Here is a 230,686-nt window from a genome sequence, read left to right as displayed (position 1 = left end):
TGTTTGTATCAATACGCACAGATCCAACCAGTTAGTCTTTGAAGCCTTGCAAAATAAACAAATCAAAGAACTCGCTATGTATGATGAAATTTATCCTGAAGTGAAATATGGTGAAGAAAATAGCCGTATCGACTTCTTACTTAAAGGTGAGGGCTTGCCAGATTGTTATGTTGAAGTGAAATCCATCACCTTCGTAAAAGGTACATTAGGAATGTTTCCCGATGCGGTGACTACTCGTGGACAAAAACATGTTCGTGAGCTTTTAGCCATGAAAAAACAAGGACATCGAGCGGTTGTCCTCTTTGCTGGATTACATGATGGTTTCGATCGTTTTAAAATCGCTGAGTTTGTAGATCCTGAATATGATCGACTTTTAAAAGACGCAAAATCTCAGGGCGTTGAAGCTTATGCTTATGCGGGAAAATTTGACATTTCAGATGGAATTCCGACCGCACTTTCTCTCACTAAAAGTGTACCTTACATCGATTAAAAAAATAATTGAGAATTATTTGCATTTTGTTGTTGACAAGGTATTTGATAATAGTTATCATCTAGCCATTCCAAAAACAAACAGATAATCACTCCAACTTCACGCCTATTTCCCCACAAATAGGCGTTTTTTTTCATCTCAATCTTTTCATTTCAGCCATATTCTCTATAATGTAGCCTTTAATATTAAAATAACATTAGGAAATAGAATGACTGATATTAATACCGTTCTCGCAGAACTAAAACGCGGTACTGATGAGATTCTTTCTGAAGCGGATTTAATCGAAAAACTAAAAGAAAATCGCCCACTTAAAATTAAACTTGGTGCAGACCCTACTGCTCCAGATATTCACTTAGGGCATACCGTGGTATTAAACAAACTTCGTCAATTCCAACAATTAGGCCACGAAGTCTATTTCTTAATCGGTGATTTCACTGGCATGGTCGGCGACCCATCGGGCAAAAATACCACTCGCCCACCGCTTAGCCGTGAAGACGTGCTTCGCAATGCGGAAACCTATAAAGAACAGATTTACAAAATTCTAGACCCACAAAAAACGAAAATCGTATTCAACTCTGAATGGTTGGGTAAATTGGGTACTGAAGGAATGATCCGTTTAGCAAGCAACTACACTGTAGCGCGTATGCTAGAACGTGATGATTTCAAAAAACGTTTTGGTAACAATCAACCTATCGCAATTCACGAATTTATTTATCCTTTATTACAGGGTCATGACTCTGTTGCTTTAGAAGCAGACGTGGAACTTGGTGGTACAGACCAAAAATTCAACTTACTTGTTGGTCGTGAATTACAAAAATCATCCGGTCAGAAACCACAAGTAGCGATTACGCTTCCATTACTTGTTGGTTTAGACGGTGAGAAGAAAATGTCTAAATCATTAGGCAACTACATCGGCGTGACAGATGCACCAAGCGATATGTTCGGTAAAATCATGTCGATCTCGGATGACTTAATGTGGGATTGGTACAACTTACTTTCTTTCCGTCCACTCACTGAGATTGCTGAATTAAAAGCAGAAGTAGCAAATGGTAAAAACCCACGTGATGTGAAGATTTTACTAGCCAAAGAAATCATTGCACGTTTCCATGATGAAGCAGCGGCAGAGGCGGCTGAACAAGAATTTATTAACCGTTTCCAAAAAGGTGCGATGCCGGATGAAATGCCTGAATTCACCTTTGAAGGCGAAATTGGTTTAGCCACCTTATTAAAAGAAGCAGGACTGGTTCCTTCTACTTCTGAAGCGATTCGCTCAGCGAAGCAAGGTGGTGTTAAAATCAATGGAGAAAAAGTCGAAGACATGAAAGCCAATGCACCAAAAGGCACGAATGTTTACCAAGTCGGTAAACGTAAATTCGCACGCGTAACCATCGCATAAAACACCTATGAAAATGACCGCTCTTTTTAAGTGCGGTTATTTTTTAACTGATATCCACAATAGAAGGAAAATATATGAGCCCAAAAATCTGGGTAACCGGTGATGCGGTTGTCGATCTTATTCCTGACGGTGAAAATCATTATTTACGCTGTGCCGGTGGTGCGCCTGCAAATGTGGCAGTTGGTGTCGCGCGTTTAGGCAGCCCGAGTGCTTTTATTGGTCGTGTAGGTAATGATCCGCTTGGCCAATTTATGCAAGATACCTTAAATGCGGAAAATGTGAATACACAACATATGATTTTAGATCCGCAACATCGCACCTCTACAGTTATCGTCGGCTTAGATAATGGCGAACGTAGCTTTACCTTTATGGTAAACCCAAGTGCGGATCAGTTTTTACAAGCTAGTGATTTACCCCCATTCCAACAAGGTGAATGGCTGCATTGCTGCTCTATTGCGCTGATTAATAATCCATCACGCGAAGCAACTTTCGAAGCCATTCGTCGTATTAAAGCCGCTGGCGGTTTCTTCTCTTTTGATCCAAATCTACGTGAATCGCTTTGGTCAAGCTTAGAAGAAATGAAAACCGTGGTAATGGAAGCGGTTGCATTAGCTGACGTATTGAAATTCTCTGAAGAAGAATTAACGCTTTTGACTAATACTGACAGCCTTGAAAAAGCCTTTGAAAAAGTGACCGCACTTTATCCTGAAAAATTGATTATCGTGACTTTAGGTAAAGATGGTGCACTCTATCACTTAGAAGGTAAAAAAGATGTAATTGCTGGAAAAACCTTACAACCGGTTGATACAACAGGCGCAGGTGATGCCTTCGTTGGTGGTCTGCTTGCAGGTCTTTCACAGCATCCAAACTGGAAGGAAAATGATGTGCTTGTGCAAATTATCCGTCAAGCCAATGCATGTGGAGCCCTTGCAACAACAGCAAAAGGGGCGATGTCTGCGCTACCCAATAAAGCACAATTAGCAGCCTTCCTAGCCAACTAAGGAGCAAAGGTGCAAATTATTGCACCTTTTATTTATGAAGATAATTTAGGAGATATTTATGAAACTTTGGTATTCCAACTCTAGCCCTTATGCAAGAAAAGCCCGTGCCGTAGTACAATATCATCAATTACAAGATCGTGTTGAATTACTTCTCACAACAAGTGGTTTAGATAAGAATTCACCACATAATTTAGACAATCCTCTTGGTCGTTTACCTGCATTACAACGAGAAAATGGTGAGTGGCTTTATAATAGTTCTCTGATTGCAGAATATCTTGATAACATCGGTACGCAATCTTCACTTTATGGGAACAAAGAGACACGTTGGGAAATTCTCCGTTTACATTATTTAGCAGATGGTATTTTAGAGAATGAAATATCCGTAGCACCTGAAAAATGCCTTCGTCCACAAGAGCAATGGTGGCTTGAACGTCATCAGCAAATTTTTGACCGCACTGAGCGAAGCTTAATTGAACTAAAAAAAGCCATTGATAGTTTTGGTAAAGAATTAAATATCGGCACATTGAATGCCGTATGTGCAATTGATTTTCTATTATTTCGCGATGCTTGGACTCATGCGTCACAACATGAAACCATCAAATCATTAAAAACATGGGCTGAAGCAATGAATCAACGCTATGATTGCTTAAAAAATACCTTACCAAAATAAGATTGAATTATGATTATTTTCAATAATGGCAAATACAAAAGTATTCTAGCTGCAGAAAAAGGCGAACTTGCGGAAATTGCTCAAACTGTGCAAAAAGACAAGGATTTCCGACCGCACTTTCATATTACCCCACCAACTGGCTTGATGAATGATCCAAATGGTTTGATCTTTGATGGTGAAAAGTATCATCTGTTCTACCAATGGTTTCCATTCGATGCAATTCACGGGATGAAACATTGGAAGCATTTAATCACGAAAGATTTCCAACATTATCAATCAGCAGATGATCTGATTCCTTGTGAGCTTTTTGAGTCTCACGGCTGTTATTCGGGTGGTGCTTTAAAAGTCGGTGATAAATTAGCCATGTTCTACACCGGCAATACTCGTCGTCCAAGTGATAATCAACGCGTGCCTTATCAAAATTTAGCGATTTTTGATCTTAATGGGAAGTTGCTTAGCAAACGTCCGTTAATTGAAAATGCGCCAGAAGGTTATACCGAGCATGTTCGCGATCCTAAACCGTATTTAACTAAAGACGGCAAAATCCGTTTTATCTGCGGCGCACAGCGAGAAAACCTCACGGGAACAGCCATTATTTTTGAAATGGATAATCTTGAAGGTACGCCTCGCTTATTAGGTGAGCTTTCCTTACCTGCTTTTGACAATACAAACGTGTTTATGTGGGAATGCCCTGACCTATTGAAGCTCGGTGATAAAGATGTCTTTATTTGGTCGCCACAAGGTAAAGATCGGGAAGCACATCAATTCCAAAATAATTATCATGCGACTTATGCTGTGGGGAAATTAACGGATTTAACCTTTGAAGCAGAATATATCGGCGAATTAGATCAGGGTTTTGATTTCTATGCACCACAAACATTTGCTGGCTTAGATAATCAAGCTTATGCTGTTCTTTTTGGTTGGATTGGTTTGCCAGATTTAACTTACCCAACAGATAAATTTAAATGGCATTCAGCTTTAACTTTACCAAGAGAATTGCGTTTAGAAGGGACGAAAATTTATCAACGTCCGATTGCTAAAATAGACGAAAATCTAACCGCACTTTCAGCGCTTCATCTTGATGAAAAAGCGGATATTGCTAATTTAGATCGTGCTTATGTAAAATTTGAGATAAATAACCAAGCCTTTGACTTAACCTTCTTCCAAAATGAAAAAGGACAATCACTGCGCCTATCTTATGAAAATGGCTTGATCTGCTTAGATCGCAGTCAAAGCGAACAAACGGAATTAATGGAAAAATTCGATACAAAACGTTTCTGCGAAATTGAAAATCTGCAGACTGTTGAAATTTTCTTTGATCGCTCAATTATTGAAATTTTCTTGAATCACGGTGAAAAAGTCATGACATCAAGATTTTTCATTGAGAACAGAGAGAATACAATAACCAGTAATCGCCCGTTAGATTTAATGATCAGTTATTTACCGGCTATTCAATATGACAAATAATCAACTCAAGTGCGGTTAAAATTAACCGCACTTTTATTTCCAACTATGTTCTTTTATTAAAATTAATGACTATGTTTGCTCAACAACAAAATGCAACACCATCTAATCTTGTAGCCTTCAATTTTCTATTGATCGCCTTTTTAACGGGGATTGCATCTGCGTTTCAAACGCCGACCTTGAGTTTATATCTCTCTCAAGAGATTCAAGTTTCACCTTTTTTTGTGGGCTTATTCTATTCAGTCAATGCCATTATTGGCATTATCTTGAGCCAAATTCTCGCGAAATATTCTGATAAGCAAGATGACCGTCGCAAAGTGATGATTGTTTGCTGTTTGATTGCTGTGCTTGGCTGTCTGATTTTTGCTTATAGCCGAAATTATTATGTGTTGATTATTATCGGCACAACGCTATTAGGACTAGGTTCATCTGCCAATCCGCAATCTTTTGCTTTAGCGCGAGAATATGCTGAAAGTAGTCATCGTGAAGCGGTGATGTTCACCACAATTATGCGAACTCAAATCTCATTGGCTTGGATTGTTGGGCCACCGCTTTCTTTTTTCATTGCGTTAAACTGGGGCTTTGATTACATGTATTTGGTGGCAGGTTCTGCCTTTTTACTATGTGCAGGCATCAGCAAATTATTGCCAAAAATTCCTCGTCAAAGTGCGGTTAAAAATCAAGAGGTTTTAGACAATACGCCACCAAGAAAAAGTGTGATTTACTTGTTCATCGCTAACCTATTACTTTGGACCTGTAACAGCATGTATCTCATTAATATGCCATTATTTGTGATAAATGAATTACATTTAAACAAAGAACTGGCGGGAACATTAATGGGGACGGCTGCGGGATTGGAAATTCCTGTGATGATATTTGCGGGCTATCTCACCAAATATTTCAGTAAAAAGCGCTTGATGATGATTGCTTTAGTTTCAGGTTTAGCTTTCTACTCAAGCTTATTATTTGCAGATCAAACTTGGCAGCTTATCGGGTTACAAATGCTTAATGCGATTTTTATTGGTATTACTGCTACCATTGGCATGGTGTATTTCCAAGATTTAATGCCGACTAAAATGGGCACGGCTACAACTCTATTCAGTAATGCAGCAAAAAGTAGTTGGATTATTGGTGGACCGATTGCGGGTATTATTGCGGAAATTTGGCACTACAACTCTGTTTTTTATGTCGCTGTGGCACTAATTTTTATCAGCGTAGGCTGTATGTGGAAAGTCAAATCAGTTTAATGAAAATAAAAAAGTGCGGTCAATTTTGACCGCACTTTTACTTTACATTATCTTAGCGCCATGCTTTGAATTGGTTAATCAATCCATTGGTTGAGCTATCATGGCTTGAGACTTTCTCTTTATCTGCCAATTCAGGAAGAATTCGATTCGCTAATTGTTTACCTAATTCCACGCCCCATTGGTCGAAACTGAAGATATTAAAAATCACACCTTGTGTAAAAATTTTGTGTTCATACATGGCAATTAATGCACCAAGAACAAATGGTGTCATTTTTTGCACTAAAATAGAGTTGGTCGGTTTGTTACCGGTAAAGACTTTAAATGGCACAATGTCTTTTACCTCATCTAAAGATTTACCCGCTTTCACAAATTCTGCTTCGACTTCTTCTTTGGTTTTACCAAATGCAAGCGCTTCAGTTTGTGCAAAGAAGTTTGATAACAATTTGCTGTGATGATCACCTAATGGATTATGGCTTTGTGCTGGTGCGATAAAGTCACAAGGGATTAACATCGTACCTTGGTGAATCAATTGATAGAATGCATGCTGGCCGTTTGTACCCGGTTCACCCCAAATAATTGGGCCAGTTTGATAATCACGGATAACATTGCCATTACGATCAACATATTTACCGTTTGATTCCATATTACCTTGTTGGAAATAAGCAGCAAAACGGTGTAAATATTGGTCATAAGGTAAAATTGCTTCAGTTTGTGCACCAAGGAAGTTGGTATTCCATAAGCCTACTAACGCTAATGTCGCTGGGATATTTTTTTCTAATGGTGCAGTACGGAAATGTTTATCCATTTCATGCGCACCTCTTAATAGTGCTTCAAAATTATCAAAGCCGATTGAAAGTGCGATAGAAAGACCGATTGCAGACCATAAAGAATAACGGCCACCAACCCAATCCCAGAACTCAAACATATTATTGGTATCAATACCGAATTCTGCTACCGCTTTACCATTGGTAGAAAGTGCTGCGAAGTGTTTTGCCACCGCGCTGCTATCTTTCGCTGCCGCCAATAACCAATCACGCGCAGAATTCGCATTGGTCATGGTTTCTTGTGTGGTAAAGGTTTTAGATGCGACTAAGAAAAGTGTGGTTTCAGGATTTACCTTTTTCAACGTTTCAGCGATATGTGTACCATCTACGTTTGAAACGAAGTGCATATTCAAGTGATTTTTATAAGGACGAAGCGCTTCAGTCACCATATAAGGCCCCAAGTCTGAACCACCGATACCGATATTCACCACATCAGTAATTGCTTTCCCAGTATAACCTTTCCACTCACCTGAAATCACACGATCACAGAAAGCGCTCATTTTCGCTAACACAGCATTCACTTCCGGCATCACATCCTTGCCATCTACATAGACAGGTGTATTTGAACGGTTACGAAGTGCGGTGTGTAATACGGCTCGATTTTCTGTACGATTAATTTTCTCACCTGTAAACATAGCATTAATTGCTTCATCTAATGCAGATTCTTTGGCTAATTGACGAAGCAATTTGAGGGTTTCTTGGTTAATTTTATTTTTTGAAAAATCCACTAAGATTTGATTTTCAAAACCTAAAGAATAATCGTTAAAACGATTTTGTTCTTGTTTGAACAAATCAGCAATCGTGGTATTAGCCAGCTGAGATTGATGAGCTTCAAGTGCTTTCCAAGCTTGTGTATTGGTTGGGTTGATGTTTTTCATGAATATTTCCTTTAAAAAATTAAATTCTTTACATTTTTGCTTTCTTGCAAAAACAATTAATCGACATATTCTGTTATAACACGAGGGGTCAATTTTGTAATCAATTCATAGCTTAAAATACCACTGTATTTAGCTACCGTTTCAATTGGTAATTCCTTACCCCATAAGATCACTTCATCACCGACTTTATCTTGGCTATCTGGACCTAAATCCACCGTCAGCATATCCATTGAAACGCGACCAACAATAGGAACAATTCGACCGTTTAGATAAACTGGCGTACCTTCTGGCACATCACGCGGATATCCATCACCATAACCAATGGCAACCACGCCAATTTTAGTATCTTTCGGACTGGTCCAAATACCGCCATAGCCAACAGGCTCCCCTTTTTTATGCTCACGTACAGAAAGCAAAGATGACGTTAAATTCATCACGGGAGTTAAACCAAATTCAGCACCTACAGTATCTGTTGGTGAAATGCCGTACATAATAATCCCTGGGCGAATACAATCTAAATGGGCTTCTGGCCAGAATAGAATCCCACCTGATGCGGCAATGGTTCGCTCTCCCTCTTTATTTTTTGTGGCTTGAAGAAAACGATCTAACTGAACTTGAGTGTAATCTGAATCTAACTCATCAGCACGGCTAAAATGACTCACAAAACCTAAGTGCGGTTGAATTTGAGGAAGTTTTTTCAGCTCTTGATAAAAACAATCCACTTCATCAAGCGACACACCTAAACGGTGCATACCGGTATCAATTTTTAACCAGACTTTAATTGGACTTGGTACTACAGCTCGTTTTAATGCTTCAAGCTGTTCACGGTTATGAACCACCGTCTCAATATTATTTACTGCAATAATAGGCAGATCTTTTTCATCAAAAAAGCCTTCTAGCAATAAGATCGGTTTAATAATACCGTTAGAGCGTAACGATAACGCCTCTTCTAAACGAGCCACAGCAAAGCAGTCCACCATGCTTTCTAAAGCGGATGAGACAAATACCACGCCGTGACCATATGCGTTTGCTTTTACCACGGCAATAATTTTGCTGTGTGGTGCTTTTTCTTTAATAACTTGTAAATTATGTTTTAAGGCAAGCGAACTGATTTTCGCTGTTGCCGGTTTTACGTTCATTTTTCTAATCCGTTATCTCTTGCCTAATAATCATCTCTGTATTCACGCTGTTCGGCAAGGTTATCAAAGCGTGAGAATTGACCGTTAAATGCTAAACGTACACGTCCAATCGGACCGTTACGTTGTTTACCAATAATGATTTCAGCAACACCTTTATCTTCAGAATTATCGTTATACACTTCGTCACGATAGATGAACATAATCAAGTCAGCATCCTGTTCAATAGAGCCTGATTCACGCAAGTCCGAGTTTACTGGGCGTTTATCTGCACGTTGTTCCAACGTACGGTTAAGCTGGGAAAGAGCTACAACGGGGACTTCTAATTCTTTCGCTAAGGCTTTTAAAGAACGTGAAATTTCAGCAATCTCTAAGGTTCGGTTATCTGAGAATGCCGGTGCACGCATTAATTGAAGGTAATCCACCATAATCATGCTCAAACCATTGTTTTCGCGGTATACACGACGTGCTCGAGAGCGCAATTCTGTTGGGGTTAAGCCAGATGAATCATCAATATAAAGATTGTTTTTTTGCTTAAACATCCCAAACACGCTGGCAATTTTGCTCCATTCCGTTTCATCCAAGTTTTGGCCTGTACGAATTTTGGTTTGATCCACGCGAGCAAGAGAGGCAATCATACGCATCATGATTTGTTCAGCCGGCATCTCTAAACTGAATACCAACACAGGCTTATCACTTGCCATAGCAGCATTTTCACAAAGGTTCATTGCAAACGTGGTTTTACCCATAGAAGGACGTGCAGCGACAATGATGAGGTCTGAAGGTTGTAGCCCTGCTGTTTTCTTATCTAAGTCAACAAAGCCCGTTGTGACCCCTGTCACACCACTATGATTTTCAAGCTTACTTAAGGTATCAATTCGAGCAATAGTACTTTCCAACACGCTGATCACATTTTGTGGCCCTTCAGTTGAAGAACTGCGTTTTTCAGCAATAGCAAACACTTCTCTCTCGGCTTCATCTAACACCATTTTGATGTCTTTGCCTTTCGGAGAATAGCTGTTTTCTGCAATACGATTTCCCACTGCAATAAGCTCACGCAAAATCGCTTTTTCACGTACGATTTCAGCATAAGCCAAAATATTAATGGCATTTGGGGTGTTATTAGAAAGATCAGCTAGATAAGCAAAACCGCCTACGGAATCGCTAATACCTTTTGCTTTAATGGCTTGATCAAGGGTGATTAAATCAATCGGTGTTTGATTACGCATTAATTCTTCCATGGTTTGGAAGATTGCTTTATGCGCAAAAGTATAAAAATCCTCAGCGATCACTCTTTCTGCAATACCATCCCAATGTTGATTACTCAACATGATGCCACCAAGTACGGCTTGTTCAGCTTCAGTGGAATGAGGCGGGATGCTAACTTGTTCAGTTTTCTGATCAGGTGATTGGATTTGTCTTTGTGATGCCATAAGGATTTCAATTTAAACTAAAAAACTGTGCTTATGATACCGCAAATACGAGGTGGTTTTAAGAAAAAAGTGCGGTCAATATTTTCAATATTTTAGATATAAAAAAACGGTGGAAAAATCCACCGCTCTTTTTTATTCATGAATGTTGATTATTCAACTGTTAAAGTACGACAAACGTTAGTTGTACCTTCTGATTCATCACCTTGTGTTAATAAAACAAGATCACCTGAAACTAAATAACCTTTTTCTTTTAATAGGTTAATCGCTGCTTTTGCACCTGCAGAGCTACGAGATTCACCATCAAAATGAACTGGAGTGACACCGCGGTATAATGCGCAACGGTTTAATGTTTCTTGAACACGAGAAAGTGCAAAGATTGGTAAACCAGAGCTGATGCGTGACATTAATAATGGTGTACGACCAGAGTGGCTTAATGTAATGATTGCTGCAATACCGCTTAAGTGGTTTGCTGCATACATTGCAGACATTGCTACTGATTCTTCAATATCTCTGAACTCACGATCTAAACGGTGATGAGAAATATTGATGCTAGGCATTTTTTCTGCACCTAAACATACGCGTGCCATTGTCGCTACAGTTTCAGCTGGATATTGACCTGCTGCAGTTTCCGCTGAAAGCATTACCGCATCGGTACCATCTAATACCGCATTTGCCACGTCCATTACTTCTGCACGAGTTGGCATTGGGTTGCTGATCATTGACTCCATCATTTGAGTTGCTGTAATAACTGCACGGTTTAATTGACGTGAACGACGAATTAATTTTTTCTGTACGCCAACTAATTCAGGGTCACCGATTTCAACACCTAAGTCACCACGTGCAACCATGATCACATCAGAAGCAAGGATAATATCATCCATTGATGCCTCATCAACTACGGTTTCAGCACGTTCAACTTTAGCAACGATTTTCGCTTCTAAACCCGCTTGTTTTGCTAACTCACGTGCATAGTTTAAGTCTGCACTTGAACGTGGGAAAGATACCGCTAAGTAATCTACACCGATACGAGCTGCAGTGATGATATCTGCTTTATCTTTTTCAGTTAATGCATCTGCAGATAAGCCACCACCTAATTTGTTGATCCCTTTATTGTTTGATAATGGACCACCAACAGTCACTTCAGTAAATACTTTTGCACCTTCTGTAGAAAGTACTTTTAATTGAACACGGCCGTCATCCAATAAAAGAATATCGCCAGGAACAACATCTTGTGGAAGAGTTTTATAGTCTAAACCAACAGCTTCTTGATTACCCTCACCTTTTGGTAATTCCGCATCAAGAATAAATTTATCGCCAACATTTAAGAAAATTTTGCCGTCTTTAAAAGTAGAAACACGAATTTTAGGACCTTGTAAGTCACCTAAAATTGCCACGGTTTTACCTAATTTTTTCGCGATCGAACGAACACGCTCAGCACGCTCAATATGATCATCTGGTGTACCGTGAGAAAAGTTCATACGTACAACATTAGCGCCTGCTGCGATAATTTTTTCAAGATTGTTATCGCGGTCTGTAGCTGGACCCATTGTACATACAATCTTCGTTCTTCTTAATTTTCTAGACATTATCTAAACTCCACAAATAGTTACAATTTAAAAAAGCTTTTTTAATTTCGGCTCATCCGAGATAAAAACTATCGCGCATTATACGCTTAAACCACTGCAAAATCAAAACAAGCACTGAGAGTTTTTGCAACAAATTTTGGTTATTTTTTTAGCAGCTAAATTTAACTTAAAACAAATCCCCTTGTTTTCATCATTAAAACTGTTTATCATCTGCCACATCCTTTACGCGACTATAGCTCAGTTGGTTAGAGCACCACCTTGACATGGTGGGGGTCACTGGTTCGAGTCCAGCTAGTCGCACCATATTACAATCCCAAGCCTTTTAGCTTGGGATTTTTTCTTTTTATCCCCTGTTTAATTTGAATAAATTTTTTCTGAATAAATCACACCTATAAATGAAAATAATTTGCATTGATCGACGAAAACGTTTTCGCTATACTTGCAACTCTTTTATTATCTATCGGGTTATATATCGGAAAACAATTATGAAATTTAAATTAAGCCTTATTTCAACCGCACTTTTAGCGAGTTTCTCCGCTTCTACTTTTGCAGAAACTGAACAAGCCGCAAATACAAACACCGAAGTGCTTGAGCAAATCAATGTTCAAGATACGGGGATTAAACAAAATGGTTATCAAACAACCGGGACATCCGTTGTATCGAAAGCTGAAGTGCCTGTATTCGACACGCCAAACACAGTAAATATTCTTTCGACCAAGCTACTAGAAGATCGCAAACCTGAATCACTCATTGATGCACTTTATAATGTCAGTGGTGTTAGTCAAGCAAATACTTTAGGTGGTATGTTTGACTCTATTCAAAAACGTGGTTTTGGTGGAAACCGTGACAACTCAATTATGCGTAACGGTTTACAAGCTGGCCCAGCTAAAAACTTTAGCGCGACAACTGAAACCGTTGAAGTTTTAAAAGGACCTGCATCTGTATTATGGTATTCAAGATCCAGGTGGTGTAGTTAATATCATTACTAAAAAACCACAACAAACGCCACGTTATGTCGTTGGTGGAACCTTAGGTAATCATAGCCTGTGGGGAACGCAATTAGATTTTACTGGTGGGTTAGGAAATGGTTTTGCTTACCGCTTTATTTATGACAAACAAGAAAAAGACTACTGGCGTAATTTTGGCAAAGTGAAAAATACCACTTACGCACCATCACTTTCTTGGGAAAATGATAAAACTAAAGTACTTCTTTCTTATGAGCACAAAGATATTCTTGAGCCATTTGATCGTGGTACAAATCTTTTAACGGCAACTAATGCATTACCCGATATTCCTGTATCGCGTCGTTTAGATGAACCAAATAATGAAACTACAGCAAAAACCGATAACATTGATTTCAAAATCGAACACAAATTGAGTGACGGTTGGAAATTAAATGCGGGTTATAGCTATGCTCGTTACAAATATTTCTACGATCAAGCTCGTATTACAAATATTAACGTTAAGACACGTACAGCCAGCCGTGCGATTGAACAGCAACAAGGCGATCAACGCGTTCATAGCGGTACATTAAATATCGTTGGTGAATTTGGTATTGGTGATATCGCTAACCGCTTTGTAGCAGGTATTGATGCAATGCGTAATATTCGTGATCTTGGTCCTATTTATAACCAAGGCATCATGAATTCTGATATCAATATTGATAATCCAAACTATACCAGCCCTGTTGCAGCACATAAAAATGGTAACGGCAACGCCTATCAATATAACTATCTCAAAACTGTTGGTATTTATATTCAAGATACCGCCTACTTTACAGATAACTTTATCATGACGGGTGGCTTACGTTATGAGTATTTTGATCAATTTGCAGGACGTCACTGCTTAAATGCAGCAAACTGTAAAAAAGGTCAAAATCTAACCAAAACCGGAAATACCGATCAGCACGATGGTAAATTATTGTATCAATTAGGTGCCGTATATAAATTTACGCCACATATTGCAACATTTGCGAACTACTCCGAATCTTTCCGTCCACAAATGAGTGTGGCAACACCTGTTAGCGGCGATTTAAAACCAGAACAAGGTAAATCTTTTGAAATTGGTGCAAAATACGAAAACTCAGGCTTTAATGCAACACTTGCATTATTCAATATCAGCAAACGCAATGTGGCTGAATCCGTTGGTTCTGGTTCAAATGCGCAATTGAATATCGTCGGCAAACAACGTTCTCGTGGGGTGGAATTTGATCTTAATGGTCAAATTACGGATAGTCTAAGCGTAGCGGCTAACTATACATACACCAAAGTAAAATCACTTGAAAATGAACTTTATCCTGATGCGGTAAATCAACAACTTTCAGGTGTACCAAAACATCAAGCTTCTCTATTCTTAGCTTACAACGTAGGTGAATTTGATTTTGGTAACATCCGTGTTGGTGGTGGTGCTCGTTATTTAGGTTCTTGGCATGCTTATAACAGTGATTACACAAAAGCATACAAATTACCTCATGCCGTGGTATATGATGCCTTTATTGCTTACGATACAAAAATCTCTGGCAAGAAAGTATCCTTCCAACTTAACGGTAAAAACTTAACAGATAAAACTTACTATCCATCTACCTCTGGTAACGCAACAAACACGTTAATCCCTGTTGCATTAGGTTATGGACGTGAATTTATCTTCAACACGAAAGTTGAGTTTTAATTGAGCGCACAATACGAGGGCGAATCATTTCGCCCTTTTTTCGTTTTTTACTTTATGGATAATCAATGAATTGGCAAACTGAACTTAACTCAAGTTTAAGCTGGATTTTGACCGCACTTTTCTGGGTAGTTTTATGCTTTAGCATGGTGATGATAGCATTAAAACAAACCTCATTTGGTCAAAAGTTTTGGCATATTGCATCTCCTTCGATTAATCGCCGTAACAGCATCAAAATCATCATTATGCTACTGGTGTTGTTTACCATGATTTTGTTAGAAGTGCGCTTTAGCGTACTCAACTCTTTTTTCTATAACGGGCTTTATAGCTCAATGCAGGAATTAGATGCGGACAAGTTTTGGTTCTTTGCAAAACTGAACGCACTCTTAGTATTAGTACAAGTTATCCACTCCATTGCCAATTATTTCTTACAGCAAGTATTTGAAATCCGTTGGTTGGAAAGCTTGAATAAAGTCCTTGTTAAACGATGGTTAGAAAATAAAAAATACTATCGCCTCAAATACGAAAAAGATCTGCCCGATAATATTGATCAACGTATTGAACAAGATGCACGTGAATTTATTAGTAGCACTGTCACTATTGTACGTGGCATGATTAATTCTGTTCTGACTACCATTGAATTTACCATCATCCTTTGGTCTCTCTGGCGTGTTAAGTCTTTTCGGATTAAATATCGAAAAAGGCGTCGTTTTCTTTATTTATGCTTTTATTATCCTTGCAACATTAATGTCCGTTTGGATTGGACATCCCTTAATTAAGCTGAACTTTAATAAAGAAAAACTCAATGGTGACTACCGTTATTCTTTAATTCGAGTGCGAGATAATGCAGAAAGTATCGCGTTCTATCAAGGTGAACAACAAGAACAGCATTTACTGAAAAACAAATTTGCTCAAATCATTCATAACCGTTGGGCAATTGTATTGAGAATGTTGGGATTAGACGGCTTTAATGGAAGTGTCACACGTGTTGCAAAACTCTTACCGCTAATGCTGCAAGCGCCTCGTTTTTTCACTGGACAAATCAAACTGGGCGATATGCACCAAACTGTGCAAGCATTTAACCGATTAATGACCGCACTTTCCTTCTTCCGTTTGTTCTATGAAGAATTTACGCTCTACCAAGCGCGTTTAAATCGTCTTTATGGTTTTATGACGAAATTGGATGAATTAGATCATTTAGAGGTTCATCAACCAATGAAATGTTCTAACCGTGTTGCGTTATCAAATTTTGGTATTAAAGATGACCAAGGCAGATTGTTGCTTAATAACTTAAATATTGAATTAAGAAATGGTGATGCTTTATTAATTCAAGGTCCATCTGGCACAGGGAAAACATCGCTATTAAAAGCGATGGCGGGGATTTATCCTTTTGAGACAGTGGGTCTGGTGGAACATCCTTGTGTGACCAGTTTATTCTTACCACAGCGTCCTTATATGCCACAAGGTACGCTACGTGAAGCGATTTGCTATCCGGATATCGATCCTTATCATCCTGAATTGGAAAAAACACTGGCTGATTGCTGTTTAGATAAATATCTTCATAGCCTTGATGTAGAGAACGATTGGCAAGCAATTTTGTCACCGGGTGAATTACAGCGTGTGGCATTTATTCGGATTTTACTGACGAAGCCTGAAGTGGTCTTTTTAGATGAAACCACATCAGCACTTGATGAGCCAACCGAGTACCTTCTTTATAAAACAATTAAAGAGCGCTTACCGAATATGATCATTCTAAGTGTCGGCCATCGTGGTACATTACATCAATTCCATAACAAGCAATTAGATCTAGCTGTCTGCATCGTCTAAATAACAAAAGGCTAAATTATATTTAGCCTTTTCTTTTTACTACGCCCGTACAATTGCTTAGAACTTGCACAATGCTTGCTACACACCCCAATCCCCCCTATAATTCCTCCAATTTTTCTAATTTCATTCTCACAATGTCAAATAAAACCATTGCCAAAAATACGCTATTTCTTTACATCCGAATGCTCTTCAATATGGGGGCGATGCTGTATATCTCTCGTGTGGTATTGCAGGTATTGGGTGTGGAAGATTTTGGTATCTACAACATTGTGATGGGTGTCGTGGTCTTATTTTCCTTTTTTAATGGCACAATGACCGCCACTACTCAGCGTTTTATTAACGTAGAAAAAGCCTCGAATGACATTCCACGTGTCAATAAAGTCTTTAATATTAGTATCTTAAATCACCTACTCATTATTTTTATCGTATTCGTGTTAGCCGAAACCGTCGGTTTATGGTTTTTAAATCACAAATTGGTGATCCCCGCTGAACGCTTGCAAGCCGCAAATATCGTTTACCAATTAGCATTAATTATTGCCCTTGTTGAAATCATCAAGGTGCCATTTAATGCCATGATTGTTGCACACGAGAAAATGGGATTCTATGCTTGGTTGGGATTAGGGGAAACCATTTTAAAACTGACCTCTGTCTTTATCTTAAGCCATATCACACATTACGATAAGTTGATTACTTATGGTTGCTTATTGCTTTCAGTCAGCTTAATTGTGCTCTCCCTTTATGTGTTATTCACTAAATATTATTTCAAAGAGGCCGCACGTTTCCACTTATATAAAGATTTAAGCAAAACTAAAGAAATGGTGAGTTTTTCCGGTTGGATGCTTATGGGGCAAGTCGCTTATGTGGGTTCAACACAAGGCTTGAATATGGTATCTAACCTATTCTTTGGCGTAGCAGTCAATGCAGCTGTCGCTATTGCGACTCAGGTAGAAGGTGCTGTTTATAGCTTTGTGAATAATTTCCAAATGGCGGCTAATCCGCAGTTAGTCCAGTCTTATGCAGCAAAAGATTATGATCGCAATCGCCAATTAATTCTTGGTATTTCAAAATATTCACTTTATTTAATGGCGATTCTCTCTGCGCCTGTATTGTATTTCACCCATACCTTACTGACATTTTGGTTAGGCGATCATCTTCCGCAATATACTGAACAACTTGTACAAGCTATTATTGCTTGCTTATTAATCAGCGCAATGGCTGGCGCATTTTGGATGAGTGCATTAGCCATTGGCACATCTACCGTAAAACAATACAATATCATCGTTGCGTTAATTGATCTTTGTACGGTGCCATTGGCTTATTATTTGTTCACACTAGGTTATAATCCAGTATTTGCCTTTGTGGGTAAATTTAGTACGATGGTCATCTCACAAATCTATCGATTATATTTTATTAATAAAAAAATTAAATTTAACCAAAAAGAATTTGTCTCATATTTAGTGAATGTCGGCGTGGTGTTTGGTCTGCTATTAGGTATCATCTATATATCAGATACTACCCGTAGCTATTCTTTATTGGAATTTATTGGACAATCCATCATCTTAGAAATGGTATTAATCTGTGTCATTTTAATCTTCGGATTAAACACAGCAGAAAAAAATTTCTTGTTTAGCTATTTAAAGAAAAGAGTAAAAAATGAATCAACTCCTTATTGATTTAAAAAATAAACTGAATCCTATTGTTGAACTGATCAAAGATAAAAACGACGTATTTTATTTTGACTACCCGCTTCATTTGAACGTGGGCGATTTATTGATTTATCACGGCACAGAACAATTTTTCAAAGATCTCCACATTAACGTGACCTTAAAACGCTGTGAATATGATTTAGATCTTAAAGAAGTCAAAGCAAAAATTACACCGAACACTACCATTCTTTTACATGGTGGTGGCAACTTTGGTGATCTTTATCCGCAGCATCAAAAGATCCGTGAAGAAATGGTGACCCATTTTCCGAATAATCGCATTATTGTGTTACCACAAACCGCTTATTTTAAGCACGAAGAAAATCTGCAAAAATCAGCCGCACTTTTCCGTAGCCACAGTGATTGCCATCTACTAGCTCGCGATGAAAGAACGGAGAACTTATTTGCACAATTTTCTGATCATGTTTATTTATCACCGGATATGGCACATCAGCTTTATGGCACGATGGAAACCAAGCAAGGCACAACGGGTGAACAACTTTATTTCTTGCGTAAAGACATTGAAGCAAGTGATGTAGAGAAAAATATCCTCGCGCAACTGCCCGCCAACAGCAATGTAAAAGACTGGGAAGACATTCTTTCAACCGAAGATGATGTGGTTTTAGCATTAAGTTGGCGAATGAGTAAAATGGCCAATAAATTTGGTTTAAGTTGGCTAAAAGATCTCTGCCATCAATTCTGGTATGCCTATACTCAGCACATTGTAAAACGTGTTGCGCAAGTATTCTTAGCGAACGACAAAGTGACCACAACTCGCTTACATGGTCATATTTTCTCTTGCTTGTTAGAAATTCCAAATCGTGTTTGCGATAACTCTTATGGTAAAAATAGCAGCTATGCGAAATTGTGGACTAAAGAGTTGGATTTTGTTGAATTGGATAAATAATGTTTGAATTGAAAAAACTCATTACCGCCATGATTCTTCCCCCATTTAATATTTTAATTTTGTGGGGGCTATCTCTTATTCTAGCTAAATTCAATTTTAAAAAATTAAGCCGAATTTCGACCGCACTTGGTTTCTCACTACTCTATCTTTTAAGTATTCCTTACACTGCACAAGTACTTAAAGACAGTCTCATTACTGAAGATCATTTAACACTGCAAGATTATCAACAAGCTCAAGCGATCGTTTTACTGGGTGGTGGTTTACGTGATAGCAAAGAGCTTTATGCGCCATTAGCTTCAACGGGTATTCAACTTGAACGCTTACGTTATGCCGCTTTCTTACAAAAAGAAACGCACTTGCCACTATTGATTACAGGGGCGAGTCCAACTGGTGCCATTGAGGCCAAAATCGCCGCAGAAGAGCTCCAAAACTTCTTTAATGTGCCAACTAAATGGATTGAACCTAAAGCACTTACCACCAAAGAAAATGCCCTTTTCACCAAACAAATATTGGAAAAAGAAGGTATTCATAAAATTATTTTAGTTACCAATGAATGGCATATGCAACGTGCAAAATTATTATTCCAACAACAAGGCTTTGATGTGTTACCTGCAAGTGTAGGTGAAGGCATTACGCCTGACAGTTATGGACTTAATATGATGCATTTTATTCCGCAAGGTGGCGCAATTACGAAAAATATGCAATTACTCAAAGAGTGGATTGGATATTGGAAAGAGCGCTAAAGTGCGGTCAAAAGATCACAAATTAGATAATGTTAAGAGGAAGAAAACATGAGTCAAATTACACGCGAACAGATGCTTCAGGTATTCGAAAATCGCTGTTCCACACGTTATTACGATCCGAATAAAAAAATTAGCCAAGAAGATTTCGCGGCAATTTTAGAATTTGCTCGTTTATCACCAAGTTCAGTCGGTTCTGAGCCATGGAAGTTCTTAGTTATTCAAAATAAAGCATTGCGCGATAAGCTCAAACCTTTTAGCTGGGGTATGCAATATCAATTAGATGATTGTAGTCATTTAGTGATCATTCTTGCGAAGAAAAATGCTCGATATGACACGCCTTTCTTCCGTGATGTGGCGGTGCGTAGAGGTTTACAAGGAGAGCAATTAGAAAAAGCCTTGGAAAAATATAAAGGCTTACAAGAAGTTGAAATGAAAACCGCAGAAAGCGAACGAGCATTATTTGACTGGACAAGCAAACAAACCTACATTGCATTAGCGAATATGCTAACTGGTGCTGCCGCTATCGGTGTAGATTCTTGCCCTATTGAAGGCTTTAACTACGATAAAATGAATGAAGTTTTAGCCGCTGAAGGCCTCTTTGATCCAAATGAATGGGGCGTATCCGTGGCAGCAACATTTGGTTATCGAACGAGAGACATTACCAAAAAATCTCGTAGACCAATTGAAGAAATCGTTACTTGGGTTGAATAATCTATTTTCAAATAAATGGGCAGCAAACGCTGCCCTTTTCTTTACCCACCAAACAAGGCTGCGCCACCTGTTACAGCCCCCATCGAGCCATATAACAAGCTTAGTGCAAAAAAGATCATAATTGCGCCCGCAATGCATTTAATCATGGCCTCACCTTTTTGATTAGAACCAGTTAAACCGTACCAATGGCCTAATCGCGTTGCGACATTTCTCGCATAGCGCACTAACGCAGCAAAAAGTGAAAGCATTAATCCTGTGCCCAGAGACATGGCAAACGTAGCTACAATTCCCCACCAATAAAGATCCAGCATATAAGCGAGAAAGAGCACAAAAATAGCGCCACTACACGGTCGCATACCAATAGTCAAAATCACTAAGAGCTGAGATTTTAAATCACCTGATTGCTTAAGCTGTTGATTATTCGGTAGATGTTGATGCCCACAGCTACACTGTGTTTGGCTTACTTTTCCTTGCCCATATCGAAAAGGCGAAGCTGTTCCAATCTGTTTTGGTAATGATTGAATCGATGTGATACGAAAAGATTGCTTTTTCTTTAAGCCTTTCAGACCTTGAGCGATCCAATAAAGCCCTAACAGCACTAATAAAATTAAAGCACTACGTTCCAGCCATAACTGACTAAGTTTAAAATATTTTGAGGAAAGATTAAGTATCACCACCACAATGGAGGTTGCAGCAACTGCGACAAAACCTTGCATGAGAGAGGAAAGCAAGCTTAAGCGTACGCTGGTCTTAAGTTGGCTTTCGTGCGTAGAAAGATAACTAGCGATAATAAATTTGCCATGCCCAGGCCCTAATGCATGTAATACACCATAAGAAAAGGCGGCAAAAATCAACCACAATCCTGCCGTTGATGAATGTGCTTGAATCTGGTGTAGATTTTCAGAGATCAACTGATTAAAGGCTTTTTGCCAATCAGCAACTTGCACAAACAGCCAAGGTAATAATGCGAAGATAATCGTTAATAAACCAATAAAAAGTGCGGTTAGTTTTAACTTCATTTTTATTCACACTTAATTTTTACTTTCTGCGCAAACAATACACCAAGAGAATCATCTTCATTTTTTTGCGATTTATCCAATGATGATGCGTAAGATTGAATTTTTTCATCGACATTAGGTTCCAGCACCTCGCCTTTGCAATTTGCAGGAAGTGATGAAAAATCAACCGCTCTTTTGCCTGGTTCTGCATACCGCATAGCCACATAATAAGTGCGATCATAAGTCATCAGCGTAAATTCATTATTTTGTAAGGCCTGTGGCTGTACCAAAAGAAAATCAAAATAATATTCCACCTCGTTCCCTTTCACACGCATACCGTAATTTTCAGGGTGTTTTGTGTATTTAATCTTATGATTTTCTTTGTCAAAGACATAACTAAAGTAATGTTCATTCACAACGTTCGCCATGACTTCATCAATTAACTTCTGTTGGGCGGCCTTATCCCCTTTCGCCTGTTTCACATCATACAGGACGGCTGAAGAACTGGCCTCATCAAGTAACCACTGCGTCGAGAAACCAATTAATTGATTATCTTTCACTAAGGGTTTCGTTTGCATATCGATGAATGCGTGGGGATGCGCTAGCGCTGAAAAAGGTGAAATCAGCAATAATCCAAGAAGTAATTTTTTAAACATAAATAAGAAAAAAGAGTGGCTAAATGATTGAATAGACAGATTTTATCACAAGCAGTTCCCAATCAAAATCGAATAAAAATCAGTCTAAAAGTAAAAAATCCTATGATTTTATTGATTTTTATCAAAAAATGATTCATTCGCATTTCCCTTATAACTGAAATTTATGTACTATTTGTTTCGTCAAGTGATTGCTTGATATTCATAAAGTTCCTAAATAAAATAATCATAAATATAGCTAAACTACTTTCCTACCACCCTGTATGGGTGGTTTTTTTTGCCTTTCAAATAGCTTATTCCATAAACATCAAGTAAAATAACCGCACTTTTATTCATAACATCGAGAGAATTATGTCAACGCAATTTGTATATACGATGCACCGTGTCGGCAAAGTGGTGCCACCGAAGCGCCATATTTTGAAAGATATTTCTTTAAGCTTCTTCCCTGGTGCCAAAATCGGGGTGCTCGGCTTAAATGGTGCGGGTAAATCAACCCTTTTACGCATTATGGCGGGTGTGGATAAAGAGTTCGAAGGTGAAGCTCGTCCACAACCAGGTATTAAGATCGGTTATCTCCCACAGGAACCAAAACTTGATCCGCAACAAACTGTGCGTGAAGCGGTAGAAGAAGCGGTTTCTGAAGTAAAAACGGCGCTTACCCGTTTAGATGAAGTCTATGCGCTTTATGCTGATCCTGATGCGGATTTCGATAAACTCGCGGCTGAACAAGCTAACCTTGAAGCCATTATTCAAGCACACGATGGTCACAATTTAGATAACCAATTAGAACGTGCAGCTGATGCTTTACGTTTACCGGATTGGGATGCAAAAATTGAGCATTTATCAGGGGGCGAACGTCGTCGTGTCGCACTTTGTCGTTTATTACTCGAAAAACCAGACATGCTCTTATTAGACGAGCCAACCAACCACTTAGATGCGGAATCTGTAGCATGGTTAGAACGCTTCTTACATGACTACGAAGGTACTGTTGTGGCGATTACCCACGACCGTTACTTCTTAGATAACGTAGCAGGTTGGATCTTAGAACTTGACCGTGGTGAAGGTATTCCTTGGGAAGGTAACTACTCTTCTTGGTTAGAGCAAAAAGAGAAACGTTTAGAACAAGAACAAGCAACTGAAAATGCGCGTCAAAAATCAATTGCGAAAGAGTTAGAATGGGTTCGTCAAAATCCGAAAGGCCGTCAAGCGAAAAGCAAAGCGCGTATGGCACGCTTTGATGAATTGAACTCAGGCGAATATCAAAAACGTAACGAAACAAACGAACTCTTTATTCCACCTGGTCCACGTTTAGGTGATAAAGTGATCGAAGTGCAAAACCTCACCAAATCCTACGGTGATCGCACTTTAATTGATGATTTATCATTCAGCATTCCAAAAGGTGCTATCGTAGGTATTATCGGAGCGAATGGTGCAGGTAAATCTACCCTATTCCGTATGCTTTCAGGTCAAGAACAACCAGATAGCGGCTCAATTACAATGGGTGAAACTGTGGTACTTGCCTCTGTCGATCAGTTCCGTGACTCAATGGATGATAAGAAAACCGTATGGGAAGAAGTGTCTAATGGACAAGATATTCTCACTATTGGTAACTTTGAAATTCCAAGCCGTGCGTATGTTGGACGCTTCAACTTCAAAGGCGTAGATCAACAAAAACGTGTGGGCGAATTATCGGGTGGTGAGCGTGGTCGTTTGCATTTAGCTAAACTTCTACAACGTGGTGGTAACGTACTGTTATTGGACGAACCGACCAATGACTTAGACGTTGAAACTTTACGTGCGTTAGAAAATGCGATCTTAGAATTCCCTGGTTGTGCAATGGTGATTTCCCATGACCGTTGGTTCTTAGACCGTATTGCGACTCATATTTTAGATTACGGTGATGAAGGTAAAGTGACGTTCTACGAAGGTAACTTCTCTGACTACGAAGAATGGAAAAAGAAAACCTTAGGTGAAGCTGCAACACAACCACACCGTATTAAATATAAACGTATTGCAAAATAAGAAATTAAAGTGCGGTTATTTTTGACCGCACTTTCCTTTTACATCTGGAGTGACTATGTTAGTTTATTTGCACATTGTTTGTGCATTTTTAAGTTTAGGATTATTAATTATCCGTGGGGGAATGCAATTAAGTGGGAAAAATTGGCGCGCGATTAAACTGCTAAAAATTTTACCACACTTAGTTGATACACTTTTAATTGCAAGCGGCTTAACGATTTTCTTCTTGGTCGGTTATCAGCTACAAAGCTGGTTGGTCATGAAAATCATCATGCTTGTGCTTTATATCTTCTTCTCGGCTAAATATTTTAGTCGTAAAGCGGTCAACCCAAACAGTGCATTTCTGGCATTTGCCTTGTTAAGTTTCTTAGGTGCAATGTTCTTTGCCTACCAACCAAACTTTATGGAAGGCTAATTATGAAAAAATCCATCTTCAATTGAAGATGGATTTTTGTCTTATCTTAACCACCGGCTAATTTTACTTTAAACCCTTTTTGTTCTAAAAGTTGTTTTAGTAAATCACGTTTTTCGCCTTGAATCTCAATATTGCCGTCCTTAACTGAACCACCACAACCACACCGCTTTTTAAGTTCAGCCGCTAACTTTTTCAATTCATCATCTGATAAATCTAGCCCTGTAATCACTGAAACGCCTGCGCCTTTTCGACCACTGGTTTGTTTTTGTATGCGAACCACACCATCACCTTTAGGGCGTTGTACTGGTTGATTTTGCTCTTTAATTCTACCTACTTCGGTAGAATAAACTAAAGTACTCTCTGTCATATTACAAAAGTGATGAATTAATTGAACGAAGCACTTCTGCTGGATTTTCAGCTTGAGTAATTGGGCGACCAATCACCAAATAATCAGAACCAGAACGGATAGCCGCAGCAGGAGTCATAACGCGACGTTGATCGCCAAAATCACTTCCAATTGGACGAATCCCCGGTGTGACTAATTTAAAATCAGGGCCACAAGCATTACGTAAAATCTCCACTTCCTGTGGTGAACAAACGACGCCATCTAATCCCGCACGCTGTGTTAAATGTGCAAGACGTAAAACATGTTCAAGTGGTGAAGAGTTAATACCGATTTGTAATAAATCCAAATCCTCCATACTGGTCAATACGGTTACTGCAATTAATAACGGTGCATCTTTTCCATAAGGCTCGAGAATTTTCTTCGCCTCTTCCATCATTTTCAGACCACCGCTAGCATGGACATCAACCATCCATACCCCTAAATCAGCCGCAGAACGCACTGCTCTTGCCACAGTATTAGGAATATCATGAAATTTAAGATCGAGGAAAATATCAAATTGACGCTCGTGCAATTGCTTAACGAAATTTGTTCCCAGTGTGGTAAACATTTCTTTACCCACTTTTAAGCGGCATAAGCTTGGATCAATTTGATCCACGAGGGATAGCGCTTGCGCTTCCGTTTCGTAATCTAATGCAACGATTACTTTGCTATTCATAATTTTACCTCACTGTGTCAATTAATTATGTTCTGGTTTGATGGATTCCCACCGTTTGCAAGAAGGGCAATTCCACATTAATTTATGGGTCTGATAACCGCAATTTGAGCAACGGTAACCAAAGCCTTGCTTAATTCTCTCACCGACCATTTTATGTAGCAAAATTAAGCTTTCTTTACCTCGCCCTTCCTCTGCATCATCAATTTGGAATTGAATAAAACGGTGGAAAATAGATGTACTCGGATGTTTTGTTAACTGCTGATAAAGTTTTGATTGTGCGGCACTCTTACCATATTTCTCTTCAATCACGCTTGCTAACATTAAATCGACTTTAGTATTGTTAACCTGCTGGCTAGCTCGAATCAAGAATAACTCAAAGTTATCTCTCTCTCCTAATTCATCATAACAATATTTGAGCGTTTTCAGCACTTCACCAATATAAATTGGGTTTTGATCAAGAATATTCTCTAAAAAGTGAATGGCTTGACGATAGTTTTTATTAGCCATTTCTAAATCAGCAAGCAGCATTGATGCTCTCACACTGGTTGGAGATACATTCAGCGCTTTTTGTAAAATACTGCGTTTTTCGACCGCACTTTCAAGTTCACCGCTTAAGGCATATTCACAATAACATTGTGCTAATTCCACATTATTTTCTTTGGGTGAGATCTTGGCAAGCTTCTCTGCGATATTAACGGCTTTTTTCCATTCTTTTGTTTTTTGGTAAATCACCAAAAGCTGCTGAAGTGCATTTTCAGCAAACTCTGGTTCATCCACCATAATAATATAAAGCGCTTCAGCGCGGTCATAAAAACCGACTGTCATGAAATCTTTGGCAAGTTGCTGTTTAGCTAATAATTTTTGTTCGAAAGAATAATTGGGACTACGATCGAGTGCTTGATGGATCCGCAAAGCACGATCCACTTCGCCTCGAGAACGGAAAAGATTACCGAGCGTTAGCTCAGCTTCAAATTGTGAGTTGCTTTCAATTTCATTTTCTGTTTCTTGTTTTTGCAACATATCAAGAAACAAATCAACGGCTTTATCCGTTTGATTGGAAAGCAAAAAATTGACCCCCGTGACATAATCACGGGAGAGTTTATTACTAATATCTTCCTGATCTTTCTTGGCACTCCGATGTCCCATATACCAACCGTAAGCGGCGGCTATTGGCAGAAGCAGAAAGAGTAATTCAAGCATTATACTGCCTTATCGCGAGTAGTCGTTAATTCGTTAATTTGTAATGTTTGACGTTTAACTTGACGCGCTAACGACATATTTTTGAATTTTAATTTTAAGTAGAAGAATCCGGTAATCAACCAACCTAAAATTAATCCAAAACCAAATAAAATCGCGACTAGCGTTGAAAGTTGGAATTGGCTTTCAGCAACAATGTAGTTAAAGGTGATTACTTGATCATTATTCGCCCCTATAGTTACCGCAACGATTACGATAGCTAGCACAATAATGAGTCCGAGAATATATTTAATCATCACAATCTCCTTGTTAAGAATAGTTTCATTATGCCAAAATTTGTAATAAAAAACGACACCTAAGTGTCGTTTTATTGATATCGATTGGTATGTTTAAGCAAAAACATTTACGCGATCTTTTAATTCTTTACCTGCTTTAAAGTGCGGTACCGATTTAGCATCTAATTTTACAGAATCACCGGTTTTAGGATTACGGCCCACTCGCGGTTGACGATGGTGTAAAGAGAAGCTACCAAAACCACGCACTTCAATACGATTACCTTCTTCTAAAGATTGTGCAATGAGTTCAAGAATATCCTTTACAATACCTTCTACTTCTTTTGCGGATAAAGTTGGGTGCTTTGTTGATAGATTTTCAATTAGTTCAGATTTAGTCATCGTCAACTCTCCTTTAAATTTGTACTTAAACTTGTTATTAAGACTTACAGGTAATGCATTAGTTCATAATAAATTACCGCTAAATCCTTGTTAATTATAGCTGGTAGTAATAAGGCTGAGTCAATGACCCAGCCTTATTCATGTGAATTAATTATTCACCTTTAGCTGCTTTGAAAGCTTCAGCCATTGCGTTTGGAATAGCAACATCTTCTTGTTTGGTATTCACGTTTGCAACTGCAGCTGCTTCTTCAGCTTGATCTTTCGCTTTTACAGATAAGTGAACGATACGTGCTTTACGATCTACACCAGTGTATTTCGCTTCAACTACATCGCCTGCTGCAACTTCGTTTGTTAAGTCTGCTGCACGGATATAACCTTCAACGCCACCTGCTAATTCAACTTTAGCACCTTTAGCGTCAGCTTCAACAACAGTTGCAGAAATTACTGCGCCTTTTTTGTTGATCGCTACGAAGTTGTTGAATGGATCGTCTTCAAGTTGTTTGATACCTAAAGAAATACGTTCTTTCACTGCATCTACTGCTAATACTACTGCAGAAACTTCATCACCTTTTTTGTAGTTACGAACTGCTTCTTCACCTGCAACATTCCAAGAAATGTCAGATAAGTGAACTAAACCGTCGATACCACCTTCAAGACCAATGAAGATACCGAAATCAGTGATTGATTTGATTTTACCAGTAACTTTGTCGCCTTTGTTGTGAGTTTCAGCGAATTGAGTCCATGGGTTAGGTTTGCATTGTTTTAAACCTAAAGAAATACGACGACGTTCTTCATCAACTTCTAACACCATTACTTCAACTGTATCGCCTAAGCTTACAACTTTAGATGGGTGGATGTTTTTGTTAGTCCAATCCATTTCAGAAACGTGAACTAAACCTTCAACGCCATCTAAGATTTCAACAAAACAACCATAGTCAGTTAAGTTAGTTACTTTACCAGTTAATTTGCTGTTTACTGGGTGGTTTTCAGCGATAGCAACCCAAGGATCTTGACCTAATTGTTTTAAGCCTAAAGATACGCGAGTACGATCTTTGTCAAATTTTAATACTTTAACAGTTACTTCGTCGCCTACATTCACGATTTCGCTTGGGTGTTTAACACGTTTCCAAGCCATATCAGTGATGTGTAATAAACCATCAACGCCACCTAAATCTACGAATGCACCGTAGTCAGTTAAGTTTTTAACGATACCTTTAACTTCTGAACCTTCTGCTAGGTTCTCAAGGATTTGTTCACGTTCTTGGCTGTTTTCAGATTCGATCACTGCACGACGAGAAACAACAACGTTGTTACGTTTTTGATCTAATTTGATTACTTTGAATTCTAATTCTTTACCAAGTAGGTGATCAGCTTCACGCGCAGGACGTGTATCAACTAATGAACCTGGTAAGAATGCACGAACACCGTTTAACTCAACTGTGAAACCGCCTTTCACTTTGCCGTTGATTAAACCGATAACGGTCGCTTTTTCTTCGTAAGCTTTTTCTAATTCAATCCAAGATTCGTGACGAACTGCTTTCTCACGAGAAAGTTTAGTTTCGCCGTAACCATCTTCAACTGCATCTAAAGCTACGTTTACTGTGTCGCCAACTTTAACTTCAAGTTCACCTTGAGCGTTTTGGAATTCAGCAACAGGAATTGCAGATTCAGATTTTAAGCCTGCATCAACAAGTACAAAGCCTTTTTGAATAGCAACAACAGTACCGCTAACGATTGAACCTTGACGGGTTTCAAGGCCTTTTAATGATTCTTCAAAGAGTTGAGCAAAAGATTCTGACATATAAATAATCTTCTTAATTTAAGTTAATAACATCCACATTAAGATCCATAAAATGCGGGGTTGAGGATAAATGTCTATTCTTCCTTGAATAAACAGTTAAATCGAAATTGACGCTTTTTCTTGAATATAAGCTAGCGCTTGAGCAATGACTTCATCAATACTCAATGTTGTACTATCTAACAATAAAGCATCATCAGCCGGTTTCAATGGCGCAACCTCACGATTTCTATCGCGAAAATCGCGTTCTTGTATCTCGGCTAAAATCTGTGCAAAGTTACCATTAATTCCCTTATTTTGCAACTGTTTATAGCGTCTTTTTGCACGTTCTTCTGCACTTGCATCCAAAAACAGTTTCACTTGCGCATTTGGGAAAACCACGGTTCCCATATCTCGCCCATCCGCAATCAAGCCATCATTTTTACCAAAATCCTGTTGAAGTTGCAGTAAAGCTGACCGCACTTTTGGGAAAACCGCCACTTTTGATGCAGCTTCAGCCACTTCTTGCGTACGGATTAAATGGCTTACATCCATCCCACCAAGAAGCACATTGACTTCTCCATTCTTCGGAATGAACTGAATATCTAAATGACGGGCTAACTCCGCTAATCCTTCTTCATCGGTTAAGTCTGCATGACGTTTCAGCGCAGCCAATGCCGTCACGCGATAAATGGCGCCACTATCTAATAAGGTAAAACCTAACTTCTCTGCCAATGCATAGCAAAGCGTTCCTTTTCCAGCCCCACTTGGGCCATCAACGGTGATAATTATCCCCATAATCTTCATCCTTTTACTTTCAAAACCAATACATTATAGACATAAATACCTTATTTCTCTAAAGATTCTTTTGCTAAATGCTAAAAAATAATTGGCTATTATAATTCTAAATTAATATTAATAATTCATACAAAATTTAAAGAAAACATACAACATCAGATCTTAGCCCCTCCTTATAAGGTAAAAACAAACTCTACCAATAAAAGACAAGCATCAATAATCGTTGCAATACTTTCCAGCCAATGAATAAAAGAAATTGAGAATTTCACAATATATAACATGAAAATGATTCTTTAGATATTATATTAATTTCATGATCTCATCCCTTGAATTTCACTCCTTAGAAGAAGATAATACGAATCTTTCTCATAAAGACAGGAGGTAATTAATGAAAAAACAAATGAGATCAAACTTAGTTACATTTTGCATAATAAATGCAATAAACATTAATATTGCTGAAGCTCAAACAGAAGAAATACTCGATCAAATAAATGTGGTCGAAAAAAACGTAACTAATGATAAGAAACCATTTACAGAAGCAAAAGCTAAAAGCACAAGAGAACATATATTTAAAGATACACAAACTATAGATCAAGTGATTCGTAGCATTCCGGGAGCCTTTACTCAACAAGATAAAGGGGCTGGCGTAGTTTCTGTGAATATTCGTGGCGAAAATGGATTAGGTCGTGTCAATACAATGGTTGATGGAGTTACACAAACCTTTTATTCCACCTCAATGGATTCGGGACAATCTGGTGGTAGCTCTCAATTTGGTGCAGCGATAGATCCCAATTTTATTGCAGGTGTAGATGTCAATAAAAGTAATTTTTCTGGTTCCAATGGTATAAATACCTTGTCTGGGAGTGCTAATTTTAGAACATTAGGCGTTAATGATGTTATTACTGATGACAAACCTTTTGGGCTCATCGTAAAAGGAATGACGGGGAGCAATGCAACTAAATCAAATTTTATGACAATGGCTGCAGGTAGAAAATGGCTTGATAATGGTGGTTATGTTGGTGTGGTATATGGTTACAGTCAACGTGAGGTTTCACAAGATTATCGTATTGGTGGAGGAGAACGATTGTCTTCTCTAGGACAAGATATTCTTGCTAAAGAGAAAGAAGCCTATTTCCACAATGCAGGTTATGTTTTAAATTCAGCTGGACAGTGGACACCTGATTTAAGTAAAAACCATTGGTCTTGTAATGCCCCCAATCCAACATTTCATGGAAGTACAGAAAAAACGACAAGCTCTAATGATTTAACAGGAGAAACAGAAACAATATGGACCGATTCAAATTGTATTACTCATATTGAAAAATCCAATATATACGATCCTGAAGAAACAGAGACCAGTGTAAAAAATATTTATAAAAATCAGGCTAGAGCAAACATTCTACAACAATTAGGAGCAGGAAAAAAACCTGAGGATATTGAAGAGCTCCAAAAAGGTGATGATGGAATTGAAAAAACTGACAAATCATTTGAACGTAATAAAGATCAATATAGCGTCGCACCTATTGAACCTGGCAGTTTGCAATCTCGTTCTCGTAGCCATTTATTAAAATTTGAGTATGGTGATGATCGCCATACCTTAGGTGCACAAATTCGCACTCTCGATAATAAAATTGGTTCTCGAAAAATTGAAAATCGTAATTATCAATTAAATTATAACTTTAATAATAATCGCTATCTTGATCTAAATCTAATGGTAGCACATAACTTAGGTAAAACCATTTATCCTAAAGGTGCATTCTTTTCTGGTTGGCAAGTAGAAGATAAATTAATTACAAAGAATGTGGCAAATATTATTGATATTAACAATAGCTATACTTTTTTATTGCCAAAAGAAATCGATTTAAAAACCACATTGGGCTTTAACTACTTTATTAATGAGTATAGTAAAAACCGTTTTCCAGAAGAATTAAGTTTGTTTTATAACAATGAATCACACTCTCAAGGAAACTATAGTTATTTAGGCCGCTTTCAAGGGAGCAAAAGCGGATTACCACAACGTTCAGTGATCTTACAACCTTCTGGTAAACAAAAATTTAAAACTGTTTATTTTGATACCGCACTTTCTAAAGGAATTTACCATTTAGATTATAGTGTCAATTTTACGCATTATGCATTTAACGGTGAGTATGTAGGTTACGAAAATACACCGACACAAATTAATGAACCGATTTTGCATAAATCAGGACATAAAACAGCGATAAATCACTCAGCAACACTTAGTGCAGATATCAATGATTATTTTATGCCGTTTTTCACCTATTCGCGCACACATAGAATGCCAAATATTCAAGAAATGTTCTTCTCTCAAGTCTCTGATGTCGGCGTAAATACGGCATTGAAACCTGAGCGAGCTGAAACTTATCAACTTGGGTTTAATACCTATAAAAAAGCTGTTTTTACAGAAGAAGATGTTCTAGGTTTAAAACTAGTGGGATACCGTAGTTTCATCAAAAATTATATTCATAATGTATATGGTGTATGGTGGAGAGATGGCGTTGTTCCTGACTGGGCATCTAATAATGGATTTAGATTTACTATTGCTCATCAAAATTATAATCCTATTGTGAAAAAAAGCGGTGTTGAGATAGAAATTAACTATGACATGGGACATTTCTTTGCAAATCTGTCTTATGCATACCAACGAACAAATCAACCAACCAATTATGCAGATGCAAGTCCACGTCCTAACAACGCATCAAAAGATGACATTCTAAAACAAGGTTATGGTCTATCTCGTATCTCAATGTTACCTAAAGATTATGGAAGATTAGAACTTGGCTCTCGCTGGTTTGATCAAAAATTAACTGTTGGTATCGCAGTTCGTTACTATGGGAAAAGCAAACGAGCAACCATTCAGGAAGAATATATTAACGGCTCTGAATTTGAATTAAATACTAGTCATGAAAGAACTTATTATGCAATTAAGAAAACAGAAGAAATTAATAAACAACCAATTATTTTAGATTTGCATATAAGTTACGAACCTATCAAAGATTTGATTATCAAAGCTGAAGTACAAAACCTACTAGATAAACGTTATGTTGATCCTTTAGATTCTGGCAACGATGCGGCATCTCAACGCTATTATTCAAGCTTAAATGATTCCATTTGTAGCAAAAATGATACTTGCGATAACGGAATAAAAGACAAATCTGTGCTTTATAACTTTGCGCGAGGAAGAACTTACATTCTCAGTTTAAACTATAAATTCTAATGGGTTTATATAAAAAGGCATAGTTAATTAACTATGCCTTTTTAAATAATATTTGTCGTTTTATTCAAAAATTAATCATCTTATTTAAAGATTATAAAGCACTATTATAGCCTATCTACCATTGCCAACACCAATGCCGAGGATTGTTTTGCTGCAAGTGGAAGGAATTCCTCAAATGACATACTTGCTTCGCCATCGCCTGCATCAGAAATAGCTCGAACGACCACAAAAGGTACGTTAAAGGCATGACAAACTTGTGCAATTGCTGTGGCTTCCATTTCTACGGCTGTCACATTGGGAAAATCCGCTTTAATTTGAGCAATTTTTTCTTCGTTATTAATAAAACTATCACCCGAACAAATTAAACCACGTTTCACATTTTGCCCTTGTGATTGGCCTATTTCGTCTGCTAAATCCGCTAATTTTTTATCTGAAAGAAAAGCCGCAGGATTCGCAGGTAATTGACCTTTTTCATAGCCAAATGCTGTCACATCGGCATCGTGATAGCGGGTTTCATCTGAAATAACGATATCCCCCACTTTTAAACCTTTTGCGACACCGCCTGCTGAGCCTGTATTTAAGACCACATCCGGTTTAGCCAATTGCAATAAAGCGGTAGTACCAATAGCCGCAGCGACCTTACCTATCCCTGATTGCAATAGTGCGACTTCTTTACCGTTAATTTTGCCTTCAAAAATGACCGCACTTGCCACTTTTGTTTCTTTTTTATCTGTCATTAATTGGGATAAAATTTCCACTTCTTGTGCCATTGCACCAACAATCCCGATTTTCATTATTTTTTCCTTTCTTGTTCGAGTTTATTCACTAAAAAATCTAATACCGCAACGCCATAATCATCGTTATACAATGTACTCGCGGTGAGCACATATTTTCCGCCCACAACCACATAAGGGAACGTAAATACGCCATATTCTTCTGTTAAATTAATGGCATTATTCACATCTTCTTTTACTTCAGCAGAATGCACGATTTTATTAAATTCAGCTTTACTGATCCCTTGCGAGACTATCCATTCACGCATCTTATCTAATGACGATAATTCGGTATAACGTGCCTTTTCAGAGGTTTCAAATAACAGCGTATCTGACAACTCACCTACTTTTAAACGTTGTAAGGTATAAAATATTGTCGCTGAAAATTTTGCTTCATTCGTAGCAACCGGGTATTCATCTAATGCCACTTTATTTGGGCGAATTTGGCTATAAAGCTGCAAAATGTCTTGGGCTGAAGAACAAACTCGACAATCATAATCAAAGAAAAACTGGATCGGAATTTTACGATCGCTTCTTTTGGCTTGTTCAATCGGTTCTTGATATGAAAAATAATCTCGACCATCTTCAAACTGAGCCACATTCGCTGGTGGTAAGTGCGGTGGATTTTTGGCAGAAAAATCCTTTGCACTGACTTCACCAAATGCGACATTCGTCACACTCAGCAATATCATTGCAAAGGATCCTTTTAATAATTTATTCTGCCAAACTTTTTTCATAAATTAACCAATTGGTTCAATATAATCGACTAATAATTGGAGGTTTCGATTTCCTCGAAACTCATTAATTTCTAACTTATAAGCAAATTTTGCCTGCTTAATCGACAAATCGGGATAATACCGAGTATCGATATTAAACGCAATGGCATCTAATAATGGACCACCATTTTTAGGCTCAACGAGCATTTTTAAATGATTTTGATTTTGCCCGATCGCGCGTTGCTCAAAAATTTTAAATTCACCATCAAAAACAGGCTCAGGAAAAGCTTGTCCCCAAGGTCCGCCAGATTTTATCACTTCTGCTGTTTCAATACTAAATTCATTTGCTTGAAGTTCGCCATCCGTCCAAATTACACCTTGTAATTGATCTTCATTTAACCAATCTTGCACCGTTTGATTAAAAATCTTTTGAAAATCAGGGAAAAAGCTTTCTTTAATGCTTAATCCTGCTGCCATGGCATGACCGCCAAATTTTAAAATCATATCAGGATGTTGGGAATGAATACGCTCTAATACATCGCGCATATGCAAGCCTTCAATTGAACGTGCAGAACCTTTTAAAATGCCTTCTTGATCTTGCGCAAACGCAATGACTGGTCGATGGTATTGATCTTTTACACGAGAAGCCACAATGCCTAATACGCCTTGATGCCAATCTGGCTGGAATAAGGCTATCCCCATCGGTAATTCATCAGAAAGCGCGGTGAGATTTCGGCAAATTTCTAAGGCTTCTAACTTCATGCCTTGCTCAATTTCTTTTCTAGCTTGATTTAAACTATCCAAATCTAAGGCTTGCGCTCTTGCCTCTTGCATACTTTCTGCAAGTAATAACTCCACACCAACAGACATATTGTCTAATCGGCCCGCAGCATTTAAACGCGGTGCAATCGCAAAGCCCAAATCAGCTGAGCAAAGTTTTTCAACTTCTCGATTAGCCACTTCAGCGAGAGCAATAATTCCTGGTCGACAACGCTTCGCACGAATTCGCATCAACCCTTGATAAGCTAAAATACGGTTATTTTGATCAAGAGGAACAACATCCGCAATCGTGCCGAGCGCGACTAAATCCAGTAATTCAGTAAAATTAGGCTGTGTTTCAGCCGTAAAAATACCTAACTCGCGAAATTTGGCTCGTAAAGCGAGCATTAAATAAAACGCCACGCCTACACCGGCTAAACATTTTGAAGGAAAATCACATTGTTGCAAATTTGGATTAACAATGGCATCAGCATTCGGCAGGATTTCTGGTGGCAAGTGGTGATCGGTAATCAACACCTTTACACTTTGCTCTTTTAAATACGCCACGCCCTCAAAAGACGATACTCCGTTATCTACCGTCATTAATAACTGCACGCCTTTTTCCATTGCCATTTCAGCAACTGGCACACTCAAACCATAGCCTTGCTCAAAACGATTTGGCACCAGATATTCCACATCAGTAAAGCCAAGCATACGTAAAGCTAACACTGAAAGCGCCGTACTCGTAGCCCCGTCTGCATCAAAATCGCCGACGATAACAATCTTTTGTTGCTGTTGATAAGCATCAACCAATAAGCTCACAGCGTGTTGAATACCGTGTAATTGATTGGGATTCAGCATTGATTGCAAAGTGCGGTCTAATTCTTGGCTGTTTTTAATATGGCGAGAACGATAGAGACGATCGAGTAATGCATTATCTGAAACAGAATTTCCGGCAGGAATTTCACGACGTTTGATGAGTTTTTTCACGGTATTTTGTTATTTAAAATTATCATCCAAAGAAATTACAATATGCACTTTGATGATATAAATATTTAAAGGGCGTATACAATACGCCCTCACTACTAAAAATTATTGTGCTGATTCCTTCAAAGCAGCTAATAAATCTTTGGGTTTTAAATATCCCCCAATCAATTCACCTGTTGAAGTCACAATACTTGGTGTACCTTGCACACCGAGTTGTACACCTAAATCATAGTGTCTTTTCACAATGTTAGGTGTTTTTAATTCTTTCGGTAAGTTACCTTTTTCTGCTTCGTTCAATGCAAATACAGGATCTTTCGATGTCCAAATTGCTTCCATTTGGCGAGCTGTTTCATTCATTCCAGCACGCGGGAATGCAAGATAACGAACGGTAATACCTAAATCATTATATTCTTTCACTTGTTGATGAAGGATATGGCAATAATGACAAGTAATATCCATGAATACAGTCACAACATATTTTTCATTTTTTGCAGGATAAACGATCATTTCGCTTTTTAATGCATTCACTTTATCCGCTAAAAACTTACCCGCTACATCAACCGGGCCTTTATTTGTTAATTCATACATTTTGCCTTGCAAAACATATTGACCATTTTCGCTCACATATAAAATACCTTGATCAGTCACAGCTGTTTTAAGGCCTTTTACCGGTGAATCTTTCACCTCAATATTTTTCGCACCTAATGCCTGTAACTTCGATTTAATCTCAGCATCACTCGCCATTGCAGTGGCAGAAGCAGTGATTAAAAGTGCGGTGAGTAATTTCTTCATATTTCTTTGTTCCTAAATTTATGAAAATAAGCGCAAATTATAAAGTAATTGAGAATTTATGCAAAATTGTTATTCCTAAAAAAATAACCAACTAAAAAACTCAATTAAATAGTTGACGAAATCACTACATTTTTTTACAATGCGCAACGTACTCATGTAGGGGTACAAATTTTATTTTATTCAAAAGAGGTTATCTCAATGAAAAATTTATTAAAAATGACAGCTATCGCAGCATTAACTTTCACTTCTATCAGTGCATTTGCTGCATCTCAACAAGCTGAAGAAGTGAAAAAGTTTCAAGCGTGGGAAGAAACAGCAAGCAAAAAACTTGAAGCAAGTTTTGATGCAGTAGGTGCGGCTTCAGCAACTAGCAATGCAACTGAAACTGAAGCGGCTGTTGCAGCATTTGATAAACAAGCAGCAGAAAATGTAGCAGAATTAGAAGCTTTGGGCATTAAAAGTGAAGAAGTTTCACCACTTGTTTCTATGTATAAAGAATACGTAGATGCTGAAAAAGAAGTGGTTCAACTAATTTTATCTCAAGTCAAATCACCATCTCTTGACAATGCTGGTAAAGTTCCTGAAGCTGTCGCAAAAGCAAACGCAAAAGACGATGCTATTGACAAATTAGCAGATCAATTAGAAGAAAAATTCCCTGCTGAAGAATAATTTTATTCTTTTTAATCATACTTAAACCTTATTTATTTCTGAAATAAATAAGGTTTTTTGTTTCTCTATAATCTACCCAACCCTAAGCATATCCTTTATAATTTATCCCCAATTTAGCTTAAAAACTTAATCATTATGTTTGAAATTAATCCAATCAAAAACAAAATCGCTGATCTTTCCGAGCGCACTTCTGTGCTTCGGGGGTATCTTTGACTTCGACGCAAAAGTTGAGCGTTTAGAAGAAGTTAATGCCGAATTAGAACAACCCGATGTGTGGAACGAACCTGAAAAAGCCCAAGCGCTTGGGAAAGAACGCGTTTCACTTGAACAAGTGGTTGATACCATCAAGAATTTAGAACAAGGTTTAGAAGATGTTGAAGGACTGCTTGAGTTAGCTATTGAAGCTGAAGATGAAGAGACCTTCAATGAGGCCGTTGCTGAATTAGATGAGCTTGAACAACAACTTGCAAAACTCGAATTCCGACGTATGTTTAGCGGTGAACATGATGCATGCGATTGTTATGTCGATTTACAAGCAGGTTCTGGTGGAACAGAAGCGCAAGACTGGACGGAAATGTTACTTCGCATGTACCTTCGTTGGGCTGAAAGCAAAGGCTTTAAAACAGAATTAATGGAAGTCTCTGATGGTGATGTCGCAGGTTTAAAATCAGCGACGATTCGTGTCAGTGGCGAATATGCTTTCGGTTGGTTACGCACAGAAACTGGTATTCATCGTTTAGTGCGCAAAAGCCCATTCGACTCTAATAATCGACGTCATACATCGTTTGCAGCGGCTTTCGTTTATCCTGAAATTGATGACGATATTGATATTGAAATTAATCCGGCTGATTTACGTATTGATGTTTATCGTGCATCTGGTGCGGGTGGTCAGCACGTCAATAAAACTGAAAGTGCGGTGCGTATTACTCACATGCCAAGTGGAATTGTCGTGCAATGTCAAAACGATCGTTCTCAACACAAAAATAAAGATCAAGCCATGAAGCAGTTAAAAGCGAAATTGTATGAGCTTGAGTTACAAAAGAAAAATGCGGATAAACAAGCGATGGAAGATAATAAATCTGATATTGGTTGGGGCAGCCAAATTCGTTCTTATGTGTTAGATGATGCACGTATTAAGGATCTCCGCACAGGCGTTGAAAATCGTAATACACAAGCCGTGCTAGATGGCGATCTTGACCGCTTTATTGAAGCAAGCTTAAAAGCGGGACTTTAATCATCTCTTATACAAAAAAAGTGCGGTCAATTTTAACCGCACTTTTTTATTACACTTCTTCTTTTTCTTTCACTTTCGTCTTGCCAAGTACCGTATCTTTCATTACCGTCAACAATTCTTTTTGCACATGAGAAAGTTTTGGTTTTTCGGCTTTCTCAAATGCCAATGGGCGACAAAACTCCATAGCCTTAATGCCCAATCGAGCTGTTAATAATCCTACTCCAATCCCCTGCGCTGCTCGCGTAGAAAGTTTCGCGGTAATATCTTGCGAAAGCCAATCCATGCCTAAATCTTGCACAATCTCCGTTGCTCCTGCAAAAGCAAGATTCACTAACACCATTCTAAGTAAGCGAAGACGGGTAAAATACCCTAGCTCAATCCCATAAATCGCTGCAATTTTATTGATTAAACGAATATTTCGCCACGCAATAAAAAACATATCAATAATGGCTAAAGGACTGATTGCCACAATCACAGCGGATTCTGCTGCCATTTTAGTAATCAGTTTTTTCGCTTTTTTATCAAAAGACTGTAACACTGTTTGACTAAATAAATGGGTAACTTCGCGAGCAGAATAACTTTCATTAAGCTGCTTTTCCCATTGGACAATTGCAGGATGTTGCGAATCCAATTTTAAGGTATCGGCAATCGATAAACACAAGGCTCTTCCTTTCTCACCATCCTGTTCAGAAAAAACTTGATGATTTTTAACCGCACTTTCACCTATTAATCGCTGACTTTGTTCTTGTAAATTCAAACGCTTTTTGAGTTTCACCAAACGTCGCCATTCTGCGATGATTTCAGATAAACCAAACAACACAACGACAAAACTCACTAACGCAAAAGCAAGGTAAATCCATTGTTGATTTTGATAACTATCCCAAATCCATTGAACAGATTGTGCAACCGTCGCCCCTAAAAATAAAAGTGCGGTCAATTTCAAAGCCGTTTTCCAACCACTCGATTTAGGCTTCACAATTTGCTCAAATTGCTCGTCCAACAACTCCCCTTCTAAAGGTTCGTTATCAATGGTGGTTTCAACATTATGAAATTCTTGCTTAGGCAGAATTTCTTCCTCTTCGGGTTGGTGAGATTGTGTGAAAATTTGTTTTTTCATTATTCTTTCCAATAAAAATAGAAACGGTATTTTACTTCGAATTTCTTTAGTAAATCTTAAATGGCTGAAATAAAAAAGCAATATTGACTAGAAAATAAAATAAGCTACTATATCCATTGTCCACAATTAGTTTATCTAATGTGTTAAGTTTTAACTGTTAACTAACTAGAAGGATCTTTTTATGAAGAAACTTATCGCCACTGCGGTGCTCTCCGCATGTTCTATGGCTTACGCCAATACCGACATTCCAAACTACAATACCGATTCTCATCTGTATGAATTCACTCAAACCTATGACTTAGTTGCGCCAAAAGGTTCGCAAGGACAAGCGAATCTGTGGGTGCCTTTACCGTTTAATGGCGAGTATCAACAGGTAAAATCTATCCATTTTGAAGGTAACTATTTGGATGCCTATGTGACAGAAAACAACAAATATGGTGCGAAAACGCTCTTTGCGACTTGGGATAAAGATGCACAAAAACGCGATTTAAAAATCACAATGGTGATTGAAACCAAAGATCGCGAACCAATGGTTAAAGGTGCGTTGACAAATTACAAGCCACCAAAAGATGTTCACTATTCTGTTGATGTACAAGAATATTTAAAACCGACTCAACATATTAAAACAGATGGTATTGTGAAACAGTTCGCCGATAAGATTGTAGGCACTGAAACAAATCCATTGAAAAAAGCTGAGTTGATTCACCAATGGATCGTCAACAATATGGAACGTGATAATTCTGTTTTAGGCTGTGGCGATGGTGATGTAGAAAAAATTCTGACCACTGGTGTGTTAAAAGGCAAATGTACCGATATTAACTCTGTTTTCGTTGCACTTGCTCGAGCCAGCGGCATTCCTGCTCGTGAAATTTTTGGTATTCGTTTAGGTGCGGCGGATAAAATGGGCAAATATTCCAAAGGTGCATTCGGTAGTGCGGACGAACATGGCGTAGCAAACGTAAGTGGTGGTCAGCACTGTCGTGCTGAATTCTATCTTGCAGGATTCGGCTGGGTACCTGTTGATTCTGCAGACGTAGCAAAAATGCGTTTAGCAGAGAAAAAATCTGTTGACGATAAGGATACACAAGCCGTTGCCAAATACTTATTCGGTAACTGGGAAGCAAACTGGGTTGGCTTTAACCATGCTCGCGACTTTGATTTATATCCACAACCAGAACTAGCTCCGATCAATAACTTCGGCTATCCATATGCAGAAGTAGGTGGCGATCCGTTAAATTCCTTTGATCCAAAAGAATTTAAATATGACTACGTCTCTAAAAAACTCTAATAAATCCTTTTGGGTTGCCATAGCCACCGCACTTAGTGCCGCGGTGGCGTCAACTTTGTGCTGCATCGCACCATTAATTTATTTAGTATTTGGTGTGTCATCCACATGGTTAATTGGCTTAGGCGAATATGATTATTTGCGTATTCCGATGCTTATCGTTTCATTATGCGCCTTTGCCTACGGCTTTTGGTTGCTGATGTTTTCCAAAAAAATCATTTGCAGCAAATACATTTCCCGTAAAAAGCTCATTGTTTTGTATTGGATTGTATTTATCGTCATGCTCTTTTTCTTAACTTATCCAACCATTTTACCGTGGATTTTAGAGCTTTCTAATTAGGAACAAAAAATGAAGAAATTAACGACCGCACTTTTGCTTTCATTATTCACCTTCTCTGTCGCACAGGCGGAAGAAACAAAGCAAGTTGTGCTAAGAGTGAATGAAATGAACTGCCAGCTTTGTGCTTATTTAGTGAATAAAGAGTTACGCAATATTGATGGCGTGATTTCCACTAAAGCCTCCATTAAAGATAGAACTGTGACTGTTGTAGAAGATCCAAAAGTTCCTGATGATCAGTTAATTAATGCAATTCATAAATTGGAATATACGGCGGAAGTGGTTAAATAAAGCGCTAGAAAAATAAAAGTGCGGTCAATTTTGTGAAGTTTTAAAACTCATTAAAATTGACCGCACTTTATATCTGGGCATTTAAAATTACATTCTACTCAAATATCAATCTATCCAATACTTTTAAACTCGTACTTGTTGAAAGATTGACGAGATTACCACCGCTTATTTCTAGCTTCAATTATCAAAACTAAAGTCGCCATTGCAGCAGAGCCATTTAACCAAAAAGATGCCATTTTCTTAAAGTCAGAAAAAGAATAATTGTCAAGCTTTAGAAGCAGCTCAAATAAACTAAACGCTAATGTAGAAAATGTAAAACAAATAATAAATATAATTACCCAAAATATAAGATATTGAAGTAATAGCTTAGTTTTCAATATTCCTCCCGATACATAGAGTCATTATTAAATATATTACTACTTTAACTATGTTTATCAAACCACCTCTAATGACTAGGTATGATGTTGAGTTTAAATACAAAGTGCGGTCAAAATTGACCGCACTTTTTTATCTTTAAGAATCGACTTATTTAATCACGCCACATGCCATACGTGGACCGCCACCGCCAAGTGGAGCTGGATGATCTGAGTGGTTATCACCACCAGCGTGAATCATAATAGAATGACCACGAACTTCATCTAATTTTTTAAGACGTGGCGCTAAAACAGGGTTAGTTGCGGTACCATCATGTAATACAGTTAAAGCCGGTAAGTCACCTAAGTGAGCATCATCTTGCCATGGGTAACCGTGTTGTTTTGCACCTTTAGGATCCCAGTGACCGCCAGCCGCTAAACCTGCAGTTAATTTACCGTCTTTTTCTTTTGGATCACAGCTTGGATTTTCATGAATGTGGAAGCCATGTAAACCTTCAGCTAAACCTTGTAGATTTGGTGTAAATACTAAACCATAATTTGATTCAGTAATAGTTACAGTCCCTACATCCTTGTTACCATTTGCAGGATCTAATTGTTGTACTTTTACTTCGATTGAAGGACCTGCTGGTTTTGCCATATGGTCATGTGCATTTGCCACGCCAGCAGCACAAATTCCGCTGATTGCTAATGCTAAGAGAGTTTTCATTTTCATCATAAGCTCCTTTACTTTAGAAAGACTCGAATTGATTCTACCTAAATACCAGTAAAAAAATAGTGGTTTATATTAAGTATTTGACAATTAAATTGATTTGATTTTTCTATCAATCAAACCTATCCGCCAATAAAAACTGCAAGACGGCATCCATTCTTAAATGCGGGATGCTTTCACCTTGTTGTAAAACTTGAGGTTCGAAGGAATCAAAATCAAAGGATTGTTTTGACCAGAACTCTGCACTAGGTAGTTTACTTGGTACAGACCCCGGATAAAGCGTAATAAGTTGCTTATCTACAGAACGCACTCCTTGAATAGCTTTAATTTGTTTACCGGTTTGATTAACTAAAACTTGTTTTGTCGCTCGAATCGCAGCAATGGCTGTGTATTCTGTATCAATTCCTTCAAATTCAACATGACGACCACCTTCTTGCACCAATTGGCGCATCAAGCTGATTAAGTTTTGAATTTGATCTGTCGTGATATGATCGGCTTTTGTTGCCACAAACATGAGCTTATCAATATTCGGAGAAAACAAGCGATTAAGTAAATTGCGTTTTCCATAATGGAAATTTTTGAAAAGCTGATTAAGTCCTGTTTGCATATCGATAAAGGCTTGTTGACTATGATTCAGTGGCGTTAAGCAATCCGCTAAAATTACCTGGCGATCAAAAGTAGAAAAATAATTTTCATAAAAGCCTTTCACCACCTTATTACGATAATGATCATATCGCTTATTCAACACTGAAAAATAGCTATTAGATTTCGCCTCTCTTTTCAGTTTTTGCCATTGTTCTTCCGACAAATGCAATAACGGGAAAAATTGTAATACCGGTGCGCCTTCTAATTCCCCAGGCAAGACAAATCGGCCAGGTTGAATAAATTGCATTCCTTCAGCTTTGCAGGCTAGTAAATAATCGGTATAAGATTTTGCAATCTGCGCTAAAACATCTTCATTGACGACCGCACTTAGGTCGAGTTTTTTCAGTTTATCCAACCAATCTTGAGCAAACTGTTGACGAATACCCGATGTAATTTTGGCTTGCTCTAGTGACCATTCTTGAAAGTCTAGATTTAGTAAAGGTAAATCCAATAGCCATTCACCTGGATAATCAAAAATATCTAAATATAATGTGCCGCGTTCTTTGAAATGACGAAGTAAACCTGATTGGCGCTCAAAACGAATAGCAAGGCGTGTTTCACTTACCCCTCGAGTAGATTGGCACCACTGTGGTGGATTATTCATTAAATCATTGAGATTCGCTTCATAATCAAAACGTGGAATACTTAAATCCTGTTGAGGCACTCGTTTTACTGCCAAAATAGATTGATTTCGAGCAGCCTCAAATAAAGGAAGATGCGCATTTGCCTCTTGATTAATATGTAACAATTGATTAATCAAACTCGTAATAAAGGCTGTTTTACCGCTTCGACTTAGCCCTGTCACAGCCAAACGCAAAGTGCGGTCAAATCCACGATTGATTATTTGATTAATTTCCCGATTAATTGATTTAAACATATCCTAAAAATCCAATAACTAGCCATTTTTGCCAAGATATTTTACAATTCACTCAATTTATCACAAAACGGTCTTTAATAATAAAGCTATGTTACGTCGAAATGTCACTTTTTGTTTTTTATTGTGTGGGTTGAGCCAAATTAATCTGGCACAAGCCGCGCCAAGCATACCCAAAATGCTGACAGAAAACGGCTTAACATACTGTACAAATGCGTCGGGTTTTTCCTTTAATCCACAAACTGCAGACGCTGGCACCAGTATGAATGTGGTGACGGAGCAAATTTATAACAAATTGTTTGATATTAAAGATCATAGTGCAGCACTCGTTCCTGTATTAGCCCAATCTTATTCTATTTCATCTGATGGAAAACAAATTCTCATTAATCTTCGTAAAGGGGTGAAATTCCATCATACCCCTTGGTTTACGCCTACGCGTGACTTTAATGCAGAAGATGTGGTCTTTTCGATTAATCGCGTTTTAGGTCATGATACTTACTTGCCAACACTCTCAGATGATGTAGTCACCTACAAAAATCCGCAATATAAAATCTTTCACGAACAAGCCAAGAAGGTACACTTTCCGTATTTTGAAAGCATTAAGCTGAATCAAAAAATTAAAAGTATCACGGCAACGAATCCTTATCAGGTCAAAATAGACCTGTTTGAACCCGATGCCTCAATCCTGTCCCATCTTGCTAGCCAATACTCTATTATTTTCTCGCAAGAATATGCATACCAATTAAGTGCCGATGATAATCTCACCCAATTGGATACACATCCTGTTGGCACGGGCCCTTATCAAGTGAAAGATTATGTTTATAACCAATATGTTCGCTTGGTACGCAATGAGGATTATTGGAAAAAAGAAGCCAAAATTAAGAATATTATTGTGGATCTTTCTGCGGATCGTACAGGACGTTTAATTAAATTCTTTAACAATGAATGCCAAATTGCCTCTTATCCTGAAGTTAGTCAGCTCGGTTTGTTAAGCGAAAAGGACGACCGTTATTATCTACAATCTACAGATGGAATGAACTTGGCCTATTTGGCTTTCAATTTCCAAAAGCCATTAATGCAGGATAAAACCATTCGCCAAGCCATTTCACAAAGCTTAAACCGTTTTAGAATTGTGCAAAATATTTACCACAATACAGCAACGGTGGCGAATAACATTATTCCTGAAATTTCTTGGGCTTCGGCAATTAATACGCCTGATTTTCCTTATGATTATCAGCCTGCAGAAGCAGAGAAAACATTACGCGATAAAAAACTCACGTTAAATATGTGGGTGATGAATGAAGAACAAGTGTATAACCCTGCTCCAATTAAAATGGCGGAGCTCATTAAATGGGATTTAGCCAAAGCTGGCGTGGATGTTAAAGTGCGGTCAGTCACACGGACATATTTAATCGAACAATTACGCAAAGGCACAGAAGATTACGATTTAATCTTAACGGGTTGGCTTGCTGGAAACCTTGATCCTGACGGTTTTATGCGTCCGATTTTAAGTTGTGATACGCAAAATGAAATCACGAATTTATCAAATTGGTGTAATCCTGAATTTGATAAGATGATGAATCGTGCACTGGCGACCAATCATTTATATGAGCGCTCTAAAGCATATAACAATGCACAAGACCTCATCTTAAACGAATTGCCTATTGTGCCAATTGCAAACGTCAAACGACTTTTGGTCGCTCGCGGCAATGTTAAAGGAATTGAGATGACCCCATTTGGTAGCATCAATTTTTCTACCTTGTATTTCATGAAAAATAAGGAGAATAAATAATGCTCGTTTCAGCGATCCGTCATGTGATTTGGGTAAGCATTTTATTATTGATTTTATCCGTATTAAGTTTTGTGATTTTAATGCGAGATCCGCTCAATGCCGATCTTGTCACAAATAACATTTATAGTGCTTATTATCATTACCTTACATCATTGTTACAGGGTGATTTAGGGATTACCTATAACGGCGGAGAATCCTTAAAAAATTTAATTTTTACGGTATTACCACCCACATTAGAACTCTGTTTTACCGCACTTTTATTGGCTTGTATCTTAGGTATTCCTCTCGGCGTATTAAGTGCGGTCTATAATCAACGTGTTTTTTCACGTACATTGCAGAGTATATCCAATGTTGGTTTGTCTATTCCGATTTTCTGGTTTGCGCCAATTTTGCTTTATGTAGCAGCGATTCAAAGCTGGGAGATCGCAGCCATTGGGCAATATAATTTACTCTATGAAATCAAACCTATCACGGGTTTCCCTATTATTGATGTGTGGTTTGTAGATGTGCCTTACCGAACTAAAATCGTACAAAATGTTTTACAACATCTAGCCTTGCCTACATTAGTGCTTTGTATTCTGCCGACCATGGAATTTATCCGCATCATTCAGCAACGGGCAGATTATTTACTTCAACAAGAATACGCTAAAGCGGCAGCAACACGTGGCTGGTCAAAATGGACGATTTTAAGACGTTATGTTTTCCGCAATACTTTTCCATTATTGATTCCACAACTTACGCGTGTATTTACCTTAGTGTTAACGCAATGTATGTTGGTTGAGACGGTATTAGGCTGGCCAGGAATTGGACGTTGGCTCATTGATGCCGTAACCCAACAAGATTACAACAGTATTTCTGCCGGTGTAGTTGTAATTGGTATTTGTATCATTATTATTGATACCTTCGCCAAGTTGCTCATGTTTGTGTTAGATCCATTGAATAAGAAGGGCTGGTATGCAAGATAGAGAACCTGATGAATTTCGCGAAAGCACCTCCTTCTTTCAGATTTGGTTGCTTTTCCGTCAGAATCGCGTGGCATTATTCTGTTTCTATTTATTTTGTCTTCTGATTTTGACCGCACTTTTTCCGAAACTCATTATGCCTTATAGCGAAAGCATGGAGTTTGTGGGAGAAGAACTCATGCCGCCATCTTGGGTAGAAAAAGGTCGTATTGCTTTTTTCTTTGGTACAGATGATCTTGGTCGTGATGTACTCAGTCGATTAATTATGGGGACACAATATACTCTCGGTTCCTCTCTTTTAGTGGTCATTGCTGTGGCAATTATTGGTGGCGCATTAGGTATTCTTGCCGGTATGTCAGAAGGGATTAAATCCCGTTTCTTAGGTCATTTTTTTGATGCATTTTTATCTATCCCCATTTTGCTGATTGCCATTATTATTTCTACATTAATGGAACCGAGCTTAATGAATGCCATGTTTGCCACTCTGTTGGCTATTCTGCCGTATTTTGTTCATGCGATTTATCAAGCGATTCAGCAAGAACTAAAGAAAGACTACGTTCTCTTACTGAAATTAGATGGTATTTCAAACTGGGAATTATTAAAAACGACAATCTTGCCGAATATTAGTGTCGTCTATACACAAGAAATTTCTCGAGCATTTGTGGTCGCTATTTTAGATATTACGGCTCTCAGCTTTATTTCTCTAGGTGCACAACGTCCAATGCCAGAATGGGGCGCAATGATTAAAGATTCGTTAGAGCTGATTTATCTTGCCCCTTGGACAGTTTTATTACCGGGCTTTGCTATTATTTTCACCATTTTATTAAGCATTATTTTTACTAACGGATTGTGTAAAGCAATCAATAAATATTACGAGTAACCCATGGCGCTGTTAGATATTCGCAATCTTAATATTGAAATTCAAACACCAAACGGTCGCATGAAAATTGTGGACGGCGTCAATCTTTCGCTTAATGAAGGGGAAATTCTAGGGCTCGTCGGTGAATCAGGTTCAGGTAAAAGTTTAATCGCTAAAGTAATCAGTAATTCCATTAAAGATAACTGGATTGTCACCGCTGACCGTTTTCGTTTTAATGATGTTGAATTGCTTAAACTGACGCCGAATCAACGTCGAAAAATCGTTGGAAAAGAAATTTCAATGATTTTCCAAAATCCATTAAGCTGCCTAGATCCAAGTCGAAAAATCGGTAAACAGCTTATCCAAAGTATTCCAAACTGGACCTTTAAAGGTCGTTGGTGGCAATGGTTTGGTTGGAAAAAACGTCGTGCGATTGAATTACTACACCGTGTAGGAATTAAAGACCACCAAGATATTATGGCGAGTTATCCTAATGAGCTCACTGAAGGTGAAGGCCAAAAAGTGATGATTGCCGTAGCAGTGGCGAATCAACCTCGATTATTAATTGCGGATGAACCCACTAATTCTTTGGAGTCCATTACGGCATTGCAAATTTTCCGTTTGCTTTCAAGTATGAACCAAAACCAAGGTACAACAATTTTATTAGCCAGTAACGATCTTAAAAGTATCAGTGAATGGTGTGATAGCATTTCCGTTCTTTATTGTGGGCAAAATACAGAGTCTGGGCCGACCGACCAAATATTAGAAATGCCTCATCATCCTTATACACAAGCATTGCTTTACTCTGTTCCCGATTTTAGTCGCCCCTTAGGTTTTAAAAGCAAATTAGGGACATTAGAAGGGACTGTGCCGATTTTAGAACAAATGCCGATTGGTTGTCGTTTAGGACCTCGCTGCCCTTTTGCTCAGCGTGAATGTATTCAAAAACCAAGCCGATATCGCATTAAACAGCATGAGTTTTCCTGCCATCATCCGATTAATCTTCGAGAACGGCAGTTTAAGGATAAAATTGCAACTTCACCGCTTACGCTCAATACCGAATCAAAAGGAAACGAATAATGCCATTATTACAAGTGGAAAATCTCAGTAAAACCTTTGATGAACCCGCAAAACTTTTTGGTTTCGAGCAGTTTTATGCGGTAAAAGACGTCAGCTTTACGCTTAACCGTAAAGAAACGCTTGCGATTATCGGTAAAAATGGTTCGGGTAAATCGACCTTAGTAAAAATGATCGCAGGGATAACTCCCCCTGCTTCAGGAAAAATCTTATTTAATGATTTACCATTACAATTCGAAGATTTTCACTATCGTGCGCAGCATATCAGAATGGTTTTCCAAGATGCAAATTCAGCGTTTAACCCGCGTTTAAATATTGGACAAGCCTTAGATGCACCACTACGATTAATTACCGATTGGGATGAAGAGACTCGCAATGAAAAGATCTTTAAAACGCTCTCATTGGTAGGGCTTTATCCTGATTATACGAATCTGAAAATTAAACATCTTTCGGTCAGTCAAAAACAGCGGATCGCCTTGGCTCGTGCGCTGATTCTTCAACCTGAGATCATTATTATTGATGATGCATTGAGTACATTAGATGCCTCTGTGCGTATTCAATTGCTTAATCTGATTTTAGATTTACAAGAACATTTAGGCATTTCCTATATTTATGTTGGACAAAATTTAGGCATTATCAAACATATAGCCGATCAAGTTTTAGTAATGGATGAAGGTGAAATTATCGAGTCTGGCACACCAAGAGAGATCTTTACCAATCCTCAAAATAACACTACTCGCTTACTTGTAGAAAGTCATTTTGGTCAATTGCTTGATGAAAATGCTTGGCAAACAACGACTTCCTAATTCTCTGTCAAACAAGTTAGGCATAGACATCTCAAAAAAACGTCTTTAAAATTGACCGCTCTTTTCATTCTTTTTAACAAAATAGGAAAGCAACTATGCAAGCATTATTAAAACTCACTAACTTTGTGAGCAAAACTTTCGCACTATGGGCGATTGTTTTTGCTCTTCTCGCCTTTCTCTTCCCGGAGCAATTCAAAATTTTTGCACCATACATTCCTTACCTTTTAGGTTTAGTGATGTTTGGTATGGGGATTACCTTAACTTTTGCAGATTTCAGTGAAGTGGCTAAACACCCTAAATCTGTATTCATTGGTGTAGCGGGTCAATTTATCATTATGCCAGCTATCGCATTTGGATTAGCAAAAGCCTTTGATTTACCTGCTGATTTAGCGGTTGGTGTGATTCTTGTCGGTTCTTGCCCGGGTGGTACTTCATCAAACGTAATGACTTATTTAGCGAAAGGTAACACTGCGCTTTCTGTTGCTTGTACCACAATCTCAACCTTACTTTCACCAGTATTAACCCCTGCCATTTTCTATGTATTAGCAAGTCAATGGTTAGATATTGATGCCGGCGCAATGTTTATGTCTGTATTAAAAATGGTATTGTTCCCAATTTTCTTAGGTTTAGTTGTTCGTGCGCTCTTCAAAAAACAAGTGGAGCAAGCAAGCCAAACTATGCCATTAGTGTCTGTTATTTCTATTGTCTTAATCTTGGCAGCGGTAGTAGCTGTAAGTAAGGATAAAATCGTAGAATCAGGCCTATTAATTTTCAGTGTTGTGGTTTTACATAACTGCTTAGGCTATTTAATTGGTTACTTTGCAGCAAAATTATTTAAACTTAATACGGCGGATAGTAAAGCTGTAGCAATTGAAGTAGGTATGCAAAACTCAGGTTTAGGTGCTGCATTAGCTGCTGCTCATTTCAACCCAATTGCAGCGGTACCAAGTGCCTTATTTAGTTTCTGGCACAATGTATCGGGTCCAATTTTGGCGAATATTTTCTCTAATATCAAAAATGAAAAATAAGCGATTTGGGTAAAAAAATAAGGGCGGAAATTACATTCCGCCCTTTTTACATTTTACTGTTTTACTTAACCGAACCACAATTTAAACAATATAAATACTGCCCTTTTGGATCATTAAATTTGGTTAACACATTCAGTTGTTTTTTCACTTGATGCACTTCCTGTGGTAATCCTAACCAATTTGTCAGTAGCGCTTGGCCTTTTTGTTTAAGCTTACGATCTAATTTAGCTAAGAAGCTATTATCTTCATCAACCAACCATTGCACACTAAAGCTATCCATATATTTATCCGGATGTTGATTGACTAGCGCGACCACTTTATCAATGGCTATATCAATATCACCTAATTCGTCAACTAAGCCGTTTTTCTGTGCATCTTGTCCTAACCAAACTTGGCCCTGAGCAATTTTATCCACTTTGTCTTTTGATAATTGACGCCCACGGCTTACCACATCTAAGAAACGATCATAACCATTTTCAATACTAAGTTGATAAATATCCTGTGTATTCTTACCCAATGGGCTTAACGCTGAGGTTTCCGCGAGATCTGTTGTCGCTACACCATCGGTACTCATTCCCATTTTTTTGATTGTATTTTCAAAGGTTGGGAATAATGCAAAGATCCCGATCGAACCCGTAATCGTATTTTTATCCGCCACGATATAGTCTGCAGTCGAAGAAATCCAATAACCACCAGACGCTGCCATGCCCCCCATTGATACTACAACAGGTTTGCCTGCTTTTTGAAGATTTTCGGTTTCCTGGCGAATAATTTCAGAGGCAAATGCACTGCCACCCGGTGAGTTAACACGGAGAACAACAGCCTTCACTTTCTCATTATCGTAGGCCTGTCTTAATAACTTCGCAATGGTATCGCCACCTGCAGATTCTTCATCACTTTCACCATCAATAATTGTCCCTTCGACATTCACTACCGCAACGATATTTTTTTCACTTGGATCGACAGAAAAACGATCGCCTAAATCAGATAAATAATCTTCAAAATCCACTAATTTGGCTTTGCCTTCTTCACCTTGACCGAAAAGTGCGGTCAATTTTTTATCTAAATCCAATCTTGTCGCAAAATGTGTCACTAACTGACGTTTTTTTACATAAGCCGTTTCATCACCTTTTAACGCTTTTAAATCACTAATATATTTTTGTGCATTAGGTAATACGTCATTGGCGGTAATATGGCGATTAACCATTAGTGTTTGCATATAGTTTTGCCACATGCCTCCAAGCCATTTTTGCATATTCGCTTTTGCTTCTGGCGACATATCATCACGCAAGAAAGGCTCTACCGCGGACTTATATGTCCCCACTCGGAAAATATGCGGCGTAATTTCAAGTTTTTCGAGCATGGATTTAAAGTAAAGATTTTCCTGACGCAAACCTTGAATGCTGACTTGTCCAATCGGATTGAGATAAATTTCATCCGCAAAACTCGCAAGGAAATATTGTGCTTGTGTGTAATTGTCAGCATAAGCAATAACGGACTTTTCTGACTCTTTGAAACTTTGAATGGCTTTTCCTACGTACTCTAATGATGGAAGATCCCCCCCTTCAAAGTCATTTAGATTCAATACTAAACCACGAACACGTTCATCATCTTTTGCAGATAAAATACTTTGCACCACATCAAAGGTTGAATATTTGTAAGAAACTTTTTCATTATTTAAACGTTGGAATTCCTCTTGCCAACTCAGCATATCTTCCGTGTTATCAGCAAGATAGCCTGTTAAATTTAAATATAATGCACCTTGATCGCCTGATAAGACTTGGCTTTTCTTGCCATCACTAAAAAGGCTAATAAGGACAATCAACGCTAAAACAAATAGTAAGAACACAAAATTCATCACAAGATTTCGGATAAAATTGAGTGCTTTACAACAAAATTTCAATACGTTTAATATGGCATTCATGTGAAATTAAACCTTTAAAAACAGAAATAAAAATTGTGCGTAGCCTATCATAAAGTCCTGTGAAAAACTATGCTATAATCAACTGCACTTAACTAGAAGAAGGAAAATACTATGGATGCATTAACCCTTTTAACACAACGTAAATCGAATAAAAAATTAACAGCACCAGCCCCCAGCCAAGTGCAATTAGAACAAATGTTTCAAGCGGCTTTACATGCCCCTGATCATGGTAAACTTGAACCTTATCATTTCGTAGTTATCCAAGGCACAGGTTTAAGTAAATTGGAAAGCTTGCTCAAAGCAGCGGTGACTGAATTTGATTTAGGTGAAGAAAGATTAAAAAAAGCAGAGAATTTTGCACGCCGTGCGCCAATGATCATTGCGGTGATTGCTAAAATTAATCATGAAGTGAAAAAAGTACCGGGTTGGGAACAAATGCTTACTGCGGGTGCGGCAACTTATGCGATTCAACTTGCAGGCAATGCACTGGGTTTTGAAAGTTTTTGGGCAACAGGTCCTCTCGTTGAGGGGCGTGAATTACGTGAAGCATTTGGTTGTGGTAAAAATGATAAGATTGTTGCCTTATTACAAATTGGTACAGCAGCTGAAAAATTAGAAAGAGACTGTAAACCCAAAGATTTGTCACGTTTCGTGAGCCATCTATAAAGAAAAAATCAAAAAAGGCGGAAATTTCCGCCTTTTCTATTGTTCTTATTCAGACTCGCCTTCTAATCCACTTCTAATTTTATTTTCAAACGCCGTATAATCCACTAAAAAAGCATCGTGACCATAGTCCGATGGGAATTCATAAAATTTTAAATCCACGCCTGCTTGTTCTAAAAGCTGTTTACTTTTATGTAAATCAATGGATTTAAATAGTTGATCTGTCGTCACCGAAACTAATGTATAGCAAGCTTTAATTCGAGATAGGGCTTCTTTCACATCTGCATACCCGACACTAGGGTCATACAGATCGAGAGCTCGCAATAAATGCAAATAGGTGTTGGCATCAAAACGATCTAAGAATTTTTTGCCTTGATAACTCAAATAGGATTCTACTTGAAAGTGGTCGCCCCAAAATTGCCCTTCAGATTTAGTTGCACGACCAAATGCCTTAGCCAACTGTACATCGGTACGATACGTTAACATTCCTAACATTCGTGCAATGGAAAGGCCTTGATTAGGTGGCGTGCCATCATAATAGTCACCATTATTGAAATTAGGATCATTAATCACCGCTTGACGCATCACATGGTTAAAACCTATGGCTTCCGCACTAAAGAAGATAGAAGAACAAAGATTGACAATGTTATCCATAAAATCTGGATAATCAATTGCCCATTGTGTGGCTTGCATACCACCAAAAGAGCCCCCCACTATTGCTTTTAAATGTGAGATACCAAGGTGCTCAAGCAAGGCTTTTTGGACTTTGATAATATCTTGAACGATGATATTCGGGAACTGGCTCCCATAAGGTTTTCCAGTAGTTGGATTAATCGAACTCGGGCCCGTCGTGCCTTTACAACCACCTAATACATTTGAGCAAATAAAAAAGTATTTAGATGTATCAAAAGCTAGACCTTCGCCCATAAAGTTTTGCCACCAACCGTCTTTATTAGGTTCATCAAAATAAGGTTCTGCATCTCCCGTTAAAGCGTGACAAATCAATACAGCATTGCTTTTATCTGCATTTAAAGTGCCGTAAGTCTGATACGCGACATGAATAGGCGAAAGCTGTCCGCCCAATGTTAATTGGAGTGGATTGTCTTGAAAAAGCACGACATTTTGCACAGCCATTGAAATGATAACCTTTTACGTTGATGGTTCACCAATTATCAACAGCTCATTTTTTTTGTCAAGAAATTTTAGACGTTTAGACGTCTAAATATTTTCTTATCAATTCAGTAAACAAATTACACTTGAACTTACATTGTTTTTTCAGTATGTTAGCAAAATGCAACTATCCAAAACGCTGTCAAAAATGACCGCACTTTCCTGGCTCTTGCGCCTTCCGCTAAAAAAACTTCTCGGTTACGCCTTGGGGCTCTTTTTGCTTGTTTTGATTGGTTGCTTCACCATTGATCGTGCCGTGAGCTTTTATGTACAAGACCGCGTGTATGAAGATGTCGAAACACTTCCGCATCGCCATTATGCATTGGTACTCGGTACATCCAAATATGTGGCTAAAGGCAAAACCAATAAATATTATGATTACCGCTTAGAAGCATCAAAACTCTTGGTCGAGCAAGATAAAGTCGATTATTTACTACTAAGTGGCGATAATCGCACGCTTCAATATAACGAACCACGCACCATGTTTTTGGATCTACGTAAAATGGGCGTATCTGAAAGTGTGATGTTTAAAGATTTTGCGGGATTCCGCACCTTAGACTCTGTTGTGCGCGCAAGTAAAGTTTTCCAAGTGCCCTCTTTTACTATTATCAGCCAAAAATTCCATTGTGAACGCGCGCTGTTGATTGCTAAACACTATGATATTGATGCAATTTGCTTTACTGCGAAACAACCTGACGTGTATTTCGGGACACGTGTTCGCGAAATGTTTGCTCGTGTAAAAGCCGTATTAGACTTAATTATCGGTGTAAAACCTTATTTCCTCGGTGCACCAGAACCTCTGCCAATTCCTACCGAATAGTTAATGATTCTTTAATTTTTACCCTGTTAAATCAAAAAATATCTAAATAATTGGTTTTTTACTCTATTTTTTTGGAGTATTTATTTGACAATTTTTGATGAAATCGCTATTTCTAATATCCATCACAAACACAACATCTTACTTTTCATTTTTAGAGGATTATCTTATGTCTCATTTATCGGTAGCAAAATTTGGTGGTACATCCGTTGCAAACTATTCGGCTATGCAGGCTTGTGCCAAAATCATCATTGCAGATCCTAATACTCGCGTTGTGGTACTTTCCGCATCAGCCGGTGTAACGAACTTATTAGTTGCCCTAGCCAATGGTGTAGAAGCAGAAGAACGTGCAAAATTAATCGGTGAAGTCCGTCAAATTCAAGAAAATATTTTAAATGAATTACAAGATGATAGCCGTGTACGCCCTGTCATCGAAAAATACTTAGAAAATATTACCGCACTTTCTGAAGCGGCAAGCCTTGCGACATCAAAAGCTTTAACTGATGAAATCATCAGTCAAGGTGAAATGATGTCGACACAAATTTTCATTGAAGTATTAAGAGAATTACAAACCTCAGCTACTTGGGTCGATGTGCGTACTTTAGTCCCAACCAATGATAACTTTGGTAAAGCGGCACCAGATGACGCTCAAACTCAAGCAAACTGCGATAATTTATTAAAACCATTAATCGACCAAGGTGAATTAGTCATCACCCAAGGTTTTATCGGTCGTGAACCAGGCGGTAAAACGACTACTTTAGGTCGTGGTGGTAGTGACTACTCTGCTGCACTTTTAGCTGAAGTATTAAACGCAAAAGATGTATTAATTTGGACGGATGTGGCGGGAATTTACACCACGGATCCTCGTGTAGTCCCTGAAGCAAAACGTATTGATACCATGAGCTTTGCTGAAGCTGCTGAAATGGCAACTTTCGGCGCTAAAGTATTACACCCAGCAACGTTACTTCCAGCTGTACGCAGTAATATTCCCGTTTATGTAGGTTCAAGTAAAGCGCCTGATGCTGGCGGTACTTGGGTAACTCGCGATCCACAACCACGTCCGACATTCCGTGCTATTGCAGTACGTCGTGACCAAACTTTATTGACGCTTTCAAGCTTAAGCATGTTACACGCTCAAGGATTCCTTGCAAATGTATTCAATGTCTTAGCGAAACATAAAATTTCAGTGGATACGATCACAACCTCTGAAGTAAGCATTGCATTAACCTTAGATAAAACTGGCTCAGCTTCATCTGGTGTAGAATTACTTTCACCAGAATTATTAGAAGAATTAAGCCAATACTGCACCGTGAAAGTTGATACAGGCTTATCGCTTGTTGCATTAATTGGAAATGACTTACACCTCGCTTCAGGTGTGGCAAAACGTATTTTTGACACTCTTGAAGGCTATAACATTCGCATGATTAGCTATGGCGCAAGCACTAATAACATTTGTATGCTCGCGATGAGCGATAAAGCAGATGACGTGGTTCGTTCATTACACAAATCTTTGTTTGAATAATAAATTTATAAAAAGTGCGGTTAAAAATAACCGCACTTTTTTACGTTTAAAATTTGAGATTACAACCAAAAAAGAGTAAAGTAATTGTTTGTCTAATTTATAAACTTGCGCAAACTTAAGGCGGAAATTATGGGAAAAAGTGTTGTTGTTCTTGGCGCTCAGTGGGGCGATGAAGGAAAAGGCAAGATCGTTGATTTATTAACAGATCGAGTCAAATATGTGGTGCGTTACCAAGGTGGTCACAACGCAGGTCACACTTTAATTATTAATGGTGAAAAAACTGTATTACGATTAATTCCATCAGGTATTTTACGTGATAACGTGACCTGTTTAATTGGTAACGGTGTGGTACTTTCTCCTGCTGCATTAATGCAAGAAATGGGCGAATTAGAAAGCCGTGGCGTAAAAGTACGTGAACGTTTATTAATTTCAGAAGCTTGTCCATTAATCCTACCTTATCACGTTGCAATGGATCACGCTCGTGAAGCCGCGTTAGGCAAAAAAGCTATTGGTACAACCGGTCGTGGCATCGGCCCAGCTTATGAAGATAAAGTGGCTCGTCGTGGTTTACGTGTGGGCGATTTATTCAATCGCGAAGCCTTTGCTGAAAAATTAAAAAATATTCTTGAATACTATAATTTCCAATTAGTGAACTACTACAAAGTAGAACCTGTTGATTATCAAAAAACATTAGACGATGTGTTCGCGGTAGCTGATATTATTACTGGTATGGTGGCAGATATCACAACCATCTTAGATACCGCTCGTAAAAATGGTGACAACATCCTATTCGAAGGTGCACAAGGCACTATGCTTGATATCGACCACGGCACCTATCCGTATGTAACCAGTTCTAACACCACAGCCGGTGGCGTAGCAACAGGTTCTGGTTTCGGTCCTCGCAACCTTGACTATGTGTTAGGTATCATCAAAGCATACTGTACACGAGTTGGTGGCGGTCCATTCACCACAGAATTATTCGATGAAACTGGTGCTGAAATTGCTCGTAAAGGTAATGAATTTGGCGCTGTAACTGGTCGTCCTCGTCGTTGTGGTTGGTTTGATGCAGTAGCCATTCGCCGTGCAATTCAACTTAACTCTATTTCTGGCTTCTGTATGACCAAATTAGACGTATTAGATGGTTTCGATGAAGTGAAAATCTGTACAGCTTACAAAATGCCAAATGGCGAAATCGTTGAATATGCCCCATTAGCAGCGAAAGATTGGGAAGGTGTAGAGCCAATTTACGAAACCTTACCAGGCTGGAAAGAAAACACCTTCGGTGTAACTGATGTAAATAAATTACCGCAAACTTGCCGTAATTACATCAAACGTATCGAAGAAGTAACTGGCGTGCCAGTAGCTATCCTTTCAACGGGCCCAGATCGTGTTCAAACAATGATTTTACGCGATCCATTTGCTGCCTAAAACAACATAAAAATAAACCGCACTTTGGCATAACCAAGTGCGGTTATTTTTTAAGGAGTTTTTGATGACTGAACAAGATATTGTGGACTACCTAAAAAATCACCCTGATTTTTTTACCTATCACCCCGAGCTACTTCAACAGCTTACCATTTCTCATAGTCATGAAGAAGGGACGATTTCGTTAGTCGAAGCACAGCTTGCTCAGCAACGAGAACAAATTAAAACGCTTACTCAACTCCTCGAAAAATTTCATCAGCTTGCTCATCAAGAAGCAGATATTTTCTTTGCACTCTTGCCTTTGCAGAAGAAGCTGTTTCAAACAAACGACTTTATTGCCATCAATGAAAAGTTAGATGACTGGGCAAAAGACTATGAGTTAGAAGGCGCTAAAATTTTACTTTTCACAGATAGTTGGCCAAAAAATAGCACTATTCCTGAGCAACATTGGCTAGACAGAAAAGCCTTTGAACTTATTCGCCTAGAGCGTATGGGATTACGCCAATTCTATTTAGGCGATCTCTACAATAAAGAAAAAGCCCTCATGTTCCTTCCAGAAGAGCTCCCTATCGGCTCTGTGGCGATTTGCCGTTTGGATGGAACACCGCAAAAACCAACCGCACTTTTACTCTTCAAATCTCGAGACACTAACCGTTTCCATAACGACCAAGACACCACATTTCTTCGACATTTAGTCGATATTGTGGAATTGCATTTGGGAAGATGGCTTTAAAGGTTATTAATATCAAATTATTGATCCTGCTCACAATTTCAAAAAAATAAACTTTCTTTATTTTTCAACTCTTTCTACAATACCTTTGTTTTTATTATTAAAAACACACAATTCAATTTAACTTCAGATATCACAAGGGTCTAATTATGAAAATTTTAACTTGGCCTGTGGTTGCAGGTGCTGCACTTGGTATCGTTGCGCCACTTCTCACTTACAATGGCAATCCTGGTAATATGGGATTTTGTGCGGCTTGTTTCTTACGCGATACAGCAGGTTCGCTTGGATTACATCACGCTGCTCCATTACAATACCTTCGCCCAGAACTAATTGGATTAGTTTTAGGAGCTCTCGTCAGTGCATTCTTATCTAAGGAATTTAAACCTCGCGGAGGCTCTGCCCCACTCGCTCGTATTAGCTTAGGCTTTTTTGCTATGCTTGGTGCGCTCATTTTCTTAGGTTGTCCATGGCGTGCTTATTTACGATTAGGTGGCGGTGATCTCACTGCAATTGCAGGTATAGTAGGATTGTTTGCCGGTGTATTAGGCGGTATTTTCTTCGCGAATCGAGGATTCTCATTAGGTAAATCGAAGGAACAAAGCCAATCTTCGGGCTTAATCGGTCCAATTTTTGCCGTAATTTTGCTTGTTTTAGCCTTAACCCAATTTAAATTTGGTGAAAATCTCGCGATTTACACCTCTGAAAAAGGGCCTGGCGCACAACATGCGGCTATTTGGATGTCACTTGCTGGCGGATTACTTCTCGGTGTGCTGATGCAAAAATCGCGTTTTTGCACAATTGGAGCATTCCGAAACTTCGTCCTCTTCCGTGATGCACATTTATTAAACGGTGTGATTGCATTGATTGTCTTTGCCGCAATAACTAATGCCTTATTAGGACAATTCCATTTAGGCTTTGAAAAACAACCTATCGCACATAATGACTATCTCTACAATTTCCTTTCTATGGCACTTTGCGGACTTTGCTTTGCATTAGGTGGAGGTTGTCCAGGCAAACAACTAGTCAATATAGGGGAAGGTAACAATGACTCGGCATTATTTGTGCTCGGTATGCTACTGGGCGCAGCAGCGGCACATAACTTTGGTTTCGCAGCCGCTCCTACTGGCGTTCCAATCTTTACGCCTTATGTTTTAATTGCCGGCTTTGTGGTCTGCTTGTATATCGCATTAACAAATAAATCAGAAGCTTAACATTCATTCAAAATAAACAAAAAGGAAGTCAATTATGACTTCCTTTTTTCGTTTTTAAAAGTGCGGCCATTTTTAACCGCACTTTCTACATCATTAGAGAATATTTTTCTCGCCACGGGAAAGACTAATTAAGCCTGAACGAACAATCTCAAGTAATGTACTTTCTTCTTTCACAGCCTCAACAAAAGCATCTAATTTGTCTTTTGTACCCGTTAATTGAATGGTGTAAGATTTTGTTGTTACATCCACAATCTGACCACGGAAGATATCGGCTAAACGTTTTAACTCATCACGTGATGAACCCGTTGCTCGTACTTTCACTAACAACACTTCACGCTCAACATGCTCATGTTCACTCAAGTTAATAACTTTAAACACATCCACTAACTTGTGAAGTTGCTTTTCGATTTGTTCGAGTACTTGCTCATCACCCACTGCTTCAATCGTCATACGAGAAAGGGTTGGATCGTCCGTAGGTGCCACAGTTAAGCTTTCAATGTTAAATGCACGTTGGGAAAATAAGCCGACCACTCGAGATAATGCACCGGATTCATTTTCTAATAAAACAGATAAAATTCTACGCATTATTCGTTCTCCTCTTGTGGTTTGCTTAAAATCATCTCATTCATCGCCCCGCCGCGAACTTGCATTGGGTAAACGTGTTCGGTTTCATCAACGTTAATATCAACAAAGACCAATTTATTTTTAATACTAAAGGCTTCTTGTAATTTGCTTTCTAATTCATCTGGTGTTGAAATCTGAATTCCCACATGCCCATAAGATTCTGCCAACTTAACGAAATCCGGTAAAGAATTCATATAAGTTTGAGAATGACGGCCAGAGTAAATCAAATCTTGCCATTGTTTCACCATGCCTAAGAAGTGGTTGTTCAAACAAATCACTACGACTGGAATACCATATTGTGTTGCCGTTGAAAGCTCTTGGATATTCATTTGAATACTACCATCGCCCGTTACACAAACTACGGTTGCTTCAGGATGCGCAAGTTTCACCCCTAATGCTGCAGGTAAACCAAAGCCCATCGTACCCGCACCACCTGAATTGATCCAACGACGCGGTAAATCAAACGGATAATGTAATGCAGCAAACATTTGGTGTTGCCCTACATCCGATGCTACATAAGCTTGGCCTTTTGTAATGCGATATACCGCTTCCATCACTTGCTGTGGTTTGATGACGCCTGAAGTGCGGTCGAAATCCAAGCATTTTTTCGCTTTCCATTCATCGATTTGTTTCCACCAATCTTCTAAGTGATTTTGCGGACGTGAACCAATTTCTTCACCTAATAAACTTAAGAATTCATCCAATACATTTTTCGCGTTACCTACAATTGGAATCGCGGCAGGTACATTTTTAGAAATAGAGGTTGGGTCAATATCAATCTGAATCACTTTGGCATTCGGGCAATATTTATCTAAGTTATTAGTGGTACGGTCGTCAAAGCGCACCCCAACACCAAGAATTAGATCACTTTCATGCATGGCTGTATTGGCTTCATAAGTCCCGTGCATCCCAAGCATGCCTAAAAATTGTTTATCGGTACTTGGATATACACCTAAACCCATTAACGATGAAGTTACCGGTAAATTTAAACGTTGTGCAAATTGCGTTAATTCTTCATGACAGCCTGCTGCAATAGCACCACCACCGACGAATAAAACCGGTTTTTTAGCCACTAATAATGCTTTTAACGCTTTCTTAATTTGACCTTTGTGACCATTTACTGTTGGATTATAAGAACGAAGCTCTACAGATTTTGGATATTCGTAAGGATATTTTAAAGTTGGATTTACGGTATCTTTTGGAATATCTACGACAACGGGACCTGGACGGCCTGTTGAAGCAATATAAAAGGCTTTTTTCAAGATACCTGGAATGTCTTCAGCTTTTTTAACGATAAAGCTGTGTTTAACCACTGGGCGAGAAATCCCCACCATATCACATTCTTGGAACGCATCACGACCGATTAAGCTACTCATGACCTGACCTGAAATGATCACCATTGGTACTGAATCAGTATAAGCGGTCAAAATACCCGTAATCGCATTGGTCGCACCTGGTCCTGATGTGACTAACACACAACCCACTTTACCTGTCGCACGTGCATAACCATCTGCCATATGTACCGCAGCTTGCTCATGACGAACTAAAATATGTTCAATCCCACCAAGAGTATGAATTGCATCATAAATATCCAATACGGCACCGCCCGGATAACCAAATAAATACTCAACGCCTTCGTCACGCAAAGACTGAACCACCATTTCCGCACCGGATAATTTCTTCATATTTTACTCCTAAAACTGACCGCACTTTTATTTGTTACGATTCGTGTCAAAACAATGGAAACATCATACCGAAAGAAAACGGCTTGTCCAGCATGAGAAAAGTCTAAAAAAATGAATTAAAAAGCATTAAAAACCAATAAAGTTCAAATATTAAGATTTAAATAAAGATAATTGATATAAAAAACAGAAAATTGTAGTTTTATATGGAGTTTTATAAAAATAAAAAAATTTTATTCTTTTGTTCAGAAATTTGAACTAGATCACATTTTAAATGTTGTTTTCTCTTATGAGTGGAAGGAAAAGAATCGATGACAAGAAAAAACCGCACTTGGAAGCCCCAAAGTGCGGTTCGATTTTAAGCGATTTTTAATTAGCCGTTATAGCGTTTGAACACTAAAGTCGCGTTTGTACCACCGAAACCAAAGCTGTTTGACATTACAGTTTGTAAGCCTGCATTTTCTTTTGTTTCAGTCACGATATTGCAGCCTTCTGCCGCTTCGTCTAATGTTTCAATATTAATGCTTGGTGCAATAAAGTCATTGTGTAACATTAATAAGGTATAGATTGCTTCGTGTGCACCTGCTGCACCTAAAGAGTGACCTGTCATTGATTTGGTTGAAGAAATCGCTGGGATTTTGTCACCAAATACATTTTTGATTGCACCTAATTCTTTTACGTCACCAACTGGTGTTGATGTACCGTGTACGTTAATGTAATCAATCGGGGTATCTACCGTTGCCATCGCTTGTTTCATACAACGCTCTGCACCTTCACCGCTTGGCGCTACCATGTCGTAACCATCAGAGGTTGCACCATAACCTACGATTTCAGCGTAGATTTTTGCACCACGTGCTAATGCGTGTTCTAATTCTTCAACCACCACAACTGCACCACCACCTGCGATAACGAAACCATCACGGTTTGCATCGTAAGCACGAGACGCTTTTTCTGGGGTATCATTGTATTTAGTTGAAACCGCACCCATTGCATCAAATTCAGTTGCACATTCCCAAGATAATTCTTCCGCACCACCTGCGAAAACCACATCTTGTTTACCTAATTGAATTAATTCTACTGCGTGACCGATACAGTGTGCAGACGTTGCACAAGCAGAACTGATTGAGTAATTTACACCACGGATTTTATAAGGGGTTGCTAAACAAGCTGATACGCTTGAAGCCATGGTTTTAGTTACTGCGTAAGGACCAATTGCTTTCACACCACGTGGACCACGCACTGCATCACAAGCCACTAATTGGTTGTGTGCTGAACCAGTACCTGCACCGATTACAAGACCTGTACGGTCATTTGAAACTTGATCTTCCGTTAAACCTGAATCTTCAATCGCTTCACGCATAGAAAGGTATGCATAAGCTGCCGCATCACCCATAAAACGATACACTTTACGATCGATGTGCTCGCTTGGATCAAGTTTGATTGTGCCGGCAACATGGCTACGCATTTTCATTTCAATAAACTCAGGCACGACTTCAATACCAGATTTACCTGCTTTTAATGAAGCCAAAACTTCTTCTTTGTTGTTACCGATACTTGAAATAATACCAAAACCAGTAATTACAGCTCTTTTCATTCTTTATTCCTTATGAGTTAGGGGAAATTTAATTCAACTTACAGTTGTTAGCTGAACGCAATTTACTATGAAATGAAAATATTGCAAGCAATAATTCATTTGTTCGACCAGTTAAGTTTTAACCGACTCAAAATTTCCGTGCTATTATAAAAGAATTTGATAAGGCAAAAAAGGGCTAACACATGTTCACCATTCAGCACGCAAAAATTCATTTTAACGAAGAGAATACCCCTGTTTCGGATAAATTTGATGATGTGTATTTTTCTAATCAAGATGGTTTAGCGGAAACGCATTACGTGTTTTTAGAAGGCAATCAGTTGTGGGAACGTTGGGTTAATTATCAAGAAGCCCATTTTGTTATTGCTGAAACAGGGTTTGGCACAGGATTAAATTTCTTTGCGGTGACCACGCTATTCCGTGAATTTCGTCAAAAATACCCTGATTCGCCTTTAAAACGCCTTTATTTTATCTCTTTTGAAAAATACCCTTTGCTACTTGATGCATTACAACAAGCCCATTTAGCCTATCCGCAATTTTCTCATCTCGCTCAGCATTTACAACAGCATTGGCTTAATCCCATTCAGGGTTGCTATCGTTTTCAGTTTGATGAAACCACGTTAGATCTTTGGTTTGGTGATGTGGCTGAAAATCTGCCGCAACTGGGCGATTATATGAATGATAAAATTGATGCGTGGTTTTTAGATGGCTTTGCACCAAGTAAAAATCCAGACATGTGGAACGAGCAGCTTTATCAACAAATGTTTCGTTTTACCAAACCACAAGGCACCTTTGCGACCTTTACTGCGGCAAGTGCGGTGAGAAAAGGCTTAGAAAATGCGGGCTTTGATATTACAAAACGCAAAGGCTTTGGTAAAAAACGAGAATGTCTTTCTGGGCAAAAAACGCATGAAAAACTGACCGCACTTACAGCCCCCTGGTTTCATAGTCAGTCCGCGAATCTAAACGAGCAAGATATTGCCATTATTGGGGGCGGAATAGCCTCGCTTTGTACGGCTATTTCATTGGTTAAACGTGGGGCTAAAATTACAATTTATTGCGAAGATGAGCAAACTGCCCTTAATGCCTCTGGTAATAAACAAGGAGCCTTTTATCCGCAACTGAGTGATGATAACGAACGCAATATTCGTTTTTATATTCATGCTTTTGCCTATGGTCATCAATTCCTACAATGGGCAATTCAACAACAAATCGAATTTGAACATGAGTTCTGCGGTGTCGCACTTTGTGCTTACTACGACAAAGCTGAAAGTAAATTAAGTAAAATCGCTGAGCTGAATTTGCCTTCTGATTTATATCAGTCATTAAGTCAAACTGAATTAAGCGAAAAAGTCGGTTTGCCGTTACCTTTTGGGGGCGGTTTTATTCCTCAAGGCGCTTGGCTTGCACCACGTCAGTTAGTTCAGCATGCTTTTGCCTTTTTAGAGAAACAAGGTGTCCAAATTAAAACATCACAAAAAGTAACCGCACTTTCGCAAACAGAATACGGTTGGCAAATCACCACAGCTGAAAATGAAACTTTCTGCCATGAAGTAGTTGTTTTGGCAAACGGGCATAAACTCACTGAGTTTGAACAAACACAAAAACTCCCGCTCTATCCTGTTCGCGGGCAAGTGAGCCAAATTCCAACATCCGCAAACTTGCTTAAACTCAAAACTGTGTTGTGCTATGACGGCTATCTGACTCCAGTCGATCAAGCGAAAGCCAGTCATTGTATTGGCGCAAGTCATGTTCGTGATAATGCGACTCGTGAATTTAGCCTAACCGAACAGCAAGAAAACCAACAAAAAATTCAGCAAAATATTCCTGAAGATTGGACAAAAGAAGTGGATACATCGGGTAATCTTGCTCGAATCGGTGTACGTTGTTCAGTACGTGACCTCACCCCAATGATGGGGGCCGTTCCGCATTTTTCAGCTCAGCAAACACAATATCAGAATTTGTTTAATTTACGACGCCGTAAGCAGCCAATAGAACAAGCCGAAAACTACCCTAATCTCTATTTAATCGGTGCATTAGGCTCTCGAGGATTAACCTCTGCACCATTTTTAGGGGAAACACTGGCTTCCTTAATTTATGGCGAGCCCTTACCGATGAGCGAAGATCTGATTCATAACTTAATGCCAAACCGCAGTTGGGTCAGACGCTGGTTGAAAGGAGCGGACGTGAAATAAAAAAAGTGCGGTTAAAATCAACCGCACTTTTTTAATACAAGCTTAAACGTTGTAATCGCTGTCTGGCGATTTCTTTGATTTCATCCTTTTTCGCTGTATTCATAATTTCCAAATAAAGTAATTTGGCCAAGCCAATATTGACTTGTGTTCCAATCCCTTCTTCATACAAACTAGCTAAACGGAATCGCCCCTCATTACTACCCGCATTCGCGGCTTTTTGAAACCATTCAAAGGCTTTGGTAAATTCTTTCTGATTGGTATAAATTTCCCCTAATGTAAGCATAGCATCGGGATCTTTTGTTGCACTTGCTTCAAATAATTTAATCGCTTGAGCGGTATTTTGTTTCACATAGTTGTTGCCGTTGAAATACATGACTGCCAAATTATTGATAGCTTTAATACTGCCTCGCTCAGCGGCTTCGCTAAACCACCAATAAGCCAACTCTTTATTTTCATCCACTCCACGGCCTAAATTATAAAGCATCCCTAAATTGCTTTGCGCTTGTAAATTACCTTCCAACGCAAGAGGATACATAATTTCAAAAACGGCTTTCCAATCTTGTTTCTCAGCGAGCTTTTGCGCTAGATCCATTTTTTGCTGATCCGTCATTTGCGCTTTATCAACCAAATCAATGGTTTTCATCGCAAATGCTGAACTACTTAAGGTAAGTGTGGCGAGGAGTAAAAGTTTGGCTAATGTCTTCATCTTATAACGTCGCTATCAATAAAATAATTAAAAAAATCGCAGATGTTCCGAATTCTATTAGACCGACTTGCTTAACCGAAAGTTTCTTGGTTGGTAAATAAATAGCGCGAATTAACGCCGGCACAAAAGCAAGTGATAAGACATATTGTTGGGTAAACAAGCAACCGAGTACACAAAGCACGTGGAAAATAATGGAGGCTTTGAGATAAAGCGGATTTTTACGTTCACGCATCATTGATTTGACGTAAAGCGTGGTACCAATAAAAAATAAGCTTGGATACAGCGCCACCCACCAGATTTTTTCATCAAAAGTGCGGTCAGAAAAATAATAGGATCCCATGCCTGCAAGGGCAAAAATTGCAATACCAGCTAAATCATTGAGAAGATTGCGTTCATCTTTTTTCTTGGTGTAATAGATACTCACCAACACAAAAGGAAACATGGCGGCAATAAAGAAAAGAATTTGCCAGTTATAAAAAATGGCAGGAATCGCAAATAAAAAAGCTGCAACACCATAGATGATTGTCCACTTTTTATATTCCGCCATATTTTTGCCTTTAAAGAGACTAAGCATTGGGTAACTCAGCAAATACATGGTGAACCAAGCTAAAAGCAAAAAGAAATGCGCCCAAACAGGTGAAGCTAATAACATACCGTAAACAAAAGGCAATAATGCCATCACAATGGCGCCATATTGATTCGAAATCAGGAGTTTCATAGTTCTCTTTAGTTGATAAAAATTCTCAGTTATTTTATCCCACAATTTCTTGATTTACAAAGTCTAAAACCGCCTTTAGAATGGAATTATCTTCATCAAAAAGGAGCCATTATGTCGATTCAACGCATTCAACCAAGCAAACGCTTTTCTGAAGTCGTTATTCATAACAATACCGCCTATTTTGCTGGCCAAGTACCGGAAAAAACCGTTAAGCAAAATGCTTACGAACAAACCAAAGAAGTCCTTTCACTGATCGATAAATTATTGGCTGAAATTGGTTCAGAAAAAAGCAAAATTCTTACCACGCAAATCTTCCTTGCAGATATGGCAGACTATGCTCAACTTAACCAAGCATGGGATGAATGGGTCGATAGCCAAAATCCACCAAGCCGAGCAACGGTAGAAGCAAAACTTGCAGATCCTGATTGGAAAGTTGAGATCGTTATTATTGCGGCTGTATAAACAAGTTTTTTCAAAATGTGACCAACCGCAAAGAAAGTTTTTTGTTTTTCCTTTACACTAAACACTGAATTCAAAAGAAGGAGTAATGTATGCAATCATGGACACCAGAAATGTGGCAAGCTGCAGTGATTGGGCTTGTTGTTGGCGTAATCTTAGGCTATGTCTTATTACGATTAACAAAAGGGTCTGTTAAAAAACAAGTTCAAACCGAAGCTGAACTAAAAGAAGTAAAAACACAATTAAGCGATAAACAAGCACAACTTGAAAAACATTTCGCAGAAAGTGCTGAATTATTTAAAACCTTAATTGGTGATTATCAAAAACTGTACCGTCACTATGCCGTTTCATCTGAAGCCTTGCTTGGCAGTAAACCTGCCGACAAAGGTTTATTTACCCAGCAATTGGTGACCGCCTCATCAGAAAGTAAATCTGAAGAGCCACCGCGTGATTATTCTGAAGGTTCATCTGGCTTATTAAAAACAGATAAAGAAAACCAATAATGATTAACGGTTGAACAATAAAAAAATCAGGGATTAAATACTTAATCCCTGATTTTTTATTAGTGATTACTCAATACTTGAGCCGGTTGTAACTTCGCGGCTCGACTGGCTGGATAAAGACTGGCGAGTAAACTCAATACCAATGCCGCCACGAGAACTAATACAACATCGAACCAATGTAATTCGCTTGGTAAAAAATCAACGAAATAGATGCCATCTGATAACAGTTTTTTACCAAGTAATGCCTCGATGCCTTGAATAATCGGCGTGAGATTCAGCGCGAGTACAACACCTAACACGATACCAATCAAACACCCTTTCATTCCTGCAAGCAAGCCATACCAAATAAAGATCTGCTTAATAAAGCCATTATTTGCCCCCAGGGTTCGCATAATCGCAATATCACCTTGCTTGTCTTTTACCGCCATAATTAAAGTAGAAACGATATTAAAACACGCCACCCCAATTACAAGCACCATCGCAATATACATCACAGTACGGATAAGCTGAATATCACGATACATATAGCCAAATTTTGCCACCCAGTTTTGAATGTAAAGCAGTTGAGGATAATCATTTAGCATCGAATAATCCATGTCTTGTACTTTGAATGGATCATCCACTTTTAATTCAACACCCGTAATTTGATCTTCGCGATACCCCATTAATTCTTGAGCTTGAGGCAATGCCAGTAAGGCATAACTGTGGTCTAACTGACCATCTAAACGCAAAATAGCGGTCACTTGAATACGCTCACGATTAGGTTGCGCCATTTGATCTTCGCCATTCGGTTGAGAGATTAATAACGACACCCAATCGCCAGCTTTAACATCTAACGCTTTGGCAATACCAGAGCCCAGCACCAATCCGCCTTCTTCTGCAAATTTTTGCCAGCCATCACCTTCCACAAACTTACCAAGAGAACTTACTTGATCTTCAGCTTGTTTATCGACCCCTTTCACTTGAACGACTTTAAGTTTATTGCCGTTTTCAACTAAGGCAGTAAAACTCACAAAAGGTGAAAGTGCGGTAATTTTTTTATTTGTTTTTAGACGATCTGCTAGCTTTTGCCAATGGTTTAATGTGGCTTCATTGCCCTGTGGATTTACTGTAATTTCCACATGTGGCACGACAGCCAAAATGCGCGAGTTTAATTCTCGCTCAAAGCCATTCATCGCACTTAACCCCACGATCAACACCGCCACGCCAAGGGCGATACCGATAGCAGAGAATTTTGAAATTAACGCCACCAACGGATTCTTTTGCTTACCTCGTTGATAACGCCAACTAATGAAAAAAGGCGTATTCATTATGCACCTTCCTTCAAAATGCCGTCTTGCATGGTTAAGCAACGAGACAGTTTTTGCGCTAATGACATATCATGTGTAACCAATAAAAACGCAATGTTTTGTTCCGCATTCAAGGTTTGAATCAACTCAAAAATACTTTCGGTGGTTTTATGATCCAAGTTCCCAGTTGGTTCATCGGCCAAGACAAGAGCGGGATTATTCACTAATGCACGAGCAATCGCCACTCGTTGACGTTCACCGCCCGAAAGTGCAGATGGACGATGAGTAATGCGATGACTTAAGCCTACTGCACCCAATATTTTTTCAGCACGATCTTTTGCTTCTGTTTTATTCTGACGACCAATTAACATCGGCATCATCACATTTTCTAACGCAGTAAAATCCGCCATTAAATGGTGAAATTGATATACAAACCCTAGATTTTGGTTACGTAATTTAGCCAATTCACTTTCAGACGCCTTTTGCAAAGATTGCCCTTTAATAAACACTTCCCCACTGCTTGGCTGATCTAAACCACCTAAAGTGTGTAATAAAGTACTTTTTCCCGAACCAGAACTTCCCACAATCGCCACTAATTCTTGTGGTTTCATGGCAAAGCTTACGCCTTTTAATACTTGGGTTTGGTTCTCGCCTTCTTGGTAAAATTTATTAATATTTTGGCATTCTAATAAGTAGTTATTCATATTTTACTCATAACGTAATGCTTCCGCAGGCTCAGTTTTTGCCGCACGATAAGCTGGATAAATGGTTGATAATAAAGATAACAATAAAGAAAAGGCAATCACAATAATGACTTGCACAGGCTCAATGGATGTTGGCAAGAAAACACCGTTCGGATTGACCGCACTTAAAATTGCCCCAAGGTTTAAGGTGATTAATACGCCCAGTACAGCACCAATCAACGTGCCCACTAGCCCAACCAATAAACCTTGATAAATAAAGATCGAACGTACTTGTGATTTAGTGACACCTTGCGTTTGCAAAATGGCAATTTCCCCTTGTTTATCCACCACCATTAAACTTAATGAGGTCACAATATTGGAAATCGCAACAACAATAATTAGGCTAATCAACAAGCCCATCATATTTTTTTCCATACGAACTGCTTGGAAAAACTCCCCTTTTTGGACACGCCAATCGCTGATATGACTCTCTTTAAAATAACTCGGCAATTCTGTGATTTGGAAAGGATCATCTAGGAATAAACGATAGCCTTGAGCCTCACCTGGCTGAATACGCATTAGGCGACCAATATCCGCTAAATTAGCAAAAACTTCATAACCTGATGCTTCGCCATAATCATAGTAAATTTCACTCACAGTAAATAAACGCTGCATCGGCACACGACCAAACGGGGTGTATTGGCTGTTTTCCGTAATCATTAAACGAACCTTATCACCCACTGCTAAGCCTAATTTTTGCGCTAACTTATCGCCCATAACTAACTTAAACTCACCTTGCGGTAAAAGTTGGTTAAACTGACTAGGATCAATATCTTCTAATAAAGGATCATCTGAAAAAGACTGAATACCAATCACTTGTCCTGCACTCACACCTTTTGCTGTTTGAAACACAACATTCGTCGTATTAATCGGCACGGCTTTTTGCACAAAGTGCGGTGTATTTTCAAGCGGTTTTTCTGCCGAAATAGGCGCTTCTTGGCTAACAATCGCATGCGGAATGCTCGAAAGCACCTGTTGTTTTTGATAGCCTTCTAGTCCATTCATGACAGAAAGCACAATAATCAATGCCATCACACCCAGTACGATGCCAAAGCTTGCCAAATTAGCAACAAGTCGCCCAAAACGATCAGCGCTTTTTGCCCGCCAATATCGCAGGGCGACGTATAAAGAAATAGGTAAATTCATTATTTTTGATTTAATTGTTGAACGAAATCTTCAATATTTTGCGTCACTTTTTTCGTTAGCGTGGTTACCGCGCTATCACTCGCCCAAGCAATATGAGGTGTGATAATTAAATTCGGCATCGTTTTCGCTAATTCAATCAGTGGATTGTTTTTCTCTGGTGGTTCTTTCACTAACACATCTAATGCGGCACCACCTAATTGTCCTGATTTTAATGCGTCACAAACTGCTTGCTCGTCAATCAATGGACCACGACCAGTATTGATTAAATACGCCCCTTTCTTACAAAGTGACAAGGTTTCTTGATTGATTAAATTTTTAGTTGTTTCAGTCAATGCACAATGCAATGTCAGAATATCGGCCTGTTTTATCACCTCTTCAAAAGGCGTGTAACCTTCACGGCACGTTGTGGCATTTCGATGTTCAGCATAAAGAACGTTCATGCCTAAAAGTTCTGCTAAACGCCCTACTTCTGTGCCTAAACAGCCTTTTCCAAACACACCTAATGTTGAACCTTTAACATCTGTAATGGGATAATCAAAATAACAGAACTGTTTACTCTCAGTCCATTTTCCAGTGATTTGATCGCGCTGCCAACCTGCTAGACTATGTTTTAACGCAAAAATCATCCCCAACACATGCTCAGGTACAGTCGTGGCAGAATAACCCGTCACATTTTTAACTGCTACACCCAATTCTTTTGCCGCGTCTAAATCCACGTTATTGGTGCCTGTTGCAGTGATAGCAATCAATTTTAATTTAGGTAGTTGTTGCAACACCTCACGGCTTAAAATCACTTTACTGGTGATAATAATATCCGCGTCTTTTGCTCGCTCAATGGTTTGCTCCGCGGAAGTATATTCATACTCTACCCAGTTATGCGGAAAGCTTGGACGAGGAATAGGAATATGTTTCGGAATTGCGGTGCTGTCTAAAAATACGATATTCATTGTTATCTCCTTTTACAGAACAAAAGTGCGGTCAAAAACAACGCTGTTTTCAACCGCACTTCTCTATTAAATAGAGGTATCTAATTCAGGGAAAGATTTCACTAAATCATCAATGGCTTTCATCTGTGAGACAAAGCCTTCTAATGCCGAAAGTGGCAATGCAGAAGGGCCATCACATTTTGCTTGATTTGGATTTGGGTGCGCTTCTAAGAATAAGCCTGCAATACCAATTGCTAAACCAGAACGGGCTAATTCAGTCACTTGTTCACGACGACCACCTGAAGCAGCACCAAACGGATCACGACATTGTAATGAATGGGTCACGTCAAAAATGACAGGGCTACCTTTAGACACTTTTTTCATTACACCAAAGCCTAACATATCCACCACTAAATTATCGTAGCCAAAGTTTGAACCACGATCACAAAGGATAATTTTATCGTTACCACATTCTTCAAACTTATCTACAATGTTCCCCATTTGACCTGGGCTTAAGAATTGTGGTTTTTTCACGTTAATTACCGCACCCGTTTTTGCCATGGCTTCAACTAAATCTGTTTGACGAGCCAAGAATGCCGGTAACTGAATCACATCCACCACATCAGCAACAGGTTGACATTGATAAATTTCGTGCACATCGGTAATCACTTTCACGCCAAAGGTTTCTTTTATCTCTTGGAAAATTTTTAAACCTTCTTCCATGCCTGGACCACGGTAAGAATGAATTGAAGAACGGTTAGCTTTATCGAAAGATGCCTTAAAAACATAAGGAACGCCCAACTTTTCAGTTACTTTCACGTAAGCTTCACAAACTTGCATTGCCATATCGCGACTTTCAAGCACGTTCATTCCGCCGAAAAGTACAAAAGGTTTGTCATTTGCGACATCAATATTGCCAATTTTTACAATTTTATTTTGCATAATATTTCCTTTTTAATGGATGGCATTGGCATCTTTCAATGCTTCGCCTTTCAGTTCTAAAAGTTGAGTTTTTAACAGCGAAGAAGTGGGATCATTTGGACATTGATCCACAAAATATTCTAAATCCTCAATAGCTGAAGGATAAGCGCCCATTTGCGCCAACACTAAGCCACGATCGCGAATATCGTAAGGATCTTTTCTTCCCGCTAACAAGAATTGGATATAATTAAAAGCCAAATCGTTTTGTTCTTCACGAATTAAGGTATTTTTGGCGAGCTGACGGAAACGTGCTGTCAGCATCGGAATATCTGCTCGGGCTAAATCCTCAGGTTGAATTTGAGCGCCAAAACCAAAGGCACCCTCATAGAGTTTCTTCAATTCATCCACTGAAATATATTTTCCGCTCCAAGGATCAATGAACGCCACTTCACCCTCTACTTCTGCACGTAAAATCAGTTGGGTCGGGAAATTTACGGGATAAATCGGTAATTTTAAACTTGCAGCTAAATAAAGTATTAAGGCGCCAAGACTCACCGGCATGCCTTCTCGTTCTTCTAAAATATATGGAAGATATAAATTGCGAGCATAGAAATAATTGTCCGCATCGCAATGAAAGCCCCAGTCACCGTAAAATAGCTGTAATAATTGATGAATTTTAGCTTTATCATCCCATTCTTCTGGAATAGCTTGGCGAGCTTTACGCACTAAGCTTCCAACAAGCCCTCTTATACGAGGTTCATCAAGTTGCTCTTTCTCACAAATGCTCAAATAAAAATGAGTCAGTTCAGCATATAAGGCTTTTTGATCGTATTTCATTACTGCTTCCAATATCCCAACGTTACGCGCTCATTGTCGCCATAATCCCGTATGGTTGCAACCCCTTGCCAATGATTTTGCCAGAAAATTGACCGCACTTCTTCGCCCTGTTTCCAGCCGTGCTCTAACAATAAATAACCGCTATCTTTTAAATATCTTGGTGACTGCTCAATAATATGACGTAAATCAGCTAAACCGTTTTCACCTGCCACCAACGCCGAACGAGGTTCGAAACGCACATCACCTTGGAAAAGATGTTCATCGGTTTCATCAATATAAGGCGGATTACTGACGATAATATCAAACTGTCCTTCAACATTTTCAAACCAACGACTCTGCAAAAATTGTACTTTGAGCTGATTTTTTTCGGCATTGGATTGCGCTAATTTGACGACTTCTGGCATTAAATCCACACCAATGACATCCAATTGAATATGCTTTTTTTGACAAATTAGAGAAAGCTCAGAAGACAACGCCAATGCAATGGCGCCAGTGCCGGTACCAAGATCCAAAATACGAAAGTGCGGTGGATTTTCTTCCAGTTTTTCTAACGCAATTTGTAATGCTTTTTCTACAAGAATTTCAGTATCTGGACGAGGAATTAATGTTCCTTCAGACACATTTAAAGGCAAGGACCAGAATTCTTTTTCACCGAGGATATAAGCGATAGGTTCGCCTTTTAAACGACGATCTAAAAGTGCGGTCAATTTTAACCGCACTTTTTCATCAATTTCCGTTTCATCGAAAGCTAAAATTTGCGTTCTCGATTTGCCCGTTACGTGTTGCAATAGCACTAACGCATCAACTTTGCCATTCTCTGTCGGATTTACCTGATTTAAGGCTTGCGCAGCATCGGCAAGCCATTGTCGATAGGTCATTAGTTACTCTCAGATAACGCCGCTAATTGATCTGCCTGATATTCAGTGATAATCGGCTGAATAAGCTCGTCAATTTTGCCGTTCATCACTTCATCTAAGCGATAGAGCGTTAAGTTGATACGGTGATCTGTTACACGACCTTGTGGGTAGTTATAAGTACGGATTTTATCAGAACGATCGCCTGAACCTAATAAGTTACGGCGAGTATCAGCTTGCTCTGCGGCTTGACGTTCTTGCTCTGCCTGAACAATACGTGAAGCCAATACAGACATCGCTTTTGCTTTGTTTTTATGTTGTGAACGCTCATCCTGACATTCCACCACAATACCTGTTGGAATGTGGGTAATACGTACCGCAGAGTCTGTTGTATTAACGTGCTGACCACCTGCACCAGATGAACGGTAGGTATCAATACGTAAATCTGCTGGATTGATTTCCGGCATTTCAGATTCTGGTAATTCAGGCATCACCGCAACAGTACAAGCAGAAGTATGAATACGACCTTGGCTTTCTGTTTTGGGTACACGTTGTACACGATGACCGCCTGATTCAAATTTTAACTGACCGTAAACGCCATCACCGCTTACTTTGACGATGACTTCTTTATAACCGCCCTGCTCGCTTTCATTTGCGCTGAGCATTTCAACACGCCAGCGTTTACTTTCTGCATAACGGCTGTACATACGGAATAAATCGCCAGCAAAGATACCCGCTTCATCACCACCTGTACCTGCACGAATTTCTAAATAGCAGTTATATTCATCATTTGGATCTTTCGGTAATAAAAGAATTTGAAGTTGTTGCTCCACTTCTTCAATTTCGGCTTTGGATTCTTCAATTTCCATTTCTGCCATTTCTTTCATTTCAGGATCATCTAACATCAACTCTGCTTCAGCAATGTTAGAATTAAGCTGATTCCAACGATTAAAACATTTCACTACATCTTCAAGTTGTGAATATTCTTTAGAATACGCACGGAATTTATCCTGATCTGAAATCACCGACGCATCGCCTAGCAATGCCTCTAATTCTTCATAACGTTCTTTTAAACTTTCAAGTTTTGCAATAATAGAATCTTTCATATTTTTATAAAGTTAAAGCCAAAAATAAAATCGGCCTATTCTAGCCGATTTTAAGGAAAATTGACAGACGCAAAATCTGCCTAAAAATGACTGCGCTTTAGATGCGAGTAACATCAAATTTCGCTAAATCAATTCGATCTTCAGTGCCATAAAATTGAGCCAATGCATGACGCAAGGTTTCTGCGCGTTTTGGTAAGCCTTTTTCTGCATAGGTTTTTACTTGTTCATATACCGCTTGCTTAAATGGTTGCGTATCCCCTGGATTGCCATTCAAATTATCCGCACTGGCAAAATAACGGAATCCCGCCGCTGTGGCTAAAATCCATTCCAATGCTTGAGGCTTCACTTCAACCTTTTCAAAATCACGCTGACGATCTTCTGAACGGCCATCCGGCTCATACCAATAGCCAAAATCTTCTAATTTACGGCGTTCTTTCCCCGCCACTAACCAATGGGCAATTTCATGTAATGCACTGCTGTAAAAGCCTCTCGCAAAGTAAATCGCATTATAAGGCACCTCATCATTTGCAGGAATGTAAATCGGCTCATCCCCACCTTTAACCAATCGCGTATTATATTCTTCTTCAAAACATTGATTAAAAATCGCAATGATATCCTCAAGTTTGTGTTCCATGCTTTCTCCAAATATTTTTATCAATAAAGCCTCTTAAAAGGTTTGAGAATTATCTCATTTTTAATGTTTTTCACAAAATCTTGGTTAAATAAAAAACGTCTGAAATTAACGTTTCAGATTTTCTTCATCATAAAGTGCGGTCAAATTTTTAGGTGTTTTTAAACCTATCTTTAAGCCCCATCTATTTAATATCCCCCTTGGGCGCATGCCCGAAATACCGTTTGTATTCACGGCTGAATTGGCTAGGTGATTCGTAGCCGACTTGGTAAGCGGCTTCGGTAATACCTCGTCCTTCTTGTGCGATCAATCGTCTGGCTTCCATCAAACGTAATGATTTTTGATATTGTAGCGGTGAAAGGCTGGTTATCTTCTTGAAATGACTATGAAATCCAGATAATGACATGCCACTTAGATTTGCCAAGGTTTCCACAGTGATGGTTTCACTAAAATGTTGTTGCAGATAATGGGTGGCTTGGGCGATTTTTTTGGTATGCGATCTATTGCTTACCATGGCTTTAAATTTGCCACCTTGTTCGCCTGTAAGGAGTCGATAATAAATTTCTTGTTGGATAAGCGGTGCAAGAAACTCAATATCTTTTGGATTTTCGTGCAAGAGCAATAGACGTTCAACAGCATTTTTGAGAGATTCATCCAGATGCCATTGTGCAAAACCTTCGTCGCCCTGTTGGACATTATCTACAAGGTTTGGATTTGCTAATAAAATCTTGCTAACGCTTTCAATATCAATTTTCATCGACATCACTAAAAACGGCTTTTGCGGCTCTGCACATTTAATCTCGCCACGCATCGGTATGTTTACTGGGCAAAACATAAAATGTTGATTATCAAATCGGTAGCATTGTTCGCCTAACTGCACTTCACGTTCTCCGCTTAACACGATGCAAATGCTCGGCTCTTGAATAATACCTTCGTAACAAAATGGTTGATCTGAATGGCGAAGAAATAAGCCTTTAATCGGTGATGAATAGAGTTCGTTATGTGGAATAACTTGTAATAAGCGTTCTATCGTTTCAGTTGAGAACATGATTTTGTAGGAATAGGCAAGTAATTTGAATAAATCATATAACACTTCATATTGCCGTTCAATATAATGTACTCACTTTCAACGGCGGTACGCCAAAACATATTAACCAATATTAAATGAGGAAAACATTATGAAAATTTTCTACAAAACATCAGCAACAGCAATCGGCGGTCGTGATGGCCATACACAAGTAGATGACGGTTCAATTGGCTTTGATTTGGTTTCATTTCAAAATGACGGCACCGGAGCTGATGAAAAACACCAACGCGCCGAGTATGGCAAGCACCGCCGCACCGACGAAAAACGGCCGCATGGGGTGGGTGAAAAACTTATTCATGGTTTGGCTTAATTCTGCATGAAGATGCTTTCGGATATGGATTTATTGGGCGGACAGGGTTGTATCTTGTATTGAAGAAGCAAGCCGAAGGTTTGTCAGATACTCAAATGCCCGTATCATTCATATTATTGATATTATTGTTTGAATTGTGTTATTTTCAATAATAATAAATAACCCTAAACCAATATAAATAACAGCCATTATCCAACGACTAAACTTCTCTACAATTTCACCAACACCTGAAATATTAGCCAATCTTTGTGCTGTATATACTAAAACAAAAATCAATATTAAAAATACAAGAAGAGTAACTAATAAGTCGACAAGATCTAAAGTCACAAAGTAAGGAACAAAAAGTCCAATATTATCTGCACCACAACTAGCAACTGTAACCAAAGCAACAATACCGACTAATTTTGACAACCCTTTTTCATCCAATTCTTTTTTAGCTCTTTTTTCGCCCTCACAATCGTCGTAAATAGCAACTTTAATACCTAAGTAAATCGGTATTAAACCTAATAAACCCAACACCCATTTTTCCGGAACATAATTCAAAACAAAAGCTAGAAATAAACTAACTAATATTAAAATTACAGAACCTAAATATTGTCCGATATAAATATCTCGATATTCTTTTCTAGTATTTGCTCTAGCAAAAAATATTAATAGTATTACCAACAAATCTACTGCTGTAGCAATATATAAAACAGCAGCAGTAATCACAGTCGAAAACATAAAGCACCTCATAATGAATCCCCTGCCCCCTTGGCACCACGGCTTTTTCAAAAACCGAATCGCGTTCGGATAACAGATTCGTATCTTTCGCTAAAGAGGCAAGCCTGCGGCTTGCTTACCCTCTCCCTAGCCCTCTCCCACGGGGAGAGGGAATTGGGCTGTCGAGCCTGAACATTTTCAGGTTTACCTGACATCTGATTCCCAATTCTACGGCTCTCTGATTTTGAGAAACCTGATCCCCTTTCCCCGTGGGAGAGGGCTAGGGAGAGGGCAACGAACCGCAAGGTTTGTCAGAAATTTAAATTCCTATCACTCATAATAATGAATCCCCTGAAACTCTCTTGCCACCACGGCTTCTTCAAAAGCCCAATCGCGTTCAGACAGCGGCGTAGGCAGGGTAATCACGTTTTGCACGTTCATGCCCTTAGTGGAAAGCAGCATGATTTCATGGCTCAGGCGTGCGACTTCGAAGCGGTCGTGCGTTACCAGCATACACGCCATGCCCTGCCGCTCGATTTTTTCCACCAGCATGGCGACCAAAATATCGCGCAAATCGCGGTCCAAACCGACGAACGGCTCGTCCAGCAAGGCAAGATCGCAGCCGCACAGCAGCAGGCGCAAAAATGCTACCCGTTTCGCCATGCCGCCGGACAATTCGGTCGGATATTTGTTCAAATCGCCCGCAGTCAGCCCGACTTTCGCCGCCAGCGCGATGATTTCGCCTTCATCGGGTTTGTCCATAAAAATAGCGATATTCTGCATCGCGGTCAAGTTTTCCGGCAGGCGGTTTTCCTGAAACAGAAAACCCGTTTTGCGGAAAGTATTGCGTATCGTGCCCGATTTCGGCGTTTCCAAGCATTCAAATCCATCCGTTTGGGCGCAACAACAGGCCGCGCAATTTTAGTGGAAGGAATTAATTAAAATTATTTCTTAGAAAAAGGCCGTCTGAAATTTCAGACGGCTTTTTTATAACAAAGTGTGGTCAAATTTTTAGGTGTTTTTGCAAATTCAATTCAAAATTAAAACCGCTTGTTTTTAAAACTTCACTGTTTCACCATCTTCTGGAATTACTACATTTTCAAGCTTGTTTGCTTGGACAAATTGGCGTAAATCCTTACGGTACACAGACATATGGTTTACCGCATCCATGTGCACCGTGATAAGTTTTGTATTCGGTAGCATTTGGCGAGCATGAGCAACATCTTGTAACCCCATAATAATGCCGTCATTCGGAAAAGCTAAGGTACGCGCATCACCTGTGTTCATAATCATTACATCAGGTTTATAACGATTAATGGCTTTGTTTACTTCGGCAGTCCAAATTGTGTCACCAACTAAGTAAACCGTTGTATGGCCTTTCGCTTGGAATATTACGCCCATCTCCTCATCTAAGATCTCGGCTAATTGTGGTACAGCGTACATTTCCGTTGTGCCGTGAGAACCTCCGGTTTTATTTAAAATAATACCTTCGAACTCTACCGGTTTTTCTAACGATAAACTGGTTATGTTAGTAAAACCTTGCGCTTTGAGTAGGTCGCCATCCCGTTCATGTTGCACAAAAATTTTGATAGATTTAGGTAAAATTTTTTGTGCAACCTCATCCCAATGATCTTCATGTGTATGAGTCAAAATAATGGCATCAACATCTTTGAAAGTATCTTCTGCTTTCATCGGCAATTCCACAAGTGGATTACGCAAATGGCTATTTAATGTCCCTTCAAAGCCTGCATAACGTCCTTTTTCAGCAAGCATCGGATCAATTAAAAAAGTTTTCCCTGCGTAGTTCAGGCGACCCGTGGCATTGCGGATATGTTGGTAGCTATCAGTGTTTTTAGAGGCAAGATCTACGGCGAAAGTATTTGCGCTAATAGCCAATGCTGTAGTGCTAATTAAGGTTTTTAAGTTCATTGTTTTTCCTTTTCTATACGTTATTGAATGAATAAACATATTATAGTAAGAACAAAATTGCGCAAAAATAGATAAAAGACCAATAAACATAAAAATCGGGTCACTTCTGTGCTATGCTCATATCAAAGTAGGAGAAATAAAATGAATAAACCCACAGTTGCTTTGATTGTGTATGAACAAATGATGCCCATTCATTTTGCGATGGCATATTCCGTTTTTTCTATGTCGGATTTAAACGGCAAGCCGTTATTTGACTGTAAAATCGTTAGCGATTCGGACAACCTGACAAACTCGCTATTTCACATACATTTAGATGGTGGTTTAGAATGGTTAGAGAATGCCGATATTGTTGTGATGACTGGATGGCATGATACTCAAGTGATGCCGAGTGAGGCTTTATTAACGGCGTTACGGCAAGCATATCAACGTGGTGCGACAGTGGTGGGTTTATGTTATGGTGCCTATGTGTTAGCGTGCAGTGGCCTACTTAACGGCAAAAAAGCAACCACACATTGGTTGGGAGATAGTGATTTTACTAATCGTTTTCCGCAGGTGAAATGGGATTTAAATCCTATTTATTTGGAACAAGATCGACTGATTACCTCCGCAGGAACAGCCGCTTCCATGGATTGTTGTCTTTCTATTGTCCGTAAATTATATGGTGTGAAAATTGCCAATCATATTGCCCGAATACTGGTTATCCCCCCTCATCGTGAAGGCGGACAAGCACAATTTATCGAACGCCCTATTTCTCGTTCCACACCTAATCATAATATCAATGCGTTGCTTGCTTATTTAAATGAAAATCTGACCGCACTTCATTCGACTGATAGTCTTGCAGAACGTTTGTCAATGAGCCGTAGCACTTTCACCCGACATTTTCGCAAAGCAACTGGAATGTCATTAAATCAATGGTTAATTGAAGCAAGGCTACAACGAGCAAGAGAGCTTTTGGAAAGCACAGATTTATCTATCACTGACATTGCAGAACAAAGTGGATTTCATAGCGATACCGCCTTACGTCAGCACTTCTTGAAAAAACATAAGATTTCACCGAATCGATGGCGTAAGCAGTTTCAAATTGAGGATGTTTAGATCTTTTTATTTTAAAGTGCGGTCAGATTTCAAAGCATTTTTGCAAATTCAATTCAAAATTAGACCGCTTGTGTGATCTAAAGCCTGTCTATTCCTCTTCCCTCTCTCCGTTAGGAAGTTTGATTAGAGAAGAATAAAAAAGGTGAGCAAAAATGCTCACCTTCTAAACTAATATTTTGTAATTATCCAAATACTTTTTCCAAGTGTGCTTGGTAGTCTGCTAGGTATTGTTCTACTTGCGGATTTTTAATCACATCGTTACATAGAAATGTCGGCAGACGGGTCAAGCCGATAAATTCGTTGAGTTTGTGGAAGTGCATGTATAACGCATCCACGCCTTTGCCTTCGAAGAAGTCGCCTTCACGGGTGAACGCTTCAATCGGCGCATTCCAAGTAAGCGAGAGCATGTGTTTTTTACCTTGTAACAAGCCACCTGTGCCGTAGCCTTCTGTCGGCTTGACACGATGACGGCCATCACTGTGGTAAAGCTTGCCGTGTCCGGCGGTTAATACTTCGTCTATGTATTTTTTCACTGTCCAAGGTTCGTGCATCCACCAGCCCGGCATTTGCCAAATCACGGCATCCATCCACAAGAATTTTTCGATTTCTGCTTCAACACCATAGCCTGCATCAATCACGGTTTCTTTTACATTGTGTCCAAGTGCGGTCAAAACTTCTTTCGCTTTTTTGTGAAGTGTGTGGTTTAACTCACCATGTGAATGTCCGAAATCTTTACCACCGTCTAGTAATAAAATATTCATTTTTGCTCCTTTAGCTGATAATTTACCGATTACTAAGCACTTTAGTAATGCAACAATTTAACCAATCAATAAGCGCCAACTATTAAACGTACTACTCAAATTCGAGAGTTTGATAGAAGTTAAAAGCGCAATAAAAAAGCCTTGAAGTCATTATTTTCAAGGCTTTAAAGTCTTTCATAGGACTTGATAGGTTTATTTTGTGGTGGAGCTGGCGGGAGTTGAACCCGCGTCCGAAATTACTCTACCTTCAGTACTACACGTTTAGTCTCGTCTTTAATTTCACTTAAGCATGCGGACAGACACGCTAAACTTAAGCTAGTTTGATTCAATTTAGTGCTTCGATCCTCAAACAGCGGCTTCCACACGATCTCGTTTTGGTTTGACTCCGCTTTATCCCCGTCTTACGAGCGGAAGCTGGGGAGCGAAGGCTATGAGCAGGTTATTAAGCTGCTAAAGCGTATTGTTCGTCGTTTGCGACTATTTTTTTGCGGTTTATTTACGAGGCCTACCGCACCTCGACGTGCACCTTGGGCTTCGCTAATCCCGTCGAATCCAGAATCAGCCCCAAAATCGTTCGGCAGTTTATCAAAAAATCTAAGAAAGGAAAAGAAGCTATTTATTAACCTGAGAAGTTAGGGTAAAATTTTGCCACTTTTTTATAAGGAATCGAATAATGAAAACATTAAAATCTCTGACCGCACTTTCATTAGGTGCATTATGTTTAGCATTTAACACACAAGTTATTGCAAAAGAAGCGACACCCGCAAAAGCAACGCAAGCAACACAACAAGTAACAAAAGCGAGTGATAACATCGACAAATACCTTGCCATCAATATTGGTAATCGTGAAATGGTGGTTGATGAAAATGGCCAAGCGTTAAGTGCATTCAAACATGAAATCACTAACATTGGTCAAAAACCAATCAAAAACATTCAATGGGTGGGCGTGTATGTGAATAACCGTAAAGTTATTTACAGCCAAGATATGCAAATCAATTTAGAAACTCCATTACAACCAGGCAAATCCATCAATATTAATTTACAAATTCCGTTTGTTCAATTGGCTGAAGACGCACGCAAAGTCTTTATGAACCAACAAGAAAAAATTGATGTTTATCCTATTGAACGCGTTATTCTATTTGGTGATAAAACCGTTCTTTCTGATCGTTAATTTTCTTATCTAGCCCACGTAATGTGGGCTTTTTAATAGCTGTATACTTGAACAGTTATTTTCTTTTCGATATACTAAAAACACGCCTAATTTTGACCGCACTTATAGCATGAACTCCACCCGAAAAATTATTCACATTGATATGGATTGCTTTTATGCCTCTGTTGAAATCCGTGAAAATCCAACGCTACAGGGCAAACCTGTCGCAGTGGGTGGTAGCTCTCGACAACGTGGTGTACTCACTACCTGTAATTACGAAGCACGAAAATTTGGACTGCACAGTGCGATGCCGACAGCACAAGCTATCAAAAAATGCCCGAATCTGATTTTAGTGCCCGTTAATATGCCCCTTTATAAACAGGTATCCGCACAAATTCATCAGATCTTTCAACGCTATACTTCTATCATTGAGCCACTTTCCTTAGATGAAGCTTATTTAGATGTTACGGATTGTACACAATGTTCAGGATCTGCCACTTGGATCGCACAAGAAATTCGCCAAGCGATTTTTGATGAATTAAAACTGACCGCCTCAGCTGGCGTTGCGCCCCTTAAATTTCTCGCCAAAATTGCCTCCGATATGAATAAACCGAACGGACAATTTGTGATTCAACCTCATGAAGTTGAACAATTTGTAAAAACACTGCCATTAAAAAAAATCCCTGGCGTAGGCAAAGTCACCTCTGAACGTTTACTGAAAATGGGCTTAGAAACTTGCGAAGATGTGCAAAAACTAGACCAATCTATTTTGTTAAATATCTTCGGTAAAATGGGTAAGCGAATTTGGGATTTTAGCCATGGCATTGATGATCGTGAAATTCAAGCGCATCGGGAGAGAAAATCTATCGGCGTAGAACGCACTTTATCCGAAAATATTCGTCATCTCGAACAAGGCATAGCATTGTTAGATAATATCTATACCGAGCTTATTCGTCGCATTGAACGAAGTGCGCCGAATATCCCTTTAACAGCTTTTCGCAAAATTGGGGTGAAATTAAAATTTGAAGATTTTCAGGTGACGACCTTAGAAAAAACAGGATTGCCTTTATCACTAAAAAGCTTTCAACAATTACTGGAACAAATTTGGCAACGTAGCCACGGAAAATCCATTCGTCTCGTGGGATTACACGTAAATTTACCGGAAGAAAGCCATTTAGAACAAATGAGCTTGTGGTAAAACACAAAAGAAAATGACCGCACTTTTATTCATTCCATCCCGAGTTGGATAACTAAAAAACAAAAGTGCGGTCATTTTTTGATGAATTTGTTGAGTTGGTCGATAAGCCGAGTTCTGTCGTGGACAATCATTCCTCTAGGCGACAAATTACTCTGCCGCTCAAGCAACCTACCCGAACTCTGGACGGGCCATCCATTGAGTTCCTATTTGGTCTTGCTACGAGTGGAGTTTACCTTGCTGCACGTTGTTACCAACGGCACGGTGTGCTCTTACCACACCCTTTCACCCTTACCGTTTTCACGGCGGTCTGCTCTCTGTTGCACTGGTCGTCGGCTCACGCCGCCCGGACGTTATCCGGCACTCTGCCCTTTGTAGCTCGGACTTTCCTCTCGTTTACTTGTCCCACTAGGTCGTGCGAACACGGTTAAGGGCTTCAATAAACCAGCGATTGTCTAACCAACTCGCGGCGTAGTATAGGGGGAATTCAAAGAGTGGTCAAATTTTCATTCTTATTTTTAATAACTTCCGTTAGAATAGCCTTGCAAAACACGGTTATTTTCAACCGCACTTTTATCATAAGGATCTCCTATGAATTATTTACAAATCGCACGAGAAACCCTTTCTGTCGAAAGCCAAGCGCTTGCACAACTAAGCCAACGTTTGAATGATGAGTTTTCTCAAGTTGTGGATCTTATCCTTGCTTGCGAAGGTCGTTTAGTTATCGGTGGTATTGGTAAATCAGGGCTAATTGGCAAAAAAATGGTGGCGACTTTTGCTTCTACAGGAACACCAAGTTTCTTCCTTCACCCTACAGAAGCCTTTCATGGTGATTTAGGTATGTTAAAACCGATCGACATTGTGATGCTGATTTCTTATAGCGGTGAAACCGATGATGTAAATAAACTCATTCCAAGTTTGAAAAACTTTGGCAATAAAATTATAGCCCTAACCAGCAATAAAAACTCGACACTTGCTCGCCATGCGGATTATGTTTTAGATATCACCGTAGAGCGTGAAGTCTGTCCAAATAACCTCGCCCCAACTACTTCTGCGTTAGTGACTTTAGCCTTAGGCGATGCCCTTGCGGTTTCATTGATTACTGCTCGTCATTTCCAACCGGCTGATTTTGCGAAATTCCATCCAGGCGGTAGCCTTGGTCGTCGTTTGTTATGCAAAGTAAAAGATCAAATGCAAACTCGCCTACCAATTACGACACCAGATACCAGCTTCACTGATTGCTTAAGCATTATGAATGAAGGTCGCATGGGTGTGGCATTAGTGATGGAAAACCAACAACTTAAAGGCATTATTACCGATGGTGATGTGCGCCGAGCATTAACGGCTAATGGTGCAGATACCCTTAACAAGACTGCGAAAGAACTGATGACCTCGTCACCGAAAACGATTCATGAAAACGAATTCTTAGCGAAAGCAGAAGACTTGATGAAAGAGAAGAAAATTCACTCTCTTGTTGTGGTCAATGATGAAAATAATGTTGTGGGCTTAGTAGAGTTCTCAAGCTAATGATTAACGAAAAATTAAAGAAAATTAAATTGGTCATCACCGATGTCGATGGCGTATTAACTGACGGACTACTCCATTATGATGCAAATGGCGAAGCGATTAAAAGTTTCCATGTGCGCGATGGACTTGGTGTCAAAATGTTGATGGATGCTGGCATTCAAGTAGCCGTATTATCGGGCAGAGATTCGGCGATCCTGCGTAAGCGAATTAGTGATCTCGGAATTAAATTGTTCTTTTTAGGTAAGCTTGAAAAAGAAAGTGCTTGTTTGGATCTCATGAAACAAGCAGGTGTTACTGTTGAACAAACCGCCTATATTGGTGATGACAGTGTCGATCTCCCCGCTTTTGCAACCTGTGGCCTTTCTTTTGCTGTGGCAGACTCTGCACCTTATGTGCAAAATGCTGTGGATTATGTGCTTTCACTTGGCGGCGGAAAAGGTGCGTTCCGTGAAATGTCTGATATGATTTTACATGCTCAGGGCAAAGATGAAGTCTATACTTCAGCCAAAGGCTTTTTAAAATCAGTCAAAAATATGGGTCAATAGCACTACTCAAAACACCTAAAAAAATAACCGCACTTTGATGATTCAAAAGTGCGGTTATTTCTTTTTATGTTTTATTGATTTGCAGGTAATGCACCTGAATTCCAAGTCGGTGCTTCAGCTGGTTTCTTCACTTGCAACATAAAGCGCTGATTTGCCGTTGCTTGTGGTTGAACGATCGTACCCGATGGGGTCGAGAACGAAATACCGCCTTTCAACAATTGTTGTACACTACCGGTATTAAACTCTGCGCCTTTCCAACCAAAATTGAAATCATAACCCGATGAAACCCAAAACTCTGAATTTTTACGCACTAAATGCTGATACTTCGGTGTAATCGCAATATGTACCAACACACGATCACCTAAAGAATTCAATTCAAACTTACGAACGGTTCCCACTTCAACACCGCGATAAAGCACTGGTGATCCTTCCGTTAAATTCATCGCATCACTGGTTTCCAAAATAAATGGCACGCCATTACTGTATTTATTTCGAGGTTGTGCGGTTTGCGCTAAATTAAACTGCGTTTTAGGTTGACCTTTGCCCAACTCAATATCAATGTAAGGCTGTAAAAGGCTATCTAAGTTTTCAATTCCACCCGCTGAGATTTGTGGAGAAATCACTTTAAATACAGTACCCTCTTTTGCAATCATTCCCATATAACTTGGGTTAATTAATGCTTTTGCCGTAATACGATTCGTTTTTTGGTCGAGGGAAATCTGCTCAACTTCACCCACATTCATACCAAGATAACGCAAGCTCATTCCTTTACTTAAAGCCGTTGCATCATCTGTAAGTAACGTAATCACTTGCCCCGCTGATTTAGCTCGCAGTTCACTTGGATAAAGGGTTTTATTTTTGCCTGAACCCGTATTATCAAAGCTAATCGCGCCTTTTAATGAACGAGCAACTGGTGATGCCTGGATACTAATGCCTTTCGGCGTAATATCAATCTGTGCCGCACTTTCAACCCAGAATACGCTTTTATCTGTTAGAAGATCTTGATAAGCCGGATAAATGTACACATCAATATCAAAATTATTGGCTTTTGGTCTTACGTTAATAATTTTACCCACTTCAAACTGACGATAAAGCACCACAGAACCTTTACTAATACTTGGCAAATTAGTGGAATGTAACACAATCGTTGGATTCACTAAGTTGCCCGTAACACCTGTTTCTGCACTGCTAATATCCTTATAAAGTGGATAGGTAGAATGCGGTGCGCCACTTCCTTTTTTAGGTAATACTCTCACCCCACCTTGTAGCCATTTTGATGGCGTTGCTGATTCAAAACGCAATCCGTCTATACCAAAACTTACATCAAAATTAGAGGCTGCCACAAATTGAGTATTTTCATGAATAAGATTGCGATATTCTGCCGCAATCGCTACTTCAAATTTGACGCCATCAACATTTAAGTGCTGCTTCACAATTTGACCAATAGCAATATTGTTATAAAACACGGATTGTCCTTCAGCAATCCCATAAGTTTCTGGTGCGGTTAAAGTTAAGAGTAAAGTATTCGGTGCTTTGAGCAATAACTCATGTTCTCGAATCACATCAAACTGCGTTTTGCTTTCTCCGCTACCCGGAATAATTTCAAAATAATCTCCACGGAAGAATTTTTTCGGATTAGCCACATCACCCAAATCTAACTTACGATTTTTTAACACAATACGTGTATTCGTTTTTAGGAGGTTAGCTTGGTTTGGATCGATTAATAATGTGCCTTTTAAAATTTCTTCATTATTTTCGTCCGCACTTAAAGATGAAAGAAGGCCCACTTGCTCGTCACCATAATAAACCGAGGTTTGACCAGCATCTAAACCAGCACTCACCGGAATGGTCACCTCAACTTCAATCCCGCGTTTAGCCGCTTGCAAATTAGAATAAAGTGTATAGTGGCTATTAGTCACAGCTTGTGGGCTATCTGATGGCGAATCGAATGATACCGCACCTTGCACTACTGCATTTAAACTATCAACCTCTACATTCACACCTGATGCATTAATGTTGGCGTTGATACCACTAATATTCCAGAAACGTGAATCTTTCTTCACAAAATGCGCGAAGGCTTTATCAATAACCACATCAATTTCAACTTTATTGTCTTTATTGAATCGGTAATCATAAATTTTCCCGACTGGCATTTTTTTGAAATACACAGAGGCACCAATCGAAATTGAACCTAAGTCATCTGAAATTAAATGAATTAATAAATCGCCAGTATTGACTTGTGCAATAGGGCCTTGCTCTTCCGCAATAAATTCATCTTCTGAATCACCATCACCTGGTTGGAGGGTAATATAATTTCCTGAAACCAAAGAATCTAAGCCTGAAATACCTGCAAGAGACACACTCGGCTGAACAAGCCAGAACTTAGTATTTTCTTTTAACACCTCAGTCGCTTCAGAATAAATATTTGCCTCAACTTTCACTTTTTGCATGTTGTCGGCAAAGTTCACCTTCTTCACAACACCAATTTGCAAACCTTGATAGCGTATAGGCGTTTTATCTGCAACGAGTCCTGCACCATTAGAGAATGTTATCGTAATGGTCTTTCCTCGTTCTTGCACAATTTGGAAAAATAAAATGGCACCGATACATAATGCAATAAAGGGCAATAACCAAAACGGTGAGATGCGTTTATTCTTACGTAATAACGCGGCCACATTGTTAGATTGCTCATCAATAGATTGAGATTCTGGTTTATTGTTTTCTGTCATAAATTTTCCAAATTAATCGACTATCAAACTGAGAAGTTGAAATCATAGTTAAAAACACTGCTGCACCGAAATAAAATGCCGCAGGGCCTACAGTAAAATTAATAATCTGTCCGCGTGTTACTAGAGACATCATCAAGGCTAGCACAAAAAGATCCAGCATTGACCAACGTCCTACAAAGTGAACGATATGTAATAGCCGCATTTGCCATTTAATTGAATGTCGCCATTTAAAATGCACGCTTGCCAGTAAATACAACATAATCAGGATTTTGCTTACGGGCACAAAAATACTGGCGAAGAATACCACGAAAGCAACAAAATAGCTGCCCATGCTTATAAATGACATCACACCCGACATCAAGGTATCTTGTGACAAACTTCCTGTCAAATAAACGCCAGATATTGGGAGCAAGTTTGCAGGGAAAAGCATGATAATCCCCGCCACTAATGTCGCCCAAACACGTTGTAATTTTACACTCTCTGGTATTTCAATAAGCGATGCACAACGTGGGCAAATTGCTCGATGACGGTGATCGTATTGTTGATCTTCTTTTAAAAAAGTGTAATCGCAAGCGGTACAAAGCTCTAACGGTTTATCACTTTTGGTAACCGGTTTCTGATCGGGATAAAAATCATGCCATAAATCATCTAAATTAATTTTAATGAATAATAAAGTGGTTAAAAGCGCAGTAAAAACAAAAGCAATTAAATACACATCCAGTTCTAATGTGGCATATTCGCGCACTTTAAACATGGTAACAGCCAGTGCAACTAAATAGACGTCGAACATCACCCAAGGCTTAATATAACCCACAAATAATAAGACATTACGAGGCTTAATTTTGAGTAATTTAGAAATCTGCAACATAATGACTAAAATTGCAAAAGAGACAGGCATTAAAACAGCACAGATGAAAATCATAAATGCAGTATAGGAATATCCCTCTACTGCCATTTTCCAAATCCCTTTCCAAACAGAAGCATCAATTTTGGTACCTAGTAAATCTAAGCTCAATAAAGGATAGCCTAAAGCAAATGGCATTAAAATTAAGATAGAAAGGGCGATTAATGAACAACGTTTAAGTGACCAACGACTTCCCGATTGCAATTTATGATGGCAACGCGGACATTGCGCGTATTCCCCTTCTTGAGGACGACAAACAGACACCGTTGCGTCGCATCCAATACAACGCACAAGTCTATAAGTGGCATGAGTAAAATCAGGTGTTTTTGTCATTATTTCATCAAAAATTTAAAAAGTGGACTATTTTAGCCTTAATTGAGGGGATTTGTGAAGTTATACATCTATACTAGAAACGGAATTATTCCGCCCAACCATTGTCAATCCTTATAAAAGTGCGGTAAACTGTGCAAGTTTTTATTTTTATCCTAGGAAAACGCAGAAATGACAGATTCTCAAGTTGAAGCCCAAGCTGAAAATAATGCTGAAGGCGTTCAAAAATTAACTGATACAAAAGCGATCATTGCATATCTTGTGGAAAAATTCCCGCTTTGCTTTATTGCAGAAGGTGAAGCAAAACCATTAAAAATTGGTCTTTTCCAAGATCTTGCTGAAGCATTAAAAGATGATGAACGTGTCAGCAAAACTCAATTACGTCAGGCTTTACGTCAATACACTTCTAACTGGCGCTATTTACACGGTTGCCGTGAAGGTGCTGAGCGTGTGGATTTATACGGCAATCCTGCTGGTGTATTAGACGCAGAACATGTTTCTCATGCGACTCAACAATTAGCAGATGCAAAAGCTAAATTTGCAGAAAAACGCAAAGCAGAATTAGCAGCCAAAAAAGCACAACAAAAACGACCTGCTCGTAAACCAAATTCAAATCAAGCAACTCGCAAACCAAAAGCCCCGCAAGTAAAACTAAGTGCGGTTGATTTCACAACACTTTCTGCAGGTAGCAAAGTGAAAGTGAAAGTAGCAGAACAAGCGAAAAATGCGACCGTATTAAATGTGGAAAAAGATGGCGCACGCGTAGAACTTGAAAATGGTTTAGTGATGACAGTCACCGCAGATCGTTTATTTGCCTAATAATTTATTTCTTATCGGGAAAGGTTAAATGAAATTACATACAACCAAAAGTCTTATTGCGACAGCAATTTTAGGTGCGTTATTTCTTCATTCGTCTGACACATTTGCCGTGCAGCCGAAATTAAAGCAAAGCGATATTACGATTCCTTCGGCAACTGACGCAAATCAGTTGGCAACAAAGCGTGCAACAACGCGTTTAACCCAATCACATTATCGTAAATTTCAGCTTGATGACGCCTTTTCCGAAAAGATTTTTGATCGTTACATTAAAAGCTTAGATTACAGCCATAACACCTTTTTAAAATCAGATATTGATGATTTACGTGCTAAATATGGTTCTAAATTAGATGATCAACTTAATGAGGGCGATCTTTCAGCTGCATTTGCGATTTACGATCTGATGATGAAACGTCGCTATGAACGTTATGCTTATGCATTATCTTTATTAGATAAAGAACCTGATTTAAAAGGTAATGATCAAATTGAGATCGATCGTGAAAAAGCTGCGTTCCCAGCAACGGAAGAAGAAGCCAATAAGCTTTGGGAAGAACGTGTCAAAAATGATGTAATCAGCCTGAAATTAAAAGATAAAAAATGGCCTGAAATTAAAGAAAAACTGACTAAACGTTACAATTTAGCGATTCGTCGATTAACTCAAACTAAAGCGGATGACATTGTTCAAACTTATATTAATGCTTTTGCTCGAGAAATCGATCCACATACAAGCTATCTAGCACCACGTACTGCAAAAAGCTTTAATGAAAGTATGAATCTTTCTTTAGAAGGGATTGGTGCAACATTACAATCTGAAGATGACGAAACTAGTATCAAGTCTTTAGTACCTGGTGCGCCGGCTGAACGCAGTAAAAAATTACAAGCGGGCGATAAAATCATTGGTGTAGGCCAAGAAAAAGGCGAAATCGAAGATATTATCGGTTGGCGTTTAGAAGATATCGTTGACAAAATTAAAGGGAAAAAAGGAACAAAAGTTCGTCTTGAAATTGAACCTGCAAAAGGTGGAAAAAGCCGTATTGTTACCTTAGTTCGCGATAAAGTCCGTATTGAAGACCAAGCAGCAAAACTCACTGTTTCTAAAATAGAAGGTGAAACCGTTGGTGTTATTAAAATTCCAAGTTTCTACATTGGCTTAACTGATGATGTGAAAAAATTATTAGTAGATGCTGAGAAGAAAAAAATTGGCGCTTTAATTGTGGATCTTCGTGAAAATGGCGGTGGTGCTTTAACAGAAGCCGTTGCGTTGAGTGGTTTATTCATTACTGATGGTCCGGTGGTTCAAGTTCGTGATGCTTATCAACGTATTCGTGTACACGAAGATGATGATAATGCTCAGCAATATAAAGGTCCATTATTGGTGATGATTAATCGTTTCAGTGCGTCTGCTTCTGAAATTTTTGCTGCAGCAATGCAAGATTACAACCGTGGTATCATCATTGGGCAAAATACCTTTGGTAAAGGTACGGTACAACAAAGTCGTTCATTAAACTTTGTTTATGATTTAGACCAAACACCACTTGGTGTGTTGCAATACACTATCCAAAAATTCTATCGAATTAATGGTGGTTCAACCCAATTAAAAGGTGTAGCAGCAGATATTAATTTCCCTGAAATTATTGATGCCAAAGAAATTGGTGAAGAAAAAGAAGATAACGCCTTACCTTGGGATAAAATTCCACCAGCGACTTATTCTGAAACCAATAAAGCGCGTAAAGATGTTGAAGCATTAAATGAAAAACATCTAGAGCGTATTGCAAAAGATCCTGAATTTATTGCTTTAAATGAAGATCTTAAGATTCGTGATGAACGCCGTGAGCGTAAATTCTTATCATTGAATTTCCAAGAGCGAAAAGCGGAAAATGATAAAGATGATGCGAGACGTTTAAAAGATCTCAATGATCGTTTTAAACGTGAAGGTAAAAAAGCATTAAAAGACATTGATGATTTGCCAAAAGACTATGAAGCACCTGATTTCTTCTTAAAAGAAGCAGAAAAAATGGCAGCTGATTTAGTGAAACTTAATGCGAATCAACAAAAAGTGGATGCTGAAATAAAACAAGAAGCGGCAAAAGCAACAAAATAACGATTATTTTGACCGCACTTTAGCAGATGAAAAAAACTGAAGTGCGGTTATTTTTTATGAATATTTTTAAAGGTACAGCAATGTTAAAAGGAACAATGAAATTAAGCGCATTAGTCTTATCATTATCAATGATGACGTCAGGTTGTGCGTTAGCTGAATGGGCCAAAACAGTTGGGCAACCTCAACAAGCCGAAAATAAAGGTGTTGATATGTCTAAATTAAGTCCTGAAGAGCGAGCAAAACTTGAAGCTGAAATTAAAGAAGATCAAGCTCGTTTAGCCGCTGAAAAGCAAGCGATGTTAGAGATGTCATTAACGCATGAAATTGGTGAACAAAATCTACAGTTCAAACCAATTTTGGCTAAATTATATGCCGATAATAAATATGACTTAATGTGGAAAGACAAGACGGCAGAGAAACAATTCCTACGTGAATATGCCGCCATGGTAGCATCAGGCATTTCTAAACGTTCAGCGCAATCATTAGTTAATTTATATAACGCTGAAAAAACGGGCGGGCTCATCTACGATGTGTTGTTAAGTGATGCTTTCCTTGATTACTTGTATTACAGCAAGAATGTAAATCAACAAGCACAACGTTGGTTATACGGAACGAATGCTTATAAACCAGAATTACCAAATCAAGAAATGATTGACCAATGGCAAAGTGCGGTTAAAAACAATGCTGTTTCTGGTTTTGTAAACGGATTATCTAACCATAATCGTTTATACCGTGAAACTGTACAAGCACTCCCATCAATGATTTCAGCTTCAGGTATTTCTGCAATGGGTAAAAAACTTGCCCTTAATGCACAACGTTTACGCGTTATTCCTGATTTTGAAAATGGAATCTTTGTTAATATTCCAAGCTATCAATTGAAATATTATCGTGATGGCAAAGCAATTTTAGAATCTCGCGTTATTGTAGGGAAAAATGAACGTCGTACACCGGTGATGTACAGTCGTTTGAGCAATGTAGTTGTTAATCCACCTTGGAATGCTCCAACACGTTTAATCAATGAAGATATTTTACCGAAATTAAAACGTGACCCTGGCTATGCGGCTGCACACAACTACTCTATTTTGGATAGCAAAGGTAATACTATCGATCCTTACTCAATTAATTGGAGTAGCATTGGTGATAAATTCCCGTACCGTATCCGTCAAGCCGCTGGTGACAGTGCATTAGGTAACTATAAATTTAATATGCCAAGCTCTGATGCGATTTATCTTCACGATACCCCAAATCATAGCTTATTCAGCAAAAAAGACCGTGCATTAAGCTCAGGTTGTGTGCGTGTAGAAAAATCCGATCAACTTGCCTCTATTCTGTTACAAGAAGCTGGCTGGTCAGAAGATAAAAAACGTAACGTTTTAGAAAGTAAGAAGACAACTTCTGCAAACATTCGTACAAATGATCCTGTATTCTTGTATTATGTGACGGCATGGGTTGAAAACGGCCAAACACAAGTTTTACCGGATATTTATAAATATGACGATGCCGCGACTTTTAATGGTATTGACTGGGTTGTTGTAAAAAAATATCTTTAAACAATGTTCACACTAGAACTTTTTAAAGAAAAAATTGTCTAGGGTGAGAGATGGGTAATAAAAGAGACTAAAAAAATGGGTAACATTGACAAAAATCGTCGTAAATGGCTTTCATTAGGCGGCATCGTTTTAGGCGCAAGCATGATGCCAACTTCGGTATTAGCCATGGTCTCTACACCCAAACCTCGCATTCTCAGCTTTTATAATGTCAACACCAATGAACGATTAAGTGGTGAATTCTCTGCAACAACAGGGTTTAGTCGTTCACTACTTGGTAAACTTGATTACTTTATGAGAGATCGCCGTACAGACCAAGTGCGTCGTATGGATCCCAATCTCTTCATGAAGTTTTATCATTTACAAAGTGATTTGGGCTTACGTACTGCACAAATTGATGTGATTTGTGGCTATCGTAGTGCGGCAACAAATGCTATGCGTCATCGCCAAAGCCGAGGTGTAGCAAGCAATAGCTATCATATTAAAGGCCAAGCTATCGATTTTAGAATCCCTGGTGTGTCTTTAGCAAGATTACGCCAAGCTGCTGAAAATCTAGAGAACGGTGGTGTGGGATATTATCCTTACAGTAATTTTATTCACGTCGATACCGGCCCTGTAAGAACATGGCGTGGTGCATAAAAAACAGTTTAATTTTAGACCGCACTTTAGTGCGGTTTTTTGTTATAAATAATAAGGAAAAAAGATGAATATTGAAATTATTCCAGTTACAGCCTTTCAACAAAATTGTTCACTTATTTGGGATGATGAAAAAAATGCGGCGATTATCGACCCTGGTGGTAATGCTGAAAAGCTTATTCAACGTATTGAGGAATTAGAATTAAGCCTAAAAGCAGTCTTATTAACACATGGCCATCTTGATCATGTGGGTGCCGCTGAAGCAATTCGTGATCATTTTAACATTGAAATCTGGGGCTCACAGGAAGAAGATCGTTTTCTATTTGAAAGTCTACCACAGCAATCTCAACAATTTGGTTTACCTTATATTTCCGCATTTACGCCGGATCGCTGGTTTAATCAAGAAGGCGAAAAAATTCAAATTGGTACATTTACCTTTGAAATTCTTCATCTTCCTGGTCATACACCTGGTCACATTGGCTTTATTGAACATGAAAAAAATATCGCCTTTACTGGCGATGTGCTTTTCCAAAACAGCATTGGGCGTACAGACTTCCCTCGTGGGGATTTTGATACATTGATCTCATCAATCAAGAATAAATTATTTACATTAAATGATGATATGGTTGTTATTGCAGGACATGGTCCTTACACAACTATTGGACAAGAAAAACGAAGCAACCCGTTTTTGAAGTAAAGATCTGAATTTTGGGTAAAAAAAAGCTCCTAATTTCTTAGGAGCACCAAAAAGGAATTTATGAATAAAATCTCTAAAGTTTAGCTTTATCAAAGGAATCTCGATAAAACGCTAGCGATTATATTGACATATTCTGACAAATGCAAGCTTTTTCTTTACACAGATTTACAATTCTTTACAGTTTGCTATTTTTATAATCACTTCGACGGCTTTTTCCATCCCTTCGAGGGTCACTAATTCATGCTTGCTATGGAAATTATAGCCACCAGTAAAGATATTTGGGCAAGCCAATCCTTTTTCTGCTAAAAATGCCCCATCCGTTCCACCGCGTATCGGTTTATGATTTGGAGTAATTCCGCAAGCTTTCATTGCTGCATCAGCAAGTTTAATCGCCTGTGGAACATTTTTGACAGTGTCATACATATTTTTGTAACTGTCTTCAATAACACATTCTACCGGCTCTTTCAGGCTTTTCTCTCTATTAAATTTTTCTACAAGTTGATAAATAAATGCCTTACGTTGCTCAAAATTAGCTTGTTCAAAATCTCGAATCAGATAATGTAATTCAACTTTCTCAATATCCCCTTTAAAATCATCTAGATGGAAAAAACCCTCTTTTCCTGATGTTTTTTCGGGGACATCATCTTTTGGAAAACCTTGTTGAAACTCACAAGCTAACGTAAGCGCATTCACTAATTTGTTTTTAGCATAACCAGGATGAATGCTCCGACCTTTAAAGGTAATTTTTGCCGTCGCGGCATTAAAGTTCTCATACTCTAACTCACCCACTTCTCCACCATCTATGGTATATGCCCAATCACAAGGAAAATCCTCCAATGGGAAATAATGCATTCCTAAGCCAATTTCTTCATCAGGCGTAAATGCAACCCGAATATTGCAATGTGGTATATTTTCCCGTTGCAAGACAGAAAGTGCGGCCATAATTTCTGCGATTCCAGCTTTATTATCTGCACCAAGTAAAGTGGTTCCATCTGTCACAATCAAGGTTTTGCCAATAAGCTGATGTAAAAATGGATAATATACGGGACTAATAAACTCTTCCCCTAAACCTAATGCAATATCTCCTCCCCGATAATTTTCGATCACTTCAGGTTGAACATTTTTACCGCTGCATTGTGGGGATGTATCAAGGTGGGAAATAAAACCTATGGTTTGTGTTAATTCGGGATGATTTGAGGGTAAATAAGCTGTAACGACGGCATGCTTAGTCACATTGACATCTTGTAAGCCTAGTTCAATTAATTCTTGCTGCAAATGCAAAGCCAGCTTCATTTGCCCAGCAGAACTTGGCGAATGTTTTGCAGACGATTTAGATTGCGTATCAAACGCAACATAAGTTAAAAATCGCTCCAATAATTTATTATTATCTTGTTCTTCCATTTCGAAATTCTCCTTTGTTTTGCTGCTAGTCTAATCCTAAAAATCCTTGCAGTTCTTGATATATAACAAGAAAGTGAAGAGTTATAAAATTTTCTGAAAAAAGTGCGGCCAATATTTCAATAAAATTTTTCCTAAAAACGCGATTAAATCCTTTTCATCATTAACAATTCGCTATATCATATCCGTTCAATTTTATGTCGCCCCTGCATCATTTTTGCAGGTTTATTTCTACTCAGTACCAATAAAATTGGTGAAATTAGGGAGAAAACCAAAGCTAGTGGAAAATCTGGTTCAAAACAAGCCTATTATTGAGCTTCATTCTATCAAAAAATCCTATGGTTCCAACACAATTATTAATGATTTCAATCTAACCATTAATAACGGCGAATTCGTCACAATCCTTGGCCCTTCAGGCTGTGGTAAAACCACAGTTTTACGTTTATTGGCGGGTTTAGAAGAATTAGATGAAGGTCATATTATTTTGGATGGTGAGGACATTACCAATGTCCCGGCAGAAAAACGTCATATCAACACTGTATTCCAAAGTTATGCGTTATTCCCGCATATGACCATTTTTGATAACGTGGCTTTTGGTTTGCGTATGCAAAAAGTGGCAGAAAGCGAAATTAAACCTCGCGTTCTGGATGCATTGCGTATGGTGCAATTAGAGGAAATGGCCGACCGTAAACCAGCTCAACTTTCTGGTGGTCAGCAACAACGTATCGCGATTGCTCGTGCTGTTGTGAATAAGCCAAAAGTGCTGCTACTTGATGAATCTTTATCTGCGCTGGATTATAAGTTACGTAAACAAATGCAAAACGAACTTAAACAATTACAGCGTCAACTTGGTATTACCTTTATTTTTGTTACTCACGATCAAGAAGAAGCGATCACCATGTCTGACCGTATCGTCTTATTGCGTAAAGGTAAAATTGCACAAGATGGTTCACCACGTGAAATCTATGAAGATCCAGCTAACTTATTCGTTGCTCGCTTCATCGGCGAAATTAACGTATTTGATGCAACTGTGATTGAACGTAAATCTGACGATGAGCTACTTGCTAATGTAGAAGGTCGTGTATGTGATATTCACACCAGTATCTCTGCTGAAAAAGGTCAAAAACTACAAGTATTGTTACGTCCTGAAGATATTGTGATTGAAGAGCTTGACGAAAATGAGCACTCAAATGCAATTATTGGTCGCATTGTGGATCGTACCTATAAAGGGATGACACTTGAGTCTACGGTCGAATTTGATCACAACGGTAAACGCGTATTAGTGAGCGAATTCTTTAACGAAGATGACCCACATATGGATCACAGCGTTGGTCAACGTGTAGGTATTACATGGCACGAAGGTTGGGAGGTTGTACTCAACGATGAAGATAATCAATAATAAATTTCAGAAAATTACTGTTGCAATTATCTTCAGTTGGTTAATCTTCTTTGTGCTAATTCCAAACTTATTGGTTTTAACCGTAAGTTTTTTAACCCGAGATGGTAGCGACTTTTATGCTTTGCCATTTACTTTAGATAACTACACTAACCTGTTTAATCCGCTTTATGCACAGGTTGTGTGGAATTCATTGTATATGTCTGGCATTGCAACGATTATTTGCTTACTCATTGGCTATCCATTTGCCTTTATGGTCAGCAAAATTAATCCAACATATCGTCCATTTTTATTGTTCCTTGTGGTATTGCCATTCTGGACAAACTCACTTATTCGTATCTATGGGATGAAAGTATTCCTTGGTGTGAAAGGAGTGTTAAATACCATGTTAATGGATATGGGCATTTTGAGTGAGCCTATTCGTATTTTAAATACTGAAGTGGCTGTAATCATTGGTTTAGTGTATCTCCTTTTACCATTTATGATTCTACCGCTCTACTCTGCTATTGAAAAATTAGATGGACGTTTATTAGAAGCGGCAAGAGATTTAGGCGCGAATGCTGTTCAGCGTTTCTTCCGTGTTATTTTGCCATTAACCATGCCAGGTATCGTAGCCGGTTGTTTACTAGTATTACTACCTGCAATGGGTATGTTCTACGTAGCTGACTTACTTGGTGGTGCGAAAGTATTATTAGTTGGTAACGTGATTAAGAGTGAATTCTTAATTTCTCGTAACTGGCCATTTGGTTCAGCGATCAGTATCGGCTTAACCATCTTAATGGCATTGTTGATTTTCGTTTACTATCGTGCAAATAAATTGTTGAATAAGAAAGTGGAGTTAGAATAATGAGTCGTTTACTACGTAATATTTTTATGTTTGTGGTATACGCTTATTTGTATATCCCAATTATTATCTTGGTGACTAACTCCTTTAACGAAGACCGTTATGGTTTAAGTTGGAAAGGCTTTAGCTGGAACTGGTATGAACGTTTATTTAATAACGATACCTTAATCCAAGCTGCGTTCCACTCTGTCACTATTGCCTTCTTTGCTGCAACGTTAGCCACTATTGTGGGCGGTTTGACCGCAATTGCGCTTTATCGCTATCGTTTCCGTGGTAAACAAGCGGTAAGTGGTATGTTATTTATCGTCATGATGTCACCAGATATCGTAATGGCGGTTTCTCTACTAGCCTTATTCATGGTTGTAGGAATTTCGTTAGGTTTCTGGTCATTATTATTGGCACACGTAACATTCTGTTTACCTTATGTTACCGTAACGATTTTCTCGCGTTTAAATGGCTTTGATGCAAGAATGCTTGAAGCTGCAAAAGATTTAGGTGCGAGTGAAGTCACTATTTTGCGTAAAATTATTCTACCACTTGCCTTACCTGCAGTGGTATCTGGTTGGTTATTAAGCTTTACTATTTCATTAGATGATGTTGTTGTATCGTCTTTCGTAAGTGGTGTAAGCTATGAAATTCTACCATTGCGTATCTTCTCTCTTGTTAAAACAGGGGTAACACCAGAAGTGAACGCATTAGCAACGATTATGATCGTGCTTTCATTAGGATTAGTCATTTTAAGCCAATTGGTTACACGCAAAAATAATCATTAAACATTGATATAAAAAGGTTTCACAAATCTTTTAAGATCAAATAGAATACGCCTTGACGCACAATCAAGGCGTTTTTTTATACCTGCATTAATGCAGGTGGTTTTTTACCCCTCTTTTACGGAGAACAAAGAAAAATGAAAAAATTTGCAGGTTTGCTTACTGCCGGTTTAGTTGCCGCTACATTAACTGCTTGTAACGACAAAGAAGCCAAGTCTGATGCAACAAAAGCACAGGCTCCAGCAAATGATACTGTGTACTTATATACTTGGACTGAATACGTACCAGATGGTCTTTTAGATGACTTCACAAAAGAAACTGGTATCAAAGTTATCGTAGCAAGTCTTGAATCCAATGAGACGATGTATGCCAAAATGAAAACCCAAGGTGATGCAGGCGGTTATGATGTTATTGCACCATCTAACTACTTCGTATCTAAAATGGCACGCGAAGGTATGCTACAAGAATTAGATCACAGTAAATTACCTGTTATCAAAGAATTAGACCCTGATTGGCTCAACAAACCTTATGACAAAGGCAATAAATACTCACTTCCTCAGTTGTTAGGTGCGCCAGGTATTGCATTTAATACCAATACCTATAAAGGTTCTGACTTCACTTCTTGGGGCGATTTCTGGAAACCTGAATATGCAAACAAAATCCAATTATTAGATGATGCGCGTGAAGTATTCAATATTGCATTATTAAAAATTGGTCAAGATCCAAATACCAAAGATCCTGCGATTATTAAACAAGCTTATGAAGAGTTGTTAAAACTACGTCCAAACGTACTTTCTTTCAATTCTGATAACCCTGCAAACTCTTTCATCTCTGGTGAAGTAGAATTAGGTCAGTTATGGAATGGTTCTGTGCGTATCGCGAAAAAAGAACAAGCACCATTAAATATGGTGTTCCCAAAAGAAGGTCCTGTTCTTTGGGTTGATACTTTAGCGATTCCTAAAACCTCTAAAAACCCAGATGGTGCACACAAGTTAATTAACTACTTATTAGGTGCAAAAGCAGCAGAGAAATTGACTTTAGCGATCGGTTACCCAACAGCTAACCTAGAAGCGAAAAAAGTACTTCCAAAAGAAATTACAGAAGATCCATCAATTTATCCACCAGCAGAAATTCTTCAAAAAAGCTACTGGCAAGATGATGTAGGTGATGCAATTCAATACTATGAACAGTATTACCAAGAGTTAAAAGCTGCAAAATAATGCGCTTTTAAGTCATAACAAAAAGTGCGGTCAAATTTGACCGCACTTTTTTATATTTACCATACTAGAAAAAATTATTTATAGCGTTTTTTTGATGCGTTTTTATCTTGCTCTTGTAAACGTTCAAGTTTTTCTTTAATTTGAATTTCCATACCACGGTTAGTTGGGAAATAATACTGCGTATCTTTCAGTTCTGGTGGGAAATAATTTTCCCCTGCGGCATAAGCATTTGGCTCATCATGTGCATAGCGATATTCAGCGCCATAGCCTAATTCTTTCATTAAAGCCGTTGGGGCATTACGTAAATGAGGCGGTACATCAAAATCAGGAAACTCTTTTGCATGTTGTTTTGCCGCATTAAATGCGTTGTAAACCGCATTACTCTTTGGAGCCACCGCTAAATAAATAATGGCTTGAGCAATAGCTCGCTCTCCTTCATAAGCGCCCACTCTCGTAAAACAATCCCAAGCCGCTAGTGCAACTTGCATTGCTCTTGGGTCAGCATTGCCCACATCTTCTGAGGCAATCGCTAATAAACGTCGTGCAACATAAAGAGGATCGCCGCCTGCAGTGATAATTCGTGCATACCAATAAAGTGCTGCATCTGCTGCGGAGCCTCGAATAGATTTATGTAAAGCAGAAATCAAATCATAAAAACGATCGCCTTGTTTATCAAAACGCGCTTGTCGTTCACCTAATACTTCTTGCAACAAAGTGCGGTCTAATTTTTTACCGTTTTCTGTTTCAGAAGCCATATCTACCATCAGTTCAAGACAGTTTAAAGCCAAGCGAGCATCACCATTCACATATTCGGCTAATACCTGTAGTAAATTCTCTTCTAAAATTAACCGCTCTTTACCTAATCCTCGCTCTGGATCAGAAATGGCTTGTTGCAGAACTTGTTCGATTTCAGTGACTGTCAATGACTTCAGTAGATAAACTCTCGCACGAGAAAGCAAGGCATTATTTAATTCAAAGGAAGGGTTTTCCGTTGTGGCACCAATAAAAATAATCGTACCATCTTCAATATGGGGTAAAAATGCATCTTGTTGGCTTTTGTTAAAACGATGCACTTCATCCACAAATAAAATGGTTTGGCGATCTGCAAGTCGATTTTGTTTCGCGTGCTCAATTGATTCTCGAATCTCTTTCACACCGCTTGTTACTGCTGAAATTCGTTCAACTTCTGCATTGATACGATGAGCAATAATTTCCGCCAGTGTTGTTTTACCTGTCCCCGGCGGTCCCCACAGAATCATAGAATGAACATGCCCTGCTTGAATCGCTTTACGAAGCGGCTTTCCTTCCCCAATTAAGTGCGTCTGCCCATAATATTGTTCCAAATTACTTGGGCGCATACGAGCAGCTAAAGGGCGAAAGTCATTTTCAGCAAAATCAAAATTAAGATTAGACATATTCTTTCCTTAATAAGCAAAAGGTGTGAAGATTATCATTCACACCTTATGGATTATTTTTTACCTTTACGTTGGTCATCCAATTCCACGCCTTTTGGTACGCTAAATTGGAATAAGCTATCAGCTAGTGTTTGATTTGTAATGTTACGCAACACATAAAGATTGGTTTGACCATCTTTTTCTGTGGTGCTGAAATTTTTTAACACACCATTTGTATCTACACGAATATCAAACTGTTTAATGTTGCTATTTTTTGCCTTTGGTTTTAGCACAAATGTATCTGCATTCTGCGTCACTGAATACTGATTCCAGTGGCTTTTATCGTTACTGGTTAAAAGGACGAAAGGGGTATTATTTACCGCATCCTTCACCCATTGAGCTGTCACTTGTTGTACGAATGGATCGTAATACCAAAGGGTTTTACCATCTGCAATAATTTGTGTTTCTTGCGGTGATTTGGTATCCATACGGAAAAGATTTGGACGTTTAATTTGAAGTTTTCCACTTCCTTGTTGAACGTTTTTACCGCCAACAGAGGTCACGGTTTGAGAGAAATCAGCGCTCAATACTGTCACTTGATTTAAGCGATTTTGCAGCTCATCTACCGCATCAGCAAAAGCAAAACTACTTGCGCTTAAAAGTGCGGTAAGTGCGGTCATTTTTAATAATGTTTTTTTCATTCTACTTTCCTTTTTGTAAAGTGAAACTCAAGAGAATTAATATTCGGAACGTCGAGCTAAAATTTCTCGTTTTCCATTTTTCATTGGGCCTAAAATACCTTGTTCTTCCAGCTGATCCATAATTCGAGCCGCTCGGTTAAACCCAACACTAAATTTACGTTGAACATAAGAAGTCGATGTATTGCCTGTGCTTAATACAAATTCAACGACTTCATCAAATAATGCATCAAGATCGCCACTACTTGTCGTTGATTTCTCACCTGATTCTTCATCATCCGCGCCATCTAAAATGCCATCAATATAATTCGGTTTACCACGTGCACGCCAATCATCTGCCACACGCGCCACCTCATCATCACTCATAAAGGCACCGTGTACCCGAACAAGATCCGAAGAACCTTGACCTGAATATAACATATCACCACGGCCCAATAAGGCTTCTGCACCGCCCTGGTCCAGAATCGTTCTAGAGTCAATTTTGCTTGCCACAGTAAAGGCGATACGGCTTGGGATATTAGCTTTAATTAACCCGGTAATTACATCTACTGAAGGGCGTTGTGTTGCTAAAATCAAGTGAATACCAATCGCACGAGCTTTTTGTGCTAAGCGAGCAATTAACTCTTCAATTTGTTTGCCTGCAACCATCATTAAGTCCGCAAACTCATCAACGATCACGACAATATAACTCAATTTTTCTAATGGAGGCGGCATCTTATCCATTGTATCGCCAGGTTTCCAAATTGGGTTTGGAATTGGCATATTGAGTTTTTCATATTCTTCAATTTTTTCGTTATAACCCTCAATGTTACGCACACGTAAGGCTGATAATAATTGATAACGACGTTCCATTTCATCTACGCACCAACGCAATGCATTCGCCGCTTTTTTCATATCCGTCACAACAGGGGTAAGCAAGTGTGGGATATCGTTATAAATAGAAAGCTCAACCACTTTCGGGTCAATCATAATAAATTTCACTTCATCCGGTGTCACACGGAAAAGCAAACTTAAAATCATGGTATTCACACCAACAGACTTACCCGAGCCTGTTGAACCTGCAACAAGCAAGTGAGGCATTTTAGCCAAATCAACCACAACGGGTTTTCCGCTAATATCTTTACCCAAAGCCATTGAAAGCAATGATGTTGATGAACGGAATTCATTGCTATCGAGCACATCACGCAATGGCACTATTTGACGGTGTGCATTTGGCGTTTCAATACCAATATAAGGTTTGCCTGGAATCACTTCCGCCACACGAATCGCACGGAACATCAATGCTCGTGCTAAATCGGTATCAATACTTGTTACTTTAGATGCTTTTACACCCGGTTGTAATTCAAGCTCATAACGAGTCACCACAGGGCCAACTAACACATCTTGTACCGTTGCTTTGACATTAAAATTCTTCAATTGTTGTTCTATGCGTGCAGACGTGTCCAAAATTTCCTCACGCGTAATGTCTTGAGCCTGTGTAGGACGATGCTCAAGTAAATCTAAACTTGGTAATGGTGTCGTTGGTTTTTCACGTTTATTCGTTGGTTGTTGGAATGCGGGATGAATAAGCGTATCTGAATACGGCTTATAGGTTGTTTCAGTCGCATTCTCAATATGAATTTCACGCTCTTTAGGTACTGAAACCGCTGGTTCATTCAAGATCACTTTCAATGCATCTTCAGCATTTGAGGCTTTTGCTCGCACTTCCATTTCTTGCATACGTGCTTGCTCTTGTGCAGCAAACTGACGCGCCAATTCATCTTCTAAACCATCATTTTCTGATTCTAAAGGTTCATCATAAGTTGGATAAAGTGCGGTTGTATTTTCAGGTGTTTTAAGTGACACTTTTGGCATCTCATTTTCTTCAAAAATGTCATCTGACTCATCCACACTTTGAGCATTCACTTGCGGATTTTTCCATGTTGCTGAAAAATCTTCTTTTGTTGGCAATTCAACGGAAGAAGTAGTCGAAATTGACACATTCGGTAAATTGTCAGATTCAACCGTGAAGCCTTTAAACTTATCTTCTAATTTTTCAACATCTGTAGGTTCTGAAACGCTCGGTGAAGATAGCCCGCTAATATTTATTAGTTGCTCTGACTTAACAAAGTTATTTTCAGACACTTCCTCTTTTTTATCCTCTGTAGATTCAGTTTCCAATTGAGAATCAGAGAAAGCCAGTTGTTGAGGCGCCTCAATCACAATTTGTTCAAGATCATCTACAGAAGTATGTTCTGCATGCTCCTCTTCTGCCGGCTGATTTTTCATGGTTAGCCAATGATAGAATTTCACAATTAAACGAATTAATGATGCACCGGAACAGAAAATAAAGCCTACAACTGCACAGATAAAGCCGACTAAAATACAGCCAAACTTACCGAGTGTAGGATATAAATTCACCACTAAGCTGCCACCAAATACGCCACCAGCTAGATAGTAGTTCGTATTTGAAAGCAACAATGTTGCCATCATAGTTAAGCCAACGATGAGAGCAATAAAGCCAAAGGAACGTAATGCAATACGGGTTACAGAGAGAGAATGAACCGCTTTGATTTTCAGTAAATAAATCGGTACGATAAAAATGACAAACGGAATGAGATGACCGACATAGCCGAGAAAAACAAAAAACGCATCAATTAACCAAGCACCAAAAGCACCGGCTTTATTGATGGTTTCAGTTTGAAAACTTGCTGTAGACCAAGAGTTATCTAATGGCGTATAGCTTGACCATGCCACGATTAAATATAAACCTAAAAGCGCGGTCAATCCGAGTAATAATTCTGCTAAATATTGTTTCGGTGTAAATCGTTTTGTAATTCGTTTAATCATTTTTATTTTAGTACGAGATAATTAGTTTGTTTCACTTCTTCCATGACGACATAAGTTCGGGTGTCATTCACACCAGGTAAGCGCAATAATGTGGTACCCAATAATTTTCGATATGCGGCCATATCTGCTACACGTGTCTTGAGTAAATAATCGAAATCACCTGATACCAAATGACATTCGAGAATTTCATCAAGTGCTTGAATCGCGGCATTAAACTCTTCGAAAACATCCGGTTTACCACGCACAAGTGTAATTTCAACGATCACCAATAAAGGCGCATCCAATAATTCAGGATTTAATAGCGCCCGATAGCCCATAATCACACCTTGTTTTTCTAAGCGTTTTACCCTTTCTAAGCAAGGCGTTGGCGATAACCCAACTTTCTTTGATAAATCGATATTAGAGATTTTACCGTTGCGTTGTAATTCATTTAAGATTTTGATATCAATGCTATCCAACGCTTTATTTAATTTCTTTTCCATAACCTTTCCTTATGTACGGCGCATATTCTATCTAATTTATCAAAAACTTTCAGTAATCAGACAACAATAGGACAACGTTTTTTTAGAAATTATCCAAAATGGCAAGTGCATCAGCGAGTTTTTTCACCGTAAAAACTTCCATATTCTCAACCGCACTTTTTGGCTTATTAGCGAAAGGGACAATCGCGCGTTTAAAACCATGTTTTGCGGCTTCACTAATACGTTCTTGACCACTGGTTACCGGTCGAATTTCACCGGCTAACCCAACTTCCCCAAAAACAACTAAATCTTGTGGTAACGGTCGATTACGGAAACTCGAAATTAATGCAAGTAATAATGCAAGATCCGCCCCTGTTTCTCCGACTTTTACACCGCCAACGACATTCACAAAAACATCTTGATCCGACATTTGTAGTCCACCATGGCGATGTAATACCGCAAGCAATAAAGCTAAACGATTTTGTTCTAGTCCTACTGCCACACGGCGCGGATTTGCAAGCATGGAATGATCCACCAACGCTTGAATTTCAACTAAAAGCGGACGCGTTCCTTCCCAAAGAACCATTACCGAGCTACCAGGCATTTGTTCATCACCACGGCTTAAGAAAATTGCCGATGGATTTTTCACCTCACGCAAGCCTTGCTCTGTCATACCAAATACCCCTAGCTCATTCACTGCGCCAAAACGGTTTTTATGGCTACGCAATGTACGGAAACGGGAATCTGCCTCCCCTTCTAGCAATAATGAACAGTCAATAGCATGCTCCAATACTTTTGGACCCGCAAGGGTGCCATCTTTGGTGACATGCCCAACCATAATGATGGCAACTTGTCGGGTTTTCGCATAACGAGTCAGGAAAGAGGCACATTCACGCACTTGTGCCACACTTCCTGGAGAGGATTGAATATCTGAAAGGTGCATAACCTGGATCGAATCCACCACAATAATTTGAGGTTTCAACTGATCCGCTAGATTACAAATTTGCTCGACGGAGGTTTCAGATAACATATTTAATTTATCTGTCGGCAGATTTAAGCGATTAGCTCGCATAGCCACTTGTTGAAGCGACTCTTCCCCCGTGACATAAAGTGCGGTCATATTTTTTGCTAATCCACACATCACTTGAAGTAACAAGGTACTTTTCCCCGCACCAGGATGCCCACCAATTAAAATGGCACTCCCCGGTACGATCCCGCCACCTAATACGCGATCTAATTCTTTAAATCCACTGGTGAAACGCGGTGTCTCTTGCAAGCTAATTTCAGAAAGCGTTTGGATTTTTGCGCGAGTTTCTCCTGCATAACCGCTAAAACGATCATTTTTTGTGGAATTTGAGGCTGAAATTAACCGCACTTCACTAATGGTATTCCAGGCTTTACAAGCAGAACACTGCCCTTGCCAGCGCGAAAATTCAGCGCCACAATCATTACATACATAAGCAGTTTTAGGGGCTTTTGCCATTTTTGTATCCTTTAAAGAATCCGTTTTAAGCCATCAATATCATTAAACCGAGCATTCTTTCAAAATATGCACGGCTCTTTAATAACGCTTTTAACTTATCAATAGTTTGAACATTATCTTTTGTTTCACTATGAAAGGTAATTAATCCTTTTATTTCATTAAGGAAAAATTGATTACTTGCTAATAACTCAGCTGATCGATTTTCGTCCAGTTTTTCAAACAAGGCTTTGTTGTCATCATAATAATGATAAAGATTGAAAAATGCGCCGACACGTTCAACGGTTTTCATAAAATCGAAAGCAAACACATCCGTTGGGAATGAAAGGGTTTCCTCAATCAATTTCTGCTCCATTTTCATGACTGCACTTAATTGTTCGCGAGAATCAACCGTACTTCCCTCTCGTTCCTCTTTTAAGAAATCACGCCATTTATTTAACCAATCAATCAGAAGTGGTTTGCTGCCTAATTGATAGCCGCGTTTTGCTTTGCTTGCTGAACTAAAATAAATATCCTGTTCAAAAGGTAAAAGTGAGACAAAATGGAAAAGATCTGAAACGATCCCTTCTTTTAATTCGAATTCAATTTCACAAATAGGCTGTGTTTTTTCCCCCGATAAAATTTTCCCTTGATCGAAGGCCACTTCAATTTTTGATGCGCCAAACGCAATCAACCAAAAAGTGCGGTTAAAATCTGTTGAGAAAATTGGTTGTAATGTAGCGGAAGGTAAGTTTTCAAATGGATACAACGAGGTTAATTGTTCCGTTGTGGGTACTGAATTATCAGGTATAGATAAATTGTATTCTGGACGGCTATGCAATCCGCCAACCACTTTTCCGTCTGTTTTTAAAGTGAGTGTAAAATCATTATTTTCCTGACGTACACGCAATCCCATTTTTTGTTTAGCCAAAAAATGGTCGGGATAATCGAAATAGGCATTTCCCAGAAAGACTGTATTTTGTTCTAAGATATTGAATTGATTGAGATGTGTTTTTAGGGTATCGAAAGCATCAGAGGTAACTGCAAGCTTTAATTCAACTTCATTACTCATTTTATTTTTCCTTATCACTTTTAACTGTTTGAATATACAGATAATTTTATACAAATCAAGATCTTTTTCGTGTATTTCCTTATAAAATCAGGTAATATGCAACCGAAATTTTAACCCTTGTTATGGAGTAAAACACCTATGGCAATGAATAATATTCTCGGATTATTTGCCCATTCTCCTTTAAAACCACTACAGAAACATTCTGACAAAGTGACTGAATGTTGTGATTTATTAATTCCATTCTTCCAACATACCTTTGTAAAACAATGGGATGATGCGGAAAAAACACGTCTAGACATTTCTCAATGTGAACGTGAAGCAGATAGTTTAAAACGCGAAATCCGTTTGAAATTGCCTCGCGGTTTATTTTTACCCATTGATCGTACCGATTTACTCGAATTAGTCACCCAACAAGACAAATTAGCTAACTATGCTAAAGATATTGCTGGTCGTATGATTGGTCGCCAATTTGGCATTCCTGAAGAAATGCAGGAAGAATTTTTGCATTATGTTCAACGTAGTTTAGATTCTATTCATCAAGCTCATTTAGTGATTGAAGAAATGGATAAACTACTTGAAACCGGTTTTAAAGGCCGTGAATTAAAGTTAGTGAACCATATGATTCAAGAGCTAGACAGCATTGAAGACGATACAGATCAAATGCAAATTAAATTACGTAAAATGCTCTACACGATTGAAAGTCGTTATAACCCTATTGATGTGATGTTCTTATATAAAATCATCGAATGGGTAGGCGTATTAGCCGATCAAGCTCAACGTGTTGGATCTCGCATTGAATTAATGCTAGCCCGTTCCTAATTCTGACGACATTAACTACAACATAGGAAATCACTATGGAAATTATTAATGCATACGGTTCGTGGTTAGTCTTAATTACCGCGGTATTCGGTTTTTTTATGGCATTTGGTATTGGAGCCAACGACGTATCAAACTCAATGGGTACCTCAGTTGGTTCGGGTACCATTACAGCTAAACAAGCCATTATTATTGCCCTCATTTTTGAATCTGCCGGGGCTTATTTAGCCGGCGGTGAAGTAACAGAAACCATCAAAAGTGGTGTGATCGATCCCTCTCAATTTGTCGAGATGCCAGATGTATTGGCATTAGGGATGCTTTCTACTCTCTTTGCATCAGGTGCTTGGTTATTTATCGCCACAAAAATGGGTTGGCCTGTTTCTGGTACTCACACCATCATCGGAGCTTTAATTGGTTTTGCTTGTATTACGATTGGCCCAAGTTCTGTTGACTGGTCTACTATCGGTGGGATCGTTGGAAGTTGGTTTATCACCCCCGTGATCGCAGGACTTTTAGCTTATACCATCTTTGCCAGTATCCAGAAACTCATTTTCGATACCGAAGAACCACTGAAAAACGCACAAAAATATGGTCCTTACTACATGGCGATTACCGTATTCGTACTTTGTATCGTGACCATGGCGAAAGGGTTAAAACACGTTGGTTTAAATCTTTCTAACAATGAAACCCTCTTTATTTCATTGCTTATCAGCGTTGTTGGTATGATTTTCTGCCATTTCTACTTCCGCAGCAAAGCATTTACTGCAAAAGCAAGAAAAGGATCATTCGGATCGGTTGAAAAGATTTTTAGTATCTTAATGCTTCTAACCGCTTGTGCAATGGCATTCGCACATGGGTCTAATGACGTAGCTAACGCAATTGGTCCGCTTTCTTCTGTGGTATCAATCGTGCAAAATGGCGGGAAAATCCTGAGTGGTGGTGATTTAGCCTGGTGGATTTTACCTTTAGGTGCATTAGGTATCGCCGTTGGTCTTATCGCAATGGGACAAAAAGTAATGGCAACCGTAGGATCGGGTATTACCGATTTAACCCCTAGCCGTGGTTTTGCCGCACAATTTGCAACTGCGATGACTGTTGTTGTCGCATCGGGTACAGGTTTACCAATCTCCACGACACAAACTTTAGTGGGCGCAATCTTAGGTATCGGTTTCGCACGTGGTATTGCGGCGCTTAACTTGACAGTTATCCGTAACATCATTAGTTCATGGGTTGTAACGTTGCCTGCTGGTGCATTCTTTGCGATTGTGATTTTCTACATCCTTCGCGCGATTTTCCACTAGTATAATTATTATAAGTGCGGTTTGTTTCATTTTCCGACCGCACTTTCTTCATGAATCTAGGAAGTATTATGTCAAAAGTGAGCAAACTTTTATTTTCTTGTGTTCTATTGGGATCAACCATTGGAACAGTACAAGCTGAAACGCAATATGTGACAGAAAATCTGAACACATATTTACGTCGTGGTGCAGGTGATCAATTTAAGATCGCGGGTGCAATCCAATCTGGCGAAGCGGTAACAGTCTTAGGACAAGAAGGAAAATATACCCTAATTCGTGATAATAAAAATCGCGAGGCATGGATTTTAACCTCAGAACTGAGTTCTACGCCAAGTAGCCGTGAAGAAAATCCAAAATTAAAAGCACAGGTACAAGAGTTAACATTAAAGCTGAATCGTGTCGATTCAGATTGGCAACAACGCACAAACGAAATTCAACGCCGTAGCAAACAAGCTGAACAACAAAGTAGTGAATTGCTTGAACAAAATTCACAACTTAAACGTGAATTAGAAATGACGAAAAATAAAAATCGTGATTTAGAAGCCATGCTTGATGCCAATAAACGTGAAATTGCGATCCAATGGTTTATTTATGGCGGCTCAGTATTAGGTGTAGGTTTATTAATTGGCTTAGTATTACCTCACATTTTACCTAGACGTAAACGCCGTGATAGCTGGTAATGATTCATCATTGAGGTAGGCATTTGCCTACCTTTTCTTTATATATTGATGGGAGAGTAAAATGGAAATTTATCTTGTCGGCGGTGCTGTACGCGATCAACTTTTAGGTTTACCAGTAAAAGATCGTGACTGGGTTGTCGTGGGAGCAACACCAGAAATGTTGCTGGCTCAAGGTTACCAACAAGTTGGCAAAGACTTCCCTGTTTTTCTCAATCCTGAAAACCATGAAGAATATGCACTTGCTCGTACAGAACGAAAATCAGGTAAAGGTTACACCGGGTTTATTTGTGATTTCTCAGATGATATTACGCTTGAACAAGATTTAATTCGTCGAGATCTCACCATTAATGCCATTGCCCAAGACAAAGATGGCAATCTGCACGATCCTTATCATGGTGTAGAAGATATTCACCAACGTATTTTACGTCATATTTCCCCCGCTTTTGCTGAAGATCCACTTCGTGTATTGCGTGTCGCACGCTTCGCTGCTCGATTCCATCATTTAGGTTTCTCAATTGCCGAAGAAACCCTTAAATTAATGGCTGAACTCACTGAACAAGGTGAACTCGCCCACCTAACGGCTGAGCGAGTTTGGATGGAAACGGAAAAAGCATTAAATGAACCGAATCCTGAGATTTATTTTGAAACGCTAAATCAAGTCGGCGCACTCAAAGTACTTTTCCCTGAGATTTCCGCCTTAGACGGTGTACCGAACCCAGCCAAATACCATCCTGAAATTGATAGTTTTATTCATACCATGCTCGTATTACAGCAAGCGGTTAAACTCACAGAAAATAGCAATTGGAATAAAAGTGCAGTCCGTTTTGCCGCAATTTGTCATGATCTTGGCAAAGCCCTTACACCAAAAGAAATGTGGCCAAGTCATCATGGTCACGAAAAAGTAGGGATTAAACCGACTCGTTCATTATGCAAACGTCTTAGGGTGCCTAATTATCTTCAAGAATTAGCCGAATTAACTTGTGAATATCACACGCATGTGCATAAAGCCTTAGAGCTTCGCCCCGAAACAGTGGTGAAACTCTTTAATACGTTTGATGTTTGGCGTAAACCTCAGCGCTTCGAAGAATTTCTATTAGTATGTTTATCTGATACTCGCGGACGAACTGGTTTTGAAAATAAAGAATACCCGCAAATTGATTATCTCAAAGTGCTTTATCAAGCTGCACTTGCTGTTGATGTACAGCAAGTCATTGTAGATGGGTTTGAAAAACAAGGCATTCGAGATGAATTAACGCGTCGAAGAATTGCTGCGGTGAAAGCGGAGAAAACACGCTTAAATGCTTAATCCATCTTTACTAAAAGTAAACTAACCCTTACAATATGTGCAATTTTTTAGTAAATATTTTGTTATGAAATTATTAAAATCTCTTCTAGCATCTGTATTTGCAAGTGTGATCTTATCCGCTTGTACTCTTGATGCAGAGCGCCCAACAGATGTTCAACATATCGATAAAAACGATATTACGTGGCAACAGCACCTCAAAAAAATCAAACAAATTCAATCTTATAGCACAAAAGGACAAATTGGTTACATCAGTCCACAAGAGCGTTTTTCTAGTCGCTTTGAATGGCAATATCAAAACCCGAAAGCCTATAAGTTAAAACTTTATTCTCTGATTAGCAAAACAACGCTAACCATGGAAATGCATCCAAATGGCATGACCATTTCAGATAATAAAGGCAACCAACAATCTGATAAAAACGCCAAATTATTGTTACGCGAAATCATCGGAATGGATGTGCCATTAGAGCATTTAGCTTATTGGTTAAAAGGTCAGCCAGCGGATAACGCCGATTACCAAGTTGGAACTAATCATCTTTTATCCGAATTTAGCTACCCACTTGATGGCTCGATGTGGACAGCCGATTACCTGAGCTACCATCCGGATAATTCTATGCCTGAAAATATTCTATTAAAGAATAAAAGTACATCACAAACCCTAAAAATTCGTGTGGATGAATGGGCGTTCTAATGAAAACACATCACTTTTCGACCGCACTTTCAACTTCTCTTGGAAAGCCTAACCGCTTTCCAAGCCCCGCGAAACTCAATTTATTTCTCTATATAAACGGTAAACTGCCAAACGGCTACCACGAATTACAAACCCTTTTCCAATTTCTTGATTTCGGCGATTGGCTCACTATTGATATTTGCCAAGATAAACAAATCCGCATCTCTCCTGAAATTCCAGGCTTACCTCTAGAACAAAACTTAATCTATCGTGCAGCGACACTCCTACAAGAAAAAACAGGCTGTACACTCGGCGCGACAATTCATTTAGATAAAATTCTGCCCATGGGCGGTGGGATTGGCGGCGGCTCATCCAATGCTGCAACGACTCTGCTTGCTTTGAACTATTTATGGCAAACCCATCTATCCATTGATGAACTTGCCGAACTTGGGCTAAAACTCGGGGCTGATGTGCCTATCTTCGTTCATGGCCAAGCTGCTTTTGCCGAAGGGGTGGGTGAAAAAATCCAATACTGCGAACCACAAGAAAAATATTATGTGGTACTAAAACCTGAAACTTCGATTTCTACTGCGGTGGTTTTTAGCGATCCCGATTTGCCTCGAAATACAGAAAAAAGATCCCTTGCCGAACTTTTGAATCAACCGTTTGCAAACGATTGCGAAAAAGTCGTGCGAACTCAATATCCTGAAGTTGAAAAAGCCCTACTATGGTTGCTACAATATGCACCAGCCAGATTAACCGGAACCGGGGCTTGTGTTTTTGCTGAATTTGATGATGAAAAATCAGCACAAGCTGTTTTCCAACAAAAACCGAAGGAATTTTTCGGCTTTGTTGCTAAAGGATTAAACGTTTCACCATTACATGCGATGTTGAAACAACTCTCGACCAACCAATCTATCTACACTCAACCTGAGGTTATATAAAATGCCAGACATTAAACTCTTTGCTGGAAATGCTACGCCTGAGCTAGCGAAAAAGATTTCTGAACGTCTTTACATTTCATTAGGCGATGCCACTGTTGGACGCTTTAGCGATGGTGAAATCCAAGTGCAAATTAATGAAAATGTGCGTGGTGCAGACGTGTTTATTATTCAATCCACTTGTGCACCAACGAATGACAACCTGATGGAATTGATTGTAATGGTTGATGCTTTACGTCGTGCATCTGCTGGCCGTATTACTGCCGTTGTTCCTTATTTTGGTTATGCTCGTCAAGATCGTCGTGTACGTTCTGCTCGTGTGCCAATCACTGCAAAAGTGGTAGCTGATTTACTTTCAACTGTAGGGATTGACCGTGTATTAACTTGTGACTTACACGCAGAGCAAATCCAAGGTTTCTTTGATGTACCAGTTGATAACGTATTTGGTTCACCGGTTTTACTTGATGATATCTTGAAGAAAACCGATCTTGTCAATCCTATCGTTGTTTCTCCAGATATCGGTGGTGTGGTTCGTGCACGTGCAGTCGCGAAATTATTAAATGATACAGAGATGGCGATTATCGATAAACGTCGTCCACGCGCAAATGTATCACAAGTTATGCATATTATCGGGGATGTTGCAGATCGTGATTGTATCCTTGTGGATGATATGATTGATACAGGTGGTACATTATGTAAAGCGGCTGAAGCATTAAAAGAACGCGGTGCAAAACGCGTATTTGCTTACGCAACTCACGCCGTTTTCTCTGGTGCAGCCGCACAACACTTAGCGAGCGATTCCATTGATGAAATTGTGGTAACGGATACTGTGCCACTTTCACCAGAAATGAAAGCGCTTGGTAAAGTGCGCGTGCTGACTCTTTCAACGATGCTTGCTGAAGCAATTCGTCGTATCAGCAATGAAGAATCTATTTCAGCAATGTTTGAATAATTCTTTCACTTAGTATTCATTTTATAAAGTGCGGTCGGAAAGTCTTGTATTTTTCGACCGCACTTTTTTATGCTTCGACTAAAAATAAGGCAAAAAAAGTGCCCCACTGGGGCACTACTCGGAAAGCAAAATAGATGTCGGCTATTTAAAAATAGCACTTGTTTTTAGTGATTTAAGAATACGGCAAAGTCCTTTATATTGCAAATAGCAATGTTCAAATTTGTGAGCTAAATCACGCTTTTTCTTCACTTTTTTATGTTTAATCATTTTCGTATAAAAAAAGAGGAGCATACAGCTCCTCTTCTCTAGAAATAGAATTAAATTAACCGTTAATAAATTTTTCGCCTAATTCAATATCTGCACGCAATGTTGGTAACATTGCTTCTAAAGCTTCTTGTTCAAATTTGCTTAAGGTACCGATTGGTAAAATTTCTTCTACACCTTCTTTACCTAAACGTACAGGTTGAGCGAAGAAACGTGCGTATTTACCATCACCTTCTACATAAGTACATTCAACCACAGTTTCGCCACTTAAGCCTTTCACTAATGAACGCGCAAAACGTGCTGCCGCTTGAGCCATAGAAAGTGTCGCAGAACCGCCACCCGCTTTTGCTTCAACCACTTCAGTACCTGCATTTTGGATACGTTTTGTTAATGGTGCAATTTCCTCTTCTTTCCACTCAGCATATTGAACTTGTGAAAGTAATGGAAGAATCGTCACACCTGAGTGGCCGCCAATTACCGGTACGCTTGTACGAGAAACATTTAAGCCTTTTAATTCAGATACGAATGTTTCAGAACGTAACACGTCTAAAGTAGTGACACCGAATAATTTACGTTTGTCGTAAACACCCGCTTTTTTCAATACCTCTGCAGCAATCGCAACAGTCGTGTTCACAGGGTTGGTGATAATACCTACACAAGCTTTTGGACAAGTTTTTGTAACATGTTCAATTAAGTTACGCACGATACCCGCATTGATATTGAAAAGATCTGAACGATCCATACCCGGTTTACGTGCTACCCCTGCAGAAATTAAAACGACATCAGCACCTTTAAGTGCTGGTGTTGGATCTTCTCCCGCAAAACCTTCCACTTTAACCGCTGTTGGAATATGACTCACATCTTTAGCCACACCTGGTGTCACTGGTGCAATATCATAAAGTGCTAATTCACTTTCAGCGGGTAATTGTAATTTAAGTAATAAGGCTAATGCTTGACCAATACCGCCTGCTGCGCCTAATACTGCAACTTTCATAAAATACTCCTCATGTATTAATTAATCCTAACTAGGTAGAATTTTAAAGTCTTAGTCATTAAATTACAAACAGAGAAATTCAATAATGCGATCTAGCTCAAACTTTTCAAACGGCAAATTTATTTTAATTGCCTAAAATGAATTTTTATGCAATTCTTATGCAAATTCCCCTATACGAGAATAACTATGTCAGATCAATTAACTAAAGCATTTAAAGAACTGCTCAATCAAGAACGATTTGCTTCTCAAAGTGAAATTGTTGAAGCCTTAAAAAAACAAGGATTTCAAAGCATTAACCAGTCTAAAGTTTCACGCATGCTAAGTAAATTTGGCGCAGTTCGTGCAAGAAATACGAAAATGGAAATGGTGTATTGCTTGCCAAGTGAATTAAGTGTACCCGCTACTAGCAGCCCATTAAAAAATTTGGTTTTGGATATTGATCACAATGATTTCGTTATCGTCATTAAAACCTCTCCAGGTGCGGCACAGTTAATTGCCCGCTTATTGGATTCCATAGGTAAACCTGAAGGCATTTTAGGCACGATTGCAGGAGATGACACCATTTTTGTGACACCAACAAAAGGCACAACAATTAAATCGCTTTTAGAACAAATTCAAACGCTCTTTGAAAGCAATCTATAATGAATATCTTAGTGACCGGTGGAACCGGATTTGTTGGAAAACCCTTATTTGAATCGCTACTTTCACGTGGCGATAGCGTTACCGTATTAACTCGCTCTATTGAAAAAGCCCAAACTATTTTTCCTGAAAAAACACCGCAATTTTTGACCGCACTTTCAACACTCAAAGATTTGAATGGCTTTGATGCGGTCATAAATCTTGCCGGTGAGCCAATCTTCGATAAAAAATGGACTGTTCAACAAAAAGAGAAACTGCGTCACAGTCGTATTGATTTAACCCAACAGATTGTTCAACTCATTAACCAAAGTGAACATCCGCCTGTATTGATTTCAGGTTCAGCCACCGGAATTTATGGAAACTGTGGTGAAGACCAGATCACTGAAGGCACGCCTCCAGGTAGTCAATTTACCGCACAACTTTGTATTGATTGGGAAAATGCAGCCAAACAAGCCAACACAAGAGTCTGTTTAGTGAGAACCGGATTAGTGCTTTCTCCAAAAGGTGGGGCTTTTGCTAAAACTCTACCGCTCTATCGCTTTGGACTAGGCGGCAAATTAGGAAATGGTGAGCAATATTGGAGTTGGATTGCGTTAGAGGATATGGTAGAAGGCCTTCTCTTTTTACTTGATCATAATAATTGTGAAGGTGCATTTAATTTTACTGCGCCACATTCTGTTAAAAACAAGACATTCAACCAATTATTAGGTAAAGCATTACATCGTCCTTGTTTTGCTCAAGTGCCTCAATTTTTACTTACCTCTCTTCTAGGCGAGCGCGCTTGCATTCTTTTAGACAGCCAAAATGTCTATCCAAAACATTTGCTGGATTGTGGGTTTACATTCAAATATTCAGAATTAAGTGATTATTTCCATAATATACTTTAAAAACAAAAGGCTGGTCAAAACCAGCCTTTATTATTTTTCATATCTATTAAGCTAAATATTCTAAAAATTCCCCTACGGTGTGGAAAGATCCAAATACCAGCACAATGTCATTTTTATCCGCAGTTTTAACCGCTCTTTTCACACCTTCAACTACAGAATATTCAGAAACACTTCTTGCTGATGGACAAACTGATGTTAATTTTGCATTTAAGTCATCACCTGATTGACCACGGTAACCACCTAATGTTACACAATGCCATTGGTCAATAACGGAAGTAAGTTGGGTAAACACCGACTCGGCATCTTTATCTTTTAACATACCGCAAACGGCAATGATACGACCTGAAATCTGTGCTTTAAGTGCGGTCAATTTTTCGGCTAAATATTTTGCTGCATGAGGGTTATGCCCAACATCGATAATCACTTTTGGTAACTGTGAATAAGGTACACTCAATCGCTCTGCCAGTTTCTCTAACTGGTTGCCTTTCAATTGTTGGAAACGACCAACTAATTCCACTTCAATTAATGAACGTTTAATGGTCTCGACAGAAATATCAAAAGGTAATTGCTCAACAGCCGCCAAAGCGGTTGCTGCATTGGCTAATGGAATTTGGCAAAACGGCAGATTTTCTAACCGCACTTTGTTGCTCTGCCACATCCAAGTTTGCTCATTAGCTTTAAACGACCAAGTGACATCTCGGCGTGAAACGTAGCAATGTAATTTCTCCGCTTGTTCTAACATAGGTTGCGGAACATTTGGTTCGCCAATTACAACCGGTTTATTCGCACGGAAAATCCCCGCTTTTTCAAAGCCAATTTCTTCGCGAGTTGACCCAAGAAAATCCGTATGATCAATATCAATACTGGTGATAACCGCCAGATCATTATCGACAATATTCGTTGCATCCAAACGCCCACCAAGCCCCACTTCTAAAATAACGACATCAAGCTTCGCTTGTTTAAATAAATGCAAAGCTGATAAGGTGCTAAATTCAAAATAAGTGAGGGATTGCGTTTTATGCTTTTCGATGAAATCAAAAGAAGCGGTATGCATTTCATCCGGCAAGTCTTGATTTTGAATACGAACACGTTCGTTATAACGTAATAAATGGGGGGAAGAATACACACCCACACGCAAGCCGCGATTTAACAAAATGGTTTCAAGCAAACGGCAAGTTGTGCCTTTACCATTTGTGCCCCCCACCGTGATCACATAAGGTGCGGGGTTCAAAAGGTCCAGTTCCTCTGCCACTAACTTAATACGTTCTAGCCCTAAATCAATCGCTTTAAAGTGACTGTTTTCCAAATAAGAAAGCCACTCAGCGAGTGGCGAAGTGGCTTTTAAATTCATTATATTAGGCATTTTCAACAACTTCTACTTCAACAAAAGGTGAAGGTTGATTGGTGAGTTTACTTAAAAGGTTTCCAAGGGTTGAACGCATTTCTGAACGTTTCACGATCATATCAATCGCCCCTTTCTCGAGTAAGAATTCACTACGTTGGAAGCCTTCTGGTAATTTTTCACGTACGGTTTGTTCGATAACACGTGGGCCCGCAAAACCAATTAATGCTTTTGGCTCAGCAATGTTTACATCACCTAACATCGCAAAACTTGCAGATACCCCACCTAATGTTGGGTCGGTTAATACAGAAATAAACGGCACACCTTTTTCACGCATTTTTGCCAACACCGCACTGGTTTTCGCCATTTGCATTAAGGAGAAAAGTGCTTCTTGCATACGTGCACCACCACTTGCAGAGAAACAAACAAACGGACAATTTAATTCCATTGCTTTTTCCGCCGCTTTCACAAATTTTGCACCCACAACCGATCCCATTGAGCCGCCCATGAAGCTAAAGTTTGAAGCAGCAACAACAATCGGCATATTGTAAAGTGTACCTGTCATTGTGATTAACGCATCTTTTTCGCCCGTTTCTTTTTGAGCTGCAGAAATACGATCTTTATATTTTTTTAAATCTTTAAATTTAAGAATATCTTTTGGTTCTAAATCAGCCGATAATTCTTGGCTTGAACCTTCATCTAACAAGGCTAAAAGGCGCTCACGAGCATCAATACGCATATGATGACCGCACTTTGGACAAACATATAAATTACGTTTTACTTCTTCGCCGTAAAGAACTTGTTCACAAGAGGTACATTTTGTCCAAACCCCTTCTGGTACGTTAGCTTTACGTGATGCAGAGGAAGAGGTTCCTTTGCTAAAAATTCTATCAATCCAGCTCATTTTTTACCTTTTTTATTAACTAGAAAAGTTTGCGTATTTAATCATAATTTAGCAAAATTTGCTAGTCAGATGAGATTATCTTCTAAAAACAATGGCCCTAAATTTTTCTGTGGAATCGCAAATTTTTCAGGGTAAATGACATTGACTAAATATAAGCCTTCGGGTTTCGCTGTTGGAGCCGCTAATTTACGATCTTTTTGCTCTAACAACCATTTCATCCACTCAACAGGTTGATTGCCTGCGCCGACTTCAATCAGGCTTCCCACAATGTTGCGTACCATATGATGCACAAAAGCATTGGCTTGAATATCCACAATAATATACTGCCCTTTTCGTACCACATTTAAATGATGCACATTTCGCCAAGGGGTATTTGATTGACACTGTGCCGCACGGAAAGAAGAAAAATCATTTTCGCCCAATAAAAACTGCCCCGCTTGGCGCATTTTCTTTTCATCTAAATCTAAATGGCAATGGGTAATTCCTTCCGGCAAAATGGCTGAACGCAATTTATTACAATACAAAATATAACGATAGCGACGCGCGGTTGCCGAGAAACGAGCATGAAATTCATCATCTACCACTTTTGCCCAACTTACTGAAATATCATCAGGCAAATTCGCGTTAGTACCAAATGCCCAGGCTTTTTCAGGCCGAACAGCTGTGGTTTCAAAATGCACGACTTGTCCTGTGCCATGCACACCTGAGTCTGTTCTGCCTGCACAAAACACTTCAATTTTTTCATTTGCCACAAAAGATAACGCTTTTTCTAATTCTTCTTGTACACTACGCACTTTCTCTTGTCGCTGCCAGCCACAATACTGTTTTCCGTTATATTCAATACCTAAGGCTATCTTCATTGGAAAATACTCCTAAAACGATTTCAAATTTGACCGCACTTTGCCCGAAAAGAAAAAACACCAATAACTCATCATTATTGGTGTTCTTATCACAAGCTAAAAATTAAGCACGTTTGAAGTCAATGTGAACCAATTTTGGTTTGAATGGGTGACGTTGCATTGCTTGAACTTTCACTGCAACTTCTTTACCTTCAACCACTAAAGTGATTACATCACTATAGAAAGAATCGTGAGCTTGTGCGTTGTTTAATTCATCATGATTTAAGATGATTGAAACAGGTGCTTCGCTGCCACCATAAATGATTGCAGGGATTTGACCGTTGTGACGCAGGCGGCGGCTCGCACCCTTACCTTGCGCTTGACGAACTTCAGCGTTAAATTTAAATGCCATTTTAATGTTCTCTTGATTAAAAGTTTAAAATAAAAAATTGCAGGCGACCCAGCAATTTTCCTAAATTTGCTCAAAGACAAACTTTGAGAGCGACGGATTATAAAATATTCAGCCCCACAATGCAAATTTACACAGCAATTTTTTTCTAGGCTTTTCAAAGCAAAGCGATTAAAATAAGCCCCAATTTTTAATTAATTTTAACTAACTGATTGTAAGTGGGTTTCAAATGGAATTTCTTATCAGCTTTTTTACCGATTACGGTTATTGGGCGGTGCTATTTGTTCTTATTATTTGTGGTTTTGGGGTACCCATTCCAGAAGATATCACACTTGTATCCGGCGGTGTAATCGCTGGCCTCTATCCTGAAAGCGTCAATTCCCACTTAATGTTAGTCGTGAGTATGATTGGCGTACTTGCCGGCGATTCAACCATGTACTGGCTTGGTCGCATTTACGGAACGCGTATTTTGCGTTTCCGCCCAATGCGTAAAATCATCACATTAGAACGCCTCAAAATGGTGCGTGAAAAATTTGCCCAATACGGCAACCGTGTTTTATTTGTGGCTCGTTTCCTTCCAGGATTACGCGCACCAATTTATATGGTTTCAGGCATCACCCGCCGTGTCAGCTACACTCGCTTTGTATTCATTGATTTCTGTGCCGCGATTATTTCTGTGCCAATTTGGGTTTACCTTGGCGAATTTGGTGCGAAAAACTTAGATTGGTTACACGAGCAAATTAAAAAAGGCCAACTCGTGATTTATATCCTAATCGGTGTTTTAGCTCTGTACCTATTTTGGAAATGGAAAAAAGCGAAGAAATCCAAAGCCAACTAATATCATACAATCCAATAAAAAGTGCGGTAAAAAAACAACATTGTTTTCTACCGCACTTTTTCATTCCAACTAAGCTTTAGCTGCTAAATATCGTTCTACTGTATCCACAATCGCTTGTGTTTGCGGATCGATTTCGATATTCACTAAGTCGCCAATTTGGCGTTTGCCGATTAGAGTTCTATGTAAGGTTTCAGGAATTAAATTCACGCAGAATTCATCATCTTTCACTTCACCAATAGTAAGACTGATGCCGTCAATCGCGATAAATCCTTTGGTGAGGATATATTTCACCACATCTTTATTAGGTAATTTAAACCAAACCTGACGATTGTTTTCGCTTTCAATAATTTGTGAAACGCTTGCGGTGCAATAAACGTGGCCGGATAAAATATGTCCGCCAATTTCTGCGCCCATTTGCATTGCGCGTTCGATATTGACAAAATCCCCTGCTTTTAAACTGCCGAGATTGGTGATGCGTAAGGTTTCTTGCATTAAGTCAAAGCTCACAAGATCATCATGAATGTCAGTTACTGTTAAGCACACACCGTTATTCGCCACGGATGCACCGATTTCTAAGCCTTTTCGCATTTCAGCTGGTAATTTTACGATCTGTGTTCTAAAATTATCGCTGTCTTTAATTGCATAAATTTGGGCGATGCCCTGTACAATACCCGTAAACATTATTATTCCTTTATTAAAAATTTTTCCAATATTATAGCAAAATTTATGAATTCTCGTCTTTTTTCTCAATACCGTATTGATATTCAAAAACTTATCCGGATTGCAACACCTATCGGTCTTGCCCAGTTAGCTCAAACTGGCATGGGTACCGTGGATGTGATTATGGCGGGGCGTGTCAGCTCAGCTGATGTAGGCGGTGTTGGTATTGGTGCCTCCATTTGGCTACCTTTGGTACTTTTCGGACAAGGCTTATTACTCGCCTTGCCACCAACAATTTCCTATTTAAATGGATCTGGACAACGCCATCGCATTGCTCACCAAGTGAGACAAGGCCTTTGGATTTTATTTTTAGTGATGATACCCCTTGCACTCATCATCTATCATAATGATTTCATATTGCAGTTTATGAATATGGATGCCCACATGGCAGATGTGACGATGAATTATTTGCGTGCGATGGTGTGGGGCTTACCAGCCTATTTATTGCTGATTAATTTCCGCTGTTTGAATGATGGCATTGCTAAAACAAAACCCGCCATGGTGATTACCTTCATGGGGTTAATGCTGAACATTCCGCTGAATTATATGTTTATTTACGGCAAATTTGGTGCACCTGCATTGGGCGGTGTCGGTTGTGGTGTGGCAACGGCTATTGTCAACTGGGCGATGGCAATCTTGATGATTACCTATTCTGCCAAAAACTATAACGAACGTAGTTTGAAAGTCTTTGAAAAGATTATTGAAAAGCCAGACATCAAAACACTGAAAAAATTGACCGCACTTGGCTTGCCGATCGCGATTGCACTATGTAGTGAAGTGTCACTGTTTGCCTTGAGTAGTTTATTACTTTCCCCATTAGGCGCAGATGTGGTCGCCAGCCACCAAATTGCCTTAAACACCAGTGCCGTAGCTTTTATGTTCCCAATGTCTATTTCCATGGCGGCAACCATTTTAGTGGCGCAAGAACTGGGTAATCATGCGCCACAAAAAGCCAAAATCATGGCTTACGCTGCTATTGTTCTTGGCTTGATTGCAGCAAGTGTATTGGCTTTGGTGATTTGGGTATTTAGTGCAGAAATCGCTACATTAATTGTGGGTGATAATGCCACCGTTATTGCCCTTTCAAGCAGCTTATTAGCGATAGCGGCGATTTATCAATTTTCAGATTCAGTGCAAGTCGTCGTGATCGGTATTTTACGTGGTTATAAAGACACTAAAATTATCCTTTATATCACGTTACTTGCCTATTGGGGCGTGGGTATTCCGGTTGGGTATATTCTTTCCCGCACGGATTGGATTATTCCAAGCATTGGTGCAAAAGGTTTCTGGGTAGCATTTATCATTGCCTTAACCATTGCCGCTGCTTTACTCTTTATGCGGATGCGAAAAATCCAATCACAATCTGATGAAGCCATTATTCAACAGTTAGAAAGATTGAAGTAGTTGAATTCAAAAGTGCGGTCGAATTTGACCGCACTTTATTATTCTTGAATTTAAAGTTAGACGCTTTTTAAACTGCATCCTATGCATATGAGTTACCCTCATCTTCATATCGTTTATATACACACAGATAATCATCAAAAGATAATGATATAGGGTAATCGACTCTTATGAAATTCTCATCAATATTATAATTTTCATTGAAGTTAGAAATAATACTCGTACCAATTTCATATATCTCTTCATTCCAATAATCAGAGATTGGACCATCAATCACAACACAAATACTGATACAATTTCTATCTATTTTCACAAAAACGCCTCGAACTTCTTTCGTTATTTTTCCAAGTAAAGCATCCTGTGTAACAATTCTTAACCTTATAATTTCATTATTCATTGAAACTCTATTCCTTTTTATCGTCCCCAAAATTAATACTTATTAGGAAATTGATGTCATCAAAAGGTAAAAAGTGCGGTCAAATTTAACCGCACTTTTATCTTTTACATTACCACTACATCAAATTGTTCTTGGTTGTAGTACTGTTCTGTTTTGACTTGAACCTGTTTACTGATGAACATTTCAATCTCTGGCAATAAACCGTGAGATTCTTCTTTGATTAAGTAATCCGCCACAGCAGGAGACGCATACACCACAAATTGTTCACTCGAGAATAAGTGGTTAACACGAATGATCTCACGCATAATTTCGTAACATACTGTTTCGACGGTTTTCACACGTCCACGACCTTGACAAGTTGGGCATTCATCACACAATACATGCTCTAAACTTTCGCGAGTACGTTTACGCGTCATTTCCACTAGGCCAAGTTGAGTAAAGCCATTTACATTGGTTTTTACGCGATCTTTCGATAGGGCCTCTTCCAAGGATTCAATCACGCGATTGCGATGCTCATCGGTTTGCATATCAATAAAATCAATAATGATAATACCGCCTAAATTACGTAGTTGTAGCTGCTGAGCAATAGCTTTAGTGGCTTCAATATTGGTGTTAAAAATGGTTTCGTCTAAATTTCGATGACCAACGAATGCTCCCGTATTGATATCAATGGTCGTCATGGCTTCGGTTTGCTCAATAATGAGATAGCCGCCTGATTTTAAATTCACGCGTTTCTCTAAGGCATTTTGAATACCACGTTCTACGCCATAAATATCAAAAATCGGCTGACTGCCCGTATAAAGCATTAATTTTTCACTCAATTCAGGCATAAATTCATCGGTAAATTCTTTCACTTCGTTAAAACAAAGTTTGGAATCGATATGAATTTTCTCTAAATTAGAGCCGATAAAATCACGCAAAATACGCTGTGGCAATGCGGGTTCGCCATAAATTTTAGAACGGGTTGGGTATTTTCCTTTGCGTTCAAGCACTTTACGCCATAAACGTTTTAAAAATTCTGCATCTTGGCGTAACTCTTCTTCCGTTGCACCTTCGGTAGCGGTACGAATAATAAAGCCGCCTAACTCATCACAAAAAGGCTCAACTAACGCTTTTAATCTTGCGCGTTCTTCTTCGCTTTCAATACGTTGTGAGACACCTACATGGCTATTTTCTGGCATAAAGACGAGATAACGAGAAGGCAATGTAATATCCGTGGTTAATCTTGCACCTTTGGTGCCCAAAGGATCTTTTACCACTTGTACTACGATATCTTGCCCTTCGCGTACGAGTTCAGAAATGCTTTTTGCTCGGAATTGCTTTTGCTCGTTCACATCCACACATTCGGTATGTGAAACAATATCGGATGCATGTAAAAATGCCGCTTTTTCTAAACCGATATCCACAAACGCGGACTGCATTCCCGGTAAAACACGGGTTACTCGTCCTTTATAAATATTCCCCACGATGCCACGTTTGGCTTGACGCTCAATGTGAACTTCTTTTAAAACGCCCGTTTCCACCAGCGCAACGCGGGTTTCATTGGGCGTAACATTCATTAATAATTCAACAGAATTCATTTTTGCGACCTTAGTTTTAATGGTATAAGTCTATCGAAAAGGAAAATAGAATAATAGACCCAAATAAGGTAAAATATGACCTTTCTCAAATTTTCATGACTTTTTTTGGGGTACTTAATGTTTGGTTTAGACCCAACACTTATTACTTTTAGTATTTATATTTTCGGCATGATTTTAATCGGTGTCCTTGCCTATTATTATACAAACAACTTATCCGATTATATTTTAGGCGGCCGTAAACTCGGGAGTTTTGTGACAGCGATGTCTGCTGGCGCATCTGATATGTCTGGCTGGTTATTAATGGGCTTGCCGGGTGCGGTGTATGTGTCTGGCCTGGTTGAAGGTTGGATCGCCATTGGTTTAATCCTCGGGGCTTACTTTAACTGGTTGCTCGTAGCTGGTCGTTTACGGATCTATACCGAATTTAACAACAATGCACTCACATTACCGGAATATTTCCACCATCGCTTTGGCACATCACATAATCTCTTAAAAATTGTGTCTGCAACAATCATCCTGGTATTCTTCACCATTTATTGTGGTTCCGGTGTGGTTGCTGGAGCGAAATTATTCCAAAACCTATTCTCAGTCGACTACTCCACTGCCATTTGGTACGGCGCATTAGCGACCATCGTCTATACCTTTATCGGTGGATTTTTAGCCGTAAGCTGGACGGATACCATTCAAGCCACATTGATGATTTTTGCACTGATTTTAACGCCTCTCTTTATCTTTTTAAGTTTGGGTGATGCATCACAATTTACTGAAGTGCTACATCAAGCAGAAATCGCAGCAAATAAAGACTTTACTGATTTATTTAGTTCTACTACACCATTAGGTTTATTAAGTTTAGCGGCTTGGGGCTTAGGTTATTTTGGTCAACCGCATATCCTTGCTCGTTTTATGGCTGCTTACTCGGTGAAATCTCTTATTAAAGCACGCCGCATCAGTATGACATGGATGGTGATTTGCCTCGCGGGTGCGATTGGTATTGGCTTCTTCGGTATTCCTTATTTCTTTGCTAACCCCAATGTGGCTGGTGTGGTAAATAATGAACCAGAACAAGTCTTTATTGAACTGGCTAAATTGCTCTTTAATCCATGGATTGCCGGTATTCTACTCTCTGCGATCTTGGCGGCAGTAATGAGTACACTTTCCGCTCAATTATTAATTTCTTCAAGCTCTATTACTGAAGATTTTTATAAAGGTTTTATTCGTCCAAAAGCTTCTGAAAAAGAATTAGTTTGGCTAGGTCGTGCAATGGTTTTAGTTATCGCGGGCATTGCAATTTGGATTGCTCAAGATGAAAACAGCAAAGTATTAAAACTCGTTGAATTTGCCTGGGCTGGCTTTGGTTCTGCATTTGGTCCTGTCGTGCTTTTCTCCTTATTCTGGAAACGTATGACTTCATCAGCAGCGATGGCGGGAATGGTTGTCGGCGCAGTGGTTGTCTTTGCTTGGAAATCGGTGATTCCTGAAACCAGTGAATGGTTTAATGTCTATGAAATGATCCCGGGATTCATCCTTGCTAGCCTGGCGATTATTGTGGTTTCTCTCCTTTCTGCAGAACCTGAAAATGAAGTAAAAGAAACCTTTGAGAAAGCAGAAAAAGCCTATAAGGAAGCAAAATAATGATTGATTTTCGTCCTTTTTATCAGCAAATTGCCACCACGAATTTATCGGCTTGGCTAGAAACATTGCCTTTACAGCTAAAAGAATGGGAAAAACAAACCCATGGTGATTATGCAAAATGGTCAAAAATCGTGGACTTTCTCCCTGATTTACAGGCAGACACTATCGATTTAAAAAATGCGGTGAAATCTGACCGCACTTCCCCACTATCAGAGGGCGAAAAACAACGCATTATCCATCATTTGAAGCAATTAATGCCGTGGCGAAAAGGACCTTATCATTTATTTGATATTCACGTGGATTGCGAATGGCATTCTGATTTCAAATGGGATCGTGTTTTGCCTCATCTTGCACCATTAAAAGATCGTACCATTTTAGATGTGGGCTGCGGTAGCGGCTACCATATGTGGCGAATGGTTGGTGAAGGCGCAAAAATGGTCGTTGGTATTGATCCAACCGAGCTTTTCCTTTGCCAATTTGAAGCGGTTCGAAAATTACTAAATAACGATCGTCGAGCTAACTTAATCCCATTAGGTATTGAAGAAATGCAACCACTTGCGGCATTTGATACGGTATTCTCAATGGGTGTGCTTTATCACCGTAAATCACCGTTCGATCATCTCACACAGCTAAAAAACCAATTAGTAAAAGGTGGCGAATTGGTGTTAGAAACCTTAGTGGTTGATGGCGATGTGAATACGGTATTAGTGCCTTCAGATCGCTATGCCAAAATGAAGAACGTGTATTTTATTCCTTCTGTTGCTGCACTCATTAATTGGTTGGAAAAAGTCGGCTTTACTAATGTGCGTTGTGTGGATGTCGCCACCACAACATTAGAAGAACAGCGTAAAACTGACTGGTTAGAAAATGAAAGCTTGATTGATTTCTTAGATCCAAACGATCACAGTAAAACCATCGAAGGCTATCAAGCCCCAACTCGTGCAGTGATTTTAGCCAATAAATAATGGTTTAAAAAAGCGCGGTCAAAAAATTCCATGTTTTTTGACCGCGCTTTGCTTTTCTATTTTAAGGCAATATGCACTGTAATCTCTTCACGATCGTGATACAAATGCTTCGCCTGAATATCAAATTCCAGTTCTTTTTCTGCTAACATCACCGCAAGATTTTCTAAGCACAACATTACTTCTTGATAGCGTTTTTTCATTGGTAATTTCAAATTGAAAATAGTTTCTCGGCACCAGCCGTTAATCAACCATTTCCCTATTAAATTCGCAATTCGACTTGGTTGCTCCACCATGTCACACACAAGCCAATCAATATGCTTGCGTTTTGGTGGGTGGAATTTAAATCCATCTTCTGGGCAGTGTTCTATTCTACCAGTATCATGCAAACTAGCTGCCATTTTGCCGTGATCAACCGCATACACAAATAAACCGCGCTTCACCAATTGATAAGTCCAACCGCCAGGGCAAGCACCGAGATCAACGCCAACCATATTTTCATTTAAGCGTTTACTTTCTTCATTTCGAGGAATAAAGGTTAAAATCGCTTCTTCCAATTTTAAAGTTGAACGACTTGGCGCATCCGCTGGGAATTTCAAACGTGGTATCCCCATAAAATGGGTTGAGTTATTGCCAAGATAGGAATACCCTACATAGCAGCAATTCGGCTGAGTGAAAAAACAATGTAAAATATGACCGCGCTTTGCATTCGGCTTACCTTGTAACCAACCTTGCTTTTTCAACGCTTGACGTAACGGCACAGTAAATTTTCGGCAAAATGTCGAAAGCTCTTTGGCTTCATTCGTATCTGCTGTTTCAACAAATAATTCTACCGCTTGCTTAAGATTAATGTCTTCTGCAATGCGTTTATATTGAGCAAGAATTGGCGAGATACGATCTTGAGGCTCGAGATTTTCTAAGAGATCTGACACAACGATCATTTGACGCGCAAAAATCAAGCGATTAAAAGGGATTTCTCGCGCTAAACGATCCGCATCACCCGGTTGATAACATTCAAAAATGACATAGCCGCTGTTTTCTACTACGCGAGCAAAACCAAATACACCACGCTCAGAAGCTCGGTCGGCAATTTCTGCAGCGACTTCTTTTTCAAAGCCAATTCGACAATATAAGGCTAATTTATTCATGTTTTCCTAATTTAATTGAATCTTTAATCCATGTTCTAAAGGCTTGAATTTGTTCATCATCTAAACGATCTAAATGATTGACCACATAGAATGATTTTGGATCCCGCAATTCGGCTGGTAACACAATTTGCAAATGACCGTTTTCAATTTCTTGCTGAGCCAAAATACGATTAGCTAACGCAATACCTTGCCCATGAACGGCCGCTTGCAATGCCATAAAGGTATGGCTAAATAACGGACCTTGCTGAATATTCAAATCATCTAATTTGAGATAATCCGCCATCGCTTGCCAGTTATCTCGAGTATGTGTGTGAATCAGCGTGTGCTTTTTCAAATCATCTGGACGACGAACGGGGATTTTCTCAAGCAATGAAGGTGCTGCCAAAATCACTAAATTTTCTTCACCTAACCGATCGACTTGTAAGTTTTCCCAATCGCCTTTGCCATAATAAATGGCAATATCAATTTCTTTATTCAATAAACCTTCATCTTGATCGACGCCCTTCAAGCGCACTTCAATTTCAGGGTGTTGTTTATTAAAATCGCTCAAATGTGGCACAAGCCATTGAATACCAAAGGTTTGTGGCACACTAATTGCCAAATGTGGCTCTGCTTTAAGTGTTAATAAACGTTCGGTCGCTTCATTTAATTTTCGTAAAATTTTATTGATATCAACAAAATAGGCTTTCCCAAATTCAGTCAATTCGAGCGAACGATTTTTGCGTATAAAAAGCTCGACACCTAAAAAATCTTCTAATAATTTTATTTGATGGCTCACTGCGGCTTGTGTCACAAAAAGTTCATCAGCAGCCTTTGTAAAACTTAAATGTCGAGCAGCTGATTCGAAAGACTTCAATGAATTCAGGGGAGGCAAACGTTTATACATAATTCTTCCCAACGGCTAAATTTTAGTTTATAATGAAAAAGATTCAATTCGGATTAGTTTTTTTTATGCATCAAATAAAAAAACATCATTTGTCCTTCCATTACCTTCTACCTACAATACACACATACTTAATGATTGGTAATTCCTTACAAGTTAATGAGTTTCAGACTTAAGTATGATGTTGTGTTTGCATATAGTTCGGTTCTCCGAACTGGAGTAACAATTAAGTTACTCATTTACTTCCTGTATATATTAAACCATTCTGGTTAAGCGCTGCTCGTTTCGAGCGGCGTTTTTTTATCCTTGGCATTTTAGCATAAGCAAAATTTTATTTCCTGACCAACTTCACAAATTTAAAAATCCAATAAAAATTTTGAGAAATCACAATATTTTTGTGTTTAAAGGTTTTCATAGTTATCGTAATGGTGTAGATTAACTGCATTTCCATTCATAAAATTATTTATACAAATTAAGGAAGCAAAATGAAAGACTTAGACTGGAACAATCTTGGATTTAGTTATATCAAAACAGATTACCGTTTCATCGCACATTGGAAAGATGGCAAATGGGATGAAGGTAAACTCACCACCGATAATATGCTACATATCCACGAAGGTTCAACGGCTATTCACTACGGTCAACAATGCTTTGAAGGCTTAAAAGCCTATCGTTGTAAAGACGGTTCAATCAACTTATTCCGTCCTGATCAAAATGCAAAACGCATGCAACACACGTCTGATCGCTTATTAATGCCACGAGTACCAACCGAATTATTTATCCGCGCTTGTAAAGAAGTGGTAAAAGCCAACCAAGAATGGTTAGGTCCTTACGGTTCTGGTGCTACGTTATATTTACGCCCTTTCCTATTTGGTACCGGTGAAAATATCGGTGTGAAAACTGCACCTGAATTTATTTTCTCTGTATTCTGCTGCCCAGTGGGTGCATACTTCAAAGGTGGTTTAGCACCATCTAACTTCATTACTACTGATTACGACCGTGCAGCCCCTATGGGTACGGGTGGCGTAAAAGTGGGTGGTAACTATGCTGCAAGCTTACTTCCACATGAATTAGCGGCAGAAGCTGGCACACCAGAGCGTAAATTTGCAGATGCGATCTATCTTGATCCAAAAACTCACACGAAAATTGAAGAAGTGGGTGCGGCAAACTTCTTTGGTATCACTAAAGATAATAAATTTATCACCCCAGCATCTGAATCCATTTTACCAAGTATCACCAAATACTCATTACTTCACATTGCAAAAGAACGTTTAGGTATGGAGGCTATCGAAGGTGATGTGTATATCGATCAACTTGATCAATTTGCAGAAGCGGGAGCTTGTGGTACTGCCGCAGTAATTACGCCAGTAGGCGGTATTCAACACAAAGGTAAATTCCACGTGTTCTATTCAGAAACTGAAGTGGGCCCTGTTACACGTAAACTTTACAATGAATTAACCGGTATTCAATTCGGTGATGTTGAAGCGCCAGAAGGCTGGATTGTAAAAGTAGAATAATCTCTTCCTTTCTATAAAAAAGTGAGACTCACGTAATTTAAGGACTAAGTTCTGTCATCTATAGGGCTTAGTCCTTTTAGTTTTACACGCTGAGATATCCCTTATTAATAATATTTTTTCACACAAAATATCTTCCAAATTGACCGCACTTTTCCCCTTTTCTTGTGTGCCTATCGTTCAAATTATGATCTTCATCACAGTTTTATTTAAACAGAACGATTAGAATAAAATTGTCCATTTTTTCAAACAAATAAGGAAGAAAATGATGACTCCCTCAGAGCTTATAGGCGAAGGAATTAATCTGATGTTTTCAGGGATGGGTTTTGTGTTGGTCTTTTTGCTCATTTTAATTTGGGCAATTGGAGTGATGTCTAAACTTATCAATCGATTCTTTCCTGAACCACATCCCGAACCAAAAACTTCCCCAAATTCAACCGCACTTTCTGCGGCACCAACTGACGATTTTGAGCGTTTACGTCCTGTGATTGCAGCGGCTATCGCACACCATCGCCGTACCCAACAGTTCAAATAACATAAGGATTTTACTATGACTAAAAAAATTAAAATGACAGAACTGGTGCTTCGTGATGCCCACCAATCACTTTTCGCAACTCGCTTGCGTCTTGATGATATGTTGCCAATTGCTCATGAATTAGATGATATCGGCTATTGGTCATTGGAAGCTTGGGGCGGTGCTACATTTGATAGCTGTATTCGCTTTTTAGGTGAAGATCCTTGGGTACGTTTGCGCGAATTGAAAAAAGCTTGTCCAAAAACCCCATTGCAAATGCTATTACGTGGTCAAAACCTATTAGGCTATCGTCACTATGCTGATGATGTAGTAGAACGTTTCGTAGAACGTTGTGTAGCGAATGGTATGGATGTTTTCCGCGTATTCGATGCGCTCAATGACCCGCGTAATATGAAAGCAGCGTTGCAAGCAGTACGTAAATTTGGTGGTCATGCTCAAGGGACATTAAGTTATACCACTAGTCCAGTTCATACCATGCAAACCTGGCTTGACACCACAGAACAATTACTTGAAATTGGTATCGACAGTTTGGTCATCAAAGACATGTCTGGTATTTTAAATCCAATGGCGGCAGCAGACTTAGTACGCGAAATCAAAAAACGTTTTGACGTAGAATTGCATTTACACTGCCACTCAACCACTGGTATGGCAGAAATGGCGTTATTAAAAGCGGTTGAAGCTGGTGTAGATGGTATTGATACGGCAATTTCTTCTATGTCAGGTACTTATGGTCACCCTGCAACAGAATCCATGGTCGCCACCTTACAAGGTACTGAATATGACACAGGTTTAGATATTCCTCGCTTGGAAAAAATTGCTGCTTATTTCCGTAATGTACGTAAAAAATACGCTAAATTTGAAGGTCAATTACGCGGTGTCGATAGCCGTATTTTAGTGGCACAAGTGCCAGGCGGCATGCTCACTAACTTGGAAAACCAATTAAAACAACAAAATGCGTCTGATAAATTAGATTTAGTGTTAGAAGAAATTCCACTCGTACGCAAAGACTTGGGTTATATTCCTCTTGTTACACCAACCTCTCAAATTGTTGGTACACAGTCTGTTATTAACGTACTTACTGGCGAACGCTACAAAACTATCGCCAAAGAAACTGCCGGAATTTTAAAAGGTGAATACGGTAAAACACCTGCACCGGTAGATAGTGCGTTGCAAGCTCGAGTATTAGAAGGTGCTGCGCCAGTAACTGACCGTCCAGCCGATCACATTGCACCTGAAATGGCGAAAATTGAAGCTGAAGTTGCTGAACAAGCTAAAGCGAAAGGCGTGAAATTGGCAGACAACGCCGTAGATGATGCTTTAATCGTGGCACTCTTCCCTCAAATTGCATGGAAATTCTTAGAAAACCGCAACAATCCTGCTGCCTTTGAACCAGCCCCAACTGGCAATGAAAGTGCGGTGGAAAATAAACCAGTTTCTAAAGCTGCACCAACTGCTTCTGGCTCCGCTGTTTATACCGTGGAATTGGAAGGTAAAGCTTTTGTGGTGAAAGTAAGCGAAGGCGGTGATATTTCTCATGTCGCGACTACAGCTCCTCAAGCTGCGCCACAAGCGGCTCCTGCTCCAGCAACGGGTGGCACTCCGGTAACAGCACCGATGGCGGGTAATATTTGGAAAGTTGTTGCAACAGAAGGTCAAACCGTAGCAGCTGGCGATGTATTATTCATTCTCGAGGCTATGAAAATGGAAACCGAAGTGAAAGCTGCACAGGCTGGTACAGTACGTGGCATTTGCGTTAAAGCTGGTGATGCTGTCGCGGTGGGTGACACCGTGATGACCTTAGCATAAGGAATGGTCTATGGAGAGTATTATTGCGTTAATCAAAGGGATGGGCATATTCCATCTGCAATGGGGGCAAGCAGTAATGATCGCTGTGAGCTTGCTGTTGCTGTGGCTTGCCATTTCGCGCAAATTTGAACCTTTGCTGTTGCTACCAATTGGTTTCGGCGGATTATTGTCAAATATCCCTGAAGCAGGGCTAGCCATGACAGCATTAGAGAATTTGCTTCATCTCGGCTCACCAGAGCAAATTGCGGTAATCGCCTCGCAGCTGGGTGTTTCACCCGATCTTGCTGCGATTAAAACAGCGATGACTTCCGCGCCAATATCCATGATAAATCAATTAGAAACTTTATCTGTGGATATGGGTTACAGCGCCGGTATTTTGGCTTTATTCTATAAAGTTGCGATTGGATACGGCATTGCACCATTGGTTATTTTTATGGGTGTAGGTGCAATGACAGACTTTGGTCCGTTATTAGCCAATCCAAAAACGTTGCTACTTGGTGCAGCTGCACAATTCGGCATTTTCGCTACCGTGCTTGGTGCGTTAGCCTTAAATTACTTCGGTATTATCGAATTCACACTGCCTCAAGCTGCCTCTATCGGTATTATCGGTGGTGCGGATGGTCCGACTGCGATTTATCTAACCAGTAAGCTGGCGCCTGAATTGCTTGGTGCTATTGCGGTGGCGGCTTATTCTTATATGGCGTTAGTGCCGTTGATTCAACCACCGATTATGAAAGCATTAACCACAGAAGAAGAACGCAAAATCCGCATGACGCAAATGCGCCATGTAAGTAATCGTGAAAAAGTGTTATTCCCGGTGATTTTGCTGTTGCTCGTTGGTTTACTCCTACCGGATGCTGCCCCATTACTCGGGATGTTCTGTTTCGGTAATCTCATGCGCGTCAGCGGCGTAGTAGAACGTTTAAGTGACACCACACAAAATGCCTTGATTAACATTGTAACCATTGTGCTTGGCTTGTCTGTGGGATCTAAACTTATCGCCGATAAATTCTTACAACCGCAAACGTTAGGCATTTTAATTCTTGGTGTAATTGCTTTCGGAATCGGTACAGGTAGCGGTGTATTAATGGCAAAATTGATGAATAAATTCAGCAAAAACAAAATTAACCCGCTTATTGGTTCTGCTGGTGTATCTGCCGTTCCTATGGCCGCTCGTGTTTCTAACAAAATCGGATTGGAAGCGGATAACCAAAACTTCCTCCTTATGCACGCGATGGGACCGAACGTTGCTGGTGTAATTGGCTCGGCTATTGCCGCTGGGGTCATGTTAAAATATGTCAGTACGTTGATGTAAGGTGAAAGATGCTGAAAAACACCTAAATGAGGTTCATTAAATAACAAAAAGAGCGGTCAAATTGACCGCTCTTTTATTTATTACAATCTTCTCTACTTAACCAAACTCATCACAAGGTTCTTCGCCCCCTTGAAATCCACTTTACCACTTCCGAGCATCGGGATTTCATCCACTAAGAAGACTTGGCTTGGTAGCATAATCGGCGGTACATTTAATCCTTTAATACGTTCATTGATCTCATCTAAAGAAAGTGCAGATTTAATTAAAAGCACAATGCTCTCGCCTTTTTTATCATCGCTCAAGGCAACAGCAACAAATTGATTTTCTTCATCAAATACTTGTGAAAGTTTCTCTTCCACGCTGCCGAGACTGATCATTTCTCCGCCGACTTTAGCAAATCGAGAATAACGATCCACAATGGTAATAAAGCCGTTATGATCGATATGGCCTTTATCGCCAGTTTTGTAATAACGAACACCGTCAATTTCAACAATCACTTCTGCTGTTTTTTCTGGTGCAGTCAAATAACCTTTCATGACTTGTCCACCACCAATCAAGATCAAACCGTCTTCGCCGACTGGTAATTCCTGCAAACTTTCTGGATCCACAATTTTAATAATGGTACCTGGTAATGGCATACCTACCGTACCAGCTTGATTAAAGGTAAATTCCTGTAAGGTTTCCGGATCAAGTAAATTAGGCATATTCACACTAGCTACCGGTGCTGTTTCAGTTGCGCCATAACCTTCGTAAATTTCCAAGCCAAATTTAAGTTTGAAGGCTTCTTTTACATCCGTTTTCAATTTTTCGGCGCCCGCAATAACCATACGTACGTTTTGTAGCATTAACGGATGGAATTTCTTATTGCGTACGTACAATCTAAAGAAAGTTGAAGTCCCAAATAAAATACTCACCCGATGTCGAGCACACATTTTTCCTACTGTCGCCCCATCTGTCGGATCCGCTACACTTACCATTTTAATGCCTTCACACAATGGCAATAAAGTTGTCACTGTTAAGCCGAATGAGTGGAAAATTGGTAAGGAATTCAAAATCACATCATCTTTGTGGAAATTTAATAATTCACCAATCTGTTTAATATTTGTCAGTAAGTTTTTATGGCTTAATTCAATGCCTTTTGGATCACCTTCACTACCACTACTGAATAAGATGGTTGCATTATCTTCCAAGCTTACATCTGCAAAGTAACGTAATTTAATCCACCATTGTGGCGCCAAAAACGCGGTTAAAAATGACCGCACTTTATTAGCCTTAGTGATCGATTTCCCTAAATTTTCCATAAAGAGGGCTTTATCAGCCACCACTTGGCTAAAGTCAAAACCTTTTGCGTTCAACTTATCCAAGAATTTTTCAGAGGTAATGACTTGTGAAATGTTGGCTTTTTTCAACGCTTTTTCCATCACTTCTGGGCTTAGTGTGTAGTTTAAATTTACCGGTACTTTGCCCATCACCATTAGGGTCATATTAATAATTGCCCCAATTGATGAACTTGGTAATAACACACCAATATTTTTTTCATTCCCTAAAGCAGTTTTTAAGGTTTTCACAAACATTAGCACTGCAGCAATAAATTTCAGGTTATTGAGTTTGGTGCCTTGTGCATCCACGGTAGCTTCTTTGAATAAATTCGATTTTGCTGAACTCAACCAATGATGCATCAGCGGTTTACGTTTACTCATGACTTTTTCCCATACGGAGAAAGAAAGTTCGAGTACTTTTTGCTTCATCGCTGTCGCATCAATAAAGCCATGAATTGGTTTACCAAATGCCACTAAAATTTCACGTTTACCTTGACGTTTAGTTAAATTCTTATAGAAAGAGTCCGCACGAGAGAAGCTACTGCCCCATAATCCACGTAAATAGAAAGGAACAGTCGTCACATTCTCTAAATCTTTTAATACATGCTCAAAGCCTTTTTGGAACTCATTGATTTGACCGTTATAGCTGATATGACCCTCTGGGAATAAAGCCACCACTTCACCACGCGCTAAATATTCACGAATAGTTTCAATAGATTCACGGCTTGAACCGCCACCAATTGGAATTACTTTGAAAATACGGAAGAACCAAGTGAGATACCATTTGTTGTAAATCGGACGATACATCACAAATTTAATCGCACGCGGGCTAGCCGCTTGTAACACCAACCAGTCAATCCAGCTAATATGGTTACCTAATAACAGCACGCCACCACTTTGTGGAAGATTTTTTAAGCCATCCACATGAAAACGGTAATTCGCTTTTAACGCAAAGAGCAAGAATAAACGCGTAAATAAATGAGGCACTTTCGACATGGTATATAAACTCGCAGCAAAACATGCAACCGAAGTCACTAAGAATAAACCTTGAGTCGAAACATTAAGTTGTACAAAAACAATGCTTAATAGCAAAAACACTACCATAAACACGTTTTGTACAAAGTTGTTACCTGCCATGATTTTGCCGCTGATTTTCTCTGGTGCGAAATACTGAATAGTCGCATTCAATGGCACGATCAATAAACCGCCAGAGAAACCAAAGACAAAAGAACAAAGTGCTAATACCACCCCGCTTTGGGCTAGGGTTAAGAAGAATAACGACACACAAATACCCAATGCACCAAGCGGAACAATACCTAACTCAATATGCAAACGAGAAGCACGACCAGCAAGATATGAACCAAGCGCAAGCCCTATTCCACTCACCGCAAGAATCGCTTGAATAACAATGGCATTATCTTCATGGAACATCGCTTTATAATGTGCAGGGAATGCCGCCACAATAATTTGTGACACGCCCCAAAACAGGCTTAATCCAATAACACTCAACCAAATATTTTGATCTGCTTTTAATGTGCGAACGTTATCTTTTAAATACCCTAAAGAAAGGTATTTTCTCATATCAAACTGACCATCTGTATTTTCAGCTTCTTGCTTAAAGAATGGGATTTTAAACGCAAAATAGGCTTCGAGTGCACTCAGTAATACTAATGCTACACCTATCACCCAAACACTTTGTAATACTTCATTCGGATCATCTGATGCTACATAATGCGCTTCAAAGAAGAAAGAAAATGTAAAAGAACTAAATAGAATGGCCACAATAGTAAGCGCTTGAATGACACCGTTTGCCATACCAATATTTTCAGTGCCCACAATTGATTTAATAATGCTATATTTGGCTGGAGAATAGACCGCACTTTGCGCTGCCAAAATCAATGTCAGTACAAAGGAAATGGCAAACATTCCAGTCATATAACTCAATAAAATCCCAGCACTAATCACCACAGCCGCCAAACTGCTATAGCGAATCACATTGGTGCGAGAAAATTTATCGTTAATAAATGCCGAAGGCGAAAATAAGAAAATAAATGGCAATAAAATCATGGCATTAATTAATGCCGTTAAAACAACCAAACTCTCACCTGAAAAACTTTTCAGCAACACATTTTGAATGGTAATTTTATGTGCCAAATCCACACTGGCATTAATAAAGGCAATGGCTAAATACGGTACAAAGCCAGCATATTTTAAGAGTTTCATTTCGCACTCTCCGCTTGATAAAGATTAAAGGTTTTCATATTCAAGAGATAAGGTTTTAACACCAACAATAAATCAAATAAATGTTTTAATTTTTCATCTTTTTGTTCGCTATTGGCTAATGCCGCTAAAGTCACATTCACCTCTTTTTCTGCTAACATTTTTGCTGCAACTAAATAAGCTTTCACTACATCCATTTCAGCTTCATCACAACGAGCTAAGATCGCCAAAATATCACGTTCTTTTGCCGTAAAAATACCTTCACGAGGATTCAATAAGCCTTCCGCTACCATGTCTTCTATTTGTTCAGCGGAAAGATGAAATTCTGCAGAGAGCTGCTCGACTGAAAATACTTCATTTTCAGCCCCCATGATAATGTCTAATAATCCAATAAGGCTTTCATAAGGATTATTCCAATCAAAACTAGGATGAGCAAAAAGTGCTTTAATTTGTGAAATCGTCGCATTGAAATTGCTTTGTAAATATTTAATAAAGCTGAGCAGCTCTACACAATATTCATCATAAAGATGAAAATTCGGTTTATCTTTTACTGGTTCTGGCAACAAACCTTCTTTCACATAGTACAGCACCGTGGATTTTGGTGTCTGACTAAGCTTAACCAAATCATTCATTTTTAACATAAGAATTTCCCTCTAGGTTGACTTGTTGTGTATTGTATCGTATAAAAATAAAAAGTAAATAGTGTTACTCTACGCTTTTATTGGATTTAATAAAAAAAGTTGTTCACCACATCATGAACAACTTTCTTAATCAGCTTTAGCTTTCAACTTTTCGCCATAGATCCTTACTGTAAATGACGCCCAATGGATTTTTCTTAGCTCCCATAATAGTTGGAGAAAGATAAACTGGCGTGGTGTATTGGAAAAGCGGTAAAGCAAGGTTTTCTTGTTGGATCTTCTCACTTAATTTTAAGTAAATTTCTGACCGCTCTTTTTCATTTAAGCTTTTCAATGCTTGCTCAAAAAGTTGATCGTATTCTGCATTAGCATAGCCATTTTTGTTATCCGGACTTTTAGAATAGAACAAACCCAAGAATGCCATCGGATGATTAAAGTCTGCACACCAACCAGAACGAATGACTTGGAAATCACCTTTTTGACGTTTAGTCTGTAATGTTTGCCAACTGACTGGTTGTGCATCCACACGCAACATATCTGATTGTGTTAATTGCCCTACTAAACGTTGCGCAATATTTACATGCAATGGCGTCTCATCATAAAGCACATTTAAGTGTAGCGGATGTCTTTCATCAATTTTATTTTGAGCCAATAACTGCTCTGCAACAACGGGCTCCCATCTTGAATCTTGTCCATTTAACATGGCTTTCGGTAAAAAATACGAACTCGGAATTGCCGCTGGAATCTCATTATTCACGATATTAGTGACAGAGACCAATGACGCTATCGCTTTACGTATATCGGCCTTAGCAACTTTAGGATCTTTCAGATTAAATTCATAAAAATAACCGCAAAGCTGTGGAAAATGCTGAAGATCTGAATGCACTTCTGGCACATCAACCACCACATCAAATTCAGCCAATTTAGGTTCCACAAAAGGCAAATAGGCTACGCGTTCAAAAGCCACATTATTTTTTTGCCAATAATAGGGGTTTTTAGTTAAGTGTATGCTTTTCACGCTTTCGCTTTCGATCATATAAGCCCCGTTTGTCACTGGGGAATCAGGATCGCGATATTGAGGCACAAGGCTGATATGCGACAACATTTCCGGTAAATACGGTGTTGGTTTATCAAGCTCAATACGTAAAGTGCGGTCATTTTCCGCATAAATTCCTAAGCTCCTAAAAGGTTTATTTTTCTCTAAAACGCCTTTCGCATTTTTTAGGTTGAGATAAGCCAAATAAGATCTTAATGAACTATTTGATTGGGACAGTGCTTGCCAAGAAAGCATGACATCTTGGGCAACTAAGGGATCACCATTTGACCAACGAAGCCCTTCACGCAAGGTAAAGATCCAGGTTTTGTTATCTTTTGTTTGCCAACTTTCTGCAATACCTGGCACGATTCGCCCTTCCGAATCATAGGCGGTTAAGCCTTCATATAGATCACGCAATAAGTTTTCCTGTTCGGGATAACGCACAAACCAAGGCTCAAAAGAAGGGGGATGAGTAAACGCCCGAGTCAGTAAAGTCCTACTCGGTTTTGATATATTTTCTTGTTCGATAGACTGGCTTTGTGTTGGTTGCTCTTCTGCTGCCGTGTTTGTAGATTTAGGACTGTTTAATTTATCACAACCACTCAATCCAAAAACAACACCAAAAATGACCGCACTTTTAAGCCAAGTAAAGAAAGAATTATCCATTTTCAACGTCTTCTGTTTTAATCCAAAAGAAAAAGAACCAATATTTTACCGCAATTAAAATGGCAATAATCGTTCGCCCCACTACACTTGGGGTAAAGTAAAAGCCAATTAAAAGCATCGTAGTTGAAAAGGTTAGAATAGAAATTTTTGCTTTTTTTGTTAATGCACGACGTTCATTAAAGGATTTTAGGTGCTTTTGATAAAGCTTCGTCCCTAAAAACCATTGTTCTAAACGAGAAGAACCTTTCGCAAAAGAATAAAGTGTAAGCAGTAAAAAAGGTGTTGTCGGAAGAATAGGTAAAAAAATACCAATAACACCTAATATTAAAGAAATGCATCCAAGAGCAACATACATGGCCTTGGTTAAAGAAGTTTTGGGGAAAAACTTAAGTGAAACAACACCTACAACGATCGCAAGAGCAATGATGCCAGAAAAAATGATAATAGAAAAAAAGGAAGTGCCGTCCATCATAAATCCTAAATAAAAGTGATACGCAATTATCACTGATTTTTTAGATTTTTCAACCTTGATATTATAGAATTTGCCGCAATTTATTAAAGAAACTATTAGCAAAAGGAATATTTATGTCTAATCCATTACTTCATATTGAAGGCTTACCTCCGTTTTCTCAAATCAAACCGGAGCATATTCAACCAGCAATCCAAAAACTCATCGAAGAAAATCGTCAAGCCATTGAACAAGTTTTAAAACAACCGCACTTTACTTGGGAAAACTTTATTGAACCCCTTTCTGAAGCTGGCGAACACTTAAGCCGAGCTTGGTCACCAATCTCCCATTTAAATTCAGTGAAAAACAGTCCTGAATTACGTGATGCGTACCAAGCCTGCTTACCACTACTCTCTGAATACAGTACTTGGGTAGGCCAACACGAAGGGTTATACAATGCCTACTTAGCCTTAAAAAATAGCCCTGAGTTTGCGACTTATTCCGTCGCGCAAAAGAAAGCCATTGAAAATGCATTACGTGATTTTGAGCTTTCAGGTATCGGTTTATCCGAAGAAAAACAAAAACGTTATGGTGAGATTGTTGCTCGCTTATCAGAATTAAGCGCACAATTTAGCAATAATGTACTCGATGCCACCATGGGCTGGGAAAAAGTCATTGAAGATGAAAGTGAATTAGCGGGTCTTCCTGAATCTGCATTACTTGCAGCAAAACAATCTGCTGAAAACAAAGGCTTAAAAGGCTATCGCTTTACGCTAGAAATCCCAAGTTATTTGCCTATCATGACCTATTGTGAAAATGCGGCATTACGCGAAGAAATGTATCGTGCTTATGCGACTCGCGCTTCTGATCAAGGTCCAAACGCAGGCAAATGGGATAACACAGCGATCATTGAAGAAATCATGACGTTACGCGTAGAACTAGCCAAACTATTAGGTTTCAATACCTATACTGAACGCTCACTTGCGACCAAAATGGCAGAAAATCCACAACAAGTGTTAGATTTCTTAAATAATCTTGCGGATCGTTCAAAAGCACAAGGCGAGAAAGAATTAGCTGAACTTAAAGCTTATTGTGAAAAAGAATTTGGCGTAACGGAACTTGCCCCTTGGGATATCAGTTTCTATTCGGAAAAACAAAAACAACATTTATATGCGATCAATGATGAAGAACTTCGTCCTTATTTCCCAGAAGATCGCGTTATTTCGGGATTATTTGAATTAATTAAACGTATTTTTAATATTCGTGCAGTTGAACGTTTTGGCGTCGATACGTGGCATAAAGATGTGCGTTTCTTTGATTTAATTGATGAAACTGATGAAGTACGTGGTAGTTTCTATCTCGATCTTTATGCGCGTGAAAATAAACGTGGTGGCGCATGGATGGATGATTGTATCGGCAGAAAACGCAATGCCGACGGTTCAATTCAAAAACCTGTTGCCTATTTAACTTGTAACTTCAATGCGCCTATTGGTGATAAACCTGCGCTATTCACCCATGATGAAGTCACGACTCTCTTCCACGAGTTTGGTCATGGTATTCATCACATGCTCACCAAAGTTGATGTTCCAGATGTCGCGGGTATCAATGGTGTACCTTGGGATGCGGTAGAGCTTCCAAGTCAATTTATGGAAAACTGGTGTTGGGAAAAAGAAGCCCTTGATTTTATTTCTGGTCACTTTGAAACGCACGAACCATTGCCAGAAGAAAAATTAAATCAACTTCTCAAAGCGAAAAACTATCAAGCGGCAATGTTTGTGTTACGTCAGCTTGAATTTGGCTTGTTTGATTTTACCCTTCATCATACTTTTGAAGTGGGTAAAGCTAACCAAGTGCTTGATACCTTAAAAGCTGTGAAAGATAAAGTTGCCGTGATTAAAGGTGTTGAATGGGCAAGAGCGCCACATAGCTTTAGCCATATTTTTGCGGGCGGTTATGTGGCCGGTTATTACAGCTATTTATGGGCTGAAGTGCTATCTGCTGATGCCTTCTCTCGTTTTGAAGAAGAAGGGATTTTCAATCCAGTTACGGGTAAATCCTTCTTAGATGAAATTCTCACTCGCGGTGGCTCTGAAGAACCAATGGTATTATTCAAGCGCTTCCGTGGACGTGAACCTCAACTAGACGCATTGCTTCGTCATAAAGGCATTGCAAACTAATGAACTAAAAAAGAGCGGTCAAATTTTTGACCGTTTTTTATTTTTCTAATATGCAGAAAATAAAAAAGCCCTCGGTAATCCGAAGGCTTTTATTTTTACTATCGTAATAAAAATTAGCGACGTAAACCTAAACGAGCGATAGTGCTTTGGTATAAAGCAAGATCAGTACGTTTTAAGTAGTCTAAAAGTTTACGACGACGAGAAACCATACGTAATAAACCACGACGACCATGGTGGTCTTTTTTGTGCTCAGCGAAGTGAGCTTGTAAGTGGTTGATTTGTGCAGTTAATAATGCGATTTGAACTTCAGAAGAACCAGTATCTTTCGCATCGCGACCAAATTCAGCAACGATTGCTGCTTTTTTTTCAGTACTTAGAGACATTTTTTACTCCTAAAAGGTAGTGTTATTAATACATCATTCGCCGATCTCTAACTCAGCGATGACAAGGAGCCTGAATTTTAACGATTGAGCAGGATAAAGGCAAGCTTTATTCTACTCATTCCTTAATAAATTAATCTTTCAGCGCTTTGATTTTTTCAATTACGTTCGTAGTTGAGCAGCCATTTTCGAAATTCAATACACGAACATCGCCACCATTCGCCCACACTTCTTTGCTGCCTGCAATTTCTTCAGGTTTGTAATCGCCACCTTTTACTAATAAATCCGGTAAAATCTCACCGATTAAACGCTGTGGTGTATCTTCATCAAAAGAAACCACCCAATCCACTGATGCTAAACCAGCCAATACTGCCATACGTGCATTCAGATTGTTAATTGGACGACTTTCACCTTTTAAGCGTTTGACTGAATCATCCGTATTTACGGCAACAATTAAACGGTCACCAAGTTTGCGAGCATTTTCTAAGTAAGACACATGGCCAGGGTGAAGAATGTCAAAACAGCCGTTTGTCATCACAATTTTCTCACCGCGCGCTTTAGCATGAGCTACTGCAGTTTTTAATTGGCTTTCTGACATAATACCGAAGCCTGTTTCAGAACGGCCATGGATTGCATTCTCTAATTCCACAGTAGAAACGGTTGATGTACCCAATTTACCGACCACAATACCTGCCGCCACATTAGCTAAGTAGCAAGATTCTTCAAAAGAACGTCCATCTGCAAGTGCAGTTGCTAAGACACTGATTACGGTATCGCCCGCCCCCGTTACATCGAATACTTCTTTTGCAACAGTTGGTAGATGAAACGGTTCTTGATTTGGGCGAAGTAATGTCATGCCTTTTTCAGAGCGCGTCACTAAAAGTGCGGTCAATTCAATGTCTGAAATTAATTTTAAGCCTTTCTCAATGATTTCTTCTTCAGAATTACACTTACCGACCACCGCTTCAAACTCTGACATATTTGGTGTCAGTAAAGTAGCGCCTCGGTAACGCTCAAAATCCGTACCTTTTGGATCGATTAAGACTGGTACGTTTGCTTTACGTGCAATTTGGATCATTTTTTGCACATCTTTTAACGTACCTTTACCGTAATCAGAAAGCACTAACGCACCAAAGTTTTTCACTTCCGCTTCTAATTTCGCAAGCAACTCATTACATTCCACGTTTTGAAAATCTTCTTCAAAATCCAAACGTAGTAATTGTTGATGACGAGATAAAATACGCAATTTCGTAATGGTTGGATGAGTATTCAATGCCACAAAATTACAATCAATTTTTTGATGTTGTAATAAATTGGTTAAGGCTGCACCTGTTTCATCCTGACCAATTAAACCCAAAATTTGTACAGGTACATTAAGAGAAGCAATATTCATTGCCACATTTGCTGCACCACCTGCACGCTCTTCATTATCTTGTACACGAACCACAGGAACCGGGGCTTCCGGTGAAATACGATTAGTCGCACCAAACCAATAGCGGTCAAGCATGACATCGCCTAACACTAATACTTTCGCTTGATTAAAATTGGCAGAATATTGAGCCATTTTGAAATCTCTCTGTTGGAATAATAAAAATTTGGTGCAATTTTACCACAACTCAAATTTGCGATAAACTACACGCCGAACTAACCAGAAAAGAATTATGAAAAACGAAAAACTCCCTCAATTTCAACCGCACTTTCTTGCCCCTAAATACTGGGGCTTTTGGCTTGGTGTGGCGATTTGGCGAAGCCTTTTGTTACTTCCCTATCCAATTCTACGTCATATTGGCAATGGCTTAGGCTGGCTTTTCTCAAAACTAAAAGTGGGAAAACGTCGTGCAGCAATTGCGCGCCGAAATCTTGAGCTTTGCTTTCCTGAAATGCCTGAGCAAGAACGTGAAGCCATTTTGCAAGAAAACTTACGTGCCGTTGGGATGGCGATTATTGAAACCGGCATGGCGTGGTTTTGGTCTGATGCGCGCATTAAAAAATGGTCAAAAATTGAAGGCTTAAATTATTTAAAAGAAAATGCTCAAGACGGCATTATCTTTGTAGGTGTTCATTTCCTCACTCTTGAGTTAGGCGCGCGTATTGTGGGCTTAGATCATCCCGGCGTAGGCGTTTATCGTCCCAACGATAATCCAGCTTTTGATTGGTTGCAAACTCAAGGCCGCTTAAAATCTAACAAAGATTTACTTAATCGAAAAGATTTACGTGGAATGATTAAAGCTCTTCGCAGTGGCGAAACCATTTGGTATGCGCCTGATCATGATTACGGCAGAAAAAATGCGGTATTTGTGCCTTTCTTTGCTGTACAAGAAACGGCAACCACGACGGGCAGTTACTATCTACTTAAATCTGCGCCAAATTGCAAAGTCGTGCCTTTTGCCCCATTGCGTAATAAAGATGGTTCAGGCTATACAGTCAGTATTTCGCCACCAGTAGATTTTTCAGATCTTTCAAATGAAAAAGCGATTGCAGAGAGAATGAATAAAGTCGTAGAAAAGGAAATCTTAAAAGGTGTGGAACAATACATGTGGCTCCACCGCCGATTTAAAACCCGTCCAACGGAAGATGAGCCAAGTTTGTATTCATAAGTGCGGTTGATTTTTCATCTGTTTTTGAATGCTAAAACGACATATCGAAAAATAAGGAAAATTTTCCTTATTTTTTTCTTGATCTTTATATAATTGAATATATAATGAATCTCGTTTTAGATAGTAAACTTGTGTTATGACAAACACACTACTGGCTAGTGCATTCCCCCCCACTCCTTTTGCACTAGCCATTTTTTTTGAAATCTCTTACCATATCTCACCTTTTTCTTTTTTCTTAGAAATCATGAACAATCTAGAACTTGAACGTTTACTAAACGAAAAACTTAGCACTGATAGAATTAACGATTACGCGCCTAATGGTTTGCAAGTAGAAGGCAAAGCGGAGATCAAAAAGATCATCACGGGTGTCACAGCAAGCCAAGCACTAATTGATTATGCCGTTGCACAACAAGCTGATGCGGTACTTGTCCACCATGGCTATTTTTGGAAAAGTGAAAATCCATGTATTCGCGGCATGAAAGGCAAACGTATCAAAACCTTGCTTGTGAATGACATTAATTTATACGGCTACCACTTGCCTCTGGATGTTCATCCAGAATTAGGCAACAATGCAAAACTTGCTCAGTTATTAGGGATTGGCGATCTTCAACCTTTAGAAAATAGCGCAACCAGCATTCCTGTTTGGGGAACGTTAAAAGATCCTGTTACCGCTGAAGAGTTTGCACAACGTATTGAACAAGTGCTTCAACGCAAACCGTTAATTTGCACCGAAAATGGACCGCACTTAATCCGTAAAATTGGCATTTGTACCGGTGGCGGACAAGGCTATATTGATTTAGCTGCAGCACAAGGTTGTGATGCTTTTATTACCGGTGAGGTTTCGGAGCAAACAATTCACTCTGCTCGTGAGCAAGGTATTCATTTCTTTGCAGCTGGTCATCATGCGACTGAACGCTACGGTATCAAAGCATTAGGTGAATGGTTGTCAACGGAATATAGCTTAGATGTAGAATTTAAAGATATTGATAATCCAGCCTAACTGGTACAAAGTGTGATTAATTGCCGAAAGCACACAAAACAAGTATAATCTTGTCGATTTTTTAACTCAAACATAGGAAAAAATATGGGTTTCTTAACTGGTAAACGTATTTTAGTAGCAGGTCTTGCAAGCAACCGTTCTATTGCTTACGGGATCGCAAAGGCAATGAAAGAACAAGGTGCTGAACTTGCTTTCACTTATTTAAACGATAAATTACAACCGCGCGTAGAAGAATTTGCAAAAGAATTTGGTTCTGACATCGTCCTTCCTTTAGACGTAGCGACCGATGAAAGCATCCAAAACTGCTTTGCAGAATTAAGCAAACATTGGGAAAAATTTGATGGTTTCGTACACGCTATCGCATTCGCACCAGGCGACCAATTAGATGGTGATTACGTAAACGCAGCAACTCGTGAAGGCTACCGTATCGCTCACGACATCAGTGCATTCAGCTTCGTTGCTATGGCACAAGCGGCACGTCCTTACTTAAATCCAAATGCAGCGTTATTAACCCTTTCTTACTTAGGCGCAGAGCGCGCAATTCCTAACTACAACGTCATGTGTTTAGCGAAAGCGTCTCTTGAAGCAGCAACTCGCGTAATGGCAGCTGACTTAGGTAAAGAAGGTATTCGTGTGAATGCAATTTCTGCGGGTCCAATCCGTACCTTAGCAGCATCAGGCATTAAAAACTTCAAGAAAATGCTTTCTGCATTTGAGAAAACCGCAGCATTACGCCGCACTGTTACTATTGAAGATGTGGGCAACTCAGCAGCATTCTTATGCTCTGATTTAGCATCTGGTATTACAGGTGAAATCGTTCACGTAGATGCAGGTTTCAGCATCACTGCAATGGGCGAATTAGGCGAAGAATAATTTTTCGTACAATCTATTTTTTAGGCAGGCTTTTCAGTCTGCCTTTTCTCTTTTTTTAAATATAACTATGTTCCAAGATAATCCATTACTCGCACAACTTAAGCAACAAATCCACGATAGCAAAGAACACGTTGAGGGCGTGGTAAAAAGTACTGATAAAGCTTATGGTTTTTTAGAGTGCGATAAAAAAAGCTACTTTATTGCCCCACCAGCAATGAAAAAAGTCATGCACGGTGACAAAATCAAAGCCACCATTGAAAAACAAGGCGATAAAGAGCAAGCTGAACCTGAAGAATTAATTGAGCCAATGCTCACGCGCTTTATTGCCAAAGTGCGGTTCAATAAAGACAAAAAATTACAAGTTTTAGTTGATCATCCAAGTATCAACCAACCCATTGGCGCGCAACAAGCTAAATCCGTAAAAGAAGAATTACAAGAAGGCGACTGGGTCATAGCAAATTTAAAAACACACCCATTGCGTGATGATCGCTTTTTCTATGCCACCATTAATCAATTTATCTGCTGTGCTGATGATGAATTAGCCCCTTGGTGGGTGACATTGGCACGTCATGAGCAATCTCGTCATCCGGTACAAGGTGCAGAAAGTTATGAAATGTTAGATCAACAAACACGTGAAGATCTGACCGCACTTCATTTTGTCACCATTGACTCTGAAAGCACACAGGATATGGACGATGCTCTTTACATCGAACCTGTCGAGCAAAATGGTACACAAACCGGCTGGCGATTAGTCGTTGCTATTGCTGATCCTACGGCTTACATTGCATTAGATTCACAAATTGAAAAAGATGCGAAACAGCGTTGTTTTACCAATTATTTGCCTGGCTTTAATATCCCAATGTTGCCGCGTGAATTGTCTGATGAATTATGCTCATTAATGGCAAATGAAACTCGCCCTGCATTAGTATGTTACATCGAAACGGATCTTGCGGGTAACATCACAGCTAAACCGAATTTTGTGTCTGCTTATGTGCAATCTAAAGCGAAATTAGTCTATAACAAGATCTCAGATTATTTAGAGCAAGTGCCTGATGCATGGCAACCGGAAACACCAGAAATTGCACAGCAAATTGATTGGCTACATCAATTTACTCAAGCGCGTATTCAATGGCGTAAAACGCATTCTCTTTTATTTAAAGAGAAACCGGATTACTCCTTTATTCTCGCTGAAAATGGCAAAGTGAAAGAAATTAAAGCAGAATATCGTCGTATCGCCAATCAAATCGTGGAAGAATCCATGATTATTGCCAATATCTGTGCTGCACAATTCTTAGCTGAACAAGCACAAACCGGTATTTTTAATACACACTCAGGGTTTGATAAAAAATTCTTAGAAAACGCGCATAATTTCTTAATGGCAAATTTAGCTAATGAAGAAAATCAAGCCGAGCTTGCTGAGCGTTATTCGGTAGAAAATTTGGCAACCTTAAAGGGTTATTGCCAAATGCGTCATGATATTGAACCAATTGAAGGTGACTATTTAGAATTCCGTTTACGTCGTTATTTAACCTTTGCGGAATTTAAATCAGAACTTGCTCCACATTTTGGGCTTGGATTAGAAGGTTATGCAACTTGGACATCGCCTATCCGTAAATATTCCGATATGGTGAACCATCGTTTAATTAAAGCCGTGCTCACACAGCAAGCTTGTGAAAAACCACAAGATGAAGTACTTGCTCGCTTGCAAGAAGCGCGTCGTCAAAATCGCTTGGTTGAACGTGATATTGCAGATTGGTTATATTGTCGCTATCTTGCTGATAAAGTCGCTGAAAACGCTGAATTTGATGCAGAAGTGCAAGATGTAATGCGTGGTGGTTTACGTGTTCAATTATTGGAAAATGGCGCATCCATGTTCGTACCAGCTTCCACATTGCATCCAAATAAAGATGAAATGCAAGTGAATGCTGATGAATTGGCACTATATATTCAAGGGGAACGCCGTTACAAAATCGGTGATTTAGTGAAAGTGAAACTTACTGAAGTACGAGAAGAAACTCGTAGTATTATCGGTCAGTTAATCATTTAATAACCACTTCCCTTCTAACACTAGAAATACCGCTCGTTACACAATGGGCGGTATTTTTTCTAGCGCCGAAGTTGTGTAAATATTTTTTACGTTGATAGTATTATTTTGTGGATAGATTGAAGATAAGCAATATCGAGATGAGATATTGATATGATATCCCCGCCTTGAAGAGCGGGGATAAAATTAGCATTTAGGCTGAATTACATTTTAGGAATTTCAACACCAGATGAAAGCACGTCTTGAATATCTGATTTTAAAACATCTGCTTTTGGCCCATAAATCGCTTGGATACCAGAACCTTTCACGATAAAGCCCATTGCGCCCGCTTGTTTCCAGCTGGCTTCATCACCCACTAAATCTGGATTATGTACGGTGATACGTAAACGTGTCATACAAGCATCAACATCCGCGATATTATTACGTCCGCCAAGTAAGTTGATGATTTGAATAACTTGCGTGCTAGCATTCGCCACTTTTGGCTCATTGCTAGAAGCTTCATCTGAACCTTTCGCATCATAGTTACCATTACGGCCTGCTGTCGCAAGATTAAATTTCTTAATCATAAAGTTCGCGATAAAGAACATGGCCACTGCAAACAGGATCGATACCCAAATAAAGTTGATCACATCCATACCGATGCCGGCTTTAATCGCCATTGGTGTACGGGTTAAGAACTCAATGTTACCGAATGAATGCACACGCAAGTCCACGATATCTGCCATGGCGAAAGCACAACCTTGCACTAAAGCATAAACAATATAAAGTGGCAATGCGACAAACATAAACATGTATTCGATTGGCTCTGTTACACCGGTTAAGAACACAGCAAGTGCAGAAGAAAGGAAAATCCCTTTATAGAGTTTTTTCTTGTCTTCATCTACGTTGATATACATTGCGAGTGTCAAGCCCATTAAGATACCGGTTGAACCAATCATTTGTCCCACTTTGAAGCGAGCAGGTGTCACGGTTGAAAGAAGATCATTATATTGGGTTAAGTTACCCGCATCTTTAAGGTTAATTAAGTCCGTCACCCAGGCAAGCCACAGTGGGTCTTGGCCAAATACTTGTTTACCTTGTTGTGCACCGGTTAAGAACTCATAAGTACCGCCTAATGAAGTGTAGTTCATTGGGATAGTCAACATATGGTGTAAACCAAATGGAAGCAATAAACGTTCTAAGGTACCATAAATAAATGGTGCTAAAATTGGCGCTGAGTTTTGTGAGTTAGCAATCCATTGACCGAAATGATTAATTCCTGTTTGAACTAAAGGCCAGAATAACGATAGGAAGATTGCAACTAATACAGAACGATAAATAACAACGAAAGGAACAAAACGTTTACCATTAAAGAATGTTAATACTTCAGGTAATTTACGGAAATTGTAGTAACGATTGAAGGTTGTTGCTCCCACAAAACCAGCGATAATACCAACGAATACACCCATATTTAACGCAGGTTGCCCAAGCACATTCACAAAGTAATTTGCCACAGGAATTTCACCGGCCAATACTGTACTTACATGTGCATTTGGATCCGCTAGCATTTCAAGTTTCACACCGAAAAAATTACCAGTAATTAAGTTAATTAAAATGAAAGCCAGGCCTGCTGCAAATGCCCCACCCGCACGCTCATTTGCCCAGCTACCACCAATCGCTAAAGCAAATAATAAATGAAGGTTACCAATAATCCCCCAACCAATTTGGGCGATAATGTTTCCGACAAGCGCTAGCCATTCCGCATCGCTAATCAAAGGCAGTGAGTTACCAATACTCACCATTAAACCCGCGGCTGGCATCACGGCAATCACAACCATTAGGCACTTACCGAATTTTTGCCAAAATTCAAAACTGAGCATTTTTTTCATATTGATTCTCCTACAAGATGAGAGCTACTTCTACGCCAAAATGGTCGGAAACAATCGGTTTATTTTTGCCATTAAAAATAACCTGACTGGATAAAACCCTTTTTGCTTGGTTTAAAAAAATATAATCTAATCGCTTTTCTTGACTATGGCCTTTCCAACCGTCAATCGCTTTCTCTACAGTGATACCGCTATCCTTCTGCTCTGCCATTTCAAAAGTATCGAATAAGCCTAAGGATTTAATCTGCTGGTAAGCTTGCTGATCGCTTATTGCATCAGTATTGAAATCACCCATCAGGATTTTAAGATTCGCACTTTTGCTCCGATCCACAATATAGCGAATATTATCAAGTTGGTTTTCACCATCACAATTTGGCAAATTGATATGGCAAGAATAACATTCAATTAACTGGCCTTGATATTCTACTGTCAAGCCAATGATTTTACGCGAGAGAATCGAGTCAAGACGTTGATGTTGACTACAATAAAACGCATCTACATCATAAACAGGCAAACGCGTTAAAAATGCAATGCCTTCATCATATTTATCATAACCAATATGCGAATTGCTCCAAAAAAGCGAGTATTTCTGTGCAACGCGTTGATTGATTTTATTTAACAGAATGACACCATAGTTATCTTGCTTTAACGTTGGTGAAATAGCAGGAGACGACATCAATTGATTAACCTCTTGTAAGGCAATGATGTCATAACCCTTTTCCACAATAGTCTCAGCAAGAACCTCTATTTTTTCCGCTTGGTTAGCTTCTAACCAAGCGTGTACATTCAGGGTAAGTAGTTTCATTGCTTCCCCTTAGCCCTCACAATGCCAAATGTCTGCATTATATTGAGCAATCGTGCGGTCTGATGAGAAGAAGCCTGCTTTTGCGATATTATGAACCACTTTCTCATTCCAACTATCTTGATCTTCATAATCGGCTAAGATTTGTTCTTTCGCGTCGACATAAGCATTAAAGTCGATTAACGTCATAAACCAGTCTTTATTCAATAATTCGTTATAAAGACGTTCTAAACGTGTTTTATTGCCTAATTTCACCACGGCAGGATTCAGAATAAAATCAACCGCTCTTTTAATATCTTTGTCGTTTTCATAATACTCTTTTGAAACATAACCTGCTGTTTCATAAAGTTTAATGATGCTTTCTGAATCTTTACCGAATGTATAGATATTTTCAGCACCGGCTAATTCTGCAATTTCAACATTGGCGCCATCCATTGTGCCTAAGGTTAATGCGCCATTCAGCATAAACTTCATATTCCCTGTACCAGAAGCTTCTTTAGAGGCAAGTGAAATCTGCTCAGAAATATCGGTTGCTGGAATGAGTTTTTCTGCTACGCTCACATTATAGTTTTCCACCAAATGTACGTTTAAATACTTATTCACTTCAGGATCATTATTGATTAACTCAGATAAACAAAGAATTAAGTGAATAATATCCTGAGCAATAATATAAGCAGGTGCTGCTTTTCCACCGAAAATCACGGTAATTTTACGTTTTGGTAATTTACCGGCTTTAATTTCTAAGTATTTGTGAATTACATAAAGCGCATTCATTTGTTGGCGTTTGTATTCATGGAAACGCTTAATTTGCGTATCAATGATAGAATTTTCATCTAACTCAATACCTTTATTTTCTTTAAGGTACGCTTTTAGTGCTAATTTGTTTTCAAACTTAATTTTCGCTAATTGTTGATGAACCTTTTTGTCATCTTTAAAGGTTAACAATTTCTCTAATTTCGTTGCATCATGCAAATATTCATCGCCAATCAATTCTTTAATATAAGCCGCTAATGGTTGGTTAGAAAACTCTAACCAACGACGGAAAGTAATGCCGTTTGTCTTATTATTGAATTTTTCAGGATACAACGCATAGAACGCTTTAAGTTCTGAATTTTTCAAAATCTCCGTATGTAACGCTGCCACACCATTTACAGAATTTGAAAAGTGAATATCCATATGCGCCATATGCACACGTTTTTGTTTATCAATAATTTGTACTGCTGGATCTTTATATTCTGCACGCACTAATTTATCTAATTTCTTGATGATCACCACTAAATGCGGCACTACTTCATCTAAATAATCGAGTGGCCATTTTTCTAATGCTTCAGCCAAAATTGTATGGTTTGTATAGCCCACCATATTACGTACAATTTCAACCGCTTCGGCAAACTTAATTTTATGTTTTTCAGTTAATAAGCGGATTAATTCAGGAATCACCATTGAAGGGTGCGTATCGTTGATCTGAACATACGCATAATCAGCTAAATCATGTAAATTGCTACCACGCGCAATTGCTTCATCAATTAATAATTGTGCAGCATTTGATACCATGAAGTATTGTTGATAAATACGCAGCAATTCCCCATTTTTATCTGAATCATCTGGGTAAAGGAATAAAGTCAGATTTTCTTCAATCGCAGTTTTATCAAACTCAATACCTTTTTTAATCAATTTAGGATTTACTGATTTAATATCAAATAAATTGAGATAGTTTTTCGTTTCTTTCTTATAACCTAAAATATCAATGCGATCTAATTTAGAGGTTAATGTAAATTTCTTAAATGGCACCTCATAGCTAATATCCGTTGGAATTAACCAAGAGTTATCTTCAATCCAATCATTAGGCTCTGCATGTTGTTCATTCTTTTTAAAGACTTGTTTGAACAAACCATAATGATAATTTAAACCTACCCCTTCAGCATTTAAGCCAAGCGTAGACATTGAATCAATAAAACAAGAAGCCAAACGGCCTAAACCACCATTTCCTAAAGACGGTTCTGGCTCAATATCTTCAATATGACTTAATGATTTACCCACACTTTCTAATTCCGCTTTAATATCTTGATACACACCAAGGTTAATCAGGTTATTAGAAAGTAATTTACCAATTAAAAACTCTGCTGAGATATAGTAAACCTTACGTTTACCTGTGTTTTTAGGTTTATCTGCAGAAAGTGTTTTTACGTAATTTAATAATTGAATATAAGTTTCTTTATCACTTAATTGTTCAAGCGATTTATTGGTTTCGTTTTTTACAAATGTACTAAATTTAATCATTGTTTTTTCCTGATTAGCACGTTGATATAACGTGGTCATTTTAGCTAAAAAGTCTTTTTTATCTTGCGTTAAATCAGATTGCTGCATTCTCCATTGCCAGTTTCCACCAATGGTTGAAGGAACATTCATTCTTGAACTCGCAGGCAAATCTAAAACATCTTGCATTGTGGCAATCGCGGTATTGCTAACGGTTGCAAAAAGCTGACGAATCATCGCTTGGCAAATCGATTCATCCTCACTACGATGCGTATAATCATTAATATATTGTTGCTGTTGTTCGGTAAGTGCGTTATACCAACCATTAGTCACATCGTTATCATGTGTACCGGTATAAACAATGGAATGTGGGATGCAATAATGCGGGCTATCTAAGCTTTTTCCGCTGACATCTTCAAAACCAAATTGCAGAATCTTCATGCCTGGGTAATGACAATCTGCAAGCAGCTTTCTTGCTTTATCATCAATATTACCTAAATCTTCGGCAATAATCGGTAAATCACCTAGTTGCTCTTTAACCGCTTTGAATAAATCATAGCCGGGACCTGGCTGCCAACTACCATCTTTAGCAATATCTGCTTTTCCATCCACTTGCCAATAATCGGAAAAACCTTTGAAATGATCGATGCGAAGTACATCATAAATCTTGAAGCTTTCTTCAATACGATGAATCCACCAAGCATAGCCTTGTTTTTTATGTTCTTCCCAATCATAAAGCGGATTGCCCCAAAGTTGTCCCGTTGCACTGAACTGATCGGCTGGAACCCCTGCGACAAAAAGCGGATTACGTTCTTTATCTAATTGGAAGAGTTCTGGTTTTGTCCAAACTTCCACGCTATCTGCCGCCACGTAAATCGGCATATCACCGATAATCTTTATGCCTTTTTGATTCGCGTAATGTTTTAACTCGCTCCATTGTTTAAAGAAGAAATATTGCGTCACTTTAAAGTACTGAATTTGATCAGCTAACATCGTGCGATATTTTTCTAATGTTCTTGGATCGCGCGCAACAGCTTTTTTATCATCCCATTTTTGTAATGCTTGATTACCAAAATGCTCTTTAATTGCCATAAACTCAGCAAAATCATCCAACCATAATCGGTTGTTTTTCTCGAAGTGCTTGAAATCAGCTTGGAATGCTTGATTCGCTAAAAAATTTTTCACGGCTGTTTCTAAAATCGGACGGCGTGCGTAGAAAATACGTTCATAATCCACGCTAGTTGGATCATCACCGAAATTGACCGAAGCATAATCAGATTCTTTCAACAAACCCATTTGGGTTAGTAAATCAAAATCAATAAGGTGAGTATTACCTGCAATTGCAGAGAAAGATTGATAAGGTGAATCACCATAACTGGTGGTGGTAAGTGGAAGAATTTGCCAATAAGTTTGTTTAGTTTCAACTAAAAAATCGACAAAATCATAAGCCGATTGCCCAAAGCTACCAATCCCGAATGCATTTGGTAGCGAGGTAATGTGCATAAGAACACCACTTGAACGAGTAAGCATAATATTTCCTCTAGGAAGTTATCATTTTGGCTCATTCTAACCTAACCGTATTTTTATGCAACAACTTATACGTAAAAGTTTAAAACATTTTCGTAAAAGAGTGACTAATATCACATTTTATACGTATAACATTTATGATTTTATGATATGCTATGGCTATACCTATGGAACGAACGGTCGATAAAAGGATTAAAAATGAGCAAGTACAAGCAGGTCTATAACGAGATAAAGACCCAAATTAACAATGGTAATTTAGCGCCATTGCAAGAGCTCCCGAGTGAAAATGAACTCATGCAAAGCTATGGTTTTTCCAAAGACACTATTCGAAAAGCGCTTTCTCTACTTGAAATTGATGGCTATATTCAAAAGCAACAAGGCAGAAATTCGATTGTTTTAAAACATGATTTATCTAAACCACAAATGCTTTCCGAAATTAAAACTGTCAGCGAATTAAATAGTGCCTCAACCCATCAAGTAAAAACCACATTAACCAGCTTGTATATTGTGCAAGGTGAAGAAGAGCTGATGCATATTTTTAATGTCGATGATCAGATCGATTTCTACCGTATTGCTCGTCTCCGTGAAATTGATGGCGAAGCCGTTGAATACGAGGTTTCTTATTTTGATCGCCGTATCGTGCCGTTTATTAGCCGAGAAATCGCTGAGCGTTCTATTTATCACTATTTGGAAAACGAATTAAAATTAAAAATTAGTCACTCACAACGAAAAATTGTCTTTCGCTATGCAAACGAAGAAGAAAAAAAGGCAATTGATCTTGGTGAGTATGACATGGTTGTGAATGTGACAAGCACCACTTATTTGGCGGATGGTCGACCGTTTCAATATGGGAGTATTAGCTATCGACCAGATAAAATTGCATTTACATCAACAGCAAAACGACATGTCTAGTTTTTTGTAAATGATTGGTTGTTATTTAAAAAATTCATAAAAAAAGTGCGGTCATTTTTAACCGCACTTTTTATTTAAGCTATTTTAACCAAAATTGCCCTTTGAAAATTTTTCCTAATGTCATCAGCACCAAACCGCTCATCATCAAGTTAGCAAAGATAAATGCACCATTTGCCAATCCGATCAGTACGTTATGATGAACAAAAGAAACAGCCCCATTCGCTAAAGAAGCTAATCCGAATGAAAAAGCCCAGAACCCAATATTCAGTCCTTTTTCACTAATCCAAGGAAACAGGCGAATTAAAAAGAACATTTGTAAAAAACCGTATCCCCATAAGAGCTTAACGAAAAGATCGATCTCGCCCCCATTAAGCGATAAGTAAGCCGACGATCCCACAAATGCTGGAGCGAGAATGATCCCCATGGTTGGACGAAATTGAGGTTCAATCTGCAACACGCGTAAACGTTGGAATAACACAGGTTCATAAATAATCCAAGCAATCATCCCTGCACCTAAGAACAAATAGCCTAAATCTTGATAGCCTAACAAGGCTAATGATGAGGCACTTGTAAAGTTAGTCGCCACAGAGGGCAAATAAAAAGGTGGCAGTGTCGATTTTTCCTCAAATGTGCCATCTTTCCATAACGCACTAATACGCACTGAGGCAAACAATAATTGTCCAATTGTCCCGATCCAAATTAATCCCTCACCAATAAGAGGAAACCAACGATACAGAACATCCCCGCTTAACATCGTTGTAATCGGTATTAATGCGAGAAAAGAAAAACGTATCGGACAACAATATTCATCTCGTACTTCTTGAGAGAAATAAATCATTTTATAAATACAGAGCAAGACGAAAAGTGCCCATACTGAAACAGACGTTATGCCAATAATATCACTCACATTTCGAGAAAAAGAGAGCGTATCGCCCATATGCAACCAAGCTAAAGATAAAGCGCTTAAACCTAATGGAATAGCAAAATACCCTGTTGGTAATGGAAATGGTCGTTTATCAGTCATTATTATTCTCCTAAAAATTGATACCTTATAAGATTACCTCTAAATGCATGAATATTGATGTGGATTTATCTCAAAGACTAGAATAAAAATCTCATTTCTCTAGATGAAAGAAAGGGCTAATAAACATTAGCCCTAAATTGAATTTATATATTTTTGATTATTTGCAGATCACTTCTAATCCGCTCATGTAAGGACGTAATACTTCTGGCACCGTAATTGAGCCGTCTGCATTTTGGTAGTTCTCAAGCACGGCTACTAAAGTACGACCGACTGCTAAACCAGAACCATTTAATGTGTGTACTAAGCGGGTTTTCTTATCTCCTTTCGCTTTGCAACGTGCTTGCATACGACGTGCTTGGAAATCCCACATATTTGAGCAAGAAGAAATCTCACGGTAAGTATCTTGTGCAGGCACCCACACTTCTAAGTCGTAAGTTTTGCAAGAACCAAAACCCATATCACCGGTACAAAGTAATACTTTACGATATGGTAAATTTAAAAGCTGTAATACTTTTTCTGCATGGCCGGTTAATTCTTCAAGTGCTTCCATTGATTTATCTGGATCGACGATTTGTACCATTTCCACTTTATCGAATTGGTGCATACGAATTAAACCACGGGTATCACGACCATAAGATCCCGCTTCAGAACGGAAACATGGTGTATGTGCGGTCATTTTGATTGGCAATTCTGCTTCATCAATAATCACATCACGTAAAAGGTTAGTTACCGGCACTTCCGCTGTTGGAATTAATGCGTAAGGTTGTTCGCCTTCTAGCGCTAAAGTATGGAATAAATCTTCACCGAATTTTGGTAATTGGCCTGTACCATAAAGAGTCGCATGGTTAACTAAATAAGGCACATAGGTTTCTAAATAACCATGTTGTTCGGTATGAAGATCTAACATGAATTGTGCTAATGCACGGTGCATTTTAGCAATTTGACCTTTCATTACCGCAAAACGCGCACCCGCTAATTTAGCCCCTGCAGCAAAATCTAAACCATTGGCATCTTCACCTAATGACACGTGATCTTTGATATCAAAATCAAATGTACGCGGCGTACCCCAACGTAAAATTTCTTTATTTTCAGTATCATCTTTACCTAATGGCACTTCATCTGCTGGAAGGTTTGGAATGCTTAACGCGATTTGATTGATTTCGGCTAACACAGCATCTAGTTGGGACTTCGCTTCATTAAGCTGTTCGCCCATGTTATCTACTTCAGCCAATAATGGTGCAATGTCTTCACCACGTGCTTTTGCCGCACCAATAGCTTTGGAACGCGCATTACGCTCTGCTTGTAATGTTTCAGTTTTTACTTGTAAATCTTTGCGTTGTTCTTCTAATGCGGTAAGTTTTTCCGTATCAAGAATAAAGTTACGTTTTACTTTTAATTTTTCTGCTACTTCAGCCAGATTATTACGGAGTAAATTTGGATCGATCATTGGAATTCCCTATTTTTCATTATGAAACAGATACCTTTATTCTAGCGTGCTTTGAGCAAATAAACCAGTTAAAACCCTGATTTTTCTTTTATTAACCTCTTCAAAAACATCCAATTTTATGACCGCACTTTGCCATGATTTAATTTTGTGATCTCTGTCAAATTCTGAGAATGAGACACTAGAAACAGCAAAAAAAAGTTCTATAATGAAAATGAACGTTAACCAAGAGGAGTAACCTATGTTTCCTGAATTTCGCGATTTAATCACTAAGCTTAAAAACAAAGATGCTTATTTTGATCGCTTGTTTGAAAAACACAATGTGTTAGACCAAGAGATCAAAAATAAGATTGATAACATAGAACTCGCTACTCATACGGAAATTGAGAACTTGAAAAAAGAAAAATTACGGATTAAAGACGAGCTCTATCAATACTTGAAAAAGAAAGCAGCTGAGTAATTTGGTTTAATGTGAAGACAAAGTGCGGTGAAATTTACCGCACTTTTTTGTTTTAAGCGGTTTTGTTTTTTTGAGAGCCCAGATAAATCGCCACTAATGTCAGCACTGCCCCCGCCCATTGCCAATGATTGATGGGCTTATCCAATCCAAAATAATCAATGATGAGCGCCACCACAGGTTCAGAAAGAAGTAATAAGCCGGTTAAACCTAAAGATAAGTAAGGAATGGTATAAGCAATCATTCCCCATGCTAAGCATTGCATCACCGTACCATAAATAAATACCAATCCCCAATCGGTAAATGTGGTTGGATAAAGGTTATCGTAATTAAAAATAAGCGAAGGAATAATTAAGACCAAAGCACCACTCACGCTCAGAATAAACATTAATGGAAATAAAGCTGTGGGTTCTTCTTCGTGCACCTTTTTAATCATAATCATTGAAGCGGCAAGCATGCCTGCAGAAATGAGCCCAATGATGATGCCGTACATCCCTTCAAAATTATGTTGTAATTCTTCCCCTGTGATTAAAACAACACCCACAACCGCTAAAAATAGACTTAACATTTGTAGTTTGCTTTGACGTTCGCCAAAGAATAAATACCCAATTGCCGCCAAGAAGAAAATCTGCAGACTATTTAGTAATGTTGAAATACCCGGCCCTACCGCATAGACACTTTCATGCCAAAAAGATAAATCAAAGGCTAAAAATATACCGGATAATACGGCATACACGATCGCTTTACGGCTTTTAGGAAAACGCTGTCTTTTTAATTTCATTACAAACCAGAAAATAAAAGAAGCAATCAATAAACGCCAAAATGCAATGGCATAACCACCCACTGGCACAAATTTCACAATCAGGCTTCCTAAACCGAATAGCACACACCCCACCACTAACATCGGAGCGGCATAAGATTTGATTTTATCCATTAAATAAACATCCCCCAGACTGGCAAACTCGATGCCATAAAGAACAAAATGAGCAAGCTGTTATAACTGAGTTTCCATTTATTCACACTATGTAAAAGCAGAATACCTGCCATCACTAAGTGAAGCAGGAAATAAATGCCGTATGCAAAAACACCGTCAAAACTGACCGCACTTACACCTTGATAAATAATAAAGATCAGTACTGCCAAGGCATTTAGCGCAAGCAGTAAAATCATCAATAACGGCAGTAATGCAATAAAACCTTGTAAACGATTACGAGATACAGATAAGCATAAATTCGCTAACAATACGCCCATCACCGCTTGTGCAAATGGATTATACTGCACGAAATTCGGTGTTGGATTGCCGAAGAAAATCATCAAATACGCAATGACACCAAATCCACTCACCAAAGATGCCATTAAGAGAAAACCACGGCGAGCGACTTCATCTTTAGGTTGTTTCCACACTGCATATACGGCAGATAACCCGCATAAGCTGACAATATCAGTCATCACGTAATGATGTGGTGAGGCCAGGCTCATCCCTAGCCAAACGAACCAATAAAGTGCAAAACAGACATTTGCTTTAATTAAACGTCCACGCTGCCCTGGGCAAATTTCGCCTTTAATAAAGGCAACTAAACAAAGCAATTGGGCAATCAGCACGCCAAAGGCTAAATGAGGAATCAATTTTTCAGCAAGTTGCAAAGATTCTATAAAAAACTCGACCATTAATAGCAACCCAATTGGCAATATCGCAAGAAATGCGGCCAAGGGTTTGGATTGTTCTTCTGACATAAAATTCTCGATTAGAAAAAGAAGGCGTCATTATGCCAAAATTTACGGCTTTTTTTAATGGCTTTCGTGCATTTTGCCTCATTCCCTTTTAAAATAAGCAAAATGATAACCGTACTTTAGGAACCACAAAAAAATGCTATTAAGCGTACTTTATATTATTGGAATTACCGCCGAAGGAATTACCGGCGCATTAGCCGCTGGACGAGAAAAAATGGATATTTTCGGGGTAATTATTATCGCCTGTGTAACGGCGATTGGTGGCGGTTCGGTACGCGATGTATTACTTGGACACTACCCGCTTGGCTGGGTTAAACATCCTGAATATTTCATTATGGTGGCTGGTGCAGCTGTATTAACGGTTTTTATCGCACCTTTCATCAAACATTTCATGCGCTACTTCCGCACGATTTTCTTGGTGTTAGATGCTTTAGGATTAATCGTATATTCCATTATCGGTGCGCAAATTGCCATTGATATGGGTTATGGCTTTACCGTGACATCCATTGCAGCAACGGTGACAGGTGCATTTGGTGGAGTATTGCGTGATTTACTGTGTAACCGCATTCCCCTTGTGTTCCAAAAAGAACTTTACGCCAGCGTGTCATTCTTCTCTGCCGCTATGTATATGGCATTACAACACCTTCAAGTAGAACACACACTTTCAATTTTACTCACGTTATTCAGTGGTTTTGCATTGCGCTTACTTGCTGTTCGATTCGGCTGGGGACTACCCGTTTTCGATTTCCAAGAGCAAGATGATGAAACAAATGATAAATTACCGAAGAAAACGAAGTAATGGATAACTCATGCAAACATTAACTTTAACTAGTAAAAAAATGTATTATGATTTTTGCTAATTAGAAAAATAAATGGATAGGATCTCTGAAGGAATAAAAAATTATTCACGATACTTACCTTTCATACTTTTTCCTAAATAAAAACAAAATAGAAGTAAAACGAATATTAAAGGAAACCATTTAAGAGTCACTAACAAACTAACTTTCTTAAAATCAAAGTTAAATTTATATAGAGCTAATACATACATAAATAAAGTTGAAATTACTGACATTTTTAAAACACTAAAAAAGTCATTTTTCATATTTTATCTCCCCCAACTATTCGTTATATTTTCAAAAGTTTTATTATTGTCTATCTTACAACTGGAAATAGTACAGCCTATAGAGCCTGTGAATTTTAAATACCCTCTTATGTCATAAAATCGGCTAAATCATAAACCACTCACACCTAATTCACAAAATCCTTAATTTTAATCATTTCACCTTACGCATTTTTACGATAAGCTACACCATATTTTTGTTGAAATAACAAGGGATTCGATATGTTAGAACAAATGGGCAAACAGGCCAAAGATGCAGCGTTTATTTTAGCGCAATTAAACACCACTGAAAAAAATCATGCGCTCAGTATTATTGCGGAACAATTAGAACAACAAGCGGATCGTATTCTTGCGGCAAACCAAAAAGATATTGAAATAGCGAAACAAAACGGCTTATCTGAAGCCTTAATTGACCGTCTCTTATTAACCGAAGAGCGCCTAAAAGGCATTGCGAATGATGTGCGCCATGTGATTTCGCTTGCCGATCCTGTGGGTAAAATTATTGATGGTGGCACCTTAGATAGCGGATTAAAGATCGAACGAGTTCGTACTCCGCTTGGCGTGATTGGTACTATTTACGAAGCACGTCCAAATGTGACGATTGATGTGGCTAGTCTTTGCTTAAAAACAGGTAATGCCGTGATTTTGCGTGGTGGAAAAGAAACGCAACATTCCAACCAAATTTTAGTAGAAGTGGTACAAAATGCCCTTGAACAGGCTGGCTTACCACGCCATGCAGTCCAAGCTATTACGGATCCGAATCGTGAACTTGTGATGCAACTGCTTAAATTGGATCGCTATGTGGATATGATTATTCCTCGTGGCGGTGCTGGTTTACATGAGCTTTGTAAACAACATTCTACCATTCCAGTGATTGTCGGTGGTGTAGGCGTTTGCCATCTTTTTGTGGAAGAAAGTGCTGACCAAGAAAAAGCCCTTGCGGTGATTGCTAATGCAAAATGCCAACGTCCAAGCACATGTAATACGCTGGAAACACTTTTAGTTCAGCGCTCGATTGCTGATGCTTTCCTGCCAAAACTCGCGAAATATTTAGCCGAGAAAAAAGTGAAATTCCATGCAAAATCGACCGCACTTTCGATTCTTCAAGCTGCAAATGTCAATGTGCAAGAAGTGACTGAACAAGCGCTACGCCAAGAATGGGGCTCATTAGATCTCAATGTCGTAGTGGTTGAAGATATGGATGCGGCAATTGCTCACATCCGTGAATATGGCACGCAACATTCAGAAAGTATCTTGACGGAAAATCAACGACTAGCCACACAATTTATCAATCAAGTGGATGCAGCAGCCGTGTATGTGAATGCAAGTACTCGATTTACCGATGGCGGACAATTTGGTTTAGGTGCAGAAGTGGCGGTAAGTACTCAAAAACTTCACGCTCGTGGCCCAATGGGATTAGAAGCCTTAACCAGCTATAAATGGGTTTGTGTTGGCGATTACACTTTCCGCAAATAGTTTGTTTCATCTATAAAAAAACCGCACCTTGAAAGCACCAAAGTGCGGTTATTTTTTATCTCGTTTTTAGTGTTTACCGAATAATTTCATCGCGGGTAATACAATCACACAAGCAATCGCCCCAACAATCACACCCACGACTAACGTCGCCACATTACCTAATAAACCATCGGCTAATTGATAATCAGCGAGCAAATGATGAATGAAACCCACATTATGTACGAAAATACCACCACCTACTAAGAACATTGCGAGCGTACCGATAAAACTAAGTGAACGCATAAATTTAGGCATAATCACTAAAATTGCGTTCCCGATTGACTTCGCTACGCCACCTTTTTTGATAAGGTATAAACCAAAATCATCTGCTCTAACAATTAATGCAACCAAGCCATAAACAAAAATAGTGATTCCGATACCGACCATTGAAAGGGAAATAATGCGGGTCAGCAAGCTCGCTTCAGTTAATTCACCTAATGCAATAATGATAATTTCAGCGGAAAGAATAAAGTCCGTACGAATTGCCCCTTTAATTTTAGCGGCTTCATTAAAGGTTGCTTTTTCTTCATGCTCTTCATGAGCAATAAATTTATGTAGAATTTTCTCTACACCTTCAAAACACAAATACGCCCCACCAATCATCAGAAGCGGCACGATCAACCAAGGTAAAAACGCAGAAAGCAGTAAAGCAATTGGAATTAAAATGATTTTATTGACTAACGATCCTTTGGTGACAGCCCAAACAATGGGTAATTCACGATCGGAAGATGCCCCTGTTACCTGATTAGCATTTAAGGCTAAGTCATCGCCTACCACGCCAACGGTTTTCTTGGCTGCCATTTTGGTCATCAAGGCGACATCATCAAGAATCGATGCAATGTCATCAATAAGAGTAAAAAGAGAGCTAAACGCCATATTCTTTCCTTTATAAAGTTAAAATTTAGAGAAATGAGTTTTAAACTGGTCGAATGCTTTCGACATCCAACTTCGCATCAAACTCTTTTTGTAATAAAAGCAGTTTTTTATCTTGCTGTAAATCCGTACGTGCCTGCTCACGCAAGTCTTGATAAACCTTTTTACGATAATCCATCGGTGTTAAAACATCGGAATCTTCAACAAAAATCGACAATTTAACTGGTTTTTCATATAAACGTTCAAGATGTTCTACTAAATTTTTAATATTTCGATCTTGTTTTAAATGCGCTTTTTCAGAATGAAGCCCGAGTTGAATTTCATCTTCTGTTTGCGACTTAATAAAGCAATTTAATGCCAACTCTTTTGAAAAACCACTCACGCCAGAGCGTTCAACAATATCCGTCCAAGGATCTTGTTTTTGCGTAATTTCAATAATTTTCTTACGCAATTCTGGTGTCACATCTTTCAAAATCGCCTGTTTGATATCAGAAGGTCGCACACCGCTATCCACTTTGGCTAAATCTGGATTACTCCACTCCCAACGGTAAGTTTCCGCATCCAGAATTTCCTGCTCTTCCGACTCCATTTCAGCATTGTCATCAATGGTATTTTCAACCGTCTCAACAGTTTGCTTTAACGCTTCTGCTTGTTGAGTAATTGGGTTTGGCACCGCTGCTTTCGTTTGCGTAGCTTTCGGTGGTGTCATCTCTCGCACAGGAAGTGCGGTCATTTTGGGTGGATTTTTTTGCTCATCTAACTCTTGAAGATGATGCAAGGTTTCTTCCACTGCGGCTTGCTGTTCATCATGATGATGTTGGCGCTCTGATTGCTCAATTTGCGTTAATTGATTCAATGCCTCTAGCGCAGCAAGGCTAGCTAAATTCAATGAAGAGGTGGTTTGCGTGAAAACCGGTTGAGAAGGTGAAGAATGCACAACCGCTGATTGAGCCATCGGCTTTTGCGCTTGTGCAGAATAATTTGCTTTGATGTTTTGCGACAGCACTGGCATATCCACATAACCAGAAACAGGCTGATTTTCAACCGCACTTTTCTGTGTATTTTGTTCAGGGGATAGCCCGCCTTGTTTAGGCGTTTGTGCTGCCGTAAGGAACTTTGGGTGGAATGCCAATGCCCTCAATAATGTCATTTCTGCACCAATTCGACGATTTGGCGCAGAGGCTAATTCTTTTCGACCCGATACAATCACTTGATAGAAAAATTGTACGTCTTCAGGTGAAATATGTTTAGCCAGAAAGCCTAAGTGATCGTTTTCATCGGTGGCACTTTTAGCGAGCAACTGCATTAATGCAATTTGATGTAATTTCTCAGCTGTTTCTGCCAGTAACTCATCCCAATCGCCCGCTTTTTCTGCCACCGTTTGGATGGTTTTCATTAAACGCTCACCGTTACCTTGATGTAAGGCGTAAATGATTTCAATCGGCTGATCTTCATCTAACAACCCAAGCATGGTATTCACCACATCGGTAGAAACCTTACCGTTGGCCATGGCAATGGCTTGATCCGTTAAACTTAAACTGTCACGAATACTACCCTGCGCAGCTTTGGCTAACTTATCTAATGCTGGCGCATCAAAAGGAATATTTTCGGCAGTAAGTACACGGTTAAGGTGTTCTGAAATTTGCGGTTCATCTAAAGCTTTGAGATGAAATTGCATACAACGGGATAAAATCGTAATCGGTAATTTTTGCGGATCCGTTGTCGCGAGTAAGAATTTCACATATTCAGGTGGCTCTTCCAAGGTTTTTAACAACGCATTGAAAGAATGGCGGGACAGCATATGGACTTCATCGATTAGATAAACTTTATAACGTCCTACGACCGGCTTATATTGGACGTTGTCTAATAGCTCACGCGTATCTTCTACTTTCGTACGAGAAGCCGCATCGATTTCAATTAAATCAATAAAGTTGCCTGCTTCGATCGCTTTACAGTTTTCACACTCACCGCAAGGATCGGCAGTAATACCATTTACGCAGTTCAAGCCCTTCGCAAATAAACGAGCAATGGAGGTTTTACCTACGCCACGGGTACCGGAAAATAAATAAGCATGATGTAAACGGTTTTCTTTTAAACCGTTTTCTAAAGCAGTGAGCACATGGCTTTGCCCCACTACTTCAGAAAAGTTTTTTGGTCGCCATTTTCTGGCTAAAACTTGGTAGCTCATCGCATCTCTTTAAAAATTAATGGCCTTCAAAATTCACTAAAGTGTAGCAATCAATGCCTAAATCACGTAAGCGTTTTTCGCCCCCTAATTCTGGCAAATTAATCACAAAGGCAGCATGCTTCACTTCACCGCCTAAACGTTGAACTAATTTCACGGTGGCTTCAACTGTACCACCTGTCGCTAACAAGTCATCAATGATTAACACATTATCGCCTTGTGAAATGGCATCCGTGTGCAATTCAAGGGTGTCTTGACCGTATTCTAATTGATAAGACTGTGCAATCACTTCACGCGGTAATTTGCCTGGCTTACGAACGGGGATAAATGGCAAGCCTAATGCTAATGCAACTGGCGCACCAAAAATAAATCCACGAGACTCGGTACCAATCACTTTTGTGAGACCTTGATCTTTATACTTTTCAACGATCAAATCGATTGTGGCTTTGAAAGCTGCGGGCACTTCAAGCAAGCTCGTGATATCACGGAAAATGATGCCTTCTTTTGGATGATTTGGGATAGATTTGATAGAAGATTTGATTAATTCAAGTTGTTTGTTCATAAATAATTGCTCAAAAAAGAGTAAGAAAAAATCCTGTTTTTAGGCTCGCATTCTAGCATATAAAAATGCAAAAGTGCGGTGAATTTTGACCGCACTTTTGTAAATAAAATGAATTAATCTGGGTAAATATCTTCCCCGTCTTTTCGAGTACGAAGAAGCTGTAAAATCCAGACATATTGTTCGGGTGTTGGTGTAACGAAATACTCAATTTCCTCGTTCATCGCACGGGCTGATTGCTCTGGATCTTCGCTTAATTGCATCGGTGGGCGAATTTCCATTTCATACTTGCCATTCTTAGCGTTATAACGAGGGAACATTGGGATAACCACCGCTTTCGCTAATTTTGCCATTTTGTTTAACCCAGGAAGTGTGGCTTTATAAGTGGCAAAGAAATCCACGAAGACACTTTGCTCGGCACCAAAATCTTCATCTGGAAGATAGTATCCCATTTGACCTTGCTTGATGTGCGCTAAAAACGGCTTAATCCCATTTTGGCGAGCATGCATTTTCCCGCCAAAACGCTGACGAGCTAAAGTCCATAACCAATCTACTAATGGATTTCGGTGAGGGTTATACATTGATGTCATCGGCATACCGTGTGTATGCAAAATAATACCAGAGGCATCAATTGCCCAACCATGCGGTACCATCAAAATGATGTTATGCCCTTCAGATTTGGCTTGCTTGATATGCTCAAGGCCAATAAATTCGCTACGTTTTTGTAAATGTTTTTTTGAACGAATAGCAATTTCGCCAATACCGAGCATCACTTGTGCAACCGTCACAAACATGTCTTCAATTACTTTGTTACGTTTCTCATCTGTCCAATCTGGGAAACAGAGTTTCAAATTAATTTCTGCACGAATACGTGGCTTACCGATTTTTTTCGTGAGTGCACGAGCCAGTTTCTCTGCTAATTTATCGCGTAAACGAAACGGCACAAAAGCCAATAACAAAAGCACAAAAATACCAAGCCAAATACCCCAATTTTTCGGGTGCAAATATGACCATGAAAAATGTGGTTCATAGCCTGTTCGTGCCGTAATACGTAATTTTTTTTGAGAATCTGTCATAATCAATCGTTAAAAATGAAACCAACCTTGATCATACGCCATTTTTATCGTCATGATAAATGACATAATCACCACCATCGGTCTGATCAGTTGTTTACCTTTTGCCATCACCATTTTAGCACCTAAATTTGCACCTATCAGGCTTCCTGCCATCATCACTAAACCGACAGTCCAAATGACATGACCACCAATAAAGAAGAAAATTAATGACGCAAAATTTGAGGTTAAATTCATCACTTTAGCATGCGCAGTTGCTTTGGTGAGATTAAATCCAAGCAATGTGACACAAGCCAAGTTCATTAATGAGCCTACACCTGGTCCAAAAAAACCATCATAAAAACCCAGCAATGAGCCAAAACATAATGCAAAAACAGCGTAAGAAATTCGTTGTTTGCGATCACTTTCGCCCAATTTAGGTGTCAATAAAAAGTATAAGCCGATCGCTAAAATAAGAAATGGAAGCCCTTTTTTAATTAATGTCGCATCTAAATTTTGAATGAGTAACGTACCAATCATCGAGCCGATAAAAATCATCAGTAAGATGAAAGAAAGCTCCGATAAATTGACCGCTCTTTTACGCAAAAAGTAAATACTTGCCGACAACGCACCGCCGAATGCTTGTAATTTATTCGTGCCTAATGCCATGGCGGGTGGCATACCGGTCATTAACAAGGCGGGGATTGTAATTAAGCCTCCGCCACCTGCAATCGCATCAATAAATGCAGCAATAAAGGCTGCTGCAAAAAGCATAGCTAAAATATCAATTCCAAATTCCATGATTAAACTCCTACTCTAACCATTCGCTACTATTTGGCGAACTCAACACTTGTTGGCATAAAAACGGTTCTGGTGGTGTCACTTTTGGTTTAGAAGCGCCTGAACCTGGTTTTGCGGGTTCAAACCAAGAATAAAGTTCATCGCCACAACCATCACCTGCTGGTACAGGTGCTTGATCTTCACAATAAGCAGCATCTTTCGGACAAGCAATACGCACGTGGAAATGTGAATCATGACCAAACCACGGACGAATTTTATGTAACCAAGCACGATCATCACCCGCAGTTTGACAAAGTTTTAATTTAATCGCTGGGTTCACAAAAATACGGGTCACTTTTGGATCTTGCGCGGCCAATTTAATTAACGTTGCATGATTGTTATTCCACACATTTTCATCAACACGTTGTGCTTGGCGATTCACCACGAGTAAGCCTTTTCCGTCAGAATTTAACGCTTCACTGTCTGTCATGGTACCCATGCGCAACCAAATATCCGCGTCTAATCCCATTTGATGGCTTGCATGCCCCGTTAAAAAGCGACCACCACCCGGCATAGCAATATCTCCAACTAACATGGTCGGTAAGCCCGCTAACTTCGCTTTTTGTCCAAGACGCTGTAAATAGGCAATCATATCCGGATGACCATAATAGCGGTTTTTATTCATACGAATGACTTGGTACCCCTCACCTTTATAAGGCAAAGGTTCAGCCCCAATAATACAACCATTCGAATAGCTACCAATTGGATTTGCCTTACCATCTGTTGCAGGAATTGGACGTTTGATTCGTTGCCAGTCTTGTGGCGAGGCTGTTGTTTGTAACGAGAAAAAAACACTCCCCAAAACAACCGCACTTGAAAGTAATTTTGCTAAAGATTTATTCATAAGATATCCTAAAATAAGTTGATTTCTCTTCAATAAAAGAGCGCAAGAAGCTTAATTTAAAATAGTTATTTACACTGCGCCTTAAAACGCAATAAATGGTCGAGTAACACAATCGCGACCATAGCCTCTGCAATGGGTACTGCACGAATACCAACACAAGGATCATGACGACCTTTTGTCACGACTTCTACGGGTTCTCCCTCTAAATTAATCGAGCGTCCTGGAATCGTGATACTGGATGTTGGTTTTAGTGCAATGGTCGCAATGATTGGCTGACCTGAGCTAATGCCCCCTAAAATACCGCCAGCATGGTTGCTTTCAAAACCATTGGGTGTCATTTCATCACGATGTTGACTGCCACGCTGTTCAACTACCGAAAAACCATCGCCAATCTCTACACCTTTAACGGCATTAATCCCCATTAAGGCATGGGCTAAATCTGCATCAAGTCGATCAAAAACGGGCTCTCCTAAACCAACAGGAACATTCTCTGCAATCACGGTTAGTTTGGCACCAATCGAATCCCCTTCTTTTTTCAATTCACGGATTAATTCATCAAATTTTTCGACCGCACTTTCATCTGGACAGAAAAATGGATTGCTATTCACTTTATCCCAATCAATTTTTCCTACAGTCTGTGGTGCAATCTTCACCTCGCCAATTTGACTCAAAAAGCCACGGACTTCAATGCCAAACTGCTCACGTAAATATTTCTTCGCAATCGCTCCCGCAGCAACACGCATGGCGGTTTCACGCGCAGAAGAGCGTCCACCCCCGCGATAATCACGAATACCGTATTTTTGTTGATAGGTAAAATCCGCATGCCCTGGACGAAAACGATCTTTAATATCGCCATAATCTTGTGAACGTTGATCACCATTTTTAATGAGCATTCCAATACTGGTACCCGTTGTTTTACCTTCAAACACCCCAGATAAAATCTGTACTTCATCGTCTTCACGACGTGGTGTGGTGTAACGCGATGTACCCGGTTTACGACGATCTAAATCAGGTTGAATATCCGCTTCCGATAATTCAAGATTCGGCGGTACGCCATCTACAATACAGCCTAATGCAATACCATGTGACTCCCCAAAGGTCGTCACACGAAAAAGTTGTCCGATAGTATTCCCTGCCATATTCTCTCTCTTTAATTAATGATTTTGGGCTAATTTTGCCACATCAATAAATGGAATTTCTTCACCCGTATCTTTATTCTTAATAAAAATATCTAATTGGTTGAATGCAATATCAATATTATTTTCAGCAAATAACTGATTTACGCGGCGATTAAGTGCATCAAGCGTATCATTTCGCTCAGACACTTGACCCACATAAACACGTAATTCGTGATCTAACGTACTTGCCCCAAAGGTTAAGAATAATGCTCTTGGTTCTGGATCTTTTAAGACGCTTGGTTGCTCATTTGCAGCTTGCAATAATAAACGTTTCACCAACTCTAAATCTGATCCATAAGCCACCCCAACGGATATAACCAAACGAGTAACGGTGTTAGATAATGCCCAGTTAGTCACTTGTCCGGTTACAAAGGATTTATTTGGCACAATCACTTCTTTTCGATCCGGATCGATCATCGTAATGGCGCGAATACGGATTTTCGCTACTGTACCTGTTACATCGTTAATTGTCACAGTATCACCCACACGAATTGGACGCTCAAATAATAAAATGATGCCGGAAACAAAGTTCGCAAAAATTTCTTGCATACCAAAACCGAGACCAACGGAAAGGGCGGCAAATAACCATTGTAATTTAGACCATGACATCCCAAGGGTAGAAAATGCCCATGCGCCACCCACTGCAACCAAGATATAGGTTAATAAGGTGGTAATGGTATAAGGCGTACCTTGTGAAAGTTTCACTCGGGAGAAGAGTAATATTTCTAAAATACCTTGAATATTACGCACTAAAATATAGGTAATCACAACAATGATTAACGCAACGATCAAGTTAAAGAGTGAAATCGTTTCAGTCACCACACCCGCTTCAGTCGTTGAAGTTTGCTGCCATAAGGTAATGTCTCGCAAGTAACTTACAACAGTGACTAAATCTGACCATACATAATAGAAGATGGCAAAAAGTGCGGTCCAAATAAAGAGATCGGCAAAGCGTAGTAACTGGCTACGTACTTCATTTAAGGCCAATCCCTCTTCTTGTTCGGTAATGACTACCACATCATCAGAAGCTGAAGCATCACTTGAATCTTGCTGTTTTTGTTGACGTTTTTCTTGTAAACGACGATAAGCTAAACGTCTTGATGCTACTGTGACACCACGATAAATTGTATGACGCACCAACGACCACACTACCCACGCAATGTAGGTATTAATAATATGCGTAATTAAATTTAAGGCGGTGTAATAATATCCTAAAGCAATTAGTGCAATTAAAATAACAGGGACCAATTGCAATAAAACGCGCATAATTTTTAAAAGCGTTCTATCACGCTGATCCGTTGCGCTTGAATTCAACGATTTTTCTGTGCGAACGAAACGTGGCGCAATAATCACAATACAGAAAAGTAAGGCAACAATCGTATTAATTTCGCCGAGAACGTCATTCGCTAATCCGGTATCCATGACATTACTGAAAATCGACGTATTCAGTAATAACACAACGGAAACAATGATACGTTTTGTGACGTCTTGCAGAGCAATCGCACTCTCTTTAGAAAAACCGAAATGGCGGACTAAAATACCATTCGGTCGAAGAGTGGATAAAACAAAACTAAAGAACCACCAATAGGCTGCCATGCGAAGTGACCATTCCCAAAATTCTTGTGGATTTTTCACCAAGAAAAAGCCCAACAATTGGCAAGCCGCTAAGAACCAAAGGGTGCCTGATAAAGATAAAAGTGCGGTATAAAATAACGCAAGCGGCGTATGCCATTGGCTATCCGAACGACGCGTATTAATTTCGCCATTAATCACGCTCAAACGGTGTTTAATCGATTCTTTAAATTTGAAAATCAATCCACCAATCACAAACAAAATAAAGACATAAGTAAGTAAATACGGCAAATTATCGAAATTTGTCGGGAAGCCGATTTTCTTTCCAATACCATCAAGTTGTGCCTTGAGTGACATTGGCAGTTTTTTGATCCAATCTAAATTAATTGGATTATTACTTTTTACCCAGAAACTTTGTTGATCAAGTTTAGACTGGATCTGATCACTGATTTGTGTAATTTGTTGCTGGGTTAGCTCTAAGGAAATCGCCAAATTCAACTGATTATTCAATGACTTAATCAAATCAGAAGCCACTTTTCGACGTTCTGTCAATAAATTGGTTAATTGTGCTTTTTCCGCCGGTGTAAACGATTTGTTTTCATCCTGCTCAATTTTACTGATGTAGGCATCAATATCATAAAGCTCATTACGTTTTTGCGTAATATCGAAGATCTGTACACGCAAATCCGCAATTTGCTTTGAAAGACCTTGAATATTTAAATTGGTCGGTAATTTTTGTTTTTGTTGCTGAATAATGCGAGAAAGCACCAACGTGCCTTGTAACGCACTGATTTGCTCATCAATGGTACGTTGTGTCTGCGTTAAGTTATCCAACACATTTCGCATGCGTAATTCATCTTGCGTTAATGTATTGGTTTTCTCTGTTTGCTCAAGTAAATATTGGCTAAGCTGCGCATTCAAATTCAATTCTTTCTGAATCAACGGATTTTGCTCAACATTTTGGCTTTGTTGTTGTGCTTGCTCAACTTGGTTTTGTGTTTTAGCCAAATTCTTTTGATTAATCGCTTCTTGAATGGCTGCAATTTGTTGCTGCAATGCTTGAACACGAGTATTTAATAACTCATATCGACTTCGATAAAGCACAGTCAACTGATCGCTATTTTTTAATAGCACTTGATTATAGATATTTTTTAGCTCAATCAGTTGTAATTCAAGCTGAATTTGCTGTTTTAATAGTGAACTTGTCGTTGGATCAGCTAATTTCTGATTCAATTCTTGCGTACGTTTAACATTATCTGTTAAGGCTGTTTGAGCACGTTCCGACACAGAGCTCTGCCCTGCAAGTTGCGTATTCACCGCACTTAATGCAGATTGGGCATCTTGTTGTTGATTGGTCAGTTTCTCAACCTGAGCCTGTAGATTAGCTAAACTTTGTGAAGCATAATCGGTGTTACTTGGCGTGCTTAGCTGTTTTTTAAGATTTTGAAGATCAGCACTATTCTTCTGAATTTCAGAATCTGCATCAATAAGCGTATCTTGCAAATCGTTGTTATTTTTTTGCTGTGTTTGAATTTGTTGCAAGAAATCAAGCGAAGCCTGGATTGTCGCAATATTATTTGTCTTTTCATCACCATCCGGTAATTTTTGTGCATCAGCTAATTCACTTTTTAGCGTTTTTTCCGACGGTAAATCAGCATTACTATTCTCTGCCCAAACAGGCTGAGAAAGTGCCAGCGTAAAAACAAATGAAAGACCAAGTGCGGTCAAAACACGAGAGATTTTTTTCATTAAACTAACTTTCCTATTGTTGCGACAGCCAATCGGCGAGTGCTTTGCGAGAAATCTTTATTGCCCCTTGGATTAAATCCTGCGGGAGTTCATAGTAGGCAACAGGTTGCTTAAATCGTTCCAGTCGCCCTTGTAAAAAAACGTTGAGAGATTCAACCGCACTTTCATTAAAGGATGTATGAAATTCAATAATCGCGACAGGGCGATGGCCAAATTCCTCATCATATTTAGGCAAAACAAAGACTTGCTTCACTAAATCTGATTGTGCAATCACTTTTTCAATTTCTTCCGGCTGAATATTTTCACCGCCAGAAATAAACATATTATCCAATCGGCCTTGAATGACTAATTCATCATCAAGCCATTGACCTTTATCTTTGGTTTGGAACCAACCTTCAGCATTAGTTAGCGGGTCAACCCACCCATCTCGCCAATATCCCATGGCAAGTCCTGCACCTTTTAGCCAAACTTCTTCATTCACTAACTTGAACTCTCGACCAAGCAAAGGCTGCCCCACACCTATTTTTCCATCCGATTGTTTAGCGAATGCGGTAGAAGCCATTTCGGTCATACCATAACCTGAATAACTGCGAATCCCTAATTCACTTAGCGCTTGGGTTAATTTAACAGGAATTTGTGTACCACCCAATAATACCGCTTGAGTTTGGATAGGTTGTGGATGTTCTACCAAATAATCAAACCAACGTTGTAATTGCGTTGGCACGAGAGAAACATGGGAAACCTCACCAATAGATAGATAAAAATCTTCTTTCGGTAAAACTAAGGTTGCCCCTGCGTAAAGCCAGCGCCACACAATGCCTTGTCCAGAAACATGATAAAGCGGCAAAGAAAGTAGCCATAATTGATCTTTGCCAAAATTCATTAAGGTACAAACGCCTTCCGCATTAGCTAAATGAGCAGACACATTATGCACCACTGCTTTAGGCAAACCAGTTGAACCCGATGTTAATGTCATCGTTGCCGCTTTTGTAAAGTCAGCGTTATGTTCGGGTAATGCTTTAGTAACTAAATAATGAATATCTTCGGTTTGATAACAAAAATCCACCCCATACACTTGGCACAATTCTTCTCTTTTTTCTTGAGGAAATGCAGGGTTGATACCTAAAATTTTTGCGCCTAGCTGAATAACAGCTAAATAAAGAAATAAGATCTGTTCTGAATTTTTACCACAAAAAGCAACCGCACTTTGCGCTGTCACACCTTGTTGTAAAAGAAAGGCTTCTACCTGATTAATTTTCTCAGCAAGTTCAGCCCAAGTAAAAGGATCGCCCTGCGAATTTCGCAACGCGATCTGATTTGCATACACTGAATTTTGGGCAAATGCTTGCCAAGGGAATTTTTGCATTGACTTAGTTGCTAACGAAATAAGGGCGAACTTCGTCGATTAAATATTCCGGCAAATGCATAGACTGCATCGCCCCTTCAAGCATCAACATCTTACGACCACTATTGGTATTGGTAATTACCCAATATGGTGTATCTGGGATTTGTTTTGGTTTAGTATGATTACCCGCTACAAGCAATGTTCCTTCATCACGAGCAAAATACACACGAGTACGGCCTTGCAAGCTTTCGGTTGCCTGTGCAAAGCTTTCTGGATTGGTACGATAAAGCGTACGTAATATACTTAAAAAACGCACAACGGCTTTTGGCTCTTCTTTAAATTCTGTCGAATTCAATAACGCTCGAACTTTATCAACAATGTGATTTATTGCTTCATCCGATTGTTTTTTCACTGCTTTTGGCGGTTCGACAGGCTCAACTTTTGGTTGTGATGCTTCGGTTGTTTTTTCCGTTAAAACAGGCTCAGAATGCACCGCACTTTTTGGCGTTTCAGCTGACGCGACTGATTCAAAGAAATCAACCGAGCTTGTTGCGTGAGTGGGTAAATTCAACAAACGGCGAAGAATATCAGACGCACTTTCTCCAATAGATTGAGTTTGTGCCGCAATGTATTGATATAATTCTTCATCGACTTCAATTATCTTCATTTTTTTCTCTCCGTTTGTTAAAATTTTCGTCCATTATAACGATTTCTAACCAAATTCTCACGCAAAATATATGTCATCTTCCCAATTATTAAACCATCAATTTCACCAAGCAAAACAATCAATTAATTCGCCTACTTTAGTTTTCATTCACGGCTTGTTTGGGGATATGAATAATCTTGGTGTCATCGCGCGTGCATTTAGCGATAACTATAATATTTTGCGCGTAGATTTACGTAATCATGGTCATAGTTTTCATTCAGAAACAATGAATTACGATGTCATGGCTGATGATGTATGGCAACTTATCGATCATCTTCAATTAGATAAGGTTATCTTAATTGGTCATTCAATGGGTGGAAAAACAGCCATGAAAATGACCGCTCTTCAACCACAGCGCGTAGAAAAATTGGTCGTCATTGATATTGCCCCAGTCGCAAATAGCAGTGCTGGACATGATGATGTGTTCCGTGGTTTGTTTGCTGTGAAAAAAGCGCAGCCACAAACTCGTCAACAAGCTAAGCCTATTTTAGAAACTGAAATTGCCGATCCGAGTGTGGTGCAATTTATGTTGAAATCTTTTGAGCCTACTTCAAGTGAATATTTTCGTTTCAATTTGACCGCACTCTTTGAACATTATGCGGCGCTAATGGATTGGCAAGAGGTCTTCGCTAATACGCCTACACTCTTCATCAAGGGTGGACTTTCATCTTATATTAAACCTGAATATACCGAAACCATTCTAAAACAATTCCCGAATGCGACCTCCTTTACCATCAATGGTTGTGGGCACTGGGTTCATGCCGAAAAACCTGATTTTGTGATACGTGCTATTGATAGGTTTCTAAATAAGAATTAATCGTTTTAAATGAGAATTATTCTATTCAAATGAGAATTCATTTATGTTATAGTTCGCACAAATTGTGGGGCTTTGATCCCTCATCTTTTTTTCTACTCACCTAATTTTATTTCAAAAGGAAAGAACAATGGCAGTTGTCGGTTTATTTTACGGTAGTGACACAGGTAATACAGAAAACATTGCAAAAATGATTCAAAAGCAATTAGGCAACGAACTCGTTGATATTCGTGACATTGCAAAAAGCTCTAAAGAAGATATCGAAGGTTATGATTTTTTACTTTTCGGTATTCCAACTTGGTATTACGGTGAAGCACAAGCTGACTGGGATGATTTTTTCCCAACCTTAGAAGAAATTGATTTTACTGACAAATTAGTCGGTATCTTTGGCTGTGGCGATCAAGAAGACTACGCAGATTATTTCTGTGATGCGATCGGTACAGTACGAGATATCGTTGAACCACGCGGTGCGATTATTGTAGGGAACTGGCCAACGGATGGTTATACCTTTGAATCCTCAAAGGCATTATTAGATGATGGAAACTTTATCGGTTTATGTATTGATGAAGATCGTCAACCTGAACTTACTGCAGAACGCGTAGAGAAATGGACAAAACAAATCTACGATGAAATGTGTTTAGCAGAATTAGCTTAACCATCTCTAATTTAGCAAATTTAAGGGAACATTATGTCTGAAGAAAACATCAAATTACTCAAAAAAGCAGGATTAAAAATTACTGAACCTCGGCTCACTATCCTTGCATTAATGCAAGAGCATAAACATGAACATTTCTCAGCTGAAGAAGTATATAAAATCTTGTTAGAGCAAGGCAGTGATATTGGCCTTGCAACTGTATATCGCGTGCTTAACCAATTTGATGAAGCGCATATCTTGATTCGCCATAATTTTGAAGGCAACAAATCTGTTTTTGAGCTTGCACCAACAGAGCACCACGATCACATTATCTGTGAAGATTGTGGCAAAGTATTTGAGTTTACTGATAACATTATTGAACAACGTCAAAAAGAAATCAGTGAACAACATGGCATCAAATTAAAAGCACACAGTTTATATCTCTACGGCAAATGTAGCGATATCAACAAATGTGAAGAGAAAAAATAATTCTTGCGAAAAAACAAAAACCTTAGGCTAAAACCTAAGGTTTTTTATTATTTCGATTAAAAGTGCGGTCAAAATCGACCGCACTTTTGTACATTAAGCCGCTGATTTAATAATCACTTTTGAGTCATCCCAGAAATCTACCGGTGCATTTACCACCGGCTTAATAATGCCGGTACGAATAGTGAAATCACCAAAGCCTTCGTTTGCATGACGCTCATTTGCCCAGCGGCCAATCAGAGTATCAAGTTCACTGATAATTTCCGGAATCGTGATATTTTCTTTATAAAGACGTGGAATACGCACACCTTCACGATCCCCACCGATATGCAAATTGTAACGACCAATTGCTTTGCCCACCAAGCCGATTTCCGCCAACATTGCGCGGCCACATCCATTTGGGCAACCGGTAATACGTGTAACAATATAATCATCAGCCACTTGATGTTTCGCCATCACTTTATCCAGTTCATCAATAAAGCTTGGAAGAATTCGCTCTGATTCTGCCATCGCTAGTGGACAGGTTGGAAAAGAAACGCAGGACATTGAGTTTTCACGTAATTTACTCACATCATCACGAATCAAACCGTAATCACGGGCAATTTGCTCAATTTGTGCTTTATCCTCTTCCGCTACATTTGCCACGATCAGATTTTGGTTGGCGGTGATACGAAAATCGCCCTTATGAATTTTGGCAATTTCCAACACGCCACTCAGTAATTTTTTCTCATCATTATCCACCAAGCGACCGCTTTCGATAAACAGGGTCAAATGCCAGTTGTTATCAATGCCTTTTACCCAACCGATACGATCGCCGCGTTCAGTAAATTTAAACGGACGAATCGGTTCAAATGGAATACCCATACGACGTTCGACTTCGGCGCGGAAATTATCTAACCCCATGTTTTGAATGGTATAACGACTACGTGCATTTTTACGATCGCTACGGTTACCAAAATCCCGTTGGGTTGTCACCACCGCTTCCGCTGCTTTTAAGGTGTATTCCAACGGCACATAACCCAGTTCAAGGGAAATATGCGGATAGGTTTTGGTGTTGCCATGTTCAAGGGATAAGCCACCGCCAGCCAAAACATTAAAGCCAACCAAATTCCCCTTCTCATCTGCAATGGCGACAAAATCTAAGTCATTCCCGTAACAATCCACATCATTAAGTGGTGGAATCACCACGGCTGTTTTAAATTTACGTGGCAAATAAGTTTTACCGAGAATCGGTTCTTCCTGTAAAAAATCATCGCTACTTTGGACTTTCTTACCATCAATCCATACATCTAAATAACCTCGTGTACGTGGTAACAGATGTTCTGAAATTTTCTTCGCATATTCATATGCCTGCTGATGCAGTTTCGATTCAATTGGGTTCGAGGTACACAACACATTACGGTTCATATCTGAAGCCGTTGCAATGGAGTCTAATCCCAAACTATGCAATAAACGATGCATAGTTTGTAATTGGCTTTTCGGCACTCCGTGATATTGGAAAGTTTGACGATTGGTCAAACGAATCGAACGATAATAGCTGTGTTCACGGGCGAATTTATCCAATTCAATCCATTGGAATGGTTTGATAATCCCACCCGGTAAACGGCAGCGTAGCAGCATAAATTTCAACGGTTCGAGTTTTTCCTCTGCACGTTCGGCACGAATATCACGATCGTCTTGTTCATACATACCGTGGAAACGGATTAATTGAAAGTTATCCCCACGGAAACCACCGGTTAAGGAATCCTCTAAATCATCTAAAATGGTACCGCGTAAAAAGTTACTGTCAGTTTTTAAGCGTTCATTGTCAGAAAGCGGTTTTTCTTGCCATTCCAAGCCTTTTTGTTTGTTTTGCTCTGTCATTTTTTCACCCCACAAATCTAGTACACATCGCGTTGATAACGTTTTTCTTCACGCAGTTCATTTAAATAATCTTCTGCTTCATCCGGACTTAAATTGCCTTCTTTAGCAATGACTTCGAGTAATGCTTGCTCCACATCTTTTGCCATTTTGGCTGCATCACCACAGACATAAAAATAAGCGCCTTCTTGTAACCATTGCCAAAGTGCGGTCGAATTTTCACGAATTTTATCTTGCACATAGATCTTCTTCTCTTGATCACGTGACCAAGCAAAATCGTATTTATGCAAGAAGCCCTCTTTGGCAAATTGTTGCCATTCGGTTTGATAAAGGAAATCGCTGGCAAAATGCGGATTACCAAAAATCAGCCAGTTTTTACCACTCGCCTCATCGGCTACGCGTTGCTGCATAAAGGCACGGAATGGTGCTACGCCGGTACCGGAACCCACCATAATAATTGGCTTAGTCGTGTCATTTGGCAGACGGAAATTATCGTTATGCTCTACAAATACACGCACAGCGCCATCTTCTTCTACGCGATCCGCTAAAAAGCTTGAGGCTGCGCCACTACGTGCTCGACCTTCATGTTCAAAACGTACCACGCCAACGGTTAGATGCACTTCTTCCCCAACCTCTGCTGGAGAAGATGAAATGGAATACAAACGAGGCGTTAAAGGACGCAATAATGAAACCAGTTGTTCAGCGGTTAATTTTGCAGGAAATTTATGTAACACATCCACAATCGGTGTACGTTGAACCAATTCTTGCAATGCTTGATTATCCGCAACCAAATCGTTTAACTGTTCGTTATAAGCCAAAGCTGCATAGTCTTTCACAAAAGCAGGTGTGTTTTGAGTCAGCTCTAAATGCGATAAAAGTGCGGTCGAAATAGTTTGCGCTTTTCCCTCAATTGTCACTTCTGTAGTAGGATCAATCTGCGCGAGCGATAAAATTTCATCGACTAACTTAGGATCATTGTCAAACCATACACCGAGTGCATCCCCCGCTTGGTAATGAAGATCCGAACCTGCTAAATCAAATTCTAAATGACGCACATCTTTATCCGACTGACGACCGGTAATTTTCTGGTTAGTGATTAACGTTGCAGGAAATGGATTGGCTTTATTATATTGGCTTTCCTTGGCTACCGGTGCGGTTGTAGCTGTAGCAATACTTTGCACAACCGGTGAAGCCTGCGCAGCCTTTTCTTTTACGATAGCCACAATATCTCGGATCCATTGTTCCGCGGTTGCACTGTAATCTAAATCTGCATCCACTCGCTCAAATAAACGCGTCGCGCCTAATTCAGCAAAACGCTGATCAAAATCCTTGCCTGCTTGGCAGAAATTTGGATAAGAACTATCCCCTAATCCCAACACAGCAAATTGCAGTTCGGTGAGTTTTGGTGCTTTTTTACCGTTTAATAACTTATGTAATACCACGCCTTCTTCTGGTGGCTCGCCTTCACCTTGCGTGGAAGTCACTAAGAGCAGGTATTTTTCATCTGCTATGGTTTTCGCTTTGTAATCTTTTAAAGGGACACGTTTCACGGCAATACCGGCTTCAGTAAGCTCTGCAGCAACTTTATCCGCAACCGATTTGGCACTGCCGGTTTGTGATCCTGAAAGCACTGTAATTGAAAAAGGTTCTGCCGAAAGTGCGGTCAAATTTGCTGCCAAATGTTGCCCTGCGACCTGTTGTTCTACACCGGAAGCTTGCGACCATGCATAACCCGAAAGCCATGCCAATTGAAGGGGCGTTAGTGTTGGTAAGAGATTCAGTATTTCTGTTGGTAATGGATTGTTGTGTTGCATAAGTTTCCCCACAAGAAAATGAGTAATATCAGTAAATTCACATATTAAAGAAAGCGCGAGTTAGAGAATCATACCGGCTGCTACTGTGTTATAAGTTGCTTCATCAACTAAAATAAAGGCACCACCAGCGATATTTTCTTCATAAGTTGTGGCAACAATCGGTTTCTGTAAACTTAAATGCACTAGAGCAATATCATTCATCTTTAAGGCTGTAGCACCATTTTCTTGTTTGAGTGTATGAACGTTTAACACGCTTTCAATTTCACTGATTTTGGCAAATACGGTTTGCGTACCGTGTTTAAGTAAATATTTACGGGCAGTATTTAGTGGGCGTTCATCAAACCAACAAATTGTGGCTTCAAGTTGCTTTTGTGGTGTAAGTGGTGAACTTTCATCTACAAATAAATCACCACGGGAAATATCAATATCGCGATCTAAACGTAAGGTAATCACTTCCCCGGCCACTGCCTGTGTCACTTCACCTTTTGGTGTAATAATCTCGGTCACTTTAGCGGTTAATCCATTCGGTTCAATTCGAATAGCCTGTCCCAGTTGCACGGAACCGCGCTCAATTCGCCCTTGATAACCGCGGAAATCATCGGCTTTATCCGCATCCTGACGCACCACTAATTGCACCGGAAAATAGAGATCAGCATTGGAATGACCCACCTCATCCACACTCGGTAAATTTTCTAAAATGGTGAGTAAAGGTTCGCCTTGATACCAAGAGGTGCTTTCACTTGCATATACTAGGTTATCGCCAAGCAATGCAGATACCGGCACAAAATGCACATCTTTTAATCCAAGTTGTGCCGCCAATTGACGATACGCCTCTACTATGGCATTGAATTTTTCTTCGCTGTAATCCAATAAATCCATTTTGTTCACCGCCACTAAAATGTGTGGACAATTTAATTGACGTAAAATCGCTGAATGGCGTTTAGTTTGTGGTAAGAGTTGTAACGGTTTCTCATTAAAATTCAGCTGAGAAGCATCGATTAAGACGATTGCAGCAGATGCCGTGCTTGCCCCTGTCACCATGTTACGTGTGTATTGCTCATGTCCTGGGGTGTCGGCAATGATGAATTTACGTTTTGCCGTAGAGAAATAGCGATACGCTACATCAATGGTAATGCCCTGCTCACGTTCTGCTTCCAAACCATCTGTCAAAATAGAAAAATCAATGGCTTCTTTATTACCTTTCTCTTTTCCTGCGTTAAGGGTTTTGATTTGGTCGGTCAATAACGCTTTGCTATCGTAAAGTAAACGGCCGATTAAGGTACTTTTCCCGTCATCTACACTACCGGCAGTAATAAAACGAAGTGGAGTTGAATGTTGTGTCATATTTCTTCCTTATATTCTGTTAATTATTCTTTTGTATTTCATTATCTTTGAATAATGCCCCATATAAATCGCCTGAACGACTTTCAATTTTTAGAAAAATTTGTACTGTTTGAGCGTAGCGAGTTTACAAATTTTTCGTTAAGAAAATTGAAACAAAGTGAAGAGGAGCGATTTAATTGGAGTGTGTTCTTTGCTACTTTCTTGCACAAGCAAGAAAGTAGAAATACTAAAAATACCCTTCTTTTTTCCGTTTCTCCATGGCGGCTTCGCTGGCTTGGTCGTCTAGACGAGTGGCACTGCGTTCGGAAATGTCAGCAATAGCGGTTTCTTCAATGATTTCTAATGGTGTTGATGCAGTGCTCGCTACCGGACAAGTACAGCTAATATCACCCACAGTACGGAAACGAACATCCAATACTTCGCTGACTTCATTCGGCAATTTAGGGGTTAATGGTGTCACTGGCACTAATAAACCTTTTCGACGTACAACTTCGCGTTTATGGCTGTAATAGATCGGAGGCAATTCCAAATTCTCACGAGCGATATATTGCCAAATGTCTAATTCCGTCCAGTTGGAAATCGGAAACACTCGCATATTTTCGCCTTTATGCAATTTAGCATTGTATAGAGACCATAATTCTGGACGTTGTGCCTTAGGATCCCATTGGCCGAACTCATCACGGAACGAGAAAATTCGTTCTTTAGCACGAGCTTTTTCCTCATCACGGCGTGCACCGCCCATCAAAGCATCAAATCCATTCTCTGCAATGGTTTCTAATAAAGTGACCGCCTGTGCCGCATTACGCGAATCCGTTTCTTTGCGTAATACCACCGTGCCTTTGGCAATGGAATCTTCCACATGCCCAACGACTAAGCGTGCGTTAAGTTTTGCCACTTGTTCATCTCGAAATTGGATCACTTCTGGATAGTTATGTCCGGTATCAATATGTACCAAGGGAAACGGTAAATGTACCGGACGATCACCTAACTGGAATGCTTTACGGGCTAATGCCAGCAATACCACCGAATCCTTCCCACCGGAAAAAAGCAACGCCGGGTTTTCACATTCCGCAACGACTTCACGAATAATATGAATCGACTCAGCCTCGAGCCAGTCTAGATGTTGGTTATTGAGTTCAGTTTTTGTCATGTTTTGCTTCCTATATTTTTCTACTTATGTAATCCACATTCCTTACTATCTTTACTCTCCCACCACCAGCGACCAGCGCGAATATCTTCGCCCTGTTTAACTTGGCGGGTACAAGGTTCACAGCCAATACTTGGAAAACCTTGATGGTAAAGGTCGTTATAAGGCACATTGTTCGCTAAGATATAAGCCCACACATCTGTTTCTGACCAATCAAAAATAGGATTGTATTTATCAATACCACGAGACTGATCTTGCTCAGCAAAAGGGAGCGCAGTACGTGTGGCCGATTGTTCTCGACGCTGTCCGGTCAGCCACGCATCTGCGCCTTGAATCGCGCGATTTAACGGTTCGATTTTACGGATATGGCAACACTCGCGACGTAATTCCACGCTTTCATAAAAAGCAAATTTCCCTTTTTCTTCCTCGTAGCGAGTCACTTCATCAGCAATCGGCTGAAAGCGTTCTATTTGAAGATGTGGATAGACTTTCTCAAGGTTATCTAATAAATTTAACGTATCTTGATGAAGTAAACCGGTATCTAAAGTAAAAATACCAATATCTAAGTTTTCACGCGCAATGACATCGGTAATGACCATATCTTCTACAGCTAGACTGCTGGCAAAGCGTGCATCATGATGGTTATCAGCTATTTGATGTAAACGTTGCTTCAATGTGGCTGTTTTTTCTGCTAAACGATCTTGTACATCAAGGCTAACAAGTGGAATTTGCCAAAAAGTCGGTTTAAATAAACTCATCATCCACTCCTTACGCCACTTGACTGATGGTTAAACTTTCTAAGGTAAAGTGCGGTTGTTTTTCTTCGCCAAACCACGCTAATTGTTCGTGTAATTTCACCACTTCTCCCACCACAATTAAGGCGGGGGTCTCTGCTTTTTCCGCTAATTCAGCTAAATTTGCAAGTGTGCCAATCGCTGTTTTTTGAGTAAGTTGAGTGCCTTGACTAATAATCGCAACAGGCGTATTCGCATCGCGACCATATTGTTGTAAACGTTCAGCAATGACTTGCGCTTTTAACGTCCCCATATAAATAACTAAGGTTTGATGACTTCTTGCTAAGGTTTGCCATTCAATATCAGAGGCATCGGCTTTACGATGGCCGGTCACAAAAATAGCACTTTGTGCATAATCACGGTGAGTTAATGGAATGCCGGCATAGGCTGTTGCGCCAATACCCGCTGTAATACCGGGTACAACCGAAAATGGAATTTGATGTTGAGCTAATACTTCTAATTCTTCGCCACCGCGTCCAAAAACGAAAGGATCGCCGCCTTTTAAGCGCACTACTCTCTTGCCTTGTTGGGCAAGGGTTAATAACAATTGGTTGGTTTCATCTTGTGCGACAGAACGACCATTGGCACGTTTCCCCACAAAAATACGTTCTGCATCACGGCGAATCAAAGAAAGAATCTCATCAGAAACCAAGGCATCGTAAAGCACCACATCAGCTTGTTGAATTTCCTGTAAACCGTTAAGAGTTAGTAAGCCAGCATCTCCAGGACCGGCACCGACTAAAGAGACAAAACCACCTTGATAGTTATTTTCTAGCTGTTCAGCTAATTCTTGTTCAGCTTGCGCTTCCTGTTGATTTTTTATGAGATTGACAAAACGTCCACTAAACATTTTTTCCCAAAAACGGCGACGTTCGGTGACCGATGCCAATTTTGCTTTTACTTGATCACGCCATTTACCAGAAATCTCAGCGATTTTGCCTAAATGTTGTGGCAATAATGCCTCCAGTTTCTCACGTAATAAACGGGCTAATACCGGCGCCTTTCCACCACTCGAAATCGCGATTTGGATCGGATTACGATCAATAATAGAAGGGAAGATAAAGCTACAATGAGGTTGATCATCCACCACATTGACTAATTTATGTTGGCTTTCGGCTAAATGGAAAATACGGTGATTTAATACCTCATCATTTGTTGCCGCGATCACTAACATCACCGTTCTCATTTGTTCGGCATTAAATTCTTTGGCAATCCATAGCACTTTATTTTGACGTTCAAGTTCGCTTAATTCCTCATTTAATTGGCGAGCAACAATACGGACTTGCGCATTCGCTTTGAGCAACAACCCGACCTTACGAGCAGCCACAGAACCACCGCCGACAACAAGTACCGGGCGACCGGTTAAATCAGCAAAAAGTGGAAAATAATTCATGGGTATCACTCCTATTTATTCACTTTATCAGCACGTTGTGCACTGATATATAGACGATCAAATAAGCCGTTATCGACAAAATGTTGAGTATTAATCGCATCCCACGAACCAAAACGTTGGTTCACATCAAATTGATTCACTTCTGGAAAAACTGCGGTCGTTTTAGCAATAATTTTTTTATCTGTCGGCCGAAAATAATTTTTTGCGGCAAGTTCTTGTGCTGGGGTTGACCATAAATAGCTCAAATAATCATGGGAAAGTTGATGCAAACCATCTGCCTGGGTATTTTTATTCACTTCCGCTACATAAATTGGTGTGTATGCGGTAATGCTGGGATATACCACTTCAAAACTATTTTCACCTAACGTTTTAGCCGCAAGTGCGGCTTCATTTTCCGGAGCAATCAATACATCACCGATATTCCGTTGGGTGAAGGAAATACTGGCACTACGCGCCCCTGCCTCTAAAACAGGTACATTTTTAAGTAAACGCCGCATAAAATCCTGTGGTTGCTGACTATGTTGTTCGGCATAAGCTAAGGCAGATAAATAAGCAAAGCGCCCGTTCGCGGAGGTTTTAGGATTAGCAAACACCACTTTCACATCATCCCGTACCAAATCCGACCAATCTTGGATATGTTTTGGATTGCCCTTTTTGACTAAAAGAACCATCACTGAACCAAAAGGAACGGCACCATTCGGTAATACCTGCTGCCAATCAGCATTTACTAAGCCTTTTTTGACTAAAGCTTCGATATCATTACTTTGTGTCAATGTCACCACATCTGCAGGCAAGCCATTTAACACGCCGAGCACCTGTTTACTGGCGCCACCATGCGATTGTGAAATCATCACATCTGAGGGAAATTCACGTTGAAACGCGATGTTATATTCCTTATAGAAATCACGAATCACGTCATAGGACACATTCAGTAGCACCGTTTTTTGTTCCGTACTGGTATGCCATAAACAAGCTGCCAAGCCGAAAGAAAGCACTGAAAATAAAGCGATTTTTTTCATTTTTACTCTCCTCCGTTATTACCCTCAATTTCGTGTGGCTAAATTTATATCGCAAAATGTTAAGTACAAAAAATAACGAAAAAGCATTTTATAGAACAAAATGAAATATAAAACATAAAACCAAACGTTTTCTTATTTCTCTTTGGAATATTAAATAAATTTCCGTTCTTTGCCATTATGGAAAAGAGCGGTTATTTTTTTGAACATTTCAAAACGCTTACAAAGTTTAGGTATTTATCTGTTGTGAAGGTGGGATAATGAAAACCGTATTACCAGGATTTAAACGAAGTATGTTAATTACATTAGCCTGGCTCGGCTCAATGGTATTGTTGCCATTAACATTACTTGTGCTCACTGCCTGGCAGTTAAAATGGGCTGATATCGTTCAAATCATCACGAGTGAACGAGTGATCTCATCCTTAACGCTATCCTTTGAAATGGCAGCAATCGCGACGTTAATTAATATCGTTTTTGGCTTTTTATTGGCATGGGTTTTAGTGCGTTATGACTTTCCAGGTAAGAATCTCGTCAATGCGTTGGTAGATTTACCTTTTGCTTTACCCACTGCCGTTGCCGGTATCGCACTTGCCTCGCTTTATGCTCCGACTGGACTGATTGGGCAATGGCTAAGCCATTTAGAGATTCAACTCGCTTATACTCCAAGTGGTATTGCGATTGCGCTGATTTTTGTCAGCTTGCCTTTTACCGTTCGAGCGATCCAACCCGTATTAGCAAATCTCGATCCTAGCTATGAAGAAGCGGCTCAAATTTTAGGTGCATCCAGATTAACAACATTGCGAAAAGTCATTATCCCAGCGGTATTGCCAGCATTAATAGGCGGTGCAGGTATGGGATTTGCACGATCGCTTGGTGAATATGGCTCAGTCATTTTTATTGCGGGTAATGTGCCACTCGTCTCAGAAATTGCACCATTGATTATTATGTCAAAACTTGATTTGTATGACGTGCAAGGCGCATCTGTGGTTGCATTATTAATGCTTGCCATTTCATTTCTGTTGATTTTATTCATTAACTTAGCGCAATGGTCTGTTGCCAAACGCATTAGTCCAATTCGATAAGAGGTATTTATGAAAACCCAATCGTGGCAAAAATGGATCTTAATTCTGACCGCACTCAGTTTTTTTACGATCATCTTATTGCTCCCATTATTTACCGTATTCTATTCAGCCCTTGAACAAGGAATTGGTCTATTTTTCGCTGCATTAAAAGAACCGGAAGCCTTAGCGGCTATTTGGCTTACGATCAAAGTCTCTTTAATTGTATTACCTATTAACATTTTTATCGGTGTGATTATGGCTTGGGCTATTGCTTATTTTGACTTTAAGGGGAAAAGCTTATTAACCGCACTACTCGACCTCCCCTTTTCCATTTCACCAGTGGTTGTAGGATTAATGTTCTTACTGTTGTTTGGGTTAGATGGACTTTGGGGCGCATGGCTTGCTGAACACCATATTCGTTTTATGTTTGCAACACCAAGCATTGTTATCGTGACCTTATTCGTCACCTTTCCACTTATTGCAAAATCATTAATTCCAACCATGTCAGCCCAAGGCACAAGTGAGGAACAAGCTGCGTTAATCTTAGGTGCATCCACTTGGCAACTTTTCTGGCACGTAACGCTACCAAAAATAAAATGGGCATTAATTTATGGGGTGATTTTAAGTAACGCTCGTGCAATGGGTGAATTCGGTGCTGTCAGTGTTGTATCTGGGCATATTCGCGGTTTGACTAATACAATCCCGCTTTATGTAGAAATCAGTTACAACGAATATCAATTTATTGCCGCATTTGCTTGCGCCAGTTTATTGGCATTAATCGCAGTGGGAACACTGGGATTGCAAAACGTAGTGAGATATGTGGAAAAGAAAAAAATCCAATAATAACAACAGGAACACAATACATGACAATCAAAATCCAGCAACTAAACAAACACTTTGGACAGTTTCATGCGTTGAAAGATATCAATCTCAGCTTTCCGGAAAATCAGCTAACCGCCTTGCTTGGACCAAGTGGTTGTGGAAAAACAACGCTATTACGGATCATTGCCGGATTAGAATTTGCTGATAATGGACACATTTGGTTTGGTGAAAAAGAGGTGACTCAACTTTCTGCTGCTGAACGAGGTGTTGGCTTTGTGTTTCAGCATTATGCACTATTTCAAAATATGACCGTCTTTGACAATGTCGCTTTTGGCTTAACAGTGAAAACTCGTAGAGAACGTCCCTCTGCAGAAGAAATTCGTGAAAAAGTCACCGCACTTTTAAAGCTAGTAAAACTTGAATGGCTAGCCGATCGCTACCCTAATCAACTTTCTGGTGGACAAAAACAACGTATAGCCTTGGCTCGCTCCCTTGCTGTTCAACCGAAAGTCTTACTACTTGATGAACCCTTTGGTGCATTGGATGCCCAAGTTCGTAAAGAATTACGCCGTTGGCTGCGAGAATTGCAACATGAACTCAATGTGACCAGTATTTTCGTTACCCATGATCAAGATGAAGCATTAGATATGTCTGATCGCATTGTGGTGATGAATAAAGGTCAAGTGGAGCAAATTGATGAGCCTAGCCAAATCTATCATGCACCACAAACCCCTTTCGTCACGCAATTTGTGGGGGATGTTAATGTGTTCCACGGACACATTGATCAAGGCAATTTAGTCATTGGTGAATTTGCTCATAATTTACAAACATATAGCAATGCGACTCATGCAGTCAATAACCAATCTGCAACGGCTTATATTCGCCCTTACGAACTGACGCTTTCGCGTGAATCTCATAATGCCTTAGCGAGTGGTACAATTCGTCATATTAATGCTATTGGTTTTATCGTGAGAATTGAAGTAGAAAGTTCGCAAACGGAACAACCGATTGAGGTGATTCTTACCAAAGAAAACTATCTCAATGCGCAGTATAAAATAGGTGATCACGTTTATCTCGTGCCGGATAAATTAAATCTATTTCAAGAAATGAATATTTAGAAAAGTAAAAGCGCGGTCAAAATCTACCGCACTTTTTCCAATTTAAAAGAGAAAATTATTTTTTACCTAATTGTGGTAAAACGGAATCTTTCCCTGCTGTTAAGAGACCTACTTGAGAGTAGATACTTAATTTTCCGCGCGTATCCGCTACGTCTAAGTTACGCATGGTTAATTGACCAATACGATCGATTGGATCAAATGGTGCATTTTCCACTTTTTCCATACTTAAACGTTCTGCTGCATAAGTTAAGTTTGGTGATTCAGTATTTAAGATTGAGTAGTCATTACCACGACGAAGTTCTAATGTCACTTCACCTGTAATCGCACGAGCGACCCAACGTTGTGCTGTTTCACGTAACATCAATGCTTGTGGATCAAACCAACGACCTTGATATAATAAACGACCTAAACGTAAACCATTGATACGATATTGTTCAATGGTATCTTCATTGTGAATACCGGTGACTAAACGCTCATAAACAATGTGGAATAATGCCATTCCCGGTGCTTCATAAATACCACGTGATTTTGCTTCAATAATACGGTTTTCAATTTGGTCTGACATGCCTAAACCATGACGACCACCAATACGATTTGCTTCTAAGAAAAGCTCTACTACGTTGTCAAATGTTTTACCATTTAAGGCAACTGGCACACCTTCTTCAAAACGAACAGTCACCACTTCTGGTTTCACTTGAACATTTTCATCCCAGAATGCTACGCCCATAATTGGTTTCACAATTTTAATGCCTGTGCTTAACTCTTCTAAGTCTTTCGCTTCATGTGTCGCACCTAACATATTAGAGTCAGTTGAATACGCTTTTTCTACTGACATTTTGTAGTCAAAACCATTTTCGATTAAGAATTTTGACATTTCAAAACGACCACCTAACTCATCGATGAATTGTTGATCTAACCATGGTTTGTAAATTTTTAAATTTGGGTTGGTTAATAAACCATAACGATAAAAACGCTCAATATCATTACCTTTAAAAGTTGAACCATCTCCCCAGATATTCACATCATCTTCTTTCATTGCTGCAACAAGCATCGTACCTGTTACCGCACGACCAAGTGGTGTGGTGTTGAAATAGGTTGCTCCACCAGTCGAAATATGGAATGCACCACATTGAATAGCCGCGATCCCTTCATGGGCTAACTGCGCACGACAATCCACTAAACGCGCATTTTCCGCACCATATTCCATCGCTTTTTTCGGAATTGCATTGTAATCATCTTCATCTGGTTGACCTAAGTTTGCTGTATAAGCATAAGGTACTGCACCTTTTTGACGCATCCAAAGTAATGCCGCACTGGTATCGAGCCCGCCTGAAAAAGCGATACCAACTTTTTGACCTTTAGGTAAATGTTGCAGAATCGTATTTGACATATTTTATTTCCTTCATTGTGGTTATGGTGAGTGAGTCTTTAAAAAGTGCGGTCAAAAATCACTGCGCTTTTCTAACATATCATCGGGATTTGGATAACAATAAGCGAAGCCTAAATCTCGACAAATTTTATCTGCCATAATGATTCGTTTCAGATCCGAATCACTACAATCGAATTGTGGTATGGATAAATCATAAAATACCGCTGCTTTTGTGTAATATTCTGCTCGAGTAGGATGAATTGGCGCGCAAAGATGGTAAGTTCGCAATCCATTTGGATTCATGAGTAAGGCGCTAATAGCTTGAATGCAATCCTCTAGATGCACCAAATTAACAGGTGAATTACCCTGTTTTAAATTGCGTTTTCCTGCTAAGAATTTAACCGGATGGCGTTGTTTACCAATTAATCCTGCAAGTCGAAGAATATCGCAATGCGATATTCCTGATTGGAACAAGCACTTCTCAGCTTTTATCAGGGTTTTTCCAATTTCTGTTTCAGCTGAAAGTGGAGAACTTTCATCAAATTGCCCCGAAATATCAGGAAAAACAGAAGTTGAACTGGTAAAAATCAAGTGCTGTACACCTTGTTTCTTTGCTTGATTAGCTAAAAAAGCAAGATGTTGACAATACTGTTGAGAAGAAAAACGGCTAGGTGGTAAGGTGATAATGAGAGCATCTACATTAAAAAGAGTGCAATTATGGTCTGGTAAATGCTTCATTTCATCAGAAAGAGAAAAAGGATAAGTTTCAATACCTAGCTGATGCAATTTTTGAGCATCCTCAGGGGATTGTTTTGATCCTTTTACACACCAACCAAGCTCTTTTAAGTGCAGCGCCAGCGGTAAGCCTAACCAACCTAAACCAACTATTGCAACAGATTTCATACTCTTTTATTCACAATATTTTATCCATAAAAATCCCTGCCATTCTAAAGCATAGCAGGGAGTTTGTTAATGTTATTTTGTTAATAAATCCAACGCCTCTTGATATTTAGCAACTGTTTTTTCAATCACTTCTTTTGGTACTTTAGGCGCTGGCGGTTGTTTATTCCAACCACTTTGCTCTAACCAATCTCGTACAAATTGCTTATCAAATGAGGGCGGATTTGTGCCTTCTTTATAAGTATCAACTGACCAAAAACGACTAGAATCAGGTGTTAATACCTCATCCATTAAAGTGAGCGTACCATTTTCATCTAAACCAAATTCAAATTTAGTATCACAAATAATAATACCTTTAGTCAGCGCATATTTGGCAGCCTCAGTATAAAGCGCTATCGCTTTTTCTCTCACTTTTGCCGCCAATTCTACTCCAATAGCTTTTTCACATTCTTCATAGCTAATATTGATATCGTGATTACCCACTTCTTCTTTACTTGATGGTGTGAAAATCGGCTCTGGTAATTTACTTGCCTCAACTAATCCTTCTGGTAATTTCAAACCACAAATGGTGCCCGTTTGCTTATAATCTTTTAGCCCGCTACCTGTTAAATAACCACGCACGATAGACTCAATTTTAATTGGTTTCAAACGCTTACATACCACTGCACGATCTTTCACTAAATCAGCTTCTTCTTTTGGTAACACATCATAAACTGAATCGTCTGTAAAATGATTCGGCATAATATGCGCTAACTTATTGAACCAAAAATTGGAAATTTGAGTCAGGATTTCACCTTTGCGTGGGATAGGATCATCTAAAATTACATCAAATGCAGACAAACGGTCACTGGCTACCATTAACATTCGTTTATCATCGATCTCATAAAGATCACGCACTTTTCCCGAATAGATTTTTTTTAGACTAAGTTGTGTCATTGCTTGCACCTTTAATTATAAGAATAAAAAATCGGTGGATATTGTACCGCACTTTTTGCGCAAACGTTTGCTTTTTTTTTGTAAAAATAAAAGCGAATAAAAAACAGGCTTTAAAGCCTGTTTTTTTGTATATCACTGGTCGTCTTATCGCCAAATTGCCCCTTTGGTTTTGGCTCCTCGAGTATTGATATTTGTTTTGATTGCACCTTTTAAATTGGCACCAGTAAGATCTGCACCTGCTAAGTTCGAATTAGTCAAATTAGCGCCTTTTAAGTTAGCTTTATGAAAGTTAGCCCCACTTAAATTTGTATTTGTGAAATCAGCCCCTTGTAAATTTGCATTGCTGAAGTTTGCATTAGCAAGATCTGAATTGGTAAATGATTGCCCTGCTAAATCTTGACCTGAGAAATCTTGTCCACCTAAAGCGGCATTAACTTTATCTGAAGATGAACTGCCACTAGAGATATATGTTGTTTCACCATTGTGAGTAATAACGATGCCATTTACGACCGCACTTTTTTTGCCCGAGATAGTTTGTACTGATTCTCCACCATCTGTTGCGCTATTAACAATTCTACCATTTACTGTAACTGATTGATTATTATCAGTTTGAGCATAGCTTGATAATGCTGCAAAACCAAATAATGTGATAGCTAATTTTGAATAAACGTGTTTCATGTTTACCTTCCTTCATGTTTACTTTAAATAAATTAACGACTTGGTTCCAAAGTTAATAACCCTTCTAATGGATCATCTTCCTGTAAGGTTGCTATAGCTTTTGTGGCTTTTTCTGTATCAAAGCCAGCAATATTATTTTCAGTTTTAACTGTATGTGTATGATGTGCATCCTGTTGAACTACGACAGGGCTTGGAAGCATATTTGACATTCTTTGCATCCACATACTATTAATATTGCCGCCCGTTGTTCTTCTTGATAACAAGAGCGGCAATACTTTTTGTGCTTCACTACTGCCCTGCTCTGCAGCTAATTGATATAACCGAATTGCTTCGCCAAAATTCACTGCTACTCCCACACCTTTATGGAAGCGAACCGCCAAGTCGTAGCTCGCTCCAGCATCACCAGCTTGAGAGCGTTCTCTTAATTCCCCAATCACACCAGTATTTGCTGGTGAAGAAACAGTCTTAGGCACTGTTTGAATGGCTGGCTCAGATTGACGATTTGAGATAACGCGCTGATTTTGTCTTGCAGCCGCGCTTCCTAAACTAATCGCTTTTTCATTCCAGCGCTGTGCTAATGCATAATTCCCTTTTTGAAAATGGAAGTTAGCCAAGGCATTAGCAGCGACATAATCTCCCATCACCGCAGCATCATTAACTAATCGTTCAGCCTTTGCATTAAATTGACTTAAACCTTTTTGGTATTTTTCTAATAGACCTTGCAAATATATTGCTCGAGCATATTTTAGCGAAGCAACTTGTGCTAAATATTGATTAGCTCTTGCAAAATCTCTCGGTAAATTACCACTAAATAGCAAATAGGCATTCGCCATTAACGCCTTTGGATTATTTTGCAAGACAAAATGTTCGAATTCATCATAAGCATTTTGATAATCCTTATTACGGTAACTTTCATAAGCAAATGCTAGAGAAAATCCCGTATTTTGCTCTTGCTGAACTGCTGGACTCTTCGGCTCAATCGATTTATTAATCACAATTTGAGCGTAAGAAGCTGGAATTCCTGCCAGTAAGGCATAAACAAATAATTTAGATGTTGAATATTTTTTTGACATATCGACCTCCAGGATTATTTGTTTACTTCACTTGATAACTAACTGTTTTGGTACCTTTTAAATCATCGCCAAAGATTGCTTTTAATTGCTCAGATAAGGCATTCATATCCTTCACTTTAAGCGGATTAAATGCATCACCGAAGTTAGTTTGAAGCTTATTGGCCACACTATAATATGAGGCCATACACATCACACTTTCTTTACCTTTTTCATTTAAACTTAAAGTAAATGCATCAGAACCCGGAATTTTTAGCGAATTATTCTTAGAAGTTATACTCTCTCCTTGAACAGGATTTGGATAAACCTGAGTAATACTTTTCGATGCATCTTGGTAGAAACACGCTAAATAAGTTGAATCTCTATCTACATTAACATCTAACTCTAATGTATCACCACGACGATATGATGATTTATTTAAGTTAATCCCAACATTAATTGGTGCATCTTTATCAGAATTTAGTACTGGATATCCACCACGAGGCTGATCTTCTTTATCATCTGATGGTTCTAGTCCTACTTTTTTAAAGTTACCATTTGCATCTGTTTTTACATAATTTTTCATTAAGCGTTCATAGCTTTCGAAATTAATGAAACCAGAAGGGGTTGCTTTATTATCTTTTTGGAATGCAGATAGTGCCTCACGAAATTCTTTTGAACTCTTACCATCGACTTTACCGCTGTAATAACCTAAGTTTTTCAAGCCAGTTTGGAAGAATTTCACCTTACTACTATCTCCCATTCCACCATACCAATCTAATAATTCACGTTGGAACTCAGGATGAGCTTGATCAAGTGATAAACATTGCCAGTAAGGAACTTTGGTTAATTTACCCACTAATTCTATTGTACCTAAATCAACGAGGGTTCTCATTGAACCACCTAACCCTTGGGAAAGTGCTCTCTCTAAAGAAAACTGAACACCTGTTTTCTTAATTTTAGCTCCAGCATCTAACCCTAGACCTTTACCTGCAGCTACAATTTCATTAGACGAATCAATACCAGGATAAAGCGTACGGGTTAAAAAATCCCCCATATGTAACTCTAGACCCAGTGCGGTTGTCATCAAATCACCTGAAATACCAACTTCACCATCTTCAGCATAAGAAAGTCCTAAGTTATTAGACTTACGTAATACATTTTGATCCACATAAGATACTGCCCCTGAAATATAAAGTTGAGGCGCCGGAATTTGCATACTTCCCGTTGGTAATAAAAGATTTGTTAACGTCTGAACGGTATCTTGCTTTAAAGGATCGATTTCAAAATCAGCGACTTTAAATGCCCCACTGGTTTTTGACATTTGTGATAATGCAGTCATAATCATTTCACTTGCCGCTACGCCTGCTTTCGTTGATGGATCTTTAATTGTTTTCACTGCAATAACAGTTTCACTCACATTACTTTGACGTAATAAATCGTCCATACAGTTTAAACTATCACTAAAACTTGATATTGATCTAACTGGTTCTACTGCAGGGAGGTTATGAGTCGTTGTTGAGCCAATATATGGTCTATCTTCTTTTAGATTTGTAGCAGATAAAGAACACCCAACTAGATTAGAAATCAAAACATAAGAAATAAGAGTTCTAGAAAATTTCATAAGATACCTTAAGTTATTATTAATTATTTACAGACATTAATTACATCGCCTTTAACAACGACAACATTATTATTCTTATTTTTAGGACCATATCGACCAGAACTAGCGCCTTTTTGAGCAGCAACATTTCCAATATTTGTAGAACAATTTTTAGAACGTCCTCCAAAAGAACGGCCACTTGAAGTATTGCTATATTGAGAAACACTATTCTCAGCCTCATCCTCCATCTCTATACCCATGCCTATCCTGGACCATTTTTGAGCCTGAACTTCATGAACTTTTGCTTTATCTAACGGGCCTAACCCTTTTCTTGGTACGAGTTCCCCATTTCCAGCAAAAGCACTAAGAGATAAAAAACATGAAATCCCAAATAGCATCAATATATTAAAAACTTTCATGACTTTGTCCCCAACAGAATTTTAAAATATATAAAAAATTGGTTATTGGATAACCAATAACCAATTTATTTATGACTATTCGCTGCTATTAGAACTTAAGTTTTGTACAGACGTACTTCCACCAACCGCGGTGTTAGCTACTGCACCTTGAATATTAGTGGTTTGTACGTTGTTACCACCAATAGTTACTTTACCGTGGTTAGATGAAATGTTTTGGGTTGCTTTACTACCGCCAACTGCCGTATTAGCTACTGCACCTTGAATATTAGTGGTTTGCGAGTTGTTACCACCAATTTTCACTGCAGCATTAGTAGATAAGGCTAAACTTGCTGCAAGGATTGCTGCTGCACTAATTTTAACTAAGTTTTTCATTGTTTTTCCTCTTTAAAAGAAATTGAGCATTACTATGCTTATTAAAATTAATGATTATTTAATATAATCATGAGTTCTGCGCTAAAAATTACTCATCTTTAACAACAGAACCGATATTCACTTCAGATTTACCACCTGAAGAAGAATTTACAATTGAACCAACACTAACTGATTGATTGTGGTTTCCACCATCATTTACTGATGACCCAATATTAATGCTAGCTTTACCGCTACCAGATGCCTTATTTACTAAGGAGCCATTCACAACAACATTTTGGGTATTATTGCCAACGTTTTTACCAACAGCCGAACCAACATTAATCATTGCTTTACCACTGCCAGAAGAAGAGTTATCTACAGCTCCACTAACAGTCACATTTTGCGTGCTCCCATAAACAAATGTTGATACTGAACACAAACCAAATGCAATAAGCAATAATCGTTTAAAACAAAAAGTTGTTTTATTCATTTTTACCTCAAGATTCCTCAATGAGAAAATATTATTCAATCCATGATTGAAAACTGAAATCGGTATATTCCAGTCGCAATTAAGCTAGCACATCAAAATAGTGCGAACTCATCGTACCAATTATTTATGAACTATAAAAAACAGAACATGTCGCAAATTATTAACTAATAGTTAATAATTTATTTTAATTTTAAATAAAACACTCAGTTAAATAAGATACCTATAAATAGGTGCTACAATTTTTTGAGAATCACTATTACCCTATGAAAGGTTTTAGATATTAATTAATACATATAAATAGAATTAAACAATCATAGTGTTTATAAAACAACCAACGCAAACGCTTGCAAAAGGTTAAAAAATAAGCGATTTAAATTGCTATTTTTGAGCTAACTCATGACAAAATTGCTATTTCCCTAATTTAATTTGAGCTCAATCTGAAAATCAGCGACAATACAGCATTATTTAAAACAGAAGAAACAAGACAAATGAGTTATCCATTAGAAGAAGTGAATAAACGTCGCACATTTGCGATTATTTCCCACCCTGACGCGGGTAAAACCACCATTACCGAAAAAGTATTGCTATACGGCAATGCCATTCAAAAAGCGGGGTCAGTAAAAGGTAAAGGCTCAGCACAGCATGCAAAATCTGACTGGATGGAAATGGAAAAACAACGTGGTATTTCTATCACGACTTCCGTGATGCAATTCCCTTACAATGAATGCTTAGTGAATTTATTAGATACGCCGGGGCATGAGGATTTCTCGGAAGATACTTACCGTACTTTAACGGCCGTGGATAGCTGCTTGATGGTTATTGACTCAGCAAAAGGGGTTGAAGAACGAACCATTAAATTAATGGAAGTGACCCGTTTACGCGATACACCAATTATCACTTTCATGAATAAACTTGACCGTGATATTCGCGATCCGATGGAATTATTAGATGAAGTGGAAAGCGTATTAAAAATCCATTGTGCCCCGATTACTTGGCCGATTGGTTGCGGTAAATTGTTTAAAGGGGTTTATCATTTATATAAAGATGAAACCTATCTTTATCAAAGTGGCCAAGGCTCGACTATTCAAGAAGTACGTATTGTGAAAGGCTTAAGTAGCCCTGAATTAGACGCAGCCGTAGGTGATGACTTAGCCCAACAATTGCGTGATGAATTAGAATTAGTAAAAGGTGCAAGCAATGAATTTGATTTGGATTTATTCCTAAGTGGTGAATTAACACCTGTTTTTTTCGGTACAGCATTAGGTAACTTCGGTGTCGATCATTTCTTGGATGGTTTAACCGAATGGGCGCCTGCACCACAAGCTCGCCAAGCAGATACTCGTAAAGTTTCAGCAGAAGAAGAAAAATTCAGCGGTTTCGTGTTTAAAATCCAAGCCAATATGGATCCAAAACACCGCGACCGCGTGGCTTTCCTTCGTGTAGTTTCTGGCAAATATGAAAAAGGCATGAAACTTAAACACGTACGTATTGGTAAAGAAGTGGTTATTTCTGATGCGCTCACCTTTATGGCGGGTGACCGTACCCATGCCGATGAGGCCTATGCTGGTGATATTATCGGCTTGCACAATCACGGTACAATTCAAATTGGTGATACCTTCACACAAGGTGAAGATCTGAAATTTACCGGTATTCCAAACTTTGCCCCTGAATTATTCCGTCGTATTCGTTTGAAAGATCCGCTTAAACAAAAACAATTGTTAAAAGGCTTAGTACAACTTTCTGAAGAAGGTGCTGTGCAAGTATTCCGTCCATTAAGCAATAATGATTTAATTGTTGGCGCAGTCGGTGTGTTACAGTTTGATGTGGTCGTTTCTCGTTTGAAATCAGAATATAACGTTGAAGCCATTTACGAAACTGTCAACGTCGCAACGGCTCGTTGGGTGGAATGTGCAGATAACAAAAAATTTGAAGAGTTCAAACGTAAAAATGAGCAAAACCTTGCATTAGATGGAGGGGATAATCTCACTTATATCGCACCGACTATGGTAAACCTAAACCTTGCACAAGAACGTTATCCTGATGTGACCTTCTTTAAAACAAGGGAACATTAATTCACTATTTTCTATCATTAACAAAAGGAAAAATCATGAAAAAATTGATGCTTATCAGTACAGCAGCATTACTACTTTCAGGCTGTGTAAACACCGAGCTATCAAATGCAGGAAAAGCTTATAATCCACAAACTGATGCACGTATCCGTCTATATGGACAAAATGGTCGCTATACCGAGATGGAAGTAAAACAGGATGGAAAAACAGAAAAAGTAAATGTAGGTGGTGGATTGGGGCAATCCTTCGGCTCAATGCTTTACCTTAAAGGTAATGAATCACTAGGGATGCCAGATAGCGAAGCAAGTAAAAAACCAAGTCAATTCAATAACATTGGTTCAAGTACCTTCTTTAAAGAGTTTGTTATCCCTGCGGGTGCTGAAATCACTCTAAAAAGTGAAATAGTAACCCCAGATAATACTTATACCGATTATGTAAAAGGTATTAAATATACACAACTAGGTTACAGCTGTTCTGGTAAAAAACTCACATTCACGCCTCAGGCAGGAAAAGATTATGAAGCATTACCTGCGGCATCAACAGCTCAATGTAATTTAACTTTAGTAGAATTAAAATAAATCAATATGAAAGGCCACCACAAGGTGGCTTTTCTTTTATATAAAAAATATAACAAAGTGCGGTTAAATTTAATCGCATTTTTTATACAAAAGAAATTGAAAAATAAGATGGCTGGGGTACTAGGATTCGAACCTAGGGATGCCGAGATCAAAACCCGGTGCCTTACCGCTTGGCGATACCCCAACTGAAATTCTTTGATTGGAAATAAAGAAGATTTTATTTAGATAGTATGGCTGGGGTACTAGGATTCGAACCTAGGGATGCCGAGATCAAAACCCGGTGCCTTACCGCTTGGCGATACCCCAACTACTATTTGACTGCAAGCTGATAAATGGTGCGGGACGAGGGACTTGAACCCACACACCTCTCGGCGCCAGAACCTAAATCTGGTGCGTCTACCAATTTCGCCAGTCCCGCAAACTTGGTGGCTACAGCGAGATTCGAACTTGCGACCCCAACATTATGAGTGTTGTGCTCTAACCAACTGAGCTATGTAGCCATCATTTGCTTTACCTTATCGGCTTTGCGGGGCGTATTATCCTGATTTGACCTATTCTCGTCAATCATTTTTTTGCAAAAAACGGATTTTTTGATTTAGTTGATTATAAATAAAACGCTTTTGCTATTTTTTGTTCACATCAAGAACGGAGATCATTCCAACAAAACGCTTCCAATGCAAGGTGTTAAATTGCCCTGGAATGTACCAATTAGATATTGTTCCATCAAGATATAAGGCATCATGACAACCTATTTTCAGCAAACCTTGGCTCAATGTATAAAGATTAGGCTCACCTTTTATCGTCATCAAAAATAGCAATTCGTTCTGCTTCGTCAAACACACTGCATTACGCTTATGATAGCTCTCTAGGCTAGCTCGAAATTGCGGATTCATTTTTCCATGAATAATTAACATCGGGCCTGATTGCAACGCAAAATCTGGTTTGAGTTTACTTTTCTGATACGCGGCGGTTGTTAAAATGTAGGGTTTATTTCCAGCAATGGCGAATACCCCATTAGGCTGCACATGGAAATTACCTTTGCCTGCTTTTGTATTTAACGCATTGAGCTCTTTTCCTTGCTCAATCCATAACCCTGCAGGCACATTATTCATGCTATAAATGCCCGCATTCATGACCATTTTCACGTTATAGCTATCTTCTAAGGCATTTTTGAGACGCGTTAAACTTTGATAATCATTACCTTCAGCATCCTTCCAATGTAGCTGCACTTCTTCAGGTTTAGCTTGGAAAATCCCGTAAGTAATATTGCCATCATTAAAGGTTCGATATTCAGCTAGGGCTGGCACACTCATCAGTAACGATGCGCTACTGAAAAGTGCGGTCAAAAATTTAATCGTTTTTTTCATTTAAAGGATGGGTTAAATGCAAAGCATTGGAAAAGGCATGCAAACCTTCCGCATTACCAGATTTCATCATGGCTTGCATAGTTTGGGTTGGCGCATGAATGAGTTTATTCGTTAATTTATAACTCAATTCTTGCAGAATTTTTTCAGCATTCTCACCTTGTTGAATTTGGTGTAAGGCTTTTTCGAGTAATTCTTGGCGAGTCTTCTCCGCCTCATCACGATAATAACGAATCAAATTAGAGAACTGATGAACCTTCAACCACTCGAAGAAATCCGTGCATTCTTGTGTAATGATGTCTTGTGCTTGCTCTGATGCTTGCTCACGTTGAGAAAGATTGCGTTGGATAATATCTTGCAAATCATCTACAGTGTAATGATACACACTTTCTAATTCCGAGACGTTTTCATCAATATCACGCGGCACCGCAATATCCACCATCAAAGTCGGTTTAAATTGGCGTGCTTTTTCCGCAATTTCAGCCATTGCTTTGGTGATTAAAACATTCGGGCTACCTGTTGAGCTGATAACAATATCCGCTTGATTTAGTGGTGTTTGCAACTCATCGAGAGAATACACTTCTATCGGTGTATTAGATGCTAAGTTTTCCACCAACTGTTCAGCGCGAGATAAAGTGCGGTTAGCAATCATCAATTTTTTTACACCATGGCGTAATAAATGACGGCTTACCAATTCAATGGTTTCCCCTGCCCCTACGAGCAAAATTTGTAATTCACGTAAAGATTCAAAAATTTGACGTGCTAAACTACAAGCTGCATAAGCCACCGATACAGCGCTTTCACCAATATTGGTTTCAGTACGAACACGTTTTGCTGTAGCAAAGGTTTTTTGGAACAAACGAGAAAGCGTGCTTGAAAGCGGAATATTTGCCGCTTGATAATAATCTTCACTGATTTGGAAGGCTTGTTTTACCTGTCCTAAAATTTGTGGCTCGCCCAAAATTAATGAATCCAAACCACAGGCCACGCGCATTAAATGATTCGCTGCTTGTTGATTTTGATGTGTGTAAATACTCTTATTTAATTCATCCACAGAAAGCTGATGAATATTAGCAAACCAATTTGTACAGTTCGTTTGCCATTGCTTACACTCTTGGGGTGAAATTTGACGATGGTGAAGATAAATCTCTGTACGGTTACAGGTAGAAAGAATAACCGCACTTTCTGCCAAATCTTGTTGGTGAATTTGTTGTAAGGCAAGCTGCCGCTTTTCTTCAGAAAAAGCGACTTTCTCACGAACAGCAACAGAAGCTGTTTTATGATTAATGCCAAGAACAAGAAGGGTCATAAAAACCTAATAAAAACAACCGCACTTTTATGAATAGGCGGCTTAAGTAGAAAGTAAAATTTTCGCTATTTTAATGAATTGTTGAGAATTGAGCAAATTTCAAGAGAAAAAACTCAAACAAATAACTAAAACGAGTTAAAACTTATCTTTCGCTAAACGCCATTGTGTAAATTCGTCTAAATTTTTTGCCTGTAAAAACGGATTAATTTGTTTCTCTAATCCAATTGTTGTCGGCAAACTCGGCTTGCCCTCTGCCCGATAACGCTCCACTAAAACACGTTGATTTTCAATCACACTTTTATCCGCCAAGACGGTTTCCGCAAAAGCTAAATTACCCAGCGTATATTCATGAGCCGGACAAACAACTGTTTCATCTGGTAATTGATTAAAACGTTGCATAGATTCAAACATTTGAGCAAAATTTCCCGTAAATACGCGACCACAGCCACCGGAAAATAACGCGTCACCGCAAAATAGATGCCCATCCACCAAATAGCTGACATGCCCTGCCGTATGACCACCGCTTGGCAAAACTTCAATATGATAATGTGCCGTATTAATCACACCGCTATCCACGATATTGGTTGCCCCTTTATTTGCACATTCTGCTGGACCGAAAACAGGCACATTGGGATAATATTGCTTAAACTCCGCGACACCTTGCACATGATCATCGTGATTATGGGTTAATAACACCGCTTCTACGTCTAACTTATTCGATTCTAAATACGGAATTAAACGGGTTATTTCTGGGATATCGATCACAATTACGGGGAAATTTTCTCGTCTATAAAGCCAAATATAGTTATCATTGAGTGCAGGAATAGGAACTAGCATAAATTACCTTATGAAAATAGGATTAACATTGAATTGGAAAGCCAAATGGCATAAACCACTTCTTTCACCTGAAAGTTGGCAAGCGTTACCACAAGGTGAAGCCTATTGTAACGTATTAACACATTATTTTGCCCAATGGACACCAAAAATTTTAGGCTATCAAATTCTGAAAGTCGGTGCATTAAGTGGCGAAATTGCCTTTGACTTGCCTTTACGTCATCAAATTGTATTATCTGAAAAAACAGCGCATTTTCCTACCGCACTTTTAAATGAAAGTGATAGCTTGCTCCAAGCATCGCCATTAACCTTACCTTTTATTGAAAAAGAAATGGATGCCTGCTTATTGGCAAACACCTTAAATTTTGCGCAAGACCCTCATCAAATATTACGTGAAGCACATCGTGTTTTAAAGGATGACGGCTGGATGTTCATCACATTATTTAATCCGATGAGTCCATTACTTTTCAAACCTAAATTAGGTGAGTTTAAATTTCGACAATATGCTACTTGGCGGGTCATTGACTGGTTATCGTTATTAAATTTTGATGTGATTGCAGAAGAAAGACTATCCATAAAACAAGAAAAGAGCACGCTCTGCTCTCCGCTTACCGTGATCGTTGCCCAAAAACGAACCTATCCGTTAACACTAAATCCGGAGAAGGCGCGATCAAAAATGCCGGCGTTTTTAGAGCCGGCAGGTGCATTTAAAGAAATCAGAACAGAATGATTATTCTGTCACTTCTTTGATTACTGCTGAAGATGCATTATTCATCACAGACTCAACGCCTTTTTCTGCTGCAGCTTGAGAAGAATAATATTGGCTACGGCCAATTTCTTGGTGGTTAGCCGCTTTTAAAATGAAGTAAGGTTTGTCATTTTTCGCTACGCGATATTCAAAGTTTTTCGCATCCACACCATTTTTTTGCACTGAAGCAATACCATTTTCAGCTGATGCTTTTGTTTTATAAAGTTCGCTAGTTAAGATAACTTGTCCGTTTGCTGCTTTTAAGTTGAACATAAATTGTCCGTCTTTAGCCACTTTTAATTCATAAAACCCTTGAGCCATAATGTCTCCCAATTGATTGATTTGTTTATAATTTTACCTACACAGAAAATGCCTTTCTGCGCTAGGCTAATTTACCCTTAAAAATAAAGGAAAACAAGAGCTAAAGCGTATAAATTTTATGCTTGATTAGCCCACTAAACTCCCCTATGATGCGGGAGCTTTTTATAACAGGAACAATTATGACTGAACAAACATTTATTCTCGGCAAAGATGCCGCACTTGAAGACAGTATTTCAAAATTTCAACAAAAATTGACCGCACTTGGTTTCAATATCGAAGAAGCCTCTTGGCTTAATCCTGTGCCAAATGTCTGGTCTGTACATATTCGTGATAAGGATTGCCCACAATGTTTTTCTAACGGCAAAGGCGCAAGCAAAAAAGCTGCGTTAGCATCTGCATTAGGTGAATATTTCGAACGTCTTTCCACCAACTATTTCTTTGCTGATTTCTATTTAGGACAAGAGATTGCTAATGGTGATTTTGTCCATTATCCCACTGAAAAATGGTTTCCAATTGAAGATGAAGCCCTTTTACCAGAAGGGATTTTAGATGATTATTTATGGGATTATTTCGATCCAAATCAAGAACTAACCCCTGAATTGCTTGTGGATCTGCAATCCGGTAATTACGATCGCGGTATTGTCGCGATGCCTTATGTGCGCCAATCCGATCAAGAAACCGTCTATATTCCACAAAGTATCATTGCGAATTTGTATGTCTCTAACGGGATGTCTGCCGGTAACACAAAAAATGAAGCACGCGTGCAAGGGCTTTCAGAAGTTTTTGAACGTTACGTAAAAAATCGCATTATTGCAGAAGCAATCAGTCTTCCTGAAATTCCAAAATCTGTGATGGATCGCTATCCATCTATTCAAGCCTCTATTGAAAAATTAGAGGAAGAAGGCTTCCCAATTTATGCTTTCGATGCCTCATTAGGTGGCAAATATCCTGTCATTTGCGTGGTATTACTCAACCCAAATAACGGCACTTGCTTTGCTTCTTTTGGTGCACATCCAAATTTCCAAGTGGCATTAGAGCGTACCGTAACGGAGCTTTTACAAGGTCGCAGCTTAAAAGATCTCGATGTATTCTCTCCTCCATCATTCAATAATGATGATGTGGCGGAGCATGCTAACCTTGAAACACACTTTATTGATTCTAGCGGTTTAATTTCTTGGGATTTATTTAAAAATACGCCAGATTATGAATTTGCAGATTGGGATTTCTCAGGTTCAACGCAAGAAGAATATGAAAACTTGATGGCAATCTTTAATGCAGAGGAAAAAGAAGTCTATATCATGGATTACAACCATTTAGACGTTTACGCTTGCCGCATTATCGTACCTGGCATGTCTGATATCTATCCTGCTGATGACCTCATTTATGCCAATAATAATATGGGTATGGACTGGCGTGAGATCTTATTGGATCTACCACACCATCACCATGATGCCGAAACTTACGAAGAGTTATTGGCTGAATTAGATGAGCAAGATATTGACGATGCCACTCGTGTTCGCGAATTTATCGGTATCGTTGCACCAAAAGCAAGCGGTTGGACAACATTACGTGTTGGTGAACTTAAATCCATGCTTTACTTAGCATTAGGTGAATTAGAATTAGCCTTAGATTGGGCAAACTGGACGATGAATATGAACAGCTCTGTATTTACACCAGAGCGTGCAAATTACTATCGTGCCTTAATCAGCATCATTGAATTGCATTTAGGCAATACTCGCGATCCACAACAATATCGCACTGTATTTGAAAGAATGTATGGCAAAGAAGCTGTTCAACAAGCTTGGGCGGCAGTAGCAGAAAAAGGTAACCCGTTCTATAACTTGCCAGCCAGCGATGAAACGCTTGAAAACTTCAAAGAACACCAAGCTTTACTTGGTGCTTATGCGAAATTACAAAAAGCCAAACGAGAAAATTGGAAATAGACAATTTTCTCTCAATCATAAGGCGGACTTCATGTCTGCCTTATTTATTTCCACATTAAAAAACTGCTTTAAAATCAACCGCACTTTTCACACAAAAATGCTTAAATTTATGCTATAATCCGTCACAATTTTTTGATCAAAAAAGGAATAAAAATGACGGATTCAATCCATTCCTCTATTACCCCAGTCAATATTGAAGAAGAACTAAAATCTTCTTACCTTGACTACGCCATGTCGGTGATTGTTGGGCGTGCTTTGCCTGATGTGCGTGACGGTTTAAAACCGGTGCATCGACGTGTGCTTTTCTCCATGGATCAATCTGGCATCACTGCCGGCAAAAAATACGTAAAATCTGCCCGTGTGGTAGGTGATGTAATCGGTAAATATCACCCGCACGGTGATTCTGCGGTGTACGACACCATTGTGCGTATGGCACAGCCGTTCTCATTACGCTACATGTTGGTAGATGGGCAAGGTAACTTCGGTTCAATCGACGGTGACGCGCCAGCGGCAATGCGTTATACCGAAGTCCGTATGCAAAAAATCACCCAAGCGTTATTAACTGACTTGGATAAAGAAACCGTGAATTTCTCGCCTAACTATGATGGCGAATTAATGATTCCAGACGTATTACCAACCCGTATTCCGGCACTTTTAGCAAACGGTTCTTCCGGTATTGCGGTAGGGATGGCAACGAATATTCCTCCACACAACTTAAATGAAGTTTTAGATGGCTGCTTGGCTTATATTGATAACGAAAACATCACTATTGATGAGTTAATGCAATATATTCCTGGCCCAGACTTCCCAACAGCGGCATTAATTAATGGCCGCAAAGGGATTGAAGAAGCTTATCGCACTGGTCGCGGCAAAGTGTATGTTCGCGCTCGCGCTAGCGTAGAAACCACAGATAAAGGCAAAGAGCAAATTATTGTGACTGAATTGCCTTATCAAGTGAACAAAGCCAAATTAGTGGAAAAAATTGCTGAGCTTATCAAAGATAAAAAAATCGAAGGCATCAGCAATATTATCGACCTTTCGAACAAAGAAGGGATCCGCATTGAAATTGACATCAAACGTGATGCCGTAGGCGAAGTGGTATTAAATCACCTTTATGCTCTGACCCAAATGCAGGTAACCTTCGGGATCAACATGGTGGCCTTGGATCATGGTCAACCACGTTTATTCAACTTAAAACAAATTATTGAAGCCTTTGTGATGCACCGTCGCGAAGTGGTGATTCGCCGTTCTTTATTTGAATTGCGTAAAGCCCGCGAGCGTACCCATATTTTAGAAGGTTTAGCGGTTGCAACATCAAACATCGATGAAATCATCGACATCATCCGTCAATCGAAAGAGCGTAAAGAAGCGGCAGAAAAATTAATTTCTCGTCCTTGGAAACTGAATAACGAAATTTTAGGTTTGCTTGATGCGGCGGCTCGTCCGGCTGAATTAGCGGCTGAATTTGGTATTCAAGGTTCTGATTACTATCTTTCTCCAGAACAAGTTGATGCAATCTTAGAACTTCGCTTACACCGTTTAACGGGCCTTGCTACCGAAGAAGTGATCAATGAATACAAAGAGTTATTGGTTAAAATTGCAGAACTTCTCCACATCATCAACAGCCCTGAGCGCTTGATGGAAGTGATTCGTGAAGAACTTGAACAAGTACGTGCACAATTCGCCGATGAGCGTCGTACTGAAATTACTGCAGCTTCCGGTGATATTGATTTAGAAGATTTAATCGCTCAAGAAGATGTGGTTGTAACCCTTTCTCACGAAGGTTATGTGAAATATCAACCGCTTACCGACTACGAAGCACAACGTCGTGGTGGTAAAGGTAAATCTGCAACGAAGATGAAAGATGAAGACTTCATCGAAAAACTCTTAGTGGCGAATACTCACGATACGATTCTCTGCTTCTCTAGCCGTGGTCGCTTATATTGGTTGAAAGTCTATCAATTACCACAAGCTAGCCGTGGTGCGCGTGGTCGTCCAATTGTAAATATTCTACCGTTACAAGAAAATGAGCGTATCACCGCAATCCTGCCAATCTCTGCTTATGAAGAAGATAAATTCGTCATCATGGCAACCGCTGGCGGTATTGTGAAGAAAATTGCGCTAACCGAATTCAGCCGTCCACGTTCAAGCGGTATCATCGCCTTGAACTTACGTGATGAAGATGAATTAATCGGTGTAGATATCACTGATGGTTCTAACGAAATCATGTTGTTCTCTTCGCAAGGTCGCGTGGTACGTTTCGCTGAAAGTGCAGTTCGTGCAATGGGGCGTTTAGCAACAGGTGTACGCGGTATTAAACTTGCCCTAACTAATGATATCGCTGACGATGAAAGTGCGGTCGAAATTGAAGACGTTTCTGACGATAATGCAGAAGAAACCCTCGATCTCAACATCGATAAAGTCGTTTCCTTAGTTGTACCGAAAAATGATGGTGCAATTCTTACTGCGACGCAAAACGGTTATGGTAAACGTACACAATTAAGCGAATACCCAACTAAATCCCGTAATACCAAAGGGGTGATTTCGATTAAAGTGAGCGAACGTAACGGTAAAGTCGTTGCCGCGACACAAGTAGAAGAAACCGACCAAATTATGCTTATTACTGATGCGGGTACCTTAGTGCGTACTCGTGTAAGTGAAGTGAGCATCGTTGGCCGTAACACCCAAGGGGTTCGTTTAATTCGTACCGCAGAAGATGAGCACGTAGTCAGTCTTGAACGTGTTTGTGATGTGGATGATGAAGATGAAGACGAAGGCACTGAAGATGTGACTTCTGAAGAATAATTGATCTTCCATTAAATAAAAGCCCCGCGTTTTGATTCGCGGGGCTTTTTTATTGGTATCTAAAAATCTCTTTTAGGGATCTATTCTATTGATGAAAGCTACTCGCCTTCTTCTAATTCATCAGCCATTGCCGCAAGCATTTCACGGGTTAAATACGCTAATGAACGATAGAAAGGAAGCGTTGCATAAGTTTCTACTTGGGTTAAGAATTTCGCTGCGCAAGGCAAGAGAAAATCACCGAATAAATCTTGTTGAGCAGATAGCGATTCCGTGTTGTCTTCTAACCAAGAAGCCGTAAGCAATAGCAAAGCGAAATGATCCACATTCTCTGCTTCAGGCATATTACGTGCATGACGAAAATCCACAAAACGTTGCACATCCATATCATAACTTGAAATAGCCGTTGGTACGTTACCGTTTGGACCAAACAATTTTTGATATTCTTGATCAAGCAACGTTAAATCAATTTTCATTTGTAAATTATCAATGGCCGCTTCGCTTCCTTTATCCGTAGAAAGTGCCCACACTTGACTTAAACCTTGTTGCTGCAGCCAATCAAATACCCCACTCAAAATGGGATCCGTAGGGCTGCGATAAAATAAATTGCCAAATAGGCGGCTTATTAAAGAGAAATTATTGACTTGAGTTTCTGACATCTGTTGCTTTCCTATGATTGTGCTCACGATTGAGCTAAAAGTGCGGTCAATTTTGCCGTTGTTTTTTCGGCGGCTTCGTCAAGCATCGCTTGGCGAGCAGCATTATCGATAATATGAATATCGCCAAATAAAGTGTAATCCACATTCTCGATACCGCAATAATTAAATAAACCGTTGATCAAACAATGATTGAGAGATTTATCCACGCCGTATTCTTGATACTTTTCTACGCTACTCCCTATGGTGATAAATTGTTGCATCGCTTTACCTTGAAGCAGACCTTTGGATTCACCATTTTCTGTTTTATAAGCAAAACCATGACTTAATACACGATCCAAATAGCCTTTCAGCATTGCAGGAAAGCCCATCCACCATAAAGGATAAACCATCGTAATCAAATCTGCTTGGCGAATAAAATCATGTTCCTGCTGAATTTCCGCCGGGATAATCCCTTTATTAGCTGATTGCAATTCTTCAAAGGAAATAATCGGATTAAATTCCATGGTGTAAAGATCACGCAAATGGGTTTCAACACCAAGCTGTTGGCTTGCTTTTACAACGCGATCCACGATGGCTCGACCAAAACTTTTTTGGCTATTGGGATGTGCAAAAATAATTAAATGATTCATTCTGTTACCTTTTTCACTAACAATGTAATGCCATCAACGCGTTCTACCACCACCAGATCATTCACCGCTAAATGCTCACCTTGAATACGCCATGTGGTATCGCCAAAAGCACCACGACCAATCCCATTAGAACCAATTTCTAATACCGTGCCTTTTTTACCTAACAAAGTATGATCTCGTTGGTTTAAAGTTGTACGTGATTGGTCCTGATTATCTTTGCTATGTTGATATTTCCACCAGAGCAACGAGAGAATAATCGCTAAAATCGCATAAAAAACGGCTAACACGGTTAACGATAAACTCGGTACTAACGCCATTACGCCTGCCGTCACAATCGCAGCCAAGCCCCACCATAATAAAAACACGCCAGGTACGAGAGTTTCAGCGATTAATAATATAAAACCTAATACTAACCAATGCCATACCGACCAAGTTGTTAACCAATCTGCCATATCAACTCCTTGAGAGAAAAAATGCGGTCATTTTTAACCGCACTTTAAGAAATTACGCTTTTTTGTCGCCTTTTAACAGCTCGGCAATACCCGCCACCGAGCCGATTAAATTGCCTGCTTCAAGCGGCATCATGACCACTTTGCTATTCGGTGAACCACCGATTTGTTTTAAAGCTTCTGTATATTTTTGTGCGATAAAGTAATTGATCGCTTTGGTATCACCGCTAGCAATCGCTTCTGACACCATTTGGGTTGCTTTCGCTTCCGCTTCTGCTGCACGTTCACGCGCTTCTGCTTGTAAGAAGGCCTCTTGACGCTCCCCTTCTGCTTTCAGAATACGGGCTTGTTTTTCCCCTTCTGCACGTAAAATTTCCGCCTGACGAATACCTTCCGCTTCCAACACTTCCGCACGTTTATTACGTTCCGCTTTCATTTGTGCGTTCATAGAATCAATCAATTCACGTGGTGGACGCACATCGCGAATTTCAATACGGGTGACTTTAATCCCCCAAGGATTGGTCGCTTCATCCACAATTGCCAATAAACGACCATTAATGGAATCACGTTGAGAAAGCATTTCATCCAATTCCATCGAGCCTAGCACGGTACGAATGTTGGTCATGGTTAAATTGATAATCGCCTGTTCTAAATGATTCACTTCATAAGCTGCACTGCGAGCATCAATCACCTGGACGAAACAAACCGCATCAATGGATACGTTCGCGTTATCCTTAGAAATGACTTCTTGTGACGGAATATCTAACACTTGTTCCATCATATTGATCTTACGACCAACACGATCCACAAACGGCACCACAAAGTTCAAGCCTGGCATTAAGGTGTGGGTATAACGTCCAAAACGCTCAATCGTCCAGTTATAACCTTGCGGTACAGTTTTAAGTGCCGAAAATAGCACAACAACAACTAATACAATAAAGACGATTGCGGCAATAGATAAGCCTTCCATAGATTGCTCCTTAATGATGAGGAAATATAAGAAAAGTCTATCAAATTAGACCGCACTTTGTACATAAATATATTTATCGTTTTCTCTTATAAATTCAAAAAGATGCGTAATGCAATTCGGAGCATCTAAATCTTGATGAGAAACAAATAAAAGCTGCGTTTCACTATTATTTACCAGTTGTTCAATAAAATGTTTCACTAGCTTACGATTTAATCCATCAAGCCCTTGAAAAGGCTCATCTAAAATTAAAACAGGCGGATGTTTCACCATAGATCGTGTAATTAAGAGCAAACGTTGCTGCCCCCAAGAAAGTGAACGAAATGGCGTTTTTGCTAAATGAGTCAGATTTAAACGAGCTAACCACTGCGTGGCTTTCAAACGAATTGCCTCTAGTACTTGTTGATAAATCCCTATACTGTCAAAAAAGCCCGAAATAATCACATCAAGCACAGAACAATTCACGCGATAATCTAAATGCAGTTGGCTACTTACGTAACCAATTTTTTGTTTAATATCCCAAATGGTTTCGCCTGAACCACGTTGTTTACCAAAAATCACCACATGATTCGCAAAGGCTTGAGGATGATCACCTGTAATTAACGAAAGTAAGGTTGACTTTCCTGCTCCATTTGGTCCTTTAATCCACCAATTTTGATTTGGCTGAACAACCCAATTTAAATGATCCAAAATCACTTTATCGCCATACTGAACTGTAACATTTTTAAGTTCAAAGTGCGGTTGGTTTTCAGACAGTTTTAGTAATGGTGAGGCCGGCTCAGGCAACGCAACATCAACAGACTGTTCCGCATACACTAATTGTTGATAAATACTTTGTTGCTCAATGGATTGGCGTACACCTTCTAATACTAACTCTAAATTTTCCAACATAGCTAAATGAGTCGCTTCAGCCGGAATATCTGCCAAACGATTAACGATTAGAACGATAGCACATTCTTTTTTTAGTTCGTTCAACATCACCATCCAATCTTTTACTGATTGCTGATCTAGCCCTTCAAAAGGTTCATCTAAAATTAATAAATCAGGCTTTTGCAATAATGTTTGTGCCAATAAGACTTTTCGTGTTTCCCCAGTAGAAAGTTTGATAAAGAAACGATCTAAGAGATAAGTAATCCCTAATTTTTCTGCAATTTGTTCACAAAAAGTGAGTTCCGTGCTGCCATTTAAAATGGTTTCTCTTGCCGTTTTACCAAAGAAATCTGGATCGATATCATCGTTGTTTAAATTCTTTAATGTGGCTTCAAGAATTTCTCGTTGTTTTTCAAAAGAAAAGGAGTGAACACGTTTGAAGGAATTATGGTACTCCCCTTCCTGTAAAGGTAACTCATTTTGCAAAGCTAAAGCAAACGCCGATTTCCCACTCCCATTACTGCCTACCACAACCCAATATTGTTGTGGCTCAATCGCAAAGTGCGGTAAGTTTAAGGTCTGTTTTTGATAAAGCTTAAATTTTGCTTGCTGAATTAAAAGTGCCATTCTCTTTCCTTTAAAAACAAAAGGCGAGCAATTGCCCGCCTTATTAGATTAATTTAATTAACCGTTTTTACGCTCTTCTTCCATACATACTGCCGCAGTAAATAATACGTCAGTTGAAGAGTTTAGCGCGGTTTCTGTTGAATCTTGTAAGATACCAATCACGAAACCTACACCGATCATTTGAGCTGCAATGTCATCATTAATACCAAATAAGCTACAAGCTAATGGAATTAACAATAATGAACCACCAGCCACACCAGAAGCACCACATGCACAAAGCGACGCAACAATACTTAATAACACCGCACTGATGAAAGATACTTCGATGCCTAATGTATGAACAGCTGCTAGCGTTAATACAGTAATGGTAATTGCCGCCCCCGCCATATTGATATTTGCACCTAATGGAATTGCCACAGAATAGGTTTCTTCATCAAGATTTAAGCGTTTTGCTAATTCAATGTTTACAGGAATGTTTGCTGCAGAGCTACGTGTAAAGAATGCAGTTACACCACTTTCGCGTACACAAGTCCACACTAATGGATATGGATTACGACGAATTTTCCAATAAACGAGAATTGGATTAAGTACAAAGGCAGTAAATAGCATTGTACCGATTAACACGAATAATAAGTGAACATATCCACCTAACGCAGATAAGCCTTTGTCAGATAATGTTTCAGCCACTAAACCGAATACACCGAAAGGTGCAAATGAAATAATCACGTGAACAATTTTAGAAATGCCTTCTGCAAAATCAGCCACAACCTGTTTAGTTGCATCTGATGCATGACGAAGGGCTAAACCTAAACCGATAGACCACGCTAAAACACCGATAAAGTTTGCTTTGAAAATTGCATTTAATGGGTTATCCACCACATTCAATACTAACGTTAACATGACTTGACCAACAGATTGAGGTGCTGAACTCGCATCCTCTTTTACTGCAAGAGCCACATCTGATGGGAATGCCATACTTGCAATTACTGCAGCCACAGCCGCTAAGAACGTACCCAAAAGATAAAGCACGACAATTTCTTTCATGTTACTTTTAGAGCCCACTTTCTTATTAGCGAGCGCAGCCATAACAAGGAAGAAAATCAAAATTGGTGCAACAGCACGCAATGCTTTAACAAAGATTTGACCGAGCACTCCAAAGCTAGATGCAAGATCAATACCTGCTGAATTTTTTACACTCTCATTCACCAAGGCAACAAGGATCCCGAGTACCAAACCAACGGCAATTCGTTTTACCAAATTACCTTGGAACAAAAAATGAAATAAACGTGTTGTATTCATAATAGTTTTAAATGAAGATTAAGTTGAACTTCAGATCGTTACGATCCACCGAAACAAGATAAAGATAGCTCAAATTTTATTTAAAAGAAAATTTTTTCTTTATTATTTTGTTAAAAAATTGAACTTTTTCAGTAAGGAATGAATTTTTTCTAAAATTTTCGCCTATAAAAAAATTTTTTCTATGCCCTATTGACATACTGTATCTAATACCAGTATATTATAACTGTATAAATAACCACTGATTAAAAACACACAAACTAAAAGGAACACAAGATGATGAACTACGCAAATACAGTTGCACAAAATGATATGACGTTTTCTTATCATCCTATGCCATTTTTCAATGATGTTGAAAGCAAATCGACATTTAATAAAAAATTAGATCTCAACCTTTATTGCATCAAACGTCCACAACAAACTTGTTTTATTCGTGTTACCAATCCGAATATGCTTGCTTGGGGGATTGAAATGGGCGATATGTTAGTGGTTGAAAAAAATGACAGCCTTTTCATTGGTGATCTTGTGGTATTAGAAAAACAAGATGAATTTCATATTTATGAATTTGCCGGCGTAAGCGGTAATGAATTTGTATTCATGGCATTAGATTCTAAAGTGGAAAATATTAAAACAACACAATGGACAAACCTTCCGTTAGTTGGCACGGTGACGAATACTATCCATCAAATGAAACCAAGAAGAGACTTAATGAAATTTGCGGCTTAAGCCAATAATCAGATAATCTAAATAAAGAAAAAGTGCGGTTAAAATTAACCGCACTTTTTTATTGAAATAAAATTGTCATTACATCACACGACGAGATTGTGTATAAGTTCTTGACCAATAATCTTCATCCAATGAACTAATTGTTACACCTTGACTTGTACTTGCATGCATAAATTGGTTATTACCAATATAAACGCCAACATGATTGTTGCGACGGAAGAACACTAAATCACCTTTACGTAATTCATGTTTTTGGATTTGGCGACCTAAATAGCGTTGTTCTGAGGTTGAACGTGGAAGCTCCATGCCGTAAGCATCGAGAAAAGCAGTTTGCATAAATGCAGAGCAATCAATACCATGTTTTGAAGTGCCCCCCATTCTGTAACGAGTACCAACCCATTCGTTATAAACTTGAGCAAGCGCTTTATCACCAATTAAACCTGATTTAGGACGGTTAGTTCTTAATTTAGGGTAAACGCCCCCTTTTTTCCCATCTAAACCAGCAATCAAACCCGTTAACTCAGCATCATCACTTTCACTAATCATGCCGTTTTGTGCCTGCCCCGAGTTGTTAGAGCAGGCTGTTGTCAAAACAGCCAAACCTACAATAATCAAAATCTTCTTTAACATAGCTTTTAAATAATAAAAAAATATAAAAACAAAACTGGTCGGATTTTATCAAAAAGTCATTATGCCCGCCAGTTTTTATTGAATTTTTATGCAATTTTGTGAGTGAGATCTCAAAAAAATAAGGACTACTCAATGAGTAGCCCTTAAAAGGATTAGAATTGATTATTTTTTCTTCGCTTTTGCATTTGGAAGATCGGTAATTGAACCTTCAAATACTTCAGCCGCAAGACCTACAGATTCATGAAGTGTCGGGTGAGCATGAATCGTTAATGCGATATCTTCTGCATCACAACCCATTTCGATCGCAAGACCGATTTCACCTAATAATTCACCACCGTTAGACCCAACGATTGCCCCACCAAGTACACGGTGAGTATCTTTATCGAAGATTAATTTGGTCATACCTTCTGCACATTCAGATGCAATCGCACGACCTGAAGCAGCCCAAGGGAATTTAGCCACTTCGTAGTTTAAACCTTCTTGTTTACATTCTTTCTCAGTTTTACCGACCCAAGCCACTTCTGGTTCAGTATAAGCAATAGAAGGAATGACTTTTGGATCGAAGTAATGTTTTTTCCCTGCGATCACTTCCGCCGCAACGTGACCTTCGTGGACACCTTTGTGAGCTAACATTGGTTGACCAACAATATCACCGATTGCAAAGATATGAGGCACATTAGTACGCATTTGCTTATCAACATGAATGAAACCACGTTCATCCACTTCAACACCTGCTTTACCTGCATCGATCAATTTACCGTTTGGTGTACGACCGATTGCCACTAATACTGCATCATAACGTTTAGTGTCATTACATGCTTTACCTTCCATTGAAACATAGATACCATCATCTTTTGCTTCAACTGCTGTCACTTTAGTTTCAAGCATTAACTTGAATTTTTTCTCAACTTGTTTGGTGTAGATTGCAACAACATCTTTATCTGCCGCTGGAATCACTTGGTCAAACATTTCAACCACTTCAACTTCAGAACCTAATGCATGATATACGGTACCCATCTCTAAACCGATGATACCACCGCCCATGATTAAAAGTTTTTTCGGTACTTCTTTTAATTTAAGTGCATCCGTTGAATCCCAAACGCGTGGATCTTCATGTGGAATGAATGGTAATTGAATTGGGCGAGAACCCGCTGCGATAATCGCATTATCAAATTTAATTGTGGTTGGTTTACCATCACGATCACGTGCTACTAATGTATGTGGATCGGTAAATGCCGCTAAGCCTTCAACAACGGTGACTTTACGTTGTTTAGCCATGCCTGCAAGACCACCGGTTAATTTCGCCACAACCGCTTCTTTACCTGCGCGCACTTCATCTAAATCAATGCGAGGCTCGGCGAAATACACACCATTTTTGCTTGCATGTTTTGCTTCTTCAATTACTTTCGCTACGTGAAGTAATGCTTTAGAAGGGATACAACCTACGTTTAAACATACCCCACCTAATGTTGAATAACGTTCAACAAGTACTGTTTCTAAACCTAAGTCCGCACAACGGAATGCCGCTGAATAACCTGCAGGACCTGCACCAAGTACCACAACTTGGGTTTTAATTTCTTTACTCATTTTTACCTCGTAAAAACGTTCAAATTTTTGACCGCACTTGCGATCCTTTCTGTAAGATGTGAGCCTAATCACTCACATCTTACCGCGTTAATTACATCACTAAGCGACGTAAGTCAGCTAATACGCCATTGATATAGCTTAAGAAACGAGCACCATCAGCACCATCGATCACACGGTGGTCGAAAGATAATGATAATGGGAGCATTAAGCGTGGCTCAAATTCTTTACCATTCCAAACAGGTTGCATTTCTGATTTAGACACACCTAAGATTGCCACTTCAGGTGCATTTACGATTGGTGTAAAGTGAGTTGTACCAATACCGCCTAAGCTTGAAATGGTGAAACAACCACCTTGCATATCTGAACCTGAAAGTTTACCGTCACGTGCTTTTTTGGAGACTTCCATCAATTCACGAGAAAGTTCGATAATACCTTTTTTGTTCACGTTTTTAAATACAGGTACAACAAGACCGTTTGGTGTATCTACCGCTACGCCAATGTTGATGTATTTTTTAAGTGTTAATTTTTGACCGTCTTCAGAAATAGAGCTATTGAAACGTGGGAATGCTTCTAATGCTTTCGCTACTGCTTTCATAATGAACACAACTGGTGTAATTTTCACATCCAATTTTTGTTTTTCAACAATCTTGTTCTGTTCTTTACGGAATGCTTCTAAATCTGTGATATCTGTGCGATCGAAGTGAGTAACATGTGGAATCATTACCCAGTTACGATGTAAGTTTGCACCAGAGATTTTGTTGATACGGCTTAATTCAACCTCTTCCACTTCACCAAATTTGCTGAAGTCAACTTTCGGCCATGGTAATAAACCTAAGCCCGCACCGTTTGCCACACCATTACCCGCTGCTGCAGAAGATACAGTGCCTGTTTCAAACGCTTTAACAGCGGTTTTCACGTAAGCTTGGATATCTTCTTTTACTACGCGACCTTTACGACCGGTACCTTTTACGCGATCAAGGTTAATGCCATATTCACGCGCTAAACGACGAATCACTGGAGTTGCATGTGCATAGCCTGCGCTTGCGACAACTTGTTCTTGGCTTAAGCCAGATACATTACCTGATTGTGCTGCCGGCGCTGCTGCAGGTGCTGCTTGAGAAGCAGGAGCTGCTGCAGGAGTCACAGCTGGAGCTGGTGCTGCACCTGCCACTTCAAATTTCATAATTAATGAACCTGTTGAAACTTTATCACCTGATTTCACTAAAATTTCTTTTACCACACCCGCAAACGGAGCTGGCACTTCCATTGAGGCTTTATCGCCTTCAACGGTGATTAAAGATTGCTCTTCAGAAACGCTGTCGCCAACAGCAACCATGATTTCAGTTACGTTAACTTCATCACCACCAATATCAGGTACATTCACTTCTTTAATGGCTGAAGCTGTTGGTGCTGCTGCAGGTGCTGCCGCCTGTTGAGCTGGCGCTTCGGCTGGTGCGGCACCTGCCACTTCAAATTTCATGATTAATTTACCAGTAACAACTTTATCGCCCACGTTGATTAAAATTTCTTTTACGACACCAGCAACTGGAGCAGGGACTTCCATTGACGCTTTATCACCTTCAACATTGATGATTGATTGGTCAACTTCAACAGTATCACCGACTTTCACCATAATATCTGTCACGTTTACTTCGTCTGAACCGATATCTGGTACATTAACTTCAACTACACTTGCAGCTGCTGGTGAGGCTGCCGGCGCAGGTGCTGCCGCTGCTGGAGCAGGCGCTGCCGCATCCGCTGACTCTAATACAAGCATTGGTGTGCCAGTTGTGACTTTATCACCCACTTTTACTAATACTTCTTTTACCACACCGGCTTCTGGTGCAGGGACTTCCATTGAAGCTTTATCACCTTCAACATTGATAATACTTTGATCAGCGGTAATGGTATCACCTACTTTCACCATCACTTCTGTTACGGTAACTTCATCACTACCGATATCAGGAATTTGAATTTGTTTTGACATGTTATCTTACCTTTAAAAAACGCAGTTAAAATCAACCGCACTTTATTTGTAGATGCTCCTGTGTGCTCTCACACACAGGATGTTTTTATTAAGCGTAAAGCGGATTTAAAATTTCAGTTTTTAAACCAAATTTCGCGATTGTATCAGCCACCACTTTCGCATCAAATTTGCCTTGTTTTGCAAGCTCATGTAATGCTGCAACCACAACATAACGCGCATCCACTTCGAAGTGTTCACGTAAGTTTTCACGGCTGTCTGAACGACCGAAACCATCAGTACCTAATACGTTATAGCTTTGTGCAGGAATGAATGCACGAACTTGTTCTGCGAACAATTTCATATAGTCAGTAGCCGCAACAGCTGGCGCATCATTCATCACTTGTGCAATATAAGGAACGCGTGGTGTCTCAGTTGGATGTAACATATTCCAACGTACGGCATCCGCACCTTCACGAGCCACTTCAGTGAATGAAGGCACACTATATACATCTGAGCTTACGCCATATTCATTTGCAAGGATTTGTGCTGCTTCACGAACGTGACGGAAGATTGCACCAGAACCTAATAATTGAACATGACCTTTGTTGCCTTTCGATTCAACGGTTTCAAATTTATAAAGACCTTTACGAATACCTTCTTCTGCACCTTTTGGCATTGCTGGTTGTTCGTAAGTTTCATTTAATGTGGTGATGTAGTAGAACACATCTTCTTGTTTTTCACCGTACATACGGTTGATACCGTCTTGTAGGATAACTGCCACTTCATAAACGTAAGCTGGGTCATAAGACACACAGTTAGGAATAACAAGAGATTGAATATGGCTATGACCATCTTCGTGTTGTAAACCTTCACCATTTAATGTTGTACGGCCAGAAGTACCACCGATCATGAAACCACGTGCTAATTGGTCACCTGCTGCCCACATTAAGTCACCCACACGTTGGAAACCAAACATTGAGTAGTAGATGAAGAATGGAATCATCGGAAGGTTATTTACAGAGTATGAGTTCGCTGCCGCTAACCAAGATGATGCAGCACCTAATTCATTGATACCTTCTTGTAATACTTGACCATCTTTCGCTTCACGGTAGTACGCCACTAAGTCGCGGTCAGAAGGCACATAGTTTTGACCATGTGGGTTGTAAATACCGATTTGACGGAATAAACCTTCCATACCGAAAGTACGCGCTTCGTCAGCGATAATTGGCACAATTTGTTTACCAATATTTTTATCTTTCAATAAGGTATTTAAGAAACGTACAAATGCCATTGTGGTTGAAATTGGACGAGCTTGTTCTTCCAATAATGGGGCAAATTCTTCTAATGCTGGCACTTTAAATTCAGTGGTGAATTTTGGTAAACGTTTTGGTAAGTAACCGTTTAACGCTTTACGTCTACCGTGAAGATAATTGTACTCTTCCGAACCCTCTGGGAAGGTGATGTATGGATAGTTAGGAATATCTTCATCTTTAATATCTAGTTGGAAATGATCACGGAAAGATTTTAAGCTTTCGAGAGACATTTTTTTAGATTGGTGCGCAGTGTTTTTACTTTCTGCTTCAGGAATTTTATAACCTTTAACCATGTGCGCTAATATCACAACAGGTTTACCTGCAGTTTGCGCTTTATGGAATGCGGCATAAAGTTTTTCTGAATCGTGACCACCACGTCTTAATGCCCAGATTTCATCATCTGTCATATCTGCTACTAATGCAGCGGTTTCTGGATAACGACCGAAGAAGTGTTCACGAACGTATGCACCATTCTTAGATTTGAAGGTTAAATAGTCGCCGTCAACTACTTCCATCATTAATTGGGTTAATTTGCCGGTAGTATCTTTTGCAAATAATTTATCCCAGCCAGAGCCCCACATGACTTTGATCACTTCCCAACCTGCACCAGCAAATAAACCTTCTAATTCTTGAACGATTTTGCCGTTACCCGTTACTGGACCATCTAAACGTTGCAAGTTACAGCTTACAACGAAGATTAAGTTATCTAAGCCTTCACGTGCTGCGAATGTTAAATCACCTTTTGCTTCGATTTCATCCATCTCACCATCACCAAGGAAAGCATACACTTTTTGATCTTTGGTGTCTTTTAAACCACGGTTGTCTAAGTATTTTAAGAAACGAGCAGTACGGATCGCATTTACAGGGCCTAAACCCATAGATACAGTTGAGAATTGCCAGAATTCAGGCATTAATTTCGGGTGTGGGTAAGAAGAAAGACCTTTTCCTGGTTCACATTCCTGACGGAAATTATTCATTTGTTCTTCAGTAATACGACCTTCAACAAATGCACGAGCATACATACCTGGTGCTGCGTGGCCTTGGAAGAAGACTAAGTCACCGCCGTTTTTATCAGTCGCTGCTTTGAAGAAGTGGTTAAAACAAACTTCATACATACTTGCAGCAGATTGATAAGTTGAAATGTGACCACCTAATTCAAGATCTTTTTTCTGGCCACGTAATACCGCCATGATCGCATTCCAACGTACAGCACTACGAATACGACGCTCAATAGCTTTATCACCTGGGTATGCTGGTTGTTCAGAAAGTGGGATGGTATTAACATAAGGGGTTGTTACGCCACCTTTTGCAATGTTCACACCACCATTACGTGCCTGATCAATCACCTGATTGATGATGTAATGCGCACGCTCTGCGCCTTCTGCACGAATTAATGAATCAACAGCTGACAACCAATCCTGTGTTTCAATTGGGTCAATATCGTTTACTAAGGTATCTGACATAGTCTTTCCTTATTTTACTGAGTGAAAATAAAGTTTGGTCATGACCAAACACGAAAATCAAGCTTGTTAATCAATGTTACAAACATTTAACAAATCTTGTAAATTTTAGAAGATTTTTTGCAAGAAAGATAGTAGATTTTGACTGTTCTTGCGGTTTTCTTCCTGTTATTTCCATACTTGTGATTAAAAGTGCGGTCATTTTTAAAGGATTTTTAGGTTTAAGTTAAAGCATACTTTATATATTGCATTCCCTACCCGCTTTGATCTAAAGTGTTCGTATGCTTTTGAGCTTTTTAGAGGACAAAATATGAACACGACAACTCGCCCAATCTTTTCTCATAAACGAATAGCGCTCGTTGCACATGATAGCTGTAAACAAAATCTGCTCAATTGGGTAAAAAAACACAAAGAAGCACTCGCGCCCCATCAACTTTATGCAACTGGTACAACAGGCCATCTATTAGAAAGAGAAACGGGACTCAAAATAGCCTCACTATTAAGTGGCCCGATGGGAGGCGATCAACAACTCGGTGGACTAATTGCTGAGAAAAAAATTGATATGATGATTTTCTTTTGGGATCCGATGAACGCCGCGCCACATGATCCCGATGTAAAAGCCTTAATGCGTATTGCAACCGTTTGGAATATTCCGGTGGCGATTAATCAAAGTACAGCCGATTTTCTATTAACATCAAGCTTATTTGAGCAAGAAATCAATATTGATATCCCTGATTATGAAGGATATTTGAAAGCACGTTTAAATTAACCAAATAAAAAGGAGATAAATCACTTTATCTCCTTTTTGTTTATTTACTCGTTAATTATTTACCCTGCATTGCAGCGCTCATGATTAACATAAATAGCACACCTTGCACCTGCTCTTCTGGAATCACTTGACCATTAAGTTTTAATTCACCTTTTTCGAGTACTAAGGCAAGCGTCACATTTTTATCGTTATTCACCACAATATTTTGTGCTGCTGCTTGTTTGGCTTGCTCTTCAATTTTCTCTTTAATCAACGCTTTATCTTCTTCTGGAGCAAATTGTGTCATGATTTTTTCTGCTGTCGCTTTATCTACATGAATATGCACCGCAAAATCCGTAAATTGTTTATATAAACTCCCTTTCATTAAATCAAATTTCGGATCTTTCGCTAATGCCACATTTAAATCTAATGACACTTTACCTTGATTATCTGAAATTGACACAGGGTTGAGTTTAAGTTGA

201 protein-coding genes, 5 tRNA genes, 2 other RNA genes and 2 pseudogenes (2 of these 210 only partly in view) are annotated in these 230,686 nt (G+C 39.2%); 90 read left to right on the top strand and 120 right to left on the bottom strand.

The features are described 5' to 3' along the window. The 6 genes from sfsA to DPV85_RS03990 form a co-directional block, all read left to right on the top strand. Positions 1–490, top strand: the 3' portion of a protein-coding gene (gene sfsA, locus DPV85_RS04015) for a DNA/RNA nuclease SfsA (protein WP_111327143.1). It extends 227 nt beyond the left edge of the window; the window shows 490 of its 717 coding nt (coding positions 228–717); the start codon falls outside the window, past its left edge; it ends in the stop codon at positions 488–490. Positions 491–698: 208 nt separating this feature from the next. Beyond that, positions 699–1,886, top strand: a complete 1,188-nt coding sequence (tyrS, locus tag DPV85_RS04010) for a tyrosine--tRNA ligase (protein WP_111327142.1) — start codon at positions 699–701, stop codon at positions 1,884–1,886. A 74-nt stretch (positions 1,887–1,960) separates the two neighbouring features. Then, positions 1,961–2,887, top strand: a complete 927-nt coding sequence (gene cscK, locus DPV85_RS04005) for a fructokinase (protein WP_111327141.1) — start codon at positions 1,961–1,963, stop codon at positions 2,885–2,887. A gap of 58 nt (positions 2,888–2,945) precedes the next feature. After that, positions 2,946–3,557, top strand: a complete 612-nt coding sequence (locus tag DPV85_RS04000; protein WP_111327140.1) for a glutathione S-transferase N-terminal domain-containing protein — start codon at positions 2,946–2,948, stop codon at positions 3,555–3,557. Between the two features lie 9 nt (positions 3,558–3,566). After that, a complete protein-coding gene (locus DPV85_RS03995) occupies positions 3,567–5,024 on the top strand; it encodes a glycoside hydrolase family 32 protein (RefSeq protein ID WP_111327139.1) in 1,458 nt (485 codons plus the stop codon). 71 nt (positions 5,025–5,095) lie between these two features. Continuing rightward, positions 5,096–6,268 (top strand): MFS transporter, encoded by a 1,173-nt coding sequence (locus DPV85_RS03990; RefSeq protein ID WP_165816471.1) that lies wholly within the window; start codon positions 5,096–5,098, stop codon positions 6,266–6,268. Between the two features lie 52 nt (positions 6,269–6,320). Here the strand turns inward: DPV85_RS03990 and pgi are convergent, their stop codons facing one another. The 4 genes from pgi to pyk all read right to left on the bottom strand — a co-directional run bounded on the left by pgi (position 6,321) and on the right by pyk (position 12,125). Next, positions 6,321–7,970 (bottom strand): glucose-6-phosphate isomerase, encoded by a 1,650-nt coding sequence (gene pgi / locus DPV85_RS03985; RefSeq protein ID WP_111327137.1) that lies wholly within the window; start codon positions 7,968–7,970, stop codon positions 6,321–6,323. Positions 7,971–8,026: 56 nt separating this feature from the next. After that, positions 8,027–9,109: an alanine racemase gene (alr, locus tag DPV85_RS03980; protein WP_111327136.1), complete on the bottom strand. Its 1,083-nt coding sequence runs from the start codon at positions 9,107–9,109 to the stop codon at positions 8,027–8,029. A gap of 23 nt (positions 9,110–9,132) precedes the next feature. Then, positions 9,133–10,539 (bottom strand): replicative DNA helicase, encoded by a 1,407-nt coding sequence (locus tag DPV85_RS03975; protein WP_111327135.1) that lies wholly within the window; start codon positions 10,537–10,539, stop codon positions 9,133–9,135. A 149-nt stretch (positions 10,540–10,688) separates the two neighbouring features. Next, complete coding sequence (pyk, locus tag DPV85_RS03970) at positions 10,689–12,125, bottom strand: pyruvate kinase (protein ID WP_111327134.1); 1,437 nt, start codon at positions 12,123–12,125, stop codon at positions 10,689–10,691. A 226-nt stretch (positions 12,126–12,351) separates the two neighbouring features. On the opposite strand from pyk, the gene DPV85_RS03965 reads away from it, so the two are divergent. The 7 genes and pseudogenes from DPV85_RS03965 to DPV85_RS03935 all read left to right on the top strand — a co-directional run bounded on the left by DPV85_RS03965 (position 12,352) and on the right by DPV85_RS03935 (position 20,680). After that, positions 12,352–12,428 (top strand) — tRNA-Val (locus DPV85_RS03965). Between the two features lie 182 nt (positions 12,429–12,610). Beyond that, positions 12,611–14,792, top strand: a pseudogene (locus DPV85_RS03960) (TonB-dependent siderophore receptor). A gap of 65 nt (positions 14,793–14,857) precedes the next feature. Then, positions 14,858–16,616 (top strand): annotated as a pseudogene (locus DPV85_RS03955) (ABC transporter ATP-binding protein/permease). A gap of 134 nt (positions 16,617–16,750) precedes the next feature. Then, positions 16,751–18,289: a lipopolysaccharide biosynthesis protein gene (locus tag DPV85_RS03950; RefSeq protein WP_111327133.1), complete on the top strand. Its 1,539-nt coding sequence runs from the start codon at positions 16,751–16,753 to the stop codon at positions 18,287–18,289. Beyond that, positions 18,270–19,226, top strand: coding sequence for a polysaccharide pyruvyl transferase family protein (locus DPV85_RS03945; protein WP_111327132.1), 957 nt, complete (start codon positions 18,270–18,272; stop codon positions 19,224–19,226). The genes DPV85_RS03950 and DPV85_RS03945 overlap by 20 nt, the downstream gene beginning before the upstream one ends. Then, entirely contained in the window at positions 19,226–19,969 is a 744-nt protein-coding gene (locus DPV85_RS03940; protein WP_049376249.1) for a YdcF family protein, read from the top strand. Before DPV85_RS03945 ends, DPV85_RS03940 begins: the two co-directional genes overlap by 1 nt. A 48-nt stretch (positions 19,970–20,017) precedes the next feature. Continuing rightward, positions 20,018–20,680: an NAD(P)H-dependent oxidoreductase gene (locus tag DPV85_RS03935; protein ID WP_111327131.1), complete on the top strand. Its 663-nt coding sequence runs from the start codon at positions 20,018–20,020 to the stop codon at positions 20,678–20,680. A gap of 41 nt (positions 20,681–20,721) precedes the next feature. Here the strand turns inward: DPV85_RS03935 and zevB are convergent, their stop codons facing one another. Further along, positions 20,722–21,699 carry a zinc transporter permease subunit ZevB gene (zevB, locus tag DPV85_RS03930; protein ID WP_070582330.1) on the bottom strand — a complete coding sequence of 326 codons (978 nt, stop codon included), beginning with the start codon at positions 21,697–21,699 and terminating at the stop codon, positions 20,722–20,724. Between the two features lie 2 nt (positions 21,700–21,701). Continuing rightward, positions 21,702–22,334, bottom strand: a complete 633-nt coding sequence (zevA, locus tag DPV85_RS03925; RefSeq protein WP_111327130.1) for a zinc transporter binding subunit ZevA — start codon at positions 22,332–22,334, stop codon at positions 21,702–21,704. Between the two features lie 348 nt (positions 22,335–22,682). Between zevA and ettA the strand changes: the two genes are divergently transcribed. Next, the gene (ettA, locus tag DPV85_RS03920; RefSeq protein WP_111327129.1) at positions 22,683–24,353 is read left to right on the top strand and encodes an energy-dependent translational throttle protein EttA; all 1,671 of its coding nucleotides are present in this window, start codon (positions 22,683–22,685) and stop codon (positions 24,351–24,353) included. A 55-nt stretch (positions 24,354–24,408) separates the two neighbouring features. Then, the gene (locus DPV85_RS03915) at positions 24,409–24,765 is read left to right on the top strand and encodes a SirB2 family protein (RefSeq protein WP_165816470.1); all 357 of its coding nucleotides are present in this window, start codon (positions 24,409–24,411) and stop codon (positions 24,763–24,765) included. 46 nt (positions 24,766–24,811) lie between these two features. Here DPV85_RS03915 and yciH read toward each other — a convergent pair whose 3' ends face one another. The 7 genes from yciH to cmk form a co-directional block, all read right to left on the bottom strand. Beyond that, the gene (gene yciH, locus DPV85_RS03910) at positions 24,812–25,132 is read right to left on the bottom strand and encodes a stress response translation initiation inhibitor YciH (RefSeq protein ID WP_111327127.1); all 321 of its coding nucleotides are present in this window, start codon (positions 25,130–25,132) and stop codon (positions 24,812–24,814) included. Position 25,133: 1 nt separating this feature from the next. After that, a complete protein-coding gene (pyrF, locus tag DPV85_RS03905) occupies positions 25,134–25,826 on the bottom strand; it encodes an orotidine-5'-phosphate decarboxylase (protein WP_111327126.1) in 693 nt (230 codons plus the stop codon). A 21-nt stretch (positions 25,827–25,847) separates the two neighbouring features. Continuing rightward, a complete protein-coding gene (gene lapB, locus DPV85_RS03900) occupies positions 25,848–27,026 on the bottom strand; it encodes a lipopolysaccharide assembly protein LapB (RefSeq protein WP_111327125.1) in 1,179 nt (392 codons plus the stop codon). Continuing rightward, a complete protein-coding gene (locus DPV85_RS03895; protein WP_049369025.1) occupies positions 27,026–27,319 on the bottom strand; it encodes a LapA family protein in 294 nt (97 codons plus the stop codon). Before DPV85_RS03895 ends, lapB begins: the two co-directional genes overlap by 1 nt. Before the next feature lie 93 nt (positions 27,320–27,412). Further along, positions 27,413–27,703: an integration host factor subunit beta gene (locus DPV85_RS03890; protein WP_279386107.1), complete on the bottom strand. Its 291-nt coding sequence runs from the start codon at positions 27,701–27,703 to the stop codon at positions 27,413–27,415. 145 nt (positions 27,704–27,848) lie between these two features. Beyond that, the gene (gene rpsA / locus DPV85_RS03885) at positions 27,849–29,498 is read right to left on the bottom strand and encodes a 30S ribosomal protein S1 (RefSeq protein WP_054419321.1); all 1,650 of its coding nucleotides are present in this window, start codon (positions 29,496–29,498) and stop codon (positions 27,849–27,851) included. Positions 29,499–29,594: 96 nt separating this feature from the next. Further along, entirely contained in the window at positions 29,595–30,272 is a 678-nt protein-coding gene (cmk, locus tag DPV85_RS03880) for a (d)CMP kinase (protein ID WP_111327124.1), read from the bottom strand. 388 nt (positions 30,273–30,660) lie between these two features. Here cmk and DPV85_RS03875 point away from each other — a divergent pair, with 388 nt between their 5' ends. Further along, entirely contained in the window at positions 30,661–33,507 is a 2,847-nt protein-coding gene (locus tag DPV85_RS03875) for a TonB-dependent receptor domain-containing protein (protein ID WP_111327123.1), read from the top strand. Between the two features lie 104 nt (positions 33,508–33,611). On the opposite strand, the gene mtnN is transcribed toward DPV85_RS03875, so the two are convergent. From mtnN to dsbC, 4 genes are all read right to left on the bottom strand, one after another. Continuing rightward, a complete protein-coding gene (mtnN, locus tag DPV85_RS03870) occupies positions 33,612–34,301 on the bottom strand; it encodes a 5'-methylthioadenosine/S-adenosylhomocysteine nucleosidase (protein WP_111327122.1) in 690 nt (229 codons plus the stop codon). Further along, positions 34,301–34,972: a thiol:disulfide interchange protein DsbA/DsbL gene (locus DPV85_RS03865; protein ID WP_243584643.1), complete on the bottom strand. Its 672-nt coding sequence runs from the start codon at positions 34,970–34,972 to the stop codon at positions 34,301–34,303. Before DPV85_RS03865 ends, mtnN begins: the two co-directional genes overlap by 1 nt. Positions 34,973–35,020: 48 nt before the next feature. Further along, positions 35,021–36,745 (bottom strand): single-stranded-DNA-specific exonuclease RecJ, encoded by a 1,725-nt coding sequence (gene recJ, locus DPV85_RS03860; protein WP_111327120.1) that lies wholly within the window; start codon positions 36,743–36,745, stop codon positions 35,021–35,023. A gap of 102 nt (positions 36,746–36,847) precedes the next feature. After that, positions 36,848–37,534, bottom strand: a complete 687-nt coding sequence (dsbC, locus tag DPV85_RS03855) for a bifunctional protein-disulfide isomerase/oxidoreductase DsbC (protein ID WP_111327119.1) — start codon at positions 37,532–37,534, stop codon at positions 36,848–36,850. Between the two features lie 198 nt (positions 37,535–37,732). Between dsbC and DPV85_RS03850 the strand changes: the two genes are divergently transcribed. Together DPV85_RS03850 and prfB are read left to right on the top strand one after the other, a co-directional pair. Beyond that, entirely contained in the window at positions 37,733–38,203 is a 471-nt protein-coding gene (locus DPV85_RS03850; protein ID WP_111327118.1) for a PM1805 family lipoprotein, read from the top strand. Positions 38,204–38,338: 135 nt separating this feature from the next. Continuing rightward, positions 38,339–39,437 (top strand): peptide chain release factor 2 gene (gene prfB / locus DPV85_RS03845; protein WP_111327117.1). Its coding sequence is split into 2 segments (ribosomal slippage): positions 38,339–38,413 and positions 38,415–39,437, totalling 1,098 coding nucleotides; the frame shifts between segments, so codons are not numbered across the junction. Between the two features lie 49 nt (positions 39,438–39,486). On the opposite strand, the gene DPV85_RS03840 is transcribed toward prfB, so the two are convergent. Further along, positions 39,487–40,554, bottom strand: a complete 1,068-nt coding sequence (locus tag DPV85_RS03840) for a TIGR01620 family protein (RefSeq protein ID WP_111327116.1) — start codon at positions 40,552–40,554, stop codon at positions 39,487–39,489. A 181-nt stretch (positions 40,555–40,735) separates the two neighbouring features. Here DPV85_RS03840 and DPV85_RS03835 point away from each other — a divergent pair, with 181 nt between their 5' ends. The 3 genes from DPV85_RS03835 to DPV85_RS03825 are packed head-to-tail and all read left to right on the top strand — an operon-like array spanning position 40,736 to position 42,467. After that, complete coding sequence (locus DPV85_RS03835) at positions 40,736–41,842, top strand: transglutaminase-like domain-containing protein (protein WP_111316096.1); 1,107 nt, start codon at positions 40,736–40,738, stop codon at positions 41,840–41,842. Continuing rightward, on the top strand, positions 41,817–42,179 hold the full coding sequence (locus DPV85_RS03830) for a mercuric transporter MerT family protein (protein WP_165816469.1): 363 nt from the start codon (positions 41,817–41,819) through the stop codon (positions 42,177–42,179). Before DPV85_RS03835 ends, DPV85_RS03830 begins: the two co-directional genes overlap by 26 nt. 9 nt (positions 42,180–42,188) lie before the next feature. After that, positions 42,189–42,467, top strand: a complete 279-nt coding sequence (locus tag DPV85_RS03825) for a heavy-metal-associated domain-containing protein (RefSeq protein ID WP_111327115.1) — start codon at positions 42,189–42,191, stop codon at positions 42,465–42,467. Between the two features lie 525 nt (positions 42,468–42,992). On the opposite strand, the gene sodC is transcribed toward DPV85_RS03825, so the two are convergent. Together sodC and DPV85_RS03810 are read right to left on the bottom strand one after the other, a co-directional pair. Beyond that, a complete protein-coding gene (gene sodC, locus DPV85_RS03815) occupies positions 42,993–43,553 on the bottom strand; it encodes a superoxide dismutase family protein (RefSeq protein ID WP_005695896.1) in 561 nt (186 codons plus the stop codon). A 109-nt stretch (positions 43,554–43,662) separates the two neighbouring features. Then, on the bottom strand, positions 43,663–45,072 hold the full coding sequence (locus DPV85_RS03810) for a YcjX family GTP-binding protein (protein ID WP_111327113.1): 1,410 nt from the start codon (positions 45,070–45,072) through the stop codon (positions 43,663–43,665). 88 nt (positions 45,073–45,160) lie between these two features. Here DPV85_RS03810 and DPV85_RS03805 point away from each other — a divergent pair, with 88 nt between their 5' ends. From DPV85_RS03805 to DPV85_RS03780, 6 genes are all read left to right on the top strand, one after another. Beyond that, complete coding sequence (locus tag DPV85_RS03805) at positions 45,161–46,861, top strand: ABC transporter substrate-binding protein (protein ID WP_111327112.1); 1,701 nt, start codon at positions 45,161–45,163, stop codon at positions 46,859–46,861. After that, positions 46,861–47,826, top strand: coding sequence for an ABC transporter permease (locus DPV85_RS03800; RefSeq protein WP_111327111.1), 966 nt, complete (start codon positions 46,861–46,863; stop codon positions 47,824–47,826). The genes DPV85_RS03805 and DPV85_RS03800 overlap by 1 nt, the downstream gene beginning before the upstream one ends. Continuing rightward, the gene (locus DPV85_RS03795; RefSeq protein WP_049365903.1) at positions 47,816–48,703 is read left to right on the top strand and encodes an ABC transporter permease subunit; all 888 of its coding nucleotides are present in this window, start codon (positions 47,816–47,818) and stop codon (positions 48,701–48,703) included. The genes DPV85_RS03800 and DPV85_RS03795 overlap by 11 nt, the downstream gene beginning before the upstream one ends. Before the next feature lie 3 nt (positions 48,704–48,706). Beyond that, on the top strand, positions 48,707–49,762 hold the full coding sequence (locus DPV85_RS03790) for a peptide ABC transporter ATP-binding protein (RefSeq protein WP_049365904.1): 1,056 nt from the start codon (positions 48,707–48,709) through the stop codon (positions 49,760–49,762). Further along, positions 49,762–50,565, top strand: a complete 804-nt coding sequence (locus DPV85_RS03785; protein WP_049365905.1) for a peptide ABC transporter ATP-binding protein — start codon at positions 49,762–49,764, stop codon at positions 50,563–50,565. Before DPV85_RS03790 ends, DPV85_RS03785 begins: the two co-directional genes overlap by 1 nt. A 95-nt stretch (positions 50,566–50,660) precedes the next feature. Next, complete coding sequence (locus DPV85_RS03780) at positions 50,661–51,593, top strand: bile acid:sodium symporter family protein (protein ID WP_049365906.1); 933 nt, start codon at positions 50,661–50,663, stop codon at positions 51,591–51,593. 61 nt (positions 51,594–51,654) lie between these two features. Here the strand turns inward: DPV85_RS03780 and sppA are convergent, their stop codons facing one another. Continuing rightward, positions 51,655–53,517, bottom strand: coding sequence for a signal peptide peptidase SppA (gene sppA / locus DPV85_RS03775; RefSeq protein ID WP_111327110.1), 1,863 nt, complete (start codon positions 53,515–53,517; stop codon positions 51,655–51,657). A gap of 111 nt (positions 53,518–53,628) precedes the next feature. Here sppA and DPV85_RS03770 point away from each other — a divergent pair, with 111 nt between their 5' ends. After that, positions 53,629–54,183, top strand: coding sequence for a nitroreductase family protein (locus DPV85_RS03770; protein WP_049372493.1), 555 nt, complete (start codon positions 53,629–53,631; stop codon positions 54,181–54,183). A 45-nt stretch (positions 54,184–54,228) separates the two neighbouring features. On the opposite strand, the gene metX is transcribed toward DPV85_RS03770, so the two are convergent. Further along, positions 54,229–55,314, bottom strand: a complete 1,086-nt coding sequence (gene metX / locus DPV85_RS03765) for a homoserine O-acetyltransferase MetX (RefSeq protein ID WP_111327109.1) — start codon at positions 55,312–55,314, stop codon at positions 54,229–54,231. A 157-nt stretch (positions 55,315–55,471) separates the two neighbouring features. Between metX and DPV85_RS03760 the strand changes: the two genes are divergently transcribed. From DPV85_RS03760 to yedE, 5 genes are all read left to right on the top strand, one after another. Further along, positions 55,472–56,170: a SanA/YdcF family protein gene (locus DPV85_RS03760; protein WP_080971743.1), complete on the top strand. Its 699-nt coding sequence runs from the start codon at positions 55,472–55,474 to the stop codon at positions 56,168–56,170. 166 nt (positions 56,171–56,336) lie between these two features. Next, positions 56,337–57,689 carry a lysine-sensitive aspartokinase 3 gene (lysC, locus tag DPV85_RS03755; RefSeq protein ID WP_111327108.1) on the top strand — a complete coding sequence of 451 codons (1,353 nt, stop codon included), beginning with the start codon at positions 56,337–56,339 and terminating at the stop codon, positions 57,687–57,689. A gap of 129 nt (positions 57,690–57,818) precedes the next feature. Then, complete coding sequence (gene purA, locus DPV85_RS03750) at positions 57,819–59,117, top strand: adenylosuccinate synthase (protein WP_049372489.1); 1,299 nt, start codon at positions 57,819–57,821, stop codon at positions 59,115–59,117. A 64-nt stretch (positions 59,118–59,181) separates the two neighbouring features. Then, a complete protein-coding gene (locus DPV85_RS03745) occupies positions 59,182–59,847 on the top strand; it encodes a DUF484 family protein (RefSeq protein ID WP_111327107.1) in 666 nt (221 codons plus the stop codon). 146 nt (positions 59,848–59,993) lie between these two features. After that, positions 59,994–61,055, top strand: a complete 1,062-nt coding sequence (gene yedE, locus DPV85_RS03740) for a YedE family putative selenium transporter (protein WP_111327106.1) — start codon at positions 59,994–59,996, stop codon at positions 61,053–61,055. A 93-nt stretch (positions 61,056–61,148) separates the two neighbouring features. Here yedE and ilvN read toward each other — a convergent pair whose 3' ends face one another. The 3 genes from ilvN to fabB all read right to left on the bottom strand — a co-directional run bounded on the left by ilvN (position 61,149) and on the right by fabB (position 64,955). Beyond that, positions 61,149–61,640, bottom strand: a complete 492-nt coding sequence (gene ilvN / locus DPV85_RS03735) for an acetolactate synthase small subunit (RefSeq protein ID WP_005695880.1) — start codon at positions 61,638–61,640, stop codon at positions 61,149–61,151. Beyond that, positions 61,640–63,364, bottom strand: a complete 1,725-nt coding sequence (locus DPV85_RS03730; protein ID WP_111327105.1) for an acetolactate synthase 3 large subunit — start codon at positions 63,362–63,364, stop codon at positions 61,640–61,642. Before DPV85_RS03730 ends, ilvN begins: the two co-directional genes overlap by 1 nt. Before the next feature lie 370 nt (positions 63,365–63,734). Next, positions 63,735–64,955, bottom strand: a complete 1,221-nt coding sequence (gene fabB, locus DPV85_RS03725; protein ID WP_111315755.1) for a beta-ketoacyl-ACP synthase I — start codon at positions 64,953–64,955, stop codon at positions 63,735–63,737. A 182-nt stretch (positions 64,956–65,137) separates the two neighbouring features. Between fabB and mnmC the strand changes: the two genes are divergently transcribed. After that, complete coding sequence (gene mnmC / locus DPV85_RS03720; RefSeq protein WP_111327104.1) at positions 65,138–67,147, top strand: bifunctional tRNA (5-methylaminomethyl-2-thiouridine)(34)-methyltransferase MnmC2/FAD-dependent 5-carboxymethylaminomethyl-2-thiouridine(34) oxidoreductase MnmC1; 2,010 nt, start codon at positions 65,138–65,140, stop codon at positions 67,145–67,147. A gap of 31 nt (positions 67,148–67,178) precedes the next feature. On the opposite strand, the gene DPV85_RS03715 is transcribed toward mnmC, so the two are convergent. Together DPV85_RS03715 and DPV85_RS03710 are read right to left on the bottom strand one after the other, a co-directional pair. After that, positions 67,179–67,853: a tetratricopeptide repeat protein gene (locus tag DPV85_RS03715; RefSeq protein WP_111327103.1), complete on the bottom strand. Its 675-nt coding sequence runs from the start codon at positions 67,851–67,853 to the stop codon at positions 67,179–67,181. Position 67,854: 1 nt separating this feature from the next. Then, entirely contained in the window at positions 67,855–68,571 is a 717-nt protein-coding gene (locus DPV85_RS03710) for a YwiC-like family protein (RefSeq protein WP_111327102.1), read from the bottom strand. Between the two features lie 111 nt (positions 68,572–68,682). Here DPV85_RS03710 and DPV85_RS03705 point away from each other — a divergent pair, with 111 nt between their 5' ends. Beyond that, positions 68,683–69,033: a RidA family protein gene (locus DPV85_RS03705; protein WP_005698531.1), complete on the top strand. Its 351-nt coding sequence runs from the start codon at positions 68,683–68,685 to the stop codon at positions 69,031–69,033. A gap of 89 nt (positions 69,034–69,122) precedes the next feature. Continuing rightward, positions 69,123–69,533 (top strand): Z-ring associated ZapG family protein, encoded by a 411-nt coding sequence (locus DPV85_RS03700; protein WP_111327101.1) that lies wholly within the window; start codon positions 69,123–69,125, stop codon positions 69,531–69,533. 59 nt (positions 69,534–69,592) lie between these two features. On the opposite strand, the gene lolE is transcribed toward DPV85_RS03700, so the two are convergent. The 10 genes from lolE to DPV85_RS03650 form a co-directional block, all read right to left on the bottom strand. Beyond that, positions 69,593–70,843, bottom strand: coding sequence for a lipoprotein-releasing ABC transporter permease subunit LolE (lolE, locus tag DPV85_RS03695; RefSeq protein WP_111327100.1), 1,251 nt, complete (start codon positions 70,841–70,843; stop codon positions 69,593–69,595). Further along, a complete protein-coding gene (lolD, locus tag DPV85_RS03690) occupies positions 70,843–71,526 on the bottom strand; it encodes a lipoprotein-releasing ABC transporter ATP-binding protein LolD (RefSeq protein WP_014065207.1) in 684 nt (227 codons plus the stop codon). Before lolD ends, lolE begins: the two co-directional genes overlap by 1 nt. A gap of 3 nt (positions 71,527–71,529) precedes the next feature. After that, a complete protein-coding gene (locus DPV85_RS03685) occupies positions 71,530–72,711 on the bottom strand; it encodes a lipoprotein-releasing ABC transporter permease subunit (RefSeq protein ID WP_111327099.1) in 1,182 nt (393 codons plus the stop codon). After that, entirely contained in the window at positions 72,711–73,658 is a 948-nt protein-coding gene (locus DPV85_RS03680; RefSeq protein WP_111327098.1) for a 2-hydroxyacid dehydrogenase, read from the bottom strand. The genes DPV85_RS03685 and DPV85_RS03680 overlap by 1 nt, the downstream gene beginning before the upstream one ends. Positions 73,659–73,724: 66 nt before the next feature. Then, on the bottom strand, positions 73,725–74,579 hold the full coding sequence (gene kdsA / locus DPV85_RS03675) for a 3-deoxy-8-phosphooctulonate synthase (protein WP_005695859.1): 855 nt from the start codon (positions 74,577–74,579) through the stop codon (positions 73,725–73,727). 12 nt (positions 74,580–74,591) lie between these two features. Beyond that, positions 74,592–75,395 carry a SirB1 family protein gene (locus DPV85_RS03670; RefSeq protein ID WP_111327097.1) on the bottom strand — a complete coding sequence of 268 codons (804 nt, stop codon included), beginning with the start codon at positions 75,393–75,395 and terminating at the stop codon, positions 74,592–74,594. Then, complete coding sequence (prmC, locus tag DPV85_RS03665; RefSeq protein ID WP_111327096.1) at positions 75,395–76,273, bottom strand: peptide chain release factor N(5)-glutamine methyltransferase; 879 nt, start codon at positions 76,271–76,273, stop codon at positions 75,395–75,397. The genes DPV85_RS03670 and prmC overlap by 1 nt, the downstream gene beginning before the upstream one ends. Next, a complete protein-coding gene (prfA, locus tag DPV85_RS03660; RefSeq protein WP_005698533.1) occupies positions 76,273–77,355 on the bottom strand; it encodes a peptide chain release factor 1 in 1,083 nt (360 codons plus the stop codon). Before prfA ends, prmC begins: the two co-directional genes overlap by 1 nt. Positions 77,356–77,452: 97 nt before the next feature. Beyond that, entirely contained in the window at positions 77,453–77,989 is a 537-nt protein-coding gene (locus DPV85_RS03655; protein WP_005698563.1) for an elongation factor P hydroxylase, read from the bottom strand. Between the two features lie 181 nt (positions 77,990–78,170). Further along, positions 78,171–79,034 carry an AraC family transcriptional regulator gene (locus DPV85_RS03650; RefSeq protein ID WP_111327262.1) on the bottom strand — a complete coding sequence of 288 codons (864 nt, stop codon included), beginning with the start codon at positions 79,032–79,034 and terminating at the stop codon, positions 78,171–78,173. A 130-nt stretch (positions 79,035–79,164) separates the two neighbouring features. Here DPV85_RS03650 and DPV85_RS03645 point away from each other — a divergent pair, with 130 nt between their 5' ends. Beyond that, positions 79,165–79,383 (top strand): hypothetical protein, encoded by a 219-nt coding sequence (locus tag DPV85_RS03645; protein ID WP_049372470.1) that lies wholly within the window; start codon positions 79,165–79,167, stop codon positions 79,381–79,383. 108 nt (positions 79,384–79,491) lie between these two features. Here the strand turns inward: DPV85_RS03645 and DPV85_RS03640 are convergent, their stop codons facing one another. From DPV85_RS03640 to DPV85_RS03630, 3 genes are all read right to left on the bottom strand, one after another. Beyond that, the gene (locus DPV85_RS03640; protein ID WP_003766668.1) at positions 79,492–80,106 is read right to left on the bottom strand and encodes a CadD family cadmium resistance transporter; all 615 of its coding nucleotides are present in this window, start codon (positions 80,104–80,106) and stop codon (positions 79,492–79,494) included. A gap of 309 nt (positions 80,107–80,415) precedes the next feature. Further along, the gene (locus tag DPV85_RS03635; RefSeq protein WP_207798032.1) at positions 80,416–80,961 is read right to left on the bottom strand and encodes an ATP-binding cassette domain-containing protein; all 546 of its coding nucleotides are present in this window, start codon (positions 80,959–80,961) and stop codon (positions 80,416–80,418) included. Between the two features lie 180 nt (positions 80,962–81,141). Continuing rightward, positions 81,142–82,014 carry an MBL fold metallo-hydrolase gene (locus DPV85_RS03630; protein ID WP_111327095.1) on the bottom strand — a complete coding sequence of 291 codons (873 nt, stop codon included), beginning with the start codon at positions 82,012–82,014 and terminating at the stop codon, positions 81,142–81,144. Positions 82,015–82,155: 141 nt separating this feature from the next. Between DPV85_RS03630 and DPV85_RS03625 the strand changes: the two genes are divergently transcribed. Continuing rightward, on the top strand, positions 82,156–83,109 hold the full coding sequence (locus tag DPV85_RS03625) for a GlxA family transcriptional regulator (protein ID WP_111327094.1): 954 nt from the start codon (positions 82,156–82,158) through the stop codon (positions 83,107–83,109). A gap of 182 nt (positions 83,110–83,291) precedes the next feature. Here DPV85_RS03625 and DPV85_RS03620 read toward each other — a convergent pair whose 3' ends face one another. Then, the gene (locus DPV85_RS03620) at positions 83,292–83,870 is read right to left on the bottom strand and encodes an NAD(P)H-dependent oxidoreductase (RefSeq protein WP_111327093.1); all 579 of its coding nucleotides are present in this window, start codon (positions 83,868–83,870) and stop codon (positions 83,292–83,294) included. A 200-nt stretch (positions 83,871–84,070) separates the two neighbouring features. Further along, positions 84,071–84,436: a transfer-messenger RNA gene (gene ssrA, locus DPV85_RS03615) on the bottom strand. Positions 84,437–84,543: 107 nt separating this feature from the next. Here ssrA and DPV85_RS03610 point away from each other — a divergent pair. Both DPV85_RS03610 and dinB read left to right on the top strand, forming a co-directional pair. Continuing rightward, positions 84,544–85,041, top strand: coding sequence for a hypothetical protein (locus DPV85_RS03610; protein WP_111327092.1), 498 nt, complete (start codon positions 84,544–84,546; stop codon positions 85,039–85,041). A gap of 109 nt (positions 85,042–85,150) precedes the next feature. After that, positions 85,151–86,218, top strand: a complete 1,068-nt coding sequence (dinB, locus tag DPV85_RS03605; protein ID WP_111327091.1) for a DNA polymerase IV — start codon at positions 85,151–85,153, stop codon at positions 86,216–86,218. Between the two features lie 87 nt (positions 86,219–86,305). On the opposite strand, the gene rnpB is transcribed toward dinB, so the two are convergent. After that, an RNA gene (gene rnpB, locus DPV85_RS03600) (RNase P RNA component class A) lies at positions 86,306–86,682 on the bottom strand. 124 nt (positions 86,683–86,806) lie between these two features. Between rnpB and DPV85_RS03595 the strand changes: the two genes are divergently transcribed. Beyond that, positions 86,807–87,742: a KpsF/GutQ family sugar isomerase gene (locus DPV85_RS03595; protein WP_111327090.1), complete on the top strand. Its 936-nt coding sequence runs from the start codon at positions 86,807–86,809 to the stop codon at positions 87,740–87,742. Further along, a complete protein-coding gene (locus tag DPV85_RS03590; protein WP_165816468.1) occupies positions 87,742–88,287 on the top strand; it encodes a KdsC family phosphatase in 546 nt (181 codons plus the stop codon). The genes DPV85_RS03595 and DPV85_RS03590 overlap by 1 nt, the downstream gene beginning before the upstream one ends. A gap of 71 nt (positions 88,288–88,358) precedes the next feature. Here the strand turns inward: DPV85_RS03590 and DPV85_RS03585 are convergent, their stop codons facing one another. Together DPV85_RS03585 and DPV85_RS03580 are read right to left on the bottom strand one after the other, a co-directional pair. Next, positions 88,359–91,016: a PqiB family protein gene (locus DPV85_RS03585; RefSeq protein WP_111327089.1), complete on the bottom strand. Its 2,658-nt coding sequence runs from the start codon at positions 91,014–91,016 to the stop codon at positions 88,359–88,361. Continuing rightward, entirely contained in the window at positions 91,000–92,253 is a 1,254-nt protein-coding gene (locus DPV85_RS03580; protein WP_111327088.1) for a paraquat-inducible protein A, read from the bottom strand. The genes DPV85_RS03585 and DPV85_RS03580 overlap by 17 nt, the downstream gene beginning before the upstream one ends. Before the next feature lie 168 nt (positions 92,254–92,421). Between DPV85_RS03580 and proQ the strand changes: the two genes are divergently transcribed. The 5 genes from proQ (at position 92,422) to DPV85_RS03555 (ending at position 98,047) form a co-directional block, all read left to right on the top strand. Then, positions 92,422–93,069, top strand: coding sequence for an RNA chaperone ProQ (proQ, locus tag DPV85_RS03575; protein WP_111327087.1), 648 nt, complete (start codon positions 92,422–92,424; stop codon positions 93,067–93,069). Between the two features lie 28 nt (positions 93,070–93,097). Further along, a complete protein-coding gene (gene prc, locus DPV85_RS03570) occupies positions 93,098–95,167 on the top strand; it encodes a carboxy terminal-processing peptidase (protein ID WP_111327086.1) in 2,070 nt (689 codons plus the stop codon). An 80-nt stretch (positions 95,168–95,247) separates the two neighbouring features. Then, on the top strand, positions 95,248–96,717 hold the full coding sequence (locus DPV85_RS03565) for a L,D-transpeptidase family protein (protein WP_111327260.1): 1,470 nt from the start codon (positions 95,248–95,250) through the stop codon (positions 96,715–96,717). 75 nt (positions 96,718–96,792) lie between these two features. Further along, positions 96,793–97,353 carry a peptidoglycan L,D-endopeptidase MepK gene (mepK, locus tag DPV85_RS03560; RefSeq protein WP_054419961.1) on the top strand — a complete coding sequence of 187 codons (561 nt, stop codon included), beginning with the start codon at positions 96,793–96,795 and terminating at the stop codon, positions 97,351–97,353. Positions 97,354–97,417: 64 nt separating this feature from the next. Further along, positions 97,418–98,047, top strand: coding sequence for an MBL fold metallo-hydrolase (locus tag DPV85_RS03555; RefSeq protein ID WP_111327085.1), 630 nt, complete (start codon positions 97,418–97,420; stop codon positions 98,045–98,047). 165 nt (positions 98,048–98,212) lie between these two features. On the opposite strand, the gene pepT is transcribed toward DPV85_RS03555, so the two are convergent. Further along, entirely contained in the window at positions 98,213–99,448 is a 1,236-nt protein-coding gene (gene pepT / locus DPV85_RS03550) for a peptidase T (RefSeq protein ID WP_111327084.1), read from the bottom strand. Between the two features lie 277 nt (positions 99,449–99,725). Here pepT and potA point away from each other — a divergent pair, with 277 nt between their 5' ends. The 4 genes from potA (at position 99,726) to DPV85_RS03530 (ending at position 103,675) form a co-directional block, all read left to right on the top strand. Next, positions 99,726–100,844, top strand: coding sequence for a spermidine/putrescine ABC transporter ATP-binding protein PotA (gene potA, locus DPV85_RS03545; protein ID WP_111327083.1), 1,119 nt, complete (start codon positions 99,726–99,728; stop codon positions 100,842–100,844). Further along, positions 100,828–101,688, top strand: a complete 861-nt coding sequence (gene potB, locus DPV85_RS03540) for a spermidine/putrescine ABC transporter permease PotB (RefSeq protein ID WP_111327082.1) — start codon at positions 100,828–100,830, stop codon at positions 101,686–101,688. The genes potA and potB overlap by 17 nt, the downstream gene beginning before the upstream one ends. Further along, positions 101,688–102,458, top strand: a complete 771-nt coding sequence (gene potC, locus DPV85_RS03535; RefSeq protein WP_005695832.1) for a spermidine/putrescine ABC transporter permease PotC — start codon at positions 101,688–101,690, stop codon at positions 102,456–102,458. The genes potB and potC overlap by 1 nt, the downstream gene beginning before the upstream one ends. Before the next feature lie 134 nt (positions 102,459–102,592). Next, on the top strand, positions 102,593–103,675 hold the full coding sequence (locus DPV85_RS03530) for an extracellular solute-binding protein (RefSeq protein ID WP_005698550.1): 1,083 nt from the start codon (positions 102,593–102,595) through the stop codon (positions 103,673–103,675). 74 nt (positions 103,676–103,749) lie between these two features. Here DPV85_RS03530 and DPV85_RS03525 read toward each other — a convergent pair whose 3' ends face one another. The 6 genes from DPV85_RS03525 to DPV85_RS03500 form a co-directional block, all read right to left on the bottom strand. Next, entirely contained in the window at positions 103,750–105,090 is a 1,341-nt protein-coding gene (locus tag DPV85_RS03525; RefSeq protein WP_111327081.1) for a replication-associated recombination protein A, read from the bottom strand. A gap of 53 nt (positions 105,091–105,143) precedes the next feature. Next, positions 105,144–105,770: an outer membrane lipoprotein periplasmic chaperone LolA gene (gene lolA, locus DPV85_RS03520; RefSeq protein WP_111327080.1), complete on the bottom strand. Its 627-nt coding sequence runs from the start codon at positions 105,768–105,770 to the stop codon at positions 105,144–105,146. A gap of 36 nt (positions 105,771–105,806) precedes the next feature. Next, positions 105,807–108,596, bottom strand: coding sequence for a DNA translocase FtsK (locus DPV85_RS03515; RefSeq protein WP_111327079.1), 2,790 nt, complete (start codon positions 108,594–108,596; stop codon positions 105,807–105,809). A 2-nt stretch (positions 108,597–108,598) separates the two neighbouring features. After that, a complete protein-coding gene (gene lrp / locus DPV85_RS03510; protein WP_005695827.1) occupies positions 108,599–109,078 on the bottom strand; it encodes a leucine-responsive transcriptional regulator Lrp in 480 nt (159 codons plus the stop codon). An 82-nt stretch (positions 109,079–109,160) separates the two neighbouring features. After that, positions 109,161–110,540, bottom strand: coding sequence for a DNA repair protein RadA (radA, locus tag DPV85_RS03505; protein WP_111327078.1), 1,380 nt, complete (start codon positions 110,538–110,540; stop codon positions 109,161–109,163). A gap of 25 nt (positions 110,541–110,565) precedes the next feature. Further along, complete coding sequence (locus DPV85_RS03500) at positions 110,566–111,588, bottom strand: CYTH domain-containing protein (protein WP_111327077.1); 1,023 nt, start codon at positions 111,586–111,588, stop codon at positions 110,566–110,568. 138 nt (positions 111,589–111,726) lie between these two features. Here DPV85_RS03500 and DPV85_RS03495 point away from each other — a divergent pair, with 138 nt between their 5' ends. From DPV85_RS03495 to DPV85_RS03465, 7 genes are all read left to right on the top strand, one after another. Further along, positions 111,727–112,407, top strand: a complete 681-nt coding sequence (locus DPV85_RS03495) for a TIGR00153 family protein (protein WP_049372644.1) — start codon at positions 111,727–111,729, stop codon at positions 112,405–112,407. A 35-nt stretch (positions 112,408–112,442) separates the two neighbouring features. Further along, a complete protein-coding gene (locus DPV85_RS03490; protein ID WP_111327076.1) occupies positions 112,443–113,705 on the top strand; it encodes an inorganic phosphate transporter in 1,263 nt (420 codons plus the stop codon). A gap of 68 nt (positions 113,706–113,773) precedes the next feature. Continuing rightward, positions 113,774–114,382 (top strand): TIGR04211 family SH3 domain-containing protein, encoded by a 609-nt coding sequence (locus tag DPV85_RS03485; RefSeq protein WP_070582232.1) that lies wholly within the window; start codon positions 113,774–113,776, stop codon positions 114,380–114,382. 61 nt (positions 114,383–114,443) lie between these two features. Then, the gene (locus tag DPV85_RS03480; protein ID WP_111327075.1) at positions 114,444–115,688 is read left to right on the top strand and encodes a multifunctional CCA addition/repair protein; all 1,245 of its coding nucleotides are present in this window, start codon (positions 114,444–114,446) and stop codon (positions 115,686–115,688) included. 64 nt (positions 115,689–115,752) lie between these two features. Continuing rightward, a complete protein-coding gene (gene lolB, locus DPV85_RS03475; protein WP_111327074.1) occupies positions 115,753–116,376 on the top strand; it encodes a lipoprotein insertase outer membrane protein LolB in 624 nt (207 codons plus the stop codon). Next, a complete protein-coding gene (gene ispE / locus DPV85_RS03470; protein WP_111327073.1) occupies positions 116,376–117,299 on the top strand; it encodes a 4-(cytidine 5'-diphospho)-2-C-methyl-D-erythritol kinase in 924 nt (307 codons plus the stop codon). Before lolB ends, ispE begins: the two co-directional genes overlap by 1 nt. A gap of 1 nt (position 117,300) precedes the next feature. Further along, positions 117,301–118,248 carry a ribose-phosphate pyrophosphokinase gene (locus tag DPV85_RS03465; protein ID WP_111327072.1) on the top strand — a complete coding sequence of 316 codons (948 nt, stop codon included), beginning with the start codon at positions 117,301–117,303 and terminating at the stop codon, positions 118,246–118,248. Between the two features lie 322 nt (positions 118,249–118,570). On the opposite strand, the gene mdh is transcribed toward DPV85_RS03465, so the two are convergent. Further along, the gene (mdh, locus tag DPV85_RS03460; RefSeq protein WP_111327071.1) at positions 118,571–119,506 is read right to left on the bottom strand and encodes a malate dehydrogenase; all 936 of its coding nucleotides are present in this window, start codon (positions 119,504–119,506) and stop codon (positions 118,571–118,573) included. A 186-nt stretch (positions 119,507–119,692) separates the two neighbouring features. Between mdh and argR the strand changes: the two genes are divergently transcribed. Then, on the top strand, positions 119,693–120,148 hold the full coding sequence (gene argR, locus DPV85_RS03455; protein WP_111327070.1) for a transcriptional regulator ArgR: 456 nt from the start codon (positions 119,693–119,695) through the stop codon (positions 120,146–120,148). Continuing rightward, on the top strand, positions 120,148–121,032 hold the full coding sequence (locus DPV85_RS03450) for a TIGR01777 family oxidoreductase (RefSeq protein ID WP_111327069.1): 885 nt from the start codon (positions 120,148–120,150) through the stop codon (positions 121,030–121,032). Before argR ends, DPV85_RS03450 begins: the two co-directional genes overlap by 1 nt. 46 nt (positions 121,033–121,078) lie before the next feature. Here DPV85_RS03450 and folC read toward each other — a convergent pair whose 3' ends face one another. The 4 genes from folC to rplY form a co-directional block, all read right to left on the bottom strand. After that, entirely contained in the window at positions 121,079–122,383 is a 1,305-nt protein-coding gene (gene folC, locus DPV85_RS03445) for a bifunctional tetrahydrofolate synthase/dihydrofolate synthase (protein ID WP_111327259.1), read from the bottom strand. A gap of 4 nt (positions 122,384–122,387) precedes the next feature. Further along, positions 122,388–123,278 carry an acetyl-CoA carboxylase, carboxyltransferase subunit beta gene (gene accD, locus DPV85_RS03440; RefSeq protein ID WP_049381001.1) on the bottom strand — a complete coding sequence of 297 codons (891 nt, stop codon included), beginning with the start codon at positions 123,276–123,278 and terminating at the stop codon, positions 122,388–122,390. Between the two features lie 65 nt (positions 123,279–123,343). Then, on the bottom strand, positions 123,344–124,138 hold the full coding sequence (gene truA / locus DPV85_RS03435) for a tRNA pseudouridine(38-40) synthase TruA (protein WP_111327068.1): 795 nt from the start codon (positions 124,136–124,138) through the stop codon (positions 123,344–123,346). Positions 124,139–124,241: 103 nt separating this feature from the next. Further along, positions 124,242–124,529, bottom strand: a complete 288-nt coding sequence (gene rplY, locus DPV85_RS03430) for a 50S ribosomal protein L25 (RefSeq protein ID WP_005698823.1) — start codon at positions 124,527–124,529, stop codon at positions 124,242–124,244. A gap of 226 nt (positions 124,530–124,755) precedes the next feature. On the opposite strand from rplY, the gene DPV85_RS03425 reads away from it, so the two are divergent. After that, the gene (locus DPV85_RS03425; RefSeq protein ID WP_111327067.1) at positions 124,756–125,364 is read left to right on the top strand and encodes a DedA family protein; all 609 of its coding nucleotides are present in this window, start codon (positions 124,756–124,758) and stop codon (positions 125,362–125,364) included. Positions 125,365–125,433: 69 nt separating this feature from the next. Here DPV85_RS03425 and DPV85_RS03420 read toward each other — a convergent pair whose 3' ends face one another. Further along, positions 125,434–126,045, bottom strand: coding sequence for a riboflavin synthase subunit alpha (locus DPV85_RS03420; protein ID WP_111327066.1), 612 nt, complete (start codon positions 126,043–126,045; stop codon positions 125,434–125,436). Positions 126,046–126,090: 45 nt separating this feature from the next. Here DPV85_RS03420 and DPV85_RS03415 point away from each other — a divergent pair, with 45 nt between their 5' ends. Then, positions 126,091–127,488, top strand: coding sequence for an MATE family efflux transporter (locus tag DPV85_RS03415; RefSeq protein ID WP_111327065.1), 1,398 nt, complete (start codon positions 126,091–126,093; stop codon positions 127,486–127,488). 79 nt (positions 127,489–127,567) lie between these two features. Here DPV85_RS03415 and DPV85_RS03410 read toward each other — a convergent pair whose 3' ends face one another. Together DPV85_RS03410 and rng are read right to left on the bottom strand one after the other, a co-directional pair. Beyond that, positions 127,568–127,882 carry a MafI2 family immunity protein gene (locus tag DPV85_RS03410; RefSeq protein WP_111327064.1) on the bottom strand — a complete coding sequence of 105 codons (315 nt, stop codon included), beginning with the start codon at positions 127,880–127,882 and terminating at the stop codon, positions 127,568–127,570. A gap of 104 nt (positions 127,883–127,986) precedes the next feature. Continuing rightward, on the bottom strand, positions 127,987–129,462 hold the full coding sequence (gene rng, locus DPV85_RS03405; protein WP_111327063.1) for a ribonuclease G: 1,476 nt from the start codon (positions 129,460–129,462) through the stop codon (positions 127,987–127,989). Between the two features lie 117 nt (positions 129,463–129,579). On the opposite strand from rng, the gene putP reads away from it, so the two are divergent. Continuing rightward, a complete protein-coding gene (putP, locus tag DPV85_RS03400; RefSeq protein ID WP_049368956.1) occupies positions 129,580–131,094 on the top strand; it encodes a sodium/proline symporter PutP in 1,515 nt (504 codons plus the stop codon). Then, complete coding sequence (gene cmoB, locus DPV85_RS03395) at positions 131,094–132,059, top strand: tRNA 5-methoxyuridine(34)/uridine 5-oxyacetic acid(34) synthase CmoB (RefSeq protein ID WP_111327062.1); 966 nt, start codon at positions 131,094–131,096, stop codon at positions 132,057–132,059. Before putP ends, cmoB begins: the two co-directional genes overlap by 1 nt. A 56-nt stretch (positions 132,060–132,115) precedes the next feature. Here cmoB and rlmM read toward each other — a convergent pair whose 3' ends face one another. After that, on the bottom strand, positions 132,116–133,204 hold the full coding sequence (rlmM, locus tag DPV85_RS03390) for a 23S rRNA (cytidine(2498)-2'-O)-methyltransferase RlmM (protein ID WP_111327061.1): 1,089 nt from the start codon (positions 133,202–133,204) through the stop codon (positions 132,116–132,118). Then, on the bottom strand, positions 133,197–134,090 hold the full coding sequence (locus DPV85_RS03385; protein ID WP_111327060.1) for a transcriptional regulator GcvA: 894 nt from the start codon (positions 134,088–134,090) through the stop codon (positions 133,197–133,199). The genes rlmM and DPV85_RS03385 overlap by 8 nt, the downstream gene beginning before the upstream one ends. Before the next feature lie 482 nt (positions 134,091–134,572). On the opposite strand from DPV85_RS03385, the gene DPV85_RS03380 reads away from it, so the two are divergent. The 4 genes from DPV85_RS03380 (at position 134,573) to DPV85_RS03365 (ending at position 139,257) form a co-directional block, all read left to right on the top strand. Continuing rightward, on the top strand, positions 134,573–135,604 hold the full coding sequence (locus DPV85_RS03380; protein WP_111327059.1) for a branched-chain amino acid aminotransferase: 1,032 nt from the start codon (positions 134,573–134,575) through the stop codon (positions 135,602–135,604). A gap of 265 nt (positions 135,605–135,869) precedes the next feature. Further along, a complete protein-coding gene (locus DPV85_RS03375) occupies positions 135,870–136,136 on the top strand; it encodes an oxaloacetate decarboxylase subunit gamma (RefSeq protein WP_111327058.1) in 267 nt (88 codons plus the stop codon). Positions 136,137–136,151: 15 nt separating this feature from the next. After that, positions 136,152–137,942: a sodium-extruding oxaloacetate decarboxylase subunit alpha gene (gene oadA, locus DPV85_RS03370; RefSeq protein ID WP_111327057.1), complete on the top strand. Its 1,791-nt coding sequence runs from the start codon at positions 136,152–136,154 to the stop codon at positions 137,940–137,942. A 10-nt stretch (positions 137,943–137,952) separates the two neighbouring features. Further along, positions 137,953–139,257, top strand: coding sequence for a sodium ion-translocating decarboxylase subunit beta (locus DPV85_RS03365; RefSeq protein ID WP_111327056.1), 1,305 nt, complete (start codon positions 137,953–137,955; stop codon positions 139,255–139,257). A 92-nt stretch (positions 139,258–139,349) separates the two neighbouring features. Here DPV85_RS03365 and DPV85_RS03360 read toward each other — a convergent pair whose 3' ends face one another. From DPV85_RS03360 to DPV85_RS03345, 4 genes are all read right to left on the bottom strand, one after another. Next, the gene (locus DPV85_RS03360) at positions 139,350–142,799 is read right to left on the bottom strand and encodes an acyl-[ACP]--phospholipid O-acyltransferase (RefSeq protein ID WP_111327055.1); all 3,450 of its coding nucleotides are present in this window, start codon (positions 142,797–142,799) and stop codon (positions 139,350–139,352) included. After that, complete coding sequence (locus tag DPV85_RS03355) at positions 142,796–143,437, bottom strand: MerR family transcriptional regulator (RefSeq protein ID WP_111327054.1); 642 nt, start codon at positions 143,435–143,437, stop codon at positions 142,796–142,798. The genes DPV85_RS03360 and DPV85_RS03355 overlap by 4 nt, the downstream gene beginning before the upstream one ends. Before the next feature lie 136 nt (positions 143,438–143,573). Next, positions 143,574–145,136 carry a peptide ABC transporter substrate-binding protein gene (locus tag DPV85_RS03350; protein ID WP_111327053.1) on the bottom strand — a complete coding sequence of 521 codons (1,563 nt, stop codon included), beginning with the start codon at positions 145,134–145,136 and terminating at the stop codon, positions 143,574–143,576. Beyond that, positions 145,129–145,491, bottom strand: coding sequence for a YbaN family protein (locus DPV85_RS03345; protein WP_243584646.1), 363 nt, complete (start codon positions 145,489–145,491; stop codon positions 145,129–145,131). Before DPV85_RS03345 ends, DPV85_RS03350 begins: the two co-directional genes overlap by 8 nt. 230 nt (positions 145,492–145,721) lie before the next feature. Between DPV85_RS03345 and prlC the strand changes: the two genes are divergently transcribed. Then, positions 145,722–147,761, top strand: coding sequence for an oligopeptidase A (gene prlC, locus DPV85_RS03340; protein ID WP_111327051.1), 2,040 nt, complete (start codon positions 145,722–145,724; stop codon positions 147,759–147,761). Between the two features lie 113 nt (positions 147,762–147,874). Here prlC and rpsO read toward each other — a convergent pair whose 3' ends face one another. Next, entirely contained in the window at positions 147,875–148,144 is a 270-nt protein-coding gene (gene rpsO, locus DPV85_RS03335) for a 30S ribosomal protein S15 (RefSeq protein ID WP_005628925.1), read from the bottom strand. A 130-nt stretch (positions 148,145–148,274) separates the two neighbouring features. After that, positions 148,275–149,705 carry a bifunctional D-glycero-beta-D-manno-heptose-7-phosphate kinase/D-glycero-beta-D-manno-heptose 1-phosphate adenylyltransferase HldE gene (hldE, locus tag DPV85_RS03330; RefSeq protein WP_111327050.1) on the bottom strand — a complete coding sequence of 477 codons (1,431 nt, stop codon included), beginning with the start codon at positions 149,703–149,705 and terminating at the stop codon, positions 148,275–148,277. Positions 149,706–149,802: 97 nt separating this feature from the next. Here hldE and DPV85_RS03325 point away from each other — a divergent pair, with 97 nt between their 5' ends. From DPV85_RS03325 to rnb, 4 genes are all read left to right on the top strand, one after another. Then, entirely contained in the window at positions 149,803–150,738 is a 936-nt protein-coding gene (locus tag DPV85_RS03325) for a Kdo(2)-lipid IV(A) acyltransferase (RefSeq protein WP_111327049.1), read from the top strand. Between the two features lie 244 nt (positions 150,739–150,982). Continuing rightward, entirely contained in the window at positions 150,983–151,738 is a 756-nt protein-coding gene (locus DPV85_RS03315; protein WP_111327047.1) for a Nif3-like dinuclear metal center hexameric protein, read from the top strand. An 84-nt stretch (positions 151,739–151,822) separates the two neighbouring features. Beyond that, positions 151,823–152,611: an enoyl-ACP reductase FabI gene (locus tag DPV85_RS03310; protein WP_111327046.1), complete on the top strand. Its 789-nt coding sequence runs from the start codon at positions 151,823–151,825 to the stop codon at positions 152,609–152,611. A gap of 67 nt (positions 152,612–152,678) precedes the next feature. Further along, a complete protein-coding gene (rnb, locus tag DPV85_RS03305; RefSeq protein ID WP_111327045.1) occupies positions 152,679–154,658 on the top strand; it encodes an exoribonuclease II in 1,980 nt (659 codons plus the stop codon). Between the two features lie 200 nt (positions 154,659–154,858). Here the strand turns inward: rnb and DPV85_RS03300 are convergent, their stop codons facing one another. From DPV85_RS03300 to malQ, 3 genes are read right to left on the bottom strand one after another with little or no spacing between them, the layout of a single operon-like run. Further along, complete coding sequence (locus DPV85_RS03300) at positions 154,859–156,523, bottom strand: PTS transporter subunit IIBC (protein WP_111327044.1); 1,665 nt, start codon at positions 156,521–156,523, stop codon at positions 154,859–154,861. Between the two features lie 10 nt (positions 156,524–156,533). Then, positions 156,534–157,325, bottom strand: coding sequence for an endonuclease/exonuclease/phosphatase family protein (locus DPV85_RS03295; protein ID WP_111327043.1), 792 nt, complete (start codon positions 157,323–157,325; stop codon positions 156,534–156,536). Between the two features lie 9 nt (positions 157,326–157,334). After that, entirely contained in the window at positions 157,335–161,108 is a 3,774-nt protein-coding gene (malQ, locus tag DPV85_RS03290) for a 4-alpha-glucanotransferase (protein WP_111327042.1), read from the bottom strand. Between the two features lie 195 nt (positions 161,109–161,303). On the opposite strand from malQ, the gene DPV85_RS03285 reads away from it, so the two are divergent. Beyond that, the gene (locus DPV85_RS03285) at positions 161,304–162,017 is read left to right on the top strand and encodes a GntR family transcriptional regulator (protein WP_111327041.1); all 714 of its coding nucleotides are present in this window, start codon (positions 161,304–161,306) and stop codon (positions 162,015–162,017) included. Positions 162,018–162,096: 79 nt separating this feature from the next. Here the strand turns inward: DPV85_RS03285 and tehA are convergent, their stop codons facing one another. Together tehA and serS are read right to left on the bottom strand one after the other, a co-directional pair. Continuing rightward, positions 162,097–163,041 (bottom strand): dicarboxylate transporter/tellurite-resistance protein TehA, encoded by a 945-nt coding sequence (gene tehA / locus DPV85_RS03280; protein WP_111327040.1) that lies wholly within the window; start codon positions 163,039–163,041, stop codon positions 162,097–162,099. 157 nt (positions 163,042–163,198) lie between these two features. After that, complete coding sequence (gene serS / locus DPV85_RS03275) at positions 163,199–164,488, bottom strand: serine--tRNA ligase (protein WP_111327039.1); 1,290 nt, start codon at positions 164,486–164,488, stop codon at positions 163,199–163,201. Between the two features lie 238 nt (positions 164,489–164,726). On the opposite strand from serS, the gene DPV85_RS03270 reads away from it, so the two are divergent. Next, complete coding sequence (locus DPV85_RS03270; RefSeq protein ID WP_049366004.1) at positions 164,727–164,945, top strand: HP1242/YdcH family protein; 219 nt, start codon at positions 164,727–164,729, stop codon at positions 164,943–164,945. A gap of 52 nt (positions 164,946–164,997) precedes the next feature. On the opposite strand, the gene DPV85_RS03265 is transcribed toward DPV85_RS03270, so the two are convergent. Together DPV85_RS03265 and DPV85_RS03260 are read right to left on the bottom strand one after the other, a co-directional pair. Further along, positions 164,998–165,876, bottom strand: coding sequence for a DMT family transporter (locus DPV85_RS03265; RefSeq protein WP_111327038.1), 879 nt, complete (start codon positions 165,874–165,876; stop codon positions 164,998–165,000). After that, on the bottom strand, positions 165,876–166,676 hold the full coding sequence (locus tag DPV85_RS03260; protein ID WP_111327037.1) for an HI_1241 family integral membrane domain: 801 nt from the start codon (positions 166,674–166,676) through the stop codon (positions 165,876–165,878). The genes DPV85_RS03265 and DPV85_RS03260 overlap by 1 nt, the downstream gene beginning before the upstream one ends. A gap of 133 nt (positions 166,677–166,809) precedes the next feature. Here DPV85_RS03260 and DPV85_RS03255 point away from each other — a divergent pair, with 133 nt between their 5' ends. Both DPV85_RS03255 and proA read left to right on the top strand, forming a co-directional pair. After that, the gene (locus DPV85_RS03255) at positions 166,810–167,472 is read left to right on the top strand and encodes a trimeric intracellular cation channel family protein (RefSeq protein WP_111327036.1); all 663 of its coding nucleotides are present in this window, start codon (positions 166,810–166,812) and stop codon (positions 167,470–167,472) included. Between the two features lie 543 nt (positions 167,473–168,015). Beyond that, on the top strand, positions 168,016–169,269 hold the full coding sequence (gene proA / locus DPV85_RS03245; RefSeq protein ID WP_111327034.1) for a glutamate-5-semialdehyde dehydrogenase: 1,254 nt from the start codon (positions 168,016–168,018) through the stop codon (positions 169,267–169,269). A gap of 66 nt (positions 169,270–169,335) precedes the next feature. Here proA and DPV85_RS03240 read toward each other — a convergent pair whose 3' ends face one another. From DPV85_RS03240 to seqA, 10 genes are all read right to left on the bottom strand, one after another. After that, a complete protein-coding gene (locus DPV85_RS03240) occupies positions 169,336–170,184 on the bottom strand; it encodes a DUF808 domain-containing protein (RefSeq protein ID WP_111327033.1) in 849 nt (282 codons plus the stop codon). Between the two features lie 40 nt (positions 170,185–170,224). Continuing rightward, entirely contained in the window at positions 170,225–172,369 is a 2,145-nt protein-coding gene (gene dnaX / locus DPV85_RS03235; protein WP_111327032.1) for a DNA polymerase III subunit gamma/tau, read from the bottom strand. Positions 172,370–172,385: 16 nt separating this feature from the next. After that, on the bottom strand, positions 172,386–172,928 hold the full coding sequence (gene apt / locus DPV85_RS03230) for an adenine phosphoribosyltransferase (protein ID WP_005698770.1): 543 nt from the start codon (positions 172,926–172,928) through the stop codon (positions 172,386–172,388). A 113-nt stretch (positions 172,929–173,041) separates the two neighbouring features. Next, entirely contained in the window at positions 173,042–174,001 is a 960-nt protein-coding gene (gene lpxM / locus DPV85_RS03225; protein WP_111327031.1) for a lauroyl-Kdo(2)-lipid IV(A) myristoyltransferase, read from the bottom strand. Between the two features lie 9 nt (positions 174,002–174,010). Next, positions 174,011–174,778 carry a TSUP family transporter gene (locus DPV85_RS03220; protein ID WP_111327030.1) on the bottom strand — a complete coding sequence of 256 codons (768 nt, stop codon included), beginning with the start codon at positions 174,776–174,778 and terminating at the stop codon, positions 174,011–174,013. A gap of 10 nt (positions 174,779–174,788) precedes the next feature. Next, positions 174,789–175,661, bottom strand: a complete 873-nt coding sequence (gene mepA, locus DPV85_RS03215) for a penicillin-insensitive murein endopeptidase (protein ID WP_111327029.1) — start codon at positions 175,659–175,661, stop codon at positions 174,789–174,791. A gap of 65 nt (positions 175,662–175,726) precedes the next feature. Further along, positions 175,727–176,800 carry a chorismate synthase gene (aroC, locus tag DPV85_RS03210; RefSeq protein WP_111327028.1) on the bottom strand — a complete coding sequence of 358 codons (1,074 nt, stop codon included), beginning with the start codon at positions 176,798–176,800 and terminating at the stop codon, positions 175,727–175,729. A 15-nt stretch (positions 176,801–176,815) separates the two neighbouring features. Next, a complete protein-coding gene (gene mscK / locus DPV85_RS03205) occupies positions 176,816–180,160 on the bottom strand; it encodes a mechanosensitive channel MscK (RefSeq protein WP_111327027.1) in 3,345 nt (1,114 codons plus the stop codon). 13 nt (positions 180,161–180,173) lie between these two features. Beyond that, positions 180,174–181,526, bottom strand: coding sequence for an o-succinylbenzoate--CoA ligase (menE, locus tag DPV85_RS03200; RefSeq protein WP_111327026.1), 1,353 nt, complete (start codon positions 181,524–181,526; stop codon positions 180,174–180,176). A 4-nt stretch (positions 181,527–181,530) separates the two neighbouring features. Further along, complete coding sequence (gene seqA, locus DPV85_RS03195) at positions 181,531–182,172, bottom strand: replication initiation negative regulator SeqA (RefSeq protein ID WP_111327025.1); 642 nt, start codon at positions 182,170–182,172, stop codon at positions 181,531–181,533. A 70-nt stretch (positions 182,173–182,242) separates the two neighbouring features. On the opposite strand from seqA, the gene DPV85_RS03190 reads away from it, so the two are divergent. The 3 genes from DPV85_RS03190 to fur all read left to right on the top strand — a co-directional run bounded on the left by DPV85_RS03190 (position 182,243) and on the right by fur (position 184,148). Then, a complete protein-coding gene (locus DPV85_RS03190; RefSeq protein WP_049374574.1) occupies positions 182,243–183,028 on the top strand; it encodes an alpha/beta fold hydrolase in 786 nt (261 codons plus the stop codon). A 127-nt stretch (positions 183,029–183,155) separates the two neighbouring features. Further along, the gene (gene fldA, locus DPV85_RS03185) at positions 183,156–183,680 is read left to right on the top strand and encodes a flavodoxin FldA (RefSeq protein WP_049362803.1); all 525 of its coding nucleotides are present in this window, start codon (positions 183,156–183,158) and stop codon (positions 183,678–183,680) included. Positions 183,681–183,713: 33 nt separating this feature from the next. Further along, a complete protein-coding gene (gene fur / locus DPV85_RS03180) occupies positions 183,714–184,148 on the top strand; it encodes a ferric iron uptake transcriptional regulator (protein WP_049366031.1) in 435 nt (144 codons plus the stop codon). A gap of 93 nt (positions 184,149–184,241) precedes the next feature. On the opposite strand, the gene cysI is transcribed toward fur, so the two are convergent. From cysI to DPV85_RS03145, 7 genes are all read right to left on the bottom strand, one after another. After that, a complete protein-coding gene (gene cysI, locus DPV85_RS03175; RefSeq protein ID WP_111327024.1) occupies positions 184,242–186,008 on the bottom strand; it encodes an assimilatory sulfite reductase (NADPH) hemoprotein subunit in 1,767 nt (588 codons plus the stop codon). Between the two features lie 17 nt (positions 186,009–186,025). After that, on the bottom strand, positions 186,026–187,819 hold the full coding sequence (locus DPV85_RS03170; RefSeq protein WP_111327023.1) for an assimilatory sulfite reductase (NADPH) flavoprotein subunit: 1,794 nt from the start codon (positions 187,817–187,819) through the stop codon (positions 186,026–186,028). A 60-nt stretch (positions 187,820–187,879) separates the two neighbouring features. Beyond that, a complete protein-coding gene (gene cysN, locus DPV85_RS03165; RefSeq protein ID WP_111327022.1) occupies positions 187,880–189,163 on the bottom strand; it encodes a sulfate adenylyltransferase subunit CysN in 1,284 nt (427 codons plus the stop codon). A gap of 226 nt (positions 189,164–189,389) precedes the next feature. Next, on the bottom strand, positions 189,390–190,313 hold the full coding sequence (cysD, locus tag DPV85_RS03160) for a sulfate adenylyltransferase subunit CysD (protein WP_049362808.1): 924 nt from the start codon (positions 190,311–190,313) through the stop codon (positions 189,390–189,392). A 20-nt stretch (positions 190,314–190,333) separates the two neighbouring features. Continuing rightward, entirely contained in the window at positions 190,334–191,068 is a 735-nt protein-coding gene (locus DPV85_RS03155; protein ID WP_111327021.1) for a phosphoadenylyl-sulfate reductase, read from the bottom strand. Positions 191,069–191,078: 10 nt separating this feature from the next. Continuing rightward, on the bottom strand, positions 191,079–192,497 hold the full coding sequence (gene cysG, locus DPV85_RS03150; protein WP_111327020.1) for a siroheme synthase CysG: 1,419 nt from the start codon (positions 192,495–192,497) through the stop codon (positions 191,079–191,081). An 11-nt stretch (positions 192,498–192,508) separates the two neighbouring features. Then, positions 192,509–193,516 (bottom strand): sulfate ABC transporter substrate-binding protein, encoded by a 1,008-nt coding sequence (locus tag DPV85_RS03145; RefSeq protein ID WP_111327019.1) that lies wholly within the window; start codon positions 193,514–193,516, stop codon positions 192,509–192,511. 257 nt (positions 193,517–193,773) lie between these two features. On the opposite strand from DPV85_RS03145, the gene cysT reads away from it, so the two are divergent. The 3 genes from cysT to DPV85_RS03130 are packed head-to-tail and all read left to right on the top strand — an operon-like array spanning position 193,774 to position 196,514. Further along, positions 193,774–194,595: a sulfate ABC transporter permease subunit CysT gene (cysT, locus tag DPV85_RS03140; RefSeq protein ID WP_111327018.1), complete on the top strand. Its 822-nt coding sequence runs from the start codon at positions 193,774–193,776 to the stop codon at positions 194,593–194,595. A gap of 9 nt (positions 194,596–194,604) precedes the next feature. Beyond that, positions 194,605–195,417 (top strand): sulfate ABC transporter permease subunit CysW, encoded by an 813-nt coding sequence (cysW, locus tag DPV85_RS03135; RefSeq protein ID WP_111327017.1) that lies wholly within the window; start codon positions 194,605–194,607, stop codon positions 195,415–195,417. A gap of 20 nt (positions 195,418–195,437) precedes the next feature. Beyond that, positions 195,438–196,514 (top strand): sulfate/molybdate ABC transporter ATP-binding protein, encoded by a 1,077-nt coding sequence (locus DPV85_RS03130; protein ID WP_111327016.1) that lies wholly within the window; start codon positions 195,438–195,440, stop codon positions 196,512–196,514. A 55-nt stretch (positions 196,515–196,569) separates the two neighbouring features. Here the strand turns inward: DPV85_RS03130 and argG are convergent, their stop codons facing one another. The 9 genes from argG to DPV85_RS03085 all read right to left on the bottom strand — a co-directional run bounded on the left by argG (position 196,570) and on the right by DPV85_RS03085 (position 204,309). Next, positions 196,570–197,904, bottom strand: coding sequence for an argininosuccinate synthase (argG, locus tag DPV85_RS03125; RefSeq protein ID WP_111315450.1), 1,335 nt, complete (start codon positions 197,902–197,904; stop codon positions 196,570–196,572). A 51-nt stretch (positions 197,905–197,955) separates the two neighbouring features. Beyond that, positions 197,956–198,786, bottom strand: a complete 831-nt coding sequence (locus tag DPV85_RS03120) for an SDR family oxidoreductase (RefSeq protein WP_111327015.1) — start codon at positions 198,784–198,786, stop codon at positions 197,956–197,958. Between the two features lie 72 nt (positions 198,787–198,858). Further along, the gene (locus tag DPV85_RS03115; RefSeq protein WP_111327014.1) at positions 198,859–199,719 is read right to left on the bottom strand and encodes a phosphoribosylaminoimidazolesuccinocarboxamide synthase; all 861 of its coding nucleotides are present in this window, start codon (positions 199,717–199,719) and stop codon (positions 198,859–198,861) included. 144 nt (positions 199,720–199,863) lie between these two features. Then, positions 199,864–200,397 carry a pentapeptide repeat-containing protein gene (locus DPV85_RS03110; protein WP_111327013.1) on the bottom strand — a complete coding sequence of 178 codons (534 nt, stop codon included), beginning with the start codon at positions 200,395–200,397 and terminating at the stop codon, positions 199,864–199,866. 32 nt (positions 200,398–200,429) lie between these two features. Further along, entirely contained in the window at positions 200,430–201,470 is a 1,041-nt protein-coding gene (locus DPV85_RS03105; RefSeq protein ID WP_111327012.1) for a tetratricopeptide repeat protein, read from the bottom strand. Between the two features lie 22 nt (positions 201,471–201,492). Then, positions 201,493–202,893, bottom strand: coding sequence for a DUF4384 domain-containing protein (locus DPV85_RS03100; RefSeq protein ID WP_111327011.1), 1,401 nt, complete (start codon positions 202,891–202,893; stop codon positions 201,493–201,495). Positions 202,894–203,093: 200 nt separating this feature from the next. Continuing rightward, positions 203,094–203,468: a hypothetical protein gene (locus DPV85_RS03095; RefSeq protein WP_111327010.1), complete on the bottom strand. Its 375-nt coding sequence runs from the start codon at positions 203,466–203,468 to the stop codon at positions 203,094–203,096. Between the two features lie 75 nt (positions 203,469–203,543). Further along, on the bottom strand, positions 203,544–203,840 hold the full coding sequence (locus tag DPV85_RS03090) for a hypothetical protein (protein WP_111327009.1): 297 nt from the start codon (positions 203,838–203,840) through the stop codon (positions 203,544–203,546). Positions 203,841–203,928: 88 nt separating this feature from the next. Next, positions 203,929–204,309 carry a hypothetical protein gene (locus DPV85_RS03085; RefSeq protein ID WP_111327008.1) on the bottom strand — a complete coding sequence of 127 codons (381 nt, stop codon included), beginning with the start codon at positions 204,307–204,309 and terminating at the stop codon, positions 203,929–203,931. 488 nt (positions 204,310–204,797) lie between these two features. Between DPV85_RS03085 and prfC the strand changes: the two genes are divergently transcribed. Further along, positions 204,798–206,381 (top strand): peptide chain release factor 3, encoded by a 1,584-nt coding sequence (gene prfC, locus DPV85_RS03080; RefSeq protein ID WP_111327007.1) that lies wholly within the window; start codon positions 204,798–204,800, stop codon positions 206,379–206,381. Positions 206,382–206,416: 35 nt separating this feature from the next. Then, a complete protein-coding gene (locus DPV85_RS03075) occupies positions 206,417–206,956 on the top strand; it encodes a hypothetical protein (protein ID WP_111327006.1) in 540 nt (179 codons plus the stop codon). 109 nt (positions 206,957–207,065) lie between these two features. Here the strand turns inward: DPV85_RS03075 and DPV85_RS03070 are convergent. From DPV85_RS03070 to gloB, 7 genes are all read right to left on the bottom strand, one after another. Further along, positions 207,066–207,140: transfer RNA gene (locus DPV85_RS03070), tRNA-Gln, on the bottom strand. A gap of 47 nt (positions 207,141–207,187) precedes the next feature. Continuing rightward, positions 207,188–207,262, bottom strand: a tRNA-Gln gene (locus tag DPV85_RS03065). Positions 207,263–207,289: 27 nt separating this feature from the next. Beyond that, a tRNA-Leu gene (locus DPV85_RS03060) sits at positions 207,290–207,374 on the bottom strand. Between the two features lie 5 nt (positions 207,375–207,379). Then, a tRNA-Met gene (locus tag DPV85_RS03055) sits at positions 207,380–207,456 on the bottom strand. A gap of 123 nt (positions 207,457–207,579) precedes the next feature. Further along, positions 207,580–208,323 (bottom strand): phosphodiester glycosidase family protein, encoded by a 744-nt coding sequence (locus DPV85_RS03050; protein ID WP_111327005.1) that lies wholly within the window; start codon positions 208,321–208,323, stop codon positions 207,580–207,582. Beyond that, entirely contained in the window at positions 208,307–209,629 is a 1,323-nt protein-coding gene (hemA, locus tag DPV85_RS03045; RefSeq protein ID WP_111327004.1) for a glutamyl-tRNA reductase, read from the bottom strand. The genes DPV85_RS03050 and hemA overlap by 17 nt, the downstream gene beginning before the upstream one ends. A 135-nt stretch (positions 209,630–209,764) precedes the next feature. Continuing rightward, on the bottom strand, positions 209,765–210,466 hold the full coding sequence (gene gloB / locus DPV85_RS03040; protein ID WP_111327003.1) for a hydroxyacylglutathione hydrolase: 702 nt from the start codon (positions 210,464–210,466) through the stop codon (positions 209,765–209,767). A gap of 10 nt (positions 210,467–210,476) precedes the next feature. Between gloB and DPV85_RS03035 the strand changes: the two genes are divergently transcribed. Continuing rightward, entirely contained in the window at positions 210,477–211,193 is a 717-nt protein-coding gene (locus DPV85_RS03035; RefSeq protein ID WP_165816466.1) for a class I SAM-dependent methyltransferase, read from the top strand. Here DPV85_RS03035 and DPV85_RS03030 read toward each other — a convergent pair whose 3' ends face one another. After that, positions 211,194–211,532, bottom strand: coding sequence for a YegP family protein (locus DPV85_RS03030; RefSeq protein ID WP_049381360.1), 339 nt, complete (start codon positions 211,530–211,532; stop codon positions 211,194–211,196). 179 nt (positions 211,533–211,711) lie between these two features. On the opposite strand from DPV85_RS03030, the gene ycaO reads away from it, so the two are divergent. Together ycaO and gyrA are read left to right on the top strand one after the other, a co-directional pair. Continuing rightward, positions 211,712–213,475, top strand: coding sequence for a 30S ribosomal protein S12 methylthiotransferase accessory factor YcaO (gene ycaO, locus DPV85_RS03025; RefSeq protein ID WP_111327002.1), 1,764 nt, complete (start codon positions 211,712–211,714; stop codon positions 213,473–213,475). 153 nt (positions 213,476–213,628) lie between these two features. Next, the gene (gyrA, locus tag DPV85_RS03020; RefSeq protein ID WP_111327001.1) at positions 213,629–216,280 is read left to right on the top strand and encodes a DNA topoisomerase (ATP-hydrolyzing) subunit A; all 2,652 of its coding nucleotides are present in this window, start codon (positions 213,629–213,631) and stop codon (positions 216,278–216,280) included. Positions 216,281–216,378: 98 nt separating this feature from the next. Here gyrA and DPV85_RS03015 read toward each other — a convergent pair whose 3' ends face one another. The 6 genes from DPV85_RS03015 to sstT are packed head-to-tail and all read right to left on the bottom strand — an operon-like array spanning position 216,379 to position 221,777. Continuing rightward, entirely contained in the window at positions 216,379–216,936 is a 558-nt protein-coding gene (locus DPV85_RS03015) for a TorD/DmsD family molecular chaperone (protein ID WP_111327000.1), read from the bottom strand. A 23-nt stretch (positions 216,937–216,959) separates the two neighbouring features. Then, a complete protein-coding gene (locus DPV85_RS03010) occupies positions 216,960–217,565 on the bottom strand; it encodes an NAD(P)H-dependent oxidoreductase (RefSeq protein ID WP_111326999.1) in 606 nt (201 codons plus the stop codon). Then, positions 217,562–218,017 carry an NfeD family protein gene (locus tag DPV85_RS03005; protein WP_111326998.1) on the bottom strand — a complete coding sequence of 152 codons (456 nt, stop codon included), beginning with the start codon at positions 218,015–218,017 and terminating at the stop codon, positions 217,562–217,564. Before DPV85_RS03005 ends, DPV85_RS03010 begins: the two co-directional genes overlap by 4 nt. Before the next feature lie 52 nt (positions 218,018–218,069). Then, positions 218,070–218,984: an SPFH domain-containing protein gene (locus DPV85_RS03000; protein WP_049366068.1), complete on the bottom strand. Its 915-nt coding sequence runs from the start codon at positions 218,982–218,984 to the stop codon at positions 218,070–218,072. A 45-nt stretch (positions 218,985–219,029) separates the two neighbouring features. Beyond that, entirely contained in the window at positions 219,030–220,478 is a 1,449-nt protein-coding gene (gene modF / locus DPV85_RS02995; protein WP_111326997.1) for a molybdate ABC transporter ATP-binding protein ModF, read from the bottom strand. 57 nt (positions 220,479–220,535) lie between these two features. Continuing rightward, positions 220,536–221,777 carry a serine/threonine transporter SstT gene (gene sstT, locus DPV85_RS02990; RefSeq protein ID WP_111326995.1) on the bottom strand — a complete coding sequence of 414 codons (1,242 nt, stop codon included), beginning with the start codon at positions 221,775–221,777 and terminating at the stop codon, positions 220,536–220,538. A gap of 273 nt (positions 221,778–222,050) precedes the next feature. On the opposite strand from sstT, the gene DPV85_RS02985 reads away from it, so the two are divergent. Continuing rightward, positions 222,051–222,500, top strand: a complete 450-nt coding sequence (locus tag DPV85_RS02985) for a LexA family protein (RefSeq protein WP_075875252.1) — start codon at positions 222,051–222,053, stop codon at positions 222,498–222,500. 78 nt (positions 222,501–222,578) lie between these two features. Here the strand turns inward: DPV85_RS02985 and DPV85_RS02980 are convergent, their stop codons facing one another. The 4 genes from DPV85_RS02980 to aceE all read right to left on the bottom strand — a co-directional run bounded on the left by DPV85_RS02980 (position 222,579) and on the right by aceE (position 229,459). Beyond that, on the bottom strand, positions 222,579–223,130 hold the full coding sequence (locus DPV85_RS02980) for an NlpC/P60 family protein (protein ID WP_005695690.1): 552 nt from the start codon (positions 223,128–223,130) through the stop codon (positions 222,579–222,581). A gap of 162 nt (positions 223,131–223,292) precedes the next feature. After that, entirely contained in the window at positions 223,293–224,717 is a 1,425-nt protein-coding gene (gene lpdA / locus DPV85_RS02975; protein ID WP_111326993.1) for a dihydrolipoyl dehydrogenase, read from the bottom strand. A 91-nt stretch (positions 224,718–224,808) separates the two neighbouring features. Continuing rightward, positions 224,809–226,704, bottom strand: coding sequence for a pyruvate dehydrogenase complex dihydrolipoyllysine-residue acetyltransferase (aceF, locus tag DPV85_RS02970; protein ID WP_111326991.1), 1,896 nt, complete (start codon positions 226,702–226,704; stop codon positions 224,809–224,811). 88 nt (positions 226,705–226,792) lie between these two features. Further along, the gene (gene aceE / locus DPV85_RS02965) at positions 226,793–229,459 is read right to left on the bottom strand and encodes a pyruvate dehydrogenase (acetyl-transferring), homodimeric type (RefSeq protein WP_111326989.1); all 2,667 of its coding nucleotides are present in this window, start codon (positions 229,457–229,459) and stop codon (positions 226,793–226,795) included. A gap of 307 nt (positions 229,460–229,766) precedes the next feature. On the opposite strand from aceE, the gene mgsA reads away from it, so the two are divergent. Beyond that, entirely contained in the window at positions 229,767–230,225 is a 459-nt protein-coding gene (gene mgsA, locus DPV85_RS02960; RefSeq protein WP_111326987.1) for a methylglyoxal synthase, read from the top strand. 55 nt (positions 230,226–230,280) lie between these two features. Here mgsA and DPV85_RS02955 read toward each other — a convergent pair whose 3' ends face one another. Continuing rightward, a protein-coding gene (locus tag DPV85_RS02955; protein WP_111326985.1) for a YdgA family protein crosses the window boundary here: on the bottom strand, positions 230,281–230,686 show its end. Its footprint extends 1,097 nt past the window's final position; the window shows 406 of its 1,503 coding nt (coding positions 1,098–1,503); the start codon falls outside the window, past its right edge; its stop codon occupies positions 230,281–230,283.

The sequence above is a fragment of the Haemophilus parainfluenzae genome, assembly GCF_003252725.1.
GTDB lineage: Bacteria > Pseudomonadota > Gammaproteobacteria > Enterobacterales > Pasteurellaceae > Haemophilus_D > Haemophilus_D parainfluenzae_L.
Note: the sequence above shows the minus strand (reverse complement) of the source record. Positions and strands in the feature narration are given on the sequence as shown.

Coding starts and splice junctions, on each gene's coding strand:
- tyrS (WP_111327142.1), top strand. CDS start 699: ATGACTGATATTAATACCGTTCTCGCAGAACTAAAACGCGGTACTGAT.
- cscK (WP_111327141.1), top strand. CDS start 1,961: ATGAGCCCAAAAATCTGGGTAACCGGTGATGCGGTTGTCGATCTTATT.
- DPV85_RS04000 (WP_111327140.1), top strand. CDS start 2,946: ATGAAACTTTGGTATTCCAACTCTAGCCCTTATGCAAGAAAAGCCCGT.
- DPV85_RS03995 (WP_111327139.1), top strand. CDS start 3,567: ATGATTATTTTCAATAATGGCAAATACAAAAGTATTCTAGCTGCAGAA.
- DPV85_RS03990 (WP_165816471.1), top strand. CDS start 5,096: ATGTTTGCTCAACAACAAAATGCAACACCATCTAATCTTGTAGCCTTC.
- pgi (WP_111327137.1), bottom strand. CDS start 7,970: ATGAAAAACATCAACCCAACCAATACACAAGCTTGGAAAGCACTTGAA.
- alr (WP_111327136.1), bottom strand. CDS start 9,109: ATGAACGTAAAACCGGCAACAGCGAAAATCAGTTCGCTTGCCTTAAAA.
- DPV85_RS03975 (WP_111327135.1), bottom strand. CDS start 10,539: ATGGCATCACAAAGACAAATCCAATCACCTGATCAGAAAACTGAACAA.
- pyk (WP_111327134.1), bottom strand. CDS start 12,125: ATGTCTAGAAAATTAAGAAGAACGAAGATTGTATGTACAATGGGTCCA.
- DPV85_RS03950 (WP_111327133.1), top strand. CDS start 16,751: ATGTCAAATAAAACCATTGCCAAAAATACGCTATTTCTTTACATCCGA.
- DPV85_RS03945 (WP_111327132.1), top strand. CDS start 18,270: ATGAATCAACTCCTTATTGATTTAAAAAATAAACTGAATCCTATTGTT.
- DPV85_RS03940 (WP_049376249.1), top strand. CDS start 19,226: ATGTTTGAATTGAAAAAACTCATTACCGCCATGATTCTTCCCCCATTT.
- DPV85_RS03935 (WP_111327131.1), top strand. CDS start 20,018: ATGAGTCAAATTACACGCGAACAGATGCTTCAGGTATTCGAAAATCGC.
- zevB (WP_070582330.1), bottom strand. CDS start 21,699: ATGAAGTTAAAACTAACCGCACTTTTTATTGGTTTATTAACGATTATC.
- zevA (WP_111327130.1), bottom strand. CDS start 22,334: ATGTTTAAAAAATTACTTCTTGGATTATTGCTGATTTCACCTTTTTCA.
- ettA (WP_111327129.1), top strand. CDS start 22,683: ATGTCAACGCAATTTGTATATACGATGCACCGTGTCGGCAAAGTGGTG.
- DPV85_RS03915 (WP_165816470.1), top strand. CDS start 24,409: ATGTTAGTTTATTTGCACATTGTTTGTGCATTTTTAAGTTTAGGATTA.
- yciH (WP_111327127.1), bottom strand. CDS start 25,132: ATGACAGAGAGTACTTTAGTTTATTCTACCGAAGTAGGTAGAATTAAA.
- pyrF (WP_111327126.1), bottom strand. CDS start 25,826: ATGAATAGCAAAGTAATCGTTGCATTAGATTACGAAACGGAAGCGCAA.
- lapB (WP_111327125.1), bottom strand. CDS start 27,026: ATGCTTGAATTACTCTTTCTGCTTCTGCCAATAGCCGCCGCTTACGGT.
- DPV85_RS03895 (WP_049369025.1), bottom strand. CDS start 27,319: ATGATTAAATATATTCTCGGACTCATTATTGTGCTAGCTATCGTAATC.
- rpsA (WP_054419321.1), bottom strand. CDS start 29,498: ATGTCAGAATCTTTTGCTCAACTCTTTGAAGAATCATTAAAAGGCCTT.
- cmk (WP_111327124.1), bottom strand. CDS start 30,272: ATGGGGATAATTATCACCGTTGATGGCCCAAGTGGGGCTGGAAAAGGA.
- DPV85_RS03875 (WP_111327123.1), top strand. CDS start 30,661: ATGAAAAAACAAATGAGATCAAACTTAGTTACATTTTGCATAATAAAT.
- mtnN (WP_111327122.1), bottom strand. CDS start 34,301: ATGAAAATCGGGATTGTTGGTGCAATGGCACAAGAAGTGGAAATTTTA.
- DPV85_RS03865 (WP_243584643.1), bottom strand. CDS start 34,972: ATGATATTGCTGAGTGTGACGAATGTCGCATTTGGTGAAGTCAGTGCA.
- dsbC (WP_111327119.1), bottom strand. CDS start 37,534: ATGAAGAAATTACTCACCGCACTTTTAATCACTGCTTCTGCCACTGCA.
- DPV85_RS03850 (WP_111327118.1), top strand. CDS start 37,733: ATGAAAAATTTATTAAAAATGACAGCTATCGCAGCATTAACTTTCACT.
- DPV85_RS03840 (WP_111327116.1), bottom strand. CDS start 40,554: ATGAAAAAACAAATTTTCACACAATCTCACCAACCCGAAGAGGAAGAA.
- DPV85_RS03835 (WP_111316096.1), top strand. CDS start 40,736: ATGAAGAAACTTATCGCCACTGCGGTGCTCTCCGCATGTTCTATGGCT.
- DPV85_RS03830 (WP_165816469.1), top strand. CDS start 41,817: ATGACTACGTCTCTAAAAAACTCTAATAAATCCTTTTGGGTTGCCATA.
- DPV85_RS03825 (WP_111327115.1), top strand. CDS start 42,189: ATGAAGAAATTAACGACCGCACTTTTGCTTTCATTATTCACCTTCTCT.
- sodC (WP_005695896.1), bottom strand. CDS start 43,553: ATGAAAATGAAAACTCTCTTAGCATTAGCAATCAGCGGAATTTGTGCT.
- DPV85_RS03810 (WP_111327113.1), bottom strand. CDS start 45,072: ATGTTTAAATCAATTAATCGGGAAATTAATCAAATAATCAATCGTGGA.
- DPV85_RS03805 (WP_111327112.1), top strand. CDS start 45,161: ATGTTACGTCGAAATGTCACTTTTTGTTTTTTATTGTGTGGGTTGAGC.
- DPV85_RS03800 (WP_111327111.1), top strand. CDS start 46,861: ATGCTCGTTTCAGCGATCCGTCATGTGATTTGGGTAAGCATTTTATTA.
- DPV85_RS03795 (WP_049365903.1), top strand. CDS start 47,816: ATGCAAGATAGAGAACCTGATGAATTTCGCGAAAGCACCTCCTTCTTT.
- DPV85_RS03790 (WP_049365904.1), top strand. CDS start 48,707: ATGGCGCTGTTAGATATTCGCAATCTTAATATTGAAATTCAAACACCA.
- DPV85_RS03785 (WP_049365905.1), top strand. CDS start 49,762: ATGCCATTATTACAAGTGGAAAATCTCAGTAAAACCTTTGATGAACCC.
- DPV85_RS03780 (WP_049365906.1), top strand. CDS start 50,661: ATGCAAGCATTATTAAAACTCACTAACTTTGTGAGCAAAACTTTCGCA.
- sppA (WP_111327110.1), bottom strand. CDS start 53,517: ATGAATGCCATATTAAACGTATTGAAATTTTGTTGTAAAGCACTCAAT.
- DPV85_RS03770 (WP_049372493.1), top strand. CDS start 53,629: ATGGATGCATTAACCCTTTTAACACAACGTAAATCGAATAAAAAATTA.
- metX (WP_111327109.1), bottom strand. CDS start 55,314: ATGGCTGTGCAAAATGTCGTGCTTTTTCAAGACAATCCACTCCAATTA.
- DPV85_RS03760 (WP_080971743.1), top strand. CDS start 55,472: ATGCAACTATCCAAAACGCTGTCAAAAATGACCGCACTTTCCTGGCTC.
- lysC (WP_111327108.1), top strand. CDS start 56,337: ATGTCTCATTTATCGGTAGCAAAATTTGGTGGTACATCCGTTGCAAAC.
- purA (WP_049372489.1), top strand. CDS start 57,819: ATGGGAAAAAGTGTTGTTGTTCTTGGCGCTCAGTGGGGCGATGAAGGA.
- DPV85_RS03745 (WP_111327107.1), top strand. CDS start 59,182: ATGACTGAACAAGATATTGTGGACTACCTAAAAAATCACCCTGATTTT.
- yedE (WP_111327106.1), top strand. CDS start 59,994: ATGAAAATTTTAACTTGGCCTGTGGTTGCAGGTGCTGCACTTGGTATC.
- ilvN (WP_005695880.1), bottom strand. CDS start 61,640: ATGCGTAGAATTTTATCTGTTTTATTAGAAAATGAATCCGGTGCATTA.
- DPV85_RS03730 (WP_111327105.1), bottom strand. CDS start 63,364: ATGAAGAAATTATCCGGTGCGGAAATGGTGGTTCAGTCTTTGCGTGAC.
- fabB (WP_111315755.1), bottom strand. CDS start 64,955: ATGAAAAGAGCTGTAATTACTGGTTTTGGTATTATTTCAAGTATCGGT.
- mnmC (WP_111327104.1), top strand. CDS start 65,138: ATGTTCACCATTCAGCACGCAAAAATTCATTTTAACGAAGAGAATACC.
- DPV85_RS03715 (WP_111327103.1), bottom strand. CDS start 67,853: ATGAAGACATTAGCCAAACTTTTACTCCTCGCCACACTTACCTTAAGT.
- DPV85_RS03710 (WP_111327102.1), bottom strand. CDS start 68,571: ATGAAACTCCTGATTTCGAATCAATATGGCGCCATTGTGATGGCATTA.
- DPV85_RS03705 (WP_005698531.1), top strand. CDS start 68,683: ATGTCGATTCAACGCATTCAACCAAGCAAACGCTTTTCTGAAGTCGTT.
- DPV85_RS03700 (WP_111327101.1), top strand. CDS start 69,123: ATGCAATCATGGACACCAGAAATGTGGCAAGCTGCAGTGATTGGGCTT.
- lolE (WP_111327100.1), bottom strand. CDS start 70,843: ATGAATACGCCTTTTTTCATTAGTTGGCGTTATCAACGAGGTAAGCAA.
- lolD (WP_014065207.1), bottom strand. CDS start 71,526: ATGAATAACTACTTATTAGAATGCCAAAATATTAATAAATTTTACCAA.
- DPV85_RS03685 (WP_111327099.1), bottom strand. CDS start 72,711: ATGAATTTACCTATTTCTTTATACGTCGCCCTGCGATATTGGCGGGCA.
- DPV85_RS03680 (WP_111327098.1), bottom strand. CDS start 73,658: ATGAATATCGTATTTTTAGACAGCACCGCAATTCCGAAACATATTCCT.
- kdsA (WP_005695859.1), bottom strand. CDS start 74,579: ATGCAAAATAAAATTGTAAAAATTGGCAATATTGATGTCGCAAATGAC.
- DPV85_RS03670 (WP_111327097.1), bottom strand. CDS start 75,395: ATGAAATACGATCAAAAAGCCTTATATGCTGAACTGACTCATTTTTAT.
- prmC (WP_111327096.1), bottom strand. CDS start 76,273: ATGACCTATCGACAATGGCTTGCCGATGCTGCGCAAGCCTTAAATCAG.
- prfA (WP_005698533.1), bottom strand. CDS start 77,355: ATGAAAGATTCTATTATTGCAAAACTTGAAAGTTTAAAAGAACGTTAT.
- DPV85_RS03655 (WP_005698563.1), bottom strand. CDS start 77,989: ATGGAACACAAACTTGAGGATATCATTGCGATTTTTAATCAATGTTTT.
- DPV85_RS03650 (WP_111327262.1), bottom strand. CDS start 79,034: ATGTTCTCAACTGAAACGATAGAACGCTTATTACAAGTTATTCCACAT.
- DPV85_RS03645 (WP_049372470.1), top strand. CDS start 79,165: ATGAAAATTTTCTACAAAACATCAGCAACAGCAATCGGCGGTCGTGAT.
- DPV85_RS03640 (WP_003766668.1), bottom strand. CDS start 80,106: ATGTTTTCGACTGTGATTACTGCTGCTGTTTTATATATTGCTACAGCA.
- DPV85_RS03630 (WP_111327095.1), bottom strand. CDS start 82,014: ATGAACTTAAAAACCTTAATTAGCACTACAGCATTGGCTATTAGCGCA.
- DPV85_RS03625 (WP_111327094.1), top strand. CDS start 82,156: ATGAATAAACCCACAGTTGCTTTGATTGTGTATGAACAAATGATGCCC.
- DPV85_RS03620 (WP_111327093.1), bottom strand. CDS start 83,870: ATGAATATTTTATTACTAGACGGTGGTAAAGATTTCGGACATTCACAT.
- DPV85_RS03610 (WP_111327092.1), top strand. CDS start 84,544: ATGAAAACATTAAAATCTCTGACCGCACTTTCATTAGGTGCATTATGT.
- dinB (WP_111327091.1), top strand. CDS start 85,151: ATGAACTCCACCCGAAAAATTATTCACATTGATATGGATTGCTTTTAT.
- DPV85_RS03595 (WP_111327090.1), top strand. CDS start 86,807: ATGAATTATTTACAAATCGCACGAGAAACCCTTTCTGTCGAAAGCCAA.
- DPV85_RS03590 (WP_165816468.1), top strand. CDS start 87,742: ATGATTAACGAAAAATTAAAGAAAATTAAATTGGTCATCACCGATGTC.
- DPV85_RS03585 (WP_111327089.1), bottom strand. CDS start 91,016: ATGACAGAAAACAATAAACCAGAATCTCAATCTATTGATGAGCAATCT.
- DPV85_RS03580 (WP_111327088.1), bottom strand. CDS start 92,253: ATGACAAAAACACCTGATTTTACTCATGCCACTTATAGACTTGTGCGT.
- proQ (WP_111327087.1), top strand. CDS start 92,422: ATGACAGATTCTCAAGTTGAAGCCCAAGCTGAAAATAATGCTGAAGGC.
- prc (WP_111327086.1), top strand. CDS start 93,098: ATGAAATTACATACAACCAAAAGTCTTATTGCGACAGCAATTTTAGGT.
- DPV85_RS03565 (WP_111327260.1), top strand. CDS start 95,248: ATGTTAAAAGGAACAATGAAATTAAGCGCATTAGTCTTATCATTATCA.
- mepK (WP_054419961.1), top strand. CDS start 96,793: ATGGGTAACATTGACAAAAATCGTCGTAAATGGCTTTCATTAGGCGGC.
- DPV85_RS03555 (WP_111327085.1), top strand. CDS start 97,418: ATGAATATTGAAATTATTCCAGTTACAGCCTTTCAACAAAATTGTTCA.
- pepT (WP_111327084.1), bottom strand. CDS start 99,448: ATGGAAGAACAAGATAATAATAAATTATTGGAGCGATTTTTAACTTAT.
- potB (WP_111327082.1), top strand. CDS start 100,828: ATGAAGATAATCAATAATAAATTTCAGAAAATTACTGTTGCAATTATC.
- potC (WP_005695832.1), top strand. CDS start 101,688: ATGAGTCGTTTACTACGTAATATTTTTATGTTTGTGGTATACGCTTAT.
- DPV85_RS03530 (WP_005698550.1), top strand. CDS start 102,593: ATGAAAAAATTTGCAGGTTTGCTTACTGCCGGTTTAGTTGCCGCTACA.
- DPV85_RS03525 (WP_111327081.1), bottom strand. CDS start 105,090: ATGTCTAATCTTAATTTTGATTTTGCTGAAAATGACTTTCGCCCTTTA.
- lolA (WP_111327080.1), bottom strand. CDS start 105,770: ATGAAAAAAACATTATTAAAAATGACCGCACTTACCGCACTTTTAAGC.
- DPV85_RS03515 (WP_111327079.1), bottom strand. CDS start 108,596: ATGATTAAACGAATTACAAAACGATTTACACCGAAACAATATTTAGCA.
- lrp (WP_005695827.1), bottom strand. CDS start 109,078: ATGGAAAAGAAATTAAATAAAGCGTTGGATAGCATTGATATCAAAATC.
- radA (WP_111327078.1), bottom strand. CDS start 110,540: ATGGCAAAAGCCCCTAAAACTGCTTATGTATGTAATGATTGTGGCGCT.
- DPV85_RS03500 (WP_111327077.1), bottom strand. CDS start 111,588: ATGAGTAATGAAGTTGAATTAAAGCTTGCAGTTACCTCTGATGCTTTC.
- DPV85_RS03495 (WP_049372644.1), top strand. CDS start 111,727: ATGGCAATGAATAATATTCTCGGATTATTTGCCCATTCTCCTTTAAAA.
- DPV85_RS03490 (WP_111327076.1), top strand. CDS start 112,443: ATGGAAATTATTAATGCATACGGTTCGTGGTTAGTCTTAATTACCGCG.
- DPV85_RS03485 (WP_070582232.1), top strand. CDS start 113,774: ATGTCAAAAGTGAGCAAACTTTTATTTTCTTGTGTTCTATTGGGATCA.
- DPV85_RS03480 (WP_111327075.1), top strand. CDS start 114,444: ATGGAAATTTATCTTGTCGGCGGTGCTGTACGCGATCAACTTTTAGGT.
- lolB (WP_111327074.1), top strand. CDS start 115,753: ATGAAATTATTAAAATCTCTTCTAGCATCTGTATTTGCAAGTGTGATC.
- ispE (WP_111327073.1), top strand. CDS start 116,376: ATGAAAACACATCACTTTTCGACCGCACTTTCAACTTCTCTTGGAAAG.
- DPV85_RS03465 (WP_111327072.1), top strand. CDS start 117,301: ATGCCAGACATTAAACTCTTTGCTGGAAATGCTACGCCTGAGCTAGCG.
- mdh (WP_111327071.1), bottom strand. CDS start 119,506: ATGAAAGTTGCAGTATTAGGCGCAGCAGGCGGTATTGGTCAAGCATTA.
- argR (WP_111327070.1), top strand. CDS start 119,693: ATGTCAGATCAATTAACTAAAGCATTTAAAGAACTGCTCAATCAAGAA.
- DPV85_RS03450 (WP_111327069.1), top strand. CDS start 120,148: ATGAATATCTTAGTGACCGGTGGAACCGGATTTGTTGGAAAACCCTTA.
- folC (WP_111327259.1), bottom strand. CDS start 122,383: ATGAATTTAAAAGCCACTTCGCCACTCGCTGAGTGGCTTTCTTATTTG.
- accD (WP_049381001.1), bottom strand. CDS start 123,278: ATGAGCTGGATTGATAGAATTTTTAGCAAAGGAACCTCTTCCTCTGCA.
- truA (WP_111327068.1), bottom strand. CDS start 124,138: ATGAAGATAGCCTTAGGTATTGAATATAACGGAAAACAGTATTGTGGC.
- rplY (WP_005698823.1), bottom strand. CDS start 124,529: ATGGCATTTAAATTTAACGCTGAAGTTCGTCAAGCGCAAGGTAAGGGT.
- DPV85_RS03425 (WP_111327067.1), top strand. CDS start 124,756: ATGGAATTTCTTATCAGCTTTTTTACCGATTACGGTTATTGGGCGGTG.
- DPV85_RS03420 (WP_111327066.1), bottom strand. CDS start 126,045: ATGTTTACGGGTATTGTACAGGGCATCGCCCAAATTTATGCAATTAAA.
- DPV85_RS03415 (WP_111327065.1), top strand. CDS start 126,091: ATGAATTCTCGTCTTTTTTCTCAATACCGTATTGATATTCAAAAACTT.
- DPV85_RS03410 (WP_111327064.1), bottom strand. CDS start 127,882: ATGAATAATGAAATTATAAGGTTAAGAATTGTTACACAGGATGCTTTA.
- rng (WP_111327063.1), bottom strand. CDS start 129,462: ATGAATTCTGTTGAATTATTAATGAATGTTACGCCCAATGAAACCCGC.
- putP (WP_049368956.1), top strand. CDS start 129,580: ATGTTTGGTTTAGACCCAACACTTATTACTTTTAGTATTTATATTTTC.
- cmoB (WP_111327062.1), top strand. CDS start 131,094: ATGATTGATTTTCGTCCTTTTTATCAGCAAATTGCCACCACGAATTTA.
- rlmM (WP_111327061.1), bottom strand. CDS start 133,204: ATGAATAAATTAGCCTTATATTGTCGAATTGGCTTTGAAAAAGAAGTC.
- DPV85_RS03385 (WP_111327060.1), bottom strand. CDS start 134,090: ATGTATAAACGTTTGCCTCCCCTGAATTCATTGAAGTCTTTCGAATCA.
- DPV85_RS03380 (WP_111327059.1), top strand. CDS start 134,573: ATGAAAGACTTAGACTGGAACAATCTTGGATTTAGTTATATCAAAACA.
- DPV85_RS03375 (WP_111327058.1), top strand. CDS start 135,870: ATGACTCCCTCAGAGCTTATAGGCGAAGGAATTAATCTGATGTTTTCA.
- oadA (WP_111327057.1), top strand. CDS start 136,152: ATGACTAAAAAAATTAAAATGACAGAACTGGTGCTTCGTGATGCCCAC.
- DPV85_RS03365 (WP_111327056.1), top strand. CDS start 137,953: ATGGAGAGTATTATTGCGTTAATCAAAGGGATGGGCATATTCCATCTG.
- DPV85_RS03360 (WP_111327055.1), bottom strand. CDS start 142,799: ATGAAACTCTTAAAATATGCTGGCTTTGTACCGTATTTAGCCATTGCC.
- DPV85_RS03355 (WP_111327054.1), bottom strand. CDS start 143,437: ATGTTAAAAATGAATGATTTGGTTAAGCTTAGTCAGACACCAAAATCC.
- DPV85_RS03350 (WP_111327053.1), bottom strand. CDS start 145,136: ATGGATAATTCTTTCTTTACTTGGCTTAAAAGTGCGGTCATTTTTGGT.
- DPV85_RS03345 (WP_243584646.1), bottom strand. CDS start 145,491: ATGTATGTTGCTCTTGGATGCATTTCTTTAATATTAGGTGTTATTGGT.
- prlC (WP_111327051.1), top strand. CDS start 145,722: ATGTCTAATCCATTACTTCATATTGAAGGCTTACCTCCGTTTTCTCAA.
- rpsO (WP_005628925.1), bottom strand. CDS start 148,144: ATGTCTCTAAGTACTGAAAAAAAAGCAGCAATCGTTGCTGAATTTGGT.
- hldE (WP_111327050.1), bottom strand. CDS start 149,705: ATGGCTCAATATTCTGCCAATTTTAATCAAGCGAAAGTATTAGTGTTA.
- DPV85_RS03325 (WP_111327049.1), top strand. CDS start 149,803: ATGAAAAACGAAAAACTCCCTCAATTTCAACCGCACTTTCTTGCCCCT.
- DPV85_RS03315 (WP_111327047.1), top strand. CDS start 150,983: ATGAACAATCTAGAACTTGAACGTTTACTAAACGAAAAACTTAGCACT.
- DPV85_RS03310 (WP_111327046.1), top strand. CDS start 151,823: ATGGGTTTCTTAACTGGTAAACGTATTTTAGTAGCAGGTCTTGCAAGC.
- rnb (WP_111327045.1), top strand. CDS start 152,679: ATGTTCCAAGATAATCCATTACTCGCACAACTTAAGCAACAAATCCAC.
- DPV85_RS03300 (WP_111327044.1), bottom strand. CDS start 156,523: ATGAAAAAAATGCTCAGTTTTGAATTTTGGCAAAAATTCGGTAAGTGC.
- DPV85_RS03295 (WP_111327043.1), bottom strand. CDS start 157,325: ATGAAACTACTTACCCTGAATGTACACGCTTGGTTAGAAGCTAACCAA.
- malQ (WP_111327042.1), bottom strand. CDS start 161,108: ATGCTTACTCGTTCAAGTGGTGTTCTTATGCACATTACCTCGCTACCA.
- DPV85_RS03285 (WP_111327041.1), top strand. CDS start 161,304: ATGAGCAAGTACAAGCAGGTCTATAACGAGATAAAGACCCAAATTAAC.
- tehA (WP_111327040.1), bottom strand. CDS start 163,041: ATGACTGATAAACGACCATTTCCATTACCAACAGGGTATTTTGCTATT.
- serS (WP_111327039.1), bottom strand. CDS start 164,488: ATGATCGATCCAAATTTACTCCGTAATAATCTGGCTGAAGTAGCAGAA.
- DPV85_RS03270 (WP_049366004.1), top strand. CDS start 164,727: ATGTTTCCTGAATTTCGCGATTTAATCACTAAGCTTAAAAACAAAGAT.
- DPV85_RS03265 (WP_111327038.1), bottom strand. CDS start 165,876: ATGGATAAAATCAAATCTTATGCCGCTCCGATGTTAGTGGTGGGGTGT.
- DPV85_RS03260 (WP_111327037.1), bottom strand. CDS start 166,676: ATGTCAGAAGAACAATCCAAACCCTTGGCCGCATTTCTTGCGATATTG.
- DPV85_RS03255 (WP_111327036.1), top strand. CDS start 166,810: ATGCTATTAAGCGTACTTTATATTATTGGAATTACCGCCGAAGGAATT.
- proA (WP_111327034.1), top strand. CDS start 168,016: ATGTTAGAACAAATGGGCAAACAGGCCAAAGATGCAGCGTTTATTTTA.
- DPV85_RS03240 (WP_111327033.1), bottom strand. CDS start 170,184: ATGGCGTTTAGCTCTCTTTTTACTCTTATTGATGACATTGCATCGATT.
- dnaX (WP_111327032.1), bottom strand. CDS start 172,369: ATGAGCTACCAAGTTTTAGCCAGAAAATGGCGACCAAAAAACTTTTCT.
- apt (WP_005698770.1), bottom strand. CDS start 172,928: ATGAACAAACAACTTGAATTAATCAAATCTTCTATCAAATCTATCCCA.
- lpxM (WP_111327031.1), bottom strand. CDS start 174,001: ATGACAGATTCTCAAAAAAAATTACGTATTACGGCACGAACAGGCTAT.
- DPV85_RS03220 (WP_111327030.1), bottom strand. CDS start 174,778: ATGGAATTTGGAATTGATATTTTAGCTATGCTTTTTGCAGCAGCCTTT.
- mepA (WP_111327029.1), bottom strand. CDS start 175,661: ATGAATAAATCTTTAGCAAAATTACTTTCAAGTGCGGTTGTTTTGGGG.
- aroC (WP_111327028.1), bottom strand. CDS start 176,800: ATGGCAGGGAATACTATCGGACAACTTTTTCGTGTGACGACCTTTGGG.
- mscK (WP_111327027.1), bottom strand. CDS start 180,160: ATGAAAAAAATCTCTCGTGTTTTGACCGCACTTGGTCTTTCATTTGTT.
- menE (WP_111327026.1), bottom strand. CDS start 181,526: ATGCAAAAATTCCCTTGGCAAGCATTTGCCCAAAATTCAGTGTATGCA.
- seqA (WP_111327025.1), bottom strand. CDS start 182,172: ATGAAGATAATTGAAGTCGATGAAGAATTATATCAATACATTGCGGCA.
- DPV85_RS03190 (WP_049374574.1), top strand. CDS start 182,243: ATGTCATCTTCCCAATTATTAAACCATCAATTTCACCAAGCAAAACAA.
- fldA (WP_049362803.1), top strand. CDS start 183,156: ATGGCAGTTGTCGGTTTATTTTACGGTAGTGACACAGGTAATACAGAA.
- fur (WP_049366031.1), top strand. CDS start 183,714: ATGTCTGAAGAAAACATCAAATTACTCAAAAAAGCAGGATTAAAAATT.
- cysI (WP_111327024.1), bottom strand. CDS start 186,008: ATGACAGAGCAAAACAAACAAAAAGGCTTGGAATGGCAAGAAAAACCG.
- DPV85_RS03170 (WP_111327023.1), bottom strand. CDS start 187,819: ATGCAACACAACAATCCATTACCAACAGAAATACTGAATCTCTTACCA.
- cysN (WP_111327022.1), bottom strand. CDS start 189,163: ATGACACAACATTCAACTCCACTTCGTTTTATTACTGCCGGTAGTGTA.
- cysD (WP_049362808.1), bottom strand. CDS start 190,313: ATGACAAAAACTGAACTCAATAACCAACATCTAGACTGGCTCGAGGCT.
- DPV85_RS03155 (WP_111327021.1), bottom strand. CDS start 191,068: ATGAGTTTATTTAAACCGACTTTTTGGCAAATTCCACTTGTTAGCCTT.
- cysG (WP_111327020.1), bottom strand. CDS start 192,497: ATGAATTATTTTCCACTTTTTGCTGATTTAACCGGTCGCCCGGTACTT.
- DPV85_RS03145 (WP_111327019.1), bottom strand. CDS start 193,516: ATGAAAAAAATCGCTTTATTTTCAGTGCTTTCTTTCGGCTTGGCAGCT.
- cysT (WP_111327018.1), top strand. CDS start 193,774: ATGAAAACCGTATTACCAGGATTTAAACGAAGTATGTTAATTACATTA.
- cysW (WP_111327017.1), top strand. CDS start 194,605: ATGAAAACCCAATCGTGGCAAAAATGGATCTTAATTCTGACCGCACTC.
- DPV85_RS03130 (WP_111327016.1), top strand. CDS start 195,438: ATGACAATCAAAATCCAGCAACTAAACAAACACTTTGGACAGTTTCAT.
- argG (WP_111315450.1), bottom strand. CDS start 197,904: ATGTCAAATACGATTCTGCAACATTTACCTAAAGGTCAAAAAGTTGGT.
- DPV85_RS03120 (WP_111327015.1), bottom strand. CDS start 198,786: ATGAAATCTGTTGCAATAGTTGGTTTAGGTTGGTTAGGCTTACCGCTG.
- DPV85_RS03115 (WP_111327014.1), bottom strand. CDS start 199,719: ATGACACAACTTAGTCTAAAAAAAATCTATTCGGGAAAAGTGCGTGAT.
- DPV85_RS03110 (WP_111327013.1), bottom strand. CDS start 200,397: ATGAAACACGTTTATTCAAAATTAGCTATCACATTATTTGGTTTTGCA.
- DPV85_RS03105 (WP_111327012.1), bottom strand. CDS start 201,470: ATGTCAAAAAAATATTCAACATCTAAATTATTTGTTTATGCCTTACTG.
- DPV85_RS03100 (WP_111327011.1), bottom strand. CDS start 202,893: ATGGACGATTTATTACGTCAAAGTAATGTGAGTGAAACTGTTATTGCA.
- DPV85_RS03095 (WP_111327010.1), bottom strand. CDS start 203,468: ATGAAAGTTTTTAATATATTGATGCTATTTGGGATTTCATGTTTTTTA.
- DPV85_RS03090 (WP_111327009.1), bottom strand. CDS start 203,840: ATGAAAAACTTAGTTAAAATTAGTGCAGCAGCAATCCTTGCAGCAAGT.
- DPV85_RS03085 (WP_111327008.1), bottom strand. CDS start 204,309: ATGAATAAAACAACTTTTTGTTTTAAACGATTATTGCTTATTGCATTT.
- prfC (WP_111327007.1), top strand. CDS start 204,798: ATGAGTTATCCATTAGAAGAAGTGAATAAACGTCGCACATTTGCGATT.
- DPV85_RS03075 (WP_111327006.1), top strand. CDS start 206,417: ATGAAAAAATTGATGCTTATCAGTACAGCAGCATTACTACTTTCAGGC.
- DPV85_RS03050 (WP_111327005.1), bottom strand. CDS start 208,323: ATGAAAAAAACGATTAAATTTTTGACCGCACTTTTCAGTAGCGCATCG.
- hemA (WP_111327004.1), bottom strand. CDS start 209,629: ATGACCCTTCTTGTTCTTGGCATTAATCATAAAACAGCTTCTGTTGCT.
- gloB (WP_111327003.1), bottom strand. CDS start 210,466: ATGCTAGTTCCTATTCCTGCACTCAATGATAACTATATTTGGCTTTAT.
- DPV85_RS03035 (WP_165816466.1), top strand. CDS start 210,477: ATGAAAATAGGATTAACATTGAATTGGAAAGCCAAATGGCATAAACCA.
- DPV85_RS03030 (WP_049381360.1), bottom strand. CDS start 211,532: ATGGCTCAAGGGTTTTATGAATTAAAAGTGGCTAAAGACGGACAATTT.
- ycaO (WP_111327002.1), top strand. CDS start 211,712: ATGACTGAACAAACATTTATTCTCGGCAAAGATGCCGCACTTGAAGAC.
- gyrA (WP_111327001.1), top strand. CDS start 213,629: ATGACGGATTCAATCCATTCCTCTATTACCCCAGTCAATATTGAAGAA.
- DPV85_RS03015 (WP_111327000.1), bottom strand. CDS start 216,936: ATGTCAGAAACTCAAGTCAATAATTTCTCTTTAATAAGCCGCCTATTT.
- DPV85_RS03010 (WP_111326999.1), bottom strand. CDS start 217,565: ATGAATCATTTAATTATTTTTGCACATCCCAATAGCCAAAAAAGTTTT.
- DPV85_RS03005 (WP_111326998.1), bottom strand. CDS start 218,017: ATGGCAGATTGGTTAACAACTTGGTCGGTATGGCATTGGTTAGTATTA.
- DPV85_RS03000 (WP_049366068.1), bottom strand. CDS start 218,984: ATGGAAGGCTTATCTATTGCCGCAATCGTCTTTATTGTATTAGTTGTT.
- modF (WP_111326997.1), bottom strand. CDS start 220,478: ATGGCACTTTTAATTCAGCAAGCAAAATTTAAGCTTTATCAAAAACAG.
- sstT (WP_111326995.1), bottom strand. CDS start 221,777: ATGAATACAACACGTTTATTTCATTTTTTGTTCCAAGGTAATTTGGTA.
- DPV85_RS02985 (WP_075875252.1), top strand. CDS start 222,051: ATGATGAACTACGCAAATACAGTTGCACAAAATGATATGACGTTTTCT.
- DPV85_RS02980 (WP_005695690.1), bottom strand. CDS start 223,130: ATGTTAAAGAAGATTTTGATTATTGTAGGTTTGGCTGTTTTGACAACA.
- lpdA (WP_111326993.1), bottom strand. CDS start 224,717: ATGAGTAAAGAAATTAAAACCCAAGTTGTGGTACTTGGTGCAGGTCCT.
- aceF (WP_111326991.1), bottom strand. CDS start 226,704: ATGTCAAAACAAATTCAAATTCCTGATATCGGTAGTGATGAAGTTACC.
- aceE (WP_111326989.1), bottom strand. CDS start 229,459: ATGTCAGATACCTTAGTAAACGATATTGACCCAATTGAAACACAGGAT.
- mgsA (WP_111326987.1), top strand. CDS start 229,767: ATGAACACGACAACTCGCCCAATCTTTTCTCATAAACGAATAGCGCTC.